Origin of the sequence: Rhizobium sp. BR 362 (assembly GCF_036528765.1) — a bacterium.
Classification (GTDB): domain Bacteria; phylum Pseudomonadota; class Alphaproteobacteria; order Rhizobiales; family Rhizobiaceae; genus Rhizobium.
Map to the genome: position 1 here is coordinate 57,672 of NZ_JARWGH010000007.1, position 230,686 is coordinate 288,357.

Sequence of the window (230,686 nt, forward strand, 5' to 3'; positions counted from 1 at the left end):
CGGCAGCCGTAACGACGCGGGCATTGCCGAGCGGGAAAGATTCCTTCTGCAGCGCGCCGATCAATTGTTGCAGGATGCTTTCATACATGCGGCGATAGGTGGTTGCGCGGCTCTCCATCTCGGAGAGTTCGACACGCGCCAGGTTCTTGTCGGTGCCGGTTTCCGTCAGCGCGGCCAGCTCATCGTTGAGCAGTTTCTCGCGGGTCTGCGCCACTTCCAGATTGGAGCGGTAGACGGCCTGGATGCGCCCAAATTCCTTCTGCATTTCGCCCTTCAGCCGATTGATCTCATCCTGAGCGGCCGTGATTGCCGGGTTGCCGGCATCGTAGCGGCTGCTCAGGTTGTTGAGCTTGGTCGTCGCAGCGCCGAGATCTTCCTGCAGCTTCTGTATGCGCGGATTGTTGATCGTCTCGTCGACGTCGCCCTCGACCTTCTCCCCGGCCATTAACCGGTTGAGGGTTGCAAGCTTGGCGGATTCGGCCGCTGTCTGCGCCCGGGCGGCCAGCGCCTGGCTGCTGATTTCGGACAATTGCTGCTGGTCGAGCGAGGAGGAGGTGCTGATCTCCATGATGCCGTTCTTCGCGCGAAATTCCTCAACGCTCATTGCGGCTTCACGTGCCTGCCGCCCGACCTCGATCAGCCGGGTTTCCAGCCATTTCGCGCCGCTCTGTGCGGCCGAGGCGCGCTCGGTCAGTCCGGTGCGAATATAGGCAGCGGCGATCGCGTTGGCCGCGAGTGCCGCCTTGCGTGGATCGGTGGAACTGTAGCCGATTTCCAGAATGTAGGATTGGCCCACCCGGTTGACGGAAACCCTGGAGAGGAAGGACGCCATGGTGCGACGCATCAGATCGTCGGCGGTCGGGACGGGTTTTACTTCTTCTTCTTGGGCGTGGGTGAAATAGGCGCTGATGCTATGCAGCGAGTCGCGCAGAGCTCCCTGCCACGACACGCCCCCGACGATTTCCGGATCCTCACTAAGATTGAGCTTCTCGATCACCGCGCGGGCGATCGCCTCCGATTTGACGATCTCAACCTGGCTGGCGATCTCGGCTGCCTCGATGATGACCGTGCCGGTGAAGGCATCCTGAGACGCAATGCGCCCCTGTTCCGGATCCATCACCAGGCGGGTCGTTGCCTGATAGATCGGCTTGGTCGTCGTGACGTAGAACGCGCCGATGCCGAGCCCGATCGCCGTAAAGGTGATGAAGATCAGCAAATGCCGCTGCAGGAACCGCCAAATATCGCGAAAGGAGATGTATTCGCTTCCATTTGATCGCTTGGCCTCGGATTGAGCTCCGGGTACGCTTTTACCAATCTCGTGAACTGCCATGATATATCCGCCCGACCTTGCTAGATGGTGGTTACTGGGATTGCGATTGCGTGGGATCGGCTGAGGACAGCATCGCGCCGTCCAGGCTGCCGGAGACGTTGTAGCGAACGTCCAGCACATCACCCGGCTGCAACTCCGCCGTTTCCGGTATCTCACTTGTAGTGCCTCCATCGCCGCCGCGGGTGACCCAATATTCGAGCGGCTGGAGATCGATCGCCTTCATGCTCTCGGAGCGAGACAAAGAAGCGCCGGCGATCTGCAGCAGTTGCAACGTTGTGTTGCGCTTCAGCTTGGTATCTTCGATTTCGGTTTCGGCTGCCTGCAATTGCTGTCCGACCTCGGTCTTGCGCTGCCCTTTGAGGTTCAGGGCATCGCGTTCGGTCTCGCTGAGCTTCTGCTTGGCCTGCATGGATGCGACGACCAGATCGAGCTTGCCGCTCTGCATGTCGGCGACGACGCGCTCCAGGGAGGTCTTGCGCGACGTAGTGAGGATCTTAGTGTCGACCAGCTTGGAAATGTCTTCCAATTCGTCCTGTGCGATCTTCACCTGTTCGTCCTGGGACGCCATTTTCTCATCAAGGATGTCGATTTCGTTGCGCAGCAAAGTTTCGAGCTCCGCGGCTGCCTGAAGCTGTTGGCGCATCGCTTCGGCCCTGGCATTGAACAAATCGACTTCGGTGGTCATGATTTGCCGGATGGCCGAGCCTTCAGGTGCCGCCTTGATTTCCGGCGGGAAATCGATGCTCGTCTGGTCATTCAGCTCAGCCATCAACCGGGCGCGTCGGGCGCCAAGCTGCTTCAATTGCAGCTCCATGCGGTTGATCTCGCCGGCATAGCTGATCTGTTGCGCGTTGTTATATTCGCCGGTCGGATTGGTGCGGCGCTCACGGCCGCCGGCCATGGCGACAGCCTGCTTGACCGTCAAACCCGGCCGGAATTCCAGCTCGCTCGGCTTCTCGACCGAACCGGTGACGTAGATCATGGGATATTTCACCACTTCGACGGACGCGGTGGGGGCGGTGGCAAGACCGGTGATCTGTTTCAGCCGATCACCTATCTCCGTGGAGACGTCGGCGGTGGTCTTGTCGATAACCGGTATTTCACCGATCATCGGAATGGAGATCGTGCCGGACTGAGAAACGACATATTCGCCGTTCAGCGCCGTCCATTCCTTATATTCCCCTGTCGAGGCGACCCATTCGACGATTGCGACCTTCATCCGCGTCTGCGGCTTGATATGATAGATCTGGTCAGAGGCAGCATTCGCTTTGTCGATAAAGGCGGTTCCCGAAAGTGCCAGGGCGAGGAACATGCCGAGGATGGTGCCCGGGATTTTCCGGCGGGCGTGTGCGTGAAGAGCAGAAACTGTCAACATGAGGCGCGATCTCGTTTTCGTTTCGGTCGCGCCGCCGCCAACTTGCCGCAGCGCTATGGACTGAGATCATCCCTTGAACGCTTTTCGAGTAAATCCCCTGCCGTAGGGTTACGGCTAATCCCTTCTGAGGAAGGAATGAGTGGTGCTCGGCGTTCGGGTAACAGCGAATATACCATTGAGTTTAAACTGTTTTCGGCCGCTTAGACCTTTTGGTTATGACCTTCAGCCATTTGGATGCGAAAGAGGACCGATGTGGGTTCTGTCGCATTGCCCGCCGCCCGCACAATGATGTCTCTCGACCAACGGCGGAGGAAGAGGGATGCGGGTAGCGATCATTCATTATTGGTTGGTGTCGATGCGCGGCGGCGAGAAAGTGGTCGAAGCGCTCTGCGATATGTATCCGGACGCCGATATCTTCACGCTCGTCTATGATGAGAGCCGCGTTTCCGAAAAGATCAAGCGACACAAGGTCACGACATCGTTCTTGCAGCGCGTTCCCGGCGCCATCAAAGGCTACCAGTCGCTGCTGCCGCTGATGCCCTTCGCGCTAGAGAGCTTCGATCTCAGCGGCTATGACCTCATCATCTCCAGCGAATCAGGCCCTGCAAAAGGCATTATCCCGCCGCCGCAAGCGACGCATGTCTGCTACTGCCACTCGCCGATGCGCTATCTCTGGGATCACTACCATTTCTATCGCTCCAATGCCGGCCTCGCCTCGCGGCTGATGTTGCCGGTGTTGGCGCCGCTGCTGCGATCCTGGGACGTCAATACCAGCATGCGCGTCGACCGGTTCATTGCCAATTCGCATCACGTCAGTGCCCGCATCGGCAAATATTATCGTCGCCCGGCGACGGTGCTTTATCCGCCAGTTTCCGTCGACGAATTCACCCCGGCGGCGGCGACCGAGGACTTCTATCTCTGCGCCGGCCAGCTCATCCCGTATAAGCGGATCGACCTTGCCGTCCGGGCTTTTACCAAGATGAACCGCAACCTGGTCATCATCGGCGAGGGCAAGGAAATGGAAAGACTCAAGCGTTTGGCCGGACCGACCATCACCTTCCTCGGCCGCGCGCCGTTCTCGGTGCTGAAGGAGAAGCTGGCGCGCTGCCGCGCACTGATTTTCCCAGGCGAGGAGGATTTTGGCATCGTCCCGGTCGAGGCCATGGCGAGCGGCAGGCCTGTCATTGCCTTCGGCAGCGGCGGCGCGCTGGAAACGGTCGTCCCAGGGGTCACTGGCATATTGTTCGAAGAACAATCGGAAAAGGCGCTGATCGACGCGGTGCATAATTTCGAAGACCATGAGAATGCGTTCCGCTCGGACGTGCTGCGCGCGCATGCGGCTCAATTCAGCCTATGCAATTTCACAACGGGCATGCAGGCGATTATCGATGAAGAATTGCTGGCACACAAACCGGTCTTGCCGCGCAACGACCGGAGCACCGCCGCCATCCAACGCCTGTTCGAGGGACAGTTCCCCGCGCCGGCGGTGGAAACGCCGCAACGTGTTGCCACCACGGAACCAGTGACGGTGCACGCACCGACTTTTTGAATGCATGTTCGGCCACTGGGATATGTCATTGAAAGGCATTACATTGTCCCGCAGCCAAAGGAGGCTGAAATGGCACCGAACGCATTGATTCAGATTCGAATCGACGCCGAAATCAAAGAACGCGCAACGGCCGTTCTCGAGGATATGGGGTTAACGGTATCGGATGCCATCCGTATCCTGCTGACCCGCACGGCGAATGAGGGCGCCCTGCCACTCGAACTTGCTGGTAACCGCGATGTCCACGATGCTTGGCTGCGCGCGAAAGTTCTGCAAACGCTTGAAGATGTCAGGCCCGATATCAATGATGCAGATGAAGAGAGACATTTTGCGCAACGCCGAGCCATCGCACTTGGCAGGGCCACGGTGAGCGAGCATTGAGCGTCGTTTAGACGCAATACGCGCTCGCGGATCGCAAATAATATCTGCACTTTCCTGGATGCGTCAGCATCCGGAGCGGTGTAAGGGATCGGCAAGACCTGCCGATCTCCAGAGATTTTCCTCAATGCGCCTCAGCAACATCGCCATGTACACCGGTCAACCGCCGCTCGTTGGTGCGACGGATGCCCTTTGGGCCTATATCCGCGACCGGCTACGAAAAGCGGGTATCTCGGATGTTCCCGAGACATTGGAGAAGGGCATTACGCATGACGAGGCCTGGCTGCGCCCCCGCCTTCTGCTGGCGCAGACCTGTGGTTTTCCCTATGTCAAACACCTGCGAGGCAAGGTGCAACTTGTGGCGACGCCGGTCTATGAGCTGCCGGGCTGCGATGGTCCGTCGATGCGCAGCTTCATCATCGTGCGCAGGGATTCGCCGGCAGAAACGCTTGCCGATCTTCGGGGGACAACCGCTGCCATCAACGATCCCGGCAGCAATTCCGGCACCAATCTCTTCCGTGCGGCGATCGCCCCGCTTGCTGAAAACGGCCGTTTCTTGGGCCGCGTCATCGAAACGGGCGGCCATCTGCTCAGCATCGATGCCGTGACCGCGGGCAGGGCCGATGTCGCCGCCATCGACTGCATCACCTTCGGAAACGCCAAACGCTTCGATCCCGACCGTGTTGCCGGTGTCCGCATCCTGGCGGAAACGGTAAGTGGGCCGGGCCTGCCATTCATCATCGGCTGGGAAACTTCGCCAGAAGAATTGGCGCTGCTGCGCCAAATCCTCGCCGATATCGCAGGTGAACCCGCGCTTGCGGATGTCCGCGATACCTTGTCGTTGCGACGCTTTGAAGTGCTTGGCGATGCCGATTATGAACCGCTGGCTGAGCTGGAGCGACAGGCGATTGCATTGGGTTATCCCGTCATCGCCTAAGTCAGCCTTTCAGCGGGTCACTCCGCCGCCAGCGTTATCGTTTGCGTCGCAAAACGCGGAGACGAGATGTCGACGGTGATTGCCCCCGCTTCGCCGGTCGCCTGTAGCCAGAAGCCGGTCGTGCCTCCCTGGAAGGCCATCGTCTTCGGGCCGACGACCTTTGCTGGACCGGTGACCTCCACCGTTGCGACGTCATTGAGGAAAGGCAGACGGGAGCCCGCCTGGTCGAGCGCACGGATAATAACGCGAGTCGTGTCGCGATCACCGGCGCGAAGCGTCGAACCGTCGGCCTTCACCTCCAGCGTCGTCGGAACTGGATCGGCGACCATGTGCAGCGTTGCGACCGCCTTGCCGCCAATGAACCCGGTGAAATGCGCGTCCTCCCATTCCATACCCCAGACACCCAGTTCGTCCTTGGTGAAATGGCGATGGTCGAAGACGACGGGCGGATGCGGCAAATGCGGGAAATTCTCGCGATCCGGGCCGATCCGTTTGACGAGCGAGCCATAACGCAGCTCGATTTCGTCGCAATTGGTAAGGACGATCAGCGGCAGCACGCCGCCGATATTGCGCTCGCCGCGTGCCCAGATCGTCACCGGCTTCATCACGACCTCGTCGGAAGGCTCGCACTGGCTGATATAGGCATAGGCTGCGAATTTCGGCTCGCGGAACATATCCATTACGCCGTGATAGCAGATGCGGTCGCCGGAGCCGAAATCGCTATGGGTGTTGTAGTCGAACATGCACCAGCCAATGGCGCCTGATATCGACGGATCCCCATAGGCTGCATTCAGCACTTCCAGATGTCGGCGCACATGCTCGGCCTGGCGCTGTTCCTGATCGTAGATCTTCGTCGGATACATGTGGCCGCCGAACTCGGTGATCAGATAGGGCACATTCTGCAAGAGCCCCGTATTCTCCTGCTGCGGCCGGAGCGGCGTGCGCGGACGGTTGACGCCCGGCAGTTCCTCGTTGCCGAGGATGAAGTCGTTCATCGTATAGACGTCTTCGAGCAGTTCGCTGTCGGTGATGTAGCGCACGCCTCCGGTCTGGCGCGTCGGATCGAGTTCGCGCGAGAGCCGGTTGGTCTCGACGTAAAAATCATGAGAATCCTGCGATTCGTTGATGCGCACGCCCCAGATGATGATCGAGGGATGATTCCAGTCGCGCTCGATCATGCGGCGGACGTTGCGGATCGATTCCTGTTTCCAAGCTTCGCCGCCAATATGCTGCCAACCGGGGATTTCCTCGAAGACCAGGAGGCCGATGCGGTCGCAATGATCGAGGAACCAGGGCGATTGCGGATAATGCGACGTGCGAACGACGTTGCACTTCAAACTATGCTTCATGATCTCTGCGTCACGCTCCTGCGCCGAGCGGCCCATGGCATAGCCGGCGCAAGGAAAGGCTTGGTGGCGGTTGAGGCCGCGCAGCTTCAGCTTGCGGCCGTTCAGCAGGAAACCCTCGGCAGTGAACTCGGCCGTGCGGAAGCCGAAGTTCGCCGTGTACCGGTCCTGCCCTTGGTCGGTCCTCAGTTCGGCATCGATCGTGTAGAGCACCGGATTGTCGAGCTCCCACAGCGAGATGCCGGTCAGATTGTCGAAGGTGAAGGCCACTTTGCTGCCAGAAATATCGGCGTCGGTCGAGGCCAGCACCGTACCATCAGGCGCGCGAAGGCTGGCCGTTACGGAGCCGGCGAAGGCGAGGCCTTGCGGATTGGCGATATCGCAGCGGACGGTGACGGATTTTGCGGCGGCAAGCACGTTTCCGGTCTCGACCTTGATGTTGGCGATCGAGACGGGTGCTGCGATCTTCAGCCAGACATCGCGATAGATCCCGGCATAGGTCAGATAGTCGATACGGCCGCCGAAGGGCGGGATCTCGGGATTTTCGCTGCCGTCGATCTTGACGGTGATGAGATTGTCGCCTTGCTTCAAGCGCCCGGTCAGGCGTGCCTCGAAGGGTGTGTAGCCATCCTTGTGGGCGACGATTTCCTCGCCATTGAGGTAGACAACTGCATCGGCCATAGCGGCATCGAACACCAGCGATACTTCACGTCCGGCGTAATCCGTGCTCCAGGGCAGGATCTTTTGATAGGTAAAGGCGCGCTGATAGGATTTCTCGTCAAAATAGTTGAACGGCAGCTCAACCGCAGTGTGCGGCAGGGTGACCGGTTGTCCCTCCTGACGACGGCAAACTTCGGCAAGCGAAAACCCTTCCTGAAAAGTCCAGGATTCGTTGAAAGCGACAACAGTGCGCATGTTCATTCCTATCGATGGAGCCCGTCGCAGCCTGGACGAACGCGTATTGCTTGGAAAAGGCGCGGTTGCGATGCAAAGCGTGGTCGCAGCCGGCGATATCTATACAGGCCTCTCGCAATGGTGCAACGAAATCGGATCTCCGATCGGCAGTTCCATGTGATCGCCCTCTTGCCTGCGACCCAAAAACCATACAATATGCATACATTCCTTGGGAGACACGACATGAGCGACGATCAGGCAACGTTCTTCTGGATTCCCTCGATCAGCAGGGCGGCGGGGCCGGTCTATCTGGCCATCGCCGATGCTTTGCAGGCCGACATCCGCGCGGGACGTCTGGCGACGGGTGTGCGCCTGCCGCCGCAGCGGGCGCTGGCCGAAGCGCTCGGCATTGATTTCACCACCGTCACCCGCGCCTATGCCGAAGCGCGCAAACGAGGTCTAGTGGAAGGGCGGATCGGGCAGGGTACCTATGTCAGCCAGGGCCGGGCAGCGCCGCCGCAGCGACGGAAGCCTATGCCAAGCGGGCTGGTCGATATGAGCATGAATCTGCCGCCGCGCTTCGACGACGAAGCCCTGAGGGCCCGAATGTGGCAGGGGATCAGCGGGCTGGAAACCAGCGATGGGCTGGACCTGTTGCTGCGCTACCAACAGCCGGGCGGTGCAGCCCGCGACCGCGAGGCCGGAGCGGAATGGCTCTCAAGCCGGCTGCCTGGCATCGCGCCGGAACGCATCCTCGTCTGCCCGGGCGCCCAGGCCGCGCTGCTGGCGGTCACCCGCATGCTGACAGCTCCGGGCGACACGGTCTGCGCCGAGGCCTTGACTTATCCGGGGTTCCTTTCCGTCGCGGCGCATCTGCGGCTGACTGTAGCCACTGCAGAAATTGACGATAACGGTTTGATTCCCCAAGCATTTGAGCAAATCTGCTCTACAAGGCGGCCCAAGGCGCTTTATTGCAATCCCACTCTTAACAATCCGACGACAATCACGCTGCCTTTGTCACGACGCAAGGCTATCCTAGATATTGCCGCTCGCTACGATGTTGCTGTGATCGAGGACGATGCCTATGGCGCGCTGCCGATGCAACCGGTCGCGCCGCTAGCGGCGGTTGCGCCGGAGCGGGTCTATCATATCGCCGGCCTTGCCAAATGCCTGTCGCCCGCGCTGCGCATCGCCTATCTCGCCGTGCCGGACCTGCGCGCGGCGACCAGGCTTGCCGGCATCATTCGGGCGACCTCCGCCATGGCCTCGCCGCTATCGGCCGCAATCGCCAGCCGCTGGATCGAAGACGGCACGGCAGAGGCGGTGCTGGCGGCGATCCGGCGCGAGACGAGGGCACGGCAGGCGATTGCGGCGGAATTGCTGCCCGCCGCCGATCTCCTATCCGATCCCGAAGGCTTCCATGCCTGGCTGCGGCTGCCGCCGGCATGGTCGCGCGGCGAATTCACGGCGCGGCTCCGCTCCGTCGGCGTCGGCGTCGTTGCGAGCGACGCCTTTGCTCTTGGTCAGGCGCCAGAAGCGGTTCGCCTTGGGCTCGGTGTTGCGGAAGATCGCGAACATCTGCGCCAAAGCCTCGGCATCGTGGCCGATCTGCTGGCGGAGACACCGGCCGCTTCGGCGATGGTTATCTGATCGGACAAATTGCCGCGCTTGCATATAGCTGTCGAACAATATGCATACAATAATTGACATTGTATGCATAACGTGCCATACATCTTTCAACGGACGGCAAGCGGCTTGAAAGTCGCGGACAGTGCCGCCCAGCTTCGAGACGATCCGCATGGGGCGCTTCGCCTGCGAGGTTCTCGGGCAATACGCTCTCCAGCGAGCGCCCTATACTTGGAAGGGACAAAACAATGTCATCCGAAGACGCGTGGCCGCCGATACCGCCGCTTCAGACCGGCTTGCGCAGCCGCTGCCCGCGCTGCGGGCAAGGTCATCTGTTCAAGGGTTTCCTGACACTCCGGCCGTCCTGCGAAGTCTGTGGCCTCGACTATTCCTTTGCCGATCCGGCCGATGGGCCGGCCTTCTTCGTCATCTGCTTCGCCTGCATCCCAAGCGTCGCTCTTGCCGTCTGGCTGGAAGTCGCCTTCCAGGCTCCCTATTGGGTACATGCCTTCACGACGCTGCCGTTCATGCTGCTCACCTGCATCCCGCCGCTGCGTCCGCTGAAGGGCTGGTTGGTGGCGAGCCAATATTTCTACAAGGCCGAAGAAGGAAAGCTGGTGCGGCTGGAAACGCCTCATAATGACGACCTGCATCCGCATTCCGCATAGCCGGATCTATTTGGTCCGCGCATTCTTGGTTTCCTCCCCAGGGCTCCGCACTGCCGCGTACATGCCGGTGGTGCGGAATTCCGTGGGATTGATGCCATAGGTGCGCCGGAAAGCCTTCGAGAAATAATTGGCGTCGTCGAAGCCTGACATGATCGCCACTTCCTTGACCGGAATGAAGGCCGCCTTGGTCAAGAGCTTGGCGGCTCTCTGCATGCGCTGCTGCAGGACGAATTCCGCCGGCGGCAGGCCTTCGCTGTCGGCAAAGACCCGGGAGAAATGCGCGCGGCTGAGACCGCTGACCCTGGCAAGTTCGGCGACCGGCAGCGGCTTTTCGAGATTGGCGTCGATATAATCGATCACCGTCTGCATGGCGGATCGGTCGGCGGCGACGGCATGCGAACCGAAGACATCGTCGTAAAGCGCCATCGCTGCTTCATAGGCCAGCGCCGAGGCCGAAGCCGGTGTGGCAGCGCCGCGGACAAGCCGCAGGCTGCAATCGGCAAGATGATCGATCGTCGACGGCTGCAGTTTCAACAGCGGCCCAGCGGCGGCCAGGATCAGGCGATGGATACGCAGCGCCTCCTCGCCATTCATCGATATCCAGAAATATTCCCAGCGCTCGCCTTTTTCCAACCAGTACCGATGATTGTGCGGCACCAGCACCAGCAGCGTATCGCCGGCGCCGAGACGATAGTTTCGGTTTTCATAGCGCAGCCGGCCGCTGCCGCCGATCGTATGCTGCAGCACCGTGAATGGCGTTTGGCCGCGTCTGCGCCCATCCCAATCGTAAAGCTCGTTGTCCCTGATTTCGTAGCCGGCGCTGGTCGGCATGGCGTGCAGCCGGTGGCGTCCACGCGGCAATGAGACAGTCCGCATGGTCTGCCCGTTGGCGATCAAATCCTGCAGCACAAAATTACCCTTGAAAGCATAATAGTTCTCTGGTCGGCCCGATGATTATAGGCATAATTCCGCCCAGAAAACAGCGCGCATCTGCCGATGAGGACCGGCAGGAGGAGGAGATAGTGTTGATTTTACTATGTCGCGCCGTCTGTGCGATCATGGGATGAAAACACCATCGTCTTCTCCGCTGCTGATTGTTCGACCGACTTCAAGGTGAGGATCATGAGTTTCAAAATCGCCATTATCGGCGCGGGCAGCGTCGGCTTCACGAAAAAACTGTTCACCGACATTCTCTGCGTGCCGGAGTTCCGGGATGTCGAATTCGCGCTGACCGATGTCAGCGAGCACAATCTCACCATGATCAAGGCGATCCTCGACCGGATCGTCGAGGCGAACAAGTTGCCGACCCGGGTGACGGCCACGACGGAACGGCGCAAGGCGCTGCAGGGCGCGCGCTACGTCATCAGTTGCGTGCGCGTCGGCGGGCTGGAAGCCTATGCCGAAGATATCCGCATCCCCCTGAAATACGGTATCGATCAATGTGTTGGCGATACGATCTGCGCCGGCGGCATTCTTTATGGCCAGCGCAACATTCCCGTCATTCTCGACTTCTGCAAGGATATCCGCGAGGTCGCCGAAACCGGCGCCAAGTTCCTGAATTATGCCAACCCGATGGCGATGAACACCTGGGCGGCGATCGAATACGGCAAGGTTGATACGATCGGCCTCTGCCATGGCGTCCAGCATGGAGCCGAGCAGATTGCCGAAGTTCTCGGCGCCAAGGACAAGGCAGAGCTCGACTATATCTGCTCGGGCATCAATCACCAGACCTGGTTCGTCGATCTGCGTCTCAACGGCCGCAAGATCGGCAAGGACGAGCTGATTGCCGCTTTCGAAGCGCATCCGGTCTATTCGCAGCAGGAGAAATTGCGCATCGACGTGCTGAAGCGTTTCGGCGTCTATTCCACCGAAAGCAATGGACATCTCTCGGAATACCTTCCCTGGTATCGTAAGCGGCCGGACGAGATCAACAAGTGGATCGACATGTCCGACTGGATCCACGGCGAGACGGGCGGCTATCTCCGCCATTCGACCGAGACCCGCAACTGGTTCGAAACGGAATTTCCGCAGATCCTCGAGAGCGCCTCCAAGCCGATCGATCCGGCCAAACGCTCGAACGAGCATGCGAGCCACATTCTCGAGGCGCTGGAGACCAATCGCGTCTATCGCGGCCACTTCAACGTCAAGAACAACGGCGTCATCACCAATCTGCCTGCGGATGCCATCATTGAATCGCCCGGCTTCGTCGATCGCTTCGGCATCAACATGGTGGCTGGCATCACGCTGCCGGAAGCTTGCGCTGCGACGTGCATTTCCTCGATCAATGTCCAGCGCATGTCGGTTCACGCCGCCATCAGCGGCGATCTCGATTTGCTGAAACTCGCGGTTCTGCACGATCCGCTGGTCGGCGCCGTATCGACACCGGAAGAGGTCTGGCAGATGGTCGACGAAATGATCGTGGCCGAGGCCCGCTGGCTGCCGCAATATGCACATGCGGTCGAAGGGGCGAAGGATCGTCTGTCGCGCGGCAAGGTGAAGACCCGCGACTGGAAGGGAGCGGCCAGCCGCAACGTACGCTCGATCGAGGAGCTGCGAGCGGAAAAAGCAGCCATGAAGCAGGCTGGCTAAGGACCGGGCATTCGGGACAGGTTGGCTGCGACGGGACTTTCAGGAGGAGACCCGTCGGATGCCAGCCGGTCGCCATTCGATGGAGGAGTGCGGCGCACCTGAGGGGCGCTCGCGACAATGGGAGAGAGAAAACGATGAGACATTTTCGACCGATCAGCATTCTTGCGGCGTTGACGATTGCCACATCCGCGATCGCCATGAGCGCCTATGCATCCGAACCGACGATACCGCCTGTGCCGCCGGTCTTCCCGGCCGAAGGCAAGATCAAATATGTGGCGCGCGACTCCATCCTGGAGTTCAAGGCGCTGCCGGAATATCACGAGCCGGCCTGGGTTACCGAGAAATTTGTAAAGACCGGCAAGTTGCCGCCGGTCAAGGATCGCCTGCCGAAGGAACCGCTCGTTTTCAAAACCGGCAATATGCCTGACGGCATCGGTGTCTATGGCGACACGCTGCGCCATGTCATCGGCGGCCGGCCGGAAGGCTGGAACTACGGCGCCGGCCAGACCCAAGGCTGGGGCGGCATCGATATCGGCCTCTCCGAATGCCTGACCCGCACCGCACCGCTGTTCCAGGTCGAGGCAAAGGATACCGAACCGCTGCCGAATCTCGCCAAGAGCTGGGAATGGTCGCCGGATGGCCACAAACTCACCATGCACCTGATTGAAGGCGCGAAATGGTCCGACGGCGTGCCCTTCAATGCCGACGACATCATGTTCTATTGGGAAGATGAGGTCATCGACCCGAACGTCTCGCCGCTCGGCGGCGGCGCATCGCCGGAAGCATTCGGCGAGGGGACGACCCTCAAGAAGATCGACGATTACACAATCGAGTGGACCTTCAAGGACGCCTTCCCGAAACAATATCTCTATACGATGGCCTATCCCAACTTCTGCCCGGGCCCGTCGCATATTCTGAAACCGCAGCATCCGAAATATTCGAAGAACACCTACGATCAGTTCAAGAATGCTTTCCCGCCGGAATATATGAACATACCGGTCATGGGTGCCTGGGTGCCGGTCGAGTATCGATCCGATGACATTATCGTCCTGCGCCGCAATCCCTATTACTGGAAGGTCGACGAGAAGGGCAATCAACTGCCTTACCTCAACGAGTTGCACTATAAGCTCTCGACCTGGGCGGACCGCGACGTGCAGGCGGTTGCCGGCTCCGGCGACCTTTCCAATCTGGAGCAGCCGGAAAACTTCGTCGCTTCGCTGAAGCGCGCCGCCCAACCGGACGCCCCCGCACGTCTCGCCTTCGGTCCGCGCCTGATCGGCTATAACCTGCAGATGAACTTTTCCGCTAACGGCTGGGGCAATCCGGACCCACGCGGTCAGGCGATCCGCGAACTGAACCGCAACGAGGATTTCCGCAAGGCCGTGACCATGGCGCTTGACCGCAAGGCGATCGGTGACTCCCTGGTCAAGGGACCGTTCACGGCGATCTATCCGGGCGGCCTGTCCTCGGGCACCAGCTTCTACGATCGCAATTCGACGGTATATTACCCATTCGATCTGAAGGGTGCCAAGGAACTGCTTGCCAAGGCGGGTCTCAAGGACACCGATGGAGACGGCATCGTCAACTTCCCGGCGGGCACGGCTGACGGCAAGGATGTCGAGATCACGCTGCTGGTCAACAATGACTACACCACGGATAAGAGCCTTGCCGAGGGCGTCGTGGGGCAGATGGAAAAGCTCGGGCTTCGCGTGATCATCAATGCACTCGACGGACCGAAGCGCGACGACGCCAATTATAGCGGCCGTTTCGACTGGATGGTCCGGCGCAACACCACGGAACTGGCCTCCGTCGTGCAGAACACCGAACAGCTTGCTCCGGTCGGCCCGCGCACGAGCTGGAACCACCGCGCTCCCGAAAGCGGCCAGTTGGACCTGATGCCCTTCGAAAAGGAGATGGTCGATATCGTCAACAAGTTCACCACTTCGCAGAATAGCGACGAGCGTGTGGCCCTCATGAAGCAATTCCAAAAAATCTCGACCGAACACCTCTACAACATCGGTCTGACGGAATATCCGGGCGCGCTCATCATCAACAAGCGCTTCTCGAATGTTCCTCCGGGTACGCCGATCTTCATGTTCAACTGGGCAGAAGACTCCATCATTCGCGAACGCCTGTGGGTCGCGGCCGACAAGCAGGGCAAATACGAGCTGTTCCCAGAGCAGCTTCCGGGTGCGCCGGGCAGCGCCGGCCCGATCAACTAACGGAGCACGGCAGCCGGCCAAAAGGCCGGCTGCCGTTACAAACCAAGGATTCCGGCTGCATCGCGGTGCAGCCGGGCAAAGGTGAAACCAGCCGGTCCGTGCTATCCTCAGGGGATGCAGACCACCGGCGGCAAGAAGAGAAGCGAACCGTCCCATGTTGCGATTCCTGCTCGTGCGCATAGCCTCTGCCATACCCGTGCTCGTCATTCTGAGCGTGGTGACTTTTGCCATCATCCAGGCGCCGCCAGGAGACTATGCAGACTTCATTCGCTCGCAGTTGATGAACCAGGGCGGCGCTTCCTTTGCTCAGGCCGATGAGCAGGCGCAAATCTACCGTCGTGAACACGGGCTCGATAAGCCGTTGGTCGTGCAATATTTCAACTGGATCGGCGGCATCGTCACCAAGGGTGATTTCGGCTACAGCATGTTCTACAACAAGCCGGTCTCCGACGTCGTCAGCGAACGCCTGCCACGGACTCTGGCGCTCGCGCTTGTGTGTCATCTCTTCGCTTCCGTTCTCGGCATCGGTTTCGGCATATGGGCCGCCACGCGGCAATATAGCTGGATCGACAGCCTGCTTTCCGGCATCTCATTCCTGGGCATGACGGTGCCGCGCTTCCTGATGGCGCTGATCATCGTCTATATCCTCGTCTTCCAGCTCAACGTCTCGGAAATCGGCAGCTTCTATTCGCCGCAATATGGCGGCGCGCCGTGGTCCTGGGCTAAGTTCGTCGATCTCGTCAAGCATGTCTGGCCGGTCGTGGCGATCGCCACTTTCGGCGGGCTTGCCTACAATATGCGCGTCATGCGCGGCAATCTGCTCGACACGCTGAATGCGCAATATGTCGAGACCGCACGCGCCAAGGGTCTCTCCGGCGGCGCTGTCGTCATGCGCCATGCCGTGCCGAACGCCTTGCATCCGCTCGTCATGTATCAGGGTGTCGTGTTGCCCTACATGCTGACCGGCGAGATCGAGACCGCCATCATTTTTGCGCTGCCGACTGTAGGGCCGGCAATCGTGGGTTCGATGGCGGTCGGCGATGTCTATGTCACCGCCACCTTCATGATGGTGCTGTCGGCGACGCTGATCGTCGGCAACATCATCGCCGACATGCTGCTCGCCTTGCTCGATCCCCGCGTCCGTCAACAGGGAGGGATCCACTGATGCTCGCCTTCAGCACATCCGCGCCACCGCTCGACGACAACAAGATCAAGCCGAAGACCGGCAATGAGAGCTACATCGCGCTTGTCTGGCGTCGACTGAAGCGCTCCTGGACAGGCATGGGCGGCCTGATCCTGGTCATCCTCTTATTGCTGATGTCGCTCTTCGCCGAATTCATCGCGCCCGACGATCCCAAGGCGACCGATACCGGTTTTGCGCCGCCGCAGGTGATCAGCTTCCACGAAAAGGACGGCAATTTCGTCTTCCAGCCGCGCGTCTATGCGCTCGCCGAAACCGATGAGCTCGATCCCGTCACCTTTCAGCCAATAGTCGGGCCGGACTACAACAATCCGCGTCTGCTCGGCTTTTTCGCCAAGGGCGCGCCCTATCACCTGTTTGGTCTCATCCCCGGCAACCGTCATCTCTTCGGCTCGGTCGACGGCCAGCCGGTGCATTTCCTCGGCACCGACAAATTCGGCCGCGATGTGCTTTCGCGCGCCATCTATGGTTCTCGCATCTCATTGATGATCGCACTGACTGTGGTTGCCATCGTCACGATTGTCGGCACTACCGTCGGCATGGTTTCAGGCTATTTCGGCGGCACGCTTGACGCCTGGATCCAGCGTTTCGTCGAGCTGGTGCTGGCCTTTCCGCAATTGCCGCTTTATCTGGCGCTGACCTCGTTGATCCCTGTGACGGCGCCGACCAATGTCTTTCTGGCCTTCGTCATCGTCGTCATGTCGGCGCTCGGCTGGGCGCAGATGTCGCGCGAAGTGCGCGGTAAGACCTTGGCCTTGGCGCGGATCGACTATGTGCGCGCTGCTATGGCGGTCGGGGCGACGGACTGGCGCATCATCCTGCAGCACATTTTTCCCAATGTGATGAGCCATGTCATCGTCACCGTCACGCTCGCAATTCCGAGCGTCGTGCTGCTCGAATCTTTCCTTGGCTTTCTGGGTTTCGCGGTCAAGCCGCCGCTGATCTCCTGGGGGCTGATGCTGCAGGATACGTCCACCTATTCGGTCATCGGCTCCTATCCGTGGATCCTATCGCCGGTCGCTTTCGTGCTCATCACCGTCTTTGCGTTCAATGCGCTTGGCGACGGTCTGCGCGATGCCATCGATCCCTATTGAGAGGAGACGGACCATGGCTCTCGCACTCGTCAATCCCTTTGCCCCCGATATCAGGCTCGATGCCGCCAATAAGACCGTTCCGCCCGTCATCGACGCACGCAATGTCGCCGTTAAATTCAAGGTGGAAGATGGCATCGTCGACGCCGTCAAGGACATTTCCTTCCAGCTCTATCGCGGCGAAACCATCGCCATTGTCGGTGAATCCGGCTCGGGAAAATCGGTCACCGCCCGCACCGTGATGGGCCTGCTGACCAAACGCGCCGTCGTTTCGGAGAAATCGACGGTCAGCTACGACGGCAAGAATGTGCTGAAATTTTCCGAGCGCGCCCGCCGGCAACTGCGCGGAGACCGCATCTCGATGATCTTCCAGGAACCGATGAGCTCTCTGAACCCGATCTATACGATCGGCAGCCAGATCATCGAGGCGATCCGCGTCCACCGCAAGATCGGCCGACGCGAAGCGGAAAGACGGGCTTTGGCGCTGCTACAGCAAGTGCAGATTCCCGATCCAGAGGCGCGGCTAAAGCAATATCCGCACCAGCTTTCCGGCGGCCAGCGCCAGCGCGTGATGATCGCCATGGCGCTCGCCAACGATCCGGATGTCCTCATCGCCGACGAGCCGACGACCGCGCTCGACGTTACCGTGCAGGCGCAGATCCTCAACCTGATCCGCAACCTGCAGAAACAGCTCGGGATGGCGGTGATCCTGATCACCCATGATCTGACCGTCGTCAGGCAGTTTTCCGACTATGTCTACGTCATGCAGCATGGCGAGATGCGCGAGCACAATACGACGGAAGAGCTCTTCGCTCGCCCGCAACATCCCTATACGCAGCATCTGCTTGCTTCCGAACCGCGGGGGCAGGCAAAGCCGCTGCCGCCGGACTGCGACACCATCCTTGAGGGCAAATCGGTCAAGGTCGCCTTCATGCTGCGCCACGGCACCTTCCTCAAGCCGGACCTGCGCGAACTGGTCGCCGTCAATGGCCTCAGCCTGGAGCTTCGCCGGCATGAGACATTGGGGCTCGTCGGCGAATCCGGCTCCGGCAAGACCACCTTCGGCCAGGCCCTTCTGCGGCTGATCGATGCCGATAGCGGCGAGATTTATTTCGACCGGCAGGCGATCCACGGCCGCTCACGGGCCGAGATGCGGCCGCTACGCTCGCGCATGCAGATCGTTTTTCAGGATCCCTTCTCCTCGCTGAACCCGCGCATGCCGATCGGTCAGATCATCGCCGAGGGGCTGGTGGTTAACAATATCGGCGCCAACAAGGCGGAGCGCTTGGAGCGGGTGAAGGAGGCGCTGGTCAGCGCCGGCATGCCCGCTAATATCCTGTCGCGCTTTCCGCACGAATTCTCCGGCGGCCAGCGCCAGCGTATTGCCATTGCGCGGGCCATTGCGCTCGAACCGGAATTCATCCTGCTCGATGAGCCGACCTCGGCGCTCGATCTCTCTGTCCAGGCGCAGATCATCGATCTCCTGCGCAAGCTGCAGGACGAACGGGGCCTGAGTTATCTTTTCATCTCCCACGACCTCAAGGTCGTCCGCGCCCTTTGCCATCGCGTCATCGTCATGCAGCACGGCAAGATCATGGAAGAGGGGCCGGTCGACGACGTTCTTTCCCATCCCAAGACCGCTTACACCGAACGCCTCGTCAAGGCGGCGTTCGAGGTAGCCTCATAAGCATTCAGGAGAGTTTTCTAATGGCAGGCAATCCCAAGATCACCTTCATTGGCGCCGGTTCGACCGTCTTCATGAAGAACATCATCGGCGACGTTTTGCAGCGCCCGGTACTGACAGGCGCGAAAATTGCGCTGATGGATCTCAATCCGCAGCGGCTAGAAGAAAGCGCCATCGTTGCCCGCAAACTGGCTTCCACACTTGGCGCCTCGGCGGTTGTCGAGACCTTTACCGATCAGCGCCAGGCACTGGATGGCGCCGATTTCGTCGTGGTCGCCTTCCAGATCGGCGGCTATGAGCCCTGCACGGTGACCGATTTCGAAGTGCCGAAGAAATATGGCTTGCGCCAGACGATCGCCGACACGCTCGGAGTCGGCGGCATCATGCGCGGGCTTAGAACCGTGCCGCATCTCTGGAAAATCTGCGAGGACATGCTCGCCGTCTGCCCCGAGGCGGTCATGCTGCAATATGTCAACCCGATGGCGATCAACACCTGGGCGATCGCCGAGAAATTTCCCACGATCAAGCAGGTCGGCCTTTGCCATTCCGTGCAGGGCACGGCGATGGAGCTGGCGAAGGATCTCGACATTCCCTATGAGGAAATCCGCTACCGCTCGGCCGGTATCAACCATATGGCCTTCTACCTGAAATTCGAGCATCGCCAGGCGGATGGTTCCTATCGCGATCTCTATCCCGATCTCGTTCGTGCCTATCGCGAGGGGCGGGCGCCGAAGCCCGGCTGGAACCCACGCTGCCCGAACAAGGTCCGCTATGAGATGCTGACCCGGCTCGGCTATTTCGTCACCGAAAGCTCCGAGCATTTTGCCGAATACACGCCTTATTTCATCAAGGAAGGGCGTGAAGACCTGATCGAGAAATTCGGCATTCCGCTCGATGAATATCCAAAGCGCTGCATCGAGCAGATCGCACGCTGGAAGAACCAGGCGGACGAATATCGCAGCGCCGACAAGATCGAAGTGATCCAATCGAAGGAATATGCTTCCTCGATCATCAATTCGATCTGGACCGGCGAACCCTCGGTCATCTACGGCAACGTCCGCAACAATGGCTGCATCACCTCGCTGCCCTATAATTGCGCCGCCGAGGTTCCCTGTCTGGTCGACGCCTCCGGCATCCAGCCGACCTTTATCGGTGACCTGCCGCCGCAATTGACCGCACTGATCCGCACAAACATCAACGTGCAGGAACTGACGGTGCAGGCGTTGATGACCGAGAACCGCGAACACATCTACCATGCGGCGATGATGGACCCGCATACGGCTGCCGAGCTCGATCTCGACCAGATCTGGTCGCTGGTCGACGAACTGCTGGCCGCCCATGGCACATGGCTGCCGGAATGGGCGCGCAGCGACCGCAAGGTTCAGGCCGCTTGAAACCTCTCTCCCGGTTTTGCGGCCGAAGGCCTCGCAGCATCGCTGCGGGGCCTTCCTTTTGCCGTGACGGAGAAGGTGAAAGTCCAAACCCTGCTGTTCTTCCAGCCGATCTAAGGTGGCAAAGCCTTTCCGCCTGCGCTAAAAACGAGGCAAAGCTGGGGAGAGATCAAACACATGGCTAGTTCAGACACTTTCAGCACGGGAACCTTCGTCGGCCGCATCTGGCGCCTTGACGTGAAGGGTCCCGCTCTTGTCGTCGTCCGTGACGGTACGCTTTGCGACATTACTTCGAAGGACGCGCCGACCATGCGTGACCTCTTGGAGAAAGACGATCCGGTCGGCTTTGTCCGCGCACAGAAGGGCGAAGCCGTTGCCAAGCTGGACGATCTGCTCGCCGCCAAAGTTGACATGTCGGCCGCCCATCTTCTTGCCCCCATCGATCTGCAGGCGATCAAGGCCTGCGGCGTCACCTTCGCCCGCTCGATGCTGGAACGCGTTATCGAGGAGCGCGCCGCCGGCAATCCGGATCTTGCCGAAGCGATCCGGAGTAAGGTCACAGCCCTCATCGGCGACAGCCTGCGCAATTTGAAGGCCGGTTCGCCGGAAGCCGCCAAAGTGAAGGCTGCGCTGATCGAAGAAGGCGTCTGGTCGCAATATCTCGAAGTCGGCATCGGGCCGGATGCAGAGGTCTTCTCCAAGTCGCAGGTCATGTCTTCCGTAGGCACGGGCGCCGATGTCGGCCTGCACCCGATCTCGAAGTGGAACAATCCCGAGCCGGAAATCGTGCTCGCCGTCGACAGCCAGGGCCGCGTCAAGGGTGCGACGCTCGGCAATGACGTCAACCTGCGCGATGTCGAAGGACGCTCGGCGCTGTTGCTCGGTAAGGCGAAGGATAACAACGCCTCCTGTTCGATCGGGCCCTTCATCCGCCTCTTTGACGAGACCTATATGCTTGACGACGTGCGCAACGCCGATCTCGACCTCAAGGTCGAGGGCGAGGATGGCTATGTGCTGCATGGGCGCTCGTCGATGAAGGAAATCAGCCGCGATCCCCTCGATCTCGTCTCCCAAACCATCGGCCGCCATCACCAGTATCCGGACGGCTTCGTCCTCTTCATGGGCACGCTCTTTGCACCTGTCGAAGACCGCGACACGCCCGGTCAGGGCTTCACCCACAAGGTCGGCGACATCGTCACCATTTCCAACGACAAACTCGGCGCATTGAGAAACCGAGTGCTGTTGTCGACCGAATGCGCGCCCTGGACGTTTGGGATCTCGCATCTGATGCGCAATTTGGCTGGACGTGGGTTGATTTAGAGGGCTGAGCGTAGCCGGAGCACTTAGGTGCTGCACTAATGATGGATGACAGCTTTCTCCTCCGTTAGTGGCCTCTCAAGCCACGTGGCGCACAACTCCAGGTGTTCCCTGGTTACAGAAAATGTGTCGGGCGGTAAGTCCTGGTTGCGCGCCTTGACACGGCGAACCAGTTCCTCAAAAGGCGGGTCCAGGAAGATTAGTTGGGTTCCGGCGCCTGCGTTTGACGCCAGCGTTCGTGCGACGTCTCGCTCTACTCGACGCAAGAATCCAAATTCCAAGACTACATCGTGCCCCAGACGAAGGACTCTATCGGCCAATTCCAACTGCAATTGCTGTACCGCACGTCGTCTGTCGGCATCGTAGCCGTCCCTGACAACTCGTGCCATCCATATGTCTGGAGACAGCAACAATGCAGGACATTCCTGTTCAAGGCGTTTGCCAATCGTTGTCTTCCCCGCCCCTGGGAGGCCCATTAACATGTATAATGTTGCCATACATTATCCTTCCATGGCAAAGCCTTGCCGCTTTAATTGCCGGCAGATCTCGCGGTATCAGAGAGGCCGAAATTAGCCGCAAACACGCGCCTTACGTTGCGTCCTGCTGCAACCGCACCGAGTGCCGGCAGCCTGACTGCAAGCTTACGACAAAACGGCGAGAAAGGTGTTCATTCGGGAAAGGAGAGGCGTAACCTGGCGCCTTTTGCTGATCGATTGGATCAAAATCTCGCTGCTGATCGCAACCTACTTCATCACTATCTGGAATATCAGCCACAACACGTTCGGCGCCCATCCGCCACTCAAAGCTCGGGGCGCCCAACATTTTCGGTATCAATGCGTCGACACTGACTGCTGCTGGTTCTGGCGGCTGCGGGCGGCGGTTAGTTCGGAGGTGGTGTGATTGAGGCGGTCGGCGAGGACGCGCATGATTTCGACGGCCATTTCGGGAAAATCGCTGAGCAGTTTCAGGAAATGCTCCTTGCTGATCTTCAGCGCCTCCAACCGGGACGTGGCCTTCACCGTGGCGGTGCGGGATACGTCGCAGAGAATGGCGATTTCGCCGACGATCGAATTGATATCGACTTCGGCAACCTTGATCTCTCCAGCCGGGCTATCGACAAGAATATCAGCAGTTCCGGAAAGAACAACGTAAGCGGCGTCGCCTTGATCGCCCTGATGAAACAGAACTTGACCGGCATTGTAGCTGACGCGATCCGACGTGAATGCCAAAAGCTTCAACTTTGCAGGTGCGATGCGCGAAAAAATCGGCACCCGCTTTAGCATTTCAACTTCGTCTTTCAGAAGCATGAGCTTCAAACCCCCAATGTCGGGCCCCAGATACCACCGCTGCAATAGGATATTACGATAACAGTTCTTTGAACATACCGTTTTTCTCTAAAAGATCAGTGGTTGTGCCGCTTTCAACCAGGCTGCCGCGGTCGAAAACCAGAACACGATCGAACAGCTCCGCAAAGCCCGGATTGGAGAGCACCCAGACGACGGCGGGCGCATATTCGCTGCTGTCGAGACCGGTTAGGATCGCGCGGGCGATCTGGTCCTGGACGCGATGGTCGAGCGCGGGCAGGGGGCGATTGCAGATGAGGTAGTCCGCCCGCTTCAGCAAGGCGCGGCCAAGATTGAGCTTCTGCCGCTGCACATTGGTCAGCCGCTTGCCGCCGGAACCGACGTCAAAATCGAGGCCGATCGACAGGACACTATCCTGCATACCCAGCCGTTCGAAGACGTCGTACAGAATGGTGTGGATACGCTCGGGCGCATCGGCCTGCTGGTGCGCGATGCGCCCGAACAGCACATTGTCCATCAATGTCGCCGAAGCGGTGAAGCGCTCGGGGTCGTAGCGCTCGATTACGCGCGCCAGATCGGCAGGGATATTTTCGTGGAACTTGGCGCGCGCCCTGACGATCTTGTCCATCAGCGTCTGCGTCAGGAGACCGAAGCGGTGACGGGGTTCGATATAGGAGAAGCTGAGGCGGATGATGGCCACCCGCTCTTCCGGCGTCGCAGCGCCGAAGCCCTTGCCGTTCAGCTTCTGCAGCAGCGCTTCATAGGTCGGAATATCCTCCGCCGTCATGAAGGTAAGCTGCTGGAAGAAAGGATGATCCGGCGGCAGATCGGTAAAGAGTTCGACGGCGTTCTCGGCAATTTCCAGGCCCATATCGTAGAGATCGACGTCGAGGCCGGTCTCCGTGAAGAGTTGCTGGAAATAGGGGTGGGCAGCCAGCTTGCGGTTGGTCATCAACGGCCGCTTCAGCGTGCCGAACAACAGGTTTTCGCCGACCGTCGCCTGCGGATTGTAGGCGTCGAATTCGAAAGGCACGACAAGCCCGCCGAGATTCTCCTCCTGCAATCTGAGACGCAGCGCCTGGCGCAACTCGACGATGCGCGAGGTAAGGTCGTCATGTGCGGCCGTGTCGACATTCGAGCGCAGCGCCATGTCGAGAATATCCTGGGACATGGCCACAGCATCGAGAACAGGGCGGATGACCGAGTAGATATCATGCGGGCCGGTGGCGCCGGCGGCAGCATAATCGACCCAATCGCTATTGAGATCCAGCTCCGGATTGGCAGCACGGCGCGCTTCTATCATCTGCCATTTGAGCTTATTGGCAGCCTGATCGTCATAATTCGCAGGGATCAGCGGCGCGTGTTTCAGGCCGTAGAGAAGATTGCTGCGCAACGTGCCGTGGAAGAAGAACGTATCCGACGACGCGTAGGCGATGCGCCGCCCGGTCAGCGATTCCGGCAGTTCCAGCAGATCGCGTCCATCGATGGCAATGCGGCCGCTATCCGGCCAGATCAGCCGGCCGAACGCCTCGGCAAGATATTCGCCGCCGGCGCCGCTGTCGCCGACGATCGCCACCTTCTCGCCGGGATGAATCTCGACCGAGACGTGATCCAGCACACGGGCGCCGCTGTCGTCAAGCACGGTGAGATTGGTTGCGACAAGCGGGTGGGTGATGCGGCCAGCCGGCGCGGGCGAGAGGATCTGGGTTTTCGGATCGACCAAGCCATCGACGCTGAACTGCTCGACCACCTGATTGTATTTGACCTGCACGTCCTGGCGCGACTGATCCCAGTCGATGAGTTCCTTCAGCGGCCCCGGCAGGTCCTTGTAGGCGTTGATGACGGCAACGAGCTGACCGATATCGAGCCGGCCCTGCAGCGCGAGGAAGCCGCCGATCGAATAGAACAGGAATGGCGTGACCTGGGCGAGGAAGTTGTTGATGAATTTTACCAGGAACTTCCACTGATAGAGATCGTAACGGATCGAGAAGATCAGCCCGAGACGATGGGCAATGTCGGCGCGTTCAAGATTGGTCGTATCGTTGGCATGGATCGTGCCGATGCCTTCGACGATTTCGCCGACACGCCCGGACAATTCGCGCGCCGTGAGCTGACGCTGGCGTCCGAGCTCCAGCAGCCGTTTGCGCATGCGCGGGATAACGATCGCCTGCACCGCGACGATGGCGGCGGCGATCATGCCCAGCCAGAAATTCTGCAGGATGATGAATACGAGCGCAGTGACCGCCTGGCCGCCGAGAAGCGCCGGCTGCACGAAGGCGTCGCCGGTGAAGCCGCCCATCGGCTCTACCTCGTCCTTGATCATCGTGGCGATTTCGGCCGGCTTCACCCGCTTGAAATGCGCCGGCGGAAAACGCAGCACGCGGTCGATCAGCTCGAAACGGATGCGGCGCAGCATGCGCTCGCCCAACCTGCCCTTATAGGTATTGATGTAGAGCTTGAAGAGACCGTTTAGGACGACAAGTCCCAGGAACACAAGGCTGAGCGCGATCAGCATCCAAAAACGGGTGAGCTGGATGCCTTGAAATATCTCGAAGTGTCCGAGCAAGGGCAGATTGAAAGCGACATGCATGAAGGTCTGGGTTTCGCCCGGATGTTCGAAACCCTTGCCCTGAATGGGTCCGTTGACGATCTGCTTCGGCAAGTCGAAGGACAGAAAGTAAGGGATCATCGAAGCGGCGACGATCGTCAGGATCCAGATTTGCTCCAGCCGGGTGTTCGACCAGATGTAACGCGCTAGACTTTTTTCCATCGCTTATTGCATGCTTCCATATTCAACAGGCACCGCCGCCGGGTTTGGCGCCGATGTTGCAGAGGTGCGGGAGGAGTTCATCGTGGATGCGCGGCCCCATTTTGAAAACGGAACGCCGCCCGGTCTTTTGTCCAGGTGCCTCCCGATTCATTAATTTTTCGATTTATATCACAAGATTGCAGAAAACGAGGAGGGCAAAACGACGAGGTGTTGTGACAGATGCATTGCTGCAACCGTCACCCCTGGCGAATGATTGCCGAGGTTCGCTCGGCCCCGGTGAGGTCTATATCAGGGTTCGATGGTTTCGGCCGCAAGAGGGCCATTTCCACCGCATTGGCGAGCTGATCCCTCGTCAACCCCGCTTCCGGTAAAGCCAGCGCCAGCCCAAGTTTCTCCAGCCGCTCGGCACGCACCGACTGCTCGGTTTCGCCGCCGGCCGTGAATGGAACAAGGATCGAACGGCAGCCGGTGACGAGGAGATCGCCGACCGTGTTATAGCCTGCCTGCGAGATCGACAGTTCCGCTCCCCGCAGCAAGGACGGGAAATCCTTGCGGAAGCGGACGAGGTCGATATTGCCGGGCGCATCCTTTGTCAATGCGGCGAAATCCTGCTCCGGCAGGTTCGGCCCGGTGACCAACAGCCAGCGGCGATCGAGCGCCACCCGGCTTGCCGCCTCGAGCGAGGCGCGGATCAGATCACGCCCGACGGCACCGCCGCCGGCAGAAACCACGATGTCGAAGATCTCTGCCGGTGCGGGCGGCAGCGGCGGCGCAACCAGACCGGTATAGGTGATCTTGTCGGAAATGGCCGAGGTGAGCGGAAATGTCTCCTCCAGCCGAACGAAATTGGGATCGCCATGGACGAGAACGCCGTCGAAATGATCCCGCAGCAGCGCCACGGTCTCTTCGTCACGCCCCGGTTTCTTCTGCTGCTGCAGGATATCGCGCACCGAGGTGTAAAGCTTCGGCTTGGGATTGGTCCCGGCTATGGCATCGAGCAGCGGCAGCAGTTCGAAGCGCATTTGCCGACGGCCGAAGGGAAATGCCTCGATGAGGACAACATCGGGCGCGGCCGTCCGAAAAGCGTCCAGTAACCGCTCGCGGCGCGCGGCCAGAAATTCCTCGCCGACGGCGTTACCCAACTGATCGGCAAGTCCCGAAAACCCGGCGCTGCTGGCGACGACCGGCGGCAGGGTGACGGAGGTGACATCCTGGCCTGGAAAGCCGTTCACCGGCACGCCGCCAGTGACGACCGTCACCTGGCAATCGTCCTTTGCCAAGGCGCTGGCGATACGGCTGGCGCGGGCGAGATGGCCGATGCCGAGCAAGTGCTGAACATAGAAAAAAACGCGCGGGGACGATGTACTACGGAGAGGCATCATGCGGATTTGCGCCATTGCTCTTCTTTTTGCCACTGTTCCTCGAACAGCCGCGTCAATTGCCAAATGCTGGAATGATGGTCGAAATGCTCGCGCACCCGTTTCTCGGCGGCGTCGCCAAGCCGATGGCGCAGCGCCGGGTTGCGGATCGCCAGTTCCATTGCCGCCGCCAGCGCTTTTGGGTCTTCCGGGGGCACGACGAAGCCGTTTTCGCCATCGGTAAGCAGCTCCGGCACGCCGGAGATATTGGTGGAGAGGCAGGCAAGGCGCTGGCTGGACGCCTCGACCAGCACGTTCGGCAGACCGTCGCGGTCGCCATCCGCCGCGACACGGCAGGCAAGAGCGAAGAGATCCGCCTGGCGGTAATGCGCTAGCACATCCTCCTGCGCCATCGCGCCTTTCCAGGTGATGCGATCGGCAATGCCGAGCGTTTCGGCAAGCGCCTTCAGCTTCGTCAGCCCATCGCCGCCGCCGATATGGGTAAAGCGCCAATGAAGCTCTGCGGGCAGCAGCGCCAATGCCCTCAGCAGCACATCGTAACCCTTTTTCTCCACTGCACGCCCGACGCTGAGCAGAAAGGCAGGCTCGGATGCCTTCGACCCGTCACGATCGGAATGGCGACCCGCAAAGGGCGCGAAACGTGCGAGATCGAGGCCGTGATAGCTGAGGTGTACATTTTCCGGCATTGCCGTCAGATCGCGCATGTGCTCGAAGCCGCTCCGCGTACACGTCACCGTCCAGCGGGCGCGCTCAAGTTTTTCCGAAAGCTCCCAATCCGGCGAGGTCCAGATATCCTTGGCGTGCGCCGAGCAGGTCCAGGGAATACCGGTCATGATGCTGGCATAGGCGGTTACCGAGGCCGGCGTATGGATGAAATGCGCGTGCAGCCACTCGCCATTGTCTGGCCATTCATGCGCCAGCACCAGCGCCTGGCCGAAGCGTCGGACCCGGTTCGGCGTAATGTCGCGCTTGAGATCGGCCCAGAACTGTCTCAGCAAGGGCTTAAAGCCGGGCTTTCTGATCCCGGCCCAGAAGGCGCGCAGCACGCGAAACGGTTCGTCGTGCAGATATTCCGGCAGATAGACGACCTGCGCCTTGATCTCGTCATGTACGGGATGGCGCTTCTTGTCCGTCGGCCTGCGCATCGAAACCAGCGTCAGGTCGAAGCCGGCTCTTTCGAGGCCAAGCAGCTCCTGTGCGATGAAGGTTTCCGACAGGCGGGGATAGCCCTTGAGGACCACCAGGATTTTTTTTCGCATCGATCGGTTCCGATGCTCTATTCGGCGACGATCGATAGCGGGGGATAGTAGTCGCGGTCGTCAAACCATTCGCCGACAATGCGGGAAATGTGCACCAGCCCTTCCAGCCGCATGTTCCCGCCGCTCGCCGATGGCGGTGCGCGGGTCGGCAGGCGCTTCAGCGCGGCCGCCAGCAGTTTCGGATCGGCGGACTCCTCCGGCAGCAGCATATCGACCAGGCCGAGCTCGCTTGCCCTTTGGGCGCGGATCAACTGTTCCTCGCGTGGGCGTGTACGCGGAATGATCAGCGCTGGCTTGTCGAAGGAGAGGATCTCGCAATAAGTATTGTAGCCACCCATGGCGACAACGCCCTTGGCGCCGGCAATCAGCTCCTCCATCTTGTTGTCGAACTCGATCACCTGCAGACAGGCGATCTTGCTCGCGCGCTCCAGCAACTGGTTGCGTTCCTTGGCCGGCATATAGGGACCAAGCACGATCAGCGTCTTGTGTTGAAGCGTGTTGTCCTGCTCGAAAGCGCCGATGACATCGCTGACCAGATCAGCGCCGTCGCCGCCGCCGCCGGTCGTCACCAGAATATAATCCTCGTCAGGCACGTGTTCCGACTTCGTGCCCAAGGTGGATACACTGCGTTGCAGGAAGCCGACGAACTCCATCTTCCGGCGCACGCCGGGCGGCACATCGAGACCGACCAGCGGATCATGGAAATCCGGCGGGCCATAGACCCAGACGCGATCATAAAACTGATCTATCTTCTGCAGCGCGTTGTTCTTCTTCCACTCCGCTTCCAGCAGGTGCGGCGCGTCCATGACGTCGCGCATGCCGAGCACGAGCGTCGTGCCGCGCGCCTTCAGATATTGCAGGGTCTCCTCGACCTCGCCCTTCAAGCCCATCGGCTCCTTGTCGACGATGAAGATGTCGGGCTGGAAGGTCTCTGCCGTGTGACGGATGATCGATTGGCGCATCTTCAACGTTTCCTGAAGATCGACATGACTTGCCATCGACGTATATTCGCCGTCGCGCAGTTTGATAACGCTCGGCACCTTCACGAAATCGACTCGTGCTCGGTAATCGAAAGCACCGGCGATCGTCGCGCCGGAAACGATCAGAACGTTCAGTCCGCGATAGTCCTCGACAAGCGCATGCGCGATGGTTCGACACCGCCTGAGGTGACCGAGACCGAACGTGTCATGACTATACATGAGGATTCGAGCATCTTCTAAGCGCCGCTTCATGGGCAAAACCTCAGGAATGAAAGTCATTTTCGTACGTTGTCAGCAAACGACGTCCGCGGCCGCTCTTCGGACTGCAATTCATTTCCGGCCACGCTTTCCGCTATTTGTAGGGATCGGCCGCGTCGCGCAAGCCGTCTCCTAAAAAGTTGAACGCCAGAATGACCAAAATCACCGGGATCATCGGGAAGAGGAGCCACGGGTAAAATGCAAGAGCGCTGACGTCTCTTGCCTCCGTAAGCAAGATGCCCCAGCTCGTAATCGGTGGGCGAAGACCGAGCCCCAGGAAGCTCAGCGCGGTTTCGCCGAGGATCATGCTGGGGATCGAAATCGTTGCCGTCGCGATCAGATGCGACATAAACCCTGGCACAAGATGACGACCGATAATACGCGGCGAACTTGCACCCATCAATTGTGCAGCAAGTACATAGTCCTCTTCGCGTAAAGACAAGAGCTTGGAACGAACCGCACGCGCCAATCCGGTCCAATCGAGAATGCCGAGGATGATGGTAATGCCGAAATAGATGATGATGGGGCTCCAGGTCACCGGCATGATCGCCGCGAGCGCCATCCAAAGCGGCAGGCTCGGCAACGACTGCAGCACTTCGATGACCCGCTGGACGAGAAGGTCGAAGATGCCGCCATGATATCCGGCCAAGCCCCCGATGACGATCCCTAGCACGAAGCTGATGGAGATGCCGACCAGCCCGATCGTCAGCGAGATGCGCGCTCCATAGATGATACGGGACAATACGTCGCGCCCGAGGCGGTCGGTGCCGAGCAGGTACATCTGGCCGCCAATAGCCGGGCAGACCAAATGAAAATTCGCATCCACCAGCCCCCAGAACCGATAGGCATCGCCCCGACAGAAAAAGCGGATCGGCTGCACGTCATCCGTCTTGTCGGTATAGATCCGTTGCAGCGTATTGATGTCGAGCGTCATCTTGCGGCCATAGACAAAGGGGCCGACAAATTCGCCGTTGTTGAAGAAATGGACTCTCTGCGGCGGCGAATGGATAAAATCGACATTGCGGGTGTGCAGGCCGTAAGGCGCCAGGAATTCCACAATCAGGATCATGCCGTAGAGCAGCAGCAGGAAGATGCCGGAGGCGAGAGCGAGCTTATGCCGCTTGAACTTCCACCACATCAATCGCTTCTGCGAAGCCTTGTAGTAACGCGCCTGACCAGCCGACATTGCTTCGAACTGCTCCGGATCGAAGGCGGCGGTGGAAACGTAGTGCTCTAACGGGGCGCCGGGGCGCGGCAGGGGTGCGTTCACTTGGTGCTCCTGCCTTGCAAGCGGATACGGGGATCAAGGAAGCCAAGAGCGAGGTCGGAAATCAACACGCCGATGACATTGAGGAAAGCGAGAAACATCAGGAACGAACCGGCAAGATACATATCCTGGCTCTGCAACGCCTTGATCAGCATCGGTCCGGTCGTCTCCAGCGACAGCACGATGGCGGTGATTTCCGCGCCGGAAATGATCGACGGCAGGATAGAGCCGATATCGGCGACGAAGAAATTGAGCGCCATGCGCAGGGGATATTTCACCAGCGCTCTCAGCGGATGCAGCCCCTTGGCACGGGCGGTGACGACATATTGTTTCTGCATCTCGTCCAGCAAGTTGGCGCGCAGGCGACGGATCATGCCGGCGGTGCCGGCGGTGCCGACAATGATGACCGGAATCCACAGATGCGCGAGGATGGAGCGCGCCTTTGCCCAACTCATAGGCTGCGACAGATATTGCAGATCCATCAGGTGGCCGATCGACACGCCGAACCAGATATTGGCGAAATGCATCAGGATAAGCGCCAGCATGAAGTTCGGAATAGCGATGCCGAGCAGACCGAAGAAGGTCAGCCCATAATCACCCCAGCTATATTGATGGGTGGCCGAATAGATGCCGATCGGGAACGCGATCAGCCAGGTGACCGCGATCGTCGCCGTCGACACGAGGATGGTCAGCCACAGGCGATCGCCCACCACATCCGATACCGGCAGTTGATATTCGAAGGAATAGCCGAAATCGCCATGCAGCATGCCGGCGACCCAATAGACATATTGCAGGGCCACGGGCTTATCGAGCCCGTATTCGTGGCGAAGATTCTCGATCTCCTGCATGTTGGCCGTCTCGCCCTGCGCCCGCAACTCGGCGATCTGGCTTTCGAAAAAATCGCCCGGCGGGAGCTGGATGATGGTGAAGACCAGCATCGAAATGACAAGCAGCGTCGGGATCATTACCGCAATGCGCCAAAGAATATATTTAAACACGCGGTTGATCCTCCTTCAGCCAGAAGGTGTCGGGCATATAGACGCCTAGATAGCAGGTCGGATCGAAACCGTAGAGCGCTTTTTCGGGCACGTTCCGCAACTTGTCCACGTGCACGATCGGCTGCAGCGTGCCATTGATAAGCCCGATGGAGAAGACCTGGTCGACATAGATCGCCAGCATCTGATGCCATATCTCTGCCCGTTCGAAGGACGAAGCAGACTTGCCCCATCGATTCAACAGCTCGACCAGCTTTACGACTTCCGGAAGGTCCGGCGCAGTGCCCTGCGTGCCGCGGGAAAGATAGTGCATGCCCCAGAGCGGCCATTGCAGTTGGTCGTCCATCGTCGGCGCAAGCTGGCCAGGATTCATGTCCGCCGTCGCCACACCATTGTCGAGACCCAACCAAATCGACATAACGATACGCCCGCCCATGGCGCGGCTGCGCAGGATGTCGCGCTGCGAGGTGCGGGTAAACAGGGCGATGCCGACATTACGCCAATGGTCGGTGACGAGTTCGAGCACGTCCGTGTCGAGCGTGCCTTCGCCGGCCGTCTCAACCGTGATTTCAGCGCGGCGTCCGTCCGGCAGCAGGCGAATGCCATCCCGGTCGCGCTTGTCGAGACCGGCGGCATCCAGCAAGGCGTTGGCCTGCTCCGGATCATAGGCGATCCAGGCCTTGGCATATTCTGGCCTGTAGAGCGGGCTTTCCGGCAGCATCGTGTCTGCGCTTTCGGTGCCGAGGCCATAGAAAACCGCCATGTTAATCTCGTGGCGGTTGATGGCCAGCGACAGCGCACGGCGCACCCGTACGTCCTGCAGCACCTGCCGCCATACAGGATCGGCGCTGTTCAGATTCGGCAGCAGCGCCACGCGCGAACCGCGCGTCGCCTTCCAGAGATTGACCTTGAGATGATAGGACTTCTCCGCGTCCTTCAGGAAAGTATAATTGTTGAAATTAATAGCCGTCGCCTGCAGATCGCTGTCGCCGGTGCCGGTTTTATCCGGAATAATCGTCGAGGAGCTAACATTCAGAATAAAGCGGTCGATATATGGCAGCTGCTTGCCGTTTTCATCGATGCGATGGAAGTAGGGATTGCGCTCGAACACGAACTGCTCAGCCGGCGGCGCGGTCGTATTGCACCATGGCTCCAGGACCGGGAGCTCCGGATTTTCCTGGCGATAGACGCGGGCCATCTTGATGTGCAGGTCAGCGACTTTCTTGACACGATACTGCTTCATCAGCGCCGAAAGACGGATATCGTCCTGATACTTCGGATGGAACTGCTTGAGATAATGCCCGGGGCCGACGAGTACCAAGGCCTGCGGTGCGGCAAGATTCGGCAGGAAATACGGATTGGGCTGGTCCCAGCTATACCGCACGGTCATCTGATCGATGACTTCGAAGCGCGGCAGATCGCCATGCGGGCGCAGCTCCAGCGCGCCGCCTCCCGGTGTCAGCTTCTTGTTGAGAATGACATCTTCCCACCAATAGCGGAAATCGTCTGATGTAAGAGGGTGCCCGTCCGACCACTTGTGACCCTCACGCAGCTTGAAGGTGAAGATACAGTCGTTTTCAGCGGTAAAGGATTCGAGAATATCCGGCTGCAGCGTCAGCGTCTGGTCATAGCCGACAAGACGGGCATAACCATAGACGTTCATGAGGCGCAGGTCGCTCTGGCCGCCGATGAGCATGCGTATCGACCCGCCGTAGCGGCCGGGCTCGCGACCGAGCGCGGCGAGATTGACGATACGGGGCATCTTCGGCAGCCGCTGCGCCAGCGGCGGCATCTGGCCGGCCCGCAGCCAGTCGTGCAAGAAGTCGGGTTCGTTGTCAGCATCCGCTGCCATGGCCGGCAGCGGCAGGACGGAAGAGGCGAGAAAGCCGAGAAAAGTTCGACGGGTTACCACGTGCGTAATTCCTGAACATCGGCGCCGCGGCGAGCGCGCACGAGATGACCGCCGCCAAGATCGGCGTAAGCGAGATCACCGCCTTCATCCTCCGCAAAATGCGGCCCCCAGCTCTGCTTGGCGGCCGGACCTTCGGCATTCAAGGCGGAGAAATCAAGCGGCCGATCGAGATCGGGAAAGGGGACCGCCGCCAGCAGCGAGCGGGTATAGGGATGAACGGGGTCGCGCAGGATGATCTCGCGCGGCGCGATCTCGACGATGCGGCCGCGCGCCATGACTGCGATACGGTCCGCCATATAGTCGACGACGGCGAGGTTGTGCGAGATGAAAAGATAAGTAAGGCCAAGTTCCTTTTGCAGATCCTTGAGAAGGTTGAGGATCTGCGCCTGCACGGAAACGTCGAGCGCCGAGACGGGCTCGTCGAGGATAAGCAGCTTCGGCCCGAGCGCCAAAGCGCGGGCGATACCGATGCGCTGGCGCTGACCGCCGGAAAAGCTGTGGGGATAGCGGCTCAAATAGTGCTGGTCGAGACCGATCGCCTGCATCAGCGCCTTGACCTTCTCCTTGCGCTCATCGCTGTCGCCGTAGCGATGGATTTCAAGGGGTTCGCTCAGGATATTGCGGATCGTCATGCGGGGCGACAGGGAGGAAACCGGATCCTGGAACACCATCTGGATCTTGGTGCGGAGATCCATGAGCTCGTCCCCCTTAACGGCCAGCACGTCGATCTTACCGTCGCCGTCATCGAACGCCACCGAACCGCTGTCAGCGCGGACGGCGCGCATCAAAATTTTGCTGATCGTCGTCTTTCCGCATCCGCTTTCACCGACGAGACCCAGACATTCGCCGCGACGGATGTCGAAGCTGACATCATCGACGGCGCGGAACTTCGTGCCCGCCTTCCCAAACAACCCGCCCCCTTTCGAGATATAGGTCTTGGTGAGATTGCCCACGGTGAGCAGCACCGGCGGCGCCGCGCTGCCATTGGCTTTGGCCAATTTCTTCTTGCCGGAGAACGTGCCGAGATTGACCGGCACGTCGCGCAGCGATTTCAGCCGCTCGCCGGGTTTCATGTCGAAGTGTGGCACCGCCGACATCAGTGCCTTCAGATACCGGTGCTGCGGCTGGCGGAAAATCGTCTCCACCGGTCCGGCTTCCATGATCTCGCCGTGATAGATGACGACGACCTCATCGGCCATGTTGGCGACGACGCCGAGATCATGGGTGATCAGCAGCATGGCCATGTTGAATTTTTGCTGCAGGCTACGCAGCAGGCCGAGGATCTGCGCCTGGATCGTGACATCCAATGCCGTCGTAGGCTCGTCGGCGATCAGCAGTGCCGGATTGCAGATCAACGCCATGGCGATCATCGCGCGCTGACGCATGCCGCCGGACAGTTCGAAAGGATACATGTCGAAGGTGCGGTGCGGGTTCTGAAAACCGACGAGGCCCAGCATCTCCTCGGTCTTCTCGCGCTGCTCAGCCCTGCTGATGGCCGGATTGTGGATGCGAAGCGCCTCGCTGATCTGATTGCCGACCGTGTGCAGCGGCGAGAGCGAGGTCATTGGCTCCTGGAAAATATTGGCCATTCGCGCGCCGCGAAGCTGACGCATCTCGATGCTGTCGCGCGGCAATTGAAGAACGTCGGTCGTCTCGCCGTTCAGCGGATCGGTAAACAGAATGCTGCCGGTCGCCTGCGCCGGCGTTGGGAGAATGCGCATGATCGACTGGCTGATGATCGATTTGCCGGAGCCGGACTCGCCAACCAGCGCCGTTACCTTGCCGGGAAGCACCCGGAGATTGGCGCTCTTCACAACGCGGAGCTTGTCGCCGTAGATCGAGAACGAGACGTCGAGGTTCTCGATACGCAATAAATCAGTCCCTGACGCCATACTGTAGTAGTTCCCGCTTACACGACCTTTATGGCCCCGTATGGCACACTAACGTAGGCCATAAAGGGTGTCCAGTTAGTCAAAGGTGTGTAAAAACTGTCGCTTTTCCAGTGATCTATCCAAGGATGCTCAACTATGGCCTCCTCCGGGTCACTGGATGAACTTTTCGACCTGCGGGCGGTTCTCAAACTTTTTGGCATCCCGATGAAGCAGGATGACTTGTTCGGCCTCCGACAGACCATCGGCGGCCACATCATGAAAGACTTCCGTCGTCCCGTTCGTCCCGGCTATGGCTTTCGGATGTACGACCGTGAAGCGCTGGCGGACGCCGCGTAACCTCTCTTCGCCGAGCGTCACCCACTCGCCGCCGGTATAGCCAGCAAAGGCCTGACTTGCGACGACCTCGGTCGAATATTTCTTCGTCAGCGCTTGCAGCCGCTGCACTTCGTTGACGGCGGCGCCGAAGGCGGAGAAGGTCAAGCGATCCCTGAGCCCGACATTGCCGAACATGACATTGCCGACATGCAGGCCGATGCCGTAGCGAACTTCGCTCAGGCCACGCGTCTTGCGATCCTTGTTGAGCGCGGCAACGCGGCTCTGCGCGTGGAAAACGGCTGACAGTGCCGCCTCGCAAGCGACCTTGGAGGGATCCTTGTGCCGCCCGCAGGGATAGACGGCAAGGAAGCCGTCGCCGAGGAAACTCAAGATCTCGCCGCCATTGCGGTTGAACGGCGCAGCGATAGCGTCGAAAAATTCGTTCAGCGTATCGATATAGGCTTGGCGTCCTTCTTTCTCGGCATAGAGCGTCGACTGCCGCATGTCGCCCATGACGAGAGCGGCGCGGATCGTCTCGCCGTCGCCGCGGCGGATCTGCCCGTTCAGCACGCGCTTACCGGCATCGCCGCCGAGATAGGTGGTGAGCATATTGTTGGCGAGCTTGCCGAGCACTGCCATCTTGGCAGCCATGGCGAGATGGTTCTGCATGCGCATCAGCGCGCCGATCATCTCTTCACTGAAGCCGCTGATGCTGTCGGTCGACCAGGAGCCCATCATTCCCTGGGCTGAGCCGGCGCCGAAGGTCTGCACGAAGGCGATATAATCGGTGATCTTCTCCTTGCGCAGGTCCTCGAAGACGGGAAACTCCAACGGCCCGTCGACATCGACACGGCGGCGCAGGTGCAGGAGATTATTGGAGAGCAGATAATAATAAGGGCTCTGGACGAAGCGCTCCGGCTTGTCGTCGACATGCCGATAGCCTTCGATCGTCAGCCCGCCGGCGCGGCGCCAGGTGAAACCAAGAGCGTCATAGAGCGGGTGAAGCATCGAGAAGGTCAGATGCACGCGCGCGATCGGCAGGCCGGAAGCAGCAATGCGTTCGCAGAAACCACGAACGATGCTTTCCAGATTTTCGCCTGTCAGCGCCGACTGTGTCAGCCATTCGGCAACCTTGTCGAGAAAAATATCGGAAACACTCGAATGAACGGTCATCATTCCTGCGGCCTATCCTCGCAATCCCAAATGCTCCTCCGCGGCGACACGCCGTCTACCAAATGATGTGGGCGCGGCGATAAGGTCGTGTCCAAGCATTTTGGCACGGTCGGATGAGCGAACCATGCAGCAGACGACGGCGTATTTTCCCAGAAGGTTTGAATAGCGCCGGCGCCATAATAGATTTTGCTGCGCCTTCTACGCGTCCCGGGGACATATGGCACAACAAAAAAGGGCCGCCAGAATTGCCGGCTCTCGTTTTGTTCTTGTTTAGATAAGCCTCTCATGCCGCTGAAACAATGGCCAAAAACGATGCGGCTCAAGAAAATATTCCCAGAGGGAAAAACGTCACGGTGTGCCAGACGACGCAAGGGGCGTATCCAAAGTGGAGGAAACGGCAGCGCGAAACTTTTCTCGCAGTGCCATGGCCGCCATCGCATAGCCGCCGCTTGCTCCGTCGATGAAATGCATGTGATCCCGCATCAGCGGCGTCGGTACGAAACAGGTCATCAGAGCGCTCTGCTGCCGATGCAAGCCGTAACGGCAGACGCCCGCGGCTTCGGCTTCACGCAACCGGGCTTCGATGCGGGAAAGACGCGCCGCGTCCACATCGATGGTCATCTTCAAGCCGTCATCGAATTTGCGAAAATCGGAATTTGCGGCGAGGTCACGCCGGTAGATCTTGGCATCGAAGGTTGCCGCGCGGATGCCGAACTTGTCGAGGATGTAGATGATAACGATCTGGGCGGCGATCGAAAGTTTCCGCAGCCAGCGATTGGCCACAGACGCCGTTGCTCGGGCCTCGATCTCGGCACCTTCGAACGCAAGCGCCGGGGTCGGCCCTTCGACCGGCACCGGGTGGCCGGCGCGGTTCTGCTCCATGGAAATAGTGATGATATCGGCAACGAGGCTTTGGAACTCGGGGCCGTTGCCGGCAGCACCGGGAACGGCGATGATCGAGACGATCTCGCCATTGTGCGCCTCGATCGGATTCCATCGGCAGGAGAGACCGGTCAGATCCGGCCGCGTCTCCTGCGGCGCCGCTTCGACGGCAAAGTGTCCCGCCTTCATCTGCTTTTCCGCCCAACTCGCGCCGCCGCCGGAGAACATGGCATAGGAGACGAAGTCACTGGGGCTGAAACGGGCGACGCGCACATCGAGCCCCTCGGCCCGGACATCCGCCATCGGCACCAGCGCCGTACGCAGGCTGAGCTGCAATTCCTCCATGACCCACGTCCGGACGGCGGCCAGTGCCTGTCTTACGCGATCCTCGCCGGAGGCAGGAATGGCCACCAGGGCACCGTCGCCGCCGAACACAAAGGGGTAGTCGCCATTGTCCAGCGCGTTGAGCACCGCCGAAATAACGCTCGCACCGGCCATATTGACGGATTTGTACTGGCCCGATGCAATCGCCTTGGTCGAACTGACGATATCGGCCACCGCCAGGAGCCAGCCGTCGGGAAGCGGCCGATAATGGTTGCTGTCGGTGACGCCTTCGAAATCAGTGAAAACCGGCAAACTACGGAAGAAATCGTCGTTCGAGAGCTCGGCCATGACATCCCCCTTAAGCATGCGGCGCAACGCCTATCCCTACAACAACCGCATGGAAAAACCAGCAGGCAGTCGACGCAGTGTCGTCCCCCATGCTACTCCGGCTGCGGGAGAGACACCACGACGCTAAGGAATTATACGAATGAGCCGCCTGGATAGTTTCATCCGCCGCCTGACCGCACAACGAGACATTCTCAACGCCGTTGCAGATGAGGTCAAAACACTCGACGGCCCCGTGTTGGAACTTGGGCTCGGCAACGGCCGCACTTTCGATCATCTGCGCGAGCTTTTTCCGGACCGACGCGTCGTCGCCTTCGACCGGGCTGCCCATGCCTTCGGCTCATCGATGCCGGAGGACGGCAATCTCGTGCTCGGCGAAATCAAGGATACTGCCAGAGATTTCATCGGCATCGGCGCGGCGCTCGCGCACGCCGATATCGGCACCGGTTATGAGGATAAGGACGCCGCAACGCTGACTTGGCTGCCGGAGATCATGGCCGGCGTCCTTTCCTCGCGCGGTCTCGCCGTCAGTGGTCTGCCGCTCGATCATGCCGATCTCGACGCATTGCCCCTGCCATCGAGTGTGAAAGAAGGGCGCTATTTCATTTATCGTCGCAGATAGCCGTCAACGCAGGAACAACACGTTAAACTGCTCGCCTTCGACCGGCAGATCGGCAACCTTCATCGCGACACTGCGGTCTTCGAAAAAGACCAGGCATTCGACGTAATAGCCGGCAAGATCGGCGACAAAGGTGACCGCCTGATCCCTGCCATAGAAGGCCGGCGTAAATTCCATATAAAGCGGCACCTTGCGAGCCATCAGCGCCTGCATCGACCTGACGGCAACGGGCTCGTAGCCCTCGATATCCATCCAGATCAGTCCGATGTCCCCGGCATCGATCCCGATATCGGCAAGCATATCGGCGACGGGGCGGACCGGTACGGAAATCTTTTTATCGCTTGCGCTTTGGCGAAAAACGCTGCTTTTGCCATGGTTCTTATGGTTCAGATAAAAATCGAGCTGTCCCTCACGATCGCCGGCGGCGCAGTTGACCGCCGTTACCATATCCTGCATCCCGTTATCGGCGATATTGACCGATAGGAGCCGGAAATTGCGTGGGTCCGGTTCGATGGTAACGATATGGCGGTAAGCGCCGCTTAGGGCGAAATACGTGGTCTGCGTGCCGATATTGCCGCCGAGTTCGAGTAGGACCGTGCCTTTTCGCAGCAGGCCGCGCTCGCGCAGAACCATCAGGAGCCGGTCGACATGGTCGCGCTCGAAATGGCCCTTTCGAAACACTTTGCGGCCAATGTAGTCGGCGGGCGAAAAGCTCAGGACATGATCGCCGCAATCCACAGTCATGGTCTTCACGCGCGGACCGATGGCGCTGATCAGGATGTCACGGCCGAGGCGGGTATCGAACAGGCGTGTGGCGACGCGATCCCTGATCTTGCGGAGGGTGCGTCTCCAGAATTTCGCAGTTGAGATCTTGCGGTCGGACATTGCGCCATCTCTACACCAGAACATTGCGCTTTCAAATGGAACCGCTGAAGGAATGACCTGAATTCAAGGAATTAGCGCGCAAGGCTTACGCAAAGCGACCGCTTTCCTCTTTCGGAACGATATAGACGCGCAGAGGCTCGCCGCGGCCGCGAACGGCGATCTCACGGCTTTCAATGCCGGCAATATCCACGCCGGAGAGGCTCGCCACCGGCTCGGAGAAGACCAGCGCGCGGTCGAATTCCTTCGCGACGCTTTCGAGCCGGCTCGCCACGTTCACGGTGTCGCCGATCGCCGTCACGTTCTTGACATTGCCGTAGCCCATCGAACCGACCACCGCCAAGCCGGTATGAAGACCGACGACGACTTCGAGCGGGACCGTCAGCTCGTCCGCCAGCTCTTCGCCGAGTTTGTCGATTTCCCTGATGATCTCGGCGGCGGCTTTGAGCGCCTGCCGATTGGCATCCTGCGGCGTGGTGCGCAGGCCGAACAATGCCATGGCGCCGTCGCCGATAAACTTGTCCATCCGGCCGCCATTGTTCTCGATGATACGGCCGACGATCGCGAAATAACGGTTCAGTAGGAAGACGATATCGAAAGGCAGGCGCGACTCGGTCAGCGTCGTGAAATGACGCAGATCGCAGAAAAAGACGACGATCTCACGCTCGCGGCCAGGGCTTGCCGTCTGGCTGTAGACGGGAATGGTCGATTCCGCCATCGGCGTCAGAAGCGGCACGACGCTGATATTTCCCGTCGGACGTAACTGGCAGGCGAGACGGACATCCGGCGTGGCGCCGATGCGGTTCAACGTCTTCTGTTCCAGCGCCTCAGGCGGCGGCAGATTGTCCGCGCCTTCGATGATCTGGACGCGGCAGGTGGAACATTGGCCCTTGCCGCCGCAGACGGAATAATGAGGGATGCCGCCGAGGCGGCTTGCTTCGAGCACGGTGAAACCGCGGGGCGCATGCACGACTTCGCCGCCGGCGTAGCGGATCGCCACCTGATGCTGCCGTTCGCGCACCCTGCGATGGGTGCGGAAAGCGAAAAGGCCGATGATGGAAGCGCTGAAAGCACCGTAGAAACCGGCGCGATAAGGCCATATGGCGCTGGCCATCTGGCGGCCGGGTATGGACCCGGTCTCGCCATAGCTGCGCATGTCGCTGTAATAGCCGCCCCGAAATCCGCGCTCATCGTTCTGCGCCGCCTCATGCGACACTGTTCGGCCCATAGCGGCAAAACCGAGCAGGGCAAGCACCGGCAGCACGATGGCGAAAGACAGCATGATGGGGGCAATGGCCGTATACCAGGAACGGTAGCGCAGCCAAAAATGGATACCGATACAGCCATGGATCCAGACGACCACCAGGACGATTGCCTGGCGCACGCCGTTTACCGGCGATGTGATCCAGAGACTGTGCACGATGGCGCGGTAATTGTCGTGATAACCATAGACGGAGTGCAGAATGCGCGTACCGATAATATGGTCGATCAAGAGTACCGGAACCAGCAATCCGGTGACGATCTGGAAGGCCTCGCCGGGCGGCATGACGAGCGTGCGGCGCCTGTAAAGCATGCGCAGCACGAGCAGAATATGGACGATCAGCGCGCCGTAGAAAAGGACGGTGCCCACCGGATTGCGCCAGACGGCCATGAACCAGTGCTGCGCCTGATCGGCAGCACTCAGCGAAATCAATCCGAGAGAATGATTGGCCAGATGCATGGTCACGAAGACGAAGATGACCAAACCGGAGCCGAGGCGGAACTTTCGCGCAATACGATCGGAGATGATGGGTGTTCTCGCCTCGGTGGTCATCAAATCCAATTTATATTGCCCGTTCACAAACGAACGGAAAGCGGTTATCGCCTAATCCTCTAGCTCCAATGCCGCATGCTGTCGAGGATGCGGCTTTTGAAGCGGGAGCCTTATCGTCAAGCAAGCCGTCGGAATTCGGGCGTTTTCCCGGCCAAACTATCACTTTATTGTCAACTATTCGTGCGCGCCATGAAGATCGCCTTCTATGCTCCTTTGAAATCCCCCAATCACCCGGTGCCGTCGGGCGACCGGCTGATGGCGCGCCTGATCATCGCAGCATTGGAGATGGCGGGACATAAGGTCGAGATCGCCTCCGAGTTGCGCAGTTTCACGCCGGCGCCGCAAGACACGTCCCGTCCTGAGATCGATCGAAAGGCAGCGGATGAAACCGATAGATTGCTGGAGAAATGGCGCACGGAGCCGCCGCCTGATCTCTGGCTCACCTATCATCCGTACTACAAGACGCCCGACCTGATCGGGCCGCTCGCCGCGGCATCGCTTGGCATTCCATACGTCACCGCCGAGGCATCTTATAGCAGGCGGCACGATGATCGCGGCTGGGGCGAAAACCAGCGCCTGATCGCCGAGGCCGTACGGCAGGCTGCCGTCAATCTCTGTTTTACCGAGCGCGACCGGATCGGCCTCTTGGATGCCGTGCCTGAGGGACGCTATGCGCGCTTCCTGCCGTTCATCGATACGGCGCCCTTTGGGCCGGGGGCCGATGACGTCGCCCGGCATCGGCTGATATCAGTCGCAATGATGCGGCGCGGCGACAAATTCGATAGCTATACGATGCTCGCGCAGGCGCTGGAACTAATCCGGGACCGCGACTGGACGCTGACCGTCGTCGGCGACGGGCCGATGCGAGGGGAGGTGCGGACGCTGTTCTCCGTGTTCGATGCCGACCGCATTACCTGGCTCGGAGAACGTTCAACGCCGGAAATCGTGACCGAGCTGCGGGCAGGGGGCATCTATGTCTGGCCGGGCTGCGGCGAAGCCTACGGACTTGCCTATCTCGAAGCACAGGCCGCCGGGCTGCCCGTGGTGGCGCAGGCGACCGCCGGCGTGCCGGAAGTGGTTATGAACGATGTCACGGGTTTTCTGACGCCCGAGGGCGATCCAAGAGCCTATGCAGACGCGATCGCGCGTTTGCTCGACGACGACCGGAAGCGCCGGGCGATGGGCAAAGCGGCCTACCGCTTCGTTCATGAGGAGCGGTCGTTGACCGCCGCCTCGAAACGACTTGAAGCCATCCTGCGGAAGCATTTGGGAGATTCCTATTATGAGCGATAGAGCCATATGGCAGCCTCTGCGCGACGAATTGCAGCGCTGGGCCGATGCCGGCCGAAGGGCGACGCTATGGTTTCGCGACGACGATGCCATCGAGCCGACCGCGGCGCTCGACCGTCTGCTGGCGCTGTCGGATCGTTACGCCGTGCCGACGACGTTGGCAGTGATCCCCGCCTATACCGGCGAGCCGCTGGCGATGCGGCTGGCGAGCCAGAAAGCTCTGACGGTGACCGTTCATGGCTGGACGCACCACAACTACGCGCCAGACGAGACGAAAAAACAGGAACTTGGTCCGCATCGTCCGCAAGCGATCATCCTCGATGAGCTCCGCCGCGGCGTTGACAAGCTGAAGGCGCTCTATCCCAGCCAATTCGCTCCGATACTAGTGCCACCATGGAATCGCATCGACAAGGCGTTGCTTCCCGAGCTCGCCGCCTTCGGATACGGTGCCGTTTCCGTCTACGGATTGGCGAAACCGGATCAGCCGATCGCGCTGATCAATACCCATGTCGACATCATGGATTGGCATGGGACGCATGGCGGCCGGCCACATGGAGAGCTGGTCGGTTATCTCGTGCGGGAACTACAAAATCGTTTCGACGGCAACAATGAGCCGATCGGCATCCTCACCCATCACCTCGTTCACGACGCCTTGGCGTGGGATTTCATTGCAACACTCTTCGAAGAGACGGCTGCTCAGACGGCGGTCGACTGGCGCCACGTCGGCGCCTTCATGGGTTAACTGCGCGGAAGCGCGGTCTTGCTCCGAACCGCTGCTTCGCGTTTGGCGCTTCAAAGCTCGAGCAGTTGACCGTCGAAGGAGGCAAAGGCGCCCGGGAAGCTTGCCCGAGCATCTCGCTCCATCTCCTCCAGCTCCTTGTCCGTGCGTGCCGGCGCGTGGTGGAACAGCGCGAGGCGCTTCACGCCCGCTTTCTTCGCCAGCTTTACGCCTTCCTGCCAGGTGGAATGCCCAAAGCCTAGATGTTTCGGCATTTCCGGCTCGGTGTAGGTCGCGTCATAGACGGCGAGATCGGCATCCTTCATCAGCGAAAGTGCGGCTTCGTCCAGCCGACCGGCCATATGCTCGGTATCGTAGACCAGCGCGATGATCCGGCCCGCCCATTCGACACGGTAGCCGATACAGCCGCCGGGATGATTGAGCTTGGCGGTATGGATCACGATGCCCGGATGCGGCTTCAGCGTATCGCCGGCGACGAAATCGCGAAACTTCATGGTCGCGCGACAAATATCCGGTTCCACCGGAAACCAGGGCGGTCGCATGAATTGACCGATCAGTTGCCGCGTCGTCGTCTTGCCGGCCAGATGGCCCGACCAGATATCGACGCTGACCTTCGGGTCATAGATCGGATTGAAGAAAGGCAGACCGATAATGTGATCGTAGTGCGAGTGAGTGAAGAACACATCGACGTCGCGAACACCTGCTTTCGCAAGCGACAATGCCGCTTCCCGCGCGCCGGTGCCCGCGTCGAAAATCAAGTGTCTGCCGTCATGCTGCAATTCGATGCAGGATGTATTCCCGCCGTAACGCTCGAATTCCGGTCCCGATACGGGGATACTTCCCCGCACGCCCCAGAACTTAAGCTCGAAATTATCGTTTTTCATAGAAGTTTTGACACCATTCCCCTTTCCGTCAACGTAAGCACACTTTTCCTATCGTGCGAAGCCAGCAATTTTCGCAAAAGCCATACTCCCGTGAAAACCAAATCCCGCTGTTTCATCAGCGCGGATGTTCGGCCAATGTTCAATAATGAATCGCACAGAAGCTAATATAGGTATGAGACGACAAAAAAAGATAAAGCTTCAAGCAACAAATGATGAGTTCGACGTTCAAGCGTCGCTTCTTTGATTTCGCCGCCGTCGGATCTGTCTAATGCCTTTACCTCGAGAAGATCGATCAGCCTCGTGCTAAGCTTACAGCGTTGCCGCTGACCTTGCTGCCTGCTCGTAATAGCCCGACAGAGCTCTCAAATGCGATGCTATACCGGAAAGATCATCCTGGGACAGGCCGGAAAGCTTTGTTGCTTCGACGAGCAGCCGTTCACGGATTTCGGAATAACGCGTCAGCGCCTCCAGGCCCCTGTCAGTCACCTGGATCATCTTTTCCTTGCCGGTCTTGCCGGTTTTGACGAGGCCGGCGGCCTGAAGCTTCTTTACGGCGTAGTTGGCAACATGGGTATCTTCGATGTCGAGCACGAGACAAAGATCGGACAGCGTCTTCGGCCGTTCGCGATGGCGCACCGAATGGATGATCAGGATCTCGATCGGCGATAGGCTCGGCACACCGGCAGCTGCCATGCACCGCACCATCCAGCGGTTAAATGCATGCGAAAAGAGGATCGATCCGTACTCCAGTTCGGAGAGGGCCGGGGAACTGCCAACCGCCAGATGAGCGGATGACACGATCAAGTCGCGAGGAGATTTCGGTTCCTTCAGCTTGCTCAAAGAGCCCTCACATATCCAGGTTGAAGAAGCAGACTATCGGGCAAAGGCAAGTTTCTATGCCCCCGGCTTGCCGTAGCCGCCACCGGTCGGGGTGACGACGGTGAAGGCCTCACCCGCGTCCAGCACCGTATGGGCGGCGCCGATCAGCTCCTCCATCGCACCGTCGTTGCGCCGGACATAGTTGCGGCCGGTCTGGCCGGGTTCACCGCCCTTGACGCCGAATGGCGCGACGCGACGATGGCCGGAGAGTATGGCAAACTCCAGCTTCTCGCGGGTGCGGATGGTCCGCTGCGTGCCGTTGCCGGCGTTCCATTTGCCACGGCCGCCGGAGTTCGCACGAATGTGGAAATCCTCCAGCACCACGGGAAAGCGGGTCTCGAGAATTTCGGGATCGGTCAGGCGTGAGTTGGTCATGTGCGTGTGCACTGCATCCGCGCCGTTGAAGCCGGGACCGGCCGGCGCGCCGGAGCAGATCGTCTCGTAATATTGATAGGCGTCATTGCCGAAGGTGAGATTGTTCATCGTGCCCTGGGCAGCGGCAAGCGTGCCGACGGCACCAAACAGGCAGTTGGTGACGGCTTGGCTGACCTCGACATTACCGGCAACAACGGCGGCGGGATATTTCGGCGTCAGCATCGTCCCCTCGGGGATGATGATCCGGACCGGCCTCAGGCAACCGGCATTCATCGGGATATCGGCCTCGACCAGCACGCGGAAGACATAGAGAACGGCCGCGCGGGTCACCGGCTGCGGCGCGTTGAAATTGTCGGCGCGCTGCTCCGAAGTGCCGGTGAAATCCACCGTTGCCTCACGCTTGTCCCTGTCGATCGAAATCTTGACGACGATCTTGCAGCCCTGATCCATCTCATAGCTGAACTCGCCATCCGGCAGGCGATCGAGAACGCGGCGCACGCTTTCCGCGGCATTGTCCTGGACGTGGCCCATATAGGCATCGACCACCTCTTCGCCGAAGTGGACGATCATCTTTTTCAGTTCGGCGACGCCCTTCTCGTTGGCGGCGACCTGCGCCTTCAAATCGTTGACGTTCTGCGCCAGCGTGCGCACCGGATAGCGGGCGCCGGTCAGCAGTTTCGCCAATTCGTCTTCGCAGAAACGGCCGCGATCGAGGAGCTTGAAATTGTCGATATAGACGCCTTCCTCCTCGATATGGGTGGCAAGCGGCGACATGGAGCCGGGCGAGATGCCGCCGATATCGGCATGGTGGCCGCGGCTGGCGACCCAGAAACGAATATCCTTGCCGGCATCATCGAAGACGGGCGTGCAGACGGTCAGGTCCGGCAGATGCGTGCCGCCATTATAGGGCGCGTTGATCAGGAAGACGTCGCCGGGATGAATGACCGGGTTTTCACGGATGGCAGTCGCGACCGAGGCGTCCATGGAGCCGAGATGCACCGGCATGTGCGGTGCATTGGCGACGAGATTGCCTTCGGCATCGAAGACCGCACAGGAGAAGTCCAGCCTCCTTGATATTGACCGAATAGGCGGTGTTCTGCAGGGTCACCCCCATCTGCTCGGCGATGGACATGAAGAGATTGTTGAAGATTTCCAGCATCACCGGATCGGCCCTGGTGCCGATGGCGGTGCGTTCCGGCAAAGCCTTGATGCGGGTCAGAATGATGTGATCCTTTGCCGTCAACTTTGCCTGCCAGCCATCCTCGATGACAATGGTCTGGTTCGGCTCGATGATGATGGCCGGTCCGGTCACCGTCTGGCCCGGCAGGACCGCCTCACGTAGCACGACGGCCGCGTCATGGCTTTCGCCTTGAGAATGGAAGGATGTGCGGCGGGCCGCGTCGGCTTCGCCTTGACCCCTCTCTTTCCGCTCGGCGTCGATCTCGGCCGCAGCGCCTCCGATGGTCTCGACTTCGACCGCCTCGACCACCAGCGGCTTATCCTCGGCAACGAAACCGAAGCGGCGCTTGTGCAGCACTTCGAATTCGCTGCGCAGCCGGGCAGGGTCGTCGATTGCGGGAAAGACGACCTCAACCGCCAGCATTGTATCCGTGCCGGCATAGCGGATGTGAGCGCGCTGGACAGTGCGGATATCGCCCGGCGCCACGCCTTGCGCCTGCAGTTCCGGCACGCATTCGCCCTGCAATTGCCTGCCCAAAGCGGCAATGGCTGCCGGCGCGGCATCGTCGAGTGGCACGCCGAGCGCCTTCTGCCGCGTAGCCCTGATATCGGCGAGGCCCATGCCATAGGCCGAAAGTAGACCCGACATCGGATGCAGCAGAATGCTTTTCATGCCAAGCGCATCGGCGACAAGGCACGCATGCTGTCCGCCGGCGCCGCCGAAGCAATTGAGTGCGTAGCGCGTCACGTCATAACCGCGCTGCACCGAGATTTTCTTGATTGCTTCGACCATATTGGCAACGGCGATGCGGATGAAACCGTCAGCCACTTCCTCCGGACTGCGGCCATCGCCGATCTCGGCGGCCAGCGCGGCGAACTTGCCGCGCACCGTCTCAACATCCAGCGGCTCGTCCTGGTACGGCCCGAAGATCGCCGGGAAGAATTCCGGCAGCAGCTTGCCAGTCATGACGTTGGCATCCGTCACCGCCAAGGGTCCGCCATTGCGGTAACACGCCGGGCCGGGGAAAGCGCCGGCGGAATCCGGACCGACACGGAAACGGTCGCCGTCGAAATGCAGGATCGAGCCGCCGCCGGCGGCCACCGTATGGATCAGCATCATCGGCGCGCGAACACGGACACCTGCGACTTCCGTCTCGAACGCGCGCTCATATTCGCCATCGAAATGTGCCACATCCGTCGACGTGCCGCCCATGTCGAAACCGATGACATTGGCGAAGCCCGCCTGTTCGCCGGTCTTGGCAAGACCGACCACGCCGCCCGCCGGGCCGGAGAGAATGGCATCCTTGCCCAGGAACATGTCGGCGGCGGTCAGCCCGCCGGACGACATCATGAACATGACGCGCGCGCCCGTGCGAGCAATATCAAGCTCTTCTGAGACTTGGTTGATGTAACGGCCGAGCACCGGCGAGAGATAGGAATCGACCACGGTCGTGTCGCCGCGGCCGACCAGCTTGATCAGCGGCGAGACCTCGTGGCTGACCGAAACCTGTTTGAAACCGAGCCGTCTTGCAATCTTGGCAACGGCCGCTTCATGCGCCGGAAATTTATAGGCATGCATGAAAACGATCGCGATGGCGCGATAGCCTTTGCCGCGCAGATCCCGCAATGCGGCCTCCGCCGTCTGCTCGTCAAGGGCAAGCTCCACCGTGCCGTCGGCAAGCACGCGTTCCGCGATCTCGACCACGTCATCATAGAGCGCTTCCGGCTTGACGATTTCGGTCGCGAAGATCTTCTTGCGCTCCTGATAGCCGATGCGCAGCGCATCACGAAATCCCCTGGTGGTCACCAGCGCCAGACGCTCGCCCTTGCGCTCCAGAAGCGCGTTGGTGGCAACCGTCGTGCCCATCCGCACTTCGCCGATCAGGCCGGCCGGGATCGGCTCGCCATCCGTCAGGCCAAGATGCAGGCGAATGCCGTAAACGGCGGCGTCCCGATAGGCCTCGGGATTTTCCGAAAGGACCTTGCGGGCATGCAATTCCCCTGACGGATCGCGTCCGACAATGTCGGTAAAGGTGCCACCGCGATCGATCCAGAAATCCCAATGACCCGCTGTGCTGTCCGACAAGATTGCCTCCACCAAACCGCCTAAACTTAACTTATAAAATATCGATAAATCGTCGATGTTTTGTCGTCAAGCATAGATCATCGTCGGCTTGGGCAGGGAGCGAAACGTAACGCTCGGCCCCAAATCGGCATTAATGGTATCGGCATACGCACCAGAGATGATATTTGTATTGCGCATACATCGATGTGAAACAGCATCGGGAAGATTCGCGCGCCCACAACGGACGCTATTCAGTACCTTCAGCGTCAAAATTTCAGCTAGACCATCAAGAAATGACCACTTCGCCTCTTTTTCTCGGTTTTCCAGATCGCCTCGCCGATGGCCGCATGCCCCGTGCCGTGATCTTCGGAGCGGGTCACGGCAGTACCTATCCTTTTAAGGACAGCAGCGGCTATGCCTTGGCCGCCGACGCCATTCGCGCTGCGAGCCAGGATGATGCCGCACTTGTGGAGCACTGGGATTTCGATCTTGGCGGACCGCTATTCGACGGCAAGCCTATCAGTTGTATCGACGCCGGTGATATTCCCACCATCATGCATGACAATTCGGGTAACCGAGCCCGGATCGAGGCGAAGACGCGCGAGGTCCTGGCATCATCAGCCGTACCGATCTTGCTTGGCGGCGACTGCTCCGTAACCATTCCCTTCTTTGCCGGTTTTGTGGGACATGGGCCAGTCTGGGTGCTGCAGATTGACGCCCATATCGATTGGCGCGATGAGGTGCTTGGTGAGCGCTACGGCTATTCCAGCCCGATGCGTCGGGCGAGCGAGATGCCACATGTCGCCGGCATCGTGCAGGTTGGCCTTCGTAGCGTCGGCAGCGCCCGGCTAACTGACATCGAAGCGGCGCGGCATTATGGAAGTCACTTCGTGACCGCTCGGGAAGTTCATACCCAAGGCGTTGAAGCCGCACTCCGGCATATTCCGGCGGGAGCGCAGGTCGTCGTCACCCTCGACTGCGACAGCCTGGATCCAGGCATCATGCCGGGCGTGGCGGCGCGTACGCCTGGTGGCCTCACCTATACACAGGCCATTGACCTGATCGCCGGTCTCGGCAAGCGGGCCAGAATCGCGGGATTCGATCTTGTCGAGTTTTATCCCCACGCCGATATCGATGGCCTGTCAGCCCTGACCGCCGCGCGCCTTCTCGTTAATGTAGTCGGCACTGTCGTCCGGCAGGTTTGAAAGCCGCCGTCGGGAGAATGCTCCCATGCGACTAGGCGTCTAATGCAAGCCGCCGACGCCAAGCAGGCGTTCGACGGCGCTGTGATCCTGGGACAGGGCATCGGGCGCTCCCTGCCAGGCCAGCCGTCCACGCTCGAGGATGATGACCTGATCGGCGAAATCCAGCGCGCTTTGGATGCGCTGTTCGACCAGCAGAATGGTCATGTCGCCCGTCTTGGCGAGATTGGCGAAAGCAACCATCAGTTCTTCGCAGATGACGGGTGCCAACCCCTCCAGCGGCTCGTCAAGGAGGAGCACGGAGGGACGGCCGAGGATGGTCCTTGCCGTTGACAGCATCTGCTGTTCTCCGCCCGAAAGCTGGCTGCCGAGATTTCTGCGGCGTTCCTTGAGGCGGGGAAACATGTCGTAGGCTTCCTGCAAGGCGGCCTTCGGACGGCCTTTCAGACCAACGGAGAGGTTTTCCTCGACCGTGAGCGTCGGGAAAACATCGCGCGTCTGCGGCACATAGCCAAGACCGTGATGCGCCCGCTTGGCGCTCGGCAGGCCGGTCACATCGGTGCCGCCCAGGCGAATGCGACCGTCATAGCGGCGCGTCTGGCCGGCAAGCGTCGCAAGCAGCGTCGTCTTGCCCATGCCGTTGCGGCCAAGCACCGCGAGCCGTGCACCGGCGGGAACGGCAAAGGAGACGCCTTCCAGCACCCGCGTTGGCCCATAGCCGGCGCACAGATTTTCCACCTCAAGCGGCGTGGCCGGCATTGGCGTAACTCCCGAGATAAGCTTCGCGCACCCGCGCATCCCTGGTGACGTCGGCAGGCGAGCCGTCAAAAATGATGGTGCCGGCGGCTAGCACCACGACACGCTTGGCGAAGCGGAAGACCAGATCCATGTCATGCTCGATCATCAGCACCGCGAGATCGCCGGGCAGATCGGCGAGTGCCTGCTCAATACGCCCGGTATCGCTCTGCGGCACGCCGGCAGCGGGTTCGTCGAGCAGCAGCACCTTCGGCTTCAGGGCCATGGCAACGGCAATCTCCAGAAGTCGCTGCTGCCCATAGGCGATCTCGCTGACTCTGCCATGCATGAGATCGGCGAGACCTAATGTGTCGAGCAGCTCGCTGGTCTCGGCCATGACGTCGTGCATGGCAAGGAAATTGCCGAACATGCGACCGGAGCGGCCCGAACGCTGCAAAATGGCGAGGCCGACATGCTCGGCCGGCGTCATGTCCTGAAAAAGCCGCGTCACCTGGAACGAGCGCACCAGCCCGCGCTGGACACGGCCGATGGCGTCGACCTTGGTCACCGTCTCGCCGCCAAGACGGACGTCTCCGGAGTCCGGCCGCAAATTGCCGGTGACGAGATTGACGAACGTGGTTTTTCCGGCGCCGTTTGGCCCGATCAACGCCACGCGATCGCCCGCTGCCATCGACAGGCTGACATCGTTGGTCACCGCCAGGCCCCCGAAAGCCTTCTTCAGATGATCAACCTCGAAGATCGCGCTCATGAAAGGGCCTCCCGCCTGCGCGCGAGATAGGCTGCGGTCGTGCCGTAGATGCCCTTCGGCGCGAATAGGACGACAAGGATCAGCAGCAAGCCGACAATCGTCAGCCAATGGAAGGGATTGGCGGCCGAGACATAATCTTCGAACAGCATGAAGATCACGGTGCCGGCGAGTGCTCCGAACAGTGAGCCGGTGCCCCCGAGCACGAGCATGACCAGCGCTTCGGCCGACTGCGTGAAGGAAAGGCTGTCGAGACCGACCACCTGGGTCGAGATTGCGTTCAGCGCACCACCGACGCCGGCAACGGCCCCCGAGATGACATACATCTTGATCAGCGCAGCCTTCGGCGAGGCGCCCATGGCGCGAATACGCAAGGGATCTTGCCTGATGCCACGGCAGAGCATGCCAAAGGGTGAGCGCACGAGAAAGCGCAGCAGGATCAAAACGATCAACAAAAGTGCTACAGCATAGATATAAGCCGTGTGCCCATAGAGATCGAATTCGAACAGGCCAAACAGCGGCTCGGTGGAGATACCGGAAAGTCCGTCGCTGCCGCCGGTCCAGTCAGAGGCCTTGTTGGCGAATTCATGGAAGAGATAGATCAGCGCGATCGACAGCACGAGCTGCGGCAGGCCCTGCGCTCTGAGGATGACGACGCCGCAGATCAATCCGGCAATCGCTCCACCAATGATGCCGGCCAATGTCATGATCAGAGGATCGTTGATGCCGTAATGCGCCGAAACGATACCCGCGGCATAGGCGCCGGCCCCGAAGAGAGCCGCATGACCGAGCGTTGCCACGCCGCAATAACCGGTCACCAGATCGAGCGACAAAACCAACAGGGCAATCGCGATCAATCGTGTCAAAAGCGCGAGATTGTCGGGGAACAGCAGATAGCCGGCAACCGCCAGCACAAGGATGATTGCTACGGCAATGACGTCGCGACCGAGTGCCCGGCGTTTGCTGGTGGCGGCGATGGCCGCAGTGTTCATGGTCAGTGCCATTTCATTTCGCCCTTCCGGCAAGGCCGCGCGGGAAGACGCAGACGATGGCGATCACGGCGAGATAGAAGAAGAATTCTCCATATTCCGGCATCAGATAGCGGCCGGTCGTATCGATGCAGCCAAGGATGAGGCAGGCAAGCAGTGCCCCGGAAATGGAGCCGGCCCCGCCGACGGAAACCACCACGAGGAAGGTCACCATATAACGCAGGGCATAGTAGGGCTCGACCGGCAAAAGCTCGGCGCCGACCACCCCGCCGAAAGCGGCAAGCCCCACGGCGACCGCGAAGCTGACGGCATAAACGATCTCCGTGCGCACTCCGAGGGCGGCGGCCATCGCGGCATTGTCGACAGAGGCGCGAAGTTTCACGCCGAACGAGGTCTTCTCGATCGTGTACCACAGCGCCAGCGCGACGATGAGGCCGCAGACGATCGCAAAGAGGCGGTGCGTGCCGATGGTGCGGAAGCCGAGGTTGACGGAACCCTGCAACTCGTTCGGCAAGGGAATGGTCTTCAAAGTCGGCCCAAAGACATAATTGGCGATACCGATGATGCAGAAGGTGATGCCGATGGTCATCAGCACCTGCGTCAATTCTGGCGCCCCATAAATGCGGCGGTAAAGCAGCCGCTCGATCGGAATGGACATGATCACCGTGCCCACGACAGCAAGCAGCACCGCCGCCGCATAGCTTATGCCAAGATCACGCGCCGCATAAGAGGCGATGTAGCCCCCGATCATGGCGAAGGCGCCGTGCGCCAGATTGACGACGCGCATCAGCCCCATGGTGATGGACAGGCCGATGGAAATCACGAACAGCACCATGCCATAGGCGAGGGCATCCACTGCTATGCTAAGCACGGTTTGCATGATGCTGGTCCGATTACCTTTTCTGGTCCTACCTTAATCCTTCCCCATAGGAGCGAACGCAAGCCGTCCGCTCTCCAATCAATCTGGAGAATGGGGCGGAGGCCGACCTATTTCGCCGCAGGAAGGCCCGGATCGCCCTGCTTTTCGAAGGTCTGGATTTCCTTGTTGATATATGTGCCGTCAGCCGTCTTGGCGACCTCGCGCAGATAGATGTTCTGCGTGATGTGGCGGCTCTCCGGATCGATGGTGACCGGACCGCGCGGGCTCACCCAGGAAAGGCCCTTCACGGCATCGACGGCCTTCTGGGCGTCCTGTTTGCCGCCGGTCGCATCGATCATCTTGTAGATGACATGCATGCCGTCGAAGGCGCCAACGGCGGGGAAGGTGAGTTCGGCGGGATTGCCGATCGCCTTGCCGGCGGCGGCAACAAAGGCCTTGTTTTCCGGAGAGTCGTGCGAGATCGAATAGTGGAAGGTGGTCTGCATGCCGAGGGCCGCGTCGCCGAGCGCCGGCAGGTCGGATTCCTGCGTCAGGTCACCGGGCGCAAAAAGCTTGATCCCGGCGCTCTTCAGGCCGTTTTCGTTGTAGGCCTTGACGAAACCGAGCGTGGTCGGACCGGAGGGCAGGAAGGCAAAAACGCCCTGCGCGCCGGAATCCTTGATGCGTTGCATGATCGGGCTGAAATCATTGGTCGATAGCGGCATGCGGACGGTCTCAACGACCTGACCGCCCGCCTTTTCGAAGCCCGCCTTAAAAGCATTCTCGGCATCGAGGCCTGGCCCGTAATCGCTGACGACGGAGATGATCTTGCTGACGCCGCTGTCATGCGCGACCTTGGCGATCGGCGTCGACGTCTGCCAGGTGGTGAAGGACGTGCGCACCACCAGCGGGCTTTTGGTGACGATCGCCGAGGTGGCGGCATTGAAGATCACCATCGGCACATTCGCCTGCTTGAGGATCGGCGTCACGGCCATGGCGTCCGGTGTGAAATAGAAGCCGGCGAGGTATTGCACATGCTCCTTGACGACCAGTTCCTGCGCGGAGGATTTCGACTGTGCCGGGTCGGCCTGTGGCACGTCGCGATAGATCACCTGGATCTCGTCGTTGCCGACCTTGTTGCCATGCATAGCCATATAGGTATCGATGCCCGCCTTGAAATTCTTGCCCTGCAGGGCGAACGGGCCTGAAAACGGGCCGATGACGCCGATCTTGATCGTGTCGGCATAGGCAGCACTGCCCATGGCGATAGCCGCAATCGCGGCCAAAACGAGCCGTCTCATATTTTCTCCTCCCACAGCCAGCCTACTCCCGAACCAGCTTGCTTTGATGAACCTCTGTAACTGCCAATCTGGCATGTGAAATGGTAATGTAAAATGAAATAAAAGCTCATATCCATAATTTAGAAGTTATGTTTAGCGTTTGGATTTCAGCCTAAGAAGCCACTCCCAATTGCTTCACCTTGCCGATCAATTCATGCGCCAATCGCAGCGACGCGGCCGTTGCCATCACCATCGGTGGCATTAGCAGCCACTCCAGCGTCCAGGCAGCGCCCGAGCGCTCCTGCTCGTGCATGAGGGATTGATGGATGCCGGAAAGCTGAACGGCATTGAAGCGGGCGAGCGATACGAGTGCTTCGGCGGCGACGGGGTTCTGTTTGTGCGGCATGGCCGAGGAGCCGCCACCGCCGGCGAGCTCGATTTCGTTGCCGGCCTGCGCGAGGAGAGCAATATCCTGGCCGATCTTGCCGAGACTGCCGGAAATCAGCGAGAACAGATTGGCGAGTTCGGCAATCTTTGCCCGCTGGCTCTGCCATTGCGGTTCGTCAGTGAGGTCGAGTTCCTGCGCCATCGAGGCACGAACGGCCGCAGCTTTGGATCCCAGCTTTTCCAGCGTGCCGACCGCCCCACCGAACTGGATCGGAAAACTCTCCTGCGTCAGCCGATCGCGGTACTTGTCCAGCGGGTCGCGCCAGGTGCGCAGCCGGTCGGACACGGTGATCGGAATGGCTGCCTGCATACGGGTATGAGCGATCAGGCGATTCGAACCGCATTGCTTGTCGAGTTTTCCAAGCGCCGCAGTAACGGCAACGAGCCGGCCGGTGAACAGGAAGGCCACCGCCTTCAGACGCATCATCAAGCTGCTATCGATGACATCCTGGCTAGTGGCGCCGAAATGCACATGCTGCGCAGCCTCGCCGCCGACCGCTTTGCGCAATTGCTTCACGATATCCGGGACCACGGCGCCATCCGTCGCCGTTGCGGACTTCAGGCTAGAAATATCCGGCTGGAATTCCGCGCAAACCTCGACAATTCGCTTCGCGGCTTCTTGCGGAATGACACCATGTCGCGCCTCGGCTTTCGCGAGTGCTGCCTCGAGTGTCAGCATGGCACGGATATCGGCTTCCACTGAAAAATATGCCGAGACCTCCTCGTCGCCAAGGAGGCCGGAGAGAAACGGATGTTCGAAGGCGGAAATGCTCATGGCCTATATATCGAGGAAAACCGTTTCCTTGTCGCCCTGCAAATGCACGTCGAACGTATAGACCGACCCTTCCTGGCTGGCGATCAGGGTGGCAACACGATCGCGATGTTCGATCCGGGCAAGCAAGGGATCCTCTGCATTGGCTTCTGCCTCGTCCGGAAAGTACATGCGCGTATGCAGGCCGATATTGATGCCGCGCGCGACGATCCACAGCGTAATATGCGGCGCCATGCGGCGGCCGTCCTTATAGGGAACGCGCCCGGGCTTCACGGTCTCGAAGCGGAAGACGCCATCTTCGGCGCTGGTCGGGCAGCGGCCCCAGCCGACGAAATTCGGATCGGCCGTGCCGCGCATCTCGGAAGGGCTGTTATACAGCCCGGCGCTGTCGGCCTGCCATATCTCGACGACCGCATCCTTCACCGCCGCCCCGGCACCGTCGAAAATCCGGCCCTTGACCGTAATGCGTTCTCCAAGCGTCCTGTCGTTAATTAGGGATATGCCGAGGTCGGCGTCATAGACACCACCGATCTCGCAAAAATTGGGCGCCAGTCCGATATGGACATAGGGACCGGCCGTCTGCGACGGCGTTTCCTTGAGGTAGCCGATTTTCTGGACCATTAGTTCCCCTCCAGGCGGTTTTCGAACAGGGTCGAGCGGCGGCCGCGCAGTACGATATCGAATTTATAGGCGCGGGCATCCATCGGGATCGTATTGCCCCAGTCGAGCGGCGCGATGAGCTGTTCGATTGCCGCTTTATCCGAGATCGTGCCGACGATTGGACATTTCCAGATCATCGGGTCACCCTCGAAATACATCTGGGTGATCAGCCGCTGCGCAAAACCGTGGCCGAAGACCGAGAAATGAATATGCGCCGGCCGCCAGTCGTTGACGCCGTTCGGCCAGGGATAGGCACCCGGCCGCACCGTGCGGAAGGCATAATGGCCGTCCTCGTCGGTGATGGCACGACCGCAGCCGCCGAAATTCGGGTCGATGGCGGCAAGATAGGTTTCTTTCTTGTGGCGATAACGCCCGCCGGCATTGGCCTGCCAAAATTCGAGCAGAACGCCGGGAGCGGGCCGACCCCGCTCGTCCAGCACGCGGCCATGCACGATAATGCGCTCGCCGATCGCGCTTTCACCTGGCTTGGCGAAGTTGTGGATCAGATCGTTGTCCAGTTCGCCGAGAATCGAATGTCCAAATACCGGACCGGTGATTTCGGAGATCGTTCCGTCCAGTGATAATAGGGCTCGTTGCGGCGAGCGGAGAATCGAGGTCTTGTAGCCGGGCGCGAAGGCCGGTGGATGCCAGGCACGATCGCGGGCGAAAAAGGCGCCGGTCTCCGGTTTGCTGTTGATTTTGTCGGACATGTCTGCCTCGTCTCAAGCCGCCTTTTCGGCGTCCATCTGTTCGAAAACCTGTTTGGCGATCTTGATCGCGTGGTTGGCTGCCGGCACGCCGGCATAGATTGCCACATGCAGCAATGCTTCGCAGACATCGTCCCGCGTCGCGCCGGTATTGCTCGTGGCGCGGACGTGCATCGCCACCTCGTCATCCTGGCCAAGCGCTGCCAAAAGCGCGATCGTCACGATCGAGCGCTCGCGCTTGCTAAGCGTCGGGCGCGACCAGACATGTCCCCAGGCAGCCTCCGTGATTAGCTCCTGGAACGGCCGGTCGAAATCCGTCGATCCCGACTGGACGCGGTCGACATGGCTATCACCGAGCACGGCGCGGCGTGTCGCCATGCCCTGAAGATAGCGCTCGGACGGGGCAAGGGGATCATTCATGGGCTTTTTCTCCATGCAACGCGAAATCGATGAAAGCGCGGATCACGGCAGTCAGCGCTTCGGGCTGCTCGACACAAGGAATGTGTCCGGCGTCCTTGATTACCTCATAGCGGGCGTTCGGAATGAGCTTGGCGGTCGACAGCACCAGCTCCGGCGGCGTCGAGCCGTCCTGGTCGCCGACGATGCAGATGGTCGGCACCGCAATGCTCTTTGCCGCCTCGGTGAGATCGGCGTCGCGAAGAGCGGCGCAGGTGGCGACGTAACCTTCCACTGGTTGGCGGATCAGCATGTTGCCGTAGCCGCCGAAGGCAGTGTTCTCAGGGCGGCGAAAAGCGGGCGTGAACCAGAGTTCGAGAATACCGTCGGCAATCGACTCGATACCCTCAGCCTCGACCTTGGCGATGCGGTTGTTCCAACTCTCCACAGTACCGATCTTATGGGCAGTGTCGCAAAGGACCAGCGCCCGCACCAGATCCGGCCGCTGCCGATAAAGCGATTGCGCAATCAGTCCGCCGACCGAGAGGCCGCAGATGACCGCGTTTTTCACCGCGAGCAGATCAAGCAGTCCGGCAAGATCGGAGGCATGATCCTCCATCGTGTAGGGCATCTGGCCGAGATCGGAGAGGCCGTGCCCGCGCTTGTCATAGAGCACGATGGCAAAATCGCCGGCGAGCCGCACGATCACATCACGCCAGATGCGGAAATCGGTGCCGAGCGAATTGACGAAGACAAGCACCGGCTTGTCGCCGGCAGCACCGATGATCTGGTAGTGGATGGTGACGTTATTGATGCGGGCGAACTGCACTGGAAGTCTCCTCGGCAACGAGATTGGAGGTTTAATTTGGTTAGGTAAAATGATATTTCATGGCTTTTCAATAACTTCAAGGTTATGGAAGCCGTGATCGACTCCCGCGTCAAATTCCGCCATCTCCAGACCTTTGTCGAGGTCGCGCGCCAGAAAAGCGTGATCAAGGCGGCCGAACTCCTGCATGTCAGCCAGCCCGCGGTGACCAAGACTATCCGAGAGCTGGAGGAGGCGCTGGGCGTCGCTGTTTTCGAACGCGACGGGCGCGGCATCAAGATCACTCGCTACGGTGAAGTCTTCCTGCGCCATGCCGGGGCGGCGCTGACGGCGCTCAGACAAGGCTTCGACTCCGTGTCGCAGGAGCGGTCCGGCGAAGCGCCGCCGATCCGGATCGGAGCCTTGCCCACCGTCTCGACGCGGATCATGCCGCGGGCGATGGAGCTGTTCCTGAAGGAGGAGACCTGGAGCCGCATCAAGATCGTCACCGGTGAAAACGCCGTATTGCTGGAGCAGCTCCGCGTCGGCGATCTCGATCTCGTCGTCGGGCGCCTCGCCGGTCCCGATAAGATGGCCGGCTTTTCCTTCGAACATCTTTATTCCGAACAGGTGGTTTTCGTGGTGCGGGCAGGGCATCCGCTGCTTGCGGCGAAACAATCGCTGTTTTCCAATCTCGGCAAATACACCATCCTGATGCCGACGCGTGGCTCGATCATCCGGCCCTTCGTCGAGAGCTTCCTGATCGCCAATGGCGTCGCCAACCTGCCGAACCAGATCGAGACCGTATCGGATTCCTTCGGCCGCGCCTTCGTCCGATCGAGCGATGCCGTCTGGATCATCTCGACCGGGGTCGTCGCCGGCGATGTCGAGGACGGCTTGCTCAGCCTGCTGCCGATCGACACCAGCGAAACCAAAGGTCCCGTCGGGCTCACCATGCGCACCGACGCCATTCCTACCATGCCGCTATCGATTTTGATGCAGACGATCCGTGAGGCGGCAAGCGAAGTGACAAAGAAAAGTTAAACTGCTTAATACGGCAGACCGACATAGTTTTCCGCGAGAGCCGTCGAGGCGGCGCGGGAATGGGTGAGATAATCCAGCTCCGCCTCCTGGATCTTCTGGTCGAAATCGCTGGTGTCAGGGAAGCGGTGCATCATCGTCGTCATCCACCAGGAGAAGCGCACAGCCTTCCAGACGCGAGCAAGCGCGTGGGTGGAATAGGCGTCCAGGCCGGTGTTGGACCGATCCTGATAATGTTCGGCAAGGCCTGAGAAAAGGTAATGCACATCGCTTGCCGCAAGGTTCAGACCCTTGGCCCCCGTCGGCGGCACGATATGAGCGGCGTCACCGACGAGGAACAGGCGACCGAAGCGCATGGGCTCGGCGACGAACGAGCGCAACGGCGCAATCGATTTTTCGAATGAGGCTCCTGTGATCAAGGCCTCAGCATGGTGCGCCGGGAGACGGCGGCGCAGTTCGTCCCAGAAGCGATCGTCACTCCAGTTTTCGATCTTCTCATTCAGCGGACATTGTATGTAATAGCGGCTGCGCGTCATCGACCGCATGGAACAGAGCGCAAAACCACGCGGGTGGTTGGCGTAGATCAGTTCGTGATTGACCGGCGGAACGTCGGCGAGCAGGCCGAGCCAGCCAAAGGGATAGATCTTTTCGAAGCTGCGGATCGCTTTTTGTGGAACCGACTTACGACTCGCGCCATGAAAGCCATCGCAGCCGGCGATAAAATCGCAATCAATGCGGTGTGTTACCCCATCTTTCTCGTAGGTGACATAAGCTGCACTTCCGTCGAAATCACGGGGCTGAACATTGGCCGCATCGTAGATAGTCAGGGCGCCGCTCTGTTCGCGATGGGCCATCAAATCGCGGGTAAGTTCCGTCTGACCATAGATCATGACGCGCTTGCCGCCGGTGAGACCATGGAGATCGATGCGATGATCGCGGCCGTCGAACGCCAGTGAAAAGCCGTCATGCGATAGGCCTTCGGCATGCAGGCGCGCACCGGATTTCGCCCTGTCCATCAGCCCAACCGTGCCTTTCTCCAGGACGCCGGCACGGACGCGTGCGAGAATATGGTCCTTACTGACGCGATCGACAATGACGTTGTCGATGCCGGCTTCCGCCAGCAATTGGCCAAGAAGCAGGCCGGATGGACCCGAACCGATAATGGCCACCTGAGTGCGCATGATCTCCTCCCATGCTTCGTCTTTTTTTGAATTCTGCGCGGCGGCGAGAGCCTCAACAATGGACATTTCGCCCAAGAAATTGCACAAATCGAACATAGCGGAGGGAGAGAGCCGTGCTGAAACCGGTGCCGACTTATGAACTCTACGGTGAAAATACGGGCAAAAAACCGCATTTCTGGCTGCACTGCGAAACGATCCCATCGCGAAGCAGCCTGCATCATTGGGAAATCCGACCACATCGCCACGAGAGCTTCTTTCAGATCCTATACATAGATGCCGGCTCCGGCGATGCAATCTTTGACGGCGAAAGCCACGCCATCATGCCGCCGGCGGTCATCACCATCCCGCCTCGTCTCAATCATGGTTTCCGTTTTTCCAGGGACATCGACGGCTTCGTCATCACCGTGCTGATCTCGCATCTCAAGGCAGCGCCCGGTGATCGCAGCCGGCTTGGCGAATGGCTGGCGGCGCCGCATCTGACGCCGCTCGACACGTGCAATGGCGACGCCGTTCATGTCGCCGGAACGTTGAAGCGTCTCGGTGAGGAATTCGCCAATCGCCGCAGCGGCCGCAATGACCTGCTCGAAGCCTATCTGACCTCGGCGCTGCTTCTGACTGCCCGTCTTTCCCAGCATGGAGGCGAAGGGCAGGGTGCGTCCGATGAAGGTGAGCGGCGGATGGAGATGCTATACGGCCTCATTCAGCGGCATTTCCGCGCGCACCAGCCGGCCGCCTTTTACGCCGAAGCGCTCGGTATCTCACCGACGCATCTGAACCGCATCGTCCGCGCCAAAACCGGCCATGGCGCCCATGAGCTGATCGCCCGCAAACTGGTCGAGGAAGCCAAGCGTGAATTGGTCTTTACCCTGGGCAGTGTGCAGGAGATCAGCTATCGCCTGGGCTTCACCGATCCCACCTATTTTTCGCGGTTCTTCCTGAAGCAAACTGGCGAAACGCCGCGTGCCTGGCGCATTGCCGAACGCGCGAAGCTTGGCATGTAACGCGTTAGCGCAAAACCAGCCGCAACATTTTTTGTGTTTCCCGCAGCAGTGGCAGATAGCGCTCCGCCATATCGGCGGCGGTTACATAGGCGGCCGGTGCGCCGATATTGATGGCCGCAACCGTCTGCCCACGATCGTTCTCCACAGGAACGGCGATAGAGCAGAGGCCGATTTCCAGCTCTTGGTCGATGACGGCATAACCTTTGGCCCGTACCTGGCGAAACTCGGCCATCAACGCTTCCGGATCCGTCTTGGTATTCGGCGTGTTGGCCTTGATCTCTGTGCGGGCGAGCACGGCGCGCGCCTCGTTTTCCGGCAAGGCGCTCAGCAGCACTCGCCCCATGGAGGCGCAATAGGCAGGCAGGCGGCTGCCCGGAGTAAGATTGATCGACATAACCCGACGCTGCGAAGCACGAGCGATATAGACGATCTCGGTACCGTCCAGAACCGAAGCCGAAGCATTGTGACCGGCGCGTTCCGACAGCTGGTCGAGATAGGGCTGGATGAGCGTCGGAAGCGGAGTCGCCGACAGATAGGCATGACCAAGCCGCAGGATTTTCGGCGTCAGCGTGAAGAACTTCCCGTCGTAGTCGGCATAGCCGAGTTCGGCGAGCGTCAGCAGCGAGCGGCGCACGGTGGCGCGATCGAGTCCCGTCAGCTTCGAAGCCTCGGCGATCGATAGTCTCTGGCGCGTTTCGCCGAAGGCTTCGATTGTTTTCAATCCTTTGGCAAAGCCGCTTACGAAATCGGTTTCACGCATAGTCTGTCTCCAAATGCGCCCATTTTGTGCGATATATGAACAAAAGTCAAATAACGCACAAAATATTTGACGTCGGTCATCGGGAGGGGCTTACTAACGTCCACATCACATGAATATTTCGGGAGGCCCCATGGCAAAGATCGTATCGCTTTCGGAAGCGGTGGCGGAAAATGTCCGAGATGGCGATACCGTCGCCATGGAGGGATTTACCCATCTGATCCCCTATGCCGCCGGGCACGAGGTTATCCGTCAGGGAAAAAGGGATCTCTATCTGATCCGCATGACGCCGGACATTCTCTATGACCAACTGATCGGCGTCGGTGCCGCTCGCGGCATGAAATTCTCCTGGGGCGGCAATCCCGGCGTCGGCTCGCTGCATCGCTTCCGCGACGCCGTCGAAAACCAATGGCCCCGCCCGCTGGAGATCGAGGAACATTCGCATGCGGCCATGGCAAACGCCTATGAGGCGGGTGCGGCGAACCTGCCTTTCGCTATGCTGCGCGGCTATATCGGCGCCGACCTGCCGAAGGTCAACCCGAACATCAAGAGCGTGACTTGCCCCTTCACCGGCGAGGTGCTCGCCGCCGTTCCCGCGATCCGGCCGGATGTCACCATCATCCACGCGCTGCGCGCCGACCGGAAGGGCAATGTTTTGCTCGAAGGTATTGTCGGCGTCCAGAAGGAGGCCGTGCTTGCCGCCAAGCGCTCCATCATTACCGTCGAGGAGATCGTCGAAGAACTGAACCCGCCATCGCCGAATTCCGTCGTGCTGCCGACCTGGGCGGTAACCTCGGTTGCGCTCGTGCCGGGTGGCGCCTTCCCCTCCTATGCGCAGGGTTATTACGCCCGCTCGAACACCTTCTACATCGCCTGGGATGAAATTGCGCGAAATCGCGACAGCTTCCAGGCCTGGATCAAGGAGAATGTCATGCAGGCTCGGCCGGAAGACTTCGCCAAATATGCAAAAAAGAATGCGGCGTGAGGAGGCGCACATGACGGATTTCACCCCCACGGAAATGATGACCATCGCCGCTGCCCGCGCCCTCGCCAATGACGACGTTTGTTTCGTTGGCATTGGCGCGCCATCGGCTGCCTGCAACGTCGCGCGGCTGACGCATGCGCCCGACATTACGCTCATCTACGAAAGCGGTACCGTCGGCACCAAGCCGGACGTGCTGCCGCTGTCGATCGGCGACGGCGAACTCTGCGATACCGCGCTCTTCACCGTCTCGGTGCCGGAGATGTTTCGTTATTGGCTGCAGGGCGGCCGCATCACGACGGGTTTTCTCGGCGGTGCCCAGATCGACCGGTTCGCCAATCTGAACACCACCGTCGTGGGCCCCTACGATCACCCGAAGGTTCGCCTGCCGGGCGGCGGCGGCGCGCCGGAAATCGCCAGCAATTGCGGTCAGATCTTCATCACCATGGCGCTTTCCAAACGTGGTTTCGTCGAAAAGCTGCCCTTCATCACCTCGATGGGCCATGGCGAAGGCGGCAACCATCGCGAACGGCTTGGCATGAAGACGAAAGGCCCGACTCGGGTTATCACCGATCTCTGCATTCTCGAGCCTGATCCTGTCACCAAGGAATTGACTGTCGTGTCGATCCACAAAGGTGTAACCCGCGATCAGATATCGGAGAATTGCGGCTGGGTGCTCAGCTTTGCCGGCGACGTCATTGAGACACCCGCACCCACCGAAACCGAACTCTCCGTCCTGCGCGACATTAATGCACGCACCAAGAAAGCACATGAGGCAGCCTGATGACCGAAGCCTTTGTCTGTGACTATATCCGCACGCCGATAGGCCGTTTCGGCGGTTCGCTTTCCTCTGTCCGCGCCGATGACCTCGGCGCCGTGCCACTGAAGGCATTGATCGCGCGCAATGGTTCGGTCGATTGGGAAGCTGTCGACGACGTGATCTATGGCTGCGCCAACCAGGCAGGCGAGGATAATAGAAATGTCGCCCGCATGGTGGCGTTGCTCGCCGGCTTGCCGGTTTCCGTTTCGGGCACGACGATCAATCGCCTGTGCGGCTCCGGCATGGACGCTGTCATCACCTCCGCCCGTGCCATTCGCGCCGGCGAGGCTGAGCTGATGATCGCCGGCGGCGTCGAGAGCATGTCGCGCGCGCCCTTCGTCATTCCGAAGGCCGATGGCGCCTTTTCCCGCAATGCCGAAATCTACGACACCACTATCGGCTGGCGCTTCATCAATCTTGTGATGAAAAAGCAATACGGCGTTGATTCCATGCCGGAAACTGGCGAAAACGTCGCCGAAGACTACAAGGTCAGCCGCGAAGACCAGGACGCCTTCGCGGTCCGCTCGCAGGCCAAGGCTGCGGCCGCGCAGGAAAACGGCCGTCTCGCCAAGGAAATCACGGCTGTCACCATTCCTCAGCGCAAGGGTGATGCCATTGTCGTCGACAAGGACGAGCACCCGCGCGCAACGACGATGGAAGCGCTGGCAAGGCTCGGCACGCCCTTCAAGAAGGAAGGCGGGACCGTGACGGCCGGCAATGCCTCCGGCGTCAACGACGGCGCCGCGGCGCTGATCATCGCTTCGGAGGCGGCGGCGAAGAAATACGGTCTGACGCCGATCGCCCGCATCCTCGGCGGAGCCGCCGCTGGCGTACCGCCGCGCATCATGGGCATTGGCCCGGTCCCGGCCTCCCGCAAGCTAATGGCCCGCCTCGGCCTGGAGCAAGAGCAGTTCGATGTTATCGAGCTCAACGAAGCCTTCGCCTCGCAGGGCCTTGCCGTGCTGCGCGAACTCGGCATTGCCGACGATGACGCTCGCGTCAATCGCAATGGCGGTGCCATCTCGCTCGGCCATCCGCTCGGCATGTCCGGCGCTCGCATCACCGGCACCGCAGCGCTGGAATTGAAGGAGAGCGGAGGACGCTACTCACTCTCGACCATGTGCATCGGTGTCGGCCAGGGGATCGCGATCGCGCTCGAGCGCGTCTGACGGCATCACAGGAATTTGACGGCGGGCGGCGGGGAGTTTCTCCTGTCGCCCATTTTTGTTTGTACCGAATGCATTGCCTGATCGCTGTCGCGACTGATATTACCAATGCTCAATTGCCTTTATATCCCTTAGGTTTTTGACATTCTGGAGGAGTCGTCATGGCTGAACTCGCGCAACTACTCGCTTCCATCCGCATTCCCGATCTCGCCGGCAAGCGAGTGCTGATAACCGGTGCATCGACAGGCATAGGTGCGGCTCTTGCCAGAGCTTTTGCTCAACAGGGGATGAAGGTCGGCATCCATTTCAACGCCAGCCGTGAGCCCGCCGAGAAGCTGGCGGCGGAGATTACTGCCGGCGGCGGTCATGTGCAACTGGTCCAGGGTGATGTTTCGGAGGATGGCGAGACCGAGCGCGTCGTCAATGAAACGGCGGAAGCGTTTGGCGGCCTCGATGGCCTGGTGAACAATGCCGGCGGCATGCTTGGCCGCCTGCCGACTTCGGCGATGACCGACGAACATTATGAGCGCGTGATGAATCTTAATGCTCGCTCGGTCCTCGCGGCCACGCGCGCGGCGCATCCCTATCTCAAGAAGCAGGGCGGCTTCATCATCAACACCACCTCGATTGCGGCCCGCAACGGCGGCGGCAACGGCGCGATCCTCTATGCGGCATCCAAGGGCTTCGTTTCCACGATCACCCATGGCCATGCCAAGGAATTCGTCGCCGACAAGATCCGTGTCAATGCGGTGGCGCCGGGCGTCATCGCCACGCCTTTCCATGAGCGCTATACCAATGACGAGCAGATGGAGCTGCAGCGCAAGACCATCCCGATGGGCTTTGTCGGCACCTCGGAAGATTGCGTCGGCGCCTATCTCTTCCTCGCTTCGCCGACCCTTTCCGGCTACATCACCGGGCAGATCATCGAGGTCAATGGCGGCCAGCTCATGCCCTAACACAAGGCTGGTAATCGACTTTTTGCGCCGGGCAATGGTAACCTTTGCCCGGCGCAGTCGTTTTAGAACGATATGAACATCTATGATGGAGCGTACGCGGCATGGCAAAGACGCCCACTCAGGAGCTTAAGACCTCCGTGCAATTGACGCATCCTGACCGGATCTATTGGCCGGATGACGGCATCAGCAAACAGGATCTCGTCGACTACTATGCGCTTGCCTGGCAGCGTATGGCGCCTTTCGTGGTGGATCGGCCGTTGGCATTGCTGCGTTGTCCGGATGGCATAGAAGGTCCGCGTTTCTTCCAGAAGCATACTTGGAAAGGCATCAATCCGCATATTGACGAGATCGTCGACCCGGAAGAGGAGGGTGGGGAAAAATTACTGCGAATCAAGGATTTCGATGGGCTTGTTGCACTGGTCCAATCCGCCTCGCTTGAAATCCATCCCTGGGGTACGACGACGGGCCATTGGGAAAAGCCGGATATGATCATCATGGATCTCGATCCCGGCGAGGATGTTACCTGGAAAGCGGTGATTGCCGCGGCGAAGGAGATAAAGGAGCGCTTCCAGGCTTTGGGCCTTGCCTCCTTCGTCAAGACCTCCGGCGGCAAGGGATTGCATGTCGTCGCGCCCTTGAAGCCGAAGGCGACATGGCCGGATGTCAAAGCAGCGGCAGAGGCGATTGCGGACGGCATGAGCGCCGACACTCCTGAAAAATATCTCTCGGTGGCCGCAAAGGCGAAACGGGCCGGTCATATCTTCATCGACTATCTGCGCAACGGCCGCGGCAACACTGCCGTAGCACCCTATTCGACGCGTGCAAGGCCGGGAGCGGCAGTGTCGATGCCGCTAGCATGGGACGAATTGACGGATCGCACTGGCCCATCTTCATTCACGGTAAAGAATGCGGCCTCGCGCCTCGGCGAACGCTCCGCCGATCCCTGGGCTGAATTCTTCCGGGCCGCTAAACCGCTGAAAAGCTAGCCCTGCGCGACGAATGGCACCAGCGCCGGCGTTTTGATTTTATAGTCGGCATAGGCCCGGCCGAATGTCTCGCTCATCCAGCGCTCTTCGATGTTAACCCGGCGCAGAACCGCGTACAGCATGAACGCGATCGCCAGCATCGCACCAATATAGCCGCGGGCGAGTGCCGAGCCGATGATGGCAAGCAGCAGGCCGGAATAGATCGGATGGCGGACGATCGCATAAGGGCCGGTGCGGATCAGCGCATGATCTTCCTTGACGGTGATCACGCCGCTCCAATTGCGGCCGAGGTGATAGCGGGCCCAGACGGCAAAGGCGAGGCCGATGACGGTCAGAACCGCGCCGATGCCGTAATAGAACAGGTTTTGCGGGACGAGCCGGAGCGACAGGAGACCGAGCCGGGATGGCGGCGCCGCCAGCAAAAACGCGCCGATCCAGATAGGTGCCGTGTTCGACAGCCGCGACAACGGATCCTCGCTCCGCGTGGTCTTCTTGACGCGGAACGACGCGATGAACCAAATCAGTGCCCAGATGCTCCAGCAGACCGGCAGGAACAGGGGCAGCAATGTTACTTTGCTCATGCCGCATTCTTATCCAATTCGGGATAGTGCCGGAAGATACCATCTTCATTGAAGGGAATGCGGCGCTCGGACTTGAGATAGCGGGCGATGTTCGGCCGTTTCGCGACAGCATCATGAAGGGCCGCCAGATGCGGATATTGGGTGGGCACATGCGCGGTTGCCCGGGGGAAGGCGTAACGAAGGCCCTCGAACACCTGGAATAAGGACAGATCGACATAGGTCAGCCGATCGCCGAATATATGGGTTGGTCCTTTTGGATTCTGCCGAAGAACGCGCTCGAAATAACCGAGGAATTTCGGCATGCGGTTATCGATGAACTCGGCGGCGCGGGCCTTGGCCTCCTCCTTCTGCTCCTCGTAATATTTCGAAGTGGCGATGGGGTGGTGCGTATCGTGCACTTCCGCAACAAGATCGGTAATCGTGAGCTGCAGAGCGTTCACGACATGGCGCAGTCCCTGATCTTCCGGCGTAAGGCCTAGTTTCGGCCCGAGATACATAAGGATGTTGGCGACATGGGAGATGGTGAGATCGCCGTCTTTCAGGAAAGGCGGCGCCAGCGGGATATGCGCCTCCGACTTGCTCTTCATCACCGCCATCATCGCGTAAATGCCTTGGCCTTGGCTCGCCGGGCCGCGGCTGACGTCGATATAGTCGGCGCCGGCTTCTTCGAGCGCCAGACGCACGAACTCGCCACGGCCCTGTATGCCGTCCCAGTAATAAAGCTCATAGGGCATTCAAAAATCCTTCCATCCCGTAGCAGGCCTATTCCGGTTCGCGGCCAAAATCCTTGCGCAGCTCATCCTTTGCGGCTTCGAGAGTCTTTTTCTGCCGCTTGCTGAGATGGCTGCCGGCGCGATTGATGTAGAAATTTAGCATCGACATCGCGGAACGGAAGGGGCTGGACTTGCGGCGATCGCTTGTCTCAGCGGAATGTTTAAGAGAGTCGGCAATGGCCTTCGGATTGCGTGATTTGAAGATGCCGCCTTTCAAATCCAAGGCATCGCTGTTCTCGGTCACCTCACGTGACCATTTCTTCTTTTGGGACCGGGCCATAGCGGGGCTCCTTTCCTCAAAGTACGTCAGTGATGAGCGCGGTGCTCATTGCGCTTGCGGGTGGCGGCGGCCTTCTTAGCCGATGCCGAACGTTCGCTTGCGGAGCGGCTCGCGGATGCCTTGCCGCCCATGCGTCCGCCCTTTTTGGAGGATTCATGGCTTTCGGCGTGACCTCGGCCGGAGCCGGATTTCTTACCGCCGCCACTTTCCTTGTTGACGGTCGCCCAGGCGCGACGTTCGGCTTCTTCATCGGAAACGCCACGGCTTTCGTAGCTTTCCTCGATATGTTCAGCCTTGCGCTTCTGCTTGTCTGTATATGCGGATTTGTCTCCTCGCGGCATGGTCTTTCTCCTTGTTGTCCATGAGAAAACCAACCCAACGCCGCGGAAAAAGTTCCGATTTCAGCGGAATGCGCGATCAGTTCGAAACATCGGGGAGCGGTGGCGCCGTCGCGTTGTGCGAATCCTCAGCCGATGCTGGGAACACGATGCCGACGGAGCGGTCGATGATGAAGATCAGCGCCAGTGCCGCAAGGAGATAAAGGGCGGCGAGAACGAGGAGCGATACCATGAGATTACATCGCTGTAATCATGATGCAGCCGCCTGCCCAGGCGACAGGCAGAACAAAGACTTCGGCGCATTTCATGTCGTCATAGTACATGGCGAGGCTCCCTGCTCACGAAGTACCATGAATATGTGACATCTATTCCCGCGACACGCGTAGTTGACCGAAATTGTTGGAAATTTTAGCAACATGACGCAATAAGACAGCGGCCCGGCTCTAAGCCGGGCCAATCATGTCGTCGACTGTACCAACAACCGCGAAGTTTGCGTCAGATCTTCGCGTCGGAGCTCTTTTTCGACGCCCGTTTCGCCGCAGCCTTTGTGGACGCCTCGGTCACGGCGGCAGCCATGACGGCGGGTGCCGCCTTACCCTTTATCTTGGGTTTTGCGTCCGTCTTGGGTTTGGCCTCGACTTTCTCCTTCTTGCCCGCCTTTTTCTCAAGCGCGATGCGCTCGCTGCTCGCCTGTTCCCAATGAGCCGTATCACGGCCGGAAGGATAGCCTTCTTCCTCCCATATGGCGTAGGCGCGCTTTTTGATCCATTCGTCCCGGGATTCCAACATTGCTGTTCTCCGTTTGCATCATTGAACATGGTTGATGAAAATGCCCGTCTTGAAATGCGGGCTTTCATGCTTTCCCGAGCAGGCTCTGAGGGGCCATGGAGAAGCTTCTCCCTGTCCCGACACTCAGGCTGCGGCTGGTGCTTCGCACGAAAAACTTGGTGTATCGTGATGGACGACAGCGAAGCGACCGAACCGTCAATATGGCGACAGCGCGACCGTCATTCAATTTAAAAACATCTAATACACAACCTTTTCATGGAGCCGCCGTCGAGGGGCTAGGAATGGCGTCTGCGATCGATTGCAGCTTTCGCGGGCAAAGTTATACTCGCGCGCATGTTCGACCTGGTGATTGCCCATTGGGGCCAAATTCTCGCTATCCTGTCCATTGCTTTGGGCACGGTAGCCGCCATTCATGCGGCGATGACGAAGGAGGAGGTTCGCGCAGCGATCGGCTGGGTCGGCGTCATCATCCTGTCGCCCATCGTGGGGGCGCTGCTTTATGCGGTGGCCGGCATCAACCGCATCCGGCGGGCATCGCTGAGCTCGCAACGCAATGTCCTGTTCCAGAAAGATGCCTCGGGCGTGCTCGCCAGCTTCGACGCCCAGGGTGATGTCGTGCGCAGGATCTTTGGCGAGCGCTTCGGATCCATGAAGACGCTTGGTGACCGTGTGGCACGCTATCCAATGAGCACTGGCAACACCATCGAGATGCTGGAGAGCGGCGATGTCGCCTATGCTGCGATGAAAGCCGCCATTGACGGCGCCGAACGCAGCATCCTGCTGGAGACCTATATTTTCGACCGCGACCCGATCGGTCTGCGCATCGCCGATTCGCTGATCGAGGCCGTCAAACGCGACATCAGCGTGCGCGTGCTGATCGATGCCGTCGGCGCCCGCTATTCGGTGCCAAGCATCATGGGTTATCTGAGGGAAGGCGGCGTGCAGGTAGACGTCTTCAACGGCAACGTGATTATCGGGCTCAGGCTGCCCTATGCCAATCTGCGCACTCACCGCAAGATCCTTGCCATCGATGGCCGTATCGCCTTTACCGGTGGCATGAATATCCGTCAGGGTTTCACTCGGGAGTTTGCCAGCGACCGTTGCGCGCGCGACACGCATTTCTGCATCACCGGTCCCGCTGTCGCCGATCTCTTCAACACCGCCGCGGCGGATTGGCGTTTTGCCACCGGCGAAGCGCTGAGCGGCGATCACTGGCGGATTGCGACGCCGGCGAACGAACCCGGCGCGCCGGTCTTCATGCGGGTGATCGCCTCCGGCCCCGACCGCAGCGTCGAAACGAACCACAAGATGCTGATCGGCGCGTTCTCGGTCGCCCGCACCTCCATCCGCATCATGTCACCCTATTTCCTGCCGGATCGCGAGTTGATTAGCGCGCTGGTGACAGCGGCGAGACGCGGCGTCGAAGTGGATGTCATCGTGCCCGCCGCCAACAATCTTGTGCTTGTCGATCGTGCGATGACCGCACAGTTCGATCAGATGCTGAAGGATTATTGCCGTATCTGGCGCGCGGACGGGCCCTTCAACCATTCGAAACTGCTGACGATCGACGGCACCTGGGCCTATGTCGGCTCTTCCAATCTGGATCCGCGCTCTCTGCGGCTGAATTTCGAAGTCGATCTGGAAGTATTGGATCGCGGCTTTGCGGGCGCGCTCGACACGCGTATCGGGGCGATCCTCGAAACGGCCATCCCCGTCGAGCTCGGCAAGCTCCGTGCTCGCCCCTTCGTCGTCCGCCTGATAGAAAAGATCCTGTGGCTCGGTTCGCCCTATCTCTGAACAAAATGGCGTTGTTTGTCTTTCTAAGGACAAGCCTTTTCACATGACAAGGCCGGCTATCACTCCCTATACTCCCGACAATGCAGCTCGGCACGCTTTGGCAACGGAAATGGTCAACGGACAGATGCGGAAAAAAAACGAAAGTCTCCGTGCAAGCATTTTCGAAACCTTGAAGAATAGAAAGAAGTTGCGAACGGCGCATGCCGGCGAGCGAACACGTCCGGAAGGTACGTTGATCGCCTCCTACAATGTTCATAAATGCGTTGGTGCCGACCGTCGCTTCGATCCGGAGCGGATCAGCCGGGTCATCCATGAAATCGATGCCGACGTCATCGGCCTGCAGGAGGCCGATACGCGGTTCGGCGAACGCACCGGTCTGCTCGACCTGCGGCGGCTCGAACGGGAGACGGGGCTTATTCCCGTGCCCGTGGCGGGTACGACCAAGGCGCATGGCTGGCATGGCAATGTCGTTCTGTTCAAGCAGGGAACGGTGCGCGATGTGCACCAGATCCGCCTGCCGGGGCTCGAGCCCCGCGGCGCGCTGCTCGCCGAAATCGAACTGGCTCGCGGCGGAGCGCTCAGGATCATCGCCGCCCATCTCGGGCTGCTGCATAGCTCGCGTGCCCAGCAAGCACGCTTGATCGTCGACCTGATGAGCATGGAGAACGACACGCCGACCATCCTTCTCGGTGATCTCAATGAATGGCGGCTCGGCGACCGCTCGTCGCTGAACACCTTTCAGGCCGCCTTCGGCCCGCTGCCGCCGGCTGTGCCGAGCTTTCCCTCCACCCTGCCGCTGCTGGCGCTGGACCGCATCATGGCCAATCGCCGCGGGCTCATCTCGACGGTGGAGGTTCATGACTCGCCTCTGGCGCGCGTCGCCTCGGATCACCTGCCGATCAAGGCAGCCATCAATCTGAAAACATTGAGGGCCGAAAACGAGGCGCGCGCCGAATCCGCTTGAATGGGAAATGGCGCGTAGGTCAAACCGCTCGGGTGCCGCTTCGATCAATCATCTCGGTGGGGTTGCGCAAATGCGTTGCACGCTCTGCACTTCCGCTTCATGATGGCCTCGATTTCAGATCGGACAATGCGGATTGTTGATGCATATCTTTCTCGTTCGGCATGGCGAATCCCTTGGTAACATCAGCGAGCAGGCTTACCGGCAGTTCGGTGATCACAATGTTCCGTTGACGCAGTGGGGTTATCGGCAGGTGCTGGAAGCCAGCCGCGTGATCGCATCCCATTTTAAAGGCCGATCAAGCGCTGAATTGCCGAAACTGAGTATCTGGTACTCGCCTTACCTGCGGACGCGACAGAGCAAAGACGCCTTGCTCGAAGTATTGCCAGGCGAGTTGATCGCCGACGTTCGGGAGGATTACCTCCTGCGAGAACAGGATTTTGGCCTCTTCACCGAAATTTACGACCGCGCCGAACAGAAGCGGAAGTTTCCTGAGGAGTTCGAGAAGTGGGCCAGGCTGCGCAACAATAATGGGAAATTCTACGCGAGGCCGCCCGACGGTGAGAGCAGGGCGGATGTGGCACAGCGCGTTCGTCTGTTCCTCCAGACCGTCATGCACGAGGCCAAGCATGGCAAAAATAATGTGGTTGTCGTTGCCCACGGCGTCACCAACCGGGCGTTCGAAATGAATTTTCTGCACCATTCCGTCGATTGGTTCGAGCGCTCCGACAATCCGGGAAATGCGGATGTCACATTGATCGAGGGCAATGCCGCGGAAGGGTATACGTCAACCCTAATCCACAAGGCAGTCGACCGCGCAAAGGGGCAGGAAGGTGAGTTGCGGGACGCCTATGGTTCGGAGCTGGCGGTCAGTGCCAAAACTGGATAAAGGCATTCTGCTACCGCGCATCCAGCTCGGAGGCCGATTCAGCCGAATATGGCTCAAAATAACCGATTTAGGAGCTTCAGCCTCCGACGGCTGAAGCTCCTGCCGAATTGATCCGCTCAATCTTTCAGCCGGTATTGCTCCAATGCGTCGCGGTTGATCTCGATGCCGAGGCCCGGACCGTCGGGAATGGCGACAACGCCGTTCACATGGTCCAGCGGTTTTGTCAAAACGGCCTGGCGGAACGGATTGTGGGTGCGGTCGAATTCGAGGATCGGCGGCCGACCATTGCGGCGCGGCGGGTCCGGGGGCAGGGCGGCAATGAATTGCAGACCGGCAGCGATGGCAACGCCCGTTCCCCAGACATGCGGGACGAGCCGAACGCCGTTGATGGCAGCCATATCGGCGATCCTGCGCATTTCGCTGAAGCCGCCGGTGCCGCAAATATCGGGCTGGACGATATCGACGGCACGGGTTTCCAGCGGCTCGCGCATGCCGAAGCGGCCGTGCCAGGTTTCTCCGCCGGCAACGGGGATCGGCTGGCCGGCCCGCACGGCGCGATAGGCGCTGAGCTGCTCCGGAATGACTGGCTCCTCGAACCAATCGACACCGTATTTGGAAACGGCATTGCCGATCGCGCAGGCTTCCAGCGCATCATAGCCGTGATTGGCATCGATCATCAGCCGGGTATTCGGACCGATCGCTTCGCGTACGGCGCGGATGACGGCGATATCTTCTTCGACATCGAAGCCGATCTTGATCTTCACCGCGTGAAACCCTTGGGCGACATAGGCGGCGGTTTCAGCGGCTATATCGGAAACGGGATCGACGCCGTCCTTGCGGAAGGACCCGGTGGCGTAGGCTTTCACATCCTCGCGGAAGCGGCCGCCAAGCAGGCGCGACACCGAGGTGCCGTGATGCTTGCCCTTGATATCCCAGAGCGCGATGTCGATACCGCTGAGCGCCGTCACCGTCAGGCCGCGCTGGCCCTGATCGCGCAGGAGATTGTAGAGTTCGAGCCAGATCACTTCCGTGTCGCGGGGATCGCGGCCGAGAAGGCGAGGGGTGTAGGCTTTTACGACGGCGGCGTTGGGGCCGGCCGGCCCGAGGCACTCGCCCCAGCCGACGGTGCCGTCATCACAGACGATTTCGACAAGGCAATGCTGACGGCGGTCGAAGCGCATGGAGGCGCTTTCGAAGGCGTGAGCGAGCTTATGGTCGAGCAGATGGGTGTGGACAGCAGAGATTTTCATGGGCGGTACGGCCTGATCAGATCATCGAGCATGGCGACTTCCTCTTCGGTCAGATCGGTCAGCGGCGGGCGGACCGAACCGGTGTCGAAACCGAGCAACCGGACGCCGGCCTTGATGGCCGACACTGCATAACCCTTCTGGCGGTTGCGGATGTTCATGAAGGGATAGAAGAAATCGACCAGCAGCTTGTTGGTCGTCGCAGTATCGCCGGCGCGCAGGGCCTTGTAGAAATTCTGCGCCAGAGCCGGCACGAAATTGAAAACGGCCGAGGAATAGGTCGTGACACCCGCCCCGAGATAGGCGTCGGCGAAAAGCTCGGCCGTCGGCATGCCGCCGAGATAAGTCAGCCGCTCGCCGATCGTCGCGGTGATCTTGCGGACCACGCCGATATCGCCGGAGCCATCCTTGAAACCGACGAGGTTCGGACAGGCATCGCAGAGCCGAGCAAGCGTTTCGGCCGTCAGGATGGAATTGTCGCGGTTATAGACCATGACGCCGATCGAAACGGCATCGCAGACCGCCTTGATATGCTGGAACATGCCGTCCTGCGGCGCGTCGATGAGGTAATGCGGCAGAAGCAGGATGCCGTCGGCACCAGCTTTTTCCGCCGACTGGGCGATCTGAACGGCGATGCGCGTGCCATAACCGCAACCCGCGACAATCGGCGTATCGCCCGCGGCCGCCTTTGCGGCGCTGACGATCGCCGGAATTTCATCCGGTGCCAGTGAGAAGAATTCGCCGGTACCGCCAGCGGCGAAAAGCACGCTTGCCTTGAAGCCGGAAAGCCAGCCGACGTGATCGCTATAGGCGGCTTGATTGAAACTGCCGTCGTTGCCGAACGGCGTCACGGGAAAAGACAAGAGCCCGGCGCCAAGCGCGGTCTTGAGAGCTAACGGGTCCATGGACACGACGATTCTCCAAAATACCAAACGAGTTGATGGAAAACATAGAGGACATATGACAACAGTCAATCTGTTATCATATATCTACATTCAAGAGCCTCTTCGGATCAGGCTGCGATATCGCTGCTGACTGCCCTTCAGATGCAGTCGCATCGCCTCGCGTGCGCCGTGTTCATCGCGATCCGATATGGCTTCCGCGATGCGCCGGTGTTCTGCTTGGATTCCTGCCAGATAGTCGGCGGACGCAATCTCGTCCGCTTGGTCCTGCAGGAACGAGCGGGGAATTGCCCTCTTGCCGGTCAGTTCCAGAAACTCGCGAAAACGCGGATTGTTGGTGGCGTCGGCGATCGCGAGATGAAACTCGAAATCCGCCTCCGACGTCGCCGAGCCTCGCTCCATGGCGCGATCGATATCCTCAAAACGTTCGATGATCGCCTCGTCCTGTGCGGGGGAACGGCGAGCGGCAGCAAGGCCAGCCGCTTCGGTTTCCACCGCGGCGCGCAATTCCAGCATTTCGATAATGGAGGAGATCCGACCCGTATCGGTCTCGAGAAAACCTGTAATCGGAAGTGGCCTTGCGTGGTGGACGAACACGCCGACACCGTGACGCACCTCGACGAGCCCGTCAGCGCGCATCGAGGCGATCGCCTCGCGGATAACGGTGCGGCTGACCTTATACCGGTCCGTGAGGCCGCTTTCGCTCGGCAATTTTTCACCGGGCTTCAAGATTCCGCCAAGGATCTCCTGGCGTAGTTGCTGACCGACGATATCGACGAGATTGCGCCGGCCCGCCGGCCGTTCGTTACGCTCCCTTGCCCTGATCGCTCCATTCCGCGGCATTCAAATATCCTCAAATTTCTCGTATGGAGATTACAGATATATGATGACGAACGAAAGCCCATATTATAAGTTCCGCGTCGATGATACCGATATGGAGAGAACCATGCTGAAAACTCTGTTGATGACCGGTGCTGCCGGGGGCGTCGGCCAAGCGCTGAGGCCACTTCTTTCGCAGATCGCCGAGACTATCGTGCTCTCGGATATTGCGCCGATGGACCCGATGGACGATCTGCGTCCGAACGAGCGCTTCGTGGCCTGCGATCTCGCCGACCGCGGCGGCGTCCAGGCTCTGGTTAAAGGTGTCGACGGTATTATCCATCTTGGCGGCATTTCCCTGGAAAAGTCCTTTGACTTGATCCTGCAGGGCAACATCGTCGGCCTCTACAATCTTTATGAAGCCGCCCGCGCCGCCGGCAAGCCGCGCATTATCTTTGCAAGCTCCAATCATACGATCGGCTACTATCGGCGCGACGAGCGTATCGACAATACCGTGCCGACCCGTCCGGATTCGCTCTACGGCGTGTCGAAGGTCTACGGCGAAGCCTTGGCAAGCCTCTATTTCGATAAGTTCGGGCAGGAGACATTGTCCGTGCGTATCGGCTCCTGCTTCCCGGAGCCTCGCAATCCGCGCATGCTGGCAACATGGCTCAGCGCGCGCGATCTGATGACGCTCTGTGGCCGCGCCTTCGAGACTCCTCGGCTCGGACACACGATCGTCTACGGCGCCTCTGATAACGACGAACAATGGTGGGACAACCGGAACGCTGCCTTCCTCGGCTGGAAACCGCAGGACAGTTCCTCGCCCTGGCGTGCCGAAGTTCTGGCGAACGCGTCGCCGGAAGACCCGAGTGATCCGGCCGTCATCTATCAGGGCGGCGGCTTTGCCGCAGCCGGCCATCCGGAGGACTAAGGACTGAGGAGGTCAGCAATGGCTGGAACGGCGATCCGCTTGCAAAGCCTCAATCGCCGTTTCGAAACAATCTCCAGCGAGTCGGTCTGAAAGCGATGCGGTTGCGGTCGAGCGCACCGGCTTTGTCTGGCGGCAGCTCGATTTCGATAGGCTCGTGATGGGCGCCGATATTCATTTCCAGATGACGAGTGCCGGCAACGCGGCGGCTGGATGTCAGCAGCCCGGCGATGCAGCCACCGTCGCCGTCACGGAGCTCGATATCGTGCGGGCGAAAATGGAGATAGGCTTCGCCGTCAGGCTTGTGTGATGTGCTGAGCCCAAGGGGACGGTCATCGAACCAGATTTCGCCGTTAGAAATGCGCACCTTCACGCGGTTGGACTGGCCGATGAAGCCATAGACGAAGGGCGAGTTCGGCGTGTCGTAGATCTCATCCGGCGTCCCGACCTGTTCGATTGCACCCTTGTTGAGCACGACGACACGATCAGCCAGTTCCAGCGCCTCTTCCTGATCGTGGGTGACGAAAACAGTGGTGTGGCCGGTCCGATCATGGATCTCGCGCAGCCACTTGCGCAAGTCTTTACGGACCTGTGCATCGAGCGCGCCGAAGGGCTCATCCAAGAGCAGCACATTCGGCTCCACCGCCATGGCCCGCGCGAGCGCCACGCGCTGACGCTGGCCGCCGGACAATTGCGCCGGATACCGCTTTTCGAGGCCGCTAAGCTGCACCAATTCAAGCAGTTCGAGCGCGCGGCGATGGATTTCGGCGCGGGGAGGACGGCGCGAAGCCGCTCTTACCTTCAGGCCGAAGGCGATATTGTCCAACACGGTCATATGGCGGAACAGCGCATAGTGCTGAAACACGAAGCCAATATTGCGCTGCTGTACCGTCTTCTTCGATGCATCTTCATCACCGAAGAAAATCCGGCCATCGGTCGGCGACTCCAATCCGGCGATCAAACGCAATAGCGTCGTCTTGCCCGAGCCGGAAGGGCCGAGCAGCGCGATAAGTTCACTGGAGCGAATGTCCAGAGAAACATTATGCAGCGCGGGAAAACGACCGAATTCCTTGCGCAGATTTTGAACGCGAACTTCCATTTACAATTCCTTCAGTGACGCCGGCTGGCTGCGATTTCTTCGCTGTAGCGCATTTCCAGCAGCGTCTTCAGTGCAAGTGTTACGAGGGCAAGCAAAGCTAGAAGCGTGGCAACCGCAAAAGCGCCCGAGAAATTATATTCATTATAGAGAATTTCGACCTGCAACGGCATGGTGTTGGTTTCGCCGCGAATATGGCCGGAGACCACGGACACGGCGCCGAACTCGCCCATGGCGCGCGCATTGCAAAGGAGAACGCCGTAAAGCAGGCCCCATTTGATGTTCGGCAAGGTTACGTGCCAGAAGGTCTGCCAGCCATTGGCGCCGAGCGACAATGCCGCTTCTTCATCCGCATTTCCCTGTTCCTGCATCAGCGGGATCAATTCGCGGGCAACGAAGGGGAAGGTGACGAACATCGTCGCCAACACAAGGCCTGGAACCGCGAACAGGATCTGAATCCCGTGGTTTTGCAGCCAAGGGCCGAGCGCGCTGTTCGAACTGAACAGCAGCACGAAGACCAGGCCCGAAATGACCGGCGATACGGAGAATGGCAAATCGATCAGCGTCGTCAGGAACGCCTTGCCCTTGAACTCGAATTTGGCGAGCGCCCAGGCGGCCGCCACGCCACAGACGAGGTTCAGTGGCACGCTGATGCCGGCGACGATCAGCGTCAGTCGGATAGCCGCGAAGGTCTCCTCGTCCACCAATGCGCTGAAGAACTCTTCAACACCCTTGCGAAATGCTTCGACGAAGACGGCGGCAAGCGGCATCAGCACCATCAATGCCAGGAAGGCGAGCGAGATGGCGACAAAAATCAATCGCGCAAACCTGCTCTCGGTGATCACGGAATGAACCGTGTCGGAGGCGGAAACGGCATCATGTGCCATAGCCGTATCTCCTTCTGCTCCAGGATTGAATGAGGTTGATGACCAGCAACATGACGAAAGAGATGATCAGCATCATGGTCGCGATCGCCGTCGCCGCAGCGTAGTTGTATTCCTCAAGTCGGATCACGATGAGCAACGGCGCGATTTCGGAGACATAGGGCTTGTTGCCCGCGATGAAGATCACCGAACCGTATTCGCCGGCCGCGCGCGCGAAAGCGAGAGCAAAACCGGTCAAGGCCGCCGGCGCCAGGCCGGGCAACAAGACGCGGGTGATCGTCTGGAAACGATTTGCGCCAAGCGTCGCCGCAGCTTCTTCCACCTCACGGTCGATCTCTTCCATCACCGGCTGCGCCGTACGCACGACGAAAGGCAGACCGACGAAGATCAGCGCAATGATGATGCCTGCGGGCGTGAAAGCGACCTTGATGCCAAGCGGCGTCAGGAGCTGTCCGATCCAGCCGTTCGGCGCATAGAGCGTGGTAAGCGCGATGCCGGCGACCGCCGTCGGCAAGGCGAAAGGCAGGTCGACCATGGCATCGATGATGCGCTTGCCCGGAAAACGGTAGCGCACCAGGACCCAGGCGAGGATCAGGCCGAACACCGCATTGACGATGGCGGCGATGAATGCGCCGCCAAAGCTCATGCGGAGGGCGTAAAGCGTGCGGATGTCGAGCGCGATGGCCCAAAACTTGGACCAGCCAAGCGAGCTGGTCTTCCACAACAGGCCCGAGAGCGGAATGAGAACGATTAGGATGAGCCAAGTTAAGGTGACGCCGAGTGCCAATCCGAAGCCCGGAATGACACTCGGCTGCCGAAACCGCCATCGTTTGCGGGTTACTACATGCATTCAGAATTACTGTCCCGGCTTGTACATCTGATCGAAGATCCCACCATCATCGAAGAATTTCGGCTGAGCTTGGGACCATCCGCCGAAATCGTCAATCGTTGCGAGCTTCAAACTCGGAAAGCGGGCAATATCTTTGGGGTCTGCCGCTTCCGGCTTGATCGGCCGGTAATAGTGCTTGGCGGCGATCTTCTGACCCTCGTCCGAATAAAGGTAGTTCAGATAGGCTTCGGCAATCTTGCGGGTGCCCTTGGTATCGACATTGCCATCGACGAGCGCCACGGGGGGATCGGCGCGGATCGAGACAGTGGGCGTGACGATCTCGAATTTATCGGGGCCGAGCTCCTCCAGCGATAGATAAGCCTCGTTTTCCCAGGCAAGCAGCACGTCGCCGAGACCGCGCTGAACAAACGTTGTCGTTGCGCCGCGAGCACCCGTATCGAGCACCGGCACGTGCTTCAGCAATTGCGTGACATATTCCTGCGCCTTGGCATCATCGCCGCCGTTCGCCTGCTTGGCCCAGGACCAGGCTGCCAGGATGTTCCAGCGAGCGCCGCCCGAGGTCTTAGGATTCGGCGTGACCACCTGGACATCGTTCTTGATCAGGTCCGACCAGTCCTTGATGCCTTTCGGATTGCCTTTGCGCACCAGGAAGACAATCGTCGAAGTATAGGGAACGCTGTTGTTCGGAAATTTGGTCTTCCAGTCGGCGGGAATCTTCTTCGTCGCCTTGGCAATGGCGTCGATATCGCCTTCCAGTGCCAGCGTCACAACATCAGCGCCGAGGCCGTCGATGACCGAACGTGCCTGGGCGCCGGAGCCGCCATGCGATGTCTTGATATTGATGCTTTCGCCCGTATCCTTCTTCCACTTCGCTGCAAAGGCTGCATTGAAATCCTTATATAATTCGCGCGTCGGATCGTAGGAAACGTTGAGAAGCGTGGTTTCAGCAGCCCATGTCGGCGCTGCCGCTGTGAGCGAAAAACTGCCGATGAGAACTGCGGCGGCGAGAAGTCGCGAAAGCTTTATCGTCTGCATGGTGCCCTCCTTCGTTGTTCTTAAACTCTATCAACTTGGTCGTATAAAGTAACGAAGATTGTTCCCGCTCGGCTCGATTACCTAGAACGACATCCTATAGAATCTCCAAAAGTGAAATCGCATTCTCGTCATTTGGTCGCGGCTCACTAGCTGCACATCAGCAAAGAGAGTCGGACATGAAAACGGAATAGAGTTCGTCTGCACTTTTTGCCTGGCGCATGGCGGTCAACACGCCCTCGGTTCTGAGCCGCCTGGCAATGGCTGCAAGCACGTTCAGATATTCGCTGCGACCATTTTCCGCGAAGAGGAGGACGAAGGCAAGGTCCGTCGGCACGTCATCGATCGCCTCGAAATCGACGGGATGGCCGAAGCGGACCATCACCCCGTGCGGTCTGGTCATTCCCACGATTGCCGCATGCGGAATGGCGATGCCGTTGCCTATGCCGGTCGTTCCAAGCCTTTCCCGCGCCTCGAGCGCCCGCAGAACCGAGCCCTCATCAAGACCGAGGCAAAGAGCCGCTTTCGAAGACAATATCTGCAGGGCTCGCCACTTTGTCGGCGCGGTGAGGCCGACGAAGACGTGCTCGGGCAGGATGATGGGAGAAAGGTCCATGGTCACTCTCACGGTCTGAAATCGATGATTTTGGCATGGCTTCGCATCACCTGGCCTCTTAACAAGGCCGGCGATTGCGCAAACCATGGCTCACGGCTTCATTCCGGCTCCCGCAGGCGATAGCCAACGCCGGTCTCCGTGGTGATGTATTGCGGCTGGTCCGGAATCTGCTCGACCTTCTGCCGGAGCTGGCGGACATAGACGCGCAGATACTGCACATCCGCCGCCGGACCCCAGACCTGTTTCAACAGGAACTGATGCGTCAGCACCTTGCCGGCATGCTGTGCCAGCACCCGCAGAATGTCGTATTCCTTCGGCGACAGTTTCACGACCTTGCCGTCGACCTTGACGATACGCTTGACGAGATCGATCGACAGGCCGCCGGTCTGGAAGATTGCTTTTTCGCCCTGCTGCTGCAGGCGGTGGCGAAGCGCGACGCGGATGCGTGCCCCGAGTTCGTTGATGCCGAAAGGCTTGGTAACATAGTCGTCGGCGCCGGTTTCCAGCGCCTTGACAATGCCGGCTTCGTCGGTGCGGCTCGAGAGAATGACGACCGGCACTTGCAACCCGTCCTCGCGCCACTCCTGCAGCAGGTCATGCCCCGGCTTGTCGGGCAGGCCAAGATCGAGCACGATCAGATCGGGCTGATCTTCCTGTACGGAAAGCCGCGCCGCCGCTGCGTTCTGGGCTTCGTTGACGGCATAGCCTTGGGCGCTCAGGCCGACACGCAACAACTTGCGGATCGGTGGCTCGTCATCGACAACGAGTATCTTGACGGCGGTCGTGTTCATTTCAGTTCATCCAGCTTGGGAACATCCGTTGGTTTTGGCAGGCGAATGGTGAAGACCGCGCCTTGGCGATCCGTCCGGTTGCCTGCCGTGATCGTACCGCCCATGGCCTCTATGAAACCGCGGCAGATGGAAAGACCGAGGCCGGTACCGGCCCGCACCTGATCGCCCTTGCGCACCCGGTAGAAGATATCGAAGACGCGTTCGAGATCGGCAGGCGGAATGCCCGGACCTTCGTCCATGACGCGGAAAATGATGTTGTCGACATCGGCCCAGGCTTCCAGACGGATGGCGGACTCTTCGGGCGCATATTTGGCGGCATTATCGAGCAGATTGAACAACACCTGCTCGAACAGAACGGGGTCCACCCGCACCATCGGCAGATCGGCTGGGATCTGCACGTCGACGCGGTGGTGGGCAAGGATCTTCGCCCCGCGCCGGAGCGCGCTGCCGGCAATATCGCCGGCATAATGCAGAGCGAAATTCGGCTCCATCGCGCCGGATTCGATTTTGGTCATGTCGAGCAGATTGGCGATGAAGCGGTTCAGCCGCTCGGATTCATCGACCACGGTCGACAGAAGATCCACGCGGTCCTCATGCGGCAGAGATTCCAGATAGTCGCGTAGAGTGCCAGCCGCTCCGAGGATCGCGGCAAGCGGCGTCTTCAGATCGTGCGAAATCGAGGTCAGCAAGGCAGAGCGCAGCCGGTCGGCCTCGACCGCCAGTTTGGCACGGTCGACATCGGCGACCAGTTGCACGCGTTCGATGGCGAGCGCTGCCTGGTCGGCGAGCGCGTCAAGAAGGCGCTGCTGTTCCGGCGTCAATAGTGGACCGTCGCGGCGGTCGCTGTCGAGGCCGATGACGCCAACGGCCGTACGGCCGGTGCGCAGCGGCACATAAAGTCGTTTGGCACCCGGCAGCGTATCGGCGCCGCGGCCGGCGGCGTGATTGTGTTCCCAGGCCCAGCGCGCAGCGGCGATATCGGCATCGTCGAGCGTATCGTCCGGCGGGTAGCCGGCCTTCACGGCAATCGTACCATCCTCCGGCAGCAGCAGCACCACGCGCACCTTCAGCATCGAGGCGAGCTGGAAAGCCGTCGCCCAGAGCACGTCGTCGAGTGTGCCGGTGCCGGCAAGCTTCTTCGAGAAAAGATATAAATCCTCGGTCGTTCGTGCCCGCTGGCGTGCGGCGGCCGCCTGCCGTTGCACGGTTGCGGTCAGATTGCTGGCGACGATGGCGACGCCCAGGAAGAAAAAGAAAGCGAGCACGCTTTCCGGATCGCTGATTGTCAGCGTGTAGCGCGGCGTCAGGAAAAAGAAGTTGAAACAGAGCGCGCCGAGAAGGCAGGAATAAAGCGCCGGTCGCAAGCCTTGCGTGACCGCCGAAGCCAGCACTGCCATCAAGAACACCAGCGCCAGATTGCGAACGTCTAGCACCTGGTCGAGGATGACGCAGAAACCAAGGGCGACGGCGACATAGAGCGTCGCCAGGACATAGCCGCGCAACTGGAACGGGGCAGGCGAGGGCGCCGACCTGACGCCGCGGCTTGCCGCCGAACCTTCCGCGTCGCTACCGGAAATGACATGAACGCTGATGTCGCCGGCCTTGCGGATCAATTCGTAGGAGACCGAACGCTTGGACCAATCCCGCCAGGAGCCGATCTTCGGCGAGCCGATGACGATGTGGGTGACATTGTTGCTGGCCGAATGGCGAAGCAACTCTTCGGCAACTTCGCGGCCGGGAATTGTGATTGCTTCGCCGCCGAGTTGCTCGGCAAGCCGGAGCGTCGCGGCAATGGTGTCCCGCTGCGCTTCCGTCAGACTGATCGACCGGCTGGTCTCGACATAAACGGCAGCCCATGGCGCGCGCAGGCGCGAGGCCATGCGGGCGGCATAACGCACCAGAGAGGTGGAGCGCGGATGATGGTCGATCGAGACGAGCACGCGCTCGCCGGCCGCCCATGGGCCGGGGATCGCATGCGCCTGCATATGGGTCAGAAGCTGGTCGTCGACCCGTTGCGCCGTGCGCCTCAACGCCAGCTCGCGTAGCGCCGTCAGATTGCCGGGGGTAAAATAATTGGTCAGCGCCCGTTCGGCCGTTTTCGGCATGTAGACCTTGCCATCATGCAGGCGCTTGATCAGATCGTCGGGCGTGAGGTCGATGATTTCCACATCGTCGGCCATGTCGATGATCGAGTCCGGCACGGTTTCGCGCACCCGCACGCGAGTGATCTGCGAGACCACGTCGTTCAGACTTTCGACATGCTGGATATTCAACGTCGTATAGACGTCGATGCCGCGATCCAGCAGCTCCTTGACGTCCAGATATCGCTTCGGATGGCGGCTGCCCTGCGCGTTGGTGTGGGCGAGTTCGTCGACGAGCACGAGGCCGGGCCGGCGCTTGAGGATGGCATCAAGGTCCATCTCATCGAGCGGGCGGCCTTTGTAGTCGATATTGACGCGCGGGATGATCTCGAAGCCTTCGAGCAGGGCCTGCGTCTCCAGCCGGCCATGGGTCTCGACCACGCCGACGACGACATCGACGCCGTCGGCAATCTTGGCCTTGCCGGAGATCAGCATTTCATAGGTCTTGCCGACACCGGGCGCAGCGCCGAGAAAGATCTTCAGGCGGCCGCGCGTTTCCTGCCGAGCCTTCTCCAGAAGCGCGTCGGGCGAGGGCCTGCTCAGCGTGTCGCGGCTATCGTCTGGCATTGATTATTGCTCTTTCCTGACGGCTGAGGTTGAGGCGGCCAGCGCCGTCTCAACCCCTTGGTCTTACTGAGTCATAGAAGCATCCAGCGCCTGGTTCAATGCCAGGACGTTGATGACAGGCTCGCCGAGAACGCCGAGTTCGCGCGGCTCGACGGCGGCATCGACGATCGTGCGGACCTTGGCCTCATCCATGCCCCGCGCCTTGGCGACGCGCGGGACTTGGAAATAGGCATCCTCAGGCGAAATATCCGGATCGAGGCCGCTGCCTGATGTGGTGACCAGATCAATCGGAACCGGCATGTTCGGGTTTTCCGCCTGCAACCTTGCGACATCGCCCTTAATGCGGTCGAGCATTTTCTGGCTGGTCGGACCGAGGTTGGAGCCGCCGGAAGACGACGCATCATAACCGTTCGTGCCAGCGGCCGACGGACGGTCATGGAAGTAGCGGTCAGAGGTGAAATTCTGGCCGATGAGCGTCGAGCCAATCACCTTGCCGTCCTTCTCCACGAGGCTGCCATTCGCCTGGTGCGGGAAGAGCGCTTGGGCAGCGCCAGTCATGGCGATTGGGTAGAGAAGGCCGGTGACGGCGGTGGTGACGACGATCATGACGATGGCCGGTCTGATTTGTTTGAGCATGACAGGATCTCCTTAGGCGAGGCCCATGGCGGTAACCGCCATGTCGATGGCCTTGATGCCGATGAAGGGCACGATGATGCCCCCGACGCCGTAGATCAAAAGGTTGCGGCTAAGCAGGGCACCCGCGCCGATCGGGCGATAGCGAACACCCTTCAATGACAGCGGGATCAGGGCGATGATGATCAGCGCGTTGAAGATGATCGCCGACAGGATGGCGCTTTGCGGCGTTGCCAGCCTCATGACATTCAGCATCTTCAGTTGCGGATAGAAGGCAATGAACATCGCTGGGATGATGGCGAAGTATTTGGCGATGTCATTGGCGATCGAGAAGGTGGTCAGAGCGCCGCGGGTCATCAGCAACTGCTTGCCGATCTCCACGATTTCGATGAGCTTCGTCGGGTCGCTGTCGAGGTCGACCATATTGCCGGCCTCGCGGGCGGCGACCGTGCCCGTGTTCATGGCGACGCCAACGTCGGCCTGGGCAAGCGCCGGGGCATCGTTGGTGCCGTCGCCGCACATGGCGACCAGCTTGCCCTTTGACTGCTCCTCGCGCATCAGCGCCAGCTTCATTTCCGGCGTTGCCTGGGCGAGGAAATCGTCCACGCCGGCTTCAGCGGCAATGGCCGCCGCCGTCAGCGGATTATCGCCGGTGATCATGACTGTGCGGATGCCCATGCGGCGCAATTCCGCAAAGCGTTCGCGGATGCCACCCTTGACGATGTCCTTGAGTTGGATGACGCCGAGCAGACGACCGTCGCGGGCGACCGCAAGCGGCGTGCCGCCGGCTTTGGAGATTTCGTCCGATATCGCCTGCAGATCGCGGATCGTCTCGCTGCTGGTGCGCGACATCACGGTCGCACCGGCGTCGGAGGCGGGAGCCGCGCTGCCGTTGACGTAGGCAAGAACCGCGTCGACTGCACCCTTGCGGATCGAGGAACCCTCGATATCGACGCCGCTCATGCGGGTTTGGGCGGTAAAGGGCACGAAAGCAGCCTTCAAACTGCTCATATCGCGGCCTCGGATCGCATATTTCTCCTTGGCAAGCACGACGATTGAGCGGCCCTCGGGCGTCTCGTCCGCGAGCGAAGCGAGCTGGGCGGCATCCGCAAGATCCTGTTCCGTCACGCCCTTGACCGGGCGGAAAGAGGTGGCCTGACGATTGCCGAGGGTGATCGTGCCAGTCTTGTCGAGCAGCAGCGTATCGACGTCGCCCGCGGCTTCGACCGCACGGCCGGACATGGCGAGCACGTTGAAGCGTACCAGACGGTCCATGCCGGCAATGCCGATTGCCGACAGCAACGCGCCAATCGTGGTCGGGATCAACGTCACGAACAGGGCGACGAGAACGACGGTGGGGATCGAGCCGCCGGCATAGGCCGCAAAGCTCGGGATTGTCACCGTCGCCAGCACGAAAATCAGCGTCATGCCGGCAAGCAATATGTTGAGCGCGATCTCGTTCGGCGTCTTCTGCCGTTCAGCGCCTTCGACGAGCGCGATCATGCGATCGATGAAGGTTGAGCCGGCGGCCGCCGTAATGCGGACACGGATCTCGTCCGACAGCACCTGGGTGCCGCCGGTGACGGCCGAACGGTCGCCGCCGGATTCGCGGATGACAGGGGCCGATTCCCCGGTGATTGCCGCTTCGTTGACCGAAGCGACGCCCTCGATCACTTCGCCATCGGAAGGAATGATATCGCCGGCTTCGACCAGCACGATATCGCCGACCTTCAGGCTGGTGCCAGGCACCATCTTGTAATCGGTGCGGCTGTTGCCGCTCAGAAGCTTGGCTTGGGTTTCGGTGCGCGACTTGCGCAGCGACTCTGCCTGCGCCTTGCCGCGGCCCTCGGCGACGGCTTCGGCGAAATTGGCAAACAGCACGGTGAACCAGAGCCAGATGTTGATCTGGAGGGAAAAACCGAGATTGCCGCCGCCAGTCAAAAGATCGCGCAGGAAGAGGACGGTGGTGAGCATCGATACGACGGCCACGACGAACATGACGGGGTTCTTGGCAAGGGTCCGCGGGTTCAACTTCTTGAAAGCGGCGCCCACGGCCGGAACGAGGATGCGAGAATCCAAAATACTCGCGGATTTTAACTGGCTCATAAGAGACTCCAGCGTGAAGAGGGAATGGCGGATCGGGATCGCCCGATCAGCCCAGCAGAAATCTGAAGACGGCTAGGCCGAGGAACAGCGTGATCATCGCAACCAGGATGGCGTCGGAAGCGCAGGCCATTCGGGCCGGGCCACGCCCCTTATCGAAGGAGTGTGGATCGATGAGCTTTCGAAGCCTGATGAGTTTGGGCTGCGACATCACAGTCGTTCCTCAAAAAGCCTGGCCGGTGATCATCGCCAAGTGTTCGACGATCGGACCGAGGGCGAGCGCCGGGAAGAAAGTCAGCCCGCCGACAATCAGGATCGTGCCGACCAGCAGACCAACGAACAGCGGCCCGTCCGTCGGGAAGGTGCCGGCCGAGGCCGGGACCGTCTTCTTGGCGATCAGCGAGCCGGCAATGGCGAGCGCGGGAACGATGACCAGGAAGCGGCCGATCAGCATGACGATGCCGAGCGTGATGTTGTACCAGGGCGTATTGCCGGAAAGACCGCCGAAGGCAGAGCCGTTATTGGCCGCCGCCGAGCTATAGGCATAGAGGATTTCCGAAAAGCCATGCGGACCGGGATTGCCGATGGAAGCGACGGCGGCCGGCAGCACGGAGGCGATGGCGGTGAAGATCAGCATGCCGGCGGGCAGGCAAAGTACCGCGAGCATCGCCATCTTCACTTCCTTGGCCTCGATCTTCTTGCCGAGATATTCCGGCGTACGTCCGACCATCAGGCCGGCTACAAAGATGGCGATGATGACGAACATCAGAATGCCGTAGAAACCGGCGCCGACGCCGCCGACGATGACTTCGCCGAGCTGCAGGTTGATCAACGGGATCATGCCGCCGATCGCCGTGAAGCTGCCGTGCATGGCATTGACGGCGCCGCAGGACGCCGCCGTGGTGATGACCGCGAAGAGCGACGACAACGTAATGCCGAAGCGGACTTCCTTCCCTTCCATATTGCCGCCCTGGACGCCGAGCGCATGCACTAGCGGATTGCCGGCAGCTTCAGCCCAATAGGTGACGATGACGCCGGCGATGAACAGCACGCCCATCGCGCCGAGGATCGCCCAACCTTGGCGCTGGTTCCCGACCATGCGTCCGAAGACGTTGGTGAGCGCCGCGCCGATCGCAAAGATCGCCAGCATCTGGATGAGATTGGAGATCGCATCCGGGTTTTCGAACGGGTGCGCGGAGTTGGCGTTGAAGAAGCCGCCGCCGTTGGTGCCGAGCATCTTGATGGCAAGCTGCGAAGCGACCGGGCCGACCGCGATCGCCTGCTGCGCGCCTTCGAGCGTCGTGGCATTGACATAGGGTCCAAGCGTCTGCGGCACGCCGAGATAGACGAAGACCAGCGTCATGACGATGCAGGCGGGAAGCAGGACATAGAGCGTCGCACGGGTCAGATCGACCCAGAAATTGCCGATCGCCTTGCCGGAGGCGCGCGAAAAGGCGCGGATGAGCGCTATGGCGATTGCAATGCCGGTTGCGGCGGAGACGAAGTTTTGGACGGTGAAGCCAGCCATCTGCACGAGATAGGACATCGAGCTTTCGCCACCGTAGTTCTGCCAGTTCGTATTGGTGACGAAGCTGGTAGCGTTGTTGAACGACAACTCCGGGCCGATCGAGGCCATGCCGGCGGGATTATAGGGCAGGCTCGCTTGAAGCCGCTGCAGGACATACAATACGAAAAAGCCGGCGAGGCTGAACAGCAGCATGGATATCGAATAGGTTGTCCAGTGCTGCTCCTCGCGCTCATCCGTTCCCGCAATGCGATAAAGGCCTCGTTCCAAGGGACCGAGGACGTAAGAGAGGATTGTGCGCTCGCCCGTGAAGACACGCGTCATGTAACCGCCAAGCGGTTTGACGAGCAGAAGGAGGATCCCGATATAAATCAGGATCTGAAGCCATCCATTGAAGGTCATGGGGTAACTTTCCCTACCCGGCGCTATGGAATTAGAAGCGCTCAGGGCGAATGAGGGCGTAGATCAGGTAAGCGGTGAGAAAGAGGGTCACGCCGCCGCCGAGAATGTAATCCACGAGCATTGGTGGCTCTCCGACTAAAGGCTATCGCAGGCTTTGGTGTAAGCGATGCACAGGATGAAAAATAAAACACCGATCCCGATAAGAAGAATGTCCATCATCGATCGTTGATCCCTAGTTGTTCTTATTGAGTGCCGAAATAAACTGACGACTCCTTCGAAGAAGGCATCGTCGTTTCTTCCTGGCGGGGAGATAATCTTGCCGATATCTCGCCCATCAATATGTGGCCGAACAGCATTAAGGTTCGAGACGGCGGGAGAGGGAAAGATATAAAAATCTTATAAATGCCGAGCGGGCCGGTATGTGCCGCTTTCCGTATAGGGGAGGGCATCCGGAATGGCCGCAAGCCTGACACAGAGACCCGGCGGACAAGGGCTTACGCTAGAGGGAAAGCCGGCCGCAACGGCAGCATGTGGGTTGCACCGAAGGCCGGGCTCAGGCTGATTTTGAGAACCTGCGCAACGATCAGGTGTAAAGCAAGTCAGCGACGTCAGACACTTTGGCGACGACCGGCGCCGCAGCATTCCTTGAACTTTTTGCCTGAACCGCAGGGACATGGATCACCGCTGCGGCGTTGCAATCGACCGACCAAAGGCAGCAGGACAACCGAAGGCAACAGTCTCGCTGTAACGGCGATCAGCTTGGCCGAGATGCCCGGCACGACGAGACGGAGTCCGGATTTGAACCCGCGCCAGGCCCGTTCGGCCACATAAGCCGAATCCAGCTTGGGCAGGATCTTGAACAGCGTCGCCCGGTCGGCGCCGGATTTTTCGAGGAATTCGGTAGACACCGGCCCTGGAGCGACACATGTGACGGTCACCCCGGTGGCGCGCAGCTCCTGATGAAGCGCTTCCGAAAAGGAGCGCACGAAGCTTTTGCTAGCATAATAGAGCGCCATATTCGGCCCCGGCAGGAACCCGGCTATGGAGCCGAAATTGATCACGCCGCCGCGCCGCCGCGCGGCCATTTCCGGCAAAAAGTGAAGGGTCAGATCGGTGAGGGCGCGTATGTTGAGATCAACGATCCCAAGCTGATCCTCGATAGAAAGGATCGTCGCCGCGCCGCGCAAACCATATCCTGCACTGTTGATGAGAACATCGCAGACCAAACCGTTTGCGGACAAGAAATCATGCAGACGCATTGATGCGTCTGAAGCAACGATATCCAATTCCAGTGTGTAAGCCTCACCACCGGCCTCTCGCACGTCCGCTGCGGCGGCCGCCAGATCTTCCGATGACCGGGCAACAAGCACGACGACAGCCTGGTCACGGGCAACAACTTTGGCCATTGCCCTCCCGATGCCACGCGACGCACCGACAATGACGACCGCAAAACGAGCCCCTTCCTGAAGGCTCATCTCGCGGTTCCCAAGGCGGCTGCGCTGGGCACGACTTGACTCTGAGCAAGGCATTTCACTTCCAAGGCGACGTCGTTGTTCAATATCTCTTCGAACCGCTCCAAGGCTCGCGCCACATTGGCCCCATCCATCACTCTGTGGTCGTAATGGATGCGCACGGTAACCGTTCCGCTCTTGCTGATCGTGCCGTAGTTCAACAGCGTCGTCAGCGGCGTAAGCGGATTGAGAGACTCTGCTCCGAGGCCCGAATAGACCGACAGTTGAAAAGTGCCAAAAAAGCGCGGCCGTTGTCTGCCGATGTTCAACCCGAGCCACATCATCAGCCATCTAAGGGGGGCCGGCAGACGTGCGAACTTCAGCATCCGCCGGAACTCCTTTACCTCGAGAACCGGGCGCGACCGAGCCGCCATGGTGAGCGCCTCGAGCTCGACGATGGATCTCTTCTCGGGGCGCTTTATGAGGCTGAGCAGGACGACCCTCTCACCCTCATGTTCGCGCTCGTGGGCAATCGAGGCCACGCTTTCCGGGTATTCGTATAGCTGCGCTCTAGGCAATTTGACGTAGGCGCGCCGCAGCTCTGGAATCTCGCTCGCGAGAAGCGCGTATCCCTTGAGGAAAAGGACGGTCCAGGACGGCCTGATTGCCTGCGTCTGCATCGCTCTGGCGTCCAGCAGCGGACCAAGATTCATCTGCCGTTGCACCGTAACCCGCGGCACGCCGATCGAGAATCTCATCAAATCTCCGACAAGGCGTCGTGATGCCGATAACTTGACGGTTCGCCCTCGCATGGTGCCACCTCAATAGAGATAAGGAATAATTCGCTTCGTGCGATCCATATAGGCGCGGTACTCGGGGCCGAAATATTCCAACATCATATGCTCTTCCTTGTCTACCCGCAGGAAATAAAGGATTGCAAAGCCCAACAAACCTGCCAGCCCCACCACCCAGTTCGATAGCAAAAAGGCCTGTCCAAGCCCCATGAGCAGGAAAGACGTGTACATTGGATGGCGGATGAGGGCGTATGGGCCGCTACAAACCAACTGGTGCTTTTCGCGAATCTCCAGCGTTATCGACCAGTTCTTGCCGAGTTCCTTATGGGTCCTGCGGAAAACCCACATTGCTGCCAAGAACAAAATCGTCCCGACACCCACAGCCCATGCATGGGCAGGATAATCGGCCACCCGCGGAATGCCCGTTGCGACGTAGATTCCGGGCACGACCGCGAGCCCTATAAGAGCCGCGGCAAGCCCGAAGGTCTCCATGTGTGAGCGTTGATCGCGGACAACCCGCAAGCGCTTGGCGCGACGCGCGAAAGGATATCGAATAACGTACCAGGCGACGACCCCGAGCACCCAGATGAATTCGCCGGCCCCAGATGGCGATATGATCAAGTTGTTCACCAAAGCCTTTCTACGATTCGCGACGCGAGCGGGTGGCACAACCGCGCTCGCTCTTCAGTTTCATCGACAATGTATCGGAAGAATCGAATAGTACCAGAGTAGCGCGCCAACTCTGCGCGACAACGCCTCAAGCCGTATTCATCTCTCGGAGTTGCGTAATGAACTGTTGCGGCCTCAGCCAGATACCGGGGGTCTTGTATCCCATGTGACGTGCGATGTTCCCCACCCAGGCATTGCAATTGTCGACCGTTGCTTGCCACAGATGGGAAGTGGCCTGCTGCTTGCGTATGAAGGCAACGACATCAGCGTATTCGGCATCGCTAAGCATGACCCGCCAGCTAGCCGACCTATACTGTTCTTCGAGATCACCATCGGTCGCTCCGGTCGTGGCCGGCACTGGCACGAAATGGCCCAAGACATAAGGCCCAGGGTCCGGCGAGGCCGGCGCGAGACCTGCAACTTCAGGATCGATCATCCTTCCATTCTCGTCGGCGCGGCCAAAAACCACGTAGGTATGGCCGTAGGTGAGCGCATAGCGCGAACGAAATTCGATAAAGTGCCCGGCTTTGTTTTGAGCGGAGGTTGTTGCGGGACCGTGGCGGTTGGAAGTGTATCGGGGCTGGGGACTTTTGTCTTCCGTCTGGCACGATGCTGTCGTCAACGCCAGCAGGACTGCAAGCGAAAGGCCACCCATTCCACGCATCATCGGCATGCTCCATTAGACAGCCCTAATAAGCGCGGGGCTGGAAGTTAGCGATCAACTCTTCGCCATGGAAATTGCAAACAGGATCATTTGGTGGGTTATGGAGGGGAGGTCTAGTGCGGCCCCCCCTCTCATTTAAGGCTAACCTTACTTGTAGACTGCCGCTGCTGCGGGCGGCGGTGCCTTACCCTTTCCTTTGCCAATGTCCGCGCAAGCGCTGAGATTGGCAACGGCTAAAACAGAGATGATTACGATAAGAATTCTGCTCATCAAAGAAGTCCTCTCTCCTCAGGATTGCATTACTTGTGGTAGGCAACGAATCAAATAGTAGTCATAACTAACATATAGGCCTAGTGCAGAAAGAACACACTGTGGCGGATTATCTGTTCGTTTTCTAACATGCTTAACTTTCCCTTGGTCAAACTGCTGTGTTGGATGAATGAACACTCGTTCAGATGACCACCACCCGCGTACCCACAGGGGCACGGCTATAGAGGTCGACAATATTTGAATTTGTCAGACGGATGCATCCGTTCGACACCGCATGACCTATCGACCAGGGAGCGTTTGTACCATGCAGCCGGAACATGGTGTCATGTCCGTCCTGGTAGAGGTAAAGCGCGGCGGCGCCTAGCGGATTGAGCGGGCCGCCCGGCACACCGTCCGCATATTGCATCAGACGCGGCTTACGTAGCATCATGTCATCGGTGGGTTTCCACGACGGCCACTCCGCCTTACGTCCGATGGTGGCTTCCCCTTTGAAGCTCAACCCCTCTTCGCCCACGGCGACGCCGTAGCGCGTGGCCCGGCCACCTTGCTCGACGAAATAGAGATAGCGCTCCGACGTATTGACGACGATCGTTCCCGGCGGCTCGCTTCCATCATAGGCCACCTCTTGCCGCCGAAGGTTAGGATTGGCGTCCGGATCTCTCCCGAAGACGTTGTATCCAAGCGGCGGCCCATCCTCCGATCCCGATACGCATCCAGAAATCATTAAACTCAAACTCCCGAGCACCAGCCCCCGGCGCGTAACGCGGCTTTCGTCCATTTCCACCTGCCCAGTAATAGAGTAGCCCTGCGCTCGTCTTTAACATCGCCGCGCTTCCAAGGCCATCACACATTAGCTGATTCTGATTGAGTTCGAGAACATCCAAAACCGAAAGCTGTCTGTTAAAGCTGCGTCTGTTATTGTGTAGGCGGCCTTGGCCTCATGTGAGGCTCTGCCGGCTGTCGGGACCGGGAAAAATCAGAGGCGCCCCGCCAGAGCAAATGCGCGGTTGTGTATCGCCGATGAAACCACTTGCATCAACTATCGGCCTCTGCTCGATTAGCACGAACTGAAAAAGGGGGGATAGTTATGAAGCTTGGCCTCGACGAAAAAGTCGCGGTTGTAACAGGGGCGGGCTCCGGGATTGGCGCAGCAGTTTCCCTTCAACTCGCCAGCGAAGGAGCTAGGGTCATTGTTGCCGATCTTGACGCTAATGGAGCGCTTCGCGTTGCCGACGAGATCTGCGGGCAGGGAGGCAAGGCTTGTGCCTTTACAGTCGATGTTTCCGATGCAGAGGCCGTAAAGGGGTTGGTCGATTTCGCCGTCCAAACCTATGGTGGCCTGCATTTGGCGGTGAATAACGCGGGGCTCGACGGTGTGCGAAAGGCAACCGCGGACTACCCGCTCGACCAGTGGCGCAAGTTGATGAGTGTCAATCTGGACGGCGCCTTTTATTGCATGAAATATGAGATCGCCGCCATGTTGCAGGGGGGCGGCGGCGCTATCGTCAATATATCTTCGATTCTCGGTTCGGTTGGATTGCCGCTCACATCGGCGTATACCGCAGCCAAGCATGGCGTTGTCGGGCTGACGAAGGCTGCCGCAATCGAATATGCGAGAATGGGCATCCGTATAAACGCCGTCGGTCCGGGTTGGATTCAAACGCCGCTTTTGTCGGAGCATTCGGAAGCCACGAGCAGCCGACGTATGGAGGCACTCCAGCCCATGGGCAGACGCGGAAACCCTGAGGAAGTGGCTGCCCTCGTATGTTTCCTTTTGTCGGAACAAGCGAGCTTCATCACGGGGAGCTACCATCTGGTAGACGGAGCTTATACTGCCCATTGAAAAACACAGTCGCGCATCAGGCTAAAGCTTCATAAGGGTGGAATCGACCGGATTTACCGTCATCTCCATTGACGACGAGATAGTCGCGGACGGTTCCAAATCCTTGAGCCCTGTTGGTGCTAGATCAAGTGCGAAGCGCCGAGCGCCCATTGGTAAGGTCATTTATGAGTTGTGCAACGGCTTGGACGGCCTCTTGAGGCAACTGGATAGTCGCATCGCAACCGTCGTCGGTGAAATGTTGTTCGACGATGCGAACCTGATCGAGCGAATCGAGGCGTGCCTTCACGAGAGCCAAATCGGCAAACAGAATTTTCGCTTGTCCGGAGATTATTGGCGTGAAGGCAGTCAGCGTCGCCGCTTTTAAACAAGCTGCGGCGGTACCGCCGTAGGCTCGCACGAGACCTCCCGTCCCGAGCAGCACGCCGCCGAACCATCGGGAAACCACCAGAAGCACACAATCGACGGACTGCCCGTCGATTGCCGCCAATATCGGCTTTCCGGCCGTACCGCTCGGCTCACCATCGTCCGAGAAACGGTAGGCTTGTCCGATGCGCCATGCCCAGCAATTGTGATTGGCTCCTGTCGCCGTGGCGATGGTTTGAAGAGCAAGCTTCGCTATCTCCTCGCAGTCGACAGGGATTGCGACTGCGCGAAACGTGCTCTTCTTGATGATCTGTTCGAAACTGCACTGTTCTTCAAGGCGAAACATCTTGATCCTGAGCGGTGGGGTGCGGCACGCGCCACTATCTGAGAGGATCCACCGCTACCCTCAACGCCGACTGACCTTTGCGATATGCCCCCAACGCGGCAGCCCCCACATTGGCAACGAAGACTTCACCACCGTTCATGATCGACGCCATGACCGGTTTGCGCGGCTCAACGATGACTTCGGCAGTATCGTACTCATCGGAGGGCTCCGTGTACGAAACTTGGCTGGAAGATGCTACTAGCGGATCACGGCTTTCGCATCCTGGTAGGCATGATTCAAAAGTGGGCGTTGCAGTGTGCCGTTTCGAAGTTGCTTTCGTCGCAACCTCGGAAGACGTCCTGATAATGGTGGGGATCGGAAGGTTTGTCGGCGTCGAAGCGGCCTCCGTCATCGAGATGTCCGATTGCATCTGCCGCGGACCTGAAGCCAGGAGATCGTCCTTCGCAGGTCGGATGTTTCCGATGTCGGCCGCCACGACGATTGGCACCTGCGGCAAGGGGCGGGACGCCTCTATGTCTCCTGCGCCAATCCACCAGGATGCACCCAATCCTGCGCCGGCGACTGCCAGATATAGAAGCTTGCTCTGGATGAACCTCGAAATCTCTGCAGTCATCTCGGACTCTTTCTCACCGTTGAAATCGGTCTGAGAAGAACTCCAAATCACGGCGCAATTTTCGCTCAACGATGACGGGAAAGCGGCCGTTTGTTCAAAAATATTTCGGATGTATGTTTTTGCTGGATGCGCAGGATCGTAGCGGGGTCGATTGACATCACGTCCTTGACCGCAATGGCGGTCTTAGGCCAACGATTTACGCACTGCTTGGCGTCGATCAAAGTGAAATGCTTGTGCCACAGAGGCGTGCATCGCTCGTCGGCACCGCAAGCGGGACGAAACGGATCCTGACGGCATCTGCGAGCTCTTCAAGAACTTCGATCGCTGCAGCTTCGTGCTTCACCTTCCCAATACGCTCCGGGATATCGCTCGTCACGTGACCGGATTGGGAGTACTCTCCGACACACCAAATTGACTGGTTAGGCTTCCGTCAACCCGTCGATCCAGGGTACGATTGACACATCTGCTCGTGAGGAGTGCAATGGCGATTGACCATGCAGAACGGCGTCTGGTCGCCGTTCTTGCAATAGATATCGTCGGCTATTCCCGACTTGTCGAGGCGGACGAAGCCAACACCCTCGCCGCGATACGAACTCTGCGCCACCAGGTTATTGATCCGCTGATAACCGAGTACCACGGACGCATTGTCAAATCGATGGGTGATGGCGCGATCATCGAATTCAGTTCTGTTGTCGATGCGGTTTCCTGTGCTGCCACCGCCCAATGCAGTTTGCTTAGGCGACAGGCGGAGATTCCACCTGAAAATCGCATCTTCTATAGAATGGGCGCGCTTGCCGAGCATCGGCGCATACTGCGGTGCGACCCCAACGGAATGGTCGCCCTTCTTCGGAATAGCCGTGTCATCGATCACCAGAAAAGCATCTGAAGCCCCGACAATCCTGTCGGCCCGCACCGCCAGTTCCGCCTCAAGAGGACCGGCATCCCAAATCCCATCCGTTGATCGTCGCGCGGCAGCGTGAAGTCGATCTTGGTTGAAACTCCGTCCAATCGGATATCGACCACAGCACTATCCGTTAGATTTACAATTGAACGCATCTCATTTGCAAAGTCGTCGAAGTACCGAACTGTCGGTGGAAGCGTTGGTAATACAGCCGAAAGACGCGCGGTCTCCTCCTGGAGCGGAGGCTCCAGTTTGAATGCTTTTTCGCTCATTGATAATTGTTCTCCGGGATGGTGCGACGCAGTGCATCCACAAAAGTGTCAAATTTCTCGTCCCAGACCTCGGCAAGGCTGGTCTCAAAATAGGCCTTTGCATAGAGGCGCGGCATGTTGGACGACTTCGACCAGCCAAAGAAGACACGCAGCTTCTCCTGCGCCTTATCTACGTCCATGCCCGCATCCTGGTAACGGCGCATCCTGATTACCGCCGACGTATGCCGCAAATCGTGGCAGGAAACGTTAGTAAGACCTTGTTTTTCTAAAGATTGTTTCGCCGATTCGGACAGGGCTTCCGTCGCCACATCAAACATTTTTCCGAAGGATCGCAAAGCCAATGGTTTGGCTTTCTGGGAGATCAAGAGGTGCGGATAGTTCGCTCGGCCCCGGAAGTTTCGACTGTAATATTGGGTCAACTCCACAATTTCAGACGAGAGCGGCAGTTGCCGACGCGATGCTTCCGTTTTCAGGCTGGGTTGCTCATAGCGAGGATCGCCGTCGTTCGTCTCCTCGACATCCAACCAATGGACATCTTTTCCGATCTCTGGGTCGAAATCCTCTTTGAATGATGCCACACGGAGCAGCGCCGCTTCGCCACGTCGCAAACCGAGCCGCAACAACAGCATGAAGATCAGGAGGTTTCGCCAGCGCAGTGTCTCCGTCTTGAACGGGTTTCGGGGTGAGTCTGGTCGGAAGATTTCATAGAGGTCTTCGACAACCCGTGGCGGTAATGCGCGGATTGGTCTGTCCTGAGCTTCAGGGTTCGGTGCAAGTTGCCGATACAACGTATCGAGCCGAAGCAGCTTTGCCTCCATTTCCGAGGCTCTTACGCCGGATGCGTTGCCGGAATACCGGAGCATGTCCGTTACAAAGCTGATAGTTGATATCCACGTGGAGGACTTATCGATCTGGCTGATGGCGGCTTCATTTCGGAGCTGGGCCAGGAATCCGACCAGGCAATCCTCAATGGTGTCGGCATCAGCATCTGCGATCAACTGGTCGAGACAATCTTTGCCATGCTGACGCTGGACCGCGTCGTAGAACCGGCAAATGACCGGTGAGTTCCATAAGATAGATTATCAACTTTTCAGTTGTAGCCGGGGTGGGTTCAAGGATGAAGTGCGACTTGCGAATGATACCAATGGGTTATCACTCGCAAGAAAGACGTAATGAGACGCACCTACTCCCAGATTGGATTGGACGAACGCCGTAAGATTGCTCGCTGGAGAACGGCTGGCCTCAGCATCGAGGTCATCGCCGAGAAGCTCGGACGACATCGTTCGACGATCTTTCGCGAAGTCAGACGCAATATGTTCATCGACAAGCAGATACCTGATCTCAGCGGCTACTATTGCGTGACGGCGCATGAGATGGCTTGCGAACGTCGTGCGAAGCTGCGGAAGCTTGCGCGCTTCTCTCATGTCCGGCAATCGGTGATCGACCGGATTGTACACGGCTGGTCACCACAGCAGATCGCCGGTCGAATGCGCCTGGAACGCCATCCGATCTCCGTGAGCCACGAGACGATCTATAAGTTCGCGTATTCGGCCGACGGCCATGCCATCAAACTGTGGCGACATTTGCCGGAACATCGTGCCAAACGCCGGCCGAGACATGCCAGACGCAAGCATGATCAACGGTTTAGTCCGGACTTGAACATCTTGCGCCGCCCAGACGTCGTCGCCGATCGCAAGCAGTTCGGCCATTGGGAATGCGACCTCATCCAGTTCCGCAAGAAGTTCGGCAAGGCCAACGTGACTTCGCTTGTCGAGCGGGTCAGCCGCTTCGCAATCTTCCTGCGCAACAACGACCGTCAGTCCCGGCCCGTCATGGACGGTCTCGTGCAAGCACTGCAGGCACTGCCCCACCTCGCCCGTCGTTCAATCACCTTCGACCGTGGTACGGAGTTCACGGACTGGCCCTATCTTCAGGCGAGTATAGGCACGCAAACGTGGTTCTGTGATCGACAATCACCCTGGCAGAAAGGCACGGTCGAAAACACCAACGGCCGAGTACGGAAATGGCTTTCGAGAGAGGTCGACCCATTGTCGGTCACAGATGCCGATCTGATCGAGATCTGCAATCGGCTCAATGCGACACCGCGCAAATGTCTTGGCTATCGAACGCCCGCCGAAGTTTTCCGCAAGAAACTGCTCGCTCAGATGAGACATGACGGTTAGCTTAGGCAGCCCCGCAAGTCGCGGTTCAGCATGAACTCACACCGCAAAGTTGAAGTGTCCTGTTTCTGCAAAGTAGATGTCAAACTCTCCCCTCCGCGTGCGGCTTTCGAGACTATATCGGTTCCTACTTTTCAATGCGCCAAGACCCATCCCAATCATCGGATGGCGGGTTTGTCTTCAGGCTTTCGATGCGAGCCAGCAGAGCCGAGGATGGTCCGTCGTCCGGTATGACTTCCAGCGACGCCTTGAGTGCGCGAAGCGCATCGTCCCATCGACGTTCGTGATATGCTGCAAGCCCTTCCCGATAGAAGTCCCGTGATGCCAGCCGCTCCGGCGTCAGTTCACCATTGCGTCCAAGCACTTCAAAAACGACCTCGGGACGGGTTTGGCCCGCGACTATGATCCGGTCGATTTCCCGAAACTCGAGTGCGCTGCCCGCCGCAGCGATTGTTTTTTCGCTGACAAGATTGCGGGTGCCGTAAACCTTGTTTGCGCCCTCCAAGCGCGAGGCGAGATTTACCACATCGCCCATCACTGTATAACTCATCATAATGTCGGAGCCGATACTTCCGACCAATGCCTCACCCGTCGCGACGCCTATCCGCAAATCGCATTTCTCCATCGGCGTGCCGCGGACGCCCAGCAAGTCGGGGATTTCCCGACGCAGCGTCTCAATGCGCTCAATCATTTCCAGCGCACCCAGACATGCAAATCGCGCGTGATCGGCCTCGTCGACGAACGGAGGCCCCCAATAGGCCATGATGCCGTCGCCAACATATTTGTCGATGATTCCGCGGTTGGTTCGAATAGGCTCGGACATGAGTGAAAAATAGCGATTCATGATCCGGACCAGACCTTGCGGTACCAAGCCTTCGCTCAGGCTCGTAAATCCCCTCAGATCGCAGAACATCACCGTCATCAACCGGCGCTGGCCTTCGGCTGCGGTTAGATTTGGCCGATCGATAAGACCTTCCACGACACGAGGATCAATATATTTGCCAAAAGTTTCCCTGACGCGCTGGTTGTCGCGCAACTGCACGACCATCCGGTTGAAGGCGGCCGCTAGTTCTCCAATTTCGTCTCGCGTGGTTACATCGATGGATTGATCGAGATGGCCGGCTTCGACGGCCCGTGTTCCCTCCAGCAGTCGCTTGAGTGAGCGAACGATGCCACCGCTTACAAGATTGGCGAAAATTAACCCGAGGACCGCGGCGAGCAGCGTCGCGATCGCAGAGATCAGGACCGCTCGAGACTGCTCTTTCCTAATCGTCGCGATGGCGCCATGGCTCACCTCCAGCATCTCCTTACGCAGGCCATCGATCCTTTGATCGAGTTCGTCACGTAGTGCGTCGACGCGCGGGAGGCGCTCTCTCACGCCGCCAAAGTCCCGCGCATCAAGGAGTGAAAGCAGTTCCGCCGTCTCCTGCTTCAGAAGGCTGCGACCGTCACTCATCAGGCTCTGGATGCGGCTCTCGATGCGTGCCAGCGCCGCATTGTCCGAAACCGTATTCGTATCTGCAATGATTGCATTGATGAGTTCGCGCGCAGCCTGCGCCTCGCGGTCGACTTCGGCGCCTTTAGCGTCGTACAACTGCTTGCGCAGCTTATACCCTATTTGATCGGGCGGCTCCTGCATCTTTGCGATCACCATGCGACGCAGCGCGAGAGCTCTTTCAAGCGACAGGGTATGGATCCGCGTCAAATGCTCGTTCGCCGGATTGTAGCTTGCCGTCAGTTCGTCGAGCAGATTACCCAGCCGCCCAACCATCACCATCGATAGTACCGAACTCGCCATCATGAGGACGATCAAGCCGGCAACAATCGCGACGATGCGCCTTCGGATCGATTGTTGGATCATCGAGCCGGAAAATTTTCTGATGTTCCGAAGAATGAGAGAATTTGAAATGTCCATCCCCCGCACGCCAACTTAAATCCGCCTGGAATGTCGTAACACAAAGCTGCTTATGGTTGAAGGAGAACCCAGAGGGTTGGCTCCAGCGACTAGTTCGAAAAAGGAGCGATTAAGCCCAGCTCCAACAATTTACCCGCCCCGGCCGTTTCACTCTTTTCGTCGGGACCGAAGCCGGCATAGGGTGGGCGGACCCAATTCAGACAAGGCTGACGCTTAATGGCAACGCACCGCTTTATCCCGACGGCCTATCACAACGTTATCGGCTCCCTTTCCCCGGCCTTGCACATCGCGGATAGCGACACGGTCATCACCGAAACGCTTGATGCCGCCGGCTATGACAAGGACGGCATCCAGAGGGCCTCGGGCCCCAATCCGATGAATGGTCCGATTTTTGTCGAAGGCGCGGAACGGGGCGATTCACTGAAGGTCGAAATCCTCGGCATGGTCCCGACGCGCGACACGGGCTTTACCCGAAGCGTCGTTGCTGGCAATGTCGTTGAGCCGGAAGACGTACGGACGCTGCCGCCGAGCGACAGGGCAATTTGGCAAATCGATCGTGAGGCGCTGACGGCCCGGCTTGCCGAGCCGGTCGCCGGCCTTCAGTCTTTCGTGCTGCCGCTGGCGCCGATGATCGGCTGCTTCGGGGTCGCCCCTTCCCTCGGCCAGGCCATATCCACTGCCACCAGCGGCGAATCCGGCGGCAATATGGACTATAGGCTGCTCGGACCCGGCACGACGATCTGGTTTCCAGTCTCGGCGGCAGGTGCCCTCTTCTTTCTTGGCGATTGCCATGCCGTGCAAGGCGACGGTGAGATCGTCGGGACCGGCATTGAGACGACCTTCGAAGTGACCGTGCGGCTCAGCGTCGAAAAGAAGAAGATCATCTGGCCGCGTGGCGAAACCGCAGATGACATTTTCACAATCGGCAATGCCCGGCCACTCGACCAGGCGCTACAGCATGCGACCAGCGAAATGCTTCGGTGGCTGACCTCCGACTACGGACTCGACAAGACTGCCGCCAGCCATCTGCTTGGCCAAGTCGTGCGTTATGACGTCGGCAATGTTTTCGATCCCGCCTATACGATGGCCTGCCGCGTGTCGAAGGCCTGGCTGCGGCGATAGCGATGCCTAAGAGCCCTTTTTCAGCGATCAACTCGCGTCAAGCGATTGATCCCGTCTTTGGCGTGACACGTTCATCTCCTGCCGCTCCTGCGCCATGCTGCTGACGGCGGCGCGCAGGTGCGGATGACGGGACATGAAGAGATTGAAATCTCGGCGTTCCAGAACCAGGAATTGACAGAAATCGACCGCCACCACGTCGGCGGTGCGGCGTGCGCCCGTCAGTACCGCGATTTCGCCGAAGAAAGCGCCGGCGCCGAGCGGAATTTCGTCGTCTTCGAGCTGTACCTCGACCGCGCCGGACGCGATGAAATACATGCTGTCGCCCCGGTCGCCGGTGCGGATGACACGGTCGCCCGGCGATGCCGACCTTGGCCGGAAGAGCAGCAGAAGTTCCTCTTGGGCATTGTCGTCGAGATCGGCGAACATCGGAAACGTGTCGATCAACTGCTCGATCTCAAGATGGTGCTGGCGGTCCCGCTCCTCGCGCTGCAGGCTGATGACCGCGAGGTCGCGGCAGAGGCGATCATGCTTTGCCGCACCATAGCCGGCCATGCGCACCGGCCACCGGGAAAAAGCCAATTTCTCCAGCCGCTCGCTGCCAAGAAAAACCAGCGGGTTGACCGTGATCGACAGAATGGCGCCGGCAAGGATGAGATCTTGCCCTTCGCGTGGCAGTAGTCCCAGCGAGACGCCGAGGCCGGCCAGTATGAAGGAAAACTCGCCGATCTGGGCAAGTCCCGCGGCGACGGCAAAACCCATGCCGGCGGGGTAACGCAACAGCAGCACGACGCAGAAGGCAATCAGCGACTTGCCGAGAATGATGAGGGCGAGGACCCCCAAGACCATCAGCGGTTCGCGTATCAGCACGGACGGATCGAAGAGCATGCCGACGGAAACGAAGAACAAGACCGAAAAGGCATTCTGCAACGGCAGGGAATCGGCCGCGGCCCGATGGCTGAGGTGGGACTCACTCATGATCAGGCCGGCGAAGAAGGCGCCGAGCGCGAAGGAAACGCCGAATATCTCCGCCGCCCCGAAGGCGATGCCGAGCGCGATGGCAAGGACGGAAAGAGTAAAGAGTTCGCGTGAGCCCGTCCGGGCGACGGAGGTCAGCAGCCAGGGAACGATCTTCGGGCCGATGAAGATCGCAACGGCGGCAAAAGCCGCCACCTTGACGAGGGTGATGGCGATAGTGAGCCCGATCGGTCCGCTGCTTGCGTGGGTGCCCACACTGTCATGGCCGCCAAGAACGCCGGCAAAGGCCGGCAATAACACGAGCGCCAGCACCATCGCCAAATCCTCGACGATCAGCCAGCCGATCGCGACGCGGCCATTGGCGGAACTGACCAGATTGCGCTCTTCCAGCGCCTTCAGCAGCACGACGGTACTGGCGACGGCGAGGCTCAAGCCGAAGACCAGGCCGGCCCCGATGCTCCAGCCCCACAGCGAGGTGAGGCCTATCCCTAATAGGGCCGCAATGCCGATTTGGCCGATGGCACCCGGGATAGCAACCCCGCGTACTGCAAGCAGATCAGCCGCCGAAAAATGCAGACCTACACCGAACATCAGGAGGATGACGCCAATCTCGGCAAGCTGCGACGCAAGAGCGGTATCGGCGACAAAACCCGGCGTCGACGAGCCGATCATAACGCCGGCAACGAGGTATCCGACGAGCGGCGGCAGATGCAGCCGGTCGGCGAGAAAGCCGAATATGGCCGCGAACACGAAACCGGCGGCAATCAGTGCTATCAATGCGACGTCGTGCGGCACGGTGGCCCTTCCCGCTTTCAGGCTTTACCGCCTCGTTCCCTCTATTCGATCCTAAGCTAGCATCGCTTTTGCAGGGACGTCTACCAGTGCGGGCACGATCCCGAACGGCGGATAGTGTTTTCAGACAGTTCATGCGCAGCTAAAATTCAAACCGCCGCGTCATTTTAGGCGCGCGACGGCAAAAGCGGATCCTTACTGATCCAAGACGATCTGCAGCTTGACGTCGCTCGGACGTGCTTCCACCGCGCGGTCGAAAGCTTCGATCGACTGCTCGAATTTGAAGGTTTCGGAGATCAGCGGCTTCAGATCGACGCGGCCGGACGCGATCAGCGCGATGGAGCGCTCATATTGATGCGCGTAGCGGAAGACGGTCTCGATGCGGATTTCCTTGGTCGATGCCGTCGAGACATCGAAACCGACCGGGGCGACCGGCAGACCGACGGCGACGACGACCCCGCCCGGGCGCGGCAGCTCCATCACCGTTTCCCAGGCCTTCGGTGAACCGGAACACTCGAATACGACATCGGCGCCCCAATCATCCGTCAGACGCCTGACCTCTTCGATCAGGTTCTTCTCGCGGATATTGACCGGGATCACGCCCTGATACTGAGCGGCGATGTCGAGTTTCGGCTGGGCAAGGTCGGCAACGATGGCGCGGGCGCAGCCGCCGGCAAGTGCCGCGATGGCGACCATGGTGCCGATCGGGCCGGCGCCAAGCACGACGGCGGTGTCGCCGGGCGTGATCTTCGCCTTCGTGGCCGCCTGCATGCCAACCGCGAAAGGCTCGACCATGGCGCCTTCTGCAAAGCTGACATTATCAGGCAGCTTGAAGGTATAATTGGCCGGATGCACGACGAAGGGCGTTAGGACACCGTGGATTGGCGGCGTCGCCCAGAAGGTGACGGCGGGATCGATATTGTACATGCCAAGGCGGCTGGCCTTGGAATTGTGGTCGGGAATGCCGGGTTCCATGCAAACACGATCGCCGACCTTCAAATGCGTGACACCGGCACCCACTTCGACGACGGTGCCGGCCGCCTCATGGCCGAGCACCATCGGCGCATTCACGATAAAGGGTCCGATGCGGCCGTGCGTATAATAATGCACGTCCGACCCGCAGACGCCGACGGTATGAATCTTGATTTTCACCTCGCCCCGCTCGACCTCCTGCGGCAGGTCGATATCGCGCAACGCCAGCTCATGCTGACGCTCCAGTACCAGGGCACGCATTTTGCTCATCACGTCTTTCCTCTGTTCGGAAGCAAATTCTTGTCCCCGCGCAGCCGCAAGAACACCCTCACCGGTTATATAGCCATGACCCTCGATACAAAATGATCTTCTGCGAAACCCGAGTCAGATCGCCCGTCACAGAAGGAACCTTTTGCCAATCCAATGCATTAGGCGGCACTTGTTAAAGGTCATTCTAGTATTAGTATTGACTAGAGCTTGATTTTGTTGCCTTTTAGCACGCACGGAACGGGAGGGCATGTAAATGGTATATGACTGGACCGGTCAGCGCACGCGCCGCTTAAAAATGTTGCGTGCCGCAAGCATAGCAGTGCTTCTTCTCCTTTTGATCGCAGTGCCTGCCGTACTTTTGCGCTATAATCTTATTCACTATCCTTATTGAGCCGAGAGCGACGACGCGTTTCACCTGCGCTCTCTTATTAAGGCGACCGTTCAGGCCGCCTTTTTCGCGTTCGACTTCGGCGTGCGCGAGACATTGTCTCCGGCTTTCCGATCGAGCGGCAGGCAGTCCAGAACGGCAAGCAGCGCGATGACGCCAAGCATGACGAAAGCCAGACGAAACTCGATGGCGGCAATCCCGTTGATGCCGACCGGTGCGCTGATTGCCTGACCGACGCGGATGCCGATGGCACCGACGGCGATTCCCATTCCCATGGTCACCTGAAAGGCCGTGCTGAACAGCGTATTCGCTCCCGTCATCTGCTGCTGCGGGATATCGGCAAAGGCAATGGTGTTCAGCGCCGTAAAATGCATCGAGCGGCACATGCCGCCGATGAACAGCACGGGGATGATGAACCAGAGCGGCGTATCGGCGGAAAATAGCGCGCAGGCGGCAATGAAGATCGCATTGAGGATGCCGTTGACCACCAGCACCGGCTTGAAGCCGAAGCGCCTGAGGATCGGCGTCGTGCCGGGCTTCATGGCCAGATTGCCAGCAAAGACCGCCAGCGTCAGCATGCCCGCATGAAAAGCGCTAAGCCCGAAGCCAACCTGGAACATCAGCGGCAGCAGGAAGGGCACGGCGCCGATGGCGATGCGAAACAGCGAGCCGCCGGAGATAGTGATGGCGAAGGTCTGATGTTTCAGCCCCACAAGATCGATCAGGGGATGGTCGGTTCGCAGAAAATGAAAGGTGGCCCACGCAAGCATCAGGAAGCCGATGACAACGTAACCCCAGGCTTCCAGCCAAACGGGATCGGGACGCCCGATCAGCTCCAGACCATACATCAGGCTCGCGAGCCCGATACCGCTGATGGCAAAGCCCGTCCAATCGAAAGGCGGCCGTGCGGCATTCTTGGTCTCCGGGATCAGCACGAGGGCAAAGATAAAGGCCACTATGCCGAGCGGCAGATTGAGGAAGAAGATCCAGCGCCAGCTCGCATGATCGGTGATGAAACCCCCGAGCGGCGGCCCCAGAATGGGTGCCACAAGGGCCGGCCAGGTGATCGTCGCGATCGCCGAGATCAATCGATCCTTCGGCGTATTGTTGAGAACCACGAGGCGGCCGACCGGCACCATCATCGCACCGCCGATGCCTTGCAGGATGCGCATGGCGACAAAAGAGCCGACGCCATTGGCAAAGCCACAGAGAACGGACGCCAAGGTGAATATGACGACCGCGGTGGTGAAAACCAGGCGTGCGCCGAACCGATCGCTGATCCAGCCGCTGATCGGAATGAATACGCCGAGCGTCAGCAGATAGGCGCTCATGCCGATATTGAGATCGACAGGACGAGCGCCGAAGGAAACGGCCATCTGCGGCAAGGCGGTGGCGATGACGGTGCCGTCCAGGTTTTCCATGAAAAAAGCGCCGGCCACGAGCAGCGCAATCTGCAGCGGCAGCGAGTTGGAAGCGTGCGCTCCCTGCCCTCGTTTGGGCGTGGAGATATCAGTCATTCACAAATTGCTCCGAATCCGCCTTTCATTCCTCGTCATCTAAACGGTTCGGAACCATTTGCGATAGACGAAATCGTCCTACCATTCGAGGAAGTGATCACGTTTCGCTTAACGACCCGATCAGAACTTGATCGGGATCTGCTGCCGGCAGTTCGGCGCCGGGCGGTCAGCCCGAGCAAAGCTTCCCGCTATAAATCGAGCCTGATTTCGGTTCGTTTTGCCGAACAAATCGCTCGATGTGGCTCTAGTAGGCATGCGTACGCAAGACATGGTAGAGTCATCCCGTCGAGATATGGCGCAATAAGAACGGCTGGATCGACACCGAGCAATTATGGACCGCTACGAGCAAACCAAAAATATCAGCATGAAGCCTCCAAGAGCCCGTCATAAGCTGAAGATTTCACTCGTATCGGCTCCTCAACAGGAATGAGAGTCCCGGATAATGAAATACGGCATTGGCGCAACGACTGCCTCTCGGCTTAGCCCGGAAACGAAACTGATCGTGACGCAGTCGCCATTCGATGCCTATGTGCGCAAGTATGGCACGATCCCGCGGCGGGGCGTCTTCGGCTATTTCGTGCATGAACTCGGCCGTCGTATCGTCGGCGGCGATCATCCGGTCGGCTCAACACTTCCGAACGAACCGGAACTCGTGGAGCAGTTCGGCATCAGCCGCACCGTGATCCGCGAAGCAATGAAATGCCTGGCCGGCAAAGGTCTGGTGGAGATCAAGACCCGCGTCGGCACGCGCGTCAAGGAACGCTCCAACTGGCACCATCTCGATACCGACGTCATGGTCTGGCACTACGAGACCGGCCCTTCCGTCGAGATCATGCGCTCGATCAAGGATCTCAGGCGGGTGTTGGAACCGGAAGCGACGGCCCGAGCCGCTGCGCGCGGCACGGCCGAGGATCTCGCCGCCATCGCCTCGGCCTATGACGACATGGTTTCCAGCATCGGCGACATCAACACCAATGCCGATGCCGACCTGCGCTTCCATACTGCGATCTTCGCCGCCACCCGCAATATGGTTTATGCGCAGCTCATCGATTTGATGGCCGTCGCGATCTACGCCAACCGAGCGCTTTCCAGTCATGACGAAGTGGCGGAAGGCCAGAAGCGGTCCCTGCCCTACCATAAGGATGTCCTGGACGCGATCGTCGCCCGCGATCCCGAGGCTGCGCTCAAGGCTTCGCACCGCCTGCTCGACGCTTGGCGTATCGATCGCTACGATTTCTAAGGCGGCAACGCCTTCACGCGCCGATCTTCAAGACGATCTTGCGGCCGGGATGCGGGCGCATACCTTCCAGCATCTCGTGCGCCAGCCTGACATCCGCAAAAGGCAGAACCGCGCCGATATTGGTGACGAGTTCGCCGGTGTCGAGCATCGCTGCAATCTCGGTCAAAGCAGCGGTCGTCACGTTGACAAGGAAGAAAGCGGCTTCCACGCCATACCGTTCGGCTTCCGCCTGATCCGGTTGCGAGACGGCCGAGATCAGCCTGCCGCCGGCGCGGAGCACCTGGAAGGACCGGGCCTGCGTCTCGCCGCCCACGAGATCGATGACCGCATCGACATCGTGAACCAGCTCTTCAAACGGTTCGTCACGCGGGATTACGCGGTCAGCACCGAGTTCCCGGACATGCTCGATATCGCGAGCGCTAGCGGTGGCGGTGATTTTCAGACCGGCGCGGCGGGCGAGTTGCACGGCATAGGCGCCGACATTGCCGGCGGCGCCGTGGATAAGCACAGATTGGCCACGCCGGAGTTTTGCCTGATCGAACAGCGCCTGCCATGCCGTCACCGCTATAACCGGAAGCGAAGCAGCCTCGACATCGTCGAGCCAAGCCGGCTTCTTGGCAATCATGCCGGCCGAAGCGACGGCATAGTCCACATAGGCACCGACGAAGCGCGGATTGGTGACCCCGAAGACAGCATCGCCGAGCGCGAATTCGCTTACTGCCGGACCGACCGCCTCGATGATGCCGGCAAGGTCCGAGCCGAGCGTCAGCGGCAAAGGTTGCGGTAGCGCGCTTTTGCCGGCGCGGATCCACCCGTCCCAAGGGCCGACGCCGGCTGCACCGACGCGGATCAGCACGTCGTCGTTGCCAGGCTGTGGGCGAGCGACTTCCTCGATGACAATGACATCGACGCCGCCGAATTCATGGACTCTTGCGGCCCGCATCCGCGGCGTTTCGGTGTTCGCATGTGTGTTCATGAGCTGCATTCCTTCGTGTTGATGCAAGCCATCTATGGCCTTTCATGACGGAGAAACTGCTGCAAACAAACGGATTTGATAACTGCTCTTAGGCCGGAGGGATCATTAAGCCAGAGCGGATAATCGCAAAACGACACCGGCGGAATATATCCGCCGGGCTTGTTCATAATCCAAGATATAGGCGAAAATTCAGTGCGTCATCGCCTCCTGCGCATCGGTCTTCGACAACTGCCTGCGGCCGGCATCGTGGGCGACCGGAATGAGCCAGGTGGTCATACAGGTCAGGACCGCGACCACGACGACGCCCCAGAAGCTCCAATGCAGGGCCGCATCGAAGACGCCGCGGATCGCGGGGTCGCTCGCAAGATCGGAAAGCCCCGTTGGCTGGTTCAGAACGTCGTGCAGCTTGGCAGCCAGATCGCCGCTGCCGAAATGGACGATGCCGATGTTGAGCACGGCGCCCAAGGCGGTCGCACCGAGTGTATTGCCGAGACTGCGCGAAAAGATGATCGATGCCGTGGCGCTGCCGCGCATCGACCATTCCACGCTCTCCTGCACGAGCACGATGCTGGTGAGGCTGATGAGGCCCATGCCGAAGCCCATCAGGAAAGAGCCGATACCGGCGAGAACCGGGCTGCTCTCCGGCGTCAGGAACAGAAGGAAGGCCGATCCGAAGGGGAACATGAAGCTGCCGACACGCAGCGTTCTGCGAATGCCGAAGGCGCGGAAGAAGCGGCTCGACAGCATGACCGCCAACGGCCAACCGACGATGAGCATCGTCAGCGTGAAGCCCGCCACCAGCGGGGAGCGTCCCAGCACACCCTGCACATAGATCGGCAGGATGGTCGTGAGGCCGATCAGCGCCATGCCCGCCAAAAGCGTGGCTGCATTGCTGGTCGCCACCAGCCGCCGGCCCCAGAGTTCGATCGAGATGATCGGCTCCGGCGCGCGCCGCTCTTGCAAAAGGAAGAGTACGCCGGTGACGACGAAGACGATCGCGAGCGGGCCGAGGATGCCAAAGCCTGAATTGGTTTCGGTGAGGATCACCAGCAACGAGATGATCGATATCGAAAAGAGGATCGTGCCGAGATAGTCGATCCTCGCCTCGCGCGGCGTGATCTGCTCGTGCAGGAAGAGCGTGAAGCCGATGATGGTGAGCACGCCGAATGGCAGGTTGATCCAGAAGATCCATGCCCAGGAGAGATTGTCGACGATGATGCCACCGGCAAGCGGACCGATGACGGCCGAGACCGCCCAGACGCTGGCGAGCACGCCCTGCACCTTGGCGCGCTCCTCCAGCTTGTAGAGATCGCCGACCACCGTCATCGTCACCGGCTGGATGGCTCCGGCCCCAAGGCCCTGCAGCAGCCGAAAGGCGATCAGCGAGACCATCGACCAGGCCAAGCCGGCCAGCGCCGAACCGACGAGAAAGATCAGAATGCCGCCGATCAGGATCGGCTTCCGCCCGAAGATGTCGGACAGCTTGCCATAGATTACCGTCGTCGTGGACTGCGCCAGGAGGAAGGCGGAGAAAACCCAGCTATAATAGGTGAAACCGCCAAGCTGGCCAACGATGCGCGGCATGGCGGTGGCAACGATCGTCGCCTCGACCGCTACCATGAAGGTCGCAAGCATGATCGAGACAATGACCAACGGACGTCTCGAGCGATCGGCCGTACTGGACATGACATTCCTTTCTGAATGTTCCGCCCGGCAGCAAACGCGCGCGGACCGTCGGGACGGCCATGGGCGAACAAAATTTTGGGATCAACGCCGGAGGATCAAACAACTACAGGGGCGTTGGCCTGCTGAACCATTATAGTAAGCATTGCATACTTACGCCAGCACATGTCAATCGTTTAACAAGGACACACCTTTCACGGCTGCGTGCTGCAAGCTATGCCTTAGCTGCGTGAGAAGCGAAGAACTTACGTCGCTGCGAAAATTTATTGCGATTGATTTGTTCATTTTCTGAACTTATCGTCACGCCGAATCGGGAGGCATTATCTCCCAGGCGGAACATCGAATTGCTTACCTCTTCGCAGCGGCAGCTCCTGCGCGTCATCAGCGAATCCGGCCCGCTCAGCCGGACGGTTCTTGCCGCGTCGCTGGGGGTTAGCAAGGCGACCATGAGCGGTATCGCCCGTGACCTGATTGCCTTGGGCATCCTGCACGAGACCGAGACGGTTTATGGCCAGGGCCGGCCCTCTATATTACTCGACCTGCATCCTGAAGGCGCCTTCTTCGTCGGGATTTCGTTGCTTGAAGATCCGGCGCCGATGGTTCTCAGCGATCTCAATGGCAAGATCATCGCTCGCGAGAACATGCCTCTGTCGCGCGATGCGGAGGTCATAGCGAGCGGGATTGCCGAGATGCTTCCTAAACTGCTGGCCGGCCGGCCGGACGTGGCGAAGAAATTGTCCGGCCTCGGTGTTGCGCTCTCTGGTTTTGTCGATGAGAAGCAGGCCAATTGCGTGCAATCCACCCTGCTCGGCTGGCAGGATGTGCCGCTTGCCAAAATCGTCCGGCAGAAAACCGGGATCGAAACCTTCATCGAAAACGACGCCAAGGCATTGGCCGTGAGCGAGAAACTCTTTGGCATCGCCCGCGACGTCAAGAATTTCAGCGTCGTCTCCTTCGGCGAGGGCATTGGCTGCGCCCATTTCATCCGCGGAAAGCTCTATCGCGGCAATCACGGCGGCGCCGGCGAAATCGCCCATTGCACGATAGAACCCAACGGCGCGTCCTGCCGCTGCGGCAAGCGCGGCTGTCTCGATACGGTCGCCTCGATAAAGGCGATCAAGGAAATGTCGAAGGCGGGAAGTCTCTCCTGCACTTCGCTCACCGAGCTGGAGCAGGAGGCATCGGCCGGCAACGTGGTCGCCATCCGCATTCTGCATCGGGCTGGCAGCGCCCTTGGACTGGCAATCGCTCATCTCATCCAGTTCAACGATCCTGGCATGATCCTGATCACCCATGTCGAAGGCAATTTCGACGGATTGTTCGGCACCGTGGTGCGGCAGGCGATCGAAGCCAATGTGCTGCCGCGCTATGCCGGTCAGACACCGGTCCGCACCCAACGCATCGATGGCGACATCTGGGCGCGGGGCGCGGCCAGCATTGCCGCCCATAATTTCCTGATTGGCCCCAACCGGAATTGAGGTTTTCCATGCGCATCGCTGTCGGTGGCATTCATATCGAATGCAGCACATACAATCCGGTTCTGAACGAAGAGAAGGATTTCCGCGTCCTACGCGGCGAGGAGCTGACGGCCGCACCCTATTTCGCGTTCCTCAAAGACTATGACGCCGAGTTCCTGCCGACGATCCATGCCAAGGCCATTGCCGGCGGTCCAGTCGCCCGCCGCACCTACGAGGCGTTCAAGGCGGAGTTCCTGGAACGGCTGAAGCCACTCTTGCCGCTTGATGGTCTCTACCTCGCCATGCACGGGGCGATGTATGTCGAGAGTATGGAGGATGCGGAGGGAGATTGGATCAGCGCCGCCCGCGCGCTGGTCGGAGACGACTGCATGCTTTCGGCGAGCTACGATCTGCATGGCAATGTCAGCCAGCGCATCATCGACGCATTGGACATGTATTCCACCTACCGGACGGCGCCGCATATCGACGTCGAGGAAACCATGCGCCGTGCGGTGGCAATGCTCACCAAAAGCCTGAAGATGGGCGTGAAGCCGCTATTGCTCTGGGCGCCTATCCCCGTCTTGCTGCCTGGCGAGCGCACCAGCACGGTCGATGAGCCCGCAAAAAGCCTTTACGATCTCCTGCCCGGTATCGACGCCACTGATGGTGTGTGGGATGCGTCGCTGATGGTCGGCTACGTCTGGGCCGACGAGCCTCGCGCTACGGCAGCCGCCATCCTGACCGGAACGGACCGCACCGTTCTCGAACGCGAAGCAAAGCGGCTGGCGCAGGCCTATTGGGATGTTCGCAAGGATTTTATTTTCGGCTGCGAGACCGGCTGGATCGAAGAGTGTGTCGCCAAGGCGATCGCCAGCCCGACGGCGCCAGTGGTGCTCGCGGAATCCGGCGATAACCCGACCGGTGGCGGTGTCGGCGACCGCGCCGATGTGCTGGCGGAACTGATTGCCAAAGGCGCCACCGGCGTCGTCTTCACCGGGATTGCCGACAAGGCGGCCACCGAAGCCTGCTATGCCGCCGGCGTTGGAGCCAGGCTCGACCTTGCTGTCGGCGCATCGCTGGACACCAAGGGCAGCAAACCCGTGACTGCTGCCTTCACCGTCAAGTTCCTGCTGAAGACCGACGACGCTACGGACAGGCAGGCAGTCGTCTCCGTCGGCGGCATCGATCTCGTGCTGTCGGCAAAACGGCGCCCCTATCACAACATCGCGGATTTCACGCGTCTCGGGCTCGATCCGCATTGCGCCAAGATCGTCGTCGTGAAGTCCGGTTATCTTTCTCCGGAGCTGGCTCCGATCGCCAATCCAAACCTGATGGCGCTGTCGCCCGGCGTCGTCGACCAGTTTGTCGAGCGCCTGCCGCGTCTGCGCAAGCAGAAGCCGACCTATCCATTCGACAAGGATTTTGCCTTTGCGCCCGAGGTGGCACTTTCGGCTCGTTCGGCACACCGCTGATTATCGTGACGCCGCGTAACGCAATCGTGCGGTTGACTTCAGCCGCTTCGCGCGTTGATATCGACGGCCTGTTTTCAAGATGATTTGGAGTGACTGCGATGACCGACACCGTACTCGATATACCGGTAAAGCGGATCGACGGCAGCGAGACGACGCTTGCCGACTATCGCGGCAAGGTGATCATGGTCGTCAACGTCGCCTCCAAATGCGGTCTGACGGTGCAATATGAGGGGCTGGAAAAGCTCTATGAGGACAAGCGCGACGACGGTCTCGTCATCGCCGGCTTTCCTGCCAATGATTTCAAAGGCCAGGAACCCGGCACGAACGACGAAATCCTGAACTTCTGCACTTTGACCTACGACGTGCAGTTCCCGATGTTCTCCAAGATCGCGGTGACCGGTGAAGAACGGCATCCGCTCTATAACAGCCTGATCGCCTCCGGCGTCGAGGCGACCGGTGACGGCCCGATGCGGGAACGCCTGGCAAAACACGGTCTCGAAACCGGACAGGATGGCGGCATCGTCTGGAACTTCGAAAAATTCCTGATCGGCCGGGACGGCAAGGTCGCCGCCCGCTTCGCACCTGACGTTACGGCGGACGATCCGCGCCTGCTCTCGGTCCTGGAAAAAGAGCTCGCCCGCGCCGGTTGAAGCACGACTTGGATTTCGAAAAATAAGATATAACCTCAAATGGTTATGTCCTCTGGCGGGCGGCAGTGCGAAGCATGCTTAGCCCGGTCGTATCATTGCCTCCCCTAGCGGCCGGGAGTATCTTCCCGCTTCCGAATATATCCGGACGGAACGCTGCATCAGTTCTGATGGGAGGAGGATGTTATGCGCGAACCTGATATGCAAAAACTTGACGCCCTGGTCGGACGCTTGATCGGCGATGTCGGCGCGGCGGTCTCGGGTGTGTTGGTGACACTCGGAGACCATTTGGGTCTGTTCAAAGCGATGGCGGATGGGACACCGATGACGTCGGCGGAGTTGGCCGACAAGGTGGGCGTGAAAGAACGCTATGTGCGTGAATGGCTGTCGGCACAGGCCGCCGCCGACTATGTCAGCTATGACGAAAAGACCGAGCGCTTCTATCTGACGCCCGAACAGGCGATGGTGTTTGCTGAGGAAAACAGCCCCGCCTTTTTCAACGGCGCCTTCGACGTCGTTCAGTCCATGTGGATGGACGAGCCGAAGATCGCAAATGCTTTCAAGACCGGCAGCGGCCTCGGTTGGCATGAACACAGCGCCTGCCTGTTCCGCGGCACGGAACGTTTCTTCCGGCCGGGTTACAACAGCCATCTCGTCTCGGAATGGATACCGGCGCTGGAGGGCATGCATGAAAAGCTTCAAGCCGGGGCGGCTGTTGCCGATGTCGGCTGCGGTCATGGTGCCTCGACCATCTTGATGGCGCAGGCCTATCCGAACTCGACCTTCTTCGGTTTCGATTACCATCTCCCCTCCATCGAGCGGGCGAAAGCCGCAGCCAAGGAGGCAGGTGTCGCCGGCCGCATCACCTTCGAGCAGGCGTCCGCCAAGGATTTCCCGGCTGCCGGCTATGATCTGGTAGCAATGTTCGATTGCCTGCACGACATGGGCGATCCCGTCGGTGCCGGCAAGCATGTCAGGGAAAGTCTTGCCGATGACGGCACCTGGATGATTGTCGAGCCTTTCGCGCATGATTGCCTGAAGGACAATCTCAATCCTGTCGGCCGCGTCTTCTACGGCGCCTCGACGATGATCTGCACGCCGGCTTCATTGTCGCAGGAAGTCGGGCTGGGCTTGGGCGCGCAAGCCGGTGAGATGAGGCTGCGCAAGGTCTGCATGGATGCGGGCTATTCGCATTTCCGCAAGGCAACCGAAACGCCGTTCAACATGGTCTTCGAAGTCAGAGCATGAAAACCGCGCCGCGCTCCATCCAACGCGCGGGCCAGATTGTGCTCTCATAGACGCTGACCGTCTTCGCCGAACAGGGATGCGAGCGCCGGCTGGAAATAGACCGGCTGCTCGCTCTCCAAGGCGACCTCTTCATCGGCATCGATGCGTACCGACATGGTCTCCTCGCCGATCTGGCCCCAGACCAGATTGTCCGAGCCCATGGGTTCGACGATGCTGAAGGTGGCCGGCAGGCTAGACATTCGGCCATTGGCGGCGGTGAATTGCATCTGTTCCGGCCGCACGCCGAGCGTTGCAAGCCGGCCGTCTCCGGGCGTCCCCGAGAATTCATAGCCATTTAGGTCGATCTTGCGTCCATCGGGCAGGATAAAGGCGGGTGTGCCGCCATTGCTCGCCACCTGCCCCGACAAAAAGTTCATTGACGGCGAGCCGACGAAACCGGCAACGAAACGGTTGACCGGCCGACGGTAAATTTCCTTCGGCGCGGCGAATTGCTGGATAACGCCGCCACTCATGACGGCGATACGATCGGCGAGCGTCAGCGCTTCGATCTGGTCGTGCGTCACGTAGATCATTGTCGAGCCGAGCCCCGCATGCAGGCGCTTAAGCTCGACACGCAATTCGGTGCGGAGTTTGGCATCGAGGTTGGAGAGCGGCTCGTCGAACAGAAAGACATCGACATCGCGCACCAGGGCACGGCCGATGGCGACGCGCTGTCGTTGGCCGCCGGAAAGTTCACCCGGCCGCCGCTTGCGCAACGGATCGATCTGCAGGATCTGCACGGCGCGGTTGACGCGCTCGGCGATCTCGTCCTTGCCCATGCCGGCAATGCGCAACCCGAAGGAAAGATTTCCCTCGACCGTCATCGTCGGATAGAGCGCATAGGATTGGAACACCATGCCGATGCCGCGGTCCTTCGGCTCCTCCCAGGTAACGTTCCTGTCACCGATCCAGATCTGGCCGCCGCTGATGTCGGTAAGGCCGGCGATGGCGTTGAGCAATGTGGACTTGCCGCAGCCGGACGGTCCGAGAAGAACGATGAACTCGCCCGACTGGATTTCAAGATTCAACGATTTCAGAACGCTGACGCTGCCGAAATCGATTGCAAGTTCGCGAATGGAAACATTGGCCATGAGCTACCCCTTGACTGCACCGGCGGTGATGCCGCGCACGAACCAGCGACCCGAACCGAAATAGACGATCAGCGGAACCAGGGCCGTAAGGATGGTCGCCGCCATGTTGACGTTGTAGAGCTTCTCGCCTTGGGTGGAGTTGACGATGTTGTTCAGCTGAACCGTCATCGGGAAGTTTTCCCGCCCGGCGAAGACCACGCCGAAGAGAAAGTCGTTCCAGATGCCGGTGACCTGCAGGATGGCCGCTACCACCAGGATCGGGATCGACATCGGGATCATCAGCCGGAAAAAGATCTGCCATAATCCCGCGCCGTCGACGCGCGCGGCCTTGAACAGTTCCATCGGCAGGCTCGAATAATAGTTGCGGAACAGCAGCGTCAGCACCGGCAGGCCGAAGACCGTGTGGGTGATGATGATGCATGGCAGCGTCGAATAGATGCCGACGCCGCGGTAGATGAGCACCAGCGGATAGATGAAGACTTGATAGGGAATGAAGGCGCCGAGCAGCAGGACGGCGAAGAGAACATTCGCCCCCCTCACCCGCCAGAAGGACAGCGCATAGCCGGTCAGCGACGAGATGAAGATGGAGAGTATCATGCTCGGTATCAGGATTTTCACCGAATTCCAGAAGCCGACGCTGATACCGCCGCACTCAAGGCCGGTACAAGCCGTGCTCCATGCCTGCACCCAGGCTTCGCCTGTCCAGACCTGCGGGAAGGCAAAGATATTGCCTTGGCGGATCTCCGGCATGGATTTCAGCGAAGTGACGATCATCACATAGAGCGGCAGCAGGAAGAACAGAGCCGCAATGACGAGGAAAGCGTAAAGGCCGATGCGCGCCGGAGACAGATGCTGCGGCTTGCGCCCGGCCGGGCCATCCATGGCGACTGGGACGGAGGATGGTATTGTCATCAGTTCCCCCTCGGTTTTTCACGGAAATATTCGTAATAGAGCCACGGCGTGACCAGGATGACCACGGTGATGAACATGACGGTCGAGGCCCCGGTCGCAAGACCGATATTGCCGCGGCCGAAGAGGTAATCCATGATGAATTTTCCCGGCACCTCGGTCGATATTCCCGGCCCGCCGCCGGTCGTGGCCAGCACCAGTTCGTAGACCCTGACGACGGCGATCGCCAGAAGCACGCTGGCGGTGATGATGGTCGGCCTCAGGATCGGAATGACGATGTGGAGATAGACGCGCCACGCCGGTACGCCGTCGATGCGCGTTGCCTTCCAGAGTTCCCGATCCACCCCTCGCAATCCCGCCAGCATGATCGCCATCACCAATCCGGACGACTGCCAGATGCCGGCAAGCACGATGACATAGAGCGCGAGATCGCTTTGGACGATCCAGTCGAAGCGGATCCAAGTGAAGCCGATGCTGTCGGCGACCTTCTGCAGGCCGAGCGTCGGGTTCATGATCCACTGCCAGACAAGCCCGGTAACGATGAAGGACATTGCGAAGGGATAGAGAAAGATCGTCCGGAAGGTATTTTCGAAGCGGACCTTCTGATCGAGCGCGACAGCCAGAAGAAAACCGAGGATCAGGCAGCCGGCGATGAAGAGTACGCCGAAAACGACGACATTCTGCAGTGACAGCAGCCAGCGCGCCGTCGTGAACAATCGTTCGTACTGCTTGGTGCCGACAAAGATGTTGACCGGCAGCACCTTGCTGTCCGTGAACGATATCCAGATGTTCCAGACAACCGTCACCACATAGGCGAGCAGGACGATGATAAAGGCTGGGAACAGGGCGACATAGGCGGAAAGATGCCGCTTCTTCCTGGTGGCAGTCGTCCCGGCACCGGCCCCAGCAATGGTCCCGGCAGCGGTTTCGGGGGTACTCATGGCTTCAGCTCCTCCTCAGCATTCATGGGAACCGGCGGCAGGTGGGCTCCTGCCGCCGCATGGATGTCGGATGAGGCTTACTTCGCCTGTTCGATGACCTGTGCGAACTGGTCGGCGAACTGGTCGGCTGTCATGCTCGGGGTCGTCCAATACTGGGCGACGAGATCCTGTTCGGTCTGAACGATGTCCTGAGCCGTGAGCACGTCCGGCGCAAGGATCTGACGGCTCGGATCCTTGAGGGCGGTCAGGCCTTTCTGGGCGCAGGCGTCAAGCTTCGAGGTATCGACGTCGAGGCGCACCGGCACGGAGCCCTTCTTCGAGTTGAAGGCGAGCTGGCCTTCCTTGGACATGATCACAGTCGCAAGCAGCGTCTGCGCATCGGTCGCCGCCTTGTCCTTCAGGACCGGGAAGACGAAGATGTCGCCGCCCATCATGAAGTTGGATTCACCCGGTCCGAGGATGCAGCCGAAATCCTTGTCGGCGACCATGTTGGCATGGATGAACTCGCCCTTGGCCCAGTCGCCCATGAACTGAATACCGGCCTTGCCATCGATCAGCATGCCGGTCGCCACGTTCCAGTCGCGGTTCGGGCTACCCGGGTCCTGATAGTTGCGCAGCTTGGCGAAGACTTCGGCCACGTGCTTGAACTTGTCGGACTTAACGGCATCGGTGTCGAGATCCTTCCAGACCTTGCTGTAAAGGTCCTTGCCGCCCTCACCCAGCAGGATGGAGTTGAACATCGACTGAAGCTGCCAGGGCTGGCCACCGACGGCAACAGGGATCAGGCCGGCGGCCTTGATCTTGTCGAGGGCGGCAAACATTTCATCCCAGGTTTTTGGCTCTTCGGTCACGCCGGCTTTCTTGAAGGCGGCCTTGGAATAGAAGATCCAGTTCTGCCCGTGGTCGTTGATCGGTGCGCCATAGATATGATCCTGATACTGGATGGCATTGTAGAAGGCCGGCGTCAGAGCCGATTTCCAGTCCTGTTCTTTGGCAAGATCGTCGAGCGGACGCAGCAGGCCCTGCTGGGCCAGATCGTTCATCTGCGTGCCGGTGTTGAACTGCATAGCTGTCGGCGGGTTACCGCCGATGATGCGGTTGATGCCGATCGGACGTGCGGTCGAGCCGGACCCCGCGATCGCGGTGTCCACCCATTGGCCACCGGCGGCGTTGAATGCATTGGCCAGTTCGCGCACCGCGGCGGCTTCGCCACCGGACGTCCACCAGTGCAGGACCTCGGCTCTCTTTCCCTCAGCCTGAGCGCCGGTAACGCCGACTGCGATCAGCGCCGTGGCGCCAACCAATGCCATTAACAATCCACGCATATGCTCCTCCTCCTTTAATGGCGTTCTTTTGAACGCCTGTATTTCAGCCGCCGCAGTCTTACGACCATCGGGTGCCGAATGCTGTTCATCCTCCTGAACCGCGCCGCCGGGCCTCCATTCCCTGCGGCGAACGGGCAATGCTTCCTCGGCATCGCCCGTCCGTCAAGCATGCAGTCTAGGAGGACTGCCAATTCTCCTAACTCTCTATAACCCAGCCTATGCGAAACGTCCCTCATTAATTGTGCGCGGGATCGGATCCGGCCGGCCGCAGCTGCTGTGGATTGCAACCGTCTTGCGCGATTGTGCCGAACGCTCGAACGCCGTCATTACCTCTAGCGCGTGAAAGGCAAGTTCCGAGGATACGCGATGCTGGCGCCCGGCGCGAAGGGAATCTACCATTTCGGCCGCGCCCAAACCACGCAGTCCGAGATGCCCCGGCACACCTTCCGTATAGGGATGATCGACCGGAATCTCTTCCCAAGTTTCACCGCTATCGCGGAATATTTCAACCTTACCGGTAAAGTTGTTCGGGTCCGGAGTTATCACGCTTCCTTCCGAGCCGTAAATCTCGATCTGATTGTGCTTGTGTTTGATGACATCGAAACTCGTGGCAATGGTGATCGTCGCGCCGCAGTGAAACTCCATCACACCGGTCAGATGCGTCGGCACCAGCACCTTGATCGTCTCGCCGCGGCGCGGATCGGTCTTCACCTCGCGTTCTATGCGGGTGATCTTGGCGGTGCCGAAAACTTCACGTACCGGACCGAGCAATGCGATCAGGTTGGTGACGTAATAGGGACCAACATCGAGCATCGGTCCGCCGCCGCGGCCGTAGAAGAAGGCCGGGTTCGGATGCCAATGCTCATGGCCGGGCAGAAGCAGCATGGCGGTGGCCGACACTGCCTTGCCGATGCGACCCTCATCGTATAGGCGGCGCGTCAACTGATGGCCACCGCCGAGGAAGGTGTCGGGCGCACAGCCGAGGCGCAGGTCGCCGGCGCGAGCGATCGACATCAGGTCCTCGGCTTCCGACATGCTTATGCCAAGCGGCTTTTCCGAATAGACATGCTTGCCAGCAAAAAGCGCCTTCTTGCTGATCGAGTAATGCGAGACCGGCGTCGTCAGGTTGATGATCAGGCCGATTTCCGGGTCGGCAAGCATGGCATCGAGCGAGACTGCCTCTATGCCGAATTGGGCGGCAAGCTTTTGTGCCGGCCCCTCATAGAGGTCATGGATCGACTTGACGCGGATGAAATCGAACAGATGCAGGGTTGCGACATAGGTGGCGCTGATATTTCCGGCGCCGACGATGCCGACTTTCATGGGTGCGGTGCTCATGAATATGGCCTCTAGGAAATGGTAATGTTGAGTTCAGCGGCGGCGTCGCGCAGATAGTTCATGCCACGTCGCATCTCCTGATCGAATTCGGGCGTTGCCTCGCGGAAATGCATCCAGTGCGATGCGCCGGGTGCATCCTCCAGCTCCAGCGTGATTGGGCCGGAATAGCCGATCGCCTGCAGTGCGGCGAAGATCGCCTTCCAGTCGATCTTGCCGCGGCCCGGACGCCAATGGGCGTTGGTGTGGCCTTCATTGTCGGAGAAATGCGTGTTGAAGATGCGGTCGCCGAGCGCCAGCACGACATAATGCGGCATATCGCCGGCCGGGAAGAGATGGCTGGGATCGAAATTCAGACCCAGATTCGAGGCGCCGGTGCGTTCGATCAGTCGCAGCATGCCCTGGCCGGAGCTGATCCAGCGATAGGGATGCGGCTCGATCGCGACGCGCAAGCCGGCTGAGCCGGCGATTTCACATGCCTTAGCAAAGCCGTCGACGACGGCATTGTATTCCGCTGTCCAGTTCCATTGCGGCTCGACGGCGGCCGTCCATTCCTGCGAAATCGGCCGCTGCAGGATCGGCCTCACGTCGGATTGGAATGGATAGGGTGTCATGCTGGTCATGATCGGCGCGCCGATTTCGGCCGCGACTTCGACGCCGCGCTTGTAGCCGTCGAGATCGACAGTGGAAAAAGCCGCACCCGCCTGCCGGCTGAAAGGCAGGTTGAAGAAGAAATTAGTGAGCGTCAGTCCCTCGCCTTCGGCGATCCCTTTCAGGTCGCGGATCGTCGCCGGCGTATAGTAGTCCAGCATATCGACAGACCAGGCAGTGAGCTCGAAGCCCTTGCAGCCGGTCCGCGCGAGACGCTTGAGCGGTGCCTCATAAGGCGGGTTCCAGTTGAATGTCCAAATTGGTGATCCGAAAAAAAGCGAGCCTGTGCCCACGGCATTCCTCCCATGGAATGCGGGTGCCCTACGCGCTGCGAGGCTCCCGTTCTCTTGCTGACATTCATTGCCGAGCAAAGCCTCTCAACCCCTTCGATCGACAATTCGTAACGTTACGAATGAGCTATAAGTAAGTTTCTGTCAAGCGCCCGCTTTCAATCGATTACCTTGGGATTCCCTTCCCTGATCTGAAATGACAACGTTACGAATGGCTTCGACAGATCACTTGATGCCTCGAAGCAAATTGAAATTCACGGGGACAGCGTCTGACTGTCGTGATCGATGAATTCGGCATGGACCAGCTCGCGCAGATCCGCCGGATCATCGCCGCCAATTGCGCGATGTAACAGGGAGGCCAAGCGCTCCCCGATGATATAATTGGAATAATAGAATGCACTGAGCGGCGGATTGAAGAAATCGTGCAGTCGGGTGCCGCCATAGGTGATCAATCCGAAATCCTTCCCCGCATGCCGGCCCGCCTCGCGCAGCCCAGCGAGAAAGCCGAGAGCGGCCTCCTCACTGGCGACGAAGGCGCCGGTCGCCTGCGGATGCCAGGCGATGATGTTTTTTGCGAACTCCTGGCCGCTGTCCGGCGTCGTTGCGGCAAAATGGATGAGGTCGTCGGGAACAGCGAGATTGCGCGCCGTAAAGGTCTTGCTCCAGCCTTTGACGAATTGCAGGCTGTAGGTGAACTGGCTGGACGGTGCGATCAGGAGAGGCCGGCGATGGCCGGCATCAAGGAGCAGCCGCGCCGCTTCCGCACCGATCATCTCGTGATCGAGATCGACGCTCGGGTGGATGCTTAAGAGCTCGGTACGCCCGAAGGTGACGAAGGGCGTGCCGACCTCGAGCAGATATTTGACGCGATCGTCCTGCGGCTTCGTATGAGTGATGATGACGCCATCGACGGAGCCCTCTTCGACGAGATCGCGAACCGTCGCTAAGGGATCGTCCGCTTGCAATTGCGGTACGACGGTGGTTCGATAGCCGCAGCCTTTCATATGGCGCGACACGCCTTCGACCAGCGAGGCGACGACGATGTTCATTTCGCCTTCGCGCTCGAAAGGCAGCACGATGCCGATCGCATGAGTCTTGCCGGTCCGAAGATTGAGGCCGCCGAGATTTGGACGATACCCGAGTTCGCTTGCGACCCGCTTCACGAGCTCGATCGTTTCGCGATTGACTTCAGGGCCTTCCTTCAGCGCACGGCTGACGGTGGTGATCGAAAGGCCAAGTGTGGTTGCGACCGTGCGCAATGTCACCCGCTGACCCGCATCACGCCGCAACCCACGCCTGATCCCCGATCCCTGCATGCTGGACAAATCCCTTCGCACCATCTCGCCCGTCCGACAATGCCCGCTGCCGAATGCGCGTGCAAGCGCCACTCTTGGGTCGCGAGGAGTTCGCGTTCGAAATCAATGGCTTTCGTCGATCAGGAAATCGAGGCGGCAGCCATCTTCGGCTGCAGGACGCGCCTATTACGCGAATTGATCGACAAAAATTTCCTCTGCGCCTGCATGCGAAATGTCGAGCGCGGCGCTATGCTGATATCAGGATTGCGCTATCTCATTTCTCTCATCGGTCACCACGAAAGGCGGATTGCATGTCGCAGGCTGTGGTTTTCAAACTTCTCGGCAGGCGGGTGCGGCTCGGCCTGATCGGCGGCGCACAGGGCTCGCTTATCGGTCCGGTGCACCGCACGGCGGCGCGTCTCGACGATTGCTTCGATCTTGTTGCCGGTGTCTTCTCCTCCGATCCGGAGCGGTCGCTGAACTCCGCCCACGCTTTCGGCATCAAGCGCGGTTATGCAGACGTTCCGAGCATGATCGAAGCCGAGACCGTGCGCGCCGACGGCATCGACGCTGTCGCCATCATGACGCCGAACGACAGCCATTATGAATATGCCGCAGCCGCTCTTGACGCCGGTCTCGACGTCATCTGCGACAAGCCGCTGACCAACGATTACGACAGCGCGCTGGCGCTGGCCCGCAAGGCGCATGATCGCGGCCGTATTCTGTCGCTCACCCATAATTACTCCGGCTATCCCATGGTGCGCGAGGCTCGGGCTATCGTTACCGGCGGCGAGATCGGCACCCTCCGTCTCGTCAATGTCCGCTACGTACAGGGCTCGCTTAGCCGGCCTGTCGAGGCCGAGCCCGACAAGATGGCGCCACGCACCAAATGGCGGTTCGATACGGCCAAGGGCGGCAAGAGCCATGTGCTCGGCGATATCGGCGTGCATGCGCATCAACTGATGAGCTTTGTTTGCGGCCGCCGCATCACCGCGGTTCTTGCCGATGTCGGCCCATCGCTGCCCGGTCGGACGGCACATGATACGGCGCAGGTGATTCTCAAATTCGATGATGGCACGCGGGGCCAGATGCTGGTGAGCAAGGTGGCGACCGGCGCGCAGAACGTCGTCGGCATCGAGGCTTATGGCGAAGAGGGCGGTATCTCATGGAATCAGGCCGAGGCCAATGATTTGCGTGTCATGCGGCTGAACCGCGCCGACGAGATCCGCACTCGCGGCCTGCCGAGCCTGCATCCGCATGCCCAACGAGGCACCCGCCTGCCCATCGGCCACCCGGAAGCCTTCTTCGAAGCCTTTGCCAATATCTATACCGATTTCGCCGAACTGGTCGCAACCCGCATTGCCGGCGCCGAGCCTGATCCGCTAGCTCAGTTGACGCCCAATGCCTGGTCTGGCGTCGATGGTCTGGCCTTCATCGACGCCTGTCTGAAATCGACGGCGACGGGGACCTGGGCTGAGGTGGTGTACGAGCACGAACGGTTCTAATTTCCGGATAGCAACTTTGTCCTGAGACCGATCACGGATTTCCAAGCTTGTCATAAGAGCCCCTCGCAATCGCACGAGAATCACGTTAGGCCTGTTCGCATAGGTTGTATATTTAGGGGAATATTATGGACAAATATGTAAAAGCGGTGCTGACGGTCATAGCCGCCGCGGTGGTAGCCATTGCCCTGCAAAATTTTATTACGCCCGCACAAGCTGTCGGAAATGGCTGCGGCTTCAACATGTATAATCCCTGCTATGTCAAAATCGCTCCTTGAGGCCGTCGACACCTGAAATCGCCGTCACCGTTTCCTCATCTGGCTCTGCATTGGTGCTTTGCAGGCGCGTGGGTCTGGCTTTCGGCTTCCTCTGCAAAGGCGTCTTAGAGATCCTTATCGTAAGTTCATGATTGGCCTTCTGGTTGCCATGTTTCAGCGCAAAGACGCTTGATAAAAACACAACTCGATCAAAGGCTTCAAACAGGTTCTGGAGACGGCATGAAGAAGCTGATGGCTCTTGCGATCCTGTGCGCTTGTCTTGTCGTGGGAACGCTCTATGCCGTTGCAGGCGGCGATTATCCTCCGCTCAAGAACGGCGATCTGATCTTCCAGACATCGACCAGTAACCAATCAAGCGCGATCATGCTCGCCACTGGCTCCGCCTTTTCGCATATGGGGATCATCAGGAACGACAATGGCGCAATCACGGTCATCGAGGCTGCCGCAAAGGTCAAGGAAACGCCGCTGAAAACCTGGGTCGATCGCGGCCTGTTAAAACGGGTGGCGATCTATCGCGATCCGCGCCTCACACCCGAAATCGCACGGCAGCTTCTGGCCTATTCCCGCACGCTTTACGGCAAATCCTACGATCTCTTTTTCTCTTTCAATAACGATGCGATTTACTGCAGCGAGCTGCCTTATCTCGCCTACAAGGCCGTGGGCATCGAGATCGGCAAGGTGCAAAAAATCTCTGAGCTACACATCGACAACATGCTTGTCAGAAGCCTTGTGCAGTCGCGATGGCAGCGCGATAGCGAATGTACTGAGCGCGGTTACGATTTCGATCAGTGCTATAAATATATCCTCAATCAGAGTCTCGTGACGCCCGTCAGCATTGCCAGTGATCCAAATCTCACCAGGATTTATTCGAACTATCCACTGTGACGGCTCAGTCCAAACCGTCAACAATGGGCTCTCGATAGCGAAGATTGGAATTGTCAGGAAGCAGCAACTTTCCGGGCAGTTTCGATTGCGGTGCGGGCGCCGGAGCGGAGCTGTGCTGTTTCGGCTCCCGCAATGACGAGATCCAGGCCGAGCTTCAGGAATTGTCCGGCGCGTTCACCGTCGGTACCGAAGGCGCAGATCAACTTGCCGTATGCGCGGCAACGCGCCACGGCATGCGCCAATGTTTGATCGATCGCGGCGCTGTCGGGCGCCAGACGCGCGCCGTTCGAGAGCGCGATCGAGAGATCAGAAGGGCCGATGAAGATGCCGTCGATGCCGTCGACTGCGAGGATTTCATCGATGGCATCGAGCGCGGCGCGAGTCTCGACCATGGCGATGGTGACGGTCAGTCCGTTGGCGCCCTGCAGATACTCGTCAGCGGCGATGCCGAAATGATTGAGCGCGAGCGACGGCCCCCAACTGCGTTCGCCGAGCGGCGGATATTTCGTTGCTTTCACCAGATCGCGGGCGTCATCGGCGGAATTGATCATCGGCGCGATGATGGCGGAGGCCCCGGCATCGAGCAGCCGTGAAGCCGACGCGAAATCGCCGACCGGGATCCGCGCGATCGCCGGCTTGCCAGCCAGGCGCACCTGCGCAATGCCGTTCGCCGCAGAGGCCATGTCCCACATGCCATGCTGCATATCGAGGACCACGGCGTCGAAAGCCTCCTGCGACAGGTGATTCACCAGAAGCGGATCGGGCGTGCCGATCCAGGCTGAGATCATGCCGCCATTTTCCCGGCGCTTCAGGCGACCCGCGAAACCGTTGATATCAGTGGTCATCATGATTTTCCTCGATTACCAGGCCCGCCAAAAGCGAGGCCGGATTGCTTCATGCCGTCGAACGGGGCGACGACTGTGGAAATAAGATTTTCGTTGCCGCCGACAATAGCGAATTCCAGCGCCTCGGCTACCCGAAAGATAGAGGTCACGGCTATCCGACGACGGCGACCGCGGCAAGCTGGTGGAGCTTGCCGCGGCCTGAAGCCTTCCAAAAGGATAGATTGATATCAGTGCGCCCCCGCCCCACCGCCGGGCTGCGGCTTGCGGGCGAAAAGCGTGGCGATTGCCGCGGTTGCCAGCAGGACGCCGATGACGGCGAAGGTGTCGCTGAAGCCCATGATCAGTGCCTGCCGCTTGATGACGCTGCCGAGAGCGACCGTCGCCTTCTGCGCGGCAAGCGCATGATCCGATACGCCATGCGACAGGAAATAATTGGTAACCTGCGTCAGCCGGTCCCTCACCTCGTCGCGCGCCAGCGTCACCGACTGGCCGATGATGTTGGAATGGAACTGCTCGCGCTTGGTGAGCACGGTGCCAAGCGTCGCTGTTCCGACCGCACCGCCGAGATTTCGCAGCATGTTGGTGAGGCCGGATGCGGCGGCAGCGTCGGCGGGCGCAATACCGGCGGTGGTGATGGCGGTGATCGGGGTGATCACCATGGCCTGGCCGATGGCGCGCACGATATTCGGTATCCAGAACTGATCGCCCGCGGTGTCGGCGGAAAGCGTCACGTTCATAAAGCAGCTTATGGCGAAGATGCTGATGCCGAGGAAGCCGATATAACGGACGTCAAAACGCTTCATCATCATCGGAACCAACGGAATAAGGATGAGCTGTGGCAGGCCGGTCCAGGCCAACACGTTGCCGATCTGCTCGGCATTATAACGCTGCACCTGACCGAGATATTGCGGCAGGATATAGACTGAGCCGAAGAGCGCGAAACCGACCAGCACGTTGACGAGCACACCGATGCCGAAATTGCGCTGCTTCAAAAGCCGCAGTTTCACGAGCGGGTTCTGAACGGTCAGCTCGATCCAGATGAAGGCACTGAGCGAAACGACGGCGATAGCACTGAGCTTCAGAATGAAGGGCGAGGAAAACCAATCATCCTTATTGCCCTCTTCAAGCACGGTCTGCAGCGCTGAAAGCCCGATTGCCATCGTGACGATACCAGCCCAGTCGCCCCCTTTTAGCAGGCCAAGCTGCATCGGTCCCTTCTCCAGCGTCAGCGCAAGGGCGATCGCCATGATCGCGCTCGGCAGGGCATTGATGAAGAAAATCGTCTGCCAGCCGTAATTCTCGGTCAGATAGCCGCCGATGGTAGGGCCGATGGCCGGGGCGACTGTGACTGAGAGCGCAAAAATCGCAAGCCCGGTCGGCTGCTGCGACTTGGGCAGCTTGGTGAGGATCATCGTGAAGGCCATAGGGATGAGCACGCCGCCGGCAAATCCTTGTAGTCCGCGCAGCACGATCATCGTCCCGAGATCGTGCGCAAAGGCACAGGCAATCGAGAACAACGGAAAGAGGATCGAATTCGCCAGTATATAGCGGCGGAACGAGAAGACGTTGCTAAAGAAAGCCGTCAGCGGAATGACGACGATTTCGCCGATCAGATAGGACGTCGATATCCAGGCGCCGTTGTCGACGCCTGTGCCGATACCGCCCTCGATATCGAGAAGCGAGGCATTGGTGATCTGAATGTTAAGGATCGCCATGAAGGCGCCGATCATGCCGGCGAGTACGGCGATCCATTCCCTGGTGCTGGCCTTCGCGCTTGGTTGCGGGATGGCGGTGGCTGTGATGGTGGACATGGCTCAATACTCCTCATCTCTCACCATCACGCGCCGTGGCCTTGATTGGCCGTCTTGATATCGATGCTTGGCTGCACCGACATGCCCGGGCGCAGATCGCCGGATGCAGCGCTGTCGCCATCGAGGACGATCTTGACCGGGATGCGTTGCACGACCTTGGTGAAATTGCCGGTGGCGTTGTCCGGCGGCAGCAACGCGAATTCCTGGCCGCTTGCAGGCGCCAGGCTGTCGACATGGCCATGATAGACACGGCCCGGGAACATATCGACTTCGATGTCGACCGGCTGGCCGGCATGCACGTCGGTCAACTGCGTCTCTTTATAATTGGCGACGATATAGGCTGCCGATGTCGGCACCACCGACATCAATTGCGTGCCAGCCTGCACATATTGGCCAACGCGGAGCGTGCGGTTGCCGATGACGCCATCGAGCGGTGCGACAATGGTCGCGTAGGACAGATTAAGCTCCGCCTGGGCCTGGACGGCCTGGTCGTGGGCAAGTGTCGCCCTGGCCTGCGCCAGTTGCGCCTTCAACAGATCGACCTGCTTGATCGTCCCGGCGAGCGATGCCGTATCACGGTCGATCGCGGCGCGCGTGGCGGCGATCTGCGAAGCGGCTTGCTGCGCGGTTTGCACCGGCGCATAGCCATTGACCGAGAGGCTTGCATAGCGCTTGTCATTTTGCTCGGCGAAGGTCTCGTTGGCCTTGTCGACATCAACGGTCGCGCGGGCGGCCGAGATCAACGACTGCTGCATGTCGAGAGAGGCCTGTTTGGCCTCAACATCAGCTTCGGCCGCTGCAACATCAGCCTTGGCCTGGTCGAGCGCCGTCTTGAAGTCGCGGTCATCGATGCGGGCAAGCACCTGCCCTGCCTTGACCGTCTGATTGTCCTTGACGACAACATCGGTGATATAACCGGAAATCTTCGGGGCGATCGCGCTGTTGTCGGCCTGCACATAGGCGTCATCGGTCGATACCTGGAAGCGCCCAACCGTCCAGTAATTATGACCGTAGTAGGCGGCGGCAGCGACAACCGCGAGCGCGGTAGCGCCGAGCAGGAACGACTTGCCCCTCTTTTTTGCCGCCGGCTTTTCCTGGGCGGCGATGCGCGCCAGTTCGACGGACACATCTGGCTTGCCGGCGTCCATGGTAGGAGCCTCAGCGCCGGATACTGGCTTATTGGCATTCAATACGTGAACCTTGTTTTCCACTGTCGTCTCTCCTGATGACCGATCGTCTTGATTGGGCGGAAGGCCCGCAAAATTATCGGTCGCACATTTAGGAAACTTGTTGTTTTCCAAAATATGCGCTATAAAATGGAAGTCAACAGGAATTTGGAAAACCAACATGGTCGAAAATCAAATAATTGAGAGGCGCCCGCGCGGCCGACCCCAACTTCGCTGCGACGACGATACGAAAAGCCTGATCATCGAGGCTGCCGACACACAATTTCGGGAAAACGGCTATGCGGCGGCGAGCATCAGTGCGATCGCGCAATCCGCCGGCGTCTCAACCAAGACGCTCTACCGGTTGTTTCCGACCAAGGCGGATTTGTTCTCAAGCATCGTTTCCGACCGCATAAGCCGGTTTTTCCTGGCGCTGGACCAATCGACGCTAGCGACGATGGACTTGCGGCAGGGCCTGGAAAGATTGCTGACAGCCTATGGCATGCTGACGATGTCGGATGACACCATCGACATCATGCGCCTCGTCATATCCGAATCGGACCGCTTTCCGGAAATCGCCACGACCTTCTATGAGACGGCAATCGTCGGCTCGAACGCCATCATGGAAAAATGGCTGACGACGCAGTGCGAACGCGGGGTCATCCGGCTGGAAGACCCGCATATGGCCTCGGGCATGCTGCGTGGAATGATGATCATGGAGCCGCAACGCGCCGCTATCCTGCGCCAGCTTCCTCCTCCGAATATCGCTGAAATCAGCCGTCGGGCGAGAATTTGCGCCGAGGTCTTCCTGAAAGGCTGTCAGGTTTGATAGGTATCAATCCTGGCGCGAATTGAGTGCTTCGTCCAGCCACGGCAGACACAAAGCAACAGATGACAGAGGATGTTGAAGGGATGCAGCAGCGCGATTTTTTCAAGCCAGGCCGTTCGGTCGCAGTTTCCGACAGAGGCATGGCGGCAACCTCGCATCCGCAGGCGACACTCGCGGCTGTCGATATCCTGCGCGCCGGCGGCAGCGCGGTCGATGCAGCCGTAGCGGCGGTGGCGCTGCAATCGGTCATCGATCCGCACATGACGGGCATTGGCGGCGACTGCTTTGCTCTCTACAGCCCGGCCAGTGGCACACCGATCGCGCTCAACGGCTCCGGCCGGGCTCCGCAAAAGGCGAAGCTCGACTACTTCCTGGAGAAGGGCTTTACCGCCATTCCCGACGACAGTCCGCATGCGGTGACCGTCCCCGGCGCCGTCGATGCCTGGTGCCGGCTGATCGGCTCTTATGGCCGTTTCGATATGGGCCGTGTGCTGGCGCCGGCAATCGCAGCCGCCGAAGACGGCTATTGCATTACGCCGCGCGTCGAACTCGACTGGAGCCGCTATAGCGAGCGGGTCGCCAAATACCCGGCTTCTGCGGCCTATTTCCTGCCGCATGGAAGCGCGCCGCGCATCGGCGAACGCTTGACCAACCCTGCCCTCGCCGCGACGCTGAAAGCCGTCGCCAAGGACGGCCGTGACGCCTTCTATCGCGGCAAGGTCGCTGAGGAGATTGCGGAGCTTCTGCAATCGCTTGGCGGATTGCATGAAGAAAGTGATTTTGCTGACTACAAGGCGTTCGAAACCGTGCCAATCTCCGGCAAGTATCGCGGCCGCGACCTGTTGGAGTGCCCGCCGAACGGCCAAGGCCTGGCCGCGCTGCTGATCACCCGCATTCTCGACGGTTTCGACCTTCGCGATCCCAAACTCACCGAAGCGGATCGCATCCATCTGCTCGCGGAAGCAACCAAGGCCGGTTACGCCCAACGCGATCAGCTTATCAGCGATCCTGACCACTTGACGTTCAGCATCGACGAACTGCTGTCCGATCGGTCGATTGCCGCCATGCGCTCGCGGATCAGCCTCGAACGCGCCGCCGACGCCGCGATCTGGGATGGGCCAACGCATAAGGATACCGTCTATGTCTCCGTCGTCGACCGCGACGGCGATGCGATTTCACTGATCAATTCGATCTTCTTCGCATTCGGCAGCGGCATCTATGCGCCGCGCGCCGGCGTGCTCTTGCAGAACCGTGGTGCGGGCTTTGTCGTCAAGGAGGGCCATCCGAACGCCATCGGCCCCGGCAAGCTGCCTCTCCACACCATCATCCCGGCCATGCTGATGGAAAACGGCAAGACGCGCATGAGCTTCGGTGTCATGGGCGGGCAATACCAAGCCGTCGGCCACGCCCATATGCTGAGCCAGATACTTGACCGCGACCTCGATCCGCAGCAGGCTAGCGATCAGCCGCGCAGCTTCTGCTACGACGGCAAGCTGTCGCTCGAACCGACAATTTCGGAAGACGTGAAGCTGTGCCTCGAGCGCCGCGGCCATGTCACCGAATGGGCGGATGCGCCGATTGGCGGCGCGCAGGCGATTTTGATCGATCACGAGCGCGGCGTCCTGCTCGGCGCCTCCGACCACCGCAAGGATGGCATCGCGCTCGGGTATTGATCGCGGACTTTTCGGCTATGTTTCTATGAGAAGGTGTCGGACGGGTTCGCGTTTCACGAACTCGGCCCCTACGTGCTTCAAACATGGCGCTGGCCGGCGAATGGAACCATGCTGAGCGCAGCGTCAAAGGAAAACCCACCGAAATTCGCTATGCTCCTGATTTAAAACAACTATCGAGTTGGCCTCTACGAAACCCACGAAGACAGGCAACATGCTGATGGCATCACGATCGGCTTCATAGAACTGTTCGCAGATGTCAGCTGAGTAGAGGCGACTACATTTTAAGCCGGTCTCTTCCCATACCTCGCGAAGGGCGGCCTCCCAAGCCTTTTCGCCATCTTCAATGCTGCCCACGATCTGACACCATTCTCCCACCAAGCTATGATTTCTCCGAAGTAGCAATACCTGTGTTTCCTCGCCGATGCGGCGTAAAAGGACTGTGGAAATAGCAGAACACTGGATAGGAATTGTGGCCATCAGCAATCTCGTGTCTCAAATGGAAAATGTCAGTCCGACGCATAACAGGATACGGAATCGCTCTCCGCTATTGAACCCGCATATTGACGGGTCGAGCCGCAACATCTACATATGACCATACTAGTCATATAGGTGACCCATGAGAGAAATTCAGTTGAAAGATGCGAAGGCAACCCTTTCCGCCGTTGTCGATGATGCCCTCAGTGGCAATGCAGCAGTCATTACTCGCCATGGCGAGCGCACTGCGGTCATCATCTCTTATGACGAATATCAAAAACTGACGCAGGTCCCGTCCTTTGGTTGGTTGCTTACCAACGCGCCGCTGGAAGACGACGACCTGCCAGTGCGCAAGCCCGGCCGATTGCTACGCGATGATGATCTCTAATGTATCTTCTGGATACGAATATCATCTCTGCGACATCGCCACTGCGCGCGCAAGATCTGCTCTCGCAGGCTGTTCGGGCATGGATTGCAGCCCATGCCCAGCAGTTTTATCTCTCCACCGTGACTGTCGCCGAAATAGAAACCGGGATTGCGAAAGCCCATCGGACAGGCGCTTCCAAGAAAGCTGAACTGCTTGGCGAGTGGCTTGAACTTACGCTTCATCTTTACGGCGACCGCATCCTGCCGCTCGATACAGCCACCGCCCGTATCGCTGGCCGACTATTCGACCAAGCGGTCGGGCGGGGCGGAGATCCAGGTTTCGAAGATGCTGCGATTGCCGCAACAGCACTGCGATATGATTACACGGTCCTCACTCGAAACCTGAGGCATTTTCGGCTGATGGATGCGCGCTCACTCGATCCTTTCGCGAATCCACCCAAGCTATAGCCTTCTCAGATAATTCCGCCGCCGCCTGCCGCCGAAGCCGGGCGCTCGCCAGCAACCTTTTTGCGATAGCCGCTTGTGCGATACGCCGCCACCGGATCGATGGCGCCGCCGGTGCGGCGGCGGGCTTCGGCAAGGATGGGTTCGACGTCGGCACGGTAAGCGCGTTTCAGGGTCTCGGACGCCATCAGGGCGTCGTTGGAGTCTTGATAGTCCGCCAGCGCCTTGCGGTCGACAATCAAGGCCTGGGCGTAGGCGCGGCGGATTTCGTTGGCACTGGAAATCAGGCTTTCGATCGGATCGGTAACATTGTGCGACTGGTCGATCATGTGGGCCGGGTGGAAGCCTTTCACGCCGCGATGCTCTGCGTCGACCAATTCGTTGAAGACGAGGAACAGGCGATAGGGCTCGATCGCGCCGGCGTCGAGATCGTCGTCGCCATATTTCGAATCGTTGAAGTGGAAGCCACCGAGTTTGCCGAACTGGATGAGACGGGCAACGATCATCTCGATATTGGTGTTCGGGGCATGATGGCCGAGATCGACGAGGCAGAAAGCCTTCGGCCCGAGGGTTTGGGCGATCAGATAGTTCGTCCCCCAGTCCTGCACGACGGTTGAATAGAAGGCCGGCTCGTACATCTTATGCTCGGAAAACAGCCGCCAGTCATCCGGCACGGCCTTGTAGATCTCCGCCATTGCGGCGAGGTAACGCTCGAATGCCTTGGTGAAATTGCTCTGGCCGGGGAAATTGGAGCCGTCGCCGATCCAGACTGTCAACGCCTTTGAACCGATCGCCTTGCCGATCTCGATGCATTCGAGATTGTGCTCGACTGCTTGAGCGCGAGTCGCCGCGTCGACATGGCTGAGCGAACCGTATTTGTAGGAATGTGCCTGGCCGGGAGCGTCGGAGAAGGTGTTGGAATTCATGGCATCGAAACCGAGGCCGAGCGCATCGCCCTTCGCGTTCAATTCGTTTGCGTCGGCCTTGTCCCAGGGGATGTGCAGTGAAACGGTCGGCGTCGCCTGCGTCAACTGATGGATGACAGCGCAATCGTCGAGCTTGTCGAAAATGCCGCGTGGCTCGCCGGTGCCTGGAAAACGGGCAAAGCGCGTGCCGCCGGTGCCGACGCCCCAGGAAGGCACGGCGACAAAGAATTCGGAGACCTTTTTCGTCACCGCCTCGATATCGACCCCCCGGCGCCCAAGCGTGGCGCCGAGCGCCTCATAATCGGATTTCAGCGCGGCGGCGCGCTTGTCGTTTTCCGCAGCAACCAGATCTGGCGCAATTCTGAACTCGGCCATTCTTTCCTCCCAGGTATGTCATTCGATATGTTACGGTGCCTTGATTGGCTCGCCCCTCTTCTCCCCTCGGGGAGAAGATGCCCAACGGGCAGATGAGGGGGAGAGGAGCGTAGCGACGACCATCTTGAGCGTAAGCGAAAGATAGAACCGCGCTGCCGCACCCCCTCATCCGACCCTTCGGGCCACCTTCTCCCCAAGGGGAGAAGGAAGAGCTCATCCATTACCGCGTGAAACTCTGCGCGTTGCCGGCATCAACATTGATGATGTTGCCCGTCGACTTGGCGGAAAGATCGGAGGCAAGGAAATAGATAGCCTCGGCAATATCTTCCGGGAAAACGTTGAGTTTCAGCATCGAGCGCTTGCGGTAATGTTCCTCCAGCTCGTCCACCTCGATCTTCGACGAGGCGGCGCGCTGTTCGCGCCATTCGCCGTTCCAGATCTTGGAGCCGCGCAGGACCGCGTCGGGATTGACCGTGTTGACGCGAATGCCGGCATCCGCGCCCTCGAGAGCCAGGCAGCGCGCCAGATGGATTTCGGCGGCCTTGGCCGTGCAATAGGCGGCCGCATTCGGCGACGAGGCAAGGCCATTCTTGGAGGCGACGAAGACGACGTTGCCGCCGAGATTCTGGCGGCGGAACAGCCGGAAAGCTTCGCGCGAGACGAGAAAATAGCCGGTGGCGAGAATATCGATATTGCGGTTCCACATCGAAAGTTCCGTACTCTCGATCGGAGCCGAGGAGGCAATGCCGGCATTCGAAACGAGAATGTCGACACCACCGAACTCGACGCAGGCCTCCGCGAAGGAGGAAATCACGGCGTCTTCCTTGGTCACATCAAGCTTGACGCTGCGCACCGCATCCGCACCGAATTTCTTCGCGAAATCCTCCTGCGTGCTCTCAAGTGCCGACTGATCGATGTCGGCCAGCACCACGCAAGCGCCCTCGCCCACCAGACGCGCCGCCGTGGCGCGGCCGATGCCGCCGGCGCCGCCGGTGACGAAAGCAACGCGGCCGGCAAGGCTCTTCGGCTTTGGCATGCGCTGCAGCTTTGCTTCTTCCAGCAGCCAATATTCGATATCGAAAGCTTCTTGCTCCGGCAGGCCCTGATATTCGGATACGGTGGATGCCCCGCGCATGACGTTGATGGCATTGACGTAGAACTCGCCGGCAATGCGTGCCGTCGCCTTGTCACGTGCGAAGGAGAGCAGGCCAACGCCCGGAACCAGGAAGATCACCGGGTTGGGATCACGCATGGCGGGCGAATTGTCGTGCTTGCAGTCGTTATAATAGCGGGCGTAGTCGGCGCGGTAGTCTTCCAGCGCCTGGTCGAGTCCGGCAATGACAGCGTCCGCGTCGGGCTTTGCCGGATCGAAGTCGACGATCAGCGGGCGGATCTTGGTGCGCAGGAAATGATCCGGGCAACTGGTGCCGAGCGCGCCGAGCGGACGGAGGTTGTTCGAATTGACAAATTCGAGCACGGCATTCTGATCATCGAAATGACCGAGCTTGCGCTCCGCCTTGCCGATGCGGCCGCGAATTTCCGGCATCAGCTTGGCGGCAATCGCGCGGCGTTCTGCCTGCGGCAGGCTTTGGACTGCGGCGCCACTGAAAATGGTCTTACCTTCAGTCTTCGCCGCAAACCATTGAATTGCCTTGTTGACGATTGCAAGCGTCAGTTCGTAGCAGGCCTTAGCATCGTTCGCCCAAGTGAAGAGGCCATGGCTTTCGAGAACGACCCCCTTGGCGTTGGGGTGCGCCTTGACGAAGGCTTCGAGGTCGAGGCCGAGCTGGAAACCGGGGCGGCGCCAGGGCAGCCAGCCGATTTCCTCACCGAAGATTTCGCGTGTCAGCTCGCGGGAATTCTTCGAAGCGGCGATCGCGATGATCGCATCGGGATGCATGTGGTCGACATGGGTGAAGGGCACGAAACCATGCAGCGGCGTGTCGATCGAAGCGGCGCGAGCATTGAGGTTGAAAGTGCAATGCGGCAGGAAGCCGACCATGCGGTCCTCATCGGCAACGCCCTTATAGATGCCCTTCAGGCTGTCGAGCTTGTCCTGATAAAGCGTGGCAAAACCATCGAGCTTGATGGTGCCGACATCACCGCCGGAGCCCTTGACCCACAGCACTTTAACCTTTTCGCCGCTTAGCGGATCGGTTTCCATGACCTTGGCCGATGTGTTGCCGCCACCATAATTGGTGATACGCTTGTCGGCACCGAGCAGATTCGACCGGTAGAGAAGCTTGCCCGGCTCATCGAGGCCGGCCGCATATGCATCATCCCAACGGTTTTCCAGAAGCTGAACACCAGCCGCCATGTCATCCTCCCATAAGATCATGTCTTGCGGACGATCTGAAACGCGCTCAAACCGCCCTTTGTCACCACGATATCGCTCACGCACAGTCGTTTTGTCAATCGAAAACGATCAAATTTGATAATGCTGCGCTGCAATATGAAAGTTTTTGAGCGTTTGTGATTGACACTTTGTCACATTTGCGAAATAACCCGAGAAGGAGGAGCCGATGCACGAACGTGAACGCCATCGCATCATTTTAAGCGCCGTACAGGAAAAGCCCGTGGTTACGATTCAGGATATTTCCGAATTGACCGAGGCTTCCGAGGCGACGATCCGCCGTGATATCGCGGCCCTGCATGTGCAGGGAAAGATCCGGCGCGTGCGGGGCGGCGCGGAATCGATCCATCCTCCGCAGCTCGGCAATTTGGCCGGGCGCCCCTTCCGCGTTTCGGAAGGCGTCAATATCGATAAGAAACGCGCAATTGCGCGCAAGGCCGCCGAATTATGCGGCCAGGGCGATGCCATCATCATCAATGGCGGCACGACGACATTCCAGCTCGTGCATTATATTTCGGCCTATCGGCTGCAGGTGATGACCAATTCCTTCGCCATTGCCGAACATCTGGTCAAGCATTCCAAAAACACCGTGACGGTCCCGGGCGGCGCGATCTATCGCGAGCAGAGCCTGATCCTGTCGCCCTTCGACAACGACACGACCCGGAACTTCTACGCGCGGCGCATGTTCGTCGGCGCGCAAGGCGTTGGTCCGCTCGGCATCATGGAGGCTGACGCGCTGGTGATCCAGAGCGAGCAGAAGCTGATGCGCCAGGCCGATGAATTGGTCGTCATGGTCGATTCAAGCAAATTCCGTCAGCGCTCCAGCCTGATCCTTTGCCCGCTCGAGCAGGTGACGACCATCATCACCGACGACGGCGTTTCGGCGGAGACTGTACGCATGATCGAGGATGCCGGCGTGTCGCTGATTATCGCGAGCGTCACGGCGCAGGCCGAGAGGGAGGATTCCCCGTCGGTCGCATGAGATGCGCGGCTCAGGCGGGGTGAGCATAGCCTATCAACTTTGGGAGGAAGAGACATGAATATTGCAAAGAAATTGGCGATCGGCGCAGCGCTGGCCGTCGCAATGATGGCCGGCACGGCAAGTGCGAAAGACGTCAAGATCGGCCTCGTGGTGAAGTCGCTCGGCAATGGCTTCTTCGAAGCGGCCAACAAGGGCGCTCAGGAAGCCGCTAAGGAGCTTGGCGGCGTCCAGGTCATCTACACCGGCCCGACGCAGCCGACCGCCGAAGCCCAGATCGAAGTGATCAACTCGCTGATCGCCCAGGGCGTCGACGCCATTGCTATCTCCGCCAACGACAAGGATGCTGTGGTGCCCGCCTTGAAGAAGGCAGCGCAGCGCGGCATCAAGGTTATCTCCTGGGATTCCGGCGTGGCTCCAGCCGGCCGCATCCTACAGCTCAATCCGTCTTCGAACGAGCTGATCGGCAAGATGTGCCTGACGCTCGCCAAGGATCATCTTGACGGCGGCAAGGGCAATTTCGCCATCCTGTCCGCGACTTCGACCGCCACAAACCAGAACATCTGGATCGGCGAGATGAAGAAGCAGCTCAAGGACTTCCCGGGCCTCAACCTGGTAACGACCGTCTATGGCGACGACCTTTCGGACAAGAGCTACCGCGAAGCCCAGGGCCTTCTGACCTCGCATCCCGAAGTCAAGGTCATCGTTGCTCCGACGACCGTCGGCGTGCTTGCCGCTTCGCAGGCCGTCAAGGATGCCGGCAAGATCGGCCAGGTCTATGTAACCGGTCTCGGCCTGCCCTCCGAAATGGCTGGCGCCATCAAGTCGGGTGCCACCAAGGAATTTGCGATCTGGAACCCGATCGACCTCGGCTATTCCGCAACACAGATCTCCTACCGCCTCGTCAAGGGTGAAACCGACGGCAAGCCGGGCAGCGAAATCAATGCCGGCCGCATGGGCAAGATCAAGGTCGGCGACAACGGCGAAGCCGCTATGGCCGATCCCTTCGTCTACAATGCTTCGAATATCGATCAGTTCTCCAAGGTCTTCTGATCGACGGAATCGTTCGCAGCTCTCCGGCGGCTTCGGCCGCCGGACTTGGTTAACTCATCCGGTGCATTGCTGATGACCACAGTTCTTCAACGACCCGCCACGGGCATGCCAAGCTTGGGCAATACCGCCATTCTGGAAATGCGCGGCATTTCGCAGATCTTTCCCGGCGTCAAGGCGCTCGACGGCGTCAGCATCTCGCTCTATCCCGGCAAGGTCACTGCCCTGATCGGCGAAAACGGCGCCGGCAAATCGACGCTCGTCAAGATTCTGACCGGTATCTATCGTCCGAACGAAGGCGAAATCCTCGTCGACGGCAAGGCGACCACATTCCACAGTGCCCAGGCCGCGATCGACGCCGGCGTCACTGCCATTCACCAGGAGACCGTGCTCTTCGACGAGCTGACGGTTGCCGAAAACATCTTTCTCGGCCACGCGCCGCGCACGAAATTCGGCACCATCGACTGGAAGACGATGAACAGCCGATCAAGGCTGCTACTGGAATCGCTGGAAAGCACCATCGATCCGTCGATCCGCCTGAAGGACCTCTCCATTGCGCAGCGCCACCTCGTCGCGATTGCCCGGGCGCTATCGATCGATGCCCGCATCGTCATCATGGACGAGCCGACCGCGGCCTTGTCCCGCAAGGAGATCGATGACCTCTTCCGTATCGTTGAGGGTCTGAAGGCCAAGGGCAAGGCCATATTGTTCATCAGCCACAAGTTCGACGAGCTCTACGAAATTGCCGATAATTTCGTGGTTTTCCGCGATGGCCGCGCCGTCGGTCATGGCCGCCTGAAGGAAACGCCGCAGGACGAGATCGTCCGCATGATGGTCGGCCGCGACGTCAAGGATGCCTTTCCAAAAGTGCCGGTCACGATCGGCAACGTCGTGCTTGAGGTGGAAAACTACTGTCACCGCACGGAATTTCGGGACATCTCCTTCAAGCTGCGCCGCGGCGAAATTCTCGGCGTTTACGGCCTGATCGGTGCCGGCCGTTCCGAACTTTGCCAATCGCTGTTCGGCATCACCAAGCCGCTCTCCGGCCGTCTAACGCTGAACGGTCAGGAAATCCACATCCATTCGCCGCATGACGCCATCGGCGCCGGCATTGTCTATGTGCCGGAGGAGCGCGGCCGCCATGGGCTGGCGCTGCCGATGCCGATCTATCAGAACATGTCGCTGCCTTCCCTCGGCCGGACCTCGCGCAAAGGCTTCCTCAAGGCAGCCGACGAGTTCGCGCTCGCCCGCAAATATGCCGAGCGGCTGGATCTGCGGGCCGCTGCCCTTTCAGTTCCCGTCGGCACGCTGTCGGGCGGCAACCAGCAGAAGGTCGTGATCGGAAAATGGCTGGCGACGCAGCCGAAGATCATCATGCTCGATGAGCCTACCAAGGGCATTGACATCGGCTCGAAGGCGGCCGTGCACGGTTTCATCAGCGAGCTGGCTGCCGAGGGGCTTAGTATCATCATGATCTCCTCCGAACTGCCTGAAATTCTTGGCATGTCGGATCGCGTATTGGTGATGAAGGAAGGCCTTTCCGCCGGTCTCTTCGACCGCGAAGGGCTAACGCCGGAAACGCTGGTGCGCGCCGCAACGGGCAATGCATAGGGAGAGCCGGATGCCACGTATCCTCAAAAAACGCGAAACGCTGCTCTTCGTCATCATCATCGTGATGATCGCCTGTTTCGCCACGCGTGCAGCCGGGTTTGCCGAGCCTGCCAATCTCGCCAATATCTTCAATGATACATCGATCCTGATCATCCTGGCACTGGCGCAGATGACGGTGATCCTGACGAAATCGATCGATCTTTCCGTCGCCGCCAATCTTGCCTTCACAGGCATGGCCATTGCCATGCTGAATGCCGCCTATCCCGATCTGCCGCTGATCGTGCTCGTGGTCACCGCTGTCGTCATGGGCGCGGTGCTCGGCGCCATCAACGGCTATCTGGTCTGGGCTCTGGAAATCCCGCCGATCGTCGTCACCCTCGGCACGCTGACCATCTATCGCGGCATGGCCTTCGTCTTGTCCGGCGGTGCGTGGGTGAATGCGCATCAGTTCACGCCGATCTTCCTCAACGTGCCGCGCACGCTGCTCCTCGGCCTGCCGGTGCTCTCCTGGATTGCCATCGCCATCGTGCTGATGATGTATTTCGTTCTGCGCTATACGCGCTTCGGCCGCTCCACCTATGCTAGCGGCGGCAATCCGGTTGCGGCGGTTTATGCCGGCATTGATGTCGGCTGGACGCGCTTTCTCGCCTTCGTGTTGTCGGGTGCTCTGGCCGGCCTCAGCAGCTATCTCTGGGTATCGCGCTATGCGGTTGCATATGTAGACATCGCCAACGGTTTTGAACTCGACAGCGTCGCGGCTTGCGTCATCGGCGGCATCTCGATCGCCGGCGGTGTGGGCTCGGTCGCCGGCACCCTGCTCGGCGCGCTGTTTCTCGGCGTTATCAAGAATGCCCTGCCCGTCATCGGTATTTCGCCGTTCACGCAGATGGCGATCTCCGGCACCGTCATCATCCTCGCCGTCGCCTTCAACGCCCGGCGCGAACGCAATCGCGGCCGTATCATCCTCAGGGATCAAGCGGCGAAGGAAACCTCGGGCAAGGAGGTCGCCGCATGAGCACCGTTTCCGAAACCACGCCGGAAAAGCGCAGCATTCCCGACCGTCTGGGCACGCCCTTCAAGCGGGTGATGGCGAGCTGGGAAGTCCTTCTGCTCGGCGTTGCGATTGCCATTTTCATTTTTAATTCACTGGCTTCGCCCTATTTCCTCGACCCCTACAATCTTTCTGACGCGACTTTCAATTTCACCGAAAAAGCGATGATCGCCTTCGCGATGGCGCTGCTGGTCATCGCCGGCGAAATCGACCTATCCGTCGCCGCCATTATCGCGCTTGCCTCGACCGCCATGGGCGCCGCTGCGCAGGTGGGCGTCGACACGGTCGGGCTGGTGGCAATCGGGCTGGGTGTCGGCCTCGTCTGCGGCCTTTTTAACGGCTTCCTCGTCTCGGTATTGAAACTGCCGTCGATTGTTGTGACCATTGGCACGATGAGCCTGTTCCGCGGCATTTCCTATATCGTCCTCGGCGACCAGGCCTATGGCAACTACCCCGAGCCCTTCGCCTATTTCGGCCAGGGCTATGTCTTCTGGGTCTTCTCCTTTGAATTCGTTCTCTTCATCGTGCTGGCGATCGCCTTTGCGGTGCTGCTGCATGCGACGAATTTCGGCCGGCAAGTCTATACGATCGGCAACAATGATTTTGCGGCGCGCTTTTCCGGCATTCCGGTCGAACGGGTCAAATTCATCCTGTTCCTTCTAACCGGTATCATGAGCGGCATTGCTGCCGTCTGCCTGACCTCGCGCCTCGGCTCCACCCGCCCCTCGATCGCGCTCGGCTGGGAGCTGGAAGTCGTGACCATGGTGGTGCTCGGCGGCGTGTCGATCCTTGGCGGCTCCGGCACGATCGGCGGCGTCGTCATTGCAGCTTTCGTCATGGGCCTGGTAACGTTCGGTCTCGGCCTTCTCAACGTGCCGGGCATAGTCATGTCCATCTTCATCGGCCTCCTTCTCATCATCACCATCGCGCTGCCGATCGTTGCACGGCGCATCAAAGCCATGAGCCCGAAATGACCACTCCTCTCGAACGCCATGCCTTCAAGATGAGGCTCAATCCCGGGATGGAGGCCGAATACCGGAAACGCCATGACGAAATCTGGCCCGAACTGGTGGAACTGCTGCACCAGGCCGGCGTCAGCGACTATTCCATCCATCTCGACCGCGAGACCAACACGCTGTTTGGCGTCCTGACACGGCCGAAGGATCACACGATGGCAAGCCTTCCCGACCATCCCGTCATGAAGAAGTGGTGGGCGCATATGGCCGATATCATGACAGCCAATCCCGACAATTCGCCCGTTCAGAGCGATCTCGTCACGGTTTTCCATCTGCCATGACAGCTCCGTCGACCTACCGCCGCATTGCTGTCCTCGATATTGGCAAAACCAACGCCAAGGTCGTAGTACTCGACGCGCAGACCGGCGCAGAGATCGCCGTCGTGCGGACGTCCAATACGACGCTGAAGACCGGCCCATATCCACATTACGATATCGAGCGGTTATGGGATTTCGTTATCGCCGCGCTGAGGGATTTTGCTGCTGCGCCCGGGTACGACGCCATCTCGATTACCACCCATGGCGCCTCTGCCGTTCTTCTTGCCGGAGATGGCAGCCTGGCCCTCCCCGTACTTGACTACGAGCATCGCTATCCGCAAGCCGTGCAGGAAGCCTATGAAAACCTGCGGCCGCCGTTCAAGGAGACTTTTTCCCCGAGCCTTTCCGGCGGCCTGAATGTCGGCGCACAGATCCATTATCAGAAAAGCGTATTTCCCCGCGAATTCGCGCGCGTCAGCACGATCCTCACCTATCCGCAATATTGGGCCTTTCGGCTGACGGGCGTCACCGCCAATGAGGTGACCTCGCTCGGTTGCCACACCGATCTCTGGAACCCGACCACCGGCGCTTATTCCTCGCTGGTCGACACGCTTGGCATTCGCCCGCTGATGGCCCCCATCCGCTCCGCCTTCGATGCGCTCGGGCCTCTGTTGCCGACAATCGCGGCGAAGATCGGTCTTGATACTGCGATTCCGGTCTATTGCGGCATTCATGATTCCAACGCCTCGCTGCTGCCGCATCTGGTGGAGAACGAAGCGCCCTTCGCCGTCGTGTCGACCGGGACCTGGGTGATCAATTTCGCCGTCGGCGGCGATCTCGACCATCTCGACCCGGCGCGTGATGCGCTCGCCAACGTCGATGCCTATGGTCGGGCCGTCCCTTCCTCGCGCTTCATGGGCGGGCGGGAATTCGAGATTCTGGCGAGTGAAATCGGTCAGGCCGAACCTGAAGCCATAGAAGCGGCGCTGGAAACCGTGATTGGCAAGGGCTTGATGCTGCTCCCGAATGTGGTCGATGGCTCCGGTCCTTTTCCCGGCAAGACGAGACGTTGGATCGGCGACGCCTCGGCAAATCCGGCAGAACGCCTCGCCGCCGTCAGTCTCTATCTTGCGTTGATGACGGAAGCATGCCTCGGCTTGATCGGCGCCAAGGGGCCGATCTTCGTCGAAGGGCCTTTCGCGCTCAATCACGCCTATCTTTCCGCCTTATCTTCACTGACGCAATCTAATGTCATCGCCCTTCCCGGTTCGACCGGCACCAGCCAGGGCGCGGCGCTGCTGACCGGCATCAGGCCAACGGCTCCATCGGAAAACCCGCCCATCCGTGGCGATCTGCCGGGTCTGCAAGACTATCGGCTGGCCTGGCATCGGGCATTGGCGGAATAAGCTGCCTCTCGCCCCTAAATTCCCGCAGTAGTTTGCCGCTGGAAATTTCTGAGAACCGTCAAAATTGTCTCCACGACGGTTATTTTCTTGCGGAATCGCGGTAATATTCCTACAGAAACTACCCTTATGAGCGCTTTTGAGGTCAAAAATGTCCGAAAGCGATCATCAGCCTCGATGTCACTTCCTGTCTCCATTTCAAGGCGCCTTACGGCAGTTCGCGCATGACGACAGGCCATTGCGGCGGGTTCAAAGGGCGCTGCCGCGCCCATCCAAGGAGAGAAAAAATGAGTCTGAAGACATTGACGGCTGCGACGTTCGTCGCCTCGCTGGCCTTCGTGCCGCTTGCGCATGCGGACATCGTGATCGGGCTGATCGCGCCGCTAACCGGCCCCGTGGCCGCTTACGGCGACCAGGTCAAGAACGGCGCCCAGACCGCCATCGACGAGATCAACAAGAGCGGCGGCATTCTCGGTCAGAAAGTGGTTTTGAAACTGGGAGACGATGCGGGCGATCCGAAGCAGGGCGTTTCCGTTGCCAACGATTTCGTCGGCCAGAGCATTCGTTTCGTCGTCGGTCCGGTCACTTCGGGTGTGGCCATTCCGGTTTCGGACGCGCTCGCCGAAAACGGCATCCTCATGGTGACGCCGACCGCGACCGCGCCGGATCTCACCAAGCGCGGCCTCACCAATATTCTGCGCACCTGCGGCCGTGACGACCAGCAGGCCGACGTTGCGGCGAACTACGTCCTGAAAAACTTCAAGGACAAGAAGATCGCCATTCTCAACGACAAGGCCGCCTACGGCAAAGGTCTGGCCGATGCCTTCAAAGCAACGCTCAATGCGGGCGGCGTGACGGAAGTGCTGAACGACTCCCTAAACCCCGGCGAAAAAGACTACAGCGCCCTGACGGCGAAGCTCAAGTCCGCCGGCGCCGAGGTCGTTTATTTCGGCGGCTATCATCCGGAAGGTGGTCTTCTCGCCCGTCAGTTGCACGACATCTCCGTCAAGGCGCAGCTCATCGGCGGCGACGGCCTGTCGAACACCGAATATTGGGCCATCGGCAATGAAGCTGCCGCCGGCACGATCTTCACCAACGCCTCCGACGCTCTGAAGAATCCGGATTCCCAGACCGCCGCGAAGGCGCTGAAGGAGCGCAACATCCCGGCCGAAGCCTTCACGCTGAATGCCTATGCCGCGGTGCAGGTACTGAAAGCCGGCATCGAGAAGGTTGGCAGCGCCGATGACGCGCAAGCCGTGACAACGGCATTGAAGAGCGGCGAACCGATCGAAACCGCTATCGGCAAGGTCACCTATGGCGAGACGGGCGATCTCACCTCGCAGAGCTTCTCGCTCTACAAGTGGGAAGCCGGCAAGATCGTACCGGTCGAATAAGCGACGCGGCTCGCGTCTTCAAACTTTGCCGGGCCGTTTGCGGCCCGGCATTTTTATGCTGGTCGACCCTGCGCTGCCCATCAGCAAACGGTGTGGAAGCGTTCAATGCAGGTAGAGAGGACCTCCTCACCCGGCTTTTTCCACCAATTCGCTTCCGAGAAGATTTCCACTTCCTGCGGACCGGAAAAGCCGGCCTTCTCGACAGCGGCGCGAATGCGCTTCAGGTCGATGACGCCGTCGCCCATCATGCCTCGGTCGAGCAGCAGGTCCTTGGTTGGTACCAGCCAATCGCAGATATGGTGCGCAAGGATCCGGCCTTTGGCGCCGGCGCGAGCGATCTGCTCGTAAAGCTTCGGGTCCCACCAGACATGATAGACATCGACGGCAATGCCGATGCCCTCGCCCAGCAAGTCGCAGATATCGAGCGCCTGTTCGAGCGTATTCACGCAGGCACGGTCGGCGGCATACATGGGGTGCAGCGGCTCGATCGCGAGCGGAATGCCGGCGCTGCGCGCATGCGGCAGGATCGCCGCAATGCCGTCAGCCACCATCTCGCGGGCATGAACAATATCCTTCGAGCCCATCGGCAGGCCGCCGACGACAAGCACGAGGCAATCGGCATTCAGCGCCGCCGCTTCGTCGATCGCCCGCCTGTTGTCGTCGATCGCCGCCCTGAGGCCTTCGGCATCGGCCGCGGGGAACATGCCGCCACGGCATAACCCCGTGACCTTCAGCCGGTTGTCGGCAATGATTCTTGCCGCTTCCGCCAAACCGATCGCGTGCACCTGATCGCGCCAGGGTGCGATTGCGACGATATCCTGCTTCAGGCAAGCCTCGACTGCCTGGCGCATGTCATATTGCTGGCGCACGGTCGCAAGATTGATGGAAAGGCCGGATACAGCCATTCTGTTGATCCTCCCAGATCCTGTTTCCGATTACGCGACGCCGACCGTTGCAAGGATCGTCTTCATCCTCTGCACGGCGAGATCTGGGTCTCTGAGAACCCGCGCGGTATCGGCCAGACGGAACAGCTCCGACAAGTGCACGATGGAGCGCGTGCTTTGCTGGCCGCCGAGCATCTGAAAATGGTCTTGGAAGCCGTTGAGATAGGCAAGGAACACCACTCCGGTCTTGTAGAAGCGCGTCGGCGCCTTGAAGATGTGGCGCGAGAGCGGAACGGTCGGCGCCATCATTTGATGGAAGGCGTCGAGATCGTTCTCGGCTAGCTTCGCGAGAGCCGCGCTTGCCGCTGGCGCGATCGCATCGAAGATACCGAGCAGCGCATGCGAATAGCCCTGGCTGTCCCCTGCGATCAGTTCAGCATAGTTGAAATCGTCGCCGGTATACATTTTCACCGCCGGATCCAGGCGGCGGCGCATGACGATCTCTTTTTCCGCCGACAGCAGGGATATTTTGACGCCATCGACCTTGGCGGCGTTGTCGTTGATGATCGCAACGGCCGTCTCCATCGCGCGCATGTCGTCGGACGAACCCCAATAGCCCGCCAGAGCCGGATCGAACATCGCGCCCAGCCAATGGATGATCAGCGGCTGTTGGACCTGCCCGAGGATGCGGTTGTAGACGCGGATATAGTCGTCCGGGCCTTTGGCGGCTGCGGCAAGCGCGCGGCTCGCCATCAAAATGATCCGTCCGCCCTGGTCTTCGACGAAGGCGACCTGCTCCTCATAGGCGCGGATGACGTCATCGATGCTGACATCGGGACCTGGTGCCAGATGATCGGTGCCGGCGCCATAAGCGATCAGCGAGTCCGAGCGATTGCGGGCGGCCGATTGCGCATGCATGATCAGCTCCTTGGCGCCGGTCCAGTCGAGGCCCATGCCGCGCTGCGCCGTGTCCATCGCTTCGGCGACGCCAAAGCCGAGATCCCAAAGATATTCGCGGAAAGCGATCGTCCGCTCCCAGTCGATATTGCGGTCGAGCCAGGGATCATTGTCGGCCAAGGGGTCGACGACGACATGGGCGGCGGCATAGGCGACGCGATTGAAGCGATGGCCGCCTGCCGGTCGCTCCAGAGGGCTAAGCGGCGTGTTGGCGACGGTGAATTCGGCAAGCTTGCCATCGGTCGCGGGCAAACGAAGGGTCTTCGTCATGGTCTTATATCTCCTGGCGAGCGGAAAGCGAGGGAACGTCGACCCAGCGGCGCTCCGCCCAGCTCTTTTGAGCGAGCTCGGCGAGTTGAACGCCCTTGGCGCCCTCGCGCAAGGTGAATTTCCACGGCGCATCCTCGGCGACGTGGCGCAGGAAATCTTCCCACTGCGCCTTGAAACCATTGTCGAACGTCTGCGTGTCCGGCACCTCGTCCCAGGTTTCGAAGAAATTGATCGGCTGCGGCTGATCCGGATTCCAGACCGGCTTCGGCGTATTGACGCGATGCTGCGTCCAGCAGCGCATCAGCCCGCAGACCGCGGACCCATGCGTACCGTCAACTTGGAAGGTGACGAGATCGTCGCGGCGCACGCGTACGGCCCAGGAGGAATTGATCTGCGCGACGATACCGCCGTCGAGCTCGAACGTGGCATAGGCCGCATCGTCGGCGTCGGCGACGTAGGTTTTGCCGATCTCATCGACGCGGCTCGGAATATGCGTCGCGCCATAGCAGCTCACGGCTTTGACCTCGCCGAAGAGATTGTCGAGCACGTAGCGCCAATGCGGCAGCATGTCGAGTATCATGCCGCCACCCTCGGCCTTGCGGTAATTCCAAGAGGGACGCTGCGCCTTTACACCCCAATCGCCTTCGAAGACCCAATAGCCGAATTCGCCGCGTACGGAGAGAATCGTACCGAAGAAGCCGCTGTCGCGCAGCATGGCGATCTTGCGCAGGCCCGGCAGATAAAGCTTGTCCTGCACGACGCCATTCTTGACGCCGCGGCGCTCGGCCGAGTCCGCAACCGAAAGCGCTTCCTCCAGCGTCTCGGAAATCGGCTTTTCGCAATAAACGTGCTTGCCGGCTGCAATAGCCCTCTCCAGCAGGGAGACGCGCATCTGCGTCGAACCGGCGTCGAAGAAAATCGTGTTGTTGGGATCGGCAAGCGCGCTGTCGAGATCGGTGGTCGTTTTCGCGAGGCCATGCTTGCGGGCGATGTCCGTGATCTTTTCGGCATTGCGGCCGACCAGGATAGGGTCCGGCATCAACCGGTCGCCATTGGCAAGCAGCACGCCACCCTGCTCGCGGATCGCCAGAATCGACCGCACGAGATGCTGATTGTAACCCATGCGGCCGGTGATGCCATGCATGATGATGCCGATCGGCTTCGTCACCATATCCCACTCCTCCCGTAAATAACTATATAGTTACATGACTGACACGGCAAAGCGGCGCTGTCAACGGCCATCGTCGGTGGCCGCGTCGGCAGTCACCCGGATTCGGCGAAATTATGGGCTGTTTTAGCGCTCAGGGACGCAGATAGGCGAAGATGACGTCGACGATATGCTCGCCCCAGGCCTCTATCTCCGATTTGTCGGAAAGGTTCCGCCGGAAGATCGTCGACAGCGTCCAGCGGTTCGTCAGGAAAAAGGAACCGAGGGCGGCGATGCTCATGTAAATTTTGACGGGATCGCAGCCGGGACGAAAATCGCCGGCTGCAGCGCCGCGATCCAGCAAACCGGAAATTTCGGCGACTAGGGGCGAATGCAGCTCGAAAATCCGCGCCGACCGCTTCAGAAAGCGGGCCTTATGCAGGTTTTCCGTATTGAGAATGCCGAGGAACTCCGGGTGATCAAGAAAATATTTCCATGTGAAAACAACAAGCTCCCGCATGCCCTCGGTGGGGCTGCGGTGCGAGAGATCGAGCCTTGCTTCCGCCGAACGGATGGCAACATAGCTGCCTTCGAGGACGGCGACATAGAGCGCGTCTTTACCGCCGAAATAGTGATAGAGCATGCGCTTGTTGATGTTGGCGCGCTCGGCAATGGCGTCGACGCGGGCGCCACCATAACCGCGCTCGGCAAATTCCTTGGTCGCCGCAGCCAGGATCGCCTTGCTCGTGCGCTCGGCATCCCTCAGGCGCGGTCGCTCGGCGGATGAACTCGATGCCGCCTGACCGGTGGACTCGGCCACAGTTTCAGCCTCTGGGCTCTTCGATCGGCCCTTTTTGATTTTGGCTTCGCTCATCGCGGCCCCCGATTGCATCTGGCAGGCCATGCGGCCTTTTAACCGCCGACAATTACTCGATCATGGCACAAGTTAACAGTCCCTCGAAAATCGCCGGCAGTAGTAACTATATAGTTATATAAAATTATGCTTTTGGCAATGCGCGCTTAGCGCGCAGGCTCGAAGCACCGCGCTAATCACATGCCTTCGCCGAGGGTGGGCGAGTGAAGCGGGCGATTTTCGTCTGCTTCGCAGTTGCCTGCAGTTACAACGGCAGTTCCTCGCCGGCTTGTTCCCGGACCATGTACTCGGCGTACCAGTCCGGCCAATTTTCATCGCGTTGGCCGCCGGTTCGCTTCTCGTGCTCGCCGTGCGCCTCCGCCGCCCGTCGGAGCGCGGCCGCAAGCTCGGTCGGCGAGGCGAATGACGTGACGTTCCTGTCCACGCGATCGGGCAATCGCGTTGTCACCTCCTGAAGCAGCCAGGTATTACCGTCCGGATCGCTGAATGATGCGAGTGAGGCATAACTGCGGCGCTCGGGGTCCAGTCCGCTCACACGGCCCGGCCCTTCGCCGCGGTGGAATATCTCGCTGATCTCGACGCCACGCTTTTCAAGCTCCGCATGGGCCATTTCAATATCAGAGACCACGAGATAGAAGCTCGGTGTCTCCCCCAAATGGATCGAGCACGGCGAACCGGGAGGCGTGAATTGGACGGCGCGAGATCCGTCCTTTCGGACAAAGTCTGCATCAAGCCGCCAGCCGAGGCCGTCATAAAAACGCTTGGCGCGGTCGACGTCAGCGACGGGAAGGACGGCGACCTCAAGCTTCAGCGCGACCGTTGGTGTTGTCAAGCTCTCGCTCTGTGGTGTGCCTTGTGCCTGAATATTGCTCATGCGGGGCTCCCTGGGTTTAGAGATTTGAGACGAGTAAGAGACTATGAAACTGCAGGAGTATCGATGACGCAGCACGTTAGTTCGGTTGATGGATGGCAGTGATTTAGGCGACACGGCGGGCTTGGCCAGTGAGCGCCTTTAAGTTGATCGTCGGGCCTTCATCGCAGGGCATCTTGCTTTCAACGCCGGCACGGCCCAAGAGAACAAAAAACAATTCAGCACGGGCGGCCTTATGACAGGAAAACAGATCGCGATCATCGGTGCCGGCCCGGCCGGTCTGATGGCGGCCGAAGTGCTGTCACTCTCCGGTCATCGGATCACAGTCTACGACAGTATGCCGACGGTCGCTCGCAAATTCCTGCTCGCAGGGAAATCCGGCCTCAATATCACGCATTCGGAAGAGTACAGCCGCTTCGCCAGTCGCTTCGGCCCGAGCTCCGAGCGTCTGCGTTCGGCCCTCGATGCTTCTACGCCTGACGATATCAAGAGCTGGGCGGCGGCGCTTGGCACGGAGACATTCACCGGCTCCTCGGGCCGCGTCTTTCCAACGGTCATGAAGGCATCGCCGCTGCTGCGCGCCTGGCTCGGCAGGCTGGAGGCGCAAGGGGTCAAGGTTCGGACACGGCATCGCTGGTCCGGCTTTGCCGAAGGCGGCTTTGTCTTCGAAACGCCGGAGGGACGGAGGATTCTTCAGTGCGACGCGGCCCTGCTCGCGCTTGGCGGTGCGAGTTATCCCCGGCTCGGTTCGGATGCCGCCTGGATCACCTGGCTTCGCGATAAAGGCGTCGACATCGACGACTTCCAGCCCGCCAATTGCGGCTTCGATGTCGCCTGGAGCACGATTTTCAGAGAACGCTTCGCCGGGGGGCCGCTGAAGGCGGTGACGGCAACGTCCGATGCCGGCACCTTTCCCGGCGAGTTCGTCATTTCCCAGCATGGGATCGAAGGCAGCCTCGTCTACGCCCATGCCGCCAGCCTGCGTGACCGGCTTGCAAGCGATGGCAGAGCCGCGCTTACGATCGACCTCGCGCCCGGCAGGACCACAGAACGGCTATCGCGCGATCTGGCACGACAGGATGTAAAAGCCAGCCTTTCCAATCGCCTCCGCAAAGGCGCGGGAATTGAAGGCGTGAAGACGGCGCTGCTGCGAGAACTCGTTTCCCCCGCTGATCTCGCGGACCCGGAGCGGCTATCGCGGCTGATCAAAGCCTTGCCGATCCCGCTCCTGAGGCCGCGGCCGATCACCGAGGCGATCTCGTCGGCCGGCGGCATTCGTTGGAGCGGTATCGACGATGGATATATGTTGAAAGCGCTCCCCGGCGTATTCGTCGCCGGAGAAATGATCGATTGGGAGGCGCCGACCGGCGGCTATCTTCTCTCCGCTTGCTTCGCCACCGGACGCGCCGCGGCGAGAGGAATGGAAGCTTGGCTGGGGCGCTAACGGACTCGCATCTGTCTTAAAGCGAGATGCCGTCAGCCAATCCGCCCGTTCTCCATCAGCCAGGTCACCGACTCCTGCACGGCCTGCAGCGAAGTGTAGCGAGGGTGATAGCCCAGAAGCCGCTCGGCTTTGGCTATCGAGCAATTCGGGCTGCGGGCAATATGCTCCCAGGTCGCTTCGGCATCCTCCGGCGTCTGGCTTTCGGCCCATGTGTCATAGGGAAGAAATTCCAGTTTCGGTTCATGGCCGAACCAGCGTGACATTGCCTCGGCATAGCCTCGGAGCGTCAATGCGCCGCTTGACACCGCATGGAAACTCTCGCCGGTCGAGGCGCGCCAATTGGCGATAGCGCCCATGAACATCTGTGCGACATCGTCGGCATGGACATGATGGACCGTCTCCAGCCCGAAATTCGGGAGCGCGAGCGTTTCACCTCGGGCGAGGGTCGAAAATGCCGCGAGATTGAAATGACCGGCCGGATTGAGCGGCGCCCAGCCGGGGCCGACGATATGGCCGGGGTGGATCAACGTCGCCGGGAAACTCCCGATCCTCGCCTTCGTTAGCAGATAGTTCTCAATGGCGGCTTTCTGCGTTCCGTATTCGCCGAAGGGTCGCTTCGGCGCCTCTTCGAGCGTCGGCACGACGGTGGGAAAACCATGCGTCCAAATCGTGCCCGTATGCAGGAAGTGGCCGACATGTCCGGAGAGCGACTCCGCCAAATGCCTGGCGCTTTCCAGGGTGAAGCAGATCATGTCGATGACGATATCGGCTTTCAAGGCCCGGATCGCCGGCCCGAAACTGCCGTCCTTTTCCATCGCTGCGCGATCCATCGTCAATTGCTCGACGGCATCCCATGCCCGGTTCGACGAATAAGGTTTTGCCTGGCCGCGGCTCACTGCCACCACCTCATGGCCGGCCTCCACCAGCCGCGGCACGAGATAGGTGCCGACATGACCGGTTGCGCCGATGACCACTGCACGCGTCATGATGTCCTCCCAAGGATATTTCAAAATTGGATGTCGGAATCTGGAGTGAAGAGAATGATGCTCGAGAGAATAGGCGCGTACACTGCCTTGTCATCCCCATGCGGGAAGGAACTTTGTCGCAGCTAGGCGCCGCGGCGCAGCTTCAATGGCTCGAGCTCGCCGTCCTCATCCTCGGACTTGATATAGACCTGCAGCGTATAGCCAATATGCTCGGTCATCAGCGCCCTGGCGCGGTCGATATCGCGGTCGAGGGCCGCTTCCATCAGGGCCGCGTGATGCTCGATCGCCATCGCGTCGCGCAAGGCGGCGACCGCCGTCTCGTAGCCGATGGTCAGGCCGGCAGCGGCACGCTGCGTCGGCGCCAGACCGAGAAAACGATGATGACGGCGGAGCTGATCGGAAATCGTGCCCTGAAAGCGCAGGAGCCAGCTCGATGTCGCAGCGCTCAAGAGCGCGGCGTGAAAAGCCGCATGCTTTTCATCCCATTCGTCCGCCATTTCCTCCGAAGCGGCATCGGGTACGATCTTGCAACGAGAGAGGCGGTAGTGCGCAGTGACCACAGCGGATTCCCAGACCGGCCCACCTTTTTCGATCGATTCCAGCAGCAGCGGCAGTTCGACGACCATCCGCGCGCGCATCAGATCTTCCAACTCCGTGCGGGAAACCGGAGCGACTGCAAAACCGCGATTGCTGATGGCCGTCACCAGCTTTTCGGCTTCCAGCCGCGACAAGGCTTCGCGCAGTGGAGTCCAGCCGACGCCATAGGCATCCCGCAAGGCGCTGAGCTTCAACGCGGCACCCGGCCGGAGCTTCGTGTTGAGAATATCCCGCCGGAGCAGCCAATAAGCCGCTTCTGTCTTCGTAAGAGGTTCCTTGTCCTGCATCGCGTCGTTCCCAGCTCGCTGGACAAGATTATATATAAATTCTGCCTGCAGCCAAATTATATATCAAACAGGTTTATGTAGCATATCATATATCGCAAATTGACACGGACAGCGCAGCCGCTATGATCGCTGTCAATAAAGCTGAGAGAGCAAGGCTCTCTATAAAATCCGGGAGGAAATCATGAGGAAATCCGCATCCAGATGGTTGTCGGGGCTTGTTATCGCCGGCGCTTTCATGGCGAGCGTCGCCACGGCAGCCGCCGAGCCGATCAAGATCGCGATCGCCAATTTCGGCGAACATCCGCAGCTCAACGCTTCGATTGCCGGTTTCAAAAAGGCGCTGGCCGACAATGGCTTCGTCGAAGGCAAGGATGTGGTCTATACCGAGAGCAACACCAGCTTCGACGCGTCGCTGGTGCCGCAGATGATCGCCAAGCTGCAGTCGGACCGTCCGAAGCTGATGTATACCATCACGACGCCGGTCTCGCAGATCGCCAAAAAGGCGCTCGCCGGCTCCGGCATACCGATCGTATTCTCGGCCGTTACCGATCCGGTCGCCGCCAAGCTCGTTCCCTCCTGGGATGCCGGCGATGAGGGCATTACCGGCGCGAGCGATCTTCAGGATATCGCCGCCATTTTGACGTTCACCAAGAAGCTGCTTCCAAATGCCAAGCGCATCGGCGTGCCTTACAATCCGGGCGAGGCCAACGACGCCGCCTTGATCGAAAAGGTCAAGCAGGCCGCTCCGGCCGCCGGCTTCGAAGTCGTTCCCGTCGGTGTCGATAACGTCAACGACATTCAGCAGCGTATCGCATCGCTCGCCGGCAAGGCCGACGTGATCTACACGCCCGCCTCCAACCTGTTGCAGCCGGCAATCACCGCCGTTGCCGCAGCCGCCCGCCAGGCGCAGATCCCGATCGTCAATTCTGACGACGCTGCAGTTCGCAGCGGTGTCGTCCCGGCAAGCTTCGCCGTCAACTACGAGCAGGTCGGTGAAAATGCCGGCAGGATCGCCGCAAAGATCCTCAAGGGTGGCGATCCCAAGACGATCGCGCCATCGCGTCCTGCCTATGAGGACCACGCTCCGCTGATCAACAAGACCGTTTTGAAGGCCTTCGGCGCCGACGTTCCGGCCTCGCTTGCCGATTGCAATTGCTTCACGAAGTAATAGGCGGCATCTTCGAAGGATCGGTGTGATCCATGGCGGCGTTGAAAGCGCCGCCATTTCATAACCCTACAGTACAGGGGAGGCACGGATGCTGGACATCAAATCCGCGCGCAAAGTTTTCTACAGAGGCCAGCCCGACGAAAAGGTCGCGCTCAACGGCTTGACACTCTCCCTCAAGACCGGCGAATTCGGCGTCGTCATCGGTTCGAACGGCGCCGGCAAGAGCAGCATGCTGAATGCGATTTCCGGTGCCCTCAGCCTCGATTCCGGCCAGATCCTCATCAACGGCAACGATGTCACGAACACGCCGGTCCACAAGCGCGCAGCGCGCCTCGCCCGCGTGTTTCAGGATCCGATGAAGGGAACCGCCGCCAGCATGACCGTCGGCGAGAACATGCTTCTGGCGGAACTGCGCGGCAAGAAGCGTGGATTTCGGCCCGGTCTGAATGCCGCCCGCCTCGCCGCCTATAAGGAACGCCTCGCCGTTCTCGGGCTGGGTCTTGAGAACCGTCTGGATACCAAGGTGGAGCTTCTTTCCGGCGGCCAGCGTCAATCGCTATCGCTCATCATGGCAGTGGGCGGCTCGCCCGACGTATTGCTGCTCGACGAACACACCGCCGCCCTCGATCCGCGCACGGCCGATATCGTCATGCAGGCGACGGTGCACACTGTCGAAGCGCTGAAGCTGACGACCCTGATGGTGACCCATAACATGCAGCACGCCGTCGATTTCGGTGACAGCATCATCATGCTTGATGCCGGCCGCGTGCATCTCGAAATCACCGGGGAAGGCAAGCGGTGCATCACCGTGCCCGAATTGATCGGCCACTTCGCCGTCAAGACCGACCGCATGCTGTTGGTGAGCTGACATCATGATGGATTTCATTCAGACAACCGTTTCGAGCTTCGTCTCGCTGATCCCGGTCACGCTGGCGCAGAGCTTCATCCTGAGCTTCGTCGTGCTGGGGATCATGATCCCTTTCCGCATGCTGAGCTTTCCGGATCTGACCAGCGAAGGCGCCTTTCCGCTGGGTGGCTGCGTCTGCGGCATCCTCTTAGCCGCTGGTGTCGCACCGCCGCTGGCGATCATCTCCGCTTTTGTCGTCGGTCTCGCCGCCGGTTGCTGCACGGCCTTCATCCACCTGCGCTTCCGCATCCATACGCTGCTCGCCGGCATTCTGATGTCGACCATGCTCTACAGCATCAATCTTGGCATCATGGGCAAGTCGAACCTTTCCGTCTTCGGCTCACCGACGGTGTTCGATTGGGTGCCGTTGACCCAACCAGGCTTTCCGGCAAGCAAGATCGTCATCGCCGGCATTCTCGCTCTTATCGTGCTGATCGCCCTCAATCTCTACTTCAAGACGGAAAAGGGCACCGCCATGCGCGCCGTCGGCTCCAATCCGGATATGGCCGAAGCGCAGGGCATCAATGTCTGGGCCGCAACGATCGGCGGTGTCGGCCTCGCCAGCGCCTTTTCCGCCTCCAGCGGCGCGCTGATGGTACAATCGCAGGGCTTTGCAGACGTCAATATGGGCATCGGCATCCTGATCAACGGCCTGGCGGCGCTGATGATCGGCGAGGCCTTCACCGGCAAGCAGACCGTGTTGCGGCAACTGCTCGCGCCCTTCGTCGGTTCGATCATCTATTACCAGCTCGTCTCGCTCTGCCTCGCTGCCGGCATGCCGCCGCCGAACCTGAAGCTCGCTACCGGCCTGTTCGTCCTGCTGATGCTGGCGCTGCCGAGCATCAAGCGCAGCCGCGGCGGCGCGCCCGCCCGAGAAACCATCCGCGAATAAAGTGAGACGCGATACCATGAGCAGCCTTCCCGATCTCGCCGCTGTCGAGGCCATGGATGCGGCCGATCCGCTATGGTTCCTCCGCAGCCGCTTCGCCTTACCCGAGGGCGTCATCTACCTCGACGGCAATTCGCTTGGCGCTGCCTCGCATGACGTCTTCTCCGAATTGCAACAGGCTGCGACGGAGGAATGGGGCAACGGCCTGATCCGTAGCTGGAACAGCGCCGGTTGGTTCCACCTGCCGCTCGATCTCGGCGACCGCATTGGCCGGCTGATCGGCGCCGCACCAGGCCAGACCGTGGTCACCGACTCGACCTCGATCAACATCTACAAGGCCCTGCACGCCGCCCTTGCCATGCGTCCGGGCCGCAGTGTCATCGTCGCGGAAGGCGACAGCTTCCCGACCGATCTCTACATGGCCGAAGGTGTCGCCTTTACGCGTCCAGGCGTTAGCCTTCGCCTCGAAGGCAGGGATGCGGATAATATCGAGGACCTGATCGACGATCAGGTTGCCGTCGTCCTGGTCAACCACGTCAACTACAAGAACGCCGAGTTGCGCGACATGGCGGCGCTGACGCGCCGGATCCACGAGGCCGGCGCACTGGTGATCTGGGATCTCTGCCATAGCGCCGGCGCATTGCCCGTCGATCTCGACGGCGCCAATGCCGATTTCGCTGTCGGATGCACCTATAAATATTTGAATGGCGGCCCAGGCTCGCCGGCCTTCATCTATGCCGCCCGTCGTCATCACGACGCGATCACGCAGCCGCTGAGCGGCTGGTGGGGGCACGCAAGGCCGTTTGCCTTCGAGCAGAATTTTGCCGGCGGTGAAGGCATGAAGCGTTTTCTCTGCGGCACGCAGCCGATTTTGTCGCTACGGGCGCTGAAGGGCGTGCTCGGCGTCTGGGATGAGGTCGACATGGCCGCGCTTCGCAAAAAGAGCGTTGCGCTGACCGATCTCTTCATCCAGTTGGTTGAGGCGAAATGCGGCCAATATGGCGTCGTTTTGGAAACCACGCGCGACAGCGAAAGACGCGGAAGCCAGGTCTCCTTCACGCATAGCAACAGCTACGAAGTGATGCAGGCGCTGATCGAACGCGGCGTGATCGGCGATTTCCGCGCGCCCGCCACCCTGCGTTTCGGTTTCACGCCGCTTTATGTCGGCTACCGCGACGTCTGGCAGGCGGCGGAGGTGCTGGAGGATATTCTGAGCAGCGGATCGTGGAAGGATGCGCGGTTTGCCGTGCGTTCGACCGTGACCTGATACCAGATTGGCCTCGCAAAGCTGGGGATGAGGCGATGAGCTATTTCAGAATTACCGACTGGGAAAGTGCCTATACTAGCGATGCCTATGTGGTCGGCGGCGACCGCTGGCCGGCGGCCTGGATAGAGCCGGCAAAGGCCTTCCGCGATAGCCTGGCAACGAGCGGTCGTGCCAGGCTCGATCTTGCCTACGGACCTCATGAGCGCAATCGCTTCGATCTCTTCCTGCCCGATGAGAAACCAAGAGGATTGGTGGTCTTCATTCACGGCGGCTATTGGCTGGAGCTCGACAAGAGCTATTGGTCGCATCTGGCCGCTGCTCCGATCGCCAATGGCTACGCTGTCGCCATCCCCTCCTACACGCTTTGTCCGGAGAACCGCCTCACGGGCATCGCCAAGGAGGTTGCGGCAGCGATCGGCGTTGCCGCCGATATGGTCGATGGCCCCATGATACTGGCCGGACATTCGGCCGGAGGCCAGCTTGCCGCCCGCATGATCACGGCGACCTCCCCGCTTGCCGCATCCATCCAAACCCGCATCCGCCATGTGGTCTCCATCTCCGGGCTGCACGACCTTCGCCCGATCATGAAGAGAGCCATGAACGAGTTTCTGCGCATCGATGCCGCCGAAGCCATGGCCGAAAGCCCGGCACTGCTGGAGCCCGCGGAAAATGTCCGCCTTACATGCTGGGTCGGCGGCGCTGAACGTGCCGAGTTCATTCGCCAGAATGCCCTGCTTGCCAATATCTGGACCGGCCTCGGCGCCGCAACTGCCGCTGTCGTCGCGCCGGATCAAAATCATTTCACCATATTAGACGGCCTGACCGACCCCATGCATCCGCTGACGCGGACCCTGCTCTCTGATTAACCTGACGGCCCGGGCGCGGCAGGTGAATGCCTTTTCGCGGGAGACCCGGGTTCGAGCTCTGCGAACCCGGCTCCTGTTCTGCAGAGTTTATTTCTGAACGGGCGCGTTCATGGCCCAGGTGATGCCAAAGGGATCGCGAAGCTGACCCCAGCGGTCGCCCCAGAACATCACCTCGATAGGCATGACGACCTCGGCACCAGCATCGACGGCGCGTTTCCACCAGGCATCGATGTCATCGACAAGCAGTTGCAGGGTAAAAGCCTGCGGCTTTTCCAGCGCATGACCGTGTTCCGGATAGGCATCGCCCAGCATCAATGAACTGCCATTGATATAGAGATGGATATGCATCGTCCGGCCCTGTTCGTCGGCCGGATACATGAAAGCTTGTTCGGCACCGAAGGCGCGCTTGTAGAATTCGGCCGCCTTCACGGCGCCGCCGACCGTCAAATAGGGCACCAGGCCGCCAAGCACCGGCACCTTGGGCTGCTCTGATTGCGTTTGTTCTGCTGCATCGGTCATGATCGTCTCCTCGGAACGGATTTGCTGATGTGCCCAACTGGACGGGCTGTTCCAAGGACGGTCGTCGATCCGACTTTCCGACATGTGAAACGAGGATTTTTTTGATGGATCATCTCTAGGCAAAAGCATCTTGAGACGGAATCCGCCGTCTTCATCGATGCGGTCCCGCGCCTATCATCGAGATCTCTAAAGGCTGTTCCAATACCTTGAAAATTCGCCGGTTTTGCCAACAGCGTGGATGACGCCATGCAACTCCGCCAGACCTTTGAGCCGCCCGATCAGCGAATAGCCGGGATTGGTCGGCTTATCGACATCGTCGCCGATCAGGTGTCCGTGATCAGGGCGCATGGGGATCATATGGTCGGGTCGGCCATCGGTGCGGCGGCGAGCCTCTTCCGCCAACAGCAAGCGCAGGATTGCATGCATGTCGCTGCGTCCCTCCAGATGCGCGGCTTCGACAAAGGAACCGTCGGGCTCGATCGTCACGTCGCGCAGATGGGCAAAATTGATGCGCGGCGCAAATTCGCGGGCAATGGCGAGCACGTCATTGTCGGCATGCGAACCGAGGGAGCCGACGCAAAGGGTAAAGCCATTCGCCGGATGATCGACGCTGCTGAGGATACGACGCAGATCCGCCGCCGTCGAAACCACCCGTGGCAGACCAAAGAGCGAAATCGGAGGATCGTCGGGATGGATGGCGAGCCGTGCCCCAACTTCGGCGGCGACGGGCACGACCTCGCTGAGAAAAGTGCTGAGGTTTGCCTGCAGGTCCTCCGCCGTCAATCCGTCAAAGGACTCGATGGCCGCACGGATCGCCTCGCGCCCGTAGCTGTCCTCGCCACCGGGAAGTCCGGCGATGATATTGCTCTCCAGCCGGCGAACTGCCTCTTCCGAGAGCCCCTTCAGCCGCTCCTCGGCACGCTGCAAAAGCTCGGGCCCATAGTTCGTCTCGGCGCCTTTCCTGCGCAGGATAAAGACGTCATAGGTGACGAATTCCACCATGTCGAAACGCAGGGCAAGCGCCGTCGTCGGCATCTCGAAGCGCAGGTCGGTGCGCGTCCAATCGACCACCGGCATGAAGTTGTAGCAGATCGTCTTAATGCCGGATCGGGCAAGATTGACCAGCGTATCTTTCCAGACGCCGACCGCCTGGGCAGCGCCGGAGTCACCGCGCTTAATAGCGCTCGGGATCGGGATCGATTCGCAGACGCTCCAGCGCATGCCCGCCGCCTCCACCAAGGCCTTGCGCCCCTCGATCTCTTCCGGCGTCCATACGCGGGAATGGGAGATTTCGTGCAGTGCCGTGACGATGCCCGTTGCACCGGCCTGACGCGCATGAAGGAGTGAAACCAAATCCTTCGGTCCGAACCAGCGCCAACAGCTCTCCATACGATGCCTCTCCTATTTGTTGGTCAACATATCCCCGAATTGCTGAAAGTCCATACGGCTTGGCCATTGACACATGTTATTGACCAACAATATCCTTTTCGGGAATTGGAGGATGCACGACGTGGAAACCGCTGAGATCGAGGAAAGGGGATCGGCGGTAGACCAGGTGGTCGATGCGATCCGGCGGCTGATGCGCGAGCGTAATCTTGGCCTCGGCGACGCCCTACCCTCGGAAATCGAGCTGGCGGCTATGTTCAACAGCAGCCGCAATACCGTGCGTGAAGCGATCCGCATCCTGAAGGCCTACGGCATCGTCGAAAGCAGGCAGAAGGTCGGTGCCGTCATCACCGACCGCCGCCAACAGGCACTGATGGAGCTGTTCTCCTTCGCGATCGACATATCCGCTGAAAGCTTCCTCGACATCCAAGGTTTTCGCCGGCTCATCGAGGTCAATCTCTCCGATCTTCTGTTCGAGAATATCGACGATGCCGGCATTGTCCGGCTTCAAACAATTAACGACGCCATGAAGCTGGCATCGGAACTGTCGGAGGCAGCGGAATTCGATTTCAAGTTCCATGCCGAGCTGATCAGCTTTGCCGACAACCGCACGCTGTCACAGGTCTATGGTATTCTGCAGCCGCTGCTGCAGCGGCTGATGGAAGCCGGCAAACGATCCCGCGCCGCCGTCGAAAGCGCCTATGACGAACATTGCGATATCATCGCCGCCTTGAAAAAGCGGGACCGCATCGCCTATGCCTATCACATGAATCGTCATCTTCACGCCGGGCTGCAGTTCATCGAGCCTTCTGCAGAGCCACGGCAGATTTGACACAATCCATTTCATAACGGACGACAATCATGAAGAAACTGGCACTCGACACCGGCTGGACGCTTTCGCGCCTTCGCGCACCGTCTACAGCCCCTTCTCTGCCCGCCACGATCCCGGCCGCCGTGCCCGGAAATGTGCATCTCGATCTGCTCTCGGCTCGGCTGATCGCGGACCCCTATCTCGATGTCAACGAAATCTCCCAGGATTGGATCGGCCGCTCGGCCTGGCGCTATCGGGTGGCGTTCGACTGGGACGACCAAGAGGCAGAAAGGATCGATCTCTCCTGCCTCGGGCTTGATACCGCGGCGCGTCTGGAACTGAACGGCGCATTGCTCGGCGAAACCCGCAATATGCACCGCAGCTATCGTTTTGATATTCGCGACCAGCTCAAGGAGGGGCGGAATGAGCTGATCGTCAACTTCGATTCCGCCTATGCTCATGGTGAGGCGGTCCGCAGCGCGCTCGGTTCGGCCGCCGATATCCCGGCCAACTATCCCGGACCCGGCCATCTCATCCGCAAGATGGCTTGCAATTTCGGCTGGGACTGGGGTCCGAGCGTCGTCACTTCGGGCATATGGAAACCGATCACCATCGAGAGCTGGTCGAAGGCGCGTCTCGCCATTGTCCGCCCGGAAATCACTTTGCAGGGCGGTGACGGTGTCGCGCGCCTGCGCATCGAAATCGAATGGGCTGCAGAAGGTACGGATAGCGCGGCTCTGGTGATGTCGATCGGCGGCAAGCGGTCCGAAGTCCGGATCGCACAGGGCGAAACGCATGCTTTGGTGGAATGCCGCATCGACAATCCGGAAATCTGGTGGCCGCATGGGCTCGGCGACCAGCCTCTCTATGATCTCGATCTTCAGCTTCTGGGCTCCGACGGAGCGATGCTAGAGCGCTGGCAACGCCGCGTCGGCTTCCGTTCCGTGCGCCTCGACACCACACCCGACGAGATCGGCTCCGCCTTTACGCTCGTGGTCAACGACGTGCCGGTCTTTGCCCGTGGTGCCAATTGGATCCCGGAGGATTGCTTCCTGCCGCGGGTGACGCGGGAGCGCTACCGCGAACGGATCGCCCAGGCACGTGATGCCAATATGAACATTCTCCGCGTCTGGGGCGGCGGCATTTACGAGACGGATACCTTTTACGAAGAATGCGATGCCGCCGGCATCATGGTCTGGCAGGACTTCCTCTTCGCCTGCGCCGCCTACCCGGAGGAAGAGCCGGTCTATAGCGAGATCGAGGCGGAGGCGCGCGAGGCGATCACCCGGCTCATGCCGCATCCCTCGCTGGTGCTCTGGAACGGCAACAATGAAAACATCTGGGGCTATTTCGACTGGGGTTGGGGGGATGTGCTTGCCAACCGCCCTTGGGGCGCCGGTTATTATCTTGACCTGCTGCCGAAACTGGTCGCTGAGATTGATCCGACGCGGCCCTATTGGCCGGGAAGTCCCTATTCCGGCTCGATGGATATTGCGCCGAACGCCGACGAGCACGGCTGCAAGCACATCTGGGACGTCTGGAACGAAGTCGGATATGAGACCTACCGCAACTATATTCCGCGTTTCTGCTCCGAATTCGGCTGGCAGGCACCGCCGACCTACGCGACGCTTACCGAATCCGTTCGGGAGAAAAACCGAGCGCCGGCCTCCCCCGGCGTCCTGCATCACCAGAAGGCGACCAGCGGCAACGACAAGCTGATCAAGGGATTGGAAAACTGGTTTCCCGCTCCGGAAAACTTCGGCGATTGGCTTTTCGTCACCCAGCTCAACCAGGCGCGCGCCATCAGCCTCGGCATCGATCACATGCGCTCGCATCGCCCGACCTGCATGGGCGCAATCGTCTGGCAGCTTAACGATTGCTGGCCGGTGACCTCCTGGGCGGCAGTCGACGGCGCAGGCCGCAAGAAACCGCTCTGGTACGCGCTGCGCCACAGCTATGCGCCGCATCTCCTCACTATCCAGCCGCGCGGCGACGGTCTTGCCGCCATCGCCGTCAACGACACGACCCTGTTCTGGCGCGTCCCTTTCACCATTGAGCGCTTCGATTTCAACGGCACGCTTCTCGCCCGCCATTCCGTCTGGCGCGTCCTCTGCGACCGCTTCGAAAATGCCGAAATCTCGATCCCCAAGGATGTGGCGACGCCGGGCAACCCCGAGCGTGAATTCCTGCGCGCTCGCCTCGGCGATACCGAGGCCTGGTGGTTTTTCGAAAAGGACATGAAACTGCAATATCCCGAGCCTCGTTTCGAGCTTCAGGCGGAACAGATCGCCGACGGCATCGCCGTTACGATCACAGCCCAATCCTTCCTGCGCGACCTCTGCCTGTTTGCCGACCGCATCAGCCCGAATGCCGAGGTCGACGACATGTTGGTCACTTTGATGCCCAGCGAAAGCAAGACGTTCCGCATCAAGGGCGTGTCGAAAGAGGCTGGGGACGATGCCGATCTTTTCTCTATAGTGCGCACGGCAAATCAAGTTGCGGGTGCAGCGCCGCACCGGTGAGGAGGAACTCAACCGGTCACAGGTCGAAATGCCCTCAGGAAACATTGCGATCGGAAACGGCAAATTGCCTCCTATGATCGTACAGCGGCTTGTGGTCTAGTACTATCACCGACCCATGAATCAGCGAGACACGGTTATGTCCTTGGAATCCAATCGTAGCTTTCAGACGCCACGGCGCGAAGAACTCGGTCTTTCCACGTTTGCCAACAGCGCCGGCCTGTCGGTATCGGCGCTGCCGAACGGCACGCTGTTTGCAATCGATTTCGCCGACCAGCAGGGAAGCGTCATGATCAACCAGGTGCTGGGATCGCCTGTTTACGGTGGTATCGGACGCCTCTATCTGCGCATCGGCGGCTCGCAGCCGGAAGTCGCCGAAATCGTTGGGCCGAAGGCCACGGTGCGGTTCGGCCATGACGAGACCGGCTTTTGCTGGAGCGGAGAGACCGCTGGAATCAAGCATTCGGTGCGGCTGCAGCTCCATTCGAGCGAAAGCGCCTGGTTCTGGCAGGTTTCGCTGGAAAATACGACCAATGCTGCGCTTTCGGCCGATCTCGTGCTGATCCAGGACGTTGGCCTCGGCGATCGCGGTTTCCTGATGAACAGCGAGGCCTATGCTTCGCAATATATCGACCATCACATTGCCGAACATTCCGCTTTCGGGCCTGTCGTGATGAACCGGCAAAATCTCAAGCAGGGTGGCGGGCGCAATCCTTGGCTGGCACAAGGCTGCCTGGATGGCGCGGCCGCCTATGCCACGGACGCGATCCAGTTGGTGGTGCCCGCCCCAAGCGGCGATGCGCAGATGGTGCCTGGCTTTGGTGAAAGCCTGCCGAGCATTCGTCGGCAGCACGAGGTCGCCTGTCCGGTAATCCAATCGAAGCCGCTCGCGCTCACGCCAAAGACACTCGTGACCACAACATTCTTCGGCCTATTCGTTGCCGATCACCCTGCGGCCTCAAGCGATGCCGATCTTGCAAGGCTTGACGCCCTACCGCTGGCGCTTGGCGAACTGACGAAAACCGACATTGCCGGTGGTGCGCCGGTTCGCAGCATTGTACAGGACGCGCCGCTATTGGTGACCGAGTCATTGGACGAAGCGACGATCGAGCGGCTTTATCCCGAGCGGATGCTTGAAGAACGCGTTGATGGCCAGCTCTATTCCTTCTTCGTGCCGGACGGCTCGCTTAATCGCCACATCGTGCTGCGTGAGAAAGAGCGCGTTGTCGCACGCCGTCACGGCGCCATCGTCCGCAGCGGCCAGAACATGCTGTTGGATGATCAGACGCTGGCAGCAACGTGCTGGATGCAGGGCATTTTCGCCGCGCAGTTGACGATCGGCAATACGTCCTTCCACAAGCTTTTCTCGGTCTCCCGCGACCCCTATAATCTGACCCGGGCAAGCGGCCTGCGTATCCTCGTAGACATGGGCGAAGGCTGGCACCTGCTTGGCGTTCCCGCCGCATTCGACATGGGATTGAGCGATATTCGCTGGATCTATCGGCTCGCCGACCGGACCATCAGGGTGACAGCAATCGCCTGCGGCGACGATCCGTCGATGCAGTGGACCGTAGCAGTCGACGGTGCCGCCTGCCGTTTCCTGGTGTTCGGCCATATCGTGCTCGGCGAGCGTGACTATGAAGCCGTCGCCAACATCGAGATCGATGCGGCGGCCAAACAGATATCGTTCCGGCCGCAATCCTCCTGGCTTTGGGATCGCTATCCGCAGGCCGCCTACCATCTCGTCACCTCGACGCCGGATGCTTTCGAGGCGGTTGGCGGCGACGAGCTTCTCTACAGCGACGGCGCATCTCGCAACGGCCCCTTCATCGCGCTCAAATCGCGCCCGACCCAAAGCTTCAGTTTTGCCGTCACCGGATCGATGACCGACACAGCGGAAGGCGAACGTCTTGCCGCACGGTATAAGGCCGGTGTCAGCAGCGAAGAGATGCTTGCGCCTGCACAGCGCTTCTGGAACCATGTCACGCGGGGCGCCCGTATCGAGGGCGACGGGCCGGATCTGTTCGCCCAGGCCGTGATGCTGCCTTGGCTTGCGCATGACGCGATCGTGCATTTGAGCGTGCCGCACGGCCTCGAACAATATACGGGGGCGGCCTGGGGAACGCGCGATGTTTGTCAGGGACCAGTGGAATTCCTGCTCGCCTATGAACATGATGACGAAGTGAAGCAGGTGCTGAGCACCGTGTTTTCCGAACAATACCGCGACCGGGGCGACTGGCCGCAATGGTTCATGCTGGAGCCCTATGCCAGTATTCGTGCCGGCGAGAGCCATGGCGATATCGTCGTCTGGCCGCTCAAGGCGCTCTGCGACTATATCGAAACGACGGGTGATCTTGCCTTCCTGGCCGAAACCGTGCCGTGGCGCGCCGACGACACCATGCAACGGACTGAAGAGACGGCGACGATTTCCGCGCATGTCGAAAAGCTGCTCGATACCGTCCGCAGCCGCTTCGTACCTGGCACCAGCCTGATCCGTTATGGCGAAGGCGATTGGAATGACAGCCTGCAGCCGGCTGATCCGCATTTGCGCGATTGGATGGTCAGCAGTTGGACCGTCTCGCTGCTTTATGAGCAACTGGTGCGCTACGCGGCGATCCTGACGCTGTGCAGCCGCGGCGGAGAGGCGGAGCCGCTCAAGGAAACGGCCGCCGCCATGCGCAGCGATTTCAATCGCCTCCTGATGCGCGACGGCGTCGTCGCGGGCTATGGCGTCTTTGATCCGAGCCATGATGGCGTCGAACTGCTGCTGCATCCGCAGGATACGCGCACGGGCCTGCATTATTCGCTGATCGCAATGACACAGCCGATGTTGGGTGGTCTCTTCACGCCGGAGCAGCGGCATGCGCATATGAAGCTGATCGAGGACAATCTGCTTTTCCCCGACGGCGTGCGACTGATGGAAAAGCCGGCGACCTATGCCGGCGGGCCGGAGACTTTGTTCCGCCGCGCTGAATCCTCGGCTTTCTTCGGACGCGAGATCGGGCTGATGTATGTGCATGCTCACCTGCGCTATTGCGAGGCGCTGGCTCTCGACAGCGATGCCGAAGGCGTTTGGAGCGCGCTGGCGCTCGCCAATCCGATCGCGGTCAGCGGCCGGCTCGACCACGCATCGCTGCGCCAGCGCAACACCTATTTCAGCAGCAGCGACGCCGCGTTCGCCGATCGCTATCAAGCGTCCGATGATTGGGGTCGCGTCAAGGCTGCCGATATTGCCTTCGATGGCGGCTGGCGCATCTATTCGAGCGGCCCCGGTCTCTTTACGAAAAGCCTGATCAGCAATGTCTTCGGCTTCAAACGGCACTTCGGCGCGCGCACCCGTCAGCCGTTGTTGCCGGCATCCGTTGCCATTTCCGAAGTCGAGCTGAATTTCGAAGCCTAATTACGAAGGGAGCCGCCTGACGCGGCTCCTCTGCCAATTTTGCAGTCAGGCGGCGCAGGAGACATGATGCGCCACGGGGCTTGAGCGGCGGTCGAGTGCGCCGCTCCAGAGGGTGAGGATGAGGGCCGCGGCGACCAGGATCGCACCGACCCAGGGCGTGGCACCGAGACCAAGCGAGGATTCCACCACCAGACTGCCGATCCAGGCGCCCGCGGCAATGCCAAGATTGAAGGCGGCAATGTTCAGCGCCGAGGCGACATCGACCGCGGCTGGACGCACCTGCCGGGCAAGCTGGACGACATAGAGCTGCAGACCCGGCACATTGGCGAAGGACAGGAAGCCGAGCGCCGCCAAAGTCGGAATTGCCAGCCAAGGCGAAACGGCGGTGAAGCTGAACAGCAAGAGCACGATCGCCTGGGCGATGAAGAGCCCTGTCAGCGCCTTGACCGGATTGCCATTGGCAAGCCGGCCGCCAACGACATTGCCGACAGCAATGGCAATACCGTAGAGCACTAGGATCAGGCTGACGGCGGAGGCCGCAAAGCCGGTCACTTCCTGCAGGATCGAGGCCAGGAAGGTAAAGGCGACGAATGTGCCGCCGTAGCCGAGAGCGGTCATGGCGAAGACGATCAGCAGCCGGCCGCTCGCAAGCACGCGCACCTGCTCGCCGATTCCTGCCGGCGGCGCCTTCTTCAGGTTTGAGGGCAGCAACAAGGCGATGCCGGCAAAGGCGATGATGCCGAGGACGGCGACGGCAGCGAAGGTGGCGCGCCAGCCGAAGGTCTGGCCGATGAAGGTGCCGAGCGGCACGCCGGTGACGATCGCGACTGTCAGCCCCATGAACATCATCGCGATCGCCGAGGCACGGCGGTTTTCCGGCACCAGATCGGCCGCGATGGTCGATCCTACGGAGAAGAAGACGCCATGCGCGAAGGCCGAAAGCACGCGGGCGACAAGCAATGGCTCGTAGCCTGGACTTAGGGCCGCCATGCCGTTGCCGGCGACGAAGAGCGCCATCAGGCCGAGCAGCAGCGGCTTGCGCTCGATGCGGCCGGTGAGCGCTATGAGAATCGGCGCGCCGAAGGTGAGGCCAAGCGCGTAGACACTGACGATGAGGCCGGCGAGCGGCAGGGTGATATGAAGATCGGTCGCGACCGTCGGCAGCAGACCGACGATGACGAATTCGGTGGTGCCGATCGCATAGGCCGCGATCGTCAAGGCAAATAGAGCTAATGGCATGAGATAACCCGATCGAAAAAGGCATCCGGAAACATCCGGCTGGACTGGTTCTTGTTCGCGCAGAATATGGCCCCGAGACATTCGATTGATAATTGCGTATATAAACTCAACACTTGTGAATTGAATTCAAAAAAATGAGAGGGTGATGGACAATCGCGCCGGGGAAATGGATGTCTTCGCCCAAGTGGCCGAGCTTCGCAGCTTCTCGGCGGCGGGACGAAAATTGCGCCTGTCGCCTTCGGCCGTCAGCAAGCTCGTCACACGCCTGGAGGACAGGCTCGGCACGCGCCTTCTCGTGCGCACCACGCGGTCGCTGCAATTGACGCCGGAGGGAGAGGTCTATCTCGAGCGCGCTCAACGCATTCTCGCCGAAATACAGGAGACGGAGCGCTTGGTGACTGCCGGGGGTTCCGCGGTTCCGCGCGGACCTCTGCGCGTCAGCGCTTCCGTTGCCATAGGCGTGCGCTGCATCGTGCCACTTATTCCGGATTTCCTGGCGCTCTACCCGGAAATCGAACTCGATATTTCGCTCAGCGACAGCGTCATCGATATTGTCGGCGAGCGCGCCGACGTCGCTATTCGTGTCGGATCGTTGCGCGACAGTTCACTGAAAGCCCGCAAGCTGCTTGAAAGACGACGGGTCATCGTTGCCTCACCGGCCTATGTCGCAAGATGCGGCATGCCGGCGACACCGGACGATCTCGACCACCACAATTGCCTGACCTTCAACTTCCGCCCGACCGTCGAGGGTTGGCCGTTTCGCGATCCGGCCACCGGATCGGAGTTCGTAAAGCCGGTCTACGGCAATCTGCAGGCCAATAACGGACCGACGGTGCGCAGCCTCTGTCTGGCCGGCCTCGGCCTTGCTCGCGTCGGATATTTTCATGTGCAGCCGGATATTGAAGCCGGCGCGTTGGTGCCGGTGCTCGAGGATTTCAATGCGGGAGATATCGAGCTGATCCATGCCGTCTATGCCGGCCATGATTATCTTGCCGCCCGCATCCGTGCCTTTGTCGACTTTCTGGCATCGCGAATCACGTAAAACAGTGCTGAGCACCAGATAGCAGAGGACGAGATTTGGAGACGGCGCTTTATCTTCCGATCAAGAATTTCCTGGAAGCCGCCGGCTACGCGGTGAAAGGCGAAATCGGCAGTTGCGATCTTGTCGGCCTCAGCAACGATGAGTCGCCCGTCGTCGTCATCTGCGAATTGAAGCTGACTTTTAATCTCGAACTCGTGCTGCAGGCGGTCGATCGCGCGACGGCAAGCGATGAAGTGTGGATCGCCGCCCGCGTCTCGGCGAAAGGCAAGGGACGGGAAAGTGACCGCCGATTTCGCGATCTCTGCCGCCGCCTCGGTTTCGGCATGCTCGCCGTTTCCGACAACGGCACCGTCGACGTCATCGTCAGCCCGGTCGCGCCGATGCCGCGCAAGAATATTCGCCGGCGATCACGTCTTGTTGACGAACATAAGCGGCGCAAGGGCGATCCCGCGCTCGGCGGCAGCACGCGTGCGCCGATCATGACCGCCTATCGCCAGCAGGCGCTTGCCTGTGCGATGGCGATCCAGAACGGGCAGCAGCGCCCTAGGGATATTCGCGCCAATGCTCCCGAAGCCGCCAAAATCCTGCGGCACAACGTCTATGGCTGGTTTGAACGCGTCGACCGCGGCATTTACGCTCTGACCGAACTTGGTTCGGAAGCATTGAAGCGCTGGCCTCAGACGGACGGCGCGTAAACAATAAACGTGAAGAAATTCGGGCATTCCAACATTAAAGTCTAGTAATGTATTACAAAATTGCAATATAAACATGATCAATATTTAATTTGTAAAACTCATCAGGCGGATCATATAAATCTCCAGCGCCATTTCTTCTTTATACTGCAATTCCGCAGTAACTTCGAATAATCGCAGTTCTTCAGAAGGAATAGAAACGGCACTCCGTTCGACGCCTGGTTCCCGGCATGGGCCCAAGTCGCCATATCACAACGATCTCGTAAGGGACATTTGCCATGTCAGATCTACTTCGCAAGCATCGCGCCGCAGCCATCGTCGGAGCGGCTATCATCGTCGGCGCAGGCGCCCTGCCCTTCGCCTTCAGCACACCCGCTGCCATAGCCGCCGCTGAACCCAGCGGCATCATTGCGCCCAGCGGTTCCTTCTCCTCGATCGTCGACGCCGACAAGCCCGCAGTCGTCACCGTTACCACGACGATGAAGGCCACCGATACCAGCGCGGATGTTGGCGACTCCCCGATGGATGAGCAATTCCGCCAGTTCTTCGAGAACCAGGGCATTCCCTTCCCGCAGCAGCAAGTGCCGCAACGTCGGCCGTCACAGCGCGCCATGGCGCTCGGCTCCGGCTTCATCATCAGCCCGGACGGCGTCATCGTCACCAACAACCACGTCATTGAAAATGCCACCGACATCAAGGTGACGCTCGATGATGGCACCGAACTGCCGGCCAAGCTTCTCGGCGCCGACGCCAAGTCCGATCTGGCTGTGTTGAAGATCAAGGCGCCGAAGCCGCTTGCCACCATCGCCTGGGGTGATTCCGACAAGCTGAAGCTCGGTGACCAGATCCTGGCGATCGGCAATCCCTTCGGTATCGGCACGACCGTCACCGCCGGCATCGTTTCGGCCCGCGGCCGGGATCTGCACAGCGGTCCCTATGACGATTTCATCCAGATCGATGCTCCGATCAATCACGGCAATTCCGGCGGCCCGCTGGTCGACCGTGAGGGCAATGTCGTTGGCATCAACACCGCCATCTATTCGCCGAATGGCGGCAGCGTCGGCGTTGGTTTCGCCATTCCCTCGGACGAAGCCAAAGCGATCGTCGCCAAGCTCGAAAAGAACGGCTCGATCGATCACGGCTATCTCGGCGTCGCCATTCAGCCGGTGACCGCTGATGTCGCCGATGCCGTCGGCCTCTCGCAGCCGCAGGGCGCCTTGGTCGCCAGTGTCAATGACGGAACGCCGGCTGCCCAGGCCGGGCTCAAGACCGGCGACATCGTCACGGCGGTCGGCAGTGAGACCGTCAAAACGCCCAAGGACCTGTCGCGGCTCGTTGCCGATCTTTCGCCGGGAGACAAGCGGTCGCTCACGGTCTGGCGCAATGGCAAGAGCATGGATGTGAACGTTACGATCGGCGGCAATGACGACAGCAAGCAGGCAGCCAATGACAGCGGCGACGGCAAGGTCCAGCCTTCCAATCAACCGAGCATCGGCGTCGGCCTCGCCAATCTGACGCCCGATCTGCGCGAGCAGCTCAACCTCCCGCAAGGTGTTGAAGGTGCCGTCGTTGCCAGCGTCAATCCGGAAAAGCCGGCCGCCGCTGCCGGCATCCAGACGGGCGACATTATCGTCTCGGTCAACGATCAGCCTGTTCACAGTGCCCACGATGTTCAGAGTGCGGTGACGCAAGCCGGCAAGGCTGGCCGCAAGTCTGTCCTGCTGCTGATCGAGCGCGGCGGCGACAAGACCTTCGTGGCAGTGCCGTTCTCGGCCGCCTAAGCATTTTCTAAAAGGCAAGAGCGCCTCGTCTCCATCATTGGAGGCGAGGCGCAGGCATGTCTGCTTGAGGTGATAGCACCCGCGATCCCCAAAACATCGCATCCACGGCGACGGCGCGGCGGCATTCGCAACTTATTGCGAGGGACGGGAATTCTGACCGACAGCATTGTCGTCAACCACTGATTCACGATGTCGCCACAGAAGGCTGACCTGCTCCCACTCGCACAACCCGCCTTTCACTGATACATAACGATTTGCTCACACTGTGGCATAGCGTGGATTGTGAGGGAAACATGCGCAAGGCGGCAGTTGGAGAACAGGTTGTGAGGGCGGCACCAGCTGAGGAGCCGGTTGCGCAGGAGCGGTTGACGGAGGCGCTTCCGCAATCCCAGGAGCCCAGTCTCGCCGAGCGTTACGACTGGCTCGAAGCCATGATCAACCATGTGCCCGATTATATCTATGCAAAGGATTTGGAAGGCCGCTTCCTATTCGCCAACAGGGCCATCGTCTTGAACAATGGGCTTGAGCGCGTCGAGGATATGGTCGGCCTGACTGATTACGACATTCATCCTTCCGCGGCGGCTGAGGCCATAGCTGCCATCGAACGACACGTCATGGAGAGCGGCGAACCCGATCTCGGATTCGAGGAGCGCCGTCTCCGAGGCAACGGCTGGTTGATGATGTCGCGCGTTCCTCTCAGGGACAAGACCGGAAAGGTGATCGGCGTCGTTGGCGCGTCGCGGGACATCACGGCGCGCAAACGCGGGGAAAGCCTGATGAAAGCCCAGGCGCAGCTTCTCAAGGCGGTCGCGAAGGGAATACGGCTCGACCCGTTCCTCAACGACGTCGCCGACCTGCTCGAAGAAGTCCTCCCGGGTACCGCCGCGGCTGTACTCTTGCACAATGAACGCGCCCAGGAGTTTTGCATTGCGGCAGCATCGCCATCTGCACGCGCCGCTTCGATCTTGCCAGCGGAAATCCTCGACAATCCGGTAGCATGGCGCCGCTTTTCTATCTCGTCTGGCGACGGCGGACAGCACGGCGCGCTTGCCGTCAAAGTATCCTCCAGCCATGAAGCGAGCGTGTGGGACTTCCTGACGGGGGTTGCACAAACGGTCGGCATTGCCATCGACCGTCACTATGACGCTGAGCGCATCACCTTTCTTGCCGAGCACGATGCCCTGACCGGATTGCCGAACCGTACGCTGCTTGACCGGAAGCTCGATGATATGCTGCGGCGAGCGAACAGAACATCGCGGCAAGTCGCGGTCGTATTCCTCGACATCGACAACTTCAAGCTCGTGAACGACAGCCTCGGGCATGCCGCCGGCGACGAGTTGCTGAAGATCGTCGCGAAACGGATCTCCGCGGAGATCGGACCGGGCGATATGATATCGCGCATCGGTGGCGACGAGTTCATTCTGGCGCTCGAGCAGACCGACGAAGACTTCGTCTCGTGGCTGGCGCGCATTCGCGAGGCCGTCGCACGGCCGCTGAGTTTGGCTGGAATGGACCTGCAGCTCACGTGTAGCATCGGAATGGCCTGCTTTGCCGTGCATGGCAAGACGGCCACGGAACTGTTCGCCAACGCGGACATGGCGATGTATCGCGCCAAAGAGAACGGCCGGAACAGTATCCAGGTGTTCGATCCGGCAATGGCGGAGAGTGCACGACAGAAACTCGGACGTTCGGAAGAACTTAGGCGTGCCGTCGAACGCGATGAATTCGTCCTGCACTTCCAGCCGCAAAAAGACATGAGCTCCGGCGAAATTATCGGCGTGGAGGCGCTTGTGCGCTGGAATCATCCAACCGACGGGCTCGTCTTCCCCGGCGACTTCATTCCGCTCGCCGAAGAGTCCGGCCTCATCGTTCCGATCGGAGAGGCTGTCCTGCGCAAGGCCTGCGGCCAAGCGAAAAAATGGCAGGAGCAAGGGCTGGCGCCGGTGAAGATTGGCGTCAATATGTCGGCGCGGCAGTTCCAGGAACAGGGCATGACCCGACAGGTGGCCGCGGCCCTTGCCGAGAGTGGTCTTGATCCGCAGTGGCTGGAAATCGAGGTCACCGAGAGCCTTCTGATGCGCGACGTGCAGGGGGCGATCATGAAAATGCACGAACTCAACGCGCTCGGCGTCAGTCTCGCCATCGACGATTTCGGTACGGGCTATTCCAGCCTTAGCACGTTGAAACGCTTTCCATTGTCGCGCCTTAAGATCGACCGGTCATTTATCGCCGATATTCCGGATGACGCCGATGACATGGCGATCACATCCGCGATCGTCTCGCTTGCACGATCGCTGGAACTCGATGTGATTGCGGAAGGCGTGGAGACGGAAGAGCAGGCCCGCTTTCTGTCGCGGGCCGGATGCCACGCGATTCAAGGATATCTTTTCAGCAGACCCATCCCGGCCGAAGAGATGACGCGCGTCATGCGGGAACAGGCTTAAAATCCTCCAAAATCCTGCGGCTTTCAACAGGAGGGACGTTTCTGCGTCGCGCCATCACAGTTTTTGTCCAAACTCTGCCTAGGTGATGATAAAGAAGAAACGGGACGGATAAGAACCGTCCTTCGGCGGGCCCGTGCTCTGCCGACATCATCGACGGCATAAGAGCTTCGGGACGGGGCTGAGCGGCAGCAGGAGTTGGAGTGACCGATCCATACGACATTCTCGGCATTGGACGCGATGCGAGCGACGAGCAGATCAAGACCGCCTACCGCAAGCGGGCGAAGTCGGCGCATCCGGATTCCGGCGGCGACGTCGATGCCTTCGGACAACTACAGAAGGCCTACGAGCTACTTCTGGACCCGGTGCGCCGCAAGCTGTTTGACGATACCGGCTATGACGTCGAACTGACCGACTCCGTCGATTTGCAGGCGCTGGTCGCGATCGAGAAGCTCATCACCGATATGGTTCTGGACGAGCGCGAACCCGGGACCTTCGATCCGGTCGCCCACATGCGCGCCAGCCTCTTGGAAGAAATCCGCAAGGCACACTTCAGCAAAAGCGAACTGGAGCGCCATTCCGACCGCATCCGCCTTCATCTGGATCGCTTGGGAAAGCGCCCCGGCAAGGATGTCGTCGGCCATATGCTGCGTGCCCGCATCAAGGCGATTGCGACCGCAATCAGCGAAACAGAGGCAAAGATCGATGCCACCGAGCGCGCCTGCGACATGCTCGACGGCTATCTTTATGTCATGGACGCGCCGATGCTCGAGAACGAGGAACCATCGGATATCGAATGGGATGACACCGCCAGGGTCCGCTCCGCCGCTCAGTGATTTCCATCGATCCAATGTCCTGCCGACTGCTGGAACTTTCGATCGGCAATCGGGTTTTCTCCGGCGTTGAGTCGAATTCCGAGAGTGCCATACGACTAAGTATCGGCCCACGGATCGCACAGGGAGGACATCATGATCAACGAAGATGGATATACGCCCGCGGCAGAACTGGCGCAGAGAAACGGTGCCAGGTTTCCCAACGAGAGCAGTGAATACCGGCAGGCACGAAACGCCCTGCTGGCGGAGGAAATCGAACTTCGTCGCCATATAGAGCGAGTCGCCGCGCAACGGCGCGCATTGCCGCCGGGCGGCATGGTGAAGAAGCGTTACCAATTCATCAGCCCTGACGGTCCGGTCGGCTTTGAGGATTTGTTCGACGACAAGGAAACCCTGCTGATCTACAGCTATATATTCGGCCCGGAACGCGCGCGGCCCTGCCCCATGTGCACCTCGTTTCTATCGGCGATCGAGGGCGAAATACTTGATATAGAACAGCGAATGGCCATTGCCGTGGTGGCTCGGTCCCCAATCGAAAGGCTGCTTGACTTCAGGACAGAGCGCCGCTGGCAGAATTTGCCGCTCTATTCAGACTCGACCGGAGAATATAGCCGCGATTATCGTGCGCTCGGGGCCAATGGCAACGACAACGCCGCCGTCAATGTCTTTACCCGCAGAGATGGAACGATCCGGCACTTCTGGAGCGAGGAAATGGGTCCGGTAACCGCCGATCCCGGCCAGGATCCACGCGGCGCCCCAGATCTTATGCCCCTCTGGACGATCCTCGACATGACGCCCGAGGGACGGGCAAGGGACTGGTATCCGAAGCTTACCTACGGACACGCGTGAGCGGACCTGGCCCGGCGATGCCTATGCCTCGCCGACCGCAGTCATAACGCCGGTCACCGGAGCCTCGGGAGGGCTTTGGCAATCACGGCGGCAAGCTGACTCTGATTGAATGGCTTCGGTAGGCGCAGCAGATCGTTGTTGCTGCCTGCCGGAAGTTCGGCATAGCCGGTGGCAAGGACGACCGGCAAACCCGGCAGCCGCTCGGCGATCGCCGAAGCGAGCTGAGAACCCGTCATCCTGGGCATGGCGTGATCGGTGATGACGATATGGATGTCGTTGCGATCTTCCAGCAGCTTCAGCGCCTCTTCTCCTGAATGCGCCTGCAGCACGGTATGGCCGAGATCCTCCAACATGATGGCCGTATTCATCAGAACGAGCGCATCGTCATCCACCGCCAGAATATTGAACAAGCCTCCGTTTGCAGGCGATGCTTCCATCGGCTCCTCTTTCTTTATCTCCCATTCCCCCGCGACGGGAAGCCAGAGCTCGGCAGTCGTCCCCTCGCCCCTGCGCGATTTCAGGATCAGCTTGCCTCCAGACTGCGCCATCAATCCTTCGACCATCGGCAGCCCGAGGCCGGTTCCCTTGCCGACGCCCTTGGTGGTGAAGAACGGTGTGGTCGCATTGGCGAGCGTGGCATCGTCCATTCCCTCACCCTCGTCCATGACGGAGAGGCACACATAGGACCCCGCTTTTGGTCCGTCCGTCTCATCCCCGGCAATTTTGCGAAGTTCGGCGGCAATGACCAGCAATCCGCCCTTTGGCATAGCGTCCCGCGCATTCACGACGAGATTCAAAAGAGCGTTTTCAAGCTGGTTCTGATCGGATGTCACCCTCGGGAGACTGAGGGGAAAGTGCGTTTCGATCATCATCGACGGATCTATCGTGCGCTGCAGCAGGCCGGTCATATTGCGAACGAGTTCAAGCACGTCGAGCGGCTCGATCTTGAGCTCCTGACGCCGTGAGAAGGCAAGCATGCGCTGCGTCAGCGCTGCACCGCGCTGTGCGCCTTGAATGGCGTTGTCGATCAATGGAGTGATATCGGGATTGTCAGCGATCCGTTTGCGCACGATTTCCAGGCTCCCGAGAACGGCCATCAATAAATTGTTGAAGTCGTGGGCCATCCCCCCCGTCAATTGGCCGACGGCTTCCATCTTTTGCGCCTGGAACAGCTCTTCCCGCACCTGCTCCAGCTTGCGCTGGGCCTCTTTCTTCTCGGTGATATCGCGAGTGACCTTCGCAAACCCGAGCAGCGATCCATCATCGTCGCGAAGAGCATCGAGGACAACGCTTGCCCAGAAGCGGGATCCGTCCTTTCGCACTCTCCAGCCTTCGTGTTCGAACCGGCCCTCTTTGGCGGCGATATCGAGCGCATTCCAGGGAAGCTTCGTCGCGCGGTCTTCCTCCGTATAGAAGCGGGAAAAATGTTGGCCGAGGATTTCTTGCTGCGTGTAGCCCTTGATGCGCTGCGCACCAAGGTTCCAACTGGAGACATAGCCTTGGGGATCGAGCATATAGATGGCGTAATCTGCGACGCCTTGAACGAGGATGCGAAACTGCTCCTCACTCCGCTTGAGCTCACTTTCGACCTTTTTTCGCCCAGAAAAATCGCGCGTAATCTTTTCAAATCCCAACAAGCCGCCCTCCGCACTTCTGACTGCATCGTCGACCAAATGCATCCAATATGCGAACCATGCTTTCACTGATCCCATTCCCGGTCTTCGAGACGCTCCCGTAAACTACGGAAACACGCATTTGGTTCCGCAGGCGCGCGGACTTCTAATCGAAAGTTGTAAGAAGCGCAGGCGATGACGGTGTGTTGTATGCGCCGGCTTACCGAATGCGGCCCCGTGAACCTAAGAAAACGGCTCGGCGGGTCCTTTGGCGGAATTGGTGAACCAATGCGGCCCATCCGCCGTCATGTAGATATGGTCTTCCAATCGAATACCGAATTTGTCTGGAAAGACGATCATAGGCTCGTTGGAGAAGCACATGCCGACGGCAAGCGGCGTTCTGTTGCCGCGCACGATATAGGGCTCCTCGTGAATCTGCAGCCCGAGGCCGTGGCCGGCGCGGTGGGGCAGTCCAGGCAGGCGGTAATCCGGGCCAAGAGTATGTTTTGAAAGCACCCGGCGCGCTGTATCGTCAAGGCTCGAACAGGGTGCGCCGAGCTTCGCCGCATCGAAGACTGCTTGCTGGGCTTCCCGTTCGATCGCCCAAGCCGCTTCGAATTCACGGTTGCCGCTTTCGAGCACATAGGTCCGGGTGAGATCGGAATGATAGCCGTCGATCTGGCAGCCGGTATCGACAAGCACCACGTCGCCTGCCGCAAGTATCTGGTCGCCGTCGGCGCCGTGCGGCAAAGAAGTGGCCGGCCCGAAGGAAACGATACAGAAGGTCGAGCCGCCATCTGCCCCGACCTGTCGATGCCGACGGTCGATGAAGTCGACGACCTCCGAAGCCCTGATACCTGGCTTCATCAACGCATGGGCCTGTTTCTGGATATCGAGCGTCAGGTTCATGGCGTATTGAATGAGGGCGATTTCGGCTGGAGATTTAATGCGCCGCAGGCTGCGGATGATCTGGCCGCCATCCTTCAATCTGTCGACGCCGAACTCGGCGGCGAGCCTATGGTAGAAGAAAAGCGGCAGTTCGTCGTCGAGTGCGAGCGCGCCGGTGTCACCCAGCAGACGTGATACGAGCGCGACGCTGTTCTCTTCTTCCTCCCACACCACGATCTCGCCAGGCAGATGCGGCAGTGTCTCCACCCGGCTGCGTTCGAAACCCGGAACGATATAATAAAGTGCGGCTGGTGTGACGAGCGCGCCAAGGAATCGTTCGCTCGGATGCCAGACGAGACCGGTGAAATAGCGAAGGCTTTCCGTCGAACCGAGCAGCATGCCGGCAATTCCGTTCGCCTCCAGCGCCTCTCTGAGGCGTGCCAGCCGGAGCTGCCTCTCGTCATCGGTGATGCGGGGGACGGGATGCGACCATGTCATCTTGCTTTCCAATTCCTGTTGCGCGCGGCTCTTATGCGACGGATGCCGGCTGTTGAATCGATATTAATGCGGTTGTCGGCTCTCGATAGGGAATGCCTCATGTGATCTCGATCGCAAGCGAACGCTCGAGGTCGCGGGCGATGTATTCCTGGATTTGGCGCACGATCTGCGCGGCATGATCGATCGCCAACCGGTCGGCGCGCTCGACATCGCCCGCCTCGATCGCGGCGATCATCTCCTCGTGCTCGTCCACGTATTGGCGCGGCAGGCGATCGTCGAAGGTCGAATAATAAAGACGTAGAATGCGCCGCCCTTCGTCCAGCAATCGTGCAAAGAATGTGGTGTAATAGGAATTGCCGGCAAGTTCGGCGATGGCGACATGGAATTCACGGTTCGCCTCGATCATGCCGAAAGCATCGCGGGCAGCCACTGCATCGGCGAATTCCTTCTGCCGGGCGCGCACGCGCTGCATGATTTCCGCATCCTTCCGTCCCGCAGCCCCGCGCGTCGTCACGCGGTACATCAAGGTGAGCGCCTCGAAATAGGTGGGCAGGCTGGCAAAATCGATCATTGCGACGATGGTGTTGCGGTTGGGCAGCGTCGTCACCAGCCCCTCGGCGGCAAGCCGAAGCAGCGCCTCGCGGATCGGTGTTCTCGACATCTTGAAACGTTCGGAAAGGCGGACTTCGTCGAGCGGGCTTCCCGGCTCCAGCGCCATCGACAGGATTTCCCGACGCAGGGCGGCATAGACGCTCTGCGTGCCCGAGCCCCGCACCCGCACATTCTCCGTCTCATCGCGCATCCGATATCCTTCTTGGGAAATGTCTTATTATTTCGTTCTGCCAATTTTCAGCAACAGCGGGCCATCGATCCATATTTGCCGTTCGACGATCCTTGCTTGAGTCTTGTCGACAATTTGTATATAACGCAAGCTCTTTCAATCGAGGATCCAAAATGACGACAGGATGGAAGGGCGTATTCCCCGCCGTAACGACACAATTCAACGAGGATCTTTCTGTGGATCTCGCTGCGACACAGCGGGTTCAGGACGCGCTCGTTAACGACGGCGTCAACGGTCTCATCGTCATGGGAACCTGCGGCGAAAACAATTCGCTGGACCCGGATGAGAAGCGCACGATCCTGAAGGCCGCCGTCGAGGTTGTGAACGGCCGCGTGCCGGTCGTCACCGGCGTTTCCGAATTCGATACGCGCCGCGCCGTCGCCTATGCGCGCGACGCCGAGAAACTCGGCGCCGATGGCCTGATGGTCCTGCCTGCAATGGTCTATGTTCCGAAGCCGGAGGAGCTGATCGCGCATTTCCGCGCCGTGGCGGAAGCGACCTCGTTGCCGATCATGCTCTACAACAACCCGCCGGCCTATCGCGTCAACATCGGCGCCGATGTGCTGCAGGCCCTCGCCGAAGTGCCGAACATCAAGGCCGTCAAGGAAAGCGCGCCGGATCCGCGCCGCTTCACCGACCTCATCAATGCCTTCGGCGACCGCTTCGACATCTTCGCCGGTCTTGACGACGTTGCGCTCGAAGGGCTTATGCTCGGTGCCAAGGGCTGGGTTTCCGGCCTCACCAGCGCCTTCCCGCAGGAATCCGTAGAGCTTGTTGCCGCTGCCGAGCGCGGCGACTGGGAAGAGGCCCGCCGCATCTATCGCTGGTTCATGCCGCTTCTGCATCTGGATGCCGAGCATGATCTCGTCCAATCGATCAAGCTTGCCGAACAAATCATGGGCCGCGGCTCCGAGCGCGTTCGCATGCCGCGTCTCCCGCTGTCCGGCGCACGCCGCGCCGAAGTCACTACCATGGTGGAGAAGGCAGCCGCCACACGCCCCTCGAAGGCTCGTCGGGCGGCCTGATCGCAAATGCGCTTAGGCCGGCAATCGCATGCGGTTGCCGGCTGTCGCAGTTTAGCCCTGTCGCAGAGAAAAGCCTTGGACCACGAGATCGTCCTTCAGTCTCGTGGTGCGGCATTATCATTTTGGCTTCTGCAGAATTCTAGTCAGCTTCTTCCGGTAAAGCCTGAATATAGCGCACGATAAGATAAAAGATCCCGAAGAGAACAAGCACGGAGATGGCGTGACGAATGTCGTGCAGCGCGGCATGGTGATGTCTCACCAGCAGGGAAATCGTGTTGTATCCGGCTATGGCGAGCGCAGTCATGACCAACGCCAGCAAAAGCGCCATGTTCCGATGAATAAATTTGACCATCGCTCACCTCTTTTCCGCTTCGCCACATAGAAGAGAAATTAGGGAGGAATTACGACGGATCGGACGCCTGCGGCAAACTGATCCAACCCACTCCCCAACAGCCCCTTGAAGCAGTTACGGCCCGGACGATAGTCCGAGGACGAGGCTTCCTGCAAGGGGGTGCGAATAGGTGTTCGGCAAAGGACAGGAGGGAACAAACAGCTCTTTCAGGCCCGACCTTCGCCGATCAGCGGAAGCGCCCTCAGCATGTCTCTGACGGCGATCGCATCCCATGGCAGATGTTCGGTGATTCCTAGCCCTACCACGTCCACCTGCTCGGCTACGTCATTCAAGAGCCGGACCACTTGGGCAATGGTCATTCTACCCCGTAGAACGCCCGCGAACGCATCTGCAGGTGCGTTCGGCATTGTGAAGTTGAGGGAGCGAAACTGGAGGGAGTCGTTGACATCAAGATCGAAATGGATGGCAACGTGCCGGGCTCCCGTCGAACGAAGCCATTCGACCACCGGCTGGCTGGAGTCGATCAGTTGAGATGGTGTCGCCATGCTGAGTCCAAGCCTTTCAACGATCTCCCATTCCACAGGGGACATATCGTAGAGACCTGCATACATCACCTTTTCGGGCTTGATTGGACGGGCGACCCTCTTTGCAAAATCCGGATCGCCCTCTCCCAGCAGATTGCCCAGAACCATCGCATGCGCGTGTGCGAAGTGCTGCGGGGTGATCACATCGGGATGCGCATCGACCCACAGCACCGCCAGATCGCCTTCGTACCGCTCATTGAGGTATGCGAACGGGGCGAGATCAACCAGGCAATCGCCGCCTAGAACGACCACCTTGTCGGGCGCTTCCTACCTCAGAATCTGGCTTGCCGCATCCAATTGCCGCAGCAGTGCGCTCCTTGCGACAATGCCGTCTTCGAGAGGAAGTTCAGTACCGTCCGGTTCCGGCACTTCGACCGGTAACGACACACCCCGACGCAGCCGGGGCAAGCCAAGCCAGCAATTGCGCCCCGAAATGATAGCCCTCCAGGTTTCCACCCTGCCATTGGGGGATCTGCAGACGTAGCGTTTTCGTACCCATTTGTCTCTCCGAGCTTTGTCGCGGAGCGCCGGCTGCTCTTTATTCTACCCGACAGGTCGGCGCAGCCCTCACGTCCGCGTCATCTTCCAGCTTCTGACTTCGAACGGCAGGATGTCCGGACCGGCGGCGCGTTGGGCTGGCTCTTCCATCAGATTGACGGCCTCGCTGATGGCCCAGCCCTTTGTCGGCGTGACGGAAAGTCCGCCGCGCCGGCCGACCGGTTCGTAAACGCGCAGCACAAGACCATCCCCATCCTCAGCCGGCTTGATGGCCGAAAGCGCGACCGGCGTGCCGGTTACCGCAATTGGCGTTAGCGTCGCCTCCGCGAGATTGGTAGCCGCCCTGATGATCAGCGGCTGGTTCAAGTCGTCGGCCTCCTCGCGCACGCCACCGGAATGCCATTCGCCGCTGTGCGGCAGCAATGCGTAGGTGAAGCGTTGCACGCCCTCATCCGCCATCGGATCGGGATAGATGGGTCCGCGCACCAGGCTGATGCCGAGGACGTTGCCGCGGGCGCTATGGCCATATTTCGCGTCGTTGAGCAAAGCGACGCCGAAATCCGGCTCACTGAGATCGATGAAGCGGTGGGCGACCGCCTCGAACATCGCGGCATCCCAGCTCGTGTTGGTGTGCGTCGGACGGCTGACGACGCCATAGGCGCATTCGAACGTCGCATTGCGTGCCCGCGTCGCGACCGGGCTTAGCGACCGCAGCAGAGTGCGGCGATCATGCCAGTCGATTTCAGTCTCGACGTCCAGCCGCCGCGCATTGGCCGTCAGCACATAGTGCTGCACGATGCTGGAGTTGCGATAGCGATGGACGACCTTTATCGCGGCCCGATCCGGATTGTTTTCGACGAGCTCGATGCTTTCCGGCTTGTCCAGACGGATACCCTTTTCCGGATAATCGGCGTCGATGTCCCAGGCGTCCCAATTGCGTGGCTTGTCGACCGGATAGACCCAGAGCTGATTGCCGGATCCTGCCAAAGCCTCACGGCCGGTCGCCTTGTATACGAGGCTCTGCACAGCCCCATCCGCACCGATGGTAACCGCGAGATGCTCATTTTCCAGCCGGTTCGCTTCCGCGCGCAAACCGCCGGCCGGCTTCAATGCGGCGCGGTCGAAGACGTGAATGCCAAGCGGCGAAACTATATCGCCGGTCGAAAGGACCGTGCCGTCAGCGAGAACCGCACGCAACGGCCGGGCATCCAGCGACGGATTGACGACGACGAGAGCGTCCGCAATGCCGCCCTTCGGCAAGACCGAGACGATGGCATCCATAGCGTCCTTTTGAGCGACCTTGGCGTGATCGATCACGCCGGAAAGTTCGCGCTCGGCGTCCTGATAGACCTCGTTGATGCTCGATCCCGGCAGAATATCGTGAAACTCGTTCTTCAAGGTTACGCGCCAGTCGGCTTCCAGGCTCTGTGGCGCGGCGCCCCCGATCATATGGGCGATCGATGCCAGGGTTTCCGCCGTGATCAGCGCCCGCTCCGCTCTGCGATGCAGCCGCTTGACGCCGCTCTGGCTGGTCAGGGTCGCGCGATGCAGTTCGAGATAGATTTCGCCCGACCAGGTCGGAAGGCGTTTTTCCTTGGCGGTTCGATGGGCGCTTTCAAAGAAATCGGCGACCTTGCCCCAACGCGCCCTCGGAATGGCGGGGAAATCGCGTAACTGCACTTCCCGCTCGACCATTTCCGGCGTCACGCCGCCGCCGCCATCGCCGTAGCCAACCGCAAGCAGTGAGCTATCGTGCAGGGTTTTTGCTCGGAAGTTCTTCCAGGTCGGCATGAGGCAATCCGGCTGGACAAAGCCGTTATAGCCCTGCATCGGATTGTCGAAGGTATGCGCGAGCACCCGGCTGCCATCCAGACCCTCCCACCAGAAGAGATCGTAAGGGAACCGGTTGGTCTCGCTCCAATTGACCTTGATGGTGAAGAAACTCTCGATGCCGCCCTGGCGCAGCAACTGCGGCAAGGCGCCGGAAAAGCCGAAGCAATCCGGCAGCCAGCAGACCGTGTGACGGGCGCCGAAAGTCTTTTCGAAATAGCGCTGGCCGTAAAGGATCTGCCGCACCAGGCTTTCTCCCGTCGGCATGTTGGTGTCCGGCTCGACCCACATGCCGCCGATCACTTCCCAGGAGCCATCGGCTACCTTTTCCCTAATGCGCGCGAACAGTTGCGGATCGTCAGCCTCCATCTGCGCACAATAATGAGCCGTCGACTGGTTGAAGCGGAAGTCGGGCGAGCGATCCATCAAGGACAGCGCCGTATGGAAGGTCCGGCGCATCTTGCGGCGCGTCTCGTCGTAGGGCCAAAGCCAGGCAAGATCGATATGGGCGTGGCCGGTCAGCAGCAATTCGCCGTTTTGCGGATAACGTTCCTGCAGAGCCTTCAGGCAGGCAACCAGGCCGTCATAGGCAGCAGCAACGGTCGCGCGCTCATCCTCGGTGAGACCCGGCGGGTTTTCGACCAGTTCGGGCAATTCCCAGATCTTTTGTTGCCATTCCGCGTTCGCCGTACGGGACACATAAGAAGCCGTGGCGGAAGGCCAGTCCAGGCTGCGCAGCGCTGTCTCGGCGGCATCGAGCAGATGCGGTACCACATCGTGATCACCAAGCGCTTCGATCGCCTCGCCTAACTGCCGCAACAAAAGGTGCAGCCGGTGCACGGGAATATCCAGCCAGGCGAGCCGCGCCCGGTTTAACTTCGGCTGGCGGTTCGGTTCGCCGAACGGGAAGCGCGCAACGCTGTCCGTGGTGATCGAGAGATTGCGGCTCTTGAGTGGGAATTCCTGATGGTAGGGATCGAGGCCGAAGCTCTCGCTTTCGCCTCCTTCATAAGCGAGCGTGATCAGGGTTTCACCACCGAGGTCAAGCTGGAGGCGGGTTTCCTCCAAAGGCCAGTCGCCAGGCACCTTCGCTTGCGAGGCGAAATGCACCACGCCTTTACGATGCGGCCAGGCCTCGCCAATGGCGATATCCTCCCCCTCGAACGTCCAATGATCGATCGCAGCGACAGCGCGCTCGCGCCAATGGCTGAGCTCTGTAGTGCGTACCTTTAAGCGGTCTAGGCGCTGGGCAATGGTGAGCATGGCATGTCCTACATGGTTGATGTCAGGCCGGACCGGATTGGCGGTCGTGGCGTCGAGAATGAGGCATAGCAAAGCAAGAAGAATGATGACGGTTTGACGTCATCAGGCGAGCACGACCGGCAAAAGTAGGAGGGCAAGGCCGCCGGAAAAACATTCCTTGGCCGGGACGTTGATGCCTGTGCTCACTCGACGGTCTCCTCCTCCTGCGTGAAGCGCGCATAGATTACGGCGAAGAACAGGCCGATGACCAGTCTCAAAATGGCAGCAATTTTTTGGGCTTGCCGCTTCGCAACAAGCGACGCGACGAGGCGTTTGGGCGGCGGGGCAGTAAACAACCCCGCCGCTATTCTTCAATGTCTTGGTATGCGCGGCAAGAAGATCGTGAACAGGCCGAGGAGCGGCAGATACGAGCAGACCGTATAGACGAAGGAGATGCCGTGCGTATCGGCAAAATCGCCGAGGAACGCCGCACCAAGTCCGCCGGCCCCGAAGGCGAAGCCGAAGAAGATGCCGCCGATCAGCCCGACGCGGCCGGGAATCAGCTCCTGCGCGAAGACGACGATGGCCGGGAAGGCCGAAGCAAACACCAGCCCGATCACCACTGTCAGGACGCAGGTCCAGAACAGGTTCGCATAGGGCATCATCAGCGCGAAGGGAATGACGCCGAGGATCGAGAACCATATCACGAAGCGCGCTCCGAAACGGTCCCCGACCGGACCGCCCATGATCGTTCCGACCGCAACCGAGCCAAGGAAAAGAAACAGCATCAATTGCGCATCGCGAACGTCGAGATGGAACTTATCGATGACATAGAAGGTGAAATAGCTGGATATGCTCGCCATATACACGTTCTTCGTTGCCGTCAGCAGGATGAGGATCGCGAGCGCCCAGACGGCCTTGTTGCGCGCTATCGGCAAGGCGCGGCTGGGAGCCGGACGCGCGGCATGCTGGCGGCGATGGCTGACATACCAGGTGCCGACCCAGCTCAGGACGATGAAGCCGATTACCGCCAGAACCGCAAGCCAGGCAACGCTCGACTGGCCGTGCTGGAGCACGAAGAAAGCAGCGATCAGCGGCCCGATGGCAGAGCCGGCATTGCCGCCGAGCTGAAAGAGCGACTGCGCCAGGCCATGGCGTCCGCCGGATGCCAGCCGCGCAACGCGCGAGGCTTCCGGATGGAACACGGCGGACCCAAAGCCGATGAGACTCGCCGCGACCATCAGCATACCGAAGCTACCGGCATAACCGAGCAGCACCAGCCCTGAAAAGGTGCTGACCATGCCGACCGGCAGGGAATAAGGCATGGGCCATTTGTCGGTGACGATACCGACGACCGGCTGCAGCAGCGACGCCGTAATCTGAAACGTCATCGTCAACAGACCGATCTGGACGAAATCGAGCGCGTAATTCTCCCGGAACATCGGGTAGAGCGACGTCAGCAGCGATTGCATGATGTCGTTCAGAAGATGGCAGACACTGACCGCCACGACGATGGAAATTGTCGTCTTCTCAAATCGGGCTTGCGCGCCCGAAAATGCCGCAACCATTGAGGATTCCTTCCTGCGCCGGCCGATTCTTTTCGGCCATGCCGTTTGATCAGCCTTTTACACGGCTTGCAGGTGACCTTCTTTCGTGTTTTGGTCCAATTCTTTCGCGATCGGGCCAAAATGGAAAAGCTCTCTCAAAAGCTGCTGGCGACACTGGAAAAGGACCACGAGCAAAATATGCTCTGGATGGAGGGATCGAATGCCGGTGTGCTCGTCAACAGCTCCGAGCCGCCGCAAGGCTACACCGTTCCCTGGCATCATCACCGCCGCACGCAATTGCTCTGCGTTTTCGCCGGTGTCGTCCTGATCCTGACGACCCGGGGCCGTTGGATGGTGCCGCCCGGCCATGCCTTGTTCATTCCCGTCGGCCTGGAACATTCCGTCGAGATGCTGAGCGATGTCAGCATAAAATCGGTCTACGTGACACCGAGCGATCCGACGCCGTCGCAAGAAGCGCCGCGTGTCGTCGAAGTAACGGATCTGGCGCGCAGTCTGCTGCTCGAAGCCATTCGGCTGCGTGAGGCGCCCCTTGGAAATCGCAAGGCCGAACTTGTCCTTTCCCTCCTCATGGAGGAGATTTCGACGCTGGAGGAACGCCCCCTCGGCCTCCCCTTTCCATCCGACCGGCGGCTGGCAGCGCTCTGCCGCGACTATCTGGCAAACCCGACGCCGAATGCCCGGCTGGACGATTGGGCCGAAAAGCTGGCGATAAGTCGCCGGACCTTCACACGGCAATTTCGCAAGGAGACCGGCATCAGCTTCACCACCTGGCGCCAGCAGGCAAGCGTCTTCGCATGTCTGCCGCAACTTGCCGAGGGACAGCCGGTGACAAACGTTGCGCTGGAGGCCGGCTATGAAAGCGTCGCCGCCTTCACCACCATGTTCCGCCGCATGCTCGGAACCTCGCCCCGCACCTATATGGTGAACCGCTGGTCTTTCGACCGGCAGTAAAATCTCCGAGACATCCGGCCCGCTTACAGCCAAAGACATCCATCGGCAGGGATGATCAAAAAAATTTGAGAAAAGCTTTTCTCATCTTGACTCCTGACTTGAGAAAAGGTTTTCTCAGCGCAAATAAGTTCGGGAGAGGACATCTGGAAAACCAGCGGATCAGAACCGGCCGGGTAACGATTCACGATGTTGCCGCTGCCGCAGGGGTCAGCATTTCGACCGCATCGAAAGCGCTGAACAATACCGGGCGAATGGGCGACGATACGCGCGAACGCGTCAAGCGGATCGCGACAGAAATCGGCTTCCGGCCAAATGCCTTGGCGAAGGGTCTGCTCAGCAATCGGAGTTTCACCATCGGTCTTTTGACCAACGATACCTACGGCCGTTTCACTCTCCCTGTCATGGCCGGAATTACCGAGGCGCTCGTCGATCACGGCGTCTCGGTATTTCTCTGCACGATCGAAGATGACCCTGCGCTCGGAAAGGTTCATGTGGACGCCATGCTGGACAAAAGTGTCGATGGCATCATCGCTTCGGGAAAGAGGATCGACCGCCGGCTGCCGGTGGATTTGTCCAACCTGCCCGTGCCGGTCGTCTACGCCTTCACGGAGGGGACATCTGATAGTGTTACCTTCTGTGCCGATGATTTTCAGGGCGCCGCTCTTGCTGTCGAATGGCTGATGGGTCTTGGCCGCCGCCGGATCGCCCATATTACCGGCCCGGAGAGCTTCGTTTCGGTGCGCGAGCGCACCAGGGCATACCACGACCTGGTCGGCGATGCATTGCCGGTGATGTACGGCACATGGTCCGAGGCTTGGGGACATGAGGCCGTTGCGAAAATCTGGGATACGCCCGGACGGAAGCCGGATGGCATTTTCTGCGGCAACGACCAGATCGCCCGTGCGGTGGTCGACGCCTTGCGCGAGCGCGACGTGCGCGTGCCGGAGGACCTCTCCGTCGTCGGCTTCGACAATTGGGAGATTGTCGCCGCCCAAACACGGCCGCCGCTGACGACGGTCGATATGAATCTCAAGGCGCTCGGGCGAGAGGCCGGGCTGACGGTCCTGGCGTTGGCGGAAGGCCGCGCCGTCGAACCGGGCATCAGAACATTGCCGTGCGAACTGGTCGTGCGGCAGTCGTGTGGGGGAAACCCCGAGCATTAGTTGAGGAAGAGGGGCTGAAGGAAGTGCCCCATGGGAGGAGAAACATGATGAAGCGACTTCTGGCCGCGACCGGCCTCATATCCTTATGCCTGATGTCGTCCGGCGCGTCTGCTGCCGAAAACATCACGATGTGGGTGCGCTCCGGCATCGGCGATTCCTTCAAGAAGGTCGTCGAAGCATATAACACCAGCCATGACGACAAGGTCACCATGACCGAGGTACCCTTCTCGGAGCTCGTGCAGAAATACGCAACCGCGATCGCCGGTGGCCAGGCGCCCGACGCCCTGTCGATGGACTTGATCTACACGCCGGCCTTCGCCGCAGCAGGCCAGTTGGAAGACCTGACCGACTGGGCCAAGAGCCTGCCCTATTTCAACTCTCTCTCGCCGTCGCATGTGAAGCTCGGCACCTATCAGGACCACATTTACGGCTTGCCGCTCTCGGTCGAGACCTCCGTGTTCGCCTGGAACAAGGACCTCTATAAGAAAGCCGGCCTCGACCCCGAGAAAGCGCCGACGACCTGGGACGAGATCACCAGCAACGCCGAAAAGATCCGCGCGCTCGGCGGCGATACCTACGGCTTCTACTTCTCCGGCGGCGGCTGCGGCGGCTGCATGATCTTCACCTTCACACCACTTGTCTGGGGTGCAGGCGCCGACATTCTTTCGGCCGACGGCAAGAAAGCGACGCTCGATACGCCGCAGATGCGCAAGGCAGTCGATATCTACCGCAACATGGTCAAGAACGATCTGGTGCCGGCAGGTGCTGCCAGCGACACTGGCGCCAACTTCCTGAGCATCAGCAACGGCAAGATCGGCCAGCAGAGCATCGGCGCCTTCTCGATCGGCACGCTGATCACCCAATATCCTGATATCCATTTCGGCGTCACGCTGATCCCCGGCGTCGACGGCAAACCCTCCTCCTTTGCCGGCGGCGATAACTTCGTCATCACCAAGGGCACCAAGAAGCTCGACGCGGTGAAGAAGTTCCTCGAATATACCTATTCGTTGGATGGTCAGAAGATCATGGCGAAATACGGCAGTCTGCCGACGCGCGGTGATATCGCCGATCAGGTGCTTCAAGGCCTCGATCCTCGCATGCAGGTGGGCCTGAAAGCCATCTCCATCGCCAAGACGCCCTATACGCTGCAGTTCAATGACCTGATTAACAGCGCCAACGGCCCATGGGCCGGCTTCACCAATGCCGCAATCTTTGGAGACGACGTCGACTCGGCCTTCTCCAATGCTCAGTCGGAAATGCAGTCGATCATCGACAACGCACAGCAGTAATAAACCATCAAAGACCGGGAGGCTTGGCCTCCCGGTCCTCTCCACCAAAACATCAGGAGCATTCCATGGCTGGTCCCGAAGCTATCGGAGCACTGCGGCGTCGCAAGCGGCGGCGAAGTGCCGGTTGGCACGGATTTCTCTACATCGCGCCGGCCATGGCGCTGGTCTTGGTCTTCTTCGTTCTGCCCGTCCTCTTTACCGGCTGGATGAGCCTGCACAACTGGCCGCTGCTCGGCAATCCGCGCTGGATCGGCTTCGGCAACTATACAAGGATGGTGTCGGATGCTCGCTTCATGGCGGCATTGCGCTTCACCGCCTACTATACGGTAATCGTCACCATCGTCATTTTCGCCGTCGCTTTTCCCCTGGCACTTTACGTTGAAAAACAGCGGCGCCTCGTCGGCTTCTATCGAACCATCATCTTCCTGCCCGTCGTCGTCGGGCTGGCGACGGCCTCGCTTCTCTGGGTCTGGCTCGCCAATGTCGATAGCGGCTTTTTCGTGCCTGCGGCGCAAGCGCTGGGGCTGATCGACCGCAGGCCGAACCTGCTTGCCGACTTCGACAGCGCCTTTGCCACGATCGTCGTAATGGTGGTCTGGAAGATTGCCGGATTTACCATGATCATCCTGCTTACCGGCCTGCAGGCCATTCCCTCCGAGCTGACGGAGGCCGCTCGCATCGATGGCGCCAGGAGCTGGCAGCGCTTCCGCTTCCTGACCCTGCCGCTGATGCGCCGGACGATCGCGCTTGCCTTGATCATCTCGATCACCGGCTCGGTGCTCGCCTTCGACCAGTTCTACATCATGACCAGCGGCGGACCTCAAAACCAGATGATCTCGGTTGTCTATTATATCTTCAACCAGTCCTTCGTGTCCTTCAATCTCGGCTATGGCGCGGCACTATCGATCGCCCTTCTCGTCATTCTTGTATTGATCAGCATCGTCCAGCTCTGGCTGCTACGCGTCGGGGACGATCACCCATGAGCATCACCAACATGAGCACAACGAATGTGAGAACCGCAAAAGAGCGCCGCGCCAGGCGGAAAATGTGGAGTGCCGTCAGCTATCACGGCGTCGGCGTCATCATCGTCATCTTCTTCTTCGCGCCTTTTGCGATCGCGCTATTGTCATCCTTCCGGCATGGTACCGAGGCCAGCCTTCCGCCGCTGCCGCCTTGGCCGACATCTGGCTTCAGCTTCGATGCCTACCGCGCCCTCGACGGTTTCGGTGCTGGCGTCGTGCAGCATACGCTGAACTCGCTCTTCGTTTCGGTGACGACGGTCATCCTGACGGTCATGGTCAGTCTGCTCGCCGGCTACGGCTTTTCGCGCTACCAGTTTCCGTTCAAGGGCGCCTTCTTCATCCTGATCATCGCAACGCTGATGATCCCGTTCCAGTCGATCCTGACGCCGCTCTTCATCATCCTGGCAAGGCTCGGCCTTAACAATTCGCTGCTCGGGCTGACGCTGGTCTATGTCACGCTTCAGCTACCCTTCTCGGTCTTCATGATGCGCAACGCCTTCGACGCCGTGCCCAAGGAGATCGAGGAAGCCGCCCGTATCGACGGCGCGCGTGACCTGAAGCTGTTGTTCCGCGTGCTGCTGCCACTCGTGCTACCGGGCGTGGCGACTGTTGCGATCTTTGCCTTCCTCAATGCCTGGAACGAGTTCCTGGCAGCGCTGGTGCTGCTTTCGAGCAACGAGAAATTCACGTTGCCGGTGCTGATGATCGCGGTTCGGACGGGGCGGCTCGGTGCCGTCAACTGGGGCGCGGTCCAGGCTGGCATCGCCGTCATGACCATACCCTGCGTCATCGTCTTCCTGCTTCTGCAACGCTATTACATGCGCGGTCTGATGGCCGGCGCGGTGAAATGAAACTCAAACGAAACGGATGAAAGCCATGTCAGACAAGCAAAATCGCCAGTTCCGCCCCCTGCCCGTTCCGAATGTCGAACTTCAGGGCCTTTTCGGTGCCCGGCAGGACGCGATCTGCAATTCGACGGCCGCCACCCTCCTCGACCGCTGTGTCGAGGCCGGCATGGTCAGGGCGATCGACGTCGACCTGCCGAGCCCCGGCATTATCCTTCCGCTGCAGACCTGGTCGGGTTCGACGCAGATGTTCTGGGACAGCGATCTCGGCAAGTCGATCGAGACGATCGCCTATTCGCTCTATCGCCGCCCGAACCCGGAGCTCGAGGCCCGCGCCGATGCGATCATCGATATGTATGAAAAACTGCAGCAGGAGGACGGTTATTTGAACGCCTGGTTCCAGCGCGTTCAGCCGGGCCGGCGTTGGACCAACCTGCGCGACCATCACGAGCTCTACTGCGCTGGACACCTGATCGAAGCTGCAGTCGCCTATTACCAGGCGACGGGAAAACGCAAGCTGCTCGATGTAATGAGCCGCTTTGCAGACTACATGATCACCGTTTTCGGCCATGGCGAAGGACAATTGCGAGGCTATTGCGGCCATGAGGAAGTTGAGCTGGCACTGGTCAAGCTCGCTCGCGTCACCGGCGAGAAGAAATATCTCGACCTTGCCAAATATTTCATCGACGAGCGTGGTCAGGAGCCGCATTTCTTTACCGAAGAAGCGCTGCGCGACGGTCGCGATCCGGCAAAATTCGTGCAGAAAACCTATGAGTACAATCAGGCCCATCAGCCGGTGCGGGAGCAGAAGAAGGTCGTCGGTCATGCCGTGCGCGCCATGTATCTCTATTCCGGCATGGCCGATGTCGCGACCGAATATAATGACGACAGCCTAACGTCGGCGCTGGAGACGCTGTGGGACGATCTGACCACCAAGCAGATGTATGTCACAGGCGGCATCGGGCCGGCCGCTTCCAACGAAGGTTTCACCGACTATTACGACCTGCCGAACGAAAGCGCCTATGCCGAAACCTGCGCCTCGGTTGGCCTCGTCTTCTGGGCGAATCGCATGCTGGGGCGCGGGCCGAACCGGCGTTATGCCGACATCATGGAACAGGCGCTCTATAATGGCGCGATGGCCGGACTATCGCTCGACGGGAAAACCTTCTTCTACGAAAACCCGCTGGAAAGCGCCGGTAAGCATCATCGCTGGACCTGGCATAACTGCCCCTGCTGCCCTCCGAACATCGCCCGCCTGCTCGCCTCCATCGGTTCCTACATGTATGCGGCCGCCGATAACGAAATCGCCGTCCATCTCTATGGCGAGAGCAAGGCCCGTGTTCCCCTCGCAAGCGGCGTGACGGTCGAACTGGCTCAGAAGACGAATTATCCTTGGGACGGCGCGATCCGTTTTGAGGTCAATCCCGACCGGGGCGCCCGCTTTGCACTGTCGCTGCGCATTCCCGAATGGGCAGAGGGTGCGACGCTTGCCATCAACGGTGCTTCCGTCGATCTCTCGTCAGTCACCGTCGATGGCTACGCACGCATTGAGCGGGAGTGGCAGAGCGGCGATAGCGTCGACCTCAACATTCCACTGATCCCACGCACCTTGTTCGCCAACCCCAAGGTACGTCAGGATGCCGGCCGCGCGGCACTGATGCGCGGACCTCTGGTCTATTGCGTCGAGACCACCGATAATGGCCGTGATCTCAACGGCATCTCGCTTGCCGGCAACCCCGCGTCGGCACAGACAAGGGAAATTGCCGCACTGGAGGGCGCAGTCGCACTCGATATTCCGGTGAACCGCGATGAGGCGGATTGGGGATCGGACCTCTATCGAACCGCGCCGCCAAAGAGCCGGTCCGCCACGGCCCGTTTCGTTCCCTATCATCTGTGGGATAATCGCGAACCGGGTGAGATGCTGGTCTGGGTCCGCGCCGGCCAGATGCAACACGGAGCCTGACATGGGCAAGAACAGCATGAGATTGACCGGCGTCCGCAAGAGTTATGGCGGGCTGGAGGTTATTCACGGGATCGATCTCGAAGTGCAGGAAGGTGCATTCGTCGTCTTCGTCGGCCCGTCCGGCTGCGGCAAGTCGACCTTGCTCCGGATGATCGCCGGGCTGGAGGAAGTGACCGACGGCGAAATCGCCATCAAGGGCCGGGATGTCACCGATCTAGACCCATCCGAGCGCGGCATTGCCATGGTCTTCCAATCCTATGCGCTCTATCCGCATATGAGCGTACGCGAAAATCTCGGTTTCGGGCTCAAAATGGCCCGAACCGATACCGCCGAGATCGAATCGCGCGTTAGAGCCGCTTCGGCGATCCTCAAGATCGACCATCTGCTGGACCGTCGTCCCGGCCAGCTTTCGGGCGGCCAGCGCCAACGTGTCGCCATCGGCCGGGCGATCGTGCGAAAGCCTGACGTCTTCCTGTTCGACGAGCCGCTGTCAAACCTCGATGCGGAACTGCGCGTCTCCATGCGCATCGAAATCGCCCGGCTGCATCGTGAGCTCGGCAATACGATGATCTATGTGACGCACGACCAAACCGAGGCGATGACGCTCGCCGACAAGATCGTCGTGCTGAGAGACGGTAAGATCGAGCAGGTCGGCAGCCCACGCGAAGTCTATGAAGATCCGGCCAATATCTTCGTCGCCGGCTTTATCGGTTCGCCGCGCATGAACATGATCGAAGCCGAATGGGCCGCCGACGGCTCCGCCAAAGTTCCAGGCGGCGCCATCAAAACGGATATAAGCCAGGCCAGCCTGACGCCTGGCGATAAGCTGATGCTGGGCATGCGCCCGGAGCATCTGATCGTCGTATCCGACAGCAATGATGCCATCCGCGTAACTGTCGATTTCGATGAATATCTCGGCGGCACACGCTATCTCTATTGCCAGACAGAGGACGGCCAAAGCTTGATCGCCGAATATCGCGAGGGTCCCGATGTTCAGCGCGGCGACACGCTTTATCTGCGCTGTTCGCCGGAAAGGCGCCGCTATTTCGACGGGCAGGGAAACCGGCTCCGTTGACGCATCATCTCAAAGCGGCACTGCCAATCATTTGACGAACAACAAAAATTGTGACGATGTTTGCCGGTAGCACCGGACCATCTGCTTCGGCAAATGAATTTGGAGGCGGCTAAATGGCCAGACTGACCGAAGATGCCAAGGGCGTCTATGTGATCGCCGTTACGCCCTTTACCGACGAAGGCGCGCTCGATTTCGCCAGCATCGACAGCATGGTGGATTTCTACGAAAGCGTCGGGCTGACCGGGCTGACGGTGCTTGGTCAGCTCGGCGAGGCGCCGAAACTGACGGCGGAGGAATCGCGCGCCGTCGTCGAACGCGTGTTGAAGCGCCTCGATAGCCGCCTGCCCGTCGTGGTCGGCGTTTCAGCGCCGGGACTTGCGCCGATGCAGGAATTGGCTGAGGCCGTGATGGACCAGGGCGCAGCGGGCGTGATGGTCGCGCCGCCCTGGACGATCAGGACCGACGACCAGGCCTTTACGTTCTATCAATCGGTCGGCGAAGCGCTGGGCGATACGCCCTTCGTGCTGCAGGACTATCCGCTGACAACCAACGTCACCGTTGCGCCCAAGGTCATCGATCGGATCATCAAGGAAGTGCCGAACTGCGTCATGCTCAAGCATGAGGATTGGCCGGGCCTTTCGAAGATTACGGCGTTGCGGGTCTCCAGCGATAGGGGCGAAACGCGGCATATCTCCATTCTCTGCGGCAATGGCGGCCTCTTCCTGCCTGAGGAAATGGGCCGTGGTGCCGATGGCGCCATGACTGGCTTTTGCTATCCGGAAATGATGGTCGGCGTCGTTCAGGCTTATACGGCCGGAGATGTCGACCGGGCACACGAGATCTTCGACGCCTATTTGCCGCTAGCGCGCTATGAGCAGCAACAAGGCATTGGCCTCGCCGCCCGCAAATATGTCCTCGCCAAACGCGGCGTCATCAAATCCGCCGCCCTGCGCAAGCCTGGGGCCAAGCTTTCGCCACTCGATGTGCAGGATGTCGAACGCCTGCTCGCCCGACAGGCGCTGCGCCTCCGGGAGATCGGCGCATGAGGCTCGGACTGGTTCTCGGTGCAAGCCATGGACCAGGCAGCGATTGGCACCGGTCAATGAGGGCCATCCAATATCAGAGTCGCGAATCAGAGCCGACGGGGGCATGATCCGATGAATTGAGACGATGAATATCGGCCAGGGGGCTTTGGTGGCGAAGACCTATGATTTCATCATCGCCGGCGGTGGTTCGGCGGCTTGCGTTGCCGCCATGCGGCTGGTGCGGGATTTCGGCTTTTCCGTGCTCATCATCGAGCGGGGGCCGCGCAAGACCGCCAAGCTGATGGCCTTTCCCGCCGGCTATATGAAATATCTCGCCCGCGACGATTTCCTCGAAATGCACCATACGGTTCCGCAGCCGCAACTCGGCGGTCGCGGTCCGATCGTTCCGGTCGCCAAGGCACTCGGCGGCGGCAGCGCCGTCAATGCCATGGTCTATATGCGCGGCCAGAAGGAAGATTACGACGGCTGGGCCACCCATCTCGGCCACGGGATAGAATGGTCCTATGCCAACATGCTGCCGCACTTTAAAGGGATCGAAGCCAATACGCGCTTCAACAACAGATATCATGGCATATCCGGCAATCTGCGCATCTCCGAGCCAGGGCATATTTCCGGAACGACGGAGGATTTCCTTTTGGCCGCTCAAGGGCTCGGCCATCCCTATAATCCCGACTTCAACGGCGTCAGGCAAAACGGCGTCGGCATCATGCAGCACACCTTCGGCCAGTGGGATGGCAAGACGGAGCGCTCCGACGCCAAGAAGGCCTTTCTCGATCCGCTTGCCGGCGACAAAAGGCTTGAGATTATCACGGACGCGCGGGTCGACCGCATCGTCATCGAAAACGGTCGTGCGATCGGTGTCACCTACACGCGCAATGGCGAAAGCCACACGGTCCGTGCCGAGCGAGAAATACTGGTCGCCGCAGGCACATACAACAGCGCCAAACTGATGATGCTGTCCGGCATTGGCCCGGCAGACCACTTACGGGAACATGATATTGCCGTTGCTCTCGATCTTCCCGGCGTCGGCGCCAATCTGCAGGACCATCATGAAGTCCCTGTGATCGCCACGACCAAGAGCAAGTCCGGCTATTTCGGCGAGGACATGGGATGGCCCATGCTTCGCAACGGGCTGCAATATCTGCTCTTCAACTCCGGTCCGGTCACCACGACCGGTATCGAAGCCTGCCTGTTCTACGATCCGGACGGCAGCGAACGGCCATCGATCCAGCTTTATTGCGCCCCGATCGTCTACCTCGACCGTGACGTCTCCTCCGCCAAGCCAACCTATGGCGTTACCTTCACCTCCTGTCTCCTGCGCCCGAAAGCACGTGGCAGTGTAAAGCTGCGCTCGAGCAATCCTGCGGATATGCCATTGGTCGACTGCAACTTCTTCGGCGATCCCGACGACCTGCGCCTGACGCTCGCCTCATTGAAGGTCGCACGGCAACTGCTGGAGACAGAGCCGTTCAAATCGAAGATCGCCGACGAAATCCTGCCCGGCCGGGCGCTGCAGGACGATGAGGCCCTCGGCAAATTTGCCGGCCAGACCGTCAAGACGAATTACCACCCTTCAGGCAGCCTGCAGATGGGGCCGGACAATGATCCGATGTCGGTGGTCGACGGAAAGCTGCGCGTGCGAGGCATCGATGGCCTGCGGGTGATCGACTGCTCGATCATCCCCTTCATCCCCTCGGGAAACACCAATGCACCGGCAATGGCGATCGGCTCAAAGGCGGCGGAGATGATTGGGAAGAGTTATTAAGGCTTGTCTCGTGACTAGAATTCCCAGGGCGAGATGAGATCAAGGCCTGTGATGCGAAAGTCGGATAAATTGCGCGTTGCCAAGCGGCCGCCATTGATGCGGGTAATAGCTGCGATCATGCCATCCGGAGCCGACATTGGTCGCCCTTGTCGCTCCGCAAGACCCATAATCTCGCCATAAGCAAGAGCTGCCTCTTCGGTGAAGCCGAAAATCCGATCGGCAAATCGACGCCGCCATTCAGATAGTCGTTGCTCCAAACGCGCTGCCCGTTGGTCCGGTATGATTTTGTGAATACCGAAAGCAATCTCGGCAATCGTAATAGTAGGCAGTGCAATCTCGGCGTCATGCCGGCTCAGCCAGGCGATAACGGCTGGCTCGGGCTGCTTGCGAAGCGTTTCGGATATGACATTGGTATCAAGAAATATCACAGATCAATTCCGTGATTGACTTTGCGCCTCTCTCGAATGACCGCCTCCAGGTCAATATCCTCGTCCTCGCTCATGGACATCCGAGCATAGAAGGACGCTGCCGGTTCCCGGCCGGCCTCGCGTATTTCATAGGATTCCAGCGCGCGTTCTACGATATCGGCAATGGTGCGGTTCTCGCGCCGGGCAAGTCGATAAGCGAGATCACGCGCTTTAGCACTGCGGACGGACAGTTGCGGTTCAGCCATCTGGTTCTCCTATGCATAAAAGATAAGCCGCAATCTCGGAGCCATCAAGATGGCAGATGATGGCAAGCTGGCAAAATAACACTCGGAGAGTTCCGTACCTTTCCAGCAAGCGAAACATCGAAAACAGCGCTTTTTCGCAATGCCGCGCTTTGCCATGCTTGACGACAAAGAACCTATGCATTTCCAACGGTTGATCTTCCCACGGGACCGCATCATTTTCGACGATCAGAAAGTCGTTCTGCCGTTGATGCCCTCGATCGTCGATCGCCGTGGGCCAAAGGAGAAGGGCATCACTACGGCACGAACATGATGGCCGCCTGAAAAGGGCACACTGATGAATTTGCGCAATAGGACGCTCAGCGCCTCGGGATTTCATGCACCAAAACGCGGTGTGATCGACGTCCTGGACGATGTGCTGATCGAAATCGATGCCGAGGGTGTGATTGCCGCCGTACATCGTCACGGCGATCCGAATTACCGGACCATTCGTGACGCGCGCGACGCATCCGGCGAACTCGTGACTTTGCCGGCCGGTTTTTACCTCTTGCCCGGTTTTGTCGATCTGCATGTGCATGCACCGCAATATCCGCAGCTCGGCGATGCGCTCGATGTTCCTTTGGAAGTCTGGTTGCAGAAATACACTTTTCCGTTGGAGGCGCGCTATCAGGACGCCGCCTTCGCGCGCCGCCTGTATGGCCTGCTGGTCGATGACCTGCTGACCAACGGCACGACGACCGCGGTCTATTTTGCCACCATTCATCAGGAGGCGACGCGGGCACTGGTCGATATCTGTCTGGAAAAGGGTCAGCGCGCCCTGATCGGCAAGGTGGTGATGGACAATGCCGACGAGTGTCCGGACTACTACCGGGACCCGTCAGGGCAAGAAGCGCTCGACGGCACGCGGGCGTTGATCGATTACGTGCGCGGCCATCCGGACAATCAGGAAGGACGCGTTCTGCCCGTCGCCACACCTCGCTTCATCCCCTCCTGCACCGATGCGACCCTCGAAGGTCTCGGCGCCATTGCCCGGGAGTGTGGCTGCCATGTGCAGACCCATTGTTCGGAGAGCGACTGGGAACACGGCTATGTTCTTGCAAGACATGGCATGACGGATACGGAAAGCCTGGATCGCTTTGGCTTGCTTGGCCGCAGGACGGTCTTGGCCCATGCGAATTTCCTGACGGCGAAGGATATGGAAACGGTTCGCGCGCGCGGGGCCGCCATCGCGCATTGCCCGCTTTCGAACGCCTATTTCGCCAATGCCGTCTTTCCATTGCGCGCTGCGCTTGAAAAGGGGCTGCATCTCGGTCTCGGCACAGACATTTCCGGTGGCCCGAGCGCTTCTATGTTCGAGAACGCCCGTGGCGCGATTCTCGCATCACGGATGCTGCAAAGCGGCGTCGACCCGAACTTGCCGCCATCAGCCCGCTCGACGTTCGGGCCGGCCCAGATCGATTTCCGCGATGCCTTCCATATCGCGACGGCAGGCGGCGGCGTTGCGCTCGATCTCCCTATGGGGCAATTCACGCCCGGCTATCAGTTCGACGCTATGCTCATCCATGCCGATGCCGAGAAAGGCACGGTGCGGCTGTTCGAAGACCGCGACAAGGGCGAGCGTATTCTGCAAAAAATCATCTACACCGCCTCGAGGCCGAACATAGCCGCCACTTGGGTTGGCGGCCGCAAGGTTTAGAAGCGTCAAGCCTTCGCCGCTTTCCTTGTCCTGAAAGTAATGAGGATGCGAGCCAAAACCTCAGTTCTTGAAAACGAAACAAGCGCCGCCTTTTTGGCGGACTTGAGCGCAAACTGCATCCGCCTCATCGCGCGTCTGCCGGCCGATACGGGCGGCGTATCGGATCCGACGACCGAAGTCGGCATTGCGCTGGCGCACGATGAGCGGCTTTTCTTTATTCAACGGCGATGGAAGCTTGGTGACATCCTCGGAGAAAAGCCGCCGGACCGTCTCGAGCTTGAAATGTTCCGCAAGCTGAGCGCCCCAGGGTGTCCAAGGCCGCTCCTGCTCCAAAGCGACCTGCTTCAACCGGCGGCTGCCGGCAAGCGCCATGCAGGCCTGCGCGAAAGGCTTGCCTTTGTCGAGTTCCGGGGCGATCGTATCCGGCGGATCGTCCTTCCATTGCTCGACCGTGTGCGCCGTAATGGCAATCACGTAGCTGCGCGTCTCGTTGGGGAGATTGCCGGAATTGAGGAAATTTGCGAGACCGTTTTCGCCGGCATTATAAGCGGCCGCCGCCAAACCGAGATTGCCGAAACGGTTGCGCAATTCGTCCAGATATGCCGCCGCCTTACCCAGCGCCTCCAGCAGGTCGTAGCTGTCCTGAACGCCGCGCAACCTTGCCGTTCCCGGCATGAATTGCGCAATGCCTTGCGCGCCCTTCGGGCTGACCGCATCGGGACGAAACGTGCTTTCGCGCCAGATGAGCCTCGCCAGATAATCCGGCGGAAGATGATTGGCGTGGGCGAAATAGTCGATCGCATCGCAGAGGTCGCGATTGTAACTTACTTTGCGGATGCAAAGTGTCTTGCCGGTGTCCGTTATAAAAGGTCCGGAAATGCAGGCCGGTGGCGCAACACTCCATTCGGGCTGGGCCCTCGCGGGACAAGCGGCCGATACGGCGAAGCCGGACGCAATAATGAGGCCTATGACCCTTCGGACAAGACTGGGCCGATGCTGGTTGCCTGCCATGCCTGCGAAACTCGTTGGAAACCGTCAAATCGCTAAATTACCTTTTTGATAGCATCGATGCGCGACGACGAAAACCAGGAAGCTCTAAGAGGGTTCCAGTGTTTTATGATCCGTATGCCTGCATTCCTCTATGCTGCGGCCGTTCGGGCCATGACGATTTCTCCGCCCTTGATCCGCTTCACGGATGAATCTGCGCCGATTATTGCGTAGACTTTCCGCACATCGCTGTGTCGCCCTGATCAATGGGACCGGCCGCTGACAACAGGGAAAGAGGAAGCAGCGTGACCAGCAGCCCAGCCTTCGACATTTCGTCCCTAAGGGCCTTCTATGCAAACGGGGGCACCGTTGCCCAAGTTATCGAGGCGGTTTTCGCGCGTCTTGCCGAAGTCGATGACCCCGGCATCTTTTTGCACCTTGCCGACAGAAAGAGCCTGATTGGACAAGCCGCCGCTCTTGGGCCCTTTGATCCGGCCGCAAAGCCGCTCTGGGGCACTCCCTTTGCCGTCAAGGACAATATCGATGTCGCGGGGATGCCGACGACTGCCGCCTGCCCGGATTTTGCCTATATGCCTGAAGCCGATGCTGCGGTCGTGCGTTTGCTGAAAGAGGCCGGCGCAATCGTCGTCGGCAAAACCAATCTCGATCAATTCGCAACCGGGCTCGCTGGCGTCCGCACGCCCTACCCAGCACCGCGCAATGCCATGGATCCCGATCTCGTGCCCGGCGGATCGAGCTCCGGCTCGGCCGTTGCCACGGCTCAGGGTATTGTCAGTTTCGCGCTCGGCACGGATACGGCCGGTTCGGGCCGCGTGCCGGCTGGTCTCAACAACATCGTCGGTCTGAAACCCAGCCTCGGCGCATTGTCGGCGACGGGCGTCCTTCCCGCCTGCCGCACGCTCGATTGCGTTTCAATCCTGGCCTTGACCGTCGATGATGCCTGGCGGGTGTTTGAGATTGCAGCGCGCTATGATGCCCAAGATGCTTATTCGAAGATTATTCCCACAACCGGCTTTGGTCAGACACCGCCGGGGCTGACCATCGGTGTCCCGGCGCAGGCGGACCGGCTGTTCTTCGGCGATGCCTTCATGGAAACGGCCTATGACGACGCCCTGCATATGATGGAAAAACTCGGTCATCGCCTTGTGGAAGTGCCGTTTGGCGATTTCTACAAGGTGGCAAATCTGCTTTACGAAGGCGCCTGGGTGGCGGAACGCTATGCGGCGGTTAAAGATTTTTTCGATGCCAACGAGGCGAGCTTCCATCCCATCACGCGGCAGATCTATGGCGGCGCCAAGCAATTTTCCGCGGCGGATGCCTTCAATGGCTTCTATACGCTGCAGGCCTTGAAACAAAAGGTCGCGCCGCTGATCGCGTCCGTCGATCTCTTCTGCGTACCGACTGCGCCGACCCACTATACTCTGGCCGATTTGAAAGCCGAACCGATCCGTGAGAACTCGCGTCTCGGCACCTACACCAATTTCGTCAATCTGCTCGACATGTGCGGGATCGCCGTGCCGGCGGGGACACGCAGCGACGGCCGTCCGGCCAGCATCACTCTGTTGGCGCCCTCTGGACATGATGGGCTGACGGCTTCGCTCGCTCGGGACATTCACAAGGCCAGCGGCCTGACGCTTGGCGCTACCGGCTGGCGCCAGCGGTAGGGGAAAAACCTCCCCGATGAAACCGGACTAGTCGTGGTGCTCGTTCTTTGACCTGAATGCGTCAAAGATCAATCCGCGCAGCCATCGATGAGCAGGGTCTGCATCCATACGCGGATGCCATGTTTGCGCGATAACGAAGCCGGGCGTGGCGACGGGAAGCTCAAACATCTCGATCTGCTTCGCCACACCCGCTTGGCAATACGAGCGCGGTACCAAGCCGACAAGATCGGTCGCTGCCGCAACGGCCATAACTGCCGGATAGCTCGGCACCACAAGATTGACCTTTCGCGAAAGGCCGAGTTCGGCGAGAGCGTCGTCCACTGGGCCTTTAAAATTTCCTCGTCTGGAGGAGATGACGTGTCCGCATGTGGCGTATCGCTCGGGCGTTATATGCCGCGCCTTTAAAAGAGGATGCCCAGCCCGCGCGACCCCGACAAAGCGGTCCTCGAACAATGTTTGGCCGCGCAACTCCGCGCCATCCCCCGAGATGACCCCGATGTCGAGGTCGAGCGTTGCATCCCGCAGAGGCTGAATTTCCTTGTTTGGCTTGGGCGCGAAACGGAGCCGCACACCAGGCGCGGCGTTCGTGACAGCGACGCTTAGACGCGCGGCATGCAACAGCACGAATGCCTCATTGGCGCGGATCGCGAAGTCCCGGTGCAACTCGCGAATGTCAATCACCGGCGGAGGCCCTAGCACAGTCTGGACAGCCGCCGTCAGCGAACGCACTTGGTCCGCTATCGCTTCCGCATGCGGTGTAGCGACCATCGCACGCCCCGCCGGAACCAGAATGGGATCGCTCAACGCGATCCGAAGTCTCGACAACGTCCGGCTCATGGCGGACGTACTTAGCCCAAGCTTTCGCGCGGCAGCCGATACGCTCCGCTCGCGAAGCAAAGCGTCCAAAGCTGGCAGCAGGTTCAAGTCCATCTCGGGCATAGACAGCGTTTTAACGAAGAGAGGCGTTCAACGCAACGGTCAATTGCCTGCGTTGCGTCTGGTGCAAACTGCGGGTCCGGGATATCCATCAGGCAACCAAACGAACAAGGTGAGCTCCTATGTCCCTGACATCACTCGCACCCCCTACCTATGACGGCCTGCCTTATCCGCGCCGATACCTCGCCGTCGGCGTGCTTCTCGTGACGCTTGTTCTCGTCGTACTGGACGGCGCTATTGCCAATGTCGCGTTGCCATCGATCGCGGCCTCGCTGGGTGCCGATGCCAGCGACACGGTCTGGGTCGTCTCCAGCTACCAGCTTGCCGTGCTCGTCGCTCTTCTGCCCTGCGGCGCCTTGGGTGAAATTCACGGCCCCCGACGCGTCTTCCTGATGGGTGTCGCGCTCTTCACGATGGCGTCGGCTGCATGTGCCTTCGCTGCAAATCTTCCCGTTCTGATCGCGGCGCGATTTGCTCAAGGGTTGGGCGCAGGCGCGATCATGGCACTCGGAATAATGAACCTGCGCTTTGCGGTGCCGCAGCGGCTGTTGGGAACCATCATCGGCATCAACGCGATGGTCATTGCGATTTCTTCGGCCGCAGGACCGGGTGTTGCCGGCGCGATCCTGTCCGTTGCTAATTGGCCTTGGCTGTTTGCCGTCAACATACCACTTGGCGCAATCGTCCTCTTGTCTGGCGGCCTTCTCGGCCCCTTGCAAGGCGTGAAGCGGCAACTGAACGTAGCGGCACTGCTGGCCAATACGCTGATGTTCATTTTGTTCTTCTCCGGCGCAGACCGGATAGCCACCGCACCGATCAGCGGCTCCGTTCTGATTGGCGGCTCCATCCTGTCCCTGGTCGTGCTGCTGCGGCTTGAGCGCAAGACTACGGCGCCGATTGTTCCAACCGACCTCTTGGCCGAACCTGCCTTTCGGGTTGCCGTTATCGCGTCAATCGCGTGTTTTACCGGTCAAATGCTGAGCTACGTCGCGCTGCCATTCTATCTTCAGCACACTTTGCATATGCCGCCGGTGCTGACGGGGCTCTACATGATGCCTTGGCCCGCCGCGACGATTGTCGTGGCCCCGATTTCAGGACGCCTTGCCAATCGCATCAAGACGGCATGGCTCTGCGCCTCCGGTGGCGCGCTGCTGGCAATTGGCCTCCTTATCGCGGGCCTGTGCCCGCCTGATCCGCGGGGAATTGCATTCATGATCGGAACGGTGATTGCCGGTGTCGGATTCGGTCTTTTCCAGACCCCGAACAACCGCATCCTCCTTCTGTCCGCACCGAAGGCGCGCAGCGGCGCGGCCGGAGCCATGCAGGGCACGGCACGCCTTCTCGGACAAACCTTTGGTGCCATTTGCATGTCGATCATTTTCGAAACCGTGCCGCAGGCAAATGCGCCTGGCTTCGCGCTTGTTTTGGCCGGCCTCTGCGCGGCGGTTGCAAGCTTCGTCAGCCTCAGCCGTGCGCGCTATGAGACGGTCGGATAGGGATCGTCCGCCATTCAAAGAGTGCCTCGGATGCCAAAACGGCACCCGAGGCCTTCAATAAGCATCTCATGCGCGGAATGTTTTCCCGAGTTCGATGTCGGACAAATCGTAATAGTGACGAAAATTGTAAACCAACGGAGACCATTTATTGGGATCGATATGATCACTCTCGTTTTTCAAGAATTCCTCGCTGGCGTGGACGCGTAAAATCTCGACAACGGCAACGAGGCCGCCTCCAAGTTCAGCTAGTTTCGTGCCGCCCATTTCATGACGTGACAAAACACGGGCTTCCATCTGAATTGGGCACTCCGCAACTCGCACCGGGTGAACCAATTCACTGTCGAGCCTGGAAAATCCCGCTGCGGTAAATTTGTCTTTCTCTGTCCTGAATTGTTTGGACTTCAGTTTGGGTACCGGGTCTTTGCCGGTCAGCGGCGCAAGCTTTTCCACCATCTGCCACATGGAGGGAGAAGGAAGGTTTACGACGCATTCCGGGTGTCGTGCGAGATTTTCCGCGAGCTTGGCATCATTCAGCAGACCAAGCGCCATCGTCCAGCCAAGCGCCCAAAATGATGAGATCGGCGACAAATTCGTCGAACCATCCTCGTTCAAGCTACTGATCAGTGCGACGGGCGTCCCAAAATACAGGATCTTTGGCTCAACGGTTCTCACTTCGTCCTCCTGAACAGGATGCGTCCACATCACCATGCGCGATTTTCCGCTTGGAATGTTTCGGCTACGATCGAAGTGTGGCCTGAAAGCGGGATGCTCTGACCCTGCCTATTCAGCAAGCCGGCCGCCGCGCATGGGCGTCGGTACGCCCGTCGTGCCCGGGAAGCTGATCGGCAGGCCTCGCAAGACGCGCACGGCCAAAAATGCGAAGCATTCGGCCTCGACGGCGTCACCGCGCCAACCGAGCGTTTCCGCCGAAATCGGCTCGACGCCGGCACGGGTTCTGAGCATCGACATGATCGTCGGATTGCGACGGCCGCCGCCGCTGACCACCAGCTTCTTCGGGCGGCGGGGCAGCAGATCCAAAGCCTTGCCGACGGCGCCGGCAGTAAAGGCGGAAAGGGTTGCAGCGCCGTCTTCGGGGCCAAGGCCATCGGCCATCGAGGCGCCAAAATCGAAGCGATCCAGCGATTTCGGATAGGGGGCGCTGAGATAAGGATGTTGCAGCAGTTTCGCGAGCCTCGCCTCATCCACCTTACCCGCTTGGCCGAGCGCGCCGTCCCTGTCCATCTCGCCAAGGCCGTGGGCTTTGACGAAATCATTGAGCGGCGCGTTGGCCGGCCCGGTATCGAAGGCGACGAAATTGCCCTCCCCGTCCGACCAGGTGATATTGGCGACACCACCGAGATTGAGGATGGCGGTATCGTCTCCGGCGCCGGCTCGTCGCAGCAGGGCGGTATGATAGGCGGCCGCCAGCGGCGCGCCCTGACCGCCTGCGCGCACATCGGCGGAACGGAAGTCGTAGGCGACCCTGGTGCCGAGGATGGAACGCATCAATTCGCCATCGCCGAGCTGGCGTGTATCGCCGCGGCGTTCCTTTTGCGGTGCGCGATGCAGCACGGTCTGCCCGTGGAAACCGACCACGCCGATATCGGCCATGGTCAGGCCGTAACTTTCGACAAGCTCCTTGACCGCGTCCGACTGCGCGCGGGTCAGGGCCTCTTCGGCTTGCTTAAAGATTTCCGGCTCCGGCCCGTTGAAATTCCAGGCCCGGGCCTGCGTCAAAGTCTCTTCCAGTAATGTCCTAATCCAATCTGGATAGGGCGCCAGCACATAGGGACCGAACTCCTCTATCCGCTCGCCGTCTGTTTTGAGCAGCGCGACGTCGATATTGCCGTCGAGAACGGTTCCGGTCATCAGACCGACGGCCCAGATTGGTTCCATGATCATGCTCCTAAGCTCTATTGACGAGATCGCCGACGATCTGGCGAAGCGCCACGATGCCGCTGTCGAAATGGCGTGTCGGGTGAATGCGGTTGGTAAGCAAGGTCCAGGCCCTGCCCTTGTCGAAATCGATCCAGAGGCCGGTGCCGGTGAAGCCGGTATGGCCGATCGTGCCCGGCGAGCACAAGCTGCCGCCGGACCAGCCTTCGTAAGGCCGTTCCCATCCATGCGTACGCGTGGCCGACAGTGGCGTGCGCATCAATGCGATCGAGCGCTCGGACGCGCTGTTGCCGGTTAGCAACCCCAAGGCAAAATCGAGGATTGAGCCTGCCGTCCCGAACAGGCCGGCATGGCCGGCGCCCTGCAGGGCAGAGCAATTGTCGTCATGGACTTCGCCTACGAGGACGCGGTGACGCCAGGTGCAATCCTCCGTCGCGGCAGTCTGATGGGGTTCGGAGGAAAAGGCGAAGCCCGGCCCGGCATTCATGTCTCGGATCGTCTGACCCGTCAGGCGCTCCAGCGCAAGCCCAAGCAAAATGAAGTTGATGTCGGAATAGACAGGCGGACCGGCCCGCCATTCGCGCTGCAGAACGAAGGCGCGCAGCAGGTCGGGACCGCGACCGTAGGTATAAAGCGGCTCGACAGCCGGAAAAGGCGTCTGATGGCCAAGGCACTGCCGAAAGGTCACCTTCCGCTCCCAGGCCGCCGCATCATATTGGCGCAGATCCGGCAGCAGCGTAATCAGCGGCGCATCGAGATCGATCGTACCGGCTTCCACCAAAGCCAGGATGCGCGGCGTGGTGAAGATGACCTTGGTCAGCGAGGCCAGATCGAACCAGGTATCGGCAAACATCGGCCGCATCACCGGAACCTTCTGTGCCCAGCCGATCGCACGGACCATCCGATTACCGTCGCGATCGATAATGCCGAGCACACCGCCGGGAATGCGCCCGGCCGCAATAGCGGCTTCAACGGGCTGGAATGCCCGATCGAAGCGCTGCGCGAATTCCGTATTCTCCGTTGCCGTCATGCTCCCCCGCGTCTCTCTTTCAGGCTTCCGCCTGGGCTATATGATCCGGAGCGAACTGTCGCCATTCAGGTGCCGCCGGCTCGAAACCAAGGGGACGCACCAGAGAAGGGACTTGCCGCGTATCGAGCGCAAAATTCTCCCGCCGGCGGTCGACGGCCGGAACGGCCGATATAAGGCGTTTGGTATAGGAATGCTTCGGCTGCGACAGCACCGATACGGCATCGCCGATCTCCACGATCTGCCCGGCGTAGATCACCGCAATTCTATGCGCGATCCGCTCGACCACCGCCATGTCATGAGAGATGAAAAGATAGGCAAGGCGGTACTCGCGCTGCAATTCGATCAGCAGATCCAGGACCTGTGCCTGGACGGACACATCCAAAGCCGAGACGGCCTCGTCCAGCACCAGAACCGAAGGGTTCAACATCAGTGCCCGGGCGATACACAATCTCTGGCGCTGCCCGCCCGAAAATTCGTGCGGGTAGCGTTCGAGACTGTTTTCGGGCAGGCCGACACGCTTCAACAACATGACCATCCTGTCGCGTGTTTCCCCCGAGGCACGGCCGCCAACGGCGATGACAGGTTCCGCCAGAATGCTATCGACGCAGAGCCTCGGATTGAGCGAGGCATAGGGGTTTTGAAACACCATCTGCACGGCACTCGTCCGGTACGCCACCTTGCCGGCATTCGCGGTGAATGTGCCTCGCGTTGACTTGACCAATCCGAGGATAGCTCGCGCCGTGGTGGATTTGCCCGAGCCGCTTTCACCGACGATCGCCAGCGTTTCGCCGGGCAGCAGATCGAAACCGACGCCTTCGACCGCGTGGACAGCGCCGGTGGGACGGCGAAAGAAACTGCCCGACACCGGGAAGCGAACCGTCAGCCCGTCGACCTTCAACGCAGGTGCGGCTTTTGCAGTGTCGTCGCGGCTGAAATCCGACCGGGTCGCACGGCCGGCCGAAAAATGCGGTACGGAGTGAAGGAGGTGTTGGGTATAGGGGTGGCTGGGTTTGTCGAGTATCTGATTCAATTCGCCCTGTTCGACTGCCTGGCCGGCCTGCATCACCATGACCTTGTCGGCGATGCCAGCAACAAGGCCGATATCATGGGTGATAAAGATCATCGACATGCCGGTCTCGCGCTTCAGTTCGGCGAGAAGCGCCATGATCTGCGCCTGAACCGTGACGTCCAGCGCCGTGGTCGGCTCGTCGGCGATCAGCAGGCGAGGATTGCAGGCAAGCGCGGTCGCGATCATCACGCGCTGCAGCATGCCACCGGAGAGCTGGTTCGGGCAATATTTCAGCCGCCGGGCGGCATCGGGAATGCGAACGCGGTCCAGCGCATCCTTAGCGGCGGCCGTTGCCTGGCGGCCGGTCAAGCCGCGATGCAGGCGGAAAGACTCTTCGATCTGCGTGCCGATGGTCAGCACGGGATTGAGCGAGGTCATCGGCTCCTGGAAAATCATGCCGATCTCGGCGCCGCGGATTTTCGTGAGTTCCGCTTCTGTCGCCGTCGTCAGGTCAAGAATGCTGTTGTCGGGCCGCTTTAGCCTGATCGAGCCACCGATTATGCGGCCACCGCCGAAATCGACCAGACGATTGATCGAGAGCGCGGTGACGGATTTTCCCGAGCCGCTCTCGCCGACAATCGCCAGCGTCTCGCCGGCCGTAAGACTGAAGCTGACGCCGCGGACGATTTTGTTGGCTTCGGGCTTGCGGCCAAAGCCCACTTGCAGATCGGAGACGGAAAGCAGAGGGCTCACGGCGTGGACCTCCGCATTTTCGGATCGAGAATATCGCGCAGGGCATCGCCGAGCAGATTGAAGCCGAGGATGCTGATCATGATGGTGAGGCCTGGGAAGATCAGCAGCCAGGGCGCGGTTTCCATCAGGTTGCGGCTGTCGCTGAGCATCAACCCGAGCGAAGAGGCAGGCGGCTGTGTGCCGAGGCCGAGGAAACTCAAGCCAGCTTCGGTCAGGAGCGACCATGCAAGCGCAAGGGTGATCTGCACCGTCAAAGGCGCGACGAGGTTCAAGAGCAGATGCCGCGTCAGAATATAGGGTTTGCTGCTGCCGAAGGTGCGGCCGGCATCGACGAAATCCCGCGATTTTAGCGAGAGCGCCGGCCCGCGCACGACGCGGGTAAAGATCGGCGTATAGACGATGGCGATCGCGGCGACGCTGGTCCAGGTGCCGGGGCCCACAATGGCGATGATCAGCAGCGCGAGAAGGATGGCCGGAAATGCCAGCAGCACATCCATCGCGCGCATGATCACCCCGTCCCAGCGCTTGCCGAACCAGGCGGCGGTCAGGCCGAGCACGGTGCCGATCAGGCTTGCAAGGGCGACCGAGAGAAAGGCGACGGCGAAGGACTCGCCAATGCCGTTCATTAGCCGACTAGCGACGTCGCGCCCGAGCAGGTCCGTCCCCATCCAAAAGGTGCCGCTCGGGGCGTGCAGTCGGTTCAACGGGCTCCGCGTCACCGGATCATAGGGGGTCAGTCCCAGCATGCCGAGAATGGCGAGGAGGAGATAAGCGAAAACAATAGCACCGCCAATACGGCCGCTCGTGTGTCCAAAAATGGCCTTGACGATGCGCATCAGCCCTCTCCCAGGCGAACACGCGGATCGAGCGCGACATAGGCAAGGTCGACGAGCAGATTGACGATCATGAAGTTGAAGGCAATGAACAGGACGCAGCCTTGGACAAGCGCATAATCACGCTGCTGAATCGCATCCAGCACCAGACGTCCGAGGCCGGGCAGCGCGTAGATCTGCTCGACCAGCACGGCGCCGCCGAGGAGATAGCCGAATTCCACGCCGCTCAGCGTCACCACCGGAATGAGCGCGTTGGGCAGCGCATGACGCCAGATGACGCCGCGGGCCGGCACGCCACGGCTGCGCGCGGTGCGGACATAATCATCACTCAGTACGTCCAGCATGGCCGAGCGCACGACGCGCGTCACCGAGGCAGCGAAGGCAAATCCGAGTGTCAGCGCCGGCAGGATCATCTGGCCGAGATTGCCGAGCGGATCCTGCCAGAATGGCGTGAATGCGCCCATCGTCGGCAGGACACCGAAGCCTGCCGAAAGGGCATAAATGATGAGAAGGCCGAGAACGAAGTTCGGGGTGGACTGTCCGACCATGGCGACGATGCGAACCGCGAGATCGGACAGCCTTTCGTTTCTTGTCGCAGCGAACACGCCCGCCGGGAGGCCGATCAGCAGCGCGATTATCATGGAGAGCAGCGCAAGCTCGAGCGTCAGCGGAAACCGCTCGAGAATGATATCGAGCACCGGTTTGCCGTAGGTGACGGAAATACCGAGATTGCCCTGCAGCACGCCGAACAGCCAACGCCAGTACTGCACGAACCAAGATTGGTCGATGCCGAAATAGGCTGCCAGAGCCTGCCGCTGCTCAGGCGTCAGCAGGCCGGCATTGGTTCCGAGCATCGCCGTGATCGCGTCGCCCGGCACAAGCCGGATGGCGACGAACACGAGGATGGACACTCCCAACATGATCAGCGGGAATGTCATCAGCCGGCGCGTCAGGTAGCCCATGGAACGTCCTTTAGAACCCGGTATCCATCACTTGATGGATACCTTGCTGAGACCGAAGAGAGAGCCCGTCGGCGTCGGCACGAAGCCCTGCACGTTCTTCTGCTCGGCCGTGTAGCCGTAAGAAGTATAAAGCCAAATCCACGGCGAGACCTCGGCAATGTGCTTTTCGAAGTCGGCAAAAATGACCTTGCGCTTGGCCGGATCGGTCTCGACACGGCCCTTCTGCATCAGGCTATCAAGCGTATCGTCGATATAGTTCGCGACCTTCTGCAGGTTGCCGGTCTTCGTCCAGTATCGGTTATACATGGAATAGGGATCGGCGCTGCCGCCGTTCAACGCTACCGCCATGTCGAAATTGCCCTTCAGCCACGCATCGACATAGACGTTGAGTTCCATCACCTTGATGTCGAGCTTGATGCCGATCTCGGCAAGCTGCGACTGGATGACCTGGGCTTCGGCCGTGGCGGTCGGCGGCTCGCCGGTGGCGGCAATCACGGTTGCGGAGAAGCCGTTGGCGAAGCCAGCGTCGGCCATCAGTTTCTTCGCCTTTTCGACATCGCGCTTATAGCAGAAGAGCTGGCTCGGATCGGTCGCATAGAGCGGCATGGTCAACGGTCCCGTCACCTTGCCTTCGCCGAGCGCTGCCGTGTCCAGCACATCCTTCCGGTCGATCGCGCAGGAGATCGCCTGACGGACGGCCAATTGGTCCATCGGCTTGTGCGAGGGGTTGAGCTGCAGGACGTTATAGGAAAGCACCGGCGTGCGGGTCAGTTGCAGCTTCGGCTCCTTGGGAACCAGCGTCGCCACCAGCGGGTCGTTCAGAAGCGCGAAATCGATCTGGCCCGTGCGAAGCGATGCCAGGATAGCCGTCTCATCGGGCAGGACGCTGATATCGATGCCATCGACACCGACCGTGCCGCCGGCCCAGGCCTTGTTGGCGCTCAGGACTTCCTTGGAATTCGGAACCCAATTGTCGAGTTTGAAGGGGCCGGAACCAATCGCCTTCGTGCCGATGGAGCCGGCGGTGATTTCACTCGCCGGAACGACGGCGGCGTTGAGGCTGGTCATCGAGGTTAGAATGGGAACGTCGGGCTGCGACAGGTGGAAGATGACCGTCGTTGCATCCGGCGTATCGATGCTGGCGATCGACAGGAAATTGGCGCGGGCGGCCGCACCTGTCGCTTGATCGAGAATGCGCTGGAACGACGCCTTCACGTCGGCCGAAGTGACGGCCGCGCCGTTCTGGAACTTCGCATTCGGATTGAGCTTGAAGGTCAGTTCCTTGCCGTCGGACGAAAACTGCCAGCTCTCGGCGATGGCGGGCACGATCTGCAGATTGCTGTCAAGCCGGACGAGCGGCTCATAGATCAGCTCCAGCAGGCGGATCGAGGAGAAGGCGGTCTGCTTGTGCGGATCAAGCCCGGTCGCATCCTGGGACCATGCCATGCGCAGCGTCGCTGCCTGTGCCTCCGCCGAAATGGCCGCTAGGCCGAGCCCCGCCGCGATAGCAACGTACGAAATCAGCTTCCTTGCAGAATACGTTTTCATTCTTTTCTCCCTTTGAGCGCCTTTTCGCGCTTCCCCAGCCCTTTTGGCCACTTATGTCCGCGATATTTAGTTCATACCGTCTTCGCGCTGATGGCTCTTCGCAGGAATCCACCAGCGTTTTGCAATGCCACACGGGCTTCTTCAATGCCCATTCCGGTAATTTCCATGAGAATGGCGAGTTTGACATCATTGCCAGTCTGGTCGAGCACGCGGCGTGCTTCTTCCTGGGTGCAGCCGGTCGCCTGCATGACGATGCGGGAGGCGCGAGCGACCAGCTTCTTGTTGCTCGCATTCACGTCGACCATCAGGTTCTGATAGCTCTTGCCGATCCGGATCATGCTCGCCGTGGTCAGCATGTTGAGAATGAGCTTCTGCGCCGTTCCCGACTTCAGCCGCGTCGATCCCGTCAGGATTTCCGGACCGACGACCGGAGAAATCGCAAGATCGGCAATGCGGGCGATAACGGAATTGGCGTTGCAGGACAGGGCAATGGTGGCCGCGCCGATGCTCTTTGCATAGTTCAGCCCGCCGATGACGTAAGGCGTGCGCCCGGAAACGGCGATGCCGACAACAACGTCCGCGCCCGTCAGTTTAATGTCCTGCAAGGCTTGCCAGCCCTGCTCGGGATCGTCCTCGGCGCCTTCGATCGAGCGCTGCAGCGCGTCGGGACCGCCGGCAATCAGCCCGATCACCATACTTGGCGGCACGCTGAACGTCGGCGGGCATTCGGATGCGTCGAGAACGCCAAGCCGGCCGCTGGTGCCCGCACCCAGGTAGATCAGTCGACCGCCTTTCTGGAAGGCCGCAACGATCTGGTTCACTGCAGCGGCAATCGCAGGAATGACCTTCTCGACCGCGGCGGGGACGGTTTGGTCCTCATAATTCATTTCACGCAGGATATCGAAGGTGGACAACAGATCGATATGCATCGTGTTCGGATTGCGACCCTCGGAAACCAACTGCTCCAGTTCGGATATCAATCTCTGTTCTGTCATGTGCGTGTCCGCGAAAGAATTACGCTTCGATCTCAATAGATCAGGAATGGCGCGCTCGATCGGCGAAGATCGGGCCAGCCGCAGCAGCCTGGGATTGTTCAACGCAACAGAAAGCTGCTCATCAGTACAAGCAGCCGGCTTTTACGGCTTCGTTCGCTGCCGTTCCCTGTTTACCTTCGTTAACATTATGTCCGTTTATTCCGCTCGTCAATCACGCGAGGAATAAAATATTCCAATACTGAGGCACAAAATCTGGAGATGAGCGGGCCGTCGGTTCAGCGGCGGCAGACCGACTTTCTGGCAAGAATGATGGCGCCCGAAACGGCATCACCGTCGATAGGTTTGAGACGGCGGCGGACATCCGGCGCCAGCCAGGGCTCGAGCGGGCTGGAAAGGCCGCCAAGCAGGGAGACGCGCGGAGCACCCTTGTCGAACAAGGAGCGGATCAGCGTGTCGATATGCTCGGCCGCGCTCTGGACGATGCGCCGCCCGGCCGCGTCACCCTGATCCGCATGACGCATGACCATCGGCGCCAGAGCGGCATAGTCGGTTGCCGAGGCCCGGTCCATCCACGCGACCGCTTCCATGGGATCGTTTTGAAAACGCTGCATGATCTCTCGTAACAGCGCAGTCTTCTCGTGGCGGCCGTCATGCGCACGAAGCGCAAGCTGCACGGCTTTCAGCCCGAGATCCGCACCGCTGCCTTCGTCCGAGATCGGAAATCCGTATCCTCCGACCCGCAAGTGGCGGCCTTCGACAAAACCCAGACCGATCGATCCCGTTCCGGCAATGACGATCGCGCCGTCGCGGCCCGAATGGGCGCCAAGGCAGGCGCCCTCCCCGTCGCTGACGAAATCGATGCTGGCAAAGGGATGCTTTATGGCGCGCAATGCCTCAAGTGCGCCCTTCCGGCCGATCCCGGCAAGGCCGACACCCGTATGGACATGCGCGATTTCGGATGGGTCGAGGCCCGCCTCTTCGATCGCGGCGCCGAAGGCCCTGGCAATGGATGCCCAGGCTTCGTCAATGCCGAGCCGCGTGGTCGCCGGGCCGGATAGTCCCTGGCCCAATATGGTTCCGGCGGCATCCTCGATCCTGGCGCGACAACCGGTGCCGCCGCCATCGATGCCGAGAAAGTAGCCTGCGTTGTCCGTTTCGCCGCTCATGACGTCAGTCGCTCGATATCGGCACCGCAAAGGCGGAGCTTGCGATCCAACTGCTCGTAACCTCTATCGAGGTGATAAACGCGGTTGACGATCGTTTCGCCTTTCGACACCAGCGCCGCCAATACCAGCGAGACCGAGGCGCGCAGATCAGTCGCCATAACCTGTGCCCCTCGAAGAGGCGCCCCGCCGCGAACCAGGGCCGTGGTGCCCTGCAACCTGATGTTGGCGCCAAGGCGCATCAATTCCGGCACATGCATGAAGCGGTTTTCGAAGACCGTTTCGCGGATCAGCGAGGCGCCTTCGGCGCAGCAGGCGAGCGCCATGAACTGCGCCTGCAGGTCCGTCGGAAAGCCCGGATAGGGTTCAGTCGTGATATCTGCGCCCTTGAGCGGACCATCCCTCGAAACGACCAGGCCGCGATCGCTTGGCCAGACGCTGACCCCCGTGGCTTCCAGCGCCTGCACGACGGAAGCGAGATTCTCCAGTCGAGCGTGGATCAATTCAAGCTGCCCGCCGGTGATGGCGGCTGCAACGGCATAGGTGCCGGCCTCGATCCGGTCGGATATGCCATGATGCCTGGCAGGCTGCCAGTTCGTGCCGCCCTCGATCAGGATGCGATGCGTACCCGCGCCCTCGATCCGAGCGCCCATGGCTGTAAGACAGGCGGCGAGATCGGATACCTCCGGCTCGCGGGCCGCATTCAAGATCTCCGTCTCCCCTTTGGCGGTACATGCGGCCATCATCGCCGTTTCGGTCGCTCCCACGGACGGGGAACTCAGAACGATGCGCGCGCCCTTCAACCCGCCAGGGGCTGATGCGACGATCAGACCATTCTCGATCGCGATCTCAGCGCCAAGCGTCGCCAGCGCCTTGATGTGCATGTCGACGGGCCGGGCGCCGATGGCGCAGCCACCGGGCAGAGAGACGCGGGCATACCCGAAGCGTGCCAGCAGCGGGGCAAGCACCAGCACCGTCGCACGCATGCGCCGCACAGTGTCGTAGGAGGTTTCCTTCGAGACGATGGCGCTGGCATCGATCGTGGTCCCATGCGCCGCGCGGGTCACAACCGCACCATGAAGGGCGACGACGCCGAGCATGTTCTCGACATCGGTCACGGCGGGCAGGTTCGTCAATTCCAACGGATGGGGACTGAGCAGCGCCGCCGCGATTTGCGGCAAAGCGGCATTCTTGGCGCCGGAAATCGTCACAGCACCCTGCAACCTGTTTCCGCCTGATATCCGCAATCTGTCCATGATGTGAAACCCGTCAAAGAGAGGGGCGAAGGAGCAGGCATCATCCCGTCTGATTCCTGTTCAAGACTATTCGTTCATTCCGCCGTGTCAATGTGAATTGGAATTTTTTATTCCAACTTCTTTATGGTAAGGTCGGTAACTGACGGAACGAAAGCGTGGTTGCCCGCTATCGGCCGAATGATATCTTGGGCTCGATTGTGTCGACGCGTGAACCGGCCTCCACGGCCTGAAGGGGCGGATGTCTATCTTAAAGAAAATAAGCGCGAAGCTCGAAGGCATGGCGCCGGCCGATCGCCAGATCGGGCAATTCATCGTCGAAAATCCCGACCAGATGCTGCGGCTCTCATCCGCCGCCCTCGCCGCCGAGACCGGTCGCAGCCAGTCGAGCGTCGTCAAATTCAGCCAGAAACTCGGCTATGCCGGCTATCAGGAACTGAAACTCGCCGTCAGCGAGGCCAAGGCACAGGAATGGCAGGCCCCGGCCGGCATGATCCATGGCACGATCGAAGTCGATGACGGCTATCTGACAATCCTGCAAAAATTGCTCGGCAGCAAGCTGCAGGCAATGCAGCAGACGATTGCCGTCAACAACGAACTCGATATCGGCAAGGCACTGAAAGCGCTTTACGAAGCCCGCCGTATTCATTTGGCCGGCGTTGGGGCATCCTCGCTGGTCGCCCGCGACTTTTCCTACAAGCTGATGAAGCTCGGACGCAATGTCCTGCACGACAGCGACAGCCATGTGCAGATGGCCAATGCCTCCACACTCGGCCCCGGCGACCTGCTGTTCGCCCTCTCCTATTCCGGCACCAGCATCGAGACCCTCAGGATCGCCGAACTCGCCAGCCAGCGAAACGCGGTCGTCATTGCCGTGACAGGTCTTCAGGACAATCCGCTCGCCCACGTCGCCGATATCCGCCTTTATACCGTCGGCGATGAAGACCGCGTCCGCTCCTCGGCGATCACCGCGCGCGACGCGCAACTGATGCTCACCGACCTTCTGTTCATCCTGCTCGTGCAGAGGCAGCCGGATGCGAACGATTATGTGCACAACAGCGAGGCGGCTGTCTCTGTGCTGAAGGCGAAACAATTGTCATAGGGGACCGATCAAGGACATTCCGCAAGCCAGTGTCTGATATCGTCCAATGAGCGCATCAGGATCGAGGGATTGTCGCGGGCCGGAATGAAGCCCCAGCTCAGCCAGAATGCCTCCGCCTCGGTGTCTATGGCGCGAACCACTACAGCACGCCCTGAAACGATATCCGCGCCGGCGACGCAGCGTGTCAACGCGTCTTTCACCAGAGCCGAGCCGATGCCATGGCCAGCGTAGCGGCGGTCGACGGCGAGCTGACCGATCAACAAGCAGGGGATGGGATCGGGCGGACGGCCCGTGCGAATCTTGCGTGGGGCGGCATTAGGCTCGATGACGGACGGAGCAAGGCCGTAATAGCCAACGACGACATCTTCATCGAGCGCAACGAGGACCCGGGTGAACCCGCGGGTCTGATTGGATCGCGCAAAATTTGCCAGCCAATCGTCAAGCGCGGGTTTCCCGCAGGTGAAATCGTCCAACCGGTGATGATCGGATAGAAGCGCAATGCCGGAAAGCGCCATCGCCTTATTGCTTCCACGGCGCTTTGCGTTGCAGCCGCTCCTTCACCTTTGCCGGCGGAACTGCCGGCGTTGCACCGATGACCTGAAGAAAATCATCGAAAGCTCCCGGCGAAAGACGAATGACCGTCTCGTTCAAGATCGCGGTCTGCGCCTCGTGAACAGCGGCGCGGCGCATGAACTCGGTGCGTGACAAGCCGAGCAGTTCCGCACCACGGTCGATGATGGCAAGATCGTCATTGCGCAACCGCATCGATACGGGCGTCTCTTTTTTCTGTGCAGGGGTTGCCATCGCATGGTCCTCGATTCCGAAGGACGATAGGCCAATGTAATGCAAAACGCAATACAAAAGCGACGACTTTTATTTTCGCAGGGCAATAGCGATTGTCTATCGTCAGGTCGTCGACTTCAAAGTCGCCGCGATCGCCTCGGCGGCAGCAAAGCCGGTTTCCAGGGCGCCATGTGCCGTTGAAAACCGCGTCGGCGAACAGGCTTCGCCGGCAAAGAAGAGCCTGCCGTCAATAGTCTCACCGAGCACGAGACGTTCGGCAGAGGCACCCGGCTCGGCATAGGAATAGGAGCCGCCGATATGTGGCTCGCCATGCCAGGCCGACATGGCTGCGACATCGATGCGACGGCCGAAGGCGCTTCCGAAATGCTGGGTGAGCTCTTCTCTGGCGAAGGCGAGCGCGGCTTTTTCTCCGGCAGCCTCCAGATCGCGCGCCAGCGAACCGCCATAATAAGCCTCGATCAAGGCGGTGCCGAAAGGGCGTATCTGGTAGGAACCCGTTCGGACCTGATCCAGGGAGCCTGTCAGCCTTGTATCGATCGGCAGATCATCCGGCGATGTCACACCTAGGAACAGCTTGTTGGCAAGCCCCAGCGGCAAACGGCTGGCCGCTTGTTGCTTTCTCGGCAGCGGCGGATCGAATTTGATCTGATCTTGCGCAATCACATTTGTCGCGACCGTTACCAGGACCATGCGTGCGCGCAGCGTGCCGCGTTCCGTCTGCAAAATGATGCAATCGGCGCCACGATGATCGATGGTTTTGACCGCCGTCGAATGCATTGTCGGTACCGGCTGCGCGTAGGTCGAAATCAGTGTCCCATAACCCTCGCGGACGCGCCAGTCCGGGCCTGCTCCCGGATCATAGTGGACATAATCATGAATGGAGGCGGCCGCGAGTTCGACACCATTTAGAAAGGTCCCGATTGCTTCAACGCGCCCGTTCCAGGGATTTCCGGGCTCCAACAATTCGTCGAGCGATTCGTCTTCGCCGGTATCTCCCCATTGTTCCGCGCGCGCAAAAAAAGCGCCGATGGCTGCTCTGCCTTGTTCTCCCTCGGCCGTCCGACCGCCCTCGCTCCAGGGGGCAGGCGTCGTTTCCACCGTCAGCCCAACCTGGCGGGCAATATCCGTCCATCCATTCGTCCTTGCGCCATGGAGCCATCCGCAGCCGAGATCGACAGGCTCATTCCCGAATGATGGCAACCGAACTGTCCACGCGCGGCCGCCCACCCGGTCCTTCGCTTCGAGAAGCAATATCGAAAGATCAGGGCGGAGAGACTGCAGCCGCCGCGCGGCTGCGACGCCGGCGGCGCCGGCGCCGATGATGACGACATCGATTGTTTGGCCCGCCGGCCGAGGATTGCTCAATGCCCTCACCTTTCTGACAGGCCGGCCTCCTGTTGGATCCGGCCTTGATTTTCATGAACCGCCTACAGACGACTTATACCTACGGCTTGGCACCGTTCAGATGACTTTCGAGGAAATGCAGATTATCCTGCCCCCAATAGAGTTCGCCGTCGTAAAGGAATGACGGAAAACCGAAGACGCCGTTCTTGAGGGCGAACTCGCGATCGGCCATCCACTTGCCCTGCACATCCGCATCGCCCTCTCTCTTGGAGAGCGCATCGCCGTTGAAACCGGCCGTGCTGGCGATCGCCTTGCGTACCTCGGGATTGCCGATATCCTCGGCGCGGCCCCAGAATGCTTCCTGCAGGGCCTTCGTCAGTTCGAGCCAGGGCTTGCCGTCGAGATAGGCGGCGATGACCATGAAGGCGGCAGGCGCCGGGTCGGCGAGCGGCGGGCGATTTTCCAGAAGCAGCGTCTTGCCGCGCAAGCCGGCCCAACGCTTAAGATCCCGCTGCCAATATTGCCGGCGAGGCTCCGGCCGATTGCGCGAGAAAATGCCGCCGTTTTCCTCGAGGACGGTGGTGAAATAGGGCCGGATTTCCGCGCCCGTCTTTTCGACAAGGTCAAAAAACGGCTCTAGGCCGATATAGGACCAGGGCGAGCCGATCGAAAAAACGTAGTCTACGATCTTGGTCACTGTCTGCCGCATCCCATGCATGATGATGAAAACTGGCAGATTTTGATCAGCAAGCAGATTGATGTGCAAGCGCCAACCGGATGCCGCCGCGCAATTTCCGTAACGATATCGTTATCCGACTGGCGCCGGTTTCGACAGTGGTTGGAAGCGGCTGATACCAAGCCCAGCTCTACGCAGCCGCTTTCCAATCCAGCCCGATATCGAGCGTCGGCGCGCTGTGCGTCAACCAGCCAGCGGAGATCAGATCGACGCCGGAAGCGGCAATTGCCGCCGCAGTCGACGGCGTAACACGGCCTGACGCCTCGGTGATTGCCCGCCCGGCAACGATGTCCACCGCTTCGCGCAACTGATCGGGCGTCATATTATCGAGCAGCACGGCGTCGATACCCTCTGCCACGGCTTCGCGAAGCTGGTCAAGCGTATCCACTTCGACCTCGATCTTGACCATGTGGCCCACCCCGGCCTTGGCGCGGCGGATAGCCTCCGAGACGCCGCCCGCGATCGCGACGTGATTGTCCTTGATCAGCACCGCGTCATAGAGCGCAAAACGATGGTTCATGCCGCCGCCGGCCCGCACCGCATATTTCTCCAGTGCCCGCAATCCCGGCGTCGTCTTGCGGGTGCAGACGATCGATGCCTTCGTGCCGCTGATTGCCTCGACGATACCTGCCGTCACGGTTGCGATACCTGAGAGATGGCCGAGGAAATTCAACGCCGTGCGTTCGGCCGTCAACAAGCCGCGGGAAGGACCTTCGATCGTTGCGATCACATCGCCAGCGGCGACTTTGGCGCCGTCGGGAATATGGCGCGTCACACTGATCCGCGGATCGACAAGCTGGAAGGCGAGTTCCGATGCATCGAGCCCGGCGACGACGCCCGGCTGACGGGCCACCATGGCAACGGTGGAGCGATGGTCCTCCGGAATGACGGCGGCGGACGTAATATCGCCGGCAAGGCCGAGGTCTTCCAGCAGGGCATTGCGCACCAGCGGCTCGATGATGAGACGCGAAAGGGGAACTAGGGTCATATCAGGCGCTCCGGGCGAAGGAATAGGGGATGACGGACTGCGCGATATCCAAGGCATCGGACAGGCGCATCGTCCGCCGCTGGGCGTTCATCAGTTTCAACGGAAAATCCGTGCGAGCATGAGCGCCGCGCGATTCCGTCCGTAGGCTGGCGAAGACGGCGATCAGCAGTGCCACGATGGCGGGATCCGCGGCCGGACCTTCACTTTCGACCAGCGGCATAAGCGCAGCAATCGCGCCGTGAATGGCGCCGGCATTGCGAAGCACGCCGAGATGACGCGAGACGATCGGCCGGACAAGCGAGGGATCCTGGGCTATCGAGCGCGCATGGTCCGACGGCACCTTCATAGGACGCCAGGAGAGGTCGGTCATATCCCGTGCGGCGCGCATGCCCATGACGGCCGCCTCCAGCAAAGAGTTGCTGGCGAGCCGATTGGCGCCGTGAAGGCCGGTTGATGCCGCCTCCCCTGCCACCCAGAGACCGGAGACGGAGCTGCGGCCGTTCACATCCGTCGCCACACCGCCCATGTGATAGTGAACGGCGGGACGCACCGGGATAAGCTCGCGCGCGGGATCAATCCCGGCCTCCCGGCAGAGCGCATCGATCACGGGGAAGCGAGCGGCAAAGCGATTGCCGAGTGCTTCGCGCGCGTCGAGAAAGACACGGCCGCCGCGTGCTATTTCCGCGCTGATCGCTCGTGCAACGACATCGCGCGGGGCGAGTTCCGCGCCGGGAACCTCCGCCATGAAACGTTGGCCTCTCTCATTGACGAGCACGGCACCCTCGCCGCGCACGGCTTCGCTGACCAGCGCCAGCGGCCGGCGGCGAGAATCGAGGGCTGTCGGGTGGAATTGCACGAACTCCATGTCGGCCAGAAGCGCGCCAGCTCTCGCGGCAAGGGCGATGCCCTGGCCGAAATTGCCAATGGGATTGGTCGTGGCATCGAAAAGTCCGCCAATGCCTCCGGTCGCAAGCAGCACGCGGGAGCTGGGCAGAACGACCATTCCCTTTGATGTCGCGCACAGGACGCCGCTGATCCGCTCGCCATCCAAAAGCAATCGCCGCACCTCATATCCTTCCAGCACGGTAATGGACGGTGTGTTGGCGACGGCCAGCACCAGCGCGCGGACAATCGCCGCGCCGGAGCCGTCGCCTTCGGCATGAACGATGCGACGGCGCGAATGGGCAGCTTCCAGGCCCAGCGACAAGGCACCTGCGCCATTTCGGTCGAAGCGGACGCCGGCTCGCTCAAGCGCGGCAATTGCGGCGGGCGCCTCGGCAATGATGCTGGCGGCCACTACAGGGTCACAAAGGCCGTCTCCCGCGGCAAGCGTGTCGGCAAGATGCAGTTCCGGGCTGTCATCGGCCCCCACGCTGGCGGCGATGCCGCCCTGTGCCCAGGCGCTCGACGTCTCGGCGCCGAGTGCCGCACGGGTGAGGATGACCACCGGCTGCGGCGCCAGCGTCAATGCGGCCATCAGCCCGGCGAGACCGCTGCCGACGACGGCTATATGGCCGGCGAGATCGTGAAGAATCTCGGTCATATCGCCAGCATCCTTTCCACCGCGCGGCGTGCGGCAACGGCGATTGCCGGATCGACAGTCACCTCGTGCTGATTTTCCTCGAGTGCCCTACGGATATTGCCGAGCGTGATGCGCTTCATATGCGGGCAGAGATTGCAAGGCCGGATGAATTCGACGTCCGGATGATGAACGGCGACGTTGTCGCTCATCGAGCATTCGGTCAGCAGCACGACCCGCGCGGGCCTCTTCGTGCCGACATAGTCGGACATGACGGCGGTAGAGCCGGCGAAATCCGCTTCCCTGACGACATCTGGCGGGCATTCCGGATGGGCGAGCACCGTCACGCCGGGATAATTTTCGCGAAGCTGGCGCACATCGTCGGCGGTGAAAAGCTCATGCACCTCGCAATGCCCGTGCCAGGCGATGATTTCGACATTGGTCTCGCGCGCGACGTTCTGCGCCAGATATTCGTCAGGGATCATCAGCACCTTCGGAACGCCAAGCGATTCCACCACCTGTTTGGCATTACCAGACGTGCAGCAGATATCGGATGCCGCTTTCACCGCAGCGGACGTATTGACATAGGTGACGATGGGAACACCGGGATGGGCCTGCCGCAGCAGCGCGATGTCTTCCGGCGTGATCGAGTCCGCTAGGGAGCAACCGGCGGCCATATCAGGGATCAGCACGGTTTTTTCCGGGTTGAGCAGCTTGGCGGTCTCGGCCATGAAATGGACGCCGGCGAGGACGATGATATCGGCGTCCACGTCAATTGCCTTGCGGGCAAGCGCAAGGCTGTCGCCAACGATATCGGCGACGCCATGGAATATCTCCGGAGTCTGATAGTTATGCGCGAGGATGACGGCATTGCGGCGGCGTTTCAGCTCTAGGATCGCCTCGACATCGTCCTGAAACATCATCCATTCGGCTTTTGGGATGACGCGACTGACGCGATCATAGAGGGAGGATGCGGATACGGGATAGTTCATGGCCGGCTCCTTATTATACTCAATATGAGTATATAATGCGCAAATAGATATCCTCGTTATGAGCATATGTCAATTTCGGGAGAGCGGTAATTTTGTGCCGGCGAGTTCGCGTTCTTCGAGAATGGCGCGGCGGAAACGGAAGAGCTTGGCCGGGCGGCCGCCCGTCTCGCTTTCGGTTGCGCCGGTTTCCTCCACCAGCTCCTGCTGCTCGATCAGCCGGCGGAAATTCTGCTTGTGCAGCGTCAGCCCCGCCAGTGCCTCAACGGTGCGCTGCAGTTGAAGGAGCGTAAAATTCTCCGGCATCAGTTCGAAAACGACGGGCCGATATTTGATCTTGGCGCGCAGCCGCGCCATGCCGGTTGCAAGAATCCGCCGGTGATCGGCAAACATCGGCCGGCCGGAATTGCTCTGCTGAGTGCAGCCCGCCTCCAAGACGAGCCCGGCTTCGTAAAGAAGCTCGTAGCGCTGCAGAACGAGATCTTCGTTCCAGGCGGCATCGTTCAAACCAAAGGTGAAATCGGCCCGGCGCCGGCGCTGATCACGCCTGACCGGATCAACGGCGACCCAGCTATTTAGCCGCTCGACAATGTCGTCCAGTACGGCCGGACGGCCGTGACGATGGTCTTCCCAAGGAAAATATTCGTACCAACCATGCCACCCCGGCCGCCCGCCGCCCGGGGCAGGCTGTTCGCGCACCAGGCCGAGATAGCTGATCGAAATCGTCCGGCCGCCGAGGATCTCGTTGTTCCGGTCGCGGTCGGCAAATGTATAAAGCTGCTCGAGATAGCCGACGGGGTGCGCCGTCTGTTCCCGCACCCATTCGCGAAGACCGCTCTGCAGGGTCCGATGCCCGAGCTCGAACGGTCCCGAGGGCAAAGCATCGCCGGACCGCACCGTCATGACCCGTGGATCATTGCCGGTGACGGCTGTCAGAACCGCGATCAGCTCGGCGTGTGCAAGTCCGATGGTCAAGGAGATTCCCCGTCTTTTTTCGAGTTTAACTTTTCTCGCACGAAGCGCCGCGGAAGCCAATGCAGCCGTTCGACGGCTCCACATTTCTCAACACAGCAAACGCACCGCGACTACCTGCCATGCCAGGACTTGAATTCAGCAAACGATCTGGTGGATAGCTCGATATCCGGCGATAAAGTGGAAGCCCGTCGGCAACATGCGTGAGCAAGAGGCAAGATGACACTGGCATTCGAAGTATTCTCCGACCGATGGGGCTTTCTTGGCGAAAGCCCGGTCTGGTCGGAGGATGGCAAGTCTCTGTGGTGGGTCGATACCGAAGGCTGCCGGCTGCTGCGGACCAATGCGGCATCAGGCAGAACCGAGGTCTGGGATGCGCCGGAGGCAGTCGGCTGCATCGCCATGCGCCCGGACGGGATGCTGCTGGCAGGGCTCGTCAGCGGCATTTTTCTCTTCGATCCGGCAAGCGGTTGTTTCGACCCGGCCTGCTCGCCGGAAAGCCGCAGGGATGTTCGTTTCAACGACGGCGCAATCGATCCGGCGGGCCGCTTCTGGGCTGGCACCATGCACCTCAACCTGACCGAACCTGCGGGAGCAATTTTCTGTGTGGAAACCGACCTTGGCCATCGCTGTGTCTTCGACGGCCTGTGGGTACCCAACGGGCTCGCCTTCGACGCCGTTCGCCACCGCATGTATTTCTCGGATTCCCATCCCACCGTGCAAACCGTCTGGGTCTGCGACTATGATCTCGCGACAGGAACGCCAAGCAATCGCCGCGTCTTTGCGACGACGCATGATTTCGCCGGCCGGCCCGACGGCGCGTTCATCGACGAGGACGGTATCTACTGGATTGCCGGTGTTGAGGGATCGCAGCTTCTCCGCTTCGCACCATCAGGCGAAGCGCTGGAACCAATCCCCTTTCCGGTGACGCACCCGACGAAGATCGTCATGGACAAAGCCAATCCGCGTTCGATTTTCGTAACCACGAGACGGACTGCCGCAGAGGATGAAACGCACGCCTCCGGGCATGTGCTGCGCGCGATCTTGCCGTAGCCGCACCTGGATAGCTGCCTACCGGCTGACATAATCCGGATATTTTTCGCAGATGAGATCGATGATCGACAGCGTTCCGGAAAGGTGCTTGCGAAGTGCTGCCACTGCCTCTTCCGCCTTTCCCGACCGAGCAGCATCGACGATAGCGTGATGATCGGCGATGACCTGCTGTTGTTTGCCCGGCATGGGCAGGTTCAGCATGCGAAGGCGATCGAGATGAACGCTCTGGCGCCGGACGGTCGCCCAAAGTCCCAGGATACCAGCCCTTTCGAAGAGAACACGGTGGAAATCCTTGTCGAGTGCATCGAATAGATCGTAGGTCTCAGGTGACGCCACATGCTCCTGCCGCACCAGAACATGCAGCAGGGCAGCGGCCGTTTCTTCGGGCGATTCGGTCGTCAGCCGCCGGACGGCCTCCAGCTCGATCGACAATCTCAGGAAGTGCGCCTCCACGGCGTTGCCGATATCGATTCTCGCAACTACGGTGGCATATTGCGGGTAGACCTCAACGAGCCCCTCTTCTTCCAGCCTGATCAAGGCGTCACGAACCGGTGTCTGGCTGACGTTGAATTCGCTTTGAAGCGAAATGCGCGACAGAACGGTGGTGGGCGGCAAACTCATCGAAAGAATACGCGATCTCAGGATTTCCAGGATCTGGGGAGCGACCTGGCGGGATCGGTCCAAAGCGAATTCTTTCGGGTTTAGTTTCACCGGCAACCTTCCTGATCGAGAGCGTTAGACCATAAAGCACAAATTAAGACTTGATGCACTGATACATTAGTGCTTTAGTCCATTTAAGTAAACGCGATTTCACCGGGTTTGCGGAAT

General features: G+C 60.0%; 203 protein-coding genes and 4 pseudogenes (1 of these 207 running past the window's edge). 82 read left to right on the forward strand and 125 right to left on the reverse strand.

Annotated elements, in window-relative coordinates:
* Nucleotides 1-1,330 carry the 5' portion of a nucleotide-binding protein gene (locus QDY28_RS12440; protein WP_331381994.1) on the reverse strand. The gene continues 1,937 nt to the left of window position 1, outside the view, so the window shows 1,330 of its 3,267 coding nt (coding positions 1-1,330); it begins with the start codon at nt 1,328-1,330; the stop codon falls past the left edge of the window.
* Between the two features lie 31 nt (nt 1,331-1,361).
* The gene (locus QDY28_RS12445) at nt 1,362-2,705 is read right to left on the reverse strand and encodes a polysaccharide biosynthesis/export family protein (protein WP_331381995.1); all 1,344 of its coding nucleotides are present in this window, start codon (nt 2,703-2,705) and stop codon (nt 1,362-1,364) included.
* 319 nt (nt 2,706-3,024) lie between these two features.
* On the opposite strand from QDY28_RS12445, the gene QDY28_RS12450 reads away from it, so the two are divergent.
* The 3 genes from QDY28_RS12450 to QDY28_RS12460 all read left to right on the forward strand — a co-directional run bounded on the left by QDY28_RS12450 (nt 3,025) and on the right by QDY28_RS12460 (nt 5,566).
* Complete coding sequence (locus QDY28_RS12450; protein WP_331381996.1) at nt 3,025-4,254, forward strand: glycosyltransferase; 1,230 nt, start codon at nt 3,025-3,027, stop codon at nt 4,252-4,254.
* Between the two features lie 69 nt (nt 4,255-4,323).
* Nucleotides 4,324-4,632: a type II toxin-antitoxin system RelB/DinJ family antitoxin gene (locus QDY28_RS12455; RefSeq protein ID WP_331381997.1), complete on the forward strand. Its 309-nt coding sequence runs from the start codon at nt 4,324-4,326 to the stop codon at nt 4,630-4,632.
* 124 nt (nt 4,633-4,756) lie between these two features.
* Complete coding sequence (locus QDY28_RS12460) at nt 4,757-5,566, forward strand: phosphate/phosphite/phosphonate ABC transporter substrate-binding protein (protein ID WP_331381998.1); 810 nt, start codon at nt 4,757-4,759, stop codon at nt 5,564-5,566.
* A gap of 17 nt (nt 5,567-5,583) precedes the next feature.
* On the opposite strand, the gene QDY28_RS12465 is transcribed toward QDY28_RS12460, so the two are convergent.
* Nucleotides 5,584-7,827 carry a glycoside hydrolase family 2 protein gene (locus QDY28_RS12465; protein WP_331381999.1) on the reverse strand — a complete coding sequence of 748 codons (2,244 nt, stop codon included), beginning with the start codon at nt 7,825-7,827 and terminating at the stop codon, nt 5,584-5,586.
* Between QDY28_RS12465 and QDY28_RS12470 the strand changes: the two genes are divergently transcribed.
* From QDY28_RS12470 to QDY28_RS12480, 3 genes are all read left to right on the forward strand, one after another.
* On the forward strand, nt 7,826-7,987 hold the full coding sequence (locus tag QDY28_RS12470; protein WP_331382000.1) for a hypothetical protein: 162 nt from the start codon (nt 7,826-7,828) through the stop codon (nt 7,985-7,987). The genes QDY28_RS12465 and QDY28_RS12470 overlap by 2 nt on opposite strands.
* Before the next feature lie 62 nt (nt 7,988-8,049).
* Complete coding sequence (locus QDY28_RS12475) at nt 8,050-9,456, forward strand: aminotransferase-like domain-containing protein (protein WP_331382001.1); 1,407 nt, start codon at nt 8,050-8,052, stop codon at nt 9,454-9,456.
* A gap of 224 nt (nt 9,457-9,680) precedes the next feature.
* Nucleotides 9,681-10,100, forward strand: coding sequence for a DUF983 domain-containing protein (locus QDY28_RS12480; RefSeq protein ID WP_331382002.1), 420 nt, complete (start codon nt 9,681-9,683; stop codon nt 10,098-10,100).
* 6 nt (nt 10,101-10,106) lie between these two features.
* Here the strand turns inward: QDY28_RS12480 and QDY28_RS12485 are convergent, their stop codons facing one another.
* Nucleotides 10,107-10,976 (reverse strand): AraC family transcriptional regulator, encoded by an 870-nt coding sequence (locus tag QDY28_RS12485; protein WP_331382231.1) that lies wholly within the window; start codon nt 10,974-10,976, stop codon nt 10,107-10,109.
* Nucleotides 10,977-11,222: 246 nt separating this feature from the next.
* Between QDY28_RS12485 and QDY28_RS12490 the strand changes: the two genes are divergently transcribed.
* From QDY28_RS12490 to QDY28_RS12520, 7 genes are all read left to right on the forward strand, one after another.
* Nucleotides 11,223-12,689, forward strand: coding sequence for an alpha-glucosidase/alpha-galactosidase (locus tag QDY28_RS12490; protein ID WP_331382003.1), 1,467 nt, complete (start codon nt 11,223-11,225; stop codon nt 12,687-12,689).
* Between the two features lie 134 nt (nt 12,690-12,823).
* On the forward strand, nt 12,824-14,911 hold the full coding sequence (locus tag QDY28_RS12495; RefSeq protein WP_331382004.1) for an ABC transporter substrate-binding protein: 2,088 nt from the start codon (nt 12,824-12,826) through the stop codon (nt 14,909-14,911).
* Between the two features lie 154 nt (nt 14,912-15,065).
* Nucleotides 15,066-16,076 (forward strand): ABC transporter permease, encoded by a 1,011-nt coding sequence (locus QDY28_RS12500; protein WP_331382005.1) that lies wholly within the window; start codon nt 15,066-15,068, stop codon nt 16,074-16,076.
* A complete protein-coding gene (locus tag QDY28_RS12505; RefSeq protein ID WP_331382006.1) occupies nt 16,076-17,206 on the forward strand; it encodes an ABC transporter permease in 1,131 nt (376 codons plus the stop codon). The genes QDY28_RS12500 and QDY28_RS12505 overlap by 1 nt, the downstream gene beginning before the upstream one ends.
* A gap of 13 nt (nt 17,207-17,219) precedes the next feature.
* Nucleotides 17,220-18,890 (forward strand): ABC transporter ATP-binding protein, encoded by a 1,671-nt coding sequence (locus QDY28_RS12510; RefSeq protein ID WP_331382007.1) that lies wholly within the window; start codon nt 17,220-17,222, stop codon nt 18,888-18,890.
* A gap of 20 nt (nt 18,891-18,910) precedes the next feature.
* Nucleotides 18,911-20,281 carry an alpha-glucosidase/alpha-galactosidase gene (locus tag QDY28_RS12515; RefSeq protein WP_331382008.1) on the forward strand — a complete coding sequence of 457 codons (1,371 nt, stop codon included), beginning with the start codon at nt 18,911-18,913 and terminating at the stop codon, nt 20,279-20,281.
* A 174-nt stretch (nt 20,282-20,455) separates the two neighbouring features.
* The gene (locus QDY28_RS12520; RefSeq protein WP_331382009.1) at nt 20,456-21,598 is read left to right on the forward strand and encodes a fumarylacetoacetate hydrolase family protein; all 1,143 of its coding nucleotides are present in this window, start codon (nt 20,456-20,458) and stop codon (nt 21,596-21,598) included.
* 35 nt (nt 21,599-21,633) lie between these two features.
* On the opposite strand, the gene QDY28_RS30995 is transcribed toward QDY28_RS12520, so the two are convergent.
* The 13 genes from QDY28_RS30995 to QDY28_RS12580 form a co-directional block, all read right to left on the reverse strand.
* Nucleotides 21,634-22,092, reverse strand: a complete 459-nt coding sequence (locus tag QDY28_RS30995) for an AAA family ATPase (protein ID WP_442967508.1) — start codon at nt 22,090-22,092, stop codon at nt 21,634-21,636.
* A 91-nt stretch (nt 22,093-22,183) separates the two neighbouring features.
* The gene (locus tag QDY28_RS12525; RefSeq protein ID WP_331382010.1) at nt 22,184-22,387 is read right to left on the reverse strand and encodes a hypothetical protein; all 204 of its coding nucleotides are present in this window, start codon (nt 22,385-22,387) and stop codon (nt 22,184-22,186) included.
* Nucleotides 22,388-22,425: 38 nt separating this feature from the next.
* A complete protein-coding gene (locus QDY28_RS12530; RefSeq protein WP_104826668.1) occupies nt 22,426-22,902 on the reverse strand; it encodes a cyclic nucleotide-binding domain-containing protein in 477 nt (158 codons plus the stop codon).
* Nucleotides 22,903-22,954: 52 nt separating this feature from the next.
* Nucleotides 22,955-25,669, reverse strand: a complete 2,715-nt coding sequence (locus tag QDY28_RS12535) for an ABC transporter ATP-binding protein (RefSeq protein WP_331382011.1) — start codon at nt 25,667-25,669, stop codon at nt 22,955-22,957.
* 236 nt (nt 25,670-25,905) lie between these two features.
* The gene (locus QDY28_RS12540; RefSeq protein ID WP_331382232.1) at nt 25,906-27,048 is read right to left on the reverse strand and encodes a glycosyltransferase family protein; all 1,143 of its coding nucleotides are present in this window, start codon (nt 27,046-27,048) and stop codon (nt 25,906-25,908) included.
* Nucleotides 27,048-28,307 carry a glycosyltransferase gene (locus QDY28_RS12545; RefSeq protein WP_331382012.1) on the reverse strand — a complete coding sequence of 420 codons (1,260 nt, stop codon included), beginning with the start codon at nt 28,305-28,307 and terminating at the stop codon, nt 27,048-27,050. Before QDY28_RS12545 ends, QDY28_RS12540 begins: the two co-directional genes overlap by 1 nt.
* Nucleotides 28,308-28,324: 17 nt before the next feature.
* Nucleotides 28,325-29,539, reverse strand: a complete 1,215-nt coding sequence (locus QDY28_RS12550) for a glycosyltransferase family protein (RefSeq protein ID WP_331382013.1) — start codon at nt 29,537-29,539, stop codon at nt 28,325-28,327.
* A 100-nt stretch (nt 29,540-29,639) separates the two neighbouring features.
* Nucleotides 29,640-30,815, reverse strand: coding sequence for an ABC transporter permease (locus QDY28_RS12555; protein WP_331382014.1), 1,176 nt, complete (start codon nt 30,813-30,815; stop codon nt 29,640-29,642).
* Nucleotides 30,812-31,810 carry an ABC transporter permease gene (locus QDY28_RS12560; RefSeq protein ID WP_331382015.1) on the reverse strand — a complete coding sequence of 333 codons (999 nt, stop codon included), beginning with the start codon at nt 31,808-31,810 and terminating at the stop codon, nt 30,812-30,814. The genes QDY28_RS12555 and QDY28_RS12560 overlap by 4 nt, the downstream gene beginning before the upstream one ends.
* The gene (locus QDY28_RS12565) at nt 31,803-33,719 is read right to left on the reverse strand and encodes an ABC transporter substrate-binding protein (RefSeq protein ID WP_331382016.1); all 1,917 of its coding nucleotides are present in this window, start codon (nt 33,717-33,719) and stop codon (nt 31,803-31,805) included. Before QDY28_RS12565 ends, QDY28_RS12560 begins: the two co-directional genes overlap by 8 nt.
* Entirely contained in the window at nt 33,713-35,611 is a 1,899-nt protein-coding gene (locus QDY28_RS12570; RefSeq protein WP_331382017.1) for an ABC transporter ATP-binding protein, read from the reverse strand. Before QDY28_RS12570 ends, QDY28_RS12565 begins: the two co-directional genes overlap by 7 nt.
* Nucleotides 35,612-35,761: 150 nt before the next feature.
* On the reverse strand, nt 35,762-37,102 hold the full coding sequence (locus tag QDY28_RS12575; RefSeq protein ID WP_331382018.1) for an adenylate/guanylate cyclase domain-containing protein: 1,341 nt from the start codon (nt 37,100-37,102) through the stop codon (nt 35,762-35,764).
* 345 nt (nt 37,103-37,447) lie between these two features.
* A complete protein-coding gene (locus QDY28_RS12580; RefSeq protein WP_331382019.1) occupies nt 37,448-38,653 on the reverse strand; it encodes a DUF3095 domain-containing protein in 1,206 nt (401 codons plus the stop codon).
* A 139-nt stretch (nt 38,654-38,792) separates the two neighbouring features.
* Here QDY28_RS12580 and QDY28_RS12585 point away from each other — a divergent pair, with 139 nt between their 5' ends.
* A complete protein-coding gene (locus tag QDY28_RS12585) occupies nt 38,793-39,272 on the forward strand; it encodes a class I SAM-dependent methyltransferase (protein ID WP_331382020.1) in 480 nt (159 codons plus the stop codon).
* 3 nt (nt 39,273-39,275) lie between these two features.
* Here QDY28_RS12585 and QDY28_RS12590 read toward each other — a convergent pair whose 3' ends face one another.
* Together QDY28_RS12590 and QDY28_RS12595 are read right to left on the reverse strand one after the other, a co-directional pair.
* Complete coding sequence (locus QDY28_RS12590) at nt 39,276-40,154, reverse strand: FkbM family methyltransferase (protein ID WP_331382021.1); 879 nt, start codon at nt 40,152-40,154, stop codon at nt 39,276-39,278.
* A gap of 85 nt (nt 40,155-40,239) precedes the next feature.
* Nucleotides 40,240-41,964 carry an adenylate/guanylate cyclase domain-containing protein gene (locus QDY28_RS12595; RefSeq protein ID WP_331382233.1) on the reverse strand — a complete coding sequence of 575 codons (1,725 nt, stop codon included), beginning with the start codon at nt 41,962-41,964 and terminating at the stop codon, nt 40,240-40,242.
* A gap of 189 nt (nt 41,965-42,153) precedes the next feature.
* Between QDY28_RS12595 and QDY28_RS12600 the strand changes: the two genes are divergently transcribed.
* Both QDY28_RS12600 and QDY28_RS12605 read left to right on the forward strand, forming a co-directional pair.
* Nucleotides 42,154-43,257 (forward strand): glycosyltransferase family 4 protein, encoded by a 1,104-nt coding sequence (locus tag QDY28_RS12600; RefSeq protein ID WP_331382022.1) that lies wholly within the window; start codon nt 42,154-42,156, stop codon nt 43,255-43,257.
* The gene (locus QDY28_RS12605) at nt 43,247-43,996 is read left to right on the forward strand and encodes a polysaccharide deacetylase family protein (protein ID WP_331382023.1); all 750 of its coding nucleotides are present in this window, start codon (nt 43,247-43,249) and stop codon (nt 43,994-43,996) included. Before QDY28_RS12600 ends, QDY28_RS12605 begins: the two co-directional genes overlap by 11 nt.
* 50 nt (nt 43,997-44,046) lie before the next feature.
* Here the strand turns inward: QDY28_RS12605 and QDY28_RS12610 are convergent, their stop codons facing one another.
* The 3 genes and pseudogenes from QDY28_RS12610 to QDY28_RS12620 all read right to left on the reverse strand — a co-directional run bounded on the left by QDY28_RS12610 (nt 44,047) and on the right by QDY28_RS12620 (nt 49,408).
* The gene (locus tag QDY28_RS12610; RefSeq protein ID WP_331382024.1) at nt 44,047-44,877 is read right to left on the reverse strand and encodes an MBL fold metallo-hydrolase; all 831 of its coding nucleotides are present in this window, start codon (nt 44,875-44,877) and stop codon (nt 44,047-44,049) included.
* A gap of 309 nt (nt 44,878-45,186) precedes the next feature.
* Complete coding sequence (locus QDY28_RS12615; protein WP_442967512.1) at nt 45,187-45,732, reverse strand: winged helix DNA-binding protein; 546 nt, start codon at nt 45,730-45,732, stop codon at nt 45,187-45,189.
* Between the two features lie 39 nt (nt 45,733-45,771).
* A pseudogene (locus QDY28_RS12620) lies at nt 45,772-49,408 on the reverse strand (hydantoinase B/oxoprolinase family protein).
* 260 nt (nt 49,409-49,668) lie between these two features.
* Here QDY28_RS12620 and QDY28_RS12625 point away from each other — a divergent pair.
* Entirely contained in the window at nt 49,669-50,580 is a 912-nt protein-coding gene (locus QDY28_RS12625) for an agmatinase (RefSeq protein WP_331382026.1), read from the forward strand.
* Nucleotides 50,581-50,619: 39 nt separating this feature from the next.
* Here QDY28_RS12625 and QDY28_RS12630 read toward each other — a convergent pair whose 3' ends face one another.
* The 10 genes from QDY28_RS12630 to pcaD all read right to left on the reverse strand — a co-directional run bounded on the left by QDY28_RS12630 (nt 50,620) and on the right by pcaD (nt 59,017).
* Nucleotides 50,620-51,336, reverse strand: a complete 717-nt coding sequence (locus QDY28_RS12630; RefSeq protein WP_331382027.1) for an ABC transporter ATP-binding protein — start codon at nt 51,334-51,336, stop codon at nt 50,620-50,622.
* Nucleotides 51,317-52,081: an ABC transporter ATP-binding protein gene (locus tag QDY28_RS12635; RefSeq protein ID WP_331382028.1), complete on the reverse strand. Its 765-nt coding sequence runs from the start codon at nt 52,079-52,081 to the stop codon at nt 51,317-51,319. The genes QDY28_RS12630 and QDY28_RS12635 overlap by 20 nt, the downstream gene beginning before the upstream one ends.
* Entirely contained in the window at nt 52,078-53,082 is a 1,005-nt protein-coding gene (locus QDY28_RS12640; protein ID WP_331382029.1) for a branched-chain amino acid ABC transporter permease, read from the reverse strand. The genes QDY28_RS12635 and QDY28_RS12640 overlap by 4 nt, the downstream gene beginning before the upstream one ends.
* A 1-nt stretch (nt 53,083) precedes the next feature.
* On the reverse strand, nt 53,084-53,947 hold the full coding sequence (locus QDY28_RS12645; RefSeq protein ID WP_331382030.1) for a branched-chain amino acid ABC transporter permease: 864 nt from the start codon (nt 53,945-53,947) through the stop codon (nt 53,084-53,086).
* A 107-nt stretch (nt 53,948-54,054) separates the two neighbouring features.
* Entirely contained in the window at nt 54,055-55,227 is a 1,173-nt protein-coding gene (locus QDY28_RS12650) for an ABC transporter substrate-binding protein (RefSeq protein ID WP_331382031.1), read from the reverse strand.
* 151 nt (nt 55,228-55,378) lie between these two features.
* Complete coding sequence (locus QDY28_RS12655; protein WP_331382032.1) at nt 55,379-56,428, reverse strand: 3-carboxy-cis,cis-muconate cycloisomerase; 1,050 nt, start codon at nt 56,426-56,428, stop codon at nt 55,379-55,381.
* A gap of 3 nt (nt 56,429-56,431) precedes the next feature.
* The gene (pcaG, locus tag QDY28_RS12660; RefSeq protein ID WP_331382033.1) at nt 56,432-57,046 is read right to left on the reverse strand and encodes a protocatechuate 3,4-dioxygenase subunit alpha; all 615 of its coding nucleotides are present in this window, start codon (nt 57,044-57,046) and stop codon (nt 56,432-56,434) included.
* A complete protein-coding gene (pcaH, locus tag QDY28_RS12665; RefSeq protein ID WP_331382034.1) occupies nt 57,046-57,795 on the reverse strand; it encodes a protocatechuate 3,4-dioxygenase subunit beta in 750 nt (249 codons plus the stop codon). Before pcaH ends, pcaG begins: the two co-directional genes overlap by 1 nt.
* Before the next feature lie 12 nt (nt 57,796-57,807).
* Nucleotides 57,808-58,212, reverse strand: a complete 405-nt coding sequence (gene pcaC / locus QDY28_RS12670; RefSeq protein WP_331382035.1) for a 4-carboxymuconolactone decarboxylase — start codon at nt 58,210-58,212, stop codon at nt 57,808-57,810.
* Entirely contained in the window at nt 58,205-59,017 is an 813-nt protein-coding gene (pcaD, locus tag QDY28_RS12675; RefSeq protein ID WP_331382036.1) for a 3-oxoadipate enol-lactonase, read from the reverse strand. Before pcaD ends, pcaC begins: the two co-directional genes overlap by 8 nt.
* Before the next feature lie 93 nt (nt 59,018-59,110).
* Here pcaD and pcaQ point away from each other — a divergent pair, with 93 nt between their 5' ends.
* On the forward strand, nt 59,111-60,037 hold the full coding sequence (gene pcaQ, locus QDY28_RS12680; RefSeq protein WP_331382037.1) for a pca operon transcription factor PcaQ: 927 nt from the start codon (nt 59,111-59,113) through the stop codon (nt 60,035-60,037).
* Between the two features lie 5 nt (nt 60,038-60,042).
* Here pcaQ and pobA read toward each other — a convergent pair whose 3' ends face one another.
* Nucleotides 60,043-61,215 (reverse strand): 4-hydroxybenzoate 3-monooxygenase, encoded by a 1,173-nt coding sequence (gene pobA / locus QDY28_RS12685; RefSeq protein ID WP_331382038.1) that lies wholly within the window; start codon nt 61,213-61,215, stop codon nt 60,043-60,045.
* 113 nt (nt 61,216-61,328) lie between these two features.
* Here pobA and QDY28_RS12690 point away from each other — a divergent pair, with 113 nt between their 5' ends.
* Complete coding sequence (locus QDY28_RS12690) at nt 61,329-62,216, forward strand: helix-turn-helix domain-containing protein (protein ID WP_331382039.1); 888 nt, start codon at nt 61,329-61,331, stop codon at nt 62,214-62,216.
* 4 nt (nt 62,217-62,220) lie between these two features.
* Here QDY28_RS12690 and QDY28_RS12695 read toward each other — a convergent pair whose 3' ends face one another.
* Nucleotides 62,221-62,976 (reverse strand): IclR family transcriptional regulator, encoded by a 756-nt coding sequence (locus tag QDY28_RS12695; protein ID WP_331382040.1) that lies wholly within the window; start codon nt 62,974-62,976, stop codon nt 62,221-62,223.
* 130 nt (nt 62,977-63,106) lie between these two features.
* Here QDY28_RS12695 and QDY28_RS12700 point away from each other — a divergent pair, with 130 nt between their 5' ends.
* From QDY28_RS12700 to ligD, 5 genes are all read left to right on the forward strand, one after another.
* On the forward strand, nt 63,107-63,958 hold the full coding sequence (locus QDY28_RS12700) for a CoA transferase subunit A (RefSeq protein ID WP_331382041.1): 852 nt from the start codon (nt 63,107-63,109) through the stop codon (nt 63,956-63,958).
* A 10-nt stretch (nt 63,959-63,968) separates the two neighbouring features.
* On the forward strand, nt 63,969-64,739 hold the full coding sequence (locus QDY28_RS12705) for a CoA-transferase subunit beta (RefSeq protein ID WP_331382042.1): 771 nt from the start codon (nt 63,969-63,971) through the stop codon (nt 64,737-64,739).
* A complete protein-coding gene (gene pcaF, locus QDY28_RS12710; protein ID WP_331382043.1) occupies nt 64,739-65,944 on the forward strand; it encodes a 3-oxoadipyl-CoA thiolase in 1,206 nt (401 codons plus the stop codon). The genes QDY28_RS12705 and pcaF overlap by 1 nt, the downstream gene beginning before the upstream one ends.
* A 158-nt stretch (nt 65,945-66,102) precedes the next feature.
* Nucleotides 66,103-66,897, forward strand: a complete 795-nt coding sequence (locus tag QDY28_RS12715) for an SDR family NAD(P)-dependent oxidoreductase (RefSeq protein ID WP_331382044.1) — start codon at nt 66,103-66,105, stop codon at nt 66,895-66,897.
* Between the two features lie 101 nt (nt 66,898-66,998).
* Complete coding sequence (ligD, locus tag QDY28_RS12720; protein ID WP_331382045.1) at nt 66,999-67,883, forward strand: non-homologous end-joining DNA ligase; 885 nt, start codon at nt 66,999-67,001, stop codon at nt 67,881-67,883.
* Here ligD and QDY28_RS12725 read toward each other — a convergent pair.
* The 6 genes from QDY28_RS12725 to QDY28_RS12750 all read right to left on the reverse strand — a co-directional run bounded on the left by QDY28_RS12725 (nt 67,880) and on the right by QDY28_RS12750 (nt 70,644).
* Nucleotides 67,880-68,464 (reverse strand): methyltransferase family protein, encoded by a 585-nt coding sequence (locus tag QDY28_RS12725; RefSeq protein WP_331382046.1) that lies wholly within the window; start codon nt 68,462-68,464, stop codon nt 67,880-67,882. The genes ligD and QDY28_RS12725 overlap by 4 nt on opposite strands.
* Nucleotides 68,461-69,198: a glutathione S-transferase gene (locus tag QDY28_RS12730; RefSeq protein ID WP_331382047.1), complete on the reverse strand. Its 738-nt coding sequence runs from the start codon at nt 69,196-69,198 to the stop codon at nt 68,461-68,463. Before QDY28_RS12730 ends, QDY28_RS12725 begins: the two co-directional genes overlap by 4 nt.
* A 28-nt stretch (nt 69,199-69,226) precedes the next feature.
* On the reverse strand, nt 69,227-69,517 hold the full coding sequence (locus QDY28_RS12735; protein WP_331382048.1) for a DUF3175 domain-containing protein: 291 nt from the start codon (nt 69,515-69,517) through the stop codon (nt 69,227-69,229).
* Nucleotides 69,518-69,543: 26 nt separating this feature from the next.
* Complete coding sequence (locus QDY28_RS12740; RefSeq protein WP_331382049.1) at nt 69,544-69,858, reverse strand: plasmid stabilization protein; 315 nt, start codon at nt 69,856-69,858, stop codon at nt 69,544-69,546.
* A gap of 76 nt (nt 69,859-69,934) precedes the next feature.
* Nucleotides 69,935-70,087, reverse strand: a complete 153-nt coding sequence (locus QDY28_RS12745) for a hypothetical protein (RefSeq protein WP_331382050.1) — start codon at nt 70,085-70,087, stop codon at nt 69,935-69,937.
* Nucleotides 70,088-70,350: 263 nt separating this feature from the next.
* A complete protein-coding gene (locus tag QDY28_RS12750) occupies nt 70,351-70,644 on the reverse strand; it encodes a DUF2934 domain-containing protein (protein ID WP_331382051.1) in 294 nt (97 codons plus the stop codon).
* A 333-nt stretch (nt 70,645-70,977) separates the two neighbouring features.
* Here QDY28_RS12750 and QDY28_RS12755 point away from each other — a divergent pair, with 333 nt between their 5' ends.
* From QDY28_RS12755 to QDY28_RS12765, 3 genes are all read left to right on the forward strand, one after another.
* Entirely contained in the window at nt 70,978-72,441 is a 1,464-nt protein-coding gene (locus tag QDY28_RS12755; protein ID WP_331382052.1) for a phospholipase D-like domain-containing protein, read from the forward strand.
* A 124-nt stretch (nt 72,442-72,565) separates the two neighbouring features.
* The gene (locus tag QDY28_RS12760; protein WP_331382234.1) at nt 72,566-73,405 is read left to right on the forward strand and encodes an endonuclease/exonuclease/phosphatase family protein; all 840 of its coding nucleotides are present in this window, start codon (nt 72,566-72,568) and stop codon (nt 73,403-73,405) included.
* A 139-nt stretch (nt 73,406-73,544) separates the two neighbouring features.
* Complete coding sequence (locus QDY28_RS12765; RefSeq protein WP_331382053.1) at nt 73,545-74,291, forward strand: histidine phosphatase family protein; 747 nt, start codon at nt 73,545-73,547, stop codon at nt 74,289-74,291.
* 116 nt (nt 74,292-74,407) lie between these two features.
* Here QDY28_RS12765 and QDY28_RS12770 read toward each other — a convergent pair whose 3' ends face one another.
* The 3 genes from QDY28_RS12770 to QDY28_RS12780 form a co-directional block, all read right to left on the reverse strand.
* Nucleotides 74,408-75,541 (reverse strand): mandelate racemase/muconate lactonizing enzyme family protein, encoded by a 1,134-nt coding sequence (locus QDY28_RS12770; protein WP_331382054.1) that lies wholly within the window; start codon nt 75,539-75,541, stop codon nt 74,408-74,410.
* Nucleotides 75,538-76,443, reverse strand: coding sequence for a 5-dehydro-4-deoxyglucarate dehydratase (kdgD, locus tag QDY28_RS12775; RefSeq protein ID WP_331382235.1), 906 nt, complete (start codon nt 76,441-76,443; stop codon nt 75,538-75,540). Before kdgD ends, QDY28_RS12770 begins: the two co-directional genes overlap by 4 nt.
* 90 nt (nt 76,444-76,533) lie before the next feature.
* Nucleotides 76,534-77,283, reverse strand: coding sequence for a FadR/GntR family transcriptional regulator (locus QDY28_RS12780; protein WP_331382055.1), 750 nt, complete (start codon nt 77,281-77,283; stop codon nt 76,534-76,536).
* 103 nt (nt 77,284-77,386) lie between these two features.
* Between QDY28_RS12780 and QDY28_RS12785 the strand changes: the two genes are divergently transcribed.
* Nucleotides 77,387-78,193 carry an NAD-dependent epimerase/dehydratase family protein gene (locus QDY28_RS12785; protein ID WP_331382236.1) on the forward strand — a complete coding sequence of 269 codons (807 nt, stop codon included), beginning with the start codon at nt 77,387-77,389 and terminating at the stop codon, nt 78,191-78,193.
* 49 nt (nt 78,194-78,242) lie between these two features.
* Here the strand turns inward: QDY28_RS12785 and QDY28_RS12790 are convergent, their stop codons facing one another.
* The 18 genes from QDY28_RS12790 to QDY28_RS12875 all read right to left on the reverse strand — a co-directional run bounded on the left by QDY28_RS12790 (nt 78,243) and on the right by QDY28_RS12875 (nt 95,456).
* The gene (locus QDY28_RS12790) at nt 78,243-79,289 is read right to left on the reverse strand and encodes a sulfate/molybdate ABC transporter ATP-binding protein (protein WP_331382056.1); all 1,047 of its coding nucleotides are present in this window, start codon (nt 79,287-79,289) and stop codon (nt 78,243-78,245) included.
* An 11-nt stretch (nt 79,290-79,300) separates the two neighbouring features.
* Nucleotides 79,301-80,173: a sulfate ABC transporter permease subunit CysW gene (cysW, locus tag QDY28_RS12795; protein ID WP_331382057.1), complete on the reverse strand. Its 873-nt coding sequence runs from the start codon at nt 80,171-80,173 to the stop codon at nt 79,301-79,303.
* Nucleotides 80,163-81,020 carry a sulfate ABC transporter permease subunit CysT gene (gene cysT, locus QDY28_RS12800; protein WP_331382058.1) on the reverse strand — a complete coding sequence of 286 codons (858 nt, stop codon included), beginning with the start codon at nt 81,018-81,020 and terminating at the stop codon, nt 80,163-80,165. Before cysT ends, cysW begins: the two co-directional genes overlap by 11 nt.
* Before the next feature lie 6 nt (nt 81,021-81,026).
* Nucleotides 81,027-82,055 carry a sulfate ABC transporter substrate-binding protein gene (locus tag QDY28_RS12805; RefSeq protein ID WP_331382059.1) on the reverse strand — a complete coding sequence of 343 codons (1,029 nt, stop codon included), beginning with the start codon at nt 82,053-82,055 and terminating at the stop codon, nt 81,027-81,029.
* Nucleotides 82,056-82,212: 157 nt separating this feature from the next.
* The gene (locus QDY28_RS12810) at nt 82,213-82,668 is read right to left on the reverse strand and encodes a PTS sugar transporter subunit IIA (RefSeq protein ID WP_331382060.1); all 456 of its coding nucleotides are present in this window, start codon (nt 82,666-82,668) and stop codon (nt 82,213-82,215) included.
* A 98-nt stretch (nt 82,669-82,766) separates the two neighbouring features.
* Nucleotides 82,767-83,459, reverse strand: coding sequence for a response regulator transcription factor (locus tag QDY28_RS12815; RefSeq protein ID WP_331382061.1), 693 nt, complete (start codon nt 83,457-83,459; stop codon nt 82,767-82,769).
* Nucleotides 83,456-86,167, reverse strand: coding sequence for a sensor histidine kinase KdpD (locus QDY28_RS12820; protein ID WP_331382062.1), 2,712 nt, complete (start codon nt 86,165-86,167; stop codon nt 83,456-83,458). The genes QDY28_RS12815 and QDY28_RS12820 overlap by 4 nt, the downstream gene beginning before the upstream one ends.
* Before the next feature lie 63 nt (nt 86,168-86,230).
* Nucleotides 86,231-86,803, reverse strand: a complete 573-nt coding sequence (gene kdpC, locus QDY28_RS12825) for a potassium-transporting ATPase subunit KdpC (RefSeq protein ID WP_331382063.1) — start codon at nt 86,801-86,803, stop codon at nt 86,231-86,233.
* Nucleotides 86,804-86,815: 12 nt separating this feature from the next.
* Nucleotides 86,816-88,906, reverse strand: a complete 2,091-nt coding sequence (kdpB, locus tag QDY28_RS12830; RefSeq protein ID WP_331382064.1) for a potassium-transporting ATPase subunit KdpB — start codon at nt 88,904-88,906, stop codon at nt 86,816-86,818.
* A gap of 46 nt (nt 88,907-88,952) precedes the next feature.
* Nucleotides 88,953-89,114: a hypothetical protein gene (locus QDY28_RS12835; protein WP_331382065.1), complete on the reverse strand. Its 162-nt coding sequence runs from the start codon at nt 89,112-89,114 to the stop codon at nt 88,953-88,955.
* 12 nt (nt 89,115-89,126) lie between these two features.
* Entirely contained in the window at nt 89,127-90,830 is a 1,704-nt protein-coding gene (kdpA, locus tag QDY28_RS12840; protein WP_331382066.1) for a potassium-transporting ATPase subunit KdpA, read from the reverse strand.
* A gap of 31 nt (nt 90,831-90,861) precedes the next feature.
* Complete coding sequence (gene kdpF, locus QDY28_RS12845) at nt 90,862-90,951, reverse strand: K(+)-transporting ATPase subunit F (RefSeq protein ID WP_331382067.1); 90 nt, start codon at nt 90,949-90,951, stop codon at nt 90,862-90,864.
* A gap of 487 nt (nt 90,952-91,438) precedes the next feature.
* A complete protein-coding gene (locus QDY28_RS12850; protein WP_331382068.1) occupies nt 91,439-92,305 on the reverse strand; it encodes an SDR family NAD(P)-dependent oxidoreductase in 867 nt (288 codons plus the stop codon).
* Nucleotides 92,302-93,093, reverse strand: a complete 792-nt coding sequence (locus QDY28_RS12855) for a hypothetical protein (protein WP_331382069.1) — start codon at nt 93,091-93,093, stop codon at nt 92,302-92,304. Before QDY28_RS12855 ends, QDY28_RS12850 begins: the two co-directional genes overlap by 4 nt.
* A 9-nt stretch (nt 93,094-93,102) precedes the next feature.
* A complete protein-coding gene (locus tag QDY28_RS12860) occupies nt 93,103-93,696 on the reverse strand; it encodes a protein-S-isoprenylcysteine O-methyltransferase (protein ID WP_331382237.1) in 594 nt (197 codons plus the stop codon).
* Between the two features lie 136 nt (nt 93,697-93,832).
* On the reverse strand, nt 93,833-94,411 hold the full coding sequence (locus tag QDY28_RS12865) for a hypothetical protein (RefSeq protein ID WP_331382070.1): 579 nt from the start codon (nt 94,409-94,411) through the stop codon (nt 93,833-93,835).
* Nucleotides 94,412-94,555: 144 nt separating this feature from the next.
* Nucleotides 94,556-94,678: an ABC transporter gene (locus tag QDY28_RS12870; protein WP_283054087.1), complete on the reverse strand. Its 123-nt coding sequence runs from the start codon at nt 94,676-94,678 to the stop codon at nt 94,556-94,558.
* A gap of 181 nt (nt 94,679-94,859) precedes the next feature.
* Nucleotides 94,860-95,456 carry a L,D-transpeptidase gene (locus tag QDY28_RS12875; RefSeq protein WP_331382071.1) on the reverse strand — a complete coding sequence of 199 codons (597 nt, stop codon included), beginning with the start codon at nt 95,454-95,456 and terminating at the stop codon, nt 94,860-94,862.
* 309 nt (nt 95,457-95,765) lie between these two features.
* On the opposite strand from QDY28_RS12875, the gene QDY28_RS12880 reads away from it, so the two are divergent.
* Nucleotides 95,766-96,521, forward strand: a complete 756-nt coding sequence (locus QDY28_RS12880) for an SDR family NAD(P)-dependent oxidoreductase (protein ID WP_331382072.1) — start codon at nt 95,766-95,768, stop codon at nt 96,519-96,521.
* A 124-nt stretch (nt 96,522-96,645) separates the two neighbouring features.
* Here QDY28_RS12880 and QDY28_RS12885 read toward each other — a convergent pair whose 3' ends face one another.
* From QDY28_RS12885 to QDY28_RS12900, 4 genes and pseudogenes are all read right to left on the reverse strand, one after another.
* A complete protein-coding gene (locus QDY28_RS12885; protein ID WP_331382073.1) occupies nt 96,646-97,230 on the reverse strand; it encodes an IMPACT family protein in 585 nt (194 codons plus the stop codon).
* 34 nt (nt 97,231-97,264) lie between these two features.
* Nucleotides 97,265-97,894: a hypothetical protein gene (locus QDY28_RS12890; RefSeq protein WP_331382074.1), complete on the reverse strand. Its 630-nt coding sequence runs from the start codon at nt 97,892-97,894 to the stop codon at nt 97,265-97,267.
* 730 nt (nt 97,895-98,624) lie between these two features.
* Nucleotides 98,625-98,798: pseudogene (locus QDY28_RS12895) on the reverse strand (transposase); the annotation flags it as partial.
* Nucleotides 98,799-99,012: 214 nt separating this feature from the next.
* Nucleotides 99,013-100,014 (reverse strand): tyrosine-type recombinase/integrase, encoded by a 1,002-nt coding sequence (locus QDY28_RS12900; RefSeq protein ID WP_331382075.1) that lies wholly within the window; start codon nt 100,012-100,014, stop codon nt 99,013-99,015.
* Nucleotides 100,015-100,188: 174 nt separating this feature from the next.
* Here QDY28_RS12900 and QDY28_RS12905 point away from each other — a divergent pair, with 174 nt between their 5' ends.
* Entirely contained in the window at nt 100,189-101,199 is a 1,011-nt protein-coding gene (locus tag QDY28_RS12905) for an IS30 family transposase (RefSeq protein ID WP_331382076.1), read from the forward strand.
* A gap of 124 nt (nt 101,200-101,323) precedes the next feature.
* Here QDY28_RS12905 and QDY28_RS12910 read toward each other — a convergent pair whose 3' ends face one another.
* Nucleotides 101,324-103,111, reverse strand: a complete 1,788-nt coding sequence (locus QDY28_RS12910; protein WP_331382077.1) for an adenylate/guanylate cyclase domain-containing protein — start codon at nt 103,109-103,111, stop codon at nt 101,324-101,326.
* Between the two features lie 216 nt (nt 103,112-103,327).
* Between QDY28_RS12910 and QDY28_RS12915 the strand changes: the two genes are divergently transcribed.
* Nucleotides 103,328-104,233, forward strand: coding sequence for an acetamidase/formamidase family protein (locus QDY28_RS12915; protein ID WP_331382078.1), 906 nt, complete (start codon nt 103,328-103,330; stop codon nt 104,231-104,233).
* A 27-nt stretch (nt 104,234-104,260) separates the two neighbouring features.
* On the opposite strand, the gene QDY28_RS12920 is transcribed toward QDY28_RS12915, so the two are convergent.
* The 3 genes from QDY28_RS12920 to QDY28_RS12930 all read right to left on the reverse strand — a co-directional run bounded on the left by QDY28_RS12920 (nt 104,261) and on the right by QDY28_RS12930 (nt 109,147).
* Nucleotides 104,261-106,003, reverse strand: a complete 1,743-nt coding sequence (locus QDY28_RS12920; protein WP_331382079.1) for a cation:proton antiporter domain-containing protein — start codon at nt 106,001-106,003, stop codon at nt 104,261-104,263.
* 192 nt (nt 106,004-106,195) lie between these two features.
* Nucleotides 106,196-107,242, reverse strand: coding sequence for an NAD(P)-dependent alcohol dehydrogenase (locus QDY28_RS12925; protein WP_331382080.1), 1,047 nt, complete (start codon nt 107,240-107,242; stop codon nt 106,196-106,198).
* 441 nt (nt 107,243-107,683) lie between these two features.
* On the reverse strand, nt 107,684-109,147 hold the full coding sequence (locus tag QDY28_RS12930) for an MFS transporter (RefSeq protein ID WP_331382081.1): 1,464 nt from the start codon (nt 109,145-109,147) through the stop codon (nt 107,684-107,686).
* Between the two features lie 442 nt (nt 109,148-109,589).
* Here QDY28_RS12930 and QDY28_RS12935 point away from each other — a divergent pair, with 442 nt between their 5' ends.
* Nucleotides 109,590-110,387 carry a FadR/GntR family transcriptional regulator gene (locus QDY28_RS12935; RefSeq protein ID WP_331382082.1) on the forward strand — a complete coding sequence of 266 codons (798 nt, stop codon included), beginning with the start codon at nt 109,590-109,592 and terminating at the stop codon, nt 110,385-110,387.
* Between the two features lie 13 nt (nt 110,388-110,400).
* Here the strand turns inward: QDY28_RS12935 and QDY28_RS12940 are convergent, their stop codons facing one another.
* Together QDY28_RS12940 and QDY28_RS12945 are read right to left on the reverse strand one after the other, a co-directional pair.
* Entirely contained in the window at nt 110,401-111,330 is a 930-nt protein-coding gene (locus QDY28_RS12940; protein WP_331382238.1) for an NADP-dependent oxidoreductase, read from the reverse strand.
* A 222-nt stretch (nt 111,331-111,552) separates the two neighbouring features.
* On the reverse strand, nt 111,553-113,049 hold the full coding sequence (locus QDY28_RS12945) for an MDR family MFS transporter (protein ID WP_331382083.1): 1,497 nt from the start codon (nt 113,047-113,049) through the stop codon (nt 111,553-111,555).
* 341 nt (nt 113,050-113,390) lie between these two features.
* On the opposite strand from QDY28_RS12945, the gene QDY28_RS12950 reads away from it, so the two are divergent.
* From QDY28_RS12950 to QDY28_RS12965, 4 genes are all read left to right on the forward strand, one after another.
* Nucleotides 113,391-114,524 (forward strand): ROK family transcriptional regulator, encoded by a 1,134-nt coding sequence (locus QDY28_RS12950; protein ID WP_331382084.1) that lies wholly within the window; start codon nt 113,391-113,393, stop codon nt 114,522-114,524.
* Nucleotides 114,525-114,532: 8 nt separating this feature from the next.
* The gene (locus QDY28_RS12955; RefSeq protein WP_331382085.1) at nt 114,533-115,975 is read left to right on the forward strand and encodes a M81 family metallopeptidase; all 1,443 of its coding nucleotides are present in this window, start codon (nt 114,533-114,535) and stop codon (nt 115,973-115,975) included.
* A 98-nt stretch (nt 115,976-116,073) separates the two neighbouring features.
* Nucleotides 116,074-116,625, forward strand: coding sequence for a glutathione peroxidase (locus QDY28_RS12960; RefSeq protein WP_331382086.1), 552 nt, complete (start codon nt 116,074-116,076; stop codon nt 116,623-116,625).
* Between the two features lie 183 nt (nt 116,626-116,808).
* Nucleotides 116,809-117,870, forward strand: coding sequence for a class I SAM-dependent methyltransferase (locus QDY28_RS12965; protein ID WP_331382087.1), 1,062 nt, complete (start codon nt 116,809-116,811; stop codon nt 117,868-117,870).
* A gap of 44 nt (nt 117,871-117,914) precedes the next feature.
* On the opposite strand, the gene QDY28_RS12970 is transcribed toward QDY28_RS12965, so the two are convergent.
* From QDY28_RS12970 to QDY28_RS13000, 7 genes are all read right to left on the reverse strand, one after another.
* A complete protein-coding gene (locus QDY28_RS12970) occupies nt 117,915-119,000 on the reverse strand; it encodes an ABC transporter ATP-binding protein (RefSeq protein ID WP_331382088.1) in 1,086 nt (361 codons plus the stop codon).
* 3 nt (nt 119,001-119,003) lie between these two features.
* A complete protein-coding gene (locus QDY28_RS12975) occupies nt 119,004-119,912 on the reverse strand; it encodes a carbohydrate ABC transporter permease (RefSeq protein WP_331382089.1) in 909 nt (302 codons plus the stop codon).
* On the reverse strand, nt 119,912-120,850 hold the full coding sequence (locus QDY28_RS12980) for a carbohydrate ABC transporter permease (protein ID WP_331382090.1): 939 nt from the start codon (nt 120,848-120,850) through the stop codon (nt 119,912-119,914). Before QDY28_RS12980 ends, QDY28_RS12975 begins: the two co-directional genes overlap by 1 nt.
* 77 nt (nt 120,851-120,927) lie before the next feature.
* Nucleotides 120,928-122,175, reverse strand: a complete 1,248-nt coding sequence (locus QDY28_RS12985) for an ABC transporter substrate-binding protein (protein ID WP_331382091.1) — start codon at nt 122,173-122,175, stop codon at nt 120,928-120,930.
* 216 nt (nt 122,176-122,391) lie between these two features.
* Complete coding sequence (locus tag QDY28_RS12990) at nt 122,392-123,513, reverse strand: Gfo/Idh/MocA family protein (protein WP_331382092.1); 1,122 nt, start codon at nt 123,511-123,513, stop codon at nt 122,392-122,394.
* Nucleotides 123,514-123,524: 11 nt separating this feature from the next.
* A complete protein-coding gene (locus QDY28_RS12995; RefSeq protein WP_331382093.1) occupies nt 123,525-124,454 on the reverse strand; it encodes a sugar phosphate isomerase/epimerase family protein in 930 nt (309 codons plus the stop codon).
* A 251-nt stretch (nt 124,455-124,705) separates the two neighbouring features.
* Nucleotides 124,706-125,767: a substrate-binding domain-containing protein gene (locus QDY28_RS13000; protein ID WP_331382094.1), complete on the reverse strand. Its 1,062-nt coding sequence runs from the start codon at nt 125,765-125,767 to the stop codon at nt 124,706-124,708.
* 290 nt (nt 125,768-126,057) lie between these two features.
* Here QDY28_RS13000 and QDY28_RS13005 point away from each other — a divergent pair, with 290 nt between their 5' ends.
* The 3 genes from QDY28_RS13005 (at nt 126,058) to QDY28_RS13015 (ending at nt 128,411) form a co-directional block, all read left to right on the forward strand.
* Nucleotides 126,058-127,251, forward strand: coding sequence for a Gfo/Idh/MocA family protein (locus QDY28_RS13005; RefSeq protein WP_331382095.1), 1,194 nt, complete (start codon nt 126,058-126,060; stop codon nt 127,249-127,251).
* Between the two features lie 125 nt (nt 127,252-127,376).
* A complete protein-coding gene (locus tag QDY28_RS13010; protein WP_331382096.1) occupies nt 127,377-127,526 on the forward strand; it encodes a hypothetical protein in 150 nt (49 codons plus the stop codon).
* A gap of 219 nt (nt 127,527-127,745) precedes the next feature.
* The gene (locus tag QDY28_RS13015) at nt 127,746-128,411 is read left to right on the forward strand and encodes a YiiX/YebB-like N1pC/P60 family cysteine hydrolase (RefSeq protein WP_331382097.1); all 666 of its coding nucleotides are present in this window, start codon (nt 127,746-127,748) and stop codon (nt 128,409-128,411) included.
* A gap of 53 nt (nt 128,412-128,464) precedes the next feature.
* Here the strand turns inward: QDY28_RS13015 and QDY28_RS13020 are convergent, their stop codons facing one another.
* The 3 genes from QDY28_RS13020 to QDY28_RS13030 all read right to left on the reverse strand — a co-directional run bounded on the left by QDY28_RS13020 (nt 128,465) and on the right by QDY28_RS13030 (nt 132,257).
* Nucleotides 128,465-129,256: an HpcH/HpaI aldolase family protein gene (locus QDY28_RS13020; RefSeq protein ID WP_442967509.1), complete on the reverse strand. Its 792-nt coding sequence runs from the start codon at nt 129,254-129,256 to the stop codon at nt 128,465-128,467.
* A 227-nt stretch (nt 129,257-129,483) separates the two neighbouring features.
* Nucleotides 129,484-131,067, reverse strand: a complete 1,584-nt coding sequence (locus QDY28_RS13025) for a DHA2 family efflux MFS transporter permease subunit (RefSeq protein WP_331382099.1) — start codon at nt 131,065-131,067, stop codon at nt 129,484-129,486.
* Between the two features lie 26 nt (nt 131,068-131,093).
* The gene (locus QDY28_RS13030; protein ID WP_442967513.1) at nt 131,094-132,257 is read right to left on the reverse strand and encodes an HlyD family secretion protein; all 1,164 of its coding nucleotides are present in this window, start codon (nt 132,255-132,257) and stop codon (nt 131,094-131,096) included.
* Between the two features lie 157 nt (nt 132,258-132,414).
* On the opposite strand from QDY28_RS13030, the gene QDY28_RS13035 reads away from it, so the two are divergent.
* Together QDY28_RS13035 and ggt are read left to right on the forward strand one after the other, a co-directional pair.
* On the forward strand, nt 132,415-133,062 hold the full coding sequence (locus tag QDY28_RS13035; protein WP_331382101.1) for a TetR/AcrR family transcriptional regulator C-terminal domain-containing protein: 648 nt from the start codon (nt 132,415-132,417) through the stop codon (nt 133,060-133,062).
* An 83-nt stretch (nt 133,063-133,145) separates the two neighbouring features.
* Entirely contained in the window at nt 133,146-134,735 is a 1,590-nt protein-coding gene (gene ggt / locus QDY28_RS13040; protein WP_331382102.1) for a gamma-glutamyltransferase, read from the forward strand.
* A 15-nt stretch (nt 134,736-134,750) separates the two neighbouring features.
* Here the strand turns inward: ggt and QDY28_RS13045 are convergent.
* Nucleotides 134,751-135,212, reverse strand: a pseudogene (locus QDY28_RS13045) (NUDIX hydrolase).
* 139 nt (nt 135,213-135,351) lie between these two features.
* On the opposite strand from QDY28_RS13045, the gene QDY28_RS13050 reads away from it, so the two are divergent.
* Together QDY28_RS13050 and QDY28_RS13055 are read left to right on the forward strand one after the other, a co-directional pair.
* Nucleotides 135,352-135,597, forward strand: a complete 246-nt coding sequence (locus QDY28_RS13050) for a type II toxin-antitoxin system Phd/YefM family antitoxin (RefSeq protein ID WP_331382103.1) — start codon at nt 135,352-135,354, stop codon at nt 135,595-135,597.
* On the forward strand, nt 135,597-136,043 hold the full coding sequence (locus QDY28_RS13055) for a type II toxin-antitoxin system VapC family toxin (RefSeq protein ID WP_331382104.1): 447 nt from the start codon (nt 135,597-135,599) through the stop codon (nt 136,041-136,043). Before QDY28_RS13050 ends, QDY28_RS13055 begins: the two co-directional genes overlap by 1 nt.
* Nucleotides 136,044-136,048: 5 nt before the next feature.
* Here the strand turns inward: QDY28_RS13055 and rhaI are convergent, their stop codons facing one another.
* The gene (rhaI, locus tag QDY28_RS13060) at nt 136,049-137,341 is read right to left on the reverse strand and encodes an L-rhamnose catabolism isomerase (protein ID WP_331382105.1); all 1,293 of its coding nucleotides are present in this window, start codon (nt 137,339-137,341) and stop codon (nt 136,049-136,051) included.
* Between the two features lie 220 nt (nt 137,342-137,561).
* Entirely contained in the window at nt 137,562-139,658 is a 2,097-nt protein-coding gene (locus QDY28_RS13065) for a bifunctional rhamnulose-1-phosphate aldolase/short-chain dehydrogenase (RefSeq protein WP_331382106.1), read from the reverse strand.
* A gap of 205 nt (nt 139,659-139,863) precedes the next feature.
* Between QDY28_RS13065 and QDY28_RS13070 the strand changes: the two genes are divergently transcribed.
* The 8 genes from QDY28_RS13070 to QDY28_RS13105 all read left to right on the forward strand — a co-directional run bounded on the left by QDY28_RS13070 (nt 139,864) and on the right by QDY28_RS13105 (nt 148,455).
* Nucleotides 139,864-140,676 carry a DeoR/GlpR family DNA-binding transcription regulator gene (locus QDY28_RS13070; protein WP_331382107.1) on the forward strand — a complete coding sequence of 271 codons (813 nt, stop codon included), beginning with the start codon at nt 139,864-139,866 and terminating at the stop codon, nt 140,674-140,676.
* 54 nt (nt 140,677-140,730) lie between these two features.
* Nucleotides 140,731-141,726, forward strand: a complete 996-nt coding sequence (gene rhaS, locus QDY28_RS13075) for a rhamnose ABC transporter substrate-binding protein (protein WP_331382108.1) — start codon at nt 140,731-140,733, stop codon at nt 141,724-141,726.
* Nucleotides 141,727-141,798: 72 nt separating this feature from the next.
* On the forward strand, nt 141,799-143,334 hold the full coding sequence (locus QDY28_RS13080; RefSeq protein WP_331382109.1) for a sugar ABC transporter ATP-binding protein: 1,536 nt from the start codon (nt 141,799-141,801) through the stop codon (nt 143,332-143,334).
* A gap of 10 nt (nt 143,335-143,344) precedes the next feature.
* Nucleotides 143,345-144,349 (forward strand): ABC transporter permease, encoded by a 1,005-nt coding sequence (locus tag QDY28_RS13085; protein WP_331382110.1) that lies wholly within the window; start codon nt 143,345-143,347, stop codon nt 144,347-144,349.
* A complete protein-coding gene (locus QDY28_RS13090; protein WP_331382111.1) occupies nt 144,346-145,359 on the forward strand; it encodes an ABC transporter permease in 1,014 nt (337 codons plus the stop codon). Before QDY28_RS13085 ends, QDY28_RS13090 begins: the two co-directional genes overlap by 4 nt.
* Entirely contained in the window at nt 145,356-145,682 is a 327-nt protein-coding gene (gene rhaM / locus QDY28_RS13095) for an L-rhamnose mutarotase (RefSeq protein WP_331382112.1), read from the forward strand. The genes QDY28_RS13090 and rhaM overlap by 4 nt, the downstream gene beginning before the upstream one ends.
* Complete coding sequence (locus tag QDY28_RS13100; protein ID WP_331382113.1) at nt 145,679-147,064, forward strand: FGGY-family carbohydrate kinase; 1,386 nt, start codon at nt 145,679-145,681, stop codon at nt 147,062-147,064. The genes rhaM and QDY28_RS13100 overlap by 4 nt, the downstream gene beginning before the upstream one ends.
* A 284-nt stretch (nt 147,065-147,348) precedes the next feature.
* Nucleotides 147,349-148,455: a branched-chain amino acid ABC transporter substrate-binding protein gene (locus QDY28_RS13105; protein WP_331382114.1), complete on the forward strand. Its 1,107-nt coding sequence runs from the start codon at nt 147,349-147,351 to the stop codon at nt 148,453-148,455.
* Nucleotides 148,456-148,535: 80 nt separating this feature from the next.
* Here the strand turns inward: QDY28_RS13105 and QDY28_RS13110 are convergent, their stop codons facing one another.
* The 5 genes from QDY28_RS13110 to QDY28_RS13130 all read right to left on the reverse strand — a co-directional run bounded on the left by QDY28_RS13110 (nt 148,536) and on the right by QDY28_RS13130 (nt 153,461).
* The gene (locus QDY28_RS13110) at nt 148,536-149,360 is read right to left on the reverse strand and encodes a sugar phosphate isomerase/epimerase family protein (protein WP_331382115.1); all 825 of its coding nucleotides are present in this window, start codon (nt 149,358-149,360) and stop codon (nt 148,536-148,538) included.
* A gap of 30 nt (nt 149,361-149,390) precedes the next feature.
* A complete protein-coding gene (locus tag QDY28_RS13115; protein WP_331382116.1) occupies nt 149,391-150,566 on the reverse strand; it encodes a dihydrodipicolinate synthase family protein in 1,176 nt (391 codons plus the stop codon).
* Between the two features lie 4 nt (nt 150,567-150,570).
* The gene (locus QDY28_RS13120; RefSeq protein WP_331382117.1) at nt 150,571-151,737 is read right to left on the reverse strand and encodes a Gfo/Idh/MocA family protein; all 1,167 of its coding nucleotides are present in this window, start codon (nt 151,735-151,737) and stop codon (nt 150,571-150,573) included.
* A 130-nt stretch (nt 151,738-151,867) separates the two neighbouring features.
* Nucleotides 151,868-152,587, reverse strand: coding sequence for a TetR/AcrR family transcriptional regulator (locus QDY28_RS13125; RefSeq protein WP_331382118.1), 720 nt, complete (start codon nt 152,585-152,587; stop codon nt 151,868-151,870).
* A 244-nt stretch (nt 152,588-152,831) separates the two neighbouring features.
* Nucleotides 152,832-153,461, reverse strand: coding sequence for a VOC family protein (locus QDY28_RS13130; RefSeq protein ID WP_331382119.1), 630 nt, complete (start codon nt 153,459-153,461; stop codon nt 152,832-152,834).
* A gap of 232 nt (nt 153,462-153,693) precedes the next feature.
* Here QDY28_RS13130 and QDY28_RS13135 point away from each other — a divergent pair, with 232 nt between their 5' ends.
* Nucleotides 153,694-154,902, forward strand: a complete 1,209-nt coding sequence (locus tag QDY28_RS13135; protein WP_331382120.1) for a TIGR03862 family flavoprotein — start codon at nt 153,694-153,696, stop codon at nt 154,900-154,902.
* A gap of 32 nt (nt 154,903-154,934) precedes the next feature.
* On the opposite strand, the gene QDY28_RS13140 is transcribed toward QDY28_RS13135, so the two are convergent.
* Together QDY28_RS13140 and QDY28_RS13145 are read right to left on the reverse strand one after the other, a co-directional pair.
* Nucleotides 154,935-155,888 (reverse strand): NAD-dependent epimerase/dehydratase family protein, encoded by a 954-nt coding sequence (locus tag QDY28_RS13140; protein WP_331382121.1) that lies wholly within the window; start codon nt 155,886-155,888, stop codon nt 154,935-154,937.
* A 122-nt stretch (nt 155,889-156,010) separates the two neighbouring features.
* Nucleotides 156,011-156,772: a GntR family transcriptional regulator gene (locus tag QDY28_RS13145; RefSeq protein ID WP_331382122.1), complete on the reverse strand. Its 762-nt coding sequence runs from the start codon at nt 156,770-156,772 to the stop codon at nt 156,011-156,013.
* A gap of 181 nt (nt 156,773-156,953) precedes the next feature.
* Between QDY28_RS13145 and QDY28_RS13150 the strand changes: the two genes are divergently transcribed.
* The 5 genes from QDY28_RS13150 to QDY28_RS13170 all read left to right on the forward strand — a co-directional run bounded on the left by QDY28_RS13150 (nt 156,954) and on the right by QDY28_RS13170 (nt 161,869).
* Nucleotides 156,954-157,940 carry an ABC transporter substrate-binding protein gene (locus QDY28_RS13150; protein ID WP_331382123.1) on the forward strand — a complete coding sequence of 329 codons (987 nt, stop codon included), beginning with the start codon at nt 156,954-156,956 and terminating at the stop codon, nt 157,938-157,940.
* A gap of 88 nt (nt 157,941-158,028) precedes the next feature.
* Entirely contained in the window at nt 158,029-158,808 is a 780-nt protein-coding gene (locus tag QDY28_RS13155) for an ABC transporter ATP-binding protein (protein ID WP_331382124.1), read from the forward strand.
* Nucleotides 158,809-158,815: 7 nt separating this feature from the next.
* Complete coding sequence (locus QDY28_RS13160; RefSeq protein ID WP_331382239.1) at nt 158,816-159,739, forward strand: ABC transporter permease; 924 nt, start codon at nt 158,816-158,818, stop codon at nt 159,737-159,739.
* Between the two features lie 16 nt (nt 159,740-159,755).
* Nucleotides 159,756-161,003, forward strand: a complete 1,248-nt coding sequence (kynU, locus tag QDY28_RS13165) for a kynureninase (protein WP_331382125.1) — start codon at nt 159,756-159,758, stop codon at nt 161,001-161,003.
* 35 nt (nt 161,004-161,038) lie between these two features.
* Nucleotides 161,039-161,869: an alpha/beta hydrolase gene (locus QDY28_RS13170; RefSeq protein WP_331382126.1), complete on the forward strand. Its 831-nt coding sequence runs from the start codon at nt 161,039-161,041 to the stop codon at nt 161,867-161,869.
* Nucleotides 161,870-161,956: 87 nt separating this feature from the next.
* On the opposite strand, the gene QDY28_RS13175 is transcribed toward QDY28_RS13170, so the two are convergent.
* Nucleotides 161,957-162,388 (reverse strand): VOC family protein, encoded by a 432-nt coding sequence (locus QDY28_RS13175; protein WP_331382127.1) that lies wholly within the window; start codon nt 162,386-162,388, stop codon nt 161,957-161,959.
* 186 nt (nt 162,389-162,574) lie between these two features.
* Nucleotides 162,575-163,777, reverse strand: a complete 1,203-nt coding sequence (gene uxuA, locus QDY28_RS13180) for a mannonate dehydratase (RefSeq protein WP_331382128.1) — start codon at nt 163,775-163,777, stop codon at nt 162,575-162,577.
* 112 nt (nt 163,778-163,889) lie between these two features.
* Here uxuA and QDY28_RS13185 point away from each other — a divergent pair, with 112 nt between their 5' ends.
* The 3 genes from QDY28_RS13185 (at nt 163,890) to QDY28_RS13195 (ending at nt 170,504) form a co-directional block, all read left to right on the forward strand.
* Nucleotides 163,890-164,606, forward strand: a complete 717-nt coding sequence (locus QDY28_RS13185) for a FadR/GntR family transcriptional regulator (protein WP_331382129.1) — start codon at nt 163,890-163,892, stop codon at nt 164,604-164,606.
* A 29-nt stretch (nt 164,607-164,635) separates the two neighbouring features.
* Nucleotides 164,636-167,107 carry a glycoside hydrolase family 2 protein gene (locus QDY28_RS13190; protein ID WP_331382130.1) on the forward strand — a complete coding sequence of 824 codons (2,472 nt, stop codon included), beginning with the start codon at nt 164,636-164,638 and terminating at the stop codon, nt 167,105-167,107.
* Between the two features lie 136 nt (nt 167,108-167,243).
* Nucleotides 167,244-170,504, forward strand: coding sequence for a GH36-type glycosyl hydrolase domain-containing protein (locus tag QDY28_RS13195; RefSeq protein WP_331382131.1), 3,261 nt, complete (start codon nt 167,244-167,246; stop codon nt 170,502-170,504).
* Between the two features lie 45 nt (nt 170,505-170,549).
* On the opposite strand, the gene QDY28_RS13200 is transcribed toward QDY28_RS13195, so the two are convergent.
* Nucleotides 170,550-171,743 carry an MFS transporter gene (locus QDY28_RS13200; RefSeq protein ID WP_331382132.1) on the reverse strand — a complete coding sequence of 398 codons (1,194 nt, stop codon included), beginning with the start codon at nt 171,741-171,743 and terminating at the stop codon, nt 170,550-170,552.
* Between the two features lie 145 nt (nt 171,744-171,888).
* Here QDY28_RS13200 and QDY28_RS13205 point away from each other — a divergent pair, with 145 nt between their 5' ends.
* The 6 genes from QDY28_RS13205 (at nt 171,889) to QDY28_RS13230 (ending at nt 179,381) form a co-directional block, all read left to right on the forward strand.
* Complete coding sequence (locus QDY28_RS13205; protein WP_331382133.1) at nt 171,889-172,785, forward strand: LysR family transcriptional regulator; 897 nt, start codon at nt 171,889-171,891, stop codon at nt 172,783-172,785.
* A 35-nt stretch (nt 172,786-172,820) separates the two neighbouring features.
* A complete protein-coding gene (locus tag QDY28_RS13210) occupies nt 172,821-173,480 on the forward strand; it encodes a DUF2161 domain-containing phosphodiesterase (RefSeq protein WP_331382134.1) in 660 nt (219 codons plus the stop codon).
* A 275-nt stretch (nt 173,481-173,755) separates the two neighbouring features.
* Complete coding sequence (locus QDY28_RS13215; protein ID WP_331382135.1) at nt 173,756-175,258, forward strand: DegQ family serine endoprotease; 1,503 nt, start codon at nt 173,756-173,758, stop codon at nt 175,256-175,258.
* 323 nt (nt 175,259-175,581) lie between these two features.
* The gene (locus QDY28_RS13220) at nt 175,582-177,702 is read left to right on the forward strand and encodes a putative bifunctional diguanylate cyclase/phosphodiesterase (protein WP_331382136.1); all 2,121 of its coding nucleotides are present in this window, start codon (nt 175,582-175,584) and stop codon (nt 177,700-177,702) included.
* A 200-nt stretch (nt 177,703-177,902) separates the two neighbouring features.
* Nucleotides 177,903-178,535: a J domain-containing protein gene (locus QDY28_RS13225; RefSeq protein ID WP_331382137.1), complete on the forward strand. Its 633-nt coding sequence runs from the start codon at nt 177,903-177,905 to the stop codon at nt 178,533-178,535.
* Nucleotides 178,536-178,667: 132 nt separating this feature from the next.
* Complete coding sequence (locus QDY28_RS13230) at nt 178,668-179,381, forward strand: DUF899 family protein (RefSeq protein WP_331382138.1); 714 nt, start codon at nt 178,668-178,670, stop codon at nt 179,379-179,381.
* A 53-nt stretch (nt 179,382-179,434) separates the two neighbouring features.
* On the opposite strand, the gene QDY28_RS13235 is transcribed toward QDY28_RS13230, so the two are convergent.
* The 3 genes from QDY28_RS13235 to QDY28_RS13245 form a co-directional block, all read right to left on the reverse strand.
* Complete coding sequence (locus QDY28_RS13235; protein WP_442967510.1) at nt 179,435-181,093, reverse strand: PAS domain S-box protein; 1,659 nt, start codon at nt 181,091-181,093, stop codon at nt 179,435-179,437.
* 144 nt (nt 181,094-181,237) lie between these two features.
* Entirely contained in the window at nt 181,238-182,380 is a 1,143-nt protein-coding gene (locus QDY28_RS13240; RefSeq protein ID WP_331382139.1) for a M24 family metallopeptidase, read from the reverse strand.
* Nucleotides 182,381-182,477: 97 nt separating this feature from the next.
* Nucleotides 182,478-183,182 (reverse strand): GntR family transcriptional regulator, encoded by a 705-nt coding sequence (locus QDY28_RS13245; protein WP_331382140.1) that lies wholly within the window; start codon nt 183,180-183,182, stop codon nt 182,478-182,480.
* A gap of 152 nt (nt 183,183-183,334) precedes the next feature.
* On the opposite strand from QDY28_RS13245, the gene QDY28_RS13250 reads away from it, so the two are divergent.
* Nucleotides 183,335-184,246 (forward strand): dihydrodipicolinate synthase family protein, encoded by a 912-nt coding sequence (locus QDY28_RS13250; protein WP_331382141.1) that lies wholly within the window; start codon nt 183,335-183,337, stop codon nt 184,244-184,246.
* A gap of 139 nt (nt 184,247-184,385) precedes the next feature.
* On the opposite strand, the gene QDY28_RS13255 is transcribed toward QDY28_RS13250, so the two are convergent.
* The 5 genes from QDY28_RS13255 to QDY28_RS13275 all read right to left on the reverse strand — a co-directional run bounded on the left by QDY28_RS13255 (nt 184,386) and on the right by QDY28_RS13275 (nt 190,320).
* A complete protein-coding gene (locus QDY28_RS13255; RefSeq protein ID WP_331382142.1) occupies nt 184,386-184,598 on the reverse strand; it encodes a hypothetical protein in 213 nt (70 codons plus the stop codon).
* 206 nt (nt 184,599-184,804) lie between these two features.
* Nucleotides 184,805-185,434, reverse strand: a complete 630-nt coding sequence (locus QDY28_RS13260; protein ID WP_331382143.1) for an arginase family protein — start codon at nt 185,432-185,434, stop codon at nt 184,805-184,807.
* A 94-nt stretch (nt 185,435-185,528) separates the two neighbouring features.
* The gene (locus tag QDY28_RS13265) at nt 185,529-185,681 is read right to left on the reverse strand and encodes a hypothetical protein (protein ID WP_331382144.1); all 153 of its coding nucleotides are present in this window, start codon (nt 185,679-185,681) and stop codon (nt 185,529-185,531) included.
* 68 nt (nt 185,682-185,749) lie between these two features.
* Complete coding sequence (locus QDY28_RS13270; protein WP_331382145.1) at nt 185,750-188,773, reverse strand: alpha-mannosidase; 3,024 nt, start codon at nt 188,771-188,773, stop codon at nt 185,750-185,752.
* Nucleotides 188,774-189,123: 350 nt separating this feature from the next.
* Nucleotides 189,124-190,320, reverse strand: coding sequence for an MFS transporter (locus tag QDY28_RS13275; RefSeq protein ID WP_331382146.1), 1,197 nt, complete (start codon nt 190,318-190,320; stop codon nt 189,124-189,126).
* 120 nt (nt 190,321-190,440) lie between these two features.
* On the opposite strand from QDY28_RS13275, the gene QDY28_RS13280 reads away from it, so the two are divergent.
* The 9 genes from QDY28_RS13280 to QDY28_RS13320 all read left to right on the forward strand — a co-directional run bounded on the left by QDY28_RS13280 (nt 190,441) and on the right by QDY28_RS13320 (nt 201,439).
* Nucleotides 190,441-191,271: an AraC family transcriptional regulator gene (locus QDY28_RS13280; RefSeq protein ID WP_331382147.1), complete on the forward strand. Its 831-nt coding sequence runs from the start codon at nt 190,441-190,443 to the stop codon at nt 191,269-191,271.
* A 143-nt stretch (nt 191,272-191,414) separates the two neighbouring features.
* Nucleotides 191,415-192,434 (forward strand): LacI family DNA-binding transcriptional regulator, encoded by a 1,020-nt coding sequence (locus QDY28_RS13285; protein ID WP_331382240.1) that lies wholly within the window; start codon nt 191,415-191,417, stop codon nt 192,432-192,434.
* A 44-nt stretch (nt 192,435-192,478) separates the two neighbouring features.
* Nucleotides 192,479-193,723, forward strand: coding sequence for an ABC transporter substrate-binding protein (locus QDY28_RS13290; RefSeq protein ID WP_331382148.1), 1,245 nt, complete (start codon nt 192,479-192,481; stop codon nt 193,721-193,723).
* 65 nt (nt 193,724-193,788) lie between these two features.
* Nucleotides 193,789-194,706, forward strand: coding sequence for a carbohydrate ABC transporter permease (locus tag QDY28_RS13295; protein WP_331382149.1), 918 nt, complete (start codon nt 193,789-193,791; stop codon nt 194,704-194,706).
* Between the two features lie 26 nt (nt 194,707-194,732).
* Nucleotides 194,733-195,596: a carbohydrate ABC transporter permease gene (locus tag QDY28_RS13300; RefSeq protein WP_331382241.1), complete on the forward strand. Its 864-nt coding sequence runs from the start codon at nt 194,733-194,735 to the stop codon at nt 195,594-195,596.
* A 25-nt stretch (nt 195,597-195,621) separates the two neighbouring features.
* Nucleotides 195,622-197,553: a glycoside hydrolase family 127 protein gene (locus QDY28_RS13305; RefSeq protein WP_331382150.1), complete on the forward strand. Its 1,932-nt coding sequence runs from the start codon at nt 195,622-195,624 to the stop codon at nt 197,551-197,553.
* Nucleotide 197,554: 1 nt separating this feature from the next.
* The gene (locus tag QDY28_RS13310) at nt 197,555-198,628 is read left to right on the forward strand and encodes an ABC transporter ATP-binding protein (protein WP_331382151.1); all 1,074 of its coding nucleotides are present in this window, start codon (nt 197,555-197,557) and stop codon (nt 198,626-198,628) included.
* Between the two features lie 113 nt (nt 198,629-198,741).
* Complete coding sequence (locus QDY28_RS13315) at nt 198,742-199,674, forward strand: dihydrodipicolinate synthase family protein (protein WP_331382152.1); 933 nt, start codon at nt 198,742-198,744, stop codon at nt 199,672-199,674.
* Between the two features lie 124 nt (nt 199,675-199,798).
* Nucleotides 199,799-201,439, forward strand: coding sequence for a GMC family oxidoreductase (locus QDY28_RS13320; protein ID WP_331382153.1), 1,641 nt, complete (start codon nt 199,799-199,801; stop codon nt 201,437-201,439).
* Nucleotides 201,440-201,453: 14 nt separating this feature from the next.
* Here QDY28_RS13320 and QDY28_RS13325 read toward each other — a convergent pair whose 3' ends face one another.
* Together QDY28_RS13325 and QDY28_RS13330 are read right to left on the reverse strand one after the other, a co-directional pair.
* The gene (locus QDY28_RS13325) at nt 201,454-201,867 is read right to left on the reverse strand and encodes a type II toxin-antitoxin system VapC family toxin (RefSeq protein WP_331382154.1); all 414 of its coding nucleotides are present in this window, start codon (nt 201,865-201,867) and stop codon (nt 201,454-201,456) included.
* Complete coding sequence (locus tag QDY28_RS13330) at nt 201,864-202,112, reverse strand: plasmid stabilization protein (RefSeq protein WP_331382155.1); 249 nt, start codon at nt 202,110-202,112, stop codon at nt 201,864-201,866. Before QDY28_RS13330 ends, QDY28_RS13325 begins: the two co-directional genes overlap by 4 nt.
* Before the next feature lie 334 nt (nt 202,113-202,446).
* On the opposite strand from QDY28_RS13330, the gene guaD reads away from it, so the two are divergent.
* A complete protein-coding gene (guaD, locus tag QDY28_RS13335) occupies nt 202,447-203,805 on the forward strand; it encodes a guanine deaminase (RefSeq protein ID WP_331382156.1) in 1,359 nt (452 codons plus the stop codon).
* Between the two features lie 60 nt (nt 203,806-203,865).
* Here the strand turns inward: guaD and QDY28_RS13340 are convergent, their stop codons facing one another.
* Nucleotides 203,866-204,816 (reverse strand): lytic transglycosylase domain-containing protein, encoded by a 951-nt coding sequence (locus QDY28_RS13340; protein ID WP_331382157.1) that lies wholly within the window; start codon nt 204,814-204,816, stop codon nt 203,866-203,868.
* 57 nt (nt 204,817-204,873) lie between these two features.
* Here QDY28_RS13340 and QDY28_RS13345 point away from each other — a divergent pair, with 57 nt between their 5' ends.
* The gene (locus tag QDY28_RS13345; RefSeq protein WP_331382158.1) at nt 204,874-205,026 is read left to right on the forward strand and encodes a hypothetical protein; all 153 of its coding nucleotides are present in this window, start codon (nt 204,874-204,876) and stop codon (nt 205,024-205,026) included.
* Nucleotides 205,027-205,058: 32 nt separating this feature from the next.
* Nucleotides 205,059-206,471 (forward strand): annotated as a pseudogene (gene atzF, locus QDY28_RS13350) (allophanate hydrolase); the annotation flags it as partial.
* Nucleotides 206,472-206,504: 33 nt separating this feature from the next.
* On the opposite strand, the gene QDY28_RS13355 reads toward atzF, so the two are convergent.
* Nucleotides 206,505-207,416 (reverse strand): LysR family transcriptional regulator, encoded by a 912-nt coding sequence (locus tag QDY28_RS13355; protein WP_331382159.1) that lies wholly within the window; start codon nt 207,414-207,416, stop codon nt 206,505-206,507.
* Nucleotides 207,417-207,607: 191 nt separating this feature from the next.
* On the opposite strand from QDY28_RS13355, the gene QDY28_RS13360 reads away from it, so the two are divergent.
* On the forward strand, nt 207,608-208,909 hold the full coding sequence (locus QDY28_RS13360) for an MFS transporter (protein ID WP_331382242.1): 1,302 nt from the start codon (nt 207,608-207,610) through the stop codon (nt 208,907-208,909).
* Nucleotides 208,910-208,975: 66 nt separating this feature from the next.
* Here the strand turns inward: QDY28_RS13360 and QDY28_RS13365 are convergent, their stop codons facing one another.
* The 10 genes from QDY28_RS13365 to murA all read right to left on the reverse strand — a co-directional run bounded on the left by QDY28_RS13365 (nt 208,976) and on the right by murA (nt 220,354).
* Nucleotides 208,976-209,617, reverse strand: a complete 642-nt coding sequence (locus QDY28_RS13365; RefSeq protein ID WP_331382160.1) for a flavin reductase family protein — start codon at nt 209,615-209,617, stop codon at nt 208,976-208,978.
* Between the two features lie 72 nt (nt 209,618-209,689).
* A complete protein-coding gene (locus tag QDY28_RS13370; RefSeq protein ID WP_331382161.1) occupies nt 209,690-210,805 on the reverse strand; it encodes an anhydro-N-acetylmuramic acid kinase in 1,116 nt (371 codons plus the stop codon).
* 10 nt (nt 210,806-210,815) lie between these two features.
* Nucleotides 210,816-211,835 (reverse strand): serine hydrolase domain-containing protein, encoded by a 1,020-nt coding sequence (locus QDY28_RS13375; RefSeq protein WP_331382162.1) that lies wholly within the window; start codon nt 211,833-211,835, stop codon nt 210,816-210,818.
* Between the two features lie 19 nt (nt 211,836-211,854).
* Complete coding sequence (locus QDY28_RS13380) at nt 211,855-213,597, reverse strand: ABC transporter ATP-binding protein (protein WP_331382163.1); 1,743 nt, start codon at nt 213,595-213,597, stop codon at nt 211,855-211,857.
* A complete protein-coding gene (locus tag QDY28_RS13385) occupies nt 213,594-214,433 on the reverse strand; it encodes an ABC transporter permease (RefSeq protein WP_331382164.1) in 840 nt (279 codons plus the stop codon). Before QDY28_RS13385 ends, QDY28_RS13380 begins: the two co-directional genes overlap by 4 nt.
* Nucleotides 214,433-215,392, reverse strand: coding sequence for an ABC transporter permease (locus QDY28_RS13390; RefSeq protein WP_331382165.1), 960 nt, complete (start codon nt 215,390-215,392; stop codon nt 214,433-214,435). Before QDY28_RS13390 ends, QDY28_RS13385 begins: the two co-directional genes overlap by 1 nt.
* Nucleotides 215,393-215,419: 27 nt before the next feature.
* On the reverse strand, nt 215,420-216,940 hold the full coding sequence (locus tag QDY28_RS13395) for an ABC transporter substrate-binding protein (protein ID WP_331382166.1): 1,521 nt from the start codon (nt 216,938-216,940) through the stop codon (nt 215,420-215,422).
* Nucleotides 216,941-217,011: 71 nt separating this feature from the next.
* Nucleotides 217,012-217,935: an N-acetylmuramic acid 6-phosphate etherase gene (gene murQ / locus QDY28_RS13400; RefSeq protein ID WP_331382167.1), complete on the reverse strand. Its 924-nt coding sequence runs from the start codon at nt 217,933-217,935 to the stop codon at nt 217,012-217,014.
* Nucleotides 217,936-218,210: 275 nt separating this feature from the next.
* A complete protein-coding gene (locus QDY28_RS13405; RefSeq protein ID WP_331382168.1) occupies nt 218,211-219,101 on the reverse strand; it encodes an N-acetylglucosamine kinase in 891 nt (296 codons plus the stop codon).
* Nucleotides 219,098-220,354 (reverse strand): UDP-N-acetylglucosamine 1-carboxyvinyltransferase, encoded by a 1,257-nt coding sequence (gene murA, locus QDY28_RS13410; protein ID WP_331382169.1) that lies wholly within the window; start codon nt 220,352-220,354, stop codon nt 219,098-219,100. The genes QDY28_RS13405 and murA overlap by 4 nt, the downstream gene beginning before the upstream one ends.
* A gap of 238 nt (nt 220,355-220,592) precedes the next feature.
* Here murA and QDY28_RS13415 point away from each other — a divergent pair, with 238 nt between their 5' ends.
* Nucleotides 220,593-221,453: a MurR/RpiR family transcriptional regulator gene (locus QDY28_RS13415; protein ID WP_331382170.1), complete on the forward strand. Its 861-nt coding sequence runs from the start codon at nt 220,593-220,595 to the stop codon at nt 221,451-221,453.
* Nucleotides 221,454-221,461: 8 nt separating this feature from the next.
* On the opposite strand, the gene QDY28_RS13420 is transcribed toward QDY28_RS13415, so the two are convergent.
* From QDY28_RS13420 to QDY28_RS13455, 8 genes are all read right to left on the reverse strand, one after another.
* The gene (locus QDY28_RS13420; protein WP_331382171.1) at nt 221,462-221,968 is read right to left on the reverse strand and encodes a GNAT family N-acetyltransferase; all 507 of its coding nucleotides are present in this window, start codon (nt 221,966-221,968) and stop codon (nt 221,462-221,464) included.
* Between the two features lie 4 nt (nt 221,969-221,972).
* Nucleotides 221,973-222,257: a type II toxin-antitoxin system TacA family antitoxin gene (locus QDY28_RS13425; RefSeq protein WP_331382172.1), complete on the reverse strand. Its 285-nt coding sequence runs from the start codon at nt 222,255-222,257 to the stop codon at nt 221,973-221,975.
* Nucleotides 222,258-222,359: 102 nt separating this feature from the next.
* Entirely contained in the window at nt 222,360-223,622 is a 1,263-nt protein-coding gene (locus QDY28_RS13430; protein ID WP_331382173.1) for a flavin monoamine oxidase family protein, read from the reverse strand.
* A 79-nt stretch (nt 223,623-223,701) separates the two neighbouring features.
* Nucleotides 223,702-224,298 carry a 2-hydroxychromene-2-carboxylate isomerase gene (locus tag QDY28_RS13435; protein ID WP_331382174.1) on the reverse strand — a complete coding sequence of 199 codons (597 nt, stop codon included), beginning with the start codon at nt 224,296-224,298 and terminating at the stop codon, nt 223,702-223,704.
* Nucleotides 224,299-224,467: 169 nt separating this feature from the next.
* Nucleotides 224,468-225,325, reverse strand: coding sequence for a carboxylating nicotinate-nucleotide diphosphorylase (gene nadC, locus QDY28_RS13440; RefSeq protein ID WP_331382175.1), 858 nt, complete (start codon nt 225,323-225,325; stop codon nt 224,468-224,470).
* Nucleotide 225,326: 1 nt separating this feature from the next.
* Complete coding sequence (locus QDY28_RS13445) at nt 225,327-226,868, reverse strand: L-aspartate oxidase (RefSeq protein ID WP_331382176.1); 1,542 nt, start codon at nt 226,866-226,868, stop codon at nt 225,327-225,329.
* On the reverse strand, nt 226,865-227,836 hold the full coding sequence (gene nadA, locus QDY28_RS13450) for a quinolinate synthase NadA (protein ID WP_331382177.1): 972 nt from the start codon (nt 227,834-227,836) through the stop codon (nt 226,865-226,867). Before nadA ends, QDY28_RS13445 begins: the two co-directional genes overlap by 4 nt.
* 69 nt (nt 227,837-227,905) lie before the next feature.
* A complete protein-coding gene (locus QDY28_RS13455; RefSeq protein ID WP_331382178.1) occupies nt 227,906-228,808 on the reverse strand; it encodes an NUDIX hydrolase in 903 nt (300 codons plus the stop codon).
* Nucleotides 228,809-229,024: 216 nt separating this feature from the next.
* Here QDY28_RS13455 and QDY28_RS13460 point away from each other — a divergent pair, with 216 nt between their 5' ends.
* On the forward strand, nt 229,025-229,858 hold the full coding sequence (locus QDY28_RS13460; RefSeq protein ID WP_331382179.1) for an SMP-30/gluconolactonase/LRE family protein: 834 nt from the start codon (nt 229,025-229,027) through the stop codon (nt 229,856-229,858).
* Between the two features lie 18 nt (nt 229,859-229,876).
* On the opposite strand, the gene QDY28_RS13465 is transcribed toward QDY28_RS13460, so the two are convergent.
* Nucleotides 229,877-230,569 carry a GntR family transcriptional regulator gene (locus QDY28_RS13465; protein WP_331382180.1) on the reverse strand — a complete coding sequence of 231 codons (693 nt, stop codon included), beginning with the start codon at nt 230,567-230,569 and terminating at the stop codon, nt 229,877-229,879.
* Nucleotides 230,570-230,686: the final 117 nt, after the last annotated feature.

What these genes read in the sequence shown, in the direction of transcription:
- QDY28_RS12445 (WP_331381995.1), bottom strand. Translation starts at nt 2,705, where the DNA reads ATGTTGACAGTTTCTGCTCTTCACGCACACGCCCGCCGGAAAATCCCG.
- QDY28_RS12450 (WP_331381996.1), top strand. Translation starts at nt 3,025, where the DNA reads ATGCGGGTAGCGATCATTCATTATTGGTTGGTGTCGATGCGCGGCGGC.
- QDY28_RS12455 (WP_331381997.1), top strand. Translation starts at nt 4,324, where the DNA reads ATGGCACCGAACGCATTGATTCAGATTCGAATCGACGCCGAAATCAAA.
- QDY28_RS12460 (WP_331381998.1), top strand. Translation starts at nt 4,757, where the DNA reads ATGCGCCTCAGCAACATCGCCATGTACACCGGTCAACCGCCGCTCGTT.
- QDY28_RS12470 (WP_331382000.1), top strand. Translation starts at nt 7,826, where the DNA reads ATGTTCATTCCTATCGATGGAGCCCGTCGCAGCCTGGACGAACGCGTA.
- QDY28_RS12465 (WP_331381999.1), bottom strand. Translation starts at nt 7,827, where the DNA reads ATGCGCACTGTTGTCGCTTTCAACGAATCCTGGACTTTTCAGGAAGGG.
- QDY28_RS12475 (WP_331382001.1), top strand. Translation starts at nt 8,050, where the DNA reads ATGAGCGACGATCAGGCAACGTTCTTCTGGATTCCCTCGATCAGCAGG.
- QDY28_RS12480 (WP_331382002.1), top strand. Translation starts at nt 9,681, where the DNA reads ATGTCATCCGAAGACGCGTGGCCGCCGATACCGCCGCTTCAGACCGGC.
- QDY28_RS12485 (WP_331382231.1), bottom strand. Translation starts at nt 10,976, where the DNA reads ATGCGGACTGTCTCATTGCCGCGTGGACGCCACCGGCTGCACGCCATG.
- QDY28_RS12490 (WP_331382003.1), top strand. Translation starts at nt 11,223, where the DNA reads ATGAGTTTCAAAATCGCCATTATCGGCGCGGGCAGCGTCGGCTTCACG.
- QDY28_RS12495 (WP_331382004.1), top strand. Translation starts at nt 12,824, where the DNA reads ATGAGACATTTTCGACCGATCAGCATTCTTGCGGCGTTGACGATTGCC.
- QDY28_RS12500 (WP_331382005.1), top strand. Translation starts at nt 15,066, where the DNA reads ATGTTGCGATTCCTGCTCGTGCGCATAGCCTCTGCCATACCCGTGCTC.
- QDY28_RS12505 (WP_331382006.1), top strand. Translation starts at nt 16,076, where the DNA reads ATGCTCGCCTTCAGCACATCCGCGCCACCGCTCGACGACAACAAGATC.
- QDY28_RS12510 (WP_331382007.1), top strand. Translation starts at nt 17,220, where the DNA reads ATGGCTCTCGCACTCGTCAATCCCTTTGCCCCCGATATCAGGCTCGAT.
- QDY28_RS12515 (WP_331382008.1), top strand. Translation starts at nt 18,911, where the DNA reads ATGGCAGGCAATCCCAAGATCACCTTCATTGGCGCCGGTTCGACCGTC.
- QDY28_RS12520 (WP_331382009.1), top strand. Translation starts at nt 20,456, where the DNA reads ATGGCTAGTTCAGACACTTTCAGCACGGGAACCTTCGTCGGCCGCATC.
- QDY28_RS30995 (WP_442967508.1), bottom strand. Translation starts at nt 22,092, where the DNA reads ATGGCAACATTATACATGTTAATGGGCCTCCCAGGGGCGGGGAAGACA.
- QDY28_RS12525 (WP_331382010.1), bottom strand. Translation starts at nt 22,387, where the DNA reads ATGGGCGCCGAACGTGTTGTGGCTGATATTCCAGATAGTGATGAAGTA.
- QDY28_RS12530 (WP_104826668.1), bottom strand. Translation starts at nt 22,902, where the DNA reads ATGCTTCTGAAAGACGAAGTTGAAATGCTAAAGCGGGTGCCGATTTTT.
- QDY28_RS12535 (WP_331382011.1), bottom strand. Translation starts at nt 25,669, where the DNA reads ATGGAAAAAAGTCTAGCGCGTTACATCTGGTCGAACACCCGGCTGGAG.
- QDY28_RS12540 (WP_331382232.1), bottom strand. Translation starts at nt 27,048, where the DNA reads ATGCCTCTCCGTAGTACATCGTCCCCGCGCGTTTTTTTCTATGTTCAG.
- QDY28_RS12545 (WP_331382012.1), bottom strand. Translation starts at nt 28,307, where the DNA reads ATGCGAAAAAAAATCCTGGTGGTCCTCAAGGGCTATCCCCGCCTGTCG.
- QDY28_RS12550 (WP_331382013.1), bottom strand. Translation starts at nt 29,539, where the DNA reads ATGAAGCGGCGCTTAGAAGATGCTCGAATCCTCATGTATAGTCATGAC.
- QDY28_RS12570 (WP_331382017.1), bottom strand. Translation starts at nt 35,611, where the DNA reads ATGGCGTCAGGGACTGATTTATTGCGTATCGAGAACCTCGACGTCTCG.
- QDY28_RS12575 (WP_331382018.1), bottom strand. Translation starts at nt 37,102, where the DNA reads ATGATGACCGTTCATTCGAGTGTTTCCGATATTTTTCTCGACAAGGTT.
- QDY28_RS12580 (WP_331382019.1), bottom strand. Translation starts at nt 38,653, where the DNA reads ATGGCCGAGCTCTCGAACGACGATTTCTTCCGTAGTTTGCCGGTTTTC.
- QDY28_RS12585 (WP_331382020.1), top strand. Translation starts at nt 38,793, where the DNA reads ATGAGCCGCCTGGATAGTTTCATCCGCCGCCTGACCGCACAACGAGAC.
- QDY28_RS12590 (WP_331382021.1), bottom strand. Translation starts at nt 40,154, where the DNA reads ATGTCCGACCGCAAGATCTCAACTGCGAAATTCTGGAGACGCACCCTC.
- QDY28_RS12595 (WP_331382233.1), bottom strand. Translation starts at nt 41,964, where the DNA reads ATGACCACCGAGGCGAGAACACCCATCATCTCCGATCGTATTGCGCGA.
- QDY28_RS12600 (WP_331382022.1), top strand. Translation starts at nt 42,154, where the DNA reads ATGAAGATCGCCTTCTATGCTCCTTTGAAATCCCCCAATCACCCGGTG.
- QDY28_RS12605 (WP_331382023.1), top strand. Translation starts at nt 43,247, where the DNA reads ATGAGCGATAGAGCCATATGGCAGCCTCTGCGCGACGAATTGCAGCGC.
- QDY28_RS12610 (WP_331382024.1), bottom strand. Translation starts at nt 44,877, where the DNA reads ATGAAAAACGATAATTTCGAGCTTAAGTTCTGGGGCGTGCGGGGAAGT.
- QDY28_RS12625 (WP_331382026.1), top strand. Translation starts at nt 49,669, where the DNA reads ATGACCACTTCGCCTCTTTTTCTCGGTTTTCCAGATCGCCTCGCCGAT.
- QDY28_RS12630 (WP_331382027.1), bottom strand. Translation starts at nt 51,336, where the DNA reads ATGCCGGCCACGCCGCTTGAGGTGGAAAATCTGTGCGCCGGCTATGGG.
- QDY28_RS12635 (WP_331382028.1), bottom strand. Translation starts at nt 52,081, where the DNA reads ATGAGCGCGATCTTCGAGGTTGATCATCTGAAGAAGGCTTTCGGGGGC.
- QDY28_RS12640 (WP_331382029.1), bottom strand. Translation starts at nt 53,082, where the DNA reads ATGGCACTGACCATGAACACTGCGGCCATCGCCGCCACCAGCAAACGC.
- QDY28_RS12645 (WP_331382030.1), bottom strand. Translation starts at nt 53,947, where the DNA reads ATGCAAACCGTGCTTAGCATAGCAGTGGATGCCCTCGCCTATGGCATG.
- QDY28_RS12650 (WP_331382031.1), bottom strand. Translation starts at nt 55,227, where the DNA reads ATGAGACGGCTCGTTTTGGCCGCGATTGCGGCTATCGCCATGGGCAGT.
- QDY28_RS12655 (WP_331382032.1), bottom strand. Translation starts at nt 56,428, where the DNA reads ATGAGCATTTCCGCCTTCGAACATCCGTTTCTCTCCGGCCTCCTTGGC.
- pcaG (WP_331382033.1), bottom strand. Translation starts at nt 57,046, where the DNA reads ATGGTCCAGAAAATCGGCTACCTCAAGGAAACGCCGTCGCAGACGGCC.
- pcaH (WP_331382034.1), bottom strand. Translation starts at nt 57,795, where the DNA reads ATGTCCGACAAAATCAACAGCAAACCGGAGACCGGCGCCTTTTTCGCC.
- pcaC (WP_331382035.1), bottom strand. Translation starts at nt 58,212, where the DNA reads ATGAATGATCCCCTTGCCCCGTCCGAGCGCTATCTTCAGGGCATGGCG.
- pobA (WP_331382038.1), bottom strand. Translation starts at nt 61,215, where the DNA reads ATGCGCACTCAGGTGGCCATTATCGGTTCGGGTCCATCCGGCCTGCTT.
- QDY28_RS12695 (WP_331382040.1), bottom strand. Translation starts at nt 62,976, where the DNA reads ATGCGTGAAACCGATTTCGTAAGCGGCTTTGCCAAAGGATTGAAAACA.
- QDY28_RS12700 (WP_331382041.1), top strand. Translation starts at nt 63,107, where the DNA reads ATGGCAAAGATCGTATCGCTTTCGGAAGCGGTGGCGGAAAATGTCCGA.
- QDY28_RS12705 (WP_331382042.1), top strand. Translation starts at nt 63,969, where the DNA reads ATGACGGATTTCACCCCCACGGAAATGATGACCATCGCCGCTGCCCGC.
- pcaF (WP_331382043.1), top strand. Translation starts at nt 64,739, where the DNA reads ATGACCGAAGCCTTTGTCTGTGACTATATCCGCACGCCGATAGGCCGT.
- QDY28_RS12715 (WP_331382044.1), top strand. Translation starts at nt 66,103, where the DNA reads ATGGCTGAACTCGCGCAACTACTCGCTTCCATCCGCATTCCCGATCTC.
- ligD (WP_331382045.1), top strand. Translation starts at nt 66,999, where the DNA reads ATGGCAAAGACGCCCACTCAGGAGCTTAAGACCTCCGTGCAATTGACG.
- QDY28_RS12725 (WP_331382046.1), bottom strand. Translation starts at nt 68,464, where the DNA reads ATGAGCAAAGTAACATTGCTGCCCCTGTTCCTGCCGGTCTGCTGGAGC.
- QDY28_RS12730 (WP_331382047.1), bottom strand. Translation starts at nt 69,198, where the DNA reads ATGCCCTATGAGCTTTATTACTGGGACGGCATACAGGGCCGTGGCGAG.
- QDY28_RS12735 (WP_331382048.1), bottom strand. Translation starts at nt 69,517, where the DNA reads ATGGCCCGGTCCCAAAAGAAGAAATGGTCACGTGAGGTGACCGAGAAC.
- QDY28_RS12740 (WP_331382049.1), bottom strand. Translation starts at nt 69,858, where the DNA reads ATGCCGCGAGGAGACAAATCCGCATATACAGACAAGCAGAAGCGCAAG.
- QDY28_RS12745 (WP_331382050.1), bottom strand. Translation starts at nt 70,087, where the DNA reads ATGGTATCGCTCCTCGTTCTCGCCGCCCTTTATCTCCTTGCGGCACTG.
- QDY28_RS12750 (WP_331382051.1), bottom strand. Translation starts at nt 70,644, where the DNA reads ATGTTGGAATCCCGGGACGAATGGATCAAAAAGCGCGCCTACGCCATA.
- QDY28_RS12755 (WP_331382052.1), top strand. Translation starts at nt 70,978, where the DNA reads ATGTTCGACCTGGTGATTGCCCATTGGGGCCAAATTCTCGCTATCCTG.
- QDY28_RS12760 (WP_331382234.1), top strand. Translation starts at nt 72,566, where the DNA reads ATGCGGAAAAAAAACGAAAGTCTCCGTGCAAGCATTTTCGAAACCTTG.
- QDY28_RS12765 (WP_331382053.1), top strand. Translation starts at nt 73,545, where the DNA reads ATGCATATCTTTCTCGTTCGGCATGGCGAATCCCTTGGTAACATCAGC.
- QDY28_RS12770 (WP_331382054.1), bottom strand. Translation starts at nt 75,541, where the DNA reads ATGAAAATCTCTGCTGTCCACACCCATCTGCTCGACCATAAGCTCGCT.
- kdgD (WP_331382235.1), bottom strand. Translation starts at nt 76,443, where the DNA reads ATGGACCCGTTAGCTCTCAAGACCGCGCTTGGCGCCGGGCTCTTGTCT.
- QDY28_RS12780 (WP_331382055.1), bottom strand. Translation starts at nt 77,283, where the DNA reads ATGCCGCGGAATGGAGCGATCAGGGCAAGGGAGCGTAACGAACGGCCG.
- QDY28_RS12785 (WP_331382236.1), top strand. Translation starts at nt 77,387, where the DNA reads ATGCTGAAAACTCTGTTGATGACCGGTGCTGCCGGGGGCGTCGGCCAA.
- QDY28_RS12790 (WP_331382056.1), bottom strand. Translation starts at nt 79,289, where the DNA reads ATGGAAGTTCGCGTTCAAAATCTGCGCAAGGAATTCGGTCGTTTTCCC.
- cysW (WP_331382057.1), bottom strand. Translation starts at nt 80,173, where the DNA reads ATGGCACATGATGCCGTTTCCGCCTCCGACACGGTTCATTCCGTGATC.
- cysT (WP_331382058.1), bottom strand. Translation starts at nt 81,020, where the DNA reads ATGCATGTAGTAACCCGCAAACGATGGCGGTTTCGGCAGCCGAGTGTC.
- QDY28_RS12805 (WP_331382059.1), bottom strand. Translation starts at nt 82,055, where the DNA reads ATGCAGACGATAAAGCTTTCGCGACTTCTCGCCGCCGCAGTTCTCATC.
- QDY28_RS12810 (WP_331382060.1), bottom strand. Translation starts at nt 82,668, where the DNA reads ATGGACCTTTCTCCCATCATCCTGCCCGAGCACGTCTTCGTCGGCCTC.
- QDY28_RS12815 (WP_331382061.1), bottom strand. Translation starts at nt 83,459, where the DNA reads ATGAACACGACCGCCGTCAAGATACTCGTTGTCGATGACGAGCCACCG.
- QDY28_RS12820 (WP_331382062.1), bottom strand. Translation starts at nt 86,167, where the DNA reads ATGCCAGACGATAGCCGCGACACGCTGAGCAGGCCCTCGCCCGACGCG.
- kdpC (WP_331382063.1), bottom strand. Translation starts at nt 86,803, where the DNA reads ATGCTCAAACAAATCAGACCGGCCATCGTCATGATCGTCGTCACCACC.
- kdpB (WP_331382064.1), bottom strand. Translation starts at nt 88,906, where the DNA reads ATGAGCCAGTTAAAATCCGCGAGTATTTTGGATTCTCGCATCCTCGTT.
- QDY28_RS12835 (WP_331382065.1), bottom strand. Translation starts at nt 89,114, where the DNA reads ATGTCGCAGCCCAAACTCATCAGGCTTCGAAAGCTCATCGATCCACAC.
- kdpA (WP_331382066.1), bottom strand. Translation starts at nt 90,830, where the DNA reads ATGACCTTCAATGGATGGCTTCAGATCCTGATTTATATCGGGATCCTC.
- kdpF (WP_331382067.1), bottom strand. Translation starts at nt 90,951, where the DNA reads ATGCTCGTGGATTACATTCTCGGCGGCGGCGTGACCCTCTTTCTCACC.
- QDY28_RS12850 (WP_331382068.1), bottom strand. Translation starts at nt 92,305, where the DNA reads ATGAGCCTTCAGGAAGGGGCTCGTTTTGCGGTCGTCATTGTCGGTGCG.
- QDY28_RS12855 (WP_331382069.1), bottom strand. Translation starts at nt 93,093, where the DNA reads ATGCGAGGGCGAACCGTCAAGTTATCGGCATCACGACGCCTTGTCGGA.
- QDY28_RS12865 (WP_331382070.1), bottom strand. Translation starts at nt 94,411, where the DNA reads ATGATGCGTGGAATGGGTGGCCTTTCGCTTGCAGTCCTGCTGGCGTTG.
- QDY28_RS12870 (WP_283054087.1), bottom strand. Translation starts at nt 94,678, where the DNA reads ATGAGCAGAATTCTTATCGTAATCATCTCTGTTTTAGCCGTTGCCAAT.
- QDY28_RS12875 (WP_331382071.1), bottom strand. Translation starts at nt 95,456, where the DNA reads ATGGACGAAAGCCGCGTTACGCGCCGGGGGCTGGTGCTCGGGAGTTTG.
- QDY28_RS12880 (WP_331382072.1), top strand. Translation starts at nt 95,766, where the DNA reads ATGAAGCTTGGCCTCGACGAAAAAGTCGCGGTTGTAACAGGGGCGGGC.
- QDY28_RS12885 (WP_331382073.1), bottom strand. Translation starts at nt 97,230, where the DNA reads ATGTTTCGCCTTGAAGAACAGTGCAGTTTCGAACAGATCATCAAGAAG.
- QDY28_RS12905 (WP_331382076.1), top strand. Translation starts at nt 100,189, where the DNA reads ATGAGACGCACCTACTCCCAGATTGGATTGGACGAACGCCGTAAGATT.
- QDY28_RS12910 (WP_331382077.1), bottom strand. Translation starts at nt 103,111, where the DNA reads ATGGACATTTCAAATTCTCTCATTCTTCGGAACATCAGAAAATTTTCC.
- QDY28_RS12915 (WP_331382078.1), top strand. Translation starts at nt 103,328, where the DNA reads ATGGCAACGCACCGCTTTATCCCGACGGCCTATCACAACGTTATCGGC.
- QDY28_RS12925 (WP_331382080.1), bottom strand. Translation starts at nt 107,242, where the DNA reads ATGAGCAAAATGCGTGCCCTGGTACTGGAGCGTCAGCATGAGCTGGCG.
- QDY28_RS12930 (WP_331382081.1), bottom strand. Translation starts at nt 109,147, where the DNA reads ATGACTGATATCTCCACGCCCAAACGAGGGCAGGGAGCGCACGCTTCC.
- QDY28_RS12935 (WP_331382082.1), top strand. Translation starts at nt 109,590, where the DNA reads ATGAAATACGGCATTGGCGCAACGACTGCCTCTCGGCTTAGCCCGGAA.
- QDY28_RS12940 (WP_331382238.1), bottom strand. Translation starts at nt 111,330, where the DNA reads ATGCGGGCCGCAAGAGTCCATGAATTCGGCGGCGTCGATGTCATTGTC.
- QDY28_RS12945 (WP_331382083.1), bottom strand. Translation starts at nt 113,049, where the DNA reads ATGTCCAGTACGGCCGATCGCTCGAGACGTCCGTTGGTCATTGTCTCG.
- QDY28_RS12955 (WP_331382085.1), top strand. Translation starts at nt 114,533, where the DNA reads ATGCGCATCGCTGTCGGTGGCATTCATATCGAATGCAGCACATACAAT.
- QDY28_RS12960 (WP_331382086.1), top strand. Translation starts at nt 116,074, where the DNA reads ATGACCGACACCGTACTCGATATACCGGTAAAGCGGATCGACGGCAGC.
- QDY28_RS12965 (WP_331382087.1), top strand. Translation starts at nt 116,809, where the DNA reads ATGCGCGAACCTGATATGCAAAAACTTGACGCCCTGGTCGGACGCTTG.
- QDY28_RS12970 (WP_331382088.1), bottom strand. Translation starts at nt 119,000, where the DNA reads ATGGCCAATGTTTCCATTCGCGAACTTGCAATCGATTTCGGCAGCGTC.
- QDY28_RS12975 (WP_331382089.1), bottom strand. Translation starts at nt 119,912, where the DNA reads ATGACAATACCATCCTCCGTCCCAGTCGCCATGGATGGCCCGGCCGGG.
- QDY28_RS12980 (WP_331382090.1), bottom strand. Translation starts at nt 120,850, where the DNA reads ATGAGTACCCCCGAAACCGCTGCCGGGACCATTGCTGGGGCCGGTGCC.
- QDY28_RS12985 (WP_331382091.1), bottom strand. Translation starts at nt 122,175, where the DNA reads ATGCGTGGATTGTTAATGGCATTGGTTGGCGCCACGGCGCTGATCGCA.
- QDY28_RS12990 (WP_331382092.1), bottom strand. Translation starts at nt 123,513, where the DNA reads ATGAGCACCGCACCCATGAAAGTCGGCATCGTCGGCGCCGGAAATATC.
- QDY28_RS13000 (WP_331382094.1), bottom strand. Translation starts at nt 125,767, where the DNA reads ATGCAGGGATCGGGGATCAGGCGTGGGTTGCGGCGTGATGCGGGTCAG.
- QDY28_RS13005 (WP_331382095.1), top strand. Translation starts at nt 126,058, where the DNA reads ATGTCGCAGGCTGTGGTTTTCAAACTTCTCGGCAGGCGGGTGCGGCTC.
- QDY28_RS13010 (WP_331382096.1), top strand. Translation starts at nt 127,377, where the DNA reads ATGGACAAATATGTAAAAGCGGTGCTGACGGTCATAGCCGCCGCGGTG.
- QDY28_RS13015 (WP_331382097.1), top strand. Translation starts at nt 127,746, where the DNA reads ATGAAGAAGCTGATGGCTCTTGCGATCCTGTGCGCTTGTCTTGTCGTG.
- QDY28_RS13020 (WP_442967509.1), bottom strand. Translation starts at nt 129,256, where the DNA reads ATGACCACTGATATCAACGGTTTCGCGGGTCGCCTGAAGCGCCGGGAA.
- QDY28_RS13025 (WP_331382099.1), bottom strand. Translation starts at nt 131,067, where the DNA reads ATGTCCACCATCACAGCCACCGCCATCCCGCAACCAAGCGCGAAGGCC.
- QDY28_RS13035 (WP_331382101.1), top strand. Translation starts at nt 132,415, where the DNA reads ATGGTCGAAAATCAAATAATTGAGAGGCGCCCGCGCGGCCGACCCCAA.
- ggt (WP_331382102.1), top strand. Translation starts at nt 133,146, where the DNA reads ATGCAGCAGCGCGATTTTTTCAAGCCAGGCCGTTCGGTCGCAGTTTCC.
- QDY28_RS13050 (WP_331382103.1), top strand. Translation starts at nt 135,352, where the DNA reads ATGAGAGAAATTCAGTTGAAAGATGCGAAGGCAACCCTTTCCGCCGTT.
- QDY28_RS13055 (WP_331382104.1), top strand. Translation starts at nt 135,597, where the DNA reads ATGTATCTTCTGGATACGAATATCATCTCTGCGACATCGCCACTGCGC.
- rhaI (WP_331382105.1), bottom strand. Translation starts at nt 137,341, where the DNA reads ATGGCCGAGTTCAGAATTGCGCCAGATCTGGTTGCTGCGGAAAACGAC.
- QDY28_RS13065 (WP_331382106.1), bottom strand. Translation starts at nt 139,658, where the DNA reads ATGGCGGCTGGTGTTCAGCTTCTGGAAAACCGTTGGGATGATGCATAT.
- QDY28_RS13070 (WP_331382107.1), top strand. Translation starts at nt 139,864, where the DNA reads ATGCACGAACGTGAACGCCATCGCATCATTTTAAGCGCCGTACAGGAA.
- rhaS (WP_331382108.1), top strand. Translation starts at nt 140,731, where the DNA reads ATGAATATTGCAAAGAAATTGGCGATCGGCGCAGCGCTGGCCGTCGCA.
- QDY28_RS13080 (WP_331382109.1), top strand. Translation starts at nt 141,799, where the DNA reads ATGACCACAGTTCTTCAACGACCCGCCACGGGCATGCCAAGCTTGGGC.
- QDY28_RS13085 (WP_331382110.1), top strand. Translation starts at nt 143,345, where the DNA reads ATGCCACGTATCCTCAAAAAACGCGAAACGCTGCTCTTCGTCATCATC.
- QDY28_RS13090 (WP_331382111.1), top strand. Translation starts at nt 144,346, where the DNA reads ATGAGCACCGTTTCCGAAACCACGCCGGAAAAGCGCAGCATTCCCGAC.
- rhaM (WP_331382112.1), top strand. Translation starts at nt 145,356, where the DNA reads ATGACCACTCCTCTCGAACGCCATGCCTTCAAGATGAGGCTCAATCCC.
- QDY28_RS13100 (WP_331382113.1), top strand. Translation starts at nt 145,679, where the DNA reads ATGACAGCTCCGTCGACCTACCGCCGCATTGCTGTCCTCGATATTGGC.
- QDY28_RS13105 (WP_331382114.1), top strand. Translation starts at nt 147,349, where the DNA reads ATGAGTCTGAAGACATTGACGGCTGCGACGTTCGTCGCCTCGCTGGCC.
- QDY28_RS13110 (WP_331382115.1), bottom strand. Translation starts at nt 149,360, where the DNA reads ATGGCTGTATCCGGCCTTTCCATCAATCTTGCGACCGTGCGCCAGCAA.
- QDY28_RS13115 (WP_331382116.1), bottom strand. Translation starts at nt 150,566, where the DNA reads ATGACGAAGACCCTTCGTTTGCCCGCGACCGATGGCAAGCTTGCCGAA.
- QDY28_RS13120 (WP_331382117.1), bottom strand. Translation starts at nt 151,737, where the DNA reads ATGGTGACGAAGCCGATCGGCATCATCATGCATGGCATCACCGGCCGC.
- QDY28_RS13125 (WP_331382118.1), bottom strand. Translation starts at nt 152,587, where the DNA reads ATGAGCGAAGCCAAAATCAAAAAGGGCCGATCGAAGAGCCCAGAGGCT.
- QDY28_RS13130 (WP_331382119.1), bottom strand. Translation starts at nt 153,461, where the DNA reads ATGAGCAATATTCAGGCACAAGGCACACCACAGAGCGAGAGCTTGACA.
- QDY28_RS13135 (WP_331382120.1), top strand. Translation starts at nt 153,694, where the DNA reads ATGACAGGAAAACAGATCGCGATCATCGGTGCCGGCCCGGCCGGTCTG.
- QDY28_RS13140 (WP_331382121.1), bottom strand. Translation starts at nt 155,888, where the DNA reads ATGACGCGTGCAGTGGTCATCGGCGCAACCGGTCATGTCGGCACCTAT.
- QDY28_RS13145 (WP_331382122.1), bottom strand. Translation starts at nt 156,772, where the DNA reads ATGCAGGACAAGGAACCTCTTACGAAGACAGAAGCGGCTTATTGGCTG.
- QDY28_RS13150 (WP_331382123.1), top strand. Translation starts at nt 156,954, where the DNA reads ATGAGGAAATCCGCATCCAGATGGTTGTCGGGGCTTGTTATCGCCGGC.
- QDY28_RS13155 (WP_331382124.1), top strand. Translation starts at nt 158,029, where the DNA reads ATGCTGGACATCAAATCCGCGCGCAAAGTTTTCTACAGAGGCCAGCCC.
- QDY28_RS13160 (WP_331382239.1), top strand. Translation starts at nt 158,816, where the DNA reads ATGGATTTCATTCAGACAACCGTTTCGAGCTTCGTCTCGCTGATCCCG.
- kynU (WP_331382125.1), top strand. Translation starts at nt 159,756, where the DNA reads ATGAGCAGCCTTCCCGATCTCGCCGCTGTCGAGGCCATGGATGCGGCC.
- QDY28_RS13170 (WP_331382126.1), top strand. Translation starts at nt 161,039, where the DNA reads ATGAGCTATTTCAGAATTACCGACTGGGAAAGTGCCTATACTAGCGAT.
- QDY28_RS13175 (WP_331382127.1), bottom strand. Translation starts at nt 162,388, where the DNA reads ATGACCGATGCAGCAGAACAAACGCAATCAGAGCAGCCCAAGGTGCCG.
- uxuA (WP_331382128.1), bottom strand. Translation starts at nt 163,777, where the DNA reads ATGGAGAGCTGTTGGCGCTGGTTCGGACCGAAGGATTTGGTTTCACTC.
- QDY28_RS13185 (WP_331382129.1), top strand. Translation starts at nt 163,890, where the DNA reads ATGCACGACGTGGAAACCGCTGAGATCGAGGAAAGGGGATCGGCGGTA.
- QDY28_RS13190 (WP_331382130.1), top strand. Translation starts at nt 164,636, where the DNA reads ATGAAGAAACTGGCACTCGACACCGGCTGGACGCTTTCGCGCCTTCGC.
- QDY28_RS13195 (WP_331382131.1), top strand. Translation starts at nt 167,244, where the DNA reads ATGTCCTTGGAATCCAATCGTAGCTTTCAGACGCCACGGCGCGAAGAA.
- QDY28_RS13200 (WP_331382132.1), bottom strand. Translation starts at nt 171,743, where the DNA reads ATGCCATTAGCTCTATTTGCCTTGACGATCGCGGCCTATGCGATCGGC.
- QDY28_RS13205 (WP_331382133.1), top strand. Translation starts at nt 171,889, where the DNA reads ATGGACAATCGCGCCGGGGAAATGGATGTCTTCGCCCAAGTGGCCGAG.
- QDY28_RS13215 (WP_331382135.1), top strand. Translation starts at nt 173,756, where the DNA reads ATGTCAGATCTACTTCGCAAGCATCGCGCCGCAGCCATCGTCGGAGCG.
- QDY28_RS13230 (WP_331382138.1), top strand. Translation starts at nt 178,668, where the DNA reads ATGATCAACGAAGATGGATATACGCCCGCGGCAGAACTGGCGCAGAGA.
- QDY28_RS13235 (WP_442967510.1), bottom strand. Translation starts at nt 181,093, where the DNA reads ATGGGATCAGTGAAAGCATGGTTCGCATATTGGATGCATTTGGTCGAC.
- QDY28_RS13240 (WP_331382139.1), bottom strand. Translation starts at nt 182,380, where the DNA reads ATGACATGGTCGCATCCCGTCCCCCGCATCACCGATGACGAGAGGCAG.
- QDY28_RS13245 (WP_331382140.1), bottom strand. Translation starts at nt 183,182, where the DNA reads ATGCGCGATGAGACGGAGAATGTGCGGGTGCGGGGCTCGGGCACGCAG.
- QDY28_RS13250 (WP_331382141.1), top strand. Translation starts at nt 183,335, where the DNA reads ATGACGACAGGATGGAAGGGCGTATTCCCCGCCGTAACGACACAATTC.
- QDY28_RS13255 (WP_331382142.1), bottom strand. Translation starts at nt 184,598, where the DNA reads ATGGTCAAATTTATTCATCGGAACATGGCGCTTTTGCTGGCGTTGGTC.
- QDY28_RS13265 (WP_331382144.1), bottom strand. Translation starts at nt 185,681, where the DNA reads ATGGGTACGAAAACGCTACGTCTGCAGATCCCCCAATGGCAGGGTGGA.
- QDY28_RS13270 (WP_331382145.1), bottom strand. Translation starts at nt 188,773, where the DNA reads ATGCTCACCATTGCCCAGCGCCTAGACCGCTTAAAGGTACGCACTACA.
- QDY28_RS13275 (WP_331382146.1), bottom strand. Translation starts at nt 190,320, where the DNA reads ATGGTTGCGGCATTTTCGGGCGCGCAAGCCCGATTTGAGAAGACGACA.
- QDY28_RS13280 (WP_331382147.1), top strand. Translation starts at nt 190,441, where the DNA reads ATGGAAAAGCTCTCTCAAAAGCTGCTGGCGACACTGGAAAAGGACCAC.
- QDY28_RS13290 (WP_331382148.1), top strand. Translation starts at nt 192,479, where the DNA reads ATGATGAAGCGACTTCTGGCCGCGACCGGCCTCATATCCTTATGCCTG.
- QDY28_RS13295 (WP_331382149.1), top strand. Translation starts at nt 193,789, where the DNA reads ATGGCTGGTCCCGAAGCTATCGGAGCACTGCGGCGTCGCAAGCGGCGG.
- QDY28_RS13305 (WP_331382150.1), top strand. Translation starts at nt 195,622, where the DNA reads ATGTCAGACAAGCAAAATCGCCAGTTCCGCCCCCTGCCCGTTCCGAAT.
- QDY28_RS13310 (WP_331382151.1), top strand. Translation starts at nt 197,555, where the DNA reads ATGGGCAAGAACAGCATGAGATTGACCGGCGTCCGCAAGAGTTATGGC.
- QDY28_RS13315 (WP_331382152.1), top strand. Translation starts at nt 198,742, where the DNA reads ATGGCCAGACTGACCGAAGATGCCAAGGGCGTCTATGTGATCGCCGTT.
- QDY28_RS13320 (WP_331382153.1), top strand. Translation starts at nt 199,799, where the DNA reads ATGAATATCGGCCAGGGGGCTTTGGTGGCGAAGACCTATGATTTCATC.
- QDY28_RS13330 (WP_331382155.1), bottom strand. Translation starts at nt 202,112, where the DNA reads ATGGCTGAACCGCAACTGTCCGTCCGCAGTGCTAAAGCGCGTGATCTC.
- guaD (WP_331382156.1), top strand. Translation starts at nt 202,447, where the DNA reads ATGAATTTGCGCAATAGGACGCTCAGCGCCTCGGGATTTCATGCACCA.
- QDY28_RS13340 (WP_331382157.1), bottom strand. Translation starts at nt 204,816, where the DNA reads ATGGCAGGCAACCAGCATCGGCCCAGTCTTGTCCGAAGGGTCATAGGC.
- QDY28_RS13345 (WP_331382158.1), top strand. Translation starts at nt 204,874, where the DNA reads ATGCGCGACGACGAAAACCAGGAAGCTCTAAGAGGGTTCCAGTGTTTT.
- QDY28_RS13355 (WP_331382159.1), bottom strand. Translation starts at nt 207,416, where the DNA reads ATGCCCGAGATGGACTTGAACCTGCTGCCAGCTTTGGACGCTTTGCTT.
- QDY28_RS13365 (WP_331382160.1), bottom strand. Translation starts at nt 209,617, where the DNA reads ATGGTGATGTGGACGCATCCTGTTCAGGAGGACGAAGTGAGAACCGTT.
- QDY28_RS13370 (WP_331382161.1), bottom strand. Translation starts at nt 210,805, where the DNA reads ATGGAACCAATCTGGGCCGTCGGTCTGATGACCGGAACCGTTCTCGAC.
- QDY28_RS13375 (WP_331382162.1), bottom strand. Translation starts at nt 211,835, where the DNA reads ATGACGGCAACGGAGAATACGGAATTCGCGCAGCGCTTCGATCGGGCA.
- QDY28_RS13385 (WP_331382164.1), bottom strand. Translation starts at nt 214,433, where the DNA reads ATGCGCATCGTCAAGGCCATTTTTGGACACACGAGCGGCCGTATTGGC.
- QDY28_RS13390 (WP_331382165.1), bottom strand. Translation starts at nt 215,392, where the DNA reads ATGGGCTACCTGACGCGCCGGCTGATGACATTCCCGCTGATCATGTTG.
- QDY28_RS13395 (WP_331382166.1), bottom strand. Translation starts at nt 216,940, where the DNA reads ATGAAAACGTATTCTGCAAGGAAGCTGATTTCGTACGTTGCTATCGCG.
- murQ (WP_331382167.1), bottom strand. Translation starts at nt 217,935, where the DNA reads ATGACAGAACAGAGATTGATATCCGAACTGGAGCAGTTGGTTTCCGAG.
- QDY28_RS13405 (WP_331382168.1), bottom strand. Translation starts at nt 219,101, where the DNA reads ATGAGCGGCGAAACGGACAACGCAGGCTACTTTCTCGGCATCGATGGC.
- murA (WP_331382169.1), bottom strand. Translation starts at nt 220,354, where the DNA reads ATGGACAGATTGCGGATATCAGGCGGAAACAGGTTGCAGGGTGCTGTG.
- QDY28_RS13415 (WP_331382170.1), top strand. Translation starts at nt 220,593, where the DNA reads ATGTCTATCTTAAAGAAAATAAGCGCGAAGCTCGAAGGCATGGCGCCG.
- QDY28_RS13420 (WP_331382171.1), bottom strand. Translation starts at nt 221,968, where the DNA reads ATGGCGCTTTCCGGCATTGCGCTTCTATCCGATCATCACCGGTTGGAC.
- QDY28_RS13425 (WP_331382172.1), bottom strand. Translation starts at nt 222,257, where the DNA reads ATGGCAACCCCTGCACAGAAAAAAGAGACGCCCGTATCGATGCGGTTG.
- nadC (WP_331382175.1), bottom strand. Translation starts at nt 225,325, where the DNA reads ATGACCCTAGTTCCCCTTTCGCGTCTCATCATCGAGCCGCTGGTGCGC.
- QDY28_RS13445 (WP_331382176.1), bottom strand. Translation starts at nt 226,868, where the DNA reads ATGACCGAGATTCTTCACGATCTCGCCGGCCATATAGCCGTCGTCGGC.
- nadA (WP_331382177.1), bottom strand. Translation starts at nt 227,836, where the DNA reads ATGAACTATCCCGTATCCGCATCCTCCCTCTATGATCGCGTCAGTCGC.
- QDY28_RS13460 (WP_331382179.1), top strand. Translation starts at nt 229,025, where the DNA reads ATGACACTGGCATTCGAAGTATTCTCCGACCGATGGGGCTTTCTTGGC.